Consider the following 161,986-nt stretch of genomic DNA (forward strand, 5'->3'; position numbering starts at 1 on the left):
GGTCTAAACTTATTGAGTTGTCACAGGAATTTATTTTAGAGCAACAGTCTGCTTAATCTAACAGTATTAATTAGGCTCTGTTTTAAGAGTCTGCTTCAGTATGCTCTTTTTTGTCACTGTTTAAATGAAGTCATGCTTTTGCTATACTTGTTTAACCCTTTGTGAAGTTCTTTGTTCCCCAATTTTGTCATTCTTAATTTCTTTTTCACCAAACGTTTAATTTTTCATAGAACTTTTGACACTACCCAAAGCACTAATCCTATTATACAGACTGAATATTCAAATTTTCAATAATAACTGTATAAATCAATAATAAAATTGATTTATTAGTAAAAATTAGTTACGATAACGATATGAAAAAACATGTAATATATCGTGTTCAAAAACTTATACTTGAACTTAGTAACACCGAAATTTGATGGTTTTCATATACTGATATAGCCAAATATAAAGGTGTGTATGTATATGAGTTCATGTAAAAGTTATTTGAAAGAGGCTTATAAAGCCATATATCAGAATGATTTTCAAAAAGCGATCCTTGCTTTTAAAAAGGCGATAAATTGTGATCCAACAAATGCTTCATATTACCATAAATTATCGATCACTTATTCTAGAAATGGAGATATGAAAGAGGCATTGGCAGCTGCGAAAAAAGCATATGAACTTTCACAAAATCAAAATTATCGCTATCATTTACAGATACTACAATCAAAAAATTTAGTACTATTGGCAGCAGAAAAAATAGACAAGGGTATTTTTTTAAAAGATGTTGAAAAAATGTTAATCCACGCTAAAACCTTAGATCCTTTGAATATTGATGCTTATTTTTTACTTGGAATATACTATGGTGAGACTAAACTATATAGTAAGTCGATCAAAGAATTTAATCTTTTACTAAATTTAAACCCTTATCATCAAAAAGCTAGACAACTAAAAGAATATTTTATTAAATTGTATCAAGAAGGTGAAAAGAATGAGTAGAATACGTGTAATGGTTGCGGGTGCAAATGGTCGTATGGGAAGACAAGTAGTTCAAATGGTTCTGAAAGATAAGGAGCTCGAATATCTCGGTGGTATTGATCCCTCATTTCCTGCCGAAAATGAAAGTATTTTAAAGAATTATCCATTATACAAAAATTTTGAAGAGGCAATTATTGAAAGAAGACCAGATGTAGTAGTTGATTTTACAACTCCACAAACGGTCAAACAAAATACTGAGATTGCATTAAGAATGGGGGTAAGCCCCGTTATCGGAACAACAGGGCTTACCTATGAAGAAATCTTACAATTGGACAAGCTGGCTAAAGAACGAGAAATAGGTGGTATTGTTGCACCGAATTTTGCTATTGGTGCTGTGTTAATGATGAGATTCGCCCAAATTGCAGCTAAATACATGCCAAACGTTGAAATTATTGAAATGCATCATGATCAAAAGCTTGATGCACCTTCGGGAACTGCGATAAAAACGGCAGAACTTATAGCTAGGGAAAGAAAAGAAATCTTACAAGGTCATCAAGATGAAAAAGAAATTGTCAAGGGATCAAGAGGAGGGGAATATTCAGGATTTAGAATACATAGTGTGAGGCTTCCAGGTTTAGTAGCTCACCAACAAGTAATATTTGGTGACCAAGGACAAACATTAACTATCCGTCATGATTCTATTAATAGGGAATCATTTATGCCTGGTGTTAATTTAGCAATTAAAAGAGTAAGAACTTTATCTGGAATTGTATATGGATTAGAGCACTTATTAGACTAAGTTGATAAAAATAAAAATAAAGCTAGGTGATAAAAATGAAGATAGCATTAATTGCGCACGATAAGAAGAAAATAGAGATGGTTAACTTTATGATTGCATACGAACCGATTTTTAAGAAACATGAACTTTTTTCGACCGGGACTACTGGCACAAAAATTATGGAGCAAACTAATTTGAAAATCCAGCGTTTTATGTCAGGACCACTTGGGGGTGATCAACAAATAGGTGCTATGATTGCTGAAAATGAATTGGATCTTATCATCTTTTTTAGAGATCCATTAACAGCTCAACCCCATGAGCCTGATGTAAGTGCCTTACTTCGTTTATGTGATGTATATAGTATTCCTCTTGCTACAAACGTAGCTACGGCTGAAATATTAGTACGTGCCCTTGAAAAAGGAGATTTTGCTTGGAGAGATGTTATTCATAAATATAAAAACAAATAATGTTTAGACAAACTAGTTCGTAAAAGCTTCGATTAGAAGCTTTTCTTAGTATATCCGAGCATAACTTCCAAAATCCGAACTTATACAAAATACAATACCTAATCAAAGATGGGTTGGTATTTTGTTTGTGTATTGGAAAAATATACAAGGATGTTCGATAAAAAGGAGTTAATAATGGATAAAATAAAACTTGGTAAAAAAGTCTTAAACGAACTTGAACATCATGGATATAAAGCCTATTTTGTCGGTGGATTTATTCGTGATCTATTACTTAATAGGGAAATCAACGATATAGATATTGCCACAGACGCTCATCCTGAAAAAGTGATGAGCATTTTCTCAAAAACGATTCCAACTGGGAAAAAACATGGAACGATAACGGTATTAATGGAAGGTATTCCATTTGAAGTCACCACATTTCGTTCGGAGGGAAAATATTTAGATTACAGACATCCTACTGAAGTAAAATTTGTATCAAATATAGAAGAAGATTTAAGCAGAAGAGATTTTACTATTAATGCAATCGCAATGAGCAAAAATGAAGATATAATTGATCCATTCAATGGTAAAAAGGCTCTTGAAGATGGGATGATCGTAGCAGTAGGTAACCCTGAAAAAAGATTTCTAGAAGATCCCTTGCGAATGATGCGTGCTATTCGTTTTGCTTCTCAATTGAATTTTAAAATTGAGGAACAAACATATAGGGCGATAGTGGCTAAAGCTCCGTACCTTAGATACATTGCTACAGAACGGATAAAAATTGAGCTTGATAAAATAATGGTTTCAAAGTTCCCAGAAATAGGAATAAAACTACTATATGAGACTACTTTGATTAACTGGGTTAAAGGTTTTGAACACACAAGTATCACAAGGATCAATTATGAAGAGGTATGTAAATTTATTAAATTGACAGAGGACCCATTAATCCGTTGGTTTTTGCTATTAATACAGATTGATCAAAAAGATCACTCACTAATAATGTCTCACTTACGTTTTTCTAACAAAGAAAGGGACAACGTGAAAAAGATATTTCAAGCGCACTCAATTTTAGAAGCTGGACTTGAGGAGGTAAATTTTAAAAAATGTCTAGTGGAAACTGGTGAGTCGTATTGTTTGAAACTAGTTAAGATCTTTTTTTTGCTTGGACACATAACCGAATCAGAAAAAAACAAATTGATCAAAAAGGTAATGAGGATAAATGGCGATTTACCGGCAAAAGAAATTGAAGATTTAGCTATTTCTGGTAGGGATTTGATAAATCATTTTAATCAACCAGGTGGACCTTGGATCAAAGTAATCCTTAATCGATTACTAGAAATGGTAATTTATGATAACTTGGCTAATGAAACCAATATTTTATTACAACAAGCAAAACTAATATTAGAGGAGAAAAAGGATGAAGGAAAAAATTAAGGAGATTTTCTTAAATTCTGATCATCGATTCATATCTGGTGAAGAGTTAAGCAAACGCCTACAAATTTCCCGAACAGCGATATGGAAGCAAATCGAGGGATTGAGGAAGGAAGGGTATAAGTTTGAAGCAGTGAGAAAAAAAGGCTATCGATTAATAAATAACCCTGATGATATATATCCAGAAAGAATAAAGCAAGGTTTATCCACTAAATGGCTGGGGAAAGATATTGTTTATCGTCATGTATCCGAATCAACCCAGTTAGAAGCACACAATCTAGCTAGACAGGGAGTTGAACATGGAACAATTATCATAGCTAACGAACAAACAAATGGACGGGGGAGATTAGGTAGGAAATGGTATTCTGAAAAAGGAAAAGGGATTTTTATGAGCATGATTCTTCGTCCTAATTTTGATTATGAGCAGATATCTCTCATAACATTACTAACCTCAATCATAATTTTTGATTCACTAAAAAATGTATATGGAATAACCTCTAAAATTAAGTGGCCAAACGATATATATATTGATGACAGAAAATGTGCCGGTATCCTCTCAGAGATTCATGGTGAACAGGATCAAATCCATTATTTAATTATTGGAATTGGGATTAATACCCATAAAACAGAATATCCTGTAGAAATAGAAAGTAAGGCAATATCTATTGAGGAAAAAATAGATGGAAGTCCAAACAGGGTGGAGTTGATTACAGAAATACTAAATAACTTTGAACTAGGTTATGAGAGATTTATCGAACTAGGTTTTACAGCATATTTTGACCAATATAATAACTTACTATATGGAAAGGAGAAAAAGGTGATTGTAACTAATTTCAATCGTAAAGTTATTGGATTAATAGAGGGAGTCAATCAAAATGGGCATCTTTTAATAAAGAAAGAAGATGGGTCAGTCAAAGAAGTGGTTTCGGGAGTCGTTGAATTTATCTAAACGGCCCTATACCCCCTCTTTTCTCTAGAATATTCTTCTTAGTACTAGCAAACACTTAGTAATAAGAAGAGGGGGGACCTATATGTTCCAAGATTTATTTTCTCAAATGCATCAGACACTTGATCAATTAAATTATGAGTTTGGTACTGTTGATGATATAGATGAAGAGTTAACGCTTTTAGAAAAATATTTAACTGTTAAAGAAATGAGTGAAGAAATTACAAGCGAACTAAATAAGCTAATTGTAAAAATACAGCAATTTGAAAAAGATCACGGTTTAACTGATTTAGATTTTCAAACAGATCAAGAGTTGCATAATTCATCAAATACAGAGCATGGCATGAATTTAGATGCAGGTTTAGATGATGAGGTTGTTGTAGAGATTGATGAAGATGATTTTTTAACTTTTCAAAAAGGAATAGGGTTTTATGATTTATTTATGTATGATCAGGCGATCATTCACTTAGAAAATATTATAAAAAAATACCCTGATTTTAATCTTGCTAGACTTTATACAGCTATGACCTATTTAAAGAAGAAGGACTATAATCGGGCGAAACGAGAAGTTCTGCTTTTATTTAAATTTTCCGATGATCATGACCTCATTTCTTTAGGTCACAATATTTTAGGTACTATCTATAGTTATGAACATGAATATAACCAAGCGATATTTCATTTTCAACAAGCGATAAATTTAAAAAATAATTGGACTGAGCCAAAATTCAATTTAGCAATTATTTATTACCAGATTAATCGTTTTCATGATGCGATCAATTCCTTTAGAGAGTTATACGATGTTCATTCGGAAGATTGGGAAGTTGTATTGTACCTTGGGAAATGTTATCAAAAATTGAAACAGTATAAGAAGGCAAATGAATATTTAAAAGAAGCCTATGAAATTATTCAAAAACCTCTTATTATCAAGCAGATTGCGCATCATTTTGAAGAGCAACGCCATTTCAAAAAAGCAATCTATTGGTACCGAAAATGGCTGAAACAAGAACCAAAATCTTTTGAGGCTCTTTTGGGACTAGCTAAGAATACATGGCTTAGTGGAGATAAAGCTACTGGTTTAGCTTTGTTGAAAAAAACCCTTACAATTTATCATCAAAACCCTGAAGCGCTTCTACTATATGCTTGGATACTTACTGACAACAATGACAAAATGGCTTTATTGGTAATCGATAAACTTATGGAAATTGTGAAGGGTGTTAATAACAATCAAAATTTTTATCTGATTGCCAATTTAGCTAGACTTTTTTACTTGAATAATGATTAGATAAGTCAGATCATTTCAGTCGGTTATTATTGGAGGCGAATAAACAATCAATCAGGGCACTAGGGCATGTGGTAAGGGGATTAATAAGCTTAGATCAAAATAAACCAGAACAAGCTATTTATCACTTTGAAGAATCCAATATCATGAGTATCAACTTTCCATATTTGGATTTTTATTTAGGATATAGTCACTATCTACTTGGAAATGCCGATAAAGCAAAAGCAACATGGAAAAGGTTAATTATGAAATGAAAGGAAGCGAGCAGTAGCTTCCTTTTTTTATATCGAAGTTAGTGGATAAATACCACAATTTACAAAATGAATGGTAAAATTATAATAAAAGGAGTTCAGAAAAAAATGGATTGAAATATATAGTATATTGTTGATTGAAAGGAGAGGTTAGATGGCCTATGATTTAAAAAATAAATTAGTGATTGCCATATCGTCACGAGCGCTGTTTAACTTAGAAAATGAAAATGATATTTTCGAAAAAAAAGGGATCGAAGAGTATTCAAAATACCAACTGGAACATGAAGATGATTTGTTAGAAAAAGGTTCGGCTTTTCCTCTAGTAGAAGCATTACTGAGATTAAATGAAAAATTTGAAGATCCAATTGTTGAAGTGATAATAATTTCGAGGAATAGTCCTGAAACTGGTTTGAGAATTTTTAACTCCATAAATGCTTACGAAATAGATATTAAACGTGGTGCGTTTACTGGTGGTGAACAGATTACTAGATATCTAAAGGCTTTTGACGTTGATCTATTTTTATCTAAAAATGAAGAAGATGTTCAACAGGCGATAGATTCAGGGATTGCTTCAGCTTTAATTTATGAACCACCTGATGATTTTGATCCTAATAAACAAGAGATACGAATTGCTTTTGATGCTGATGCAGTCATATTTTCTGAAGAATCGGAGAAGATTTTTAAGGAACAGGGATTAGACGCTTTTATTGAAAATGAGAAAAAAAACGTAAACAAACCATTACCAGAAGGTCCTTTTAGCAAATTGTTGAAAACCTTGTCACTGATTAAGGAGAAAGAAAATTCAAATGAAAAATTGATCAGAATTGCAATTGTTACAGCTAGAAATAGTCCGGCCCATAAACGTGTCATATTAACATTAAGGGCGTGGGGAGTCAAGGTGGATGAAGCTTTTTTTCTAGGAGGATTGCCTAAAGATCAAGTGTTAAAAGCGTTCAATGCCCATATTTTTTTTGATGATCAAGATACACACGTGAAATTAGCTTCTGGAAAGGTGCCCTCAGCAAGAGTTTTATATAAATCAGATTCGGAATTATACAAATATAAATAAATCAATTAATAGCATAGGGGAGCTTGTGGATGACTCGATTAAAGAATGTATACATTTTTACTGGTGGGACATTAACGGATGAGATGTTATCATATAACAATTTAGATGAAGGAATAATTATTGGGGTTGATCGTGGAGTCGATTGGTTAATCAACCATGGAATTACTCCTGATTATTTTGTTGGGGATTTTGATTCAATTGACATTGTACTATTGGAAAGAATTAAAAAGTACTATTCTAACAAGGTTAAAATATATCCGTCAGAAAAGGATGAAACTGATACAGAGTTAGCAATGCAATTAGCGATCTCTTTAAAGCCCCAAAATATTATAATTTTTGGTGGTACGGGTTCAAGATTGGACCATGTGATTGCAAATGTTCATATTTTATTACAAGCAGAGAGAAATGATATATCATCTGTAATTTATGGAACAAATAATAGGATTAGGGTGTTGTTGTCGGGCAAAAGTAAAAAAATAATGAAAAGCCACTTTTCATACGTATCTATTTTTCCTTTCACAGAAGTTGTAGCAGGAGTCACTCTTGAAGGATTTAAGTATCCGCTTGTAAAAGGAGTTATGAAGATCGGCTTTCCTTACGGAGTCAGTAACGAAATAGTAGAAGATAATGGGACTATTTCACTTGATACAGGCATATTATTAATAATTGAGAGTAAGGATTAAGCAACTATATCTTTTTTAGTACATTTTTTTAGGCTACTGAATATACTGTACTAATAAGAATGTGTTATAGCTGGTTTGGACGAAACAAGCTTTAAAAGGATATAATTGTTTATGAGGAGGGATAGGGGTGAGATTCTATACTATCAAACTTCCGAAGTTTCTTGGAGGGGTAGTAAAAGCGATTCTAAATATTTTTCAAAGAGGTAAATAAAAAAATAAAAATAAAGACTTCGTATCCTAAATATGGTAATGGAAGTCTTTAAACCATAAAAAGCACCAATTTGGTGCTTTTTCTTCACCTGAGGTGTATATTTTGCTATTAAACGCGAGTTACTTTACCAGATTTTAAAGCTCTAGTACTTACATAAACGCGTTTAGGTTTACCATCTACTAAAATACGAACTTTTTGTACATTAACTCCCCATCTACGCTTAGATTTGCGGTTGGAGTGACTTACTTTGTTACCAGTATGTCCTTTTTTACCAGTTACATAACATCTACGAGACATATTTCTAACCTCCTTTATATCCAACTACTTAAAATATCTTCTCAAATTAGTGCAATAATAAAAAACATCAGATACTTGGTTATATTAGCATATGATTTTCCTTTTTTCAAGTTAAGTTTGATGAAAATAATCTAAAGCTTTTATTATATTGTTGTTTATAGTAAAATATAGTATAGCCCAAAGGTATATTAATTCTTAGGGGGTAAAACAATGGCCATTGAATTAATAAATAAAACAGGTAAAATTCACATTGAAAATGATGTGATTGGAACTGTTGCAGGTATTGCTGCTATGGAAGTTTTTGGACTTGTTGGCATGGCATCAAGGAAGCAATTAAAAGATGGTATAGCTGAATTGTTAAAAAAAGAAAATTTAAGTAAGGGCATTGAAGTGCGGACAGAAGATGAGGAAGTAATTATCGATATGTACATCATAGTTAGTTACGGCACTAGAATTTCTGAAGTTGCTCATAATGTACAACAAAAAGTTATTTACACTTTAGAAAATACTATTGGTGTCAAAGTTTCTAAAGTAAACGTGATAGTTCAAGGTGTTCGTGTTAGTCAAGTGTAGTTAGGAGGATTTGTGTGAATTATCATAAGATAGACGGACAGTTATTTTTACAAATGGTTCTAGAAGGAGCAAAAAATCTTAATCAACACGTTAAAGATGTAGATGCTTTAAATGTTTTCCCTGTACCGGATGGAGATACTGGTACTAATATGAATTTATCTTTAACATCAGGAGTTAACGAACTGAAGAAGAAAAATTCCAACCACTTAGGTAAAAATGCTGATGCACTTGCTAAAGGATTATTAATGGGTGCAAGAGGGAACTCTGGGGTGATTTTGTCCCAATTATTTAGAGGTTTTTCAAAGTACGTTAATTCATTAGCAGAGATTGATAGTATGCAATTTGCAGAAGCACTAAAACAGGGTGTTGATACTGCATATAAGGCAGTGATGAAGCCCGTAGAAGGAACTATCCTTACAGTTTCTAGAGAGGCTGCTGAGGAAGGTTTAAGGGTAGCAAAAAAGGAAAAGGATATCCTCACAGTAATGGAAGCTGTTTTAGAAAAAGGAAGACTTTCTTTAGCGAAAACACCTGAATTATTACCTATTTTAAAAGAAGTAGGTGTAGTAGATGCTGGTGGGCAAGGGCTTCTATACATTTACGAAGGGTTTCTGGCAGTTCTAAAAGGTGAGACTGTATCAACCATAGATTTTGCAGAGTCACAGGTGAAGTCTCAATCAGAAGAAGTTACTTTTGAACATCTTCCTGTACAGGCACAGATATCCACAGAAGATATTGAATTTGGTTATTGTACCGAATTTATTATTAGTCTTAAGGAAGAGATTGTAAATACGCAATCTTTTAATGAAACAGACTTCAGAGAAAATATATCTAAATATGGTGACTCCCTATTAGTTATTGCGGACGATGAAATAGTTAAAGTTCACATACATACCGAACAACCTGGTACTGTATTAAACTTAGCAATGGAATTTGGGAGCTTGCATAAAATAAAAATCGACAATATGCGTGAACAGCACAGTCATATATTGTTAGAGGAAAATGGAAATAATGAAATTGATGCACAAGAAGTAGAAGTAATTGGACAACCCCAGCCTTATGGTATTATTGCTGTAGGATTAGGCGATGGAGTTTCTGAAATTTTTAAGAGCTAAGGGTAGATGTAATAATTAGTGGTGGACAAACAATGAATCCAAGTACAGAGGATATTGTTAATGCCATTAATGAAATAAATGCAGAAAAGATTATCATCCTACCGAATAATAGCAATATTATTTTAGCTGCTGAACAAGCTCAATCTCTTATCGAACTGCCAATTGCAGTAATTCCATCTAAGACTATTCCACAAGGTATATCGTCCTTGTTAGCATTTGATCCGTCAGCATCTTTAGAAGAAAATAAAGAGGCAATGACTAGTGCACTAAAAAATGTTAAAACTGGTCAGGTAACATATGCTGTTAGAGACTCGAAGATTGATAATATTGAGATTAATGAAGGAGATATTATAGGAATTGCTGACGGGAAGATTGTAACTACTTCTAAAAGTATTCTTGAAACTTCTTACGACTTATTAATTGAAATGATCGATGAGGATTCTGAAATATTAACTGTTATTTATGGTGAGGATGTAACAAGCGAACAAGTTGAAGAGTTGGAAAACAAATTATTAGATAAGTTCCCGGATATAGAAATTGAATTGCATAATGGAGGGCAACCACTGTATTACTTCATTTTTGGAATTGAATAATAAAGAGGTGACAGAATGGAAAAAGTTTATGTTGTAACGGATAGTACCGCTGACATTCCTAAAGATTTGATTAAATCTTTGGGGATTGAAGTAGTACCTTTGAAGGTTCATTTTGAAGCTGAGACCTATCTTGATGGAGAGACTATTACGGCTAATGAATTTTATAAAAAACTAGAAAAATCAGATCAATTACCCACCACATCACAACCTTCGCCTTTAGATTTTGTTGAAGTTTATAAGAGGTTGGCAGGTGGAGAAAAAGCAAAAATAGTGTCTATTCATTTGTCTTCAGCGTTAAGTGGAACGGTACAATCTGCTTTGTTGGCTAAGACTATGGTAGAAGAAGATGGTATTGAAGTTACGGTGATTGATTCTAAAAAGGCATCTTATTCTATTGGAATTATTGTGGTTGGAGTAGCTAAAGCGATTAAAGAAGGTAAGAACTATGAAGAAATTACTGAATTAGCTAGAAAGTTGGTTGCTGAAACGCAAGTTTATTTCTTAGTGGAATCTTTAAATTATTTGTACAAAGGTGGGCGTATTGGTAGAGCATCTCATCTAGTTGGTTCATTGTTAAACATTAAACCCATTCTGTCCTTAAATGAACATGGTGAAGTTTATGCAATTGATAAGGTAAGAGGTCGCAATAGGGCTACTTCAAGGATATTGGAATTCTTTAAAGATTTTGCTCATAATAAACCAGTGAACGTTGGAATATCTCATGCAGCTAATTACGACGAAGCAAAGAGATTTGAGGATAAGTTAAGGGAAATTTTCGATATCCAGGATTTTGTAATAACCAATATAGGCCCTGTTATTGGGACACATGTTGGGCAAGGTACTGTTGCAATAACAATGTATCCAATTGAATAAAACCTCAGAACAAGCACTTTTTACCGCTAGTCGATTTTTTCATCCTGTTAAAATCCCTCTATCAAAATATTGAAATGAGGGATTTTTTTTCGGGAGAATGACAGAATATTCAATAGATTAAACTCAATTAAAAAAAACAAAAATTCCATTATTTTTAAATATTTATCTTTATATATATAGATATTGGAGGAATAATTGTGAAATATCATTCAGTGTTTGATATTATTGGACCAATTATGGTGGGGCCATCAAGCTCTCACACAGCTGGAGCTGCAAGGATTAGTAAAATTGCTAGAGGACTCTTTGGTAAACAGCCCAAGAAAGCTACGATCACACTCTATGGTTCATTTGCTAAGACATATCAAGGACATGGAACAGATGTAGCCATAGTTGGTGGGCTACTTGATTTCGATACTAATGATCGTCGTATCATAGATTCAAAGGTTATTGCTAAAGATATGGGAATTGATATTAAGTTTGTAATTAGTGATGAAGAGACAGATCATCCTAATACTGCTAGAATCTTTTTGGAAGATGAGAATGATCAATTTGAAATAGTTGGAGTTTCGGTTGGTGGTGGCAAAGTAAAAATCACTGAAATAAATGGATTTAAGATTAGATTTTCCGGAAATTCACCATTTATGCTTGTGATTCATGAAGATAGATTTGGTGTAATTGCGTCCATTGCCAATGTTTTAGGATTATATAAAATAAACATTGGATATATGGAAGTTGCTAGAAAAGAAAAGGGTTCTTTAGCATTGATGGTGATGGAAACCGATCAACCGGTAGATAATAAAGTTATTCAAGATATAAAAAACTTACCTTACGTTAAACGAGTAGCAATTTTAAAAATAAGCTAGTGGAGGATACAACATATGAAATTTAATTCAATCGCAGATCTGATCGAATTGACTGTAAAAGAAGGAAAAAAAATATCCGAGATTATGATTGAATCTGAAATGGAAACCCATAACTTATCAAGGGAAGAAGTTATTGATGGGATGAGAAAAAGCCTCTATGTGATGAAAGATGCTATTAAAACTGGTTTAACAGAAGATATTAAATCAAGAAGCGGGTTGAGCGGAGGAGATGGTAAAAAACTTTTCCAATATTTGAAGTCGGGAAAATTTTTATCGGGTACAACTATTTTAGAAGCTGTTTGTAAGGCTGTAGCTACTTCTGAAGTTAATGCAGCGATGGGAATTATTGTAGCAACTCCAACGGCTGGATCAGTTGGAATTTTGCCCGGGGCAATATTTGCGACTGCTGACAAACTAAATTCATCAGAAAATGATATGATAAATGCTTTATTTACCGCAGGGGCAATAGGATTGGTTATTGCAAATAATGCTTTTATTTCTGGGGCAGCAGGTGGATGTCAAGCAGAGGTAGGCTCGGCTACGGCAATGGCTGCAGCGGCCGTTGTAGAGATGGCTGGAGGGACTCCGGAGCAATCAGCAAACGCTTTGGGAATAGCTCTAAAAAATATGTTAGGTTTGACCTGCGATCCTGTAGCAGGACTAGTTGAAGTGCCTTGTGTTAAAAGAAATGCTATGGGTGCTGCTAATGCCATGATTGCTGCAGATATGGCTTTAGCAGGTATTAGTAGCGTAATCCCAGCTGACGAGGTGATTGATGCCATGTATAAAGTTGGATGTGCGCTTCCAATTTCTTTAAAAGAAACAGCTATGGGTGGACTAGCTGATACACCAACTGCAAGGAAGTTAGAAAAAGAGATCTTTGGTAAACCATTAAAACTATGAGCGATAACGTTTTAGAAAAACATATAGTTGGTGTGAAGGGAATTGGTAAGCAAAAGGCACTTAAATTTGCTGAGATGGGTATAAATACCCTCGAAGATTTATTTAATTATTTTCCCTATCGATACGACGATTTTCGGATAAAAGATTTAACAGTAGCTAACCATGGAGACAAAGTTACAGTGGAAGGTGAGATTTATACTGAACCACTGGTAAAGCGCCTCAGTAATAAACGAAATCTTATCTCTGTCAAAGTAGTAGTTGATAGTCTAATAATAACAGCTACATGGTTTAACCGGATGTTCCTTAAAAATCAGCTAAAACGAGGCAGGAAAATTTTACTAACCGGCAAGTGGGATAAAAACCGTTTACAAATAACAGTTGCAGAATCGGAGTTCTTGGATAATTCAACCAACTCCAAAAAAGGAAATTTGTTACCCGTGTATTCTCTGCCTCAAGATTTTAAACAAAACGGCTTTAGAAATATCATGAATAATGCACTAATCCAGTGTTACCATTCCATCGATGATTTTCTACCTATGGATATTATCCAAAAGTATAAATTGTATAATTTAAGAGATGCTTATCGGGGAATTCATTTTCCAAAAGACTATCAAGATGGAAAGTTAGCAAGAAGAAGGCTGGTTTATGACGAATTATTATTATATCAGTTACGGCTTCAAATTTATAAAATGAACAATCGTCAGAATTGGCCAGGAATTGCTAGGAAAATAGATAGAGAAAAAATTAATATTTTTGTTGAAAGCTTACCATTTAAATTAACTGAAGCCCAAATAAGAGTTTTAGATGAAATTTTATTTGATATGGAAAAAGATTATGCTATGAATCGTTTACTGCAAGGTGATGTTGGTTCTGGTAAGACGGTAGTAGCTGCTGTGGCTCTGTATGCCAACTATCTATCAGGTTTTCAAGGTGCGTTAATGGTACCTACTGAAATTCTTGCGGAACAACATTTGGAATCATTGCGTACTCTTTTAGCTCCACTCGGTCTTGAGATCGCTTTATTGACAGGGAAATTAACAACAAGTAATCGAAAGAACGTACTTGCACAATTACAAATGGGGATAGTAGATATTGTTGTAGGTACCCATGCTTTAATTCAGGAAGATGTATATTTTAAAAATCTTGGACTGGTAATTACCGATGAACAGCATAGATTTGGTGTTGAGCAGCGAGCAATTTTAAGGAGAAAGGGAAATGACAAAACTCCTGACGTACTGTTTATGACTGCTACACCAATACCTAGAACACTAGCTATAACGGCCTTTGGTGATATGGATGTTTCAACAATTGATGAATTACCGCTAGGTAGGAAAAAAATCGAGACTTATTGGGTGAAACCTGATGCCTTCTCGAGGGTTTTAGAGTTCATAGATAAACAGATCAATTTAGGTAGACAAGCCTATGTAATTTGCCCATTAATTGAAGAATCAGATAAGCTGGATGTTCAAAATGCAATTGACATCCACGCTTTATTAAGTGATCATTTTCCCAATTTTCGTGTTGGTTTGCTACATGGAAGGCTATCTTCAAAGGAAAAAGATGAGGTAATGACTCAATTTAAGGATAATAAAATTAATATTTTAGTTTCAACAACTGTGGTAGAAGTAGGTGTAAATGTACCAAATGCAACAGTGATGGTGATTTATGATGCTGAAAGATTTGGTCTTGCTCAACTACATCAACTAAGAGGTAGAGTTGGTAGAGGTTCTAACCAGTCATATTGTATTCTATTAGCTGATCCCAAATCTGAAATTGGAAAAGAAAGAATGAGGGTAATGGTAGAAACCAATGATGGTTTTGAAATTGCTAGAAGAGATTTAAAACTACGTGGCCCTGGCGATCTTTTTGGAGTTAAGCAAAGTGGTGTGCCAGATTTTAAACTTGCAGATTTGATTAATGATTACAGGACCCTTGAAGTTGCACGAAGTGATGCTGAAAAATGGGTAATCAGTGGAGAATTGTGGAAAAACTCAAAATGGAACAAATTATTGAAGAAACTGAAACAATTAGGAGTATTCGAAAAACAAACAATTGATGGTTGAAAGGGTTCAAATGAAATTTCAAAACACGATATGGAGATTAATAAGATTAAAACTCTTAATAATTTGGAAACTGAGATTTAGGATAAAGTGGTAATTATGGCACAAGTATAACCCATTAGGGCTATTATTGTGCCTTTGTTTTTTTCTCTATATTTTATGTTTAAAAATTACTATTCATGTATTAGTCTTTATTAAAAATTCATTCAGCTTGTACGTTACATTGGAATTAAATTTTTTATTTAATTGAACAATATAACTTTCAATTTCAGAAAAAAAATCTTGGTCAAGAATAGGATATTTAACCGTTCTTACCTGACTTATAGGACTGTTGTTTTCAATTATAAGTTCGATGGAAGATAACATATTATTAATTAATCTTTGGCTAGGTTTAAATCCGATAATCGATTTATATATTTCCTGGTCTTTATTAATATCTAAAGCATGATATGGTAGTTTCATATCGATATGAAATCCATCTACTAATTGAAATTCTAGTAAATATTTTATCTTATCTGGGAAACTGCCGTTGGTATTAATGATAATTTTACCGTCAAAAATTACTCTAAGTTCCTTTAGTAACTTAGTTATGGAATTAAAATCTTCTATTAAAAATTCCCCTCCACTGAAAATAATGGCGTTAAATAAAAAGCCGTTTAATTTGATCTGTTCAATGATATCTTCAGATGTAAAAAATTCACTATGTTTTTTGGCAACTATTTCACCATAATTATGGCAGCCGTAGCAATAAAAATTACATCCAACTAACGAATGAATTAGTACCGAGGTATATTCAGGTAAGTCATTAAAAGTTCTGATCAGATTTTTGTAAAATTTCAATTTTTTGATCCTCTTAATTTAAAAAGAGGAATCTACCCCCCTTTCATAAACAAATATTATCCATAGGTAATTCTTATACTTTTTCGAGTACGAGATTTTTGTTTAACTCATTGATTATTTCCTCTTTAAATCTTTTTCTTTGATTCCAATCATGTCTTCTCGCATTACTCCAGAAATTATACTGTCCTTGATAAAATCCATTTTCATCCACTTTGATATTTTTTCTAGATATCATTTTCACATATCCTATAACTCTACTAAATGTTGCAATATCATCGCTACCACAGACGGGACATATCGAGAGATTTTTAGCATCTTCTGCGACAATTTGTTGTCCACAAGACATACAACTTGAAAGGGTTGGAGTTAAAGTAATATAGTTGATTGGTTTTTGAAATATTTTATCAATATAATCTGCCAACTGCTTAGCAGAAACTTTAGTTTCTAAAAAGTGGTGTAATATGCTGCCTGATGTTGCATAGCCCTGGAATTCAGCGGCATTTTCTATTTGAGCGAGAAAATCTTCATCACTAAATGGCAGCATGGCTCCTGAAGTGAGATAAATATCATCTCCATAACCTTGAACAAAAATATCTCTATTTTTTGCTTTTGCCCATTTTACATCGTGACGTGCTAATTTAATTCCTGCATTTTCAGCTGGTGCATATTCAATTCCACAAGCTACTTCATCTCTTACAATAAATTCATTTACAATGTCAGTTATGTATTGCATTATTTCATGTGCAAACATTCGACCATTGTTATCTTTTATCCCGCTTTTATACCCTATGTTAATTAAACCTTCATGCATACCTGTAATTGAGAATACGTTAAAATAATTTTTCAAACCCCTGTTATAAGCAAAAAATGTTGGGTACAGCTCTTTATTTTCTTCTATCCATTTTCTTTTTGCTTGGTGGCCTTCTTGCATAATTTCCATGTATTCCTTTATTTTTTTCTTTAATAAATTTTTATCATGCCCAAATTCCATTAATAATCGGTTCATGTTCAAATTCAGAACTTGGACAGCACCGGTTGAGCCTGTTGAACTACCAAAGATTCCACTTCCTACTTTAGAAAGTAAGGTTAAATCTATTTGAAGTCTACAACATAATGAACGGTTTACTTGTGGATCTCTTGGTTTAATATGAGGGTTTAACTTTTTATAGTATTCGTTTTCAAAAGGAGTCATTCTAAAGTTTTCAAAGTAAACGCCTCCCCAGTTATACATTTTTTCGAGCAGGTAAAGAAATAATGAATTATTAAAATTAAAATGATCATCTATTTGAACGGTGATCAATGGAAAGGTGAAGGGGATACCTGTACCGGTTCCTTCAGCCATTACATCAATGATCGCTTTATTGATCCGATCAAAATATATCGCTGGAATATCTTTGTACTGTATATTTTTGGGACGACCTGCAACGACTACATATTCTTCTTTAATTTCCTCTGAAGGTTTTCCAAATTCGAGAGTAATATTTGAAAATGCTGATTGTGAACCACTACGAAGTGGCATATTTAATTCCCAAATTAAACTTTGAAATAATTGTTTTAACTCGTCATCAGTATATTTTTTACCAGTTTCTAATTCTTCAAAATATAAATATGAAGCTGATATTGCCGTCATTTGGGAAAGCATTACAGCTCCAGATACTTGTTGAGACATAAGAGTAACTACGTTACTAAAATGGCGAAGTAATGTATCTAATCTTTTTGCTGGTTTTGAGGTGAGCATATTTTTGGCCAACGTAGGTATTCCCTTTAAAGCAACGTCTAAACAACTTATACTAACACAATAAGGGCTAAGTTGTTTGTCATGAATATAGACAATTCCTTCATGATATAGGTCTACCAATTCCTTGGGAAGGATGTTATCCATAAGATGATTTTCTTCTGCAAAGTTGGTTAGGTTGAGTCTTAGAAGTGGCAGAGAATAGACGTAGTTGCTATTTTCTCTTTTTAAGTAGTCTGTCCTTTTGTCTTCATCCTTCGAAATAAATTTTTCAATGATTTCCTTGGAATTACTAAACATTTAAACTCCCCCAGTTTCATTAATTATCAATCATATAAAAAAACCACTCAACTAGGAATTGAGTGGGCTGGACGAGTATATAAATGAGCTAAAACAAAAGTAATCCCATTTATACAATCGTTCCATTTTCTCAACTCCCGAAGAAGATGAAACAAGCGTTAAGGCAGGTCTCCTGACTCGTGCTTAATCCTACTTTGAGCCCTTCCCATATAAGAACCAATAAAGTAACTTATACAGTGGTATGCTCATTTCGTAAGCACTTACAGTTGCGGGAACAGTTCTGGATTCTCACCAGATTCCCTATTAAGTCGTATTGACACCTTAACCCTTTGCATAAAAACAAAACTATATATTCCGTTGTCGAGTGATTACAAACACAAAATATTGTGTTCAGACTATATTAAACTACATGAGTGTCCAATTTGCAAGAATTTTTTAAGAGCTATTAGCATTATTAAGCATAAAAAAATACCCGCAGGGCATTCCCCGCGGGGTCAATGCACTTGATGTGCATCAACGAAATGGGAGAGGAGAAACCGGAGGAAGAGCTTATGGGGAAACGTAAGTCTTCTCCGCGGTTATCAGCAACACCTTTAAGGTATCGCTAATTATATGATTACCTAAATTTATCAAGTTATACTTTTTTAATGAATTTTTTTCTAAAAATCATCGAATTTTGCTAACTTATTTTACCTAATGACTTGAATGTGCTACCATAGATTATGAGCTTTAAAGAGGGTGGTAACTAATGAGAGTAATTGCTGGAATTGCAAAAGGAAGAGCGTTAAAATCTGTATTAGGAAAAAATACCCGGCCTACTACTGATAAAGTCAAAGAGGCATTATTTAGTATGATTAGTCCTTATCTTAATGGAGGTTTGGTCTTAGATTTATTTGCAGGCACGGGCGGATTAGGGATTGAGGCTTTAAGTAGAGGAATGGATCACGCAATCTTTGTTGATTATGACCGTAATAGTGTAAATGTCGTAAAAGCAAATCTTGAAATGTGTGGTTTTACTGATAGAGCTGAAGTATATCGAAATGATTTTAAGAGGGCTATTAAGGCTTTAAATAAACGACAACTTCTTTTTGATCTTATTTTTTTAGATCCTCCATATAAGATGGAAATATTAGAAAAGATAATTAGGAATTTAGTAACAAGTGATCTAGTCAGTTCAGGTGGAATCATTGTGGCTGAACATGATGCCAAATTACGTTTACCAGATAAAATAGAATCTTTAAAAGTCATTAAACAGACATCATATGGGAGTATTGGGGTAACAGTCTATCTTAATGAGTCTATCTAACAGTTTCACTGATTAACTTAGGGGGTGGAGTATTCATATGATTCATGCTGTTTATCCAGGAAGTTTTGATCCGGTAACCTATGGACATTTGGATATTATTCAAAGGGGTTCAAGGATTTTTGATAAAGTGACTGTTGCAGTTTTAATCAATCCATATAAAAATCCACTGTTTACAGTGGAAGAAAGAGTTGAACTTATTAAGGAAGTAACCAAAGACATGCCGAACGTGGAAGTAGATAGTTTTCATGGATTATTAATCGATTACATGCGACAAAAAAATGCGAATACGATTATAAAAGGATTAAGAGCAGTCTCAGATTTTGAGTATGAGTTACAGATGGCCTCAATTAATAGAAAACTGGATGAAAACATTGAAACGTTTTTTATGATGACTAACAATAAATATTCTTTCTTAAGTTCTAGTATTGTTAAGGAAGTTGCAAGACATCAAGGTTCTGTCAATGATTTAGTGCCTGAAGTGGTTGAAAATGCTCTTAAAGGAAAATTCATTACCAAGTAGTAGTATGAAGTTGTCTTTAATTTAATCGTTTTCTATAAAAATACATAAGCATCGCGAGTAATAACATGATGGAAAGAAAAATGATCGAGTAACTAATGATGTAAGTGTATGTTAACCAGATCGAAAATGGAGGATGAGCTGGTGTTTGAAATAGAAAGACTGGTAAACTCCCACTTAAATATTCTAGATTAAGATAATTCCATAGGATTCCTGCAAACAAAAAAGCAATTATTACGTGAATTATCCTTGCGAATAAAAAGGGCATATATTTGATATCTGTTTTCTGTAATATAGCTGCAATTTGGGCATGTACAGAGATCCCGCTCCATGCGGATACTGCACTAACTATTGCAATTTTCTGAACCATGGGGATACTACTTGCTGCTTCGCTGGCTGACTTAGCTCCTAATGTAACTTCAAAAAGACCATATATTATCGAATTAGATAAATCAGTAGAAATACCTAGAATCATTAGGATCTTACTGATTAATATCGACATCAGTAAAGTTATCTGTAGCTTGGTTAAAATTGTGAGTACAACTGAAAAAATCATGATAAATCCGCCGATCATCTGGAGGGTTTCAATAGAGGACATAACAGCATCTCCCATTAAGGTACCGAATTTTCGTCCGTCTTTTATTCTGGCTTCGTGCATAGCCTGAAAAGCCTTAATGATAATATTCCCATCTAAATTTTTTTCTGTCATTGTTGCATTATGTTCTCTATCTTTATTTATTTTGTAATATCTCATTATAAAACCTATAACGATACTTGATGAATAATGAATAATTGCAATCAGTGCTCCCAATCTTGCATCATTGAAAAAACCAACCGCAACTGCTCCAAATAGGAATAATGGGTCAGAAGTGCTTGTGAAGGAAACAAGTCGCTCTCCTTCTGTCTTGGTAATCAAATTTTGCTCTCTAAGACGTGACGTTAATTTTGCTCCCATTGGATAACCAGAAGCAAATCCCATCGCTAAAACAAAAGCTCCTACACCTTTGACATTAAATAATGGTTTCATCAATGGTTCAAGTAATACACCTAAAAAATGAACGATACCTAAACCTAATAAAATTTCCGAAGTGATTAAAAAAGGTAGCAATGAAGGGAAGATGATTTCCCACCAAATTTTTAGTCCCTTTAAAGAGGCTTTAAAAGCTTCATCAGGGTAGGTGATAATTGATGCGGCTAACATTAGTATAATTATTCCAAAAGCTAAGGTCTTAATATAATTATTTCTAGTGTTAGTTAAGGTGTTCATAGACAACCTCCTTACTTTTCTTCTAAATATCTACGTTATGTTTGTCTTATTTAGACCAAATAAAATGATTATTTTTCCCAACATGGTAATATCACATAGAGCATATTATTGATTTGAGGTGATTTTATGAGACCTAAAATAGGGATAGCTTTAGGTTCGGGAGGAGCTAGGGGATTGGCTCATATTGGGGTATTGAAAGTTTTTGAGGAACATCAAATTCCTATTGATTTTATTTCAGGTAGTAGTATGGGGAGTCTTATAGGAGCTTTGTACGCGAATAAAATTGATCTCAATATGTTAGAAAAATTAGCGGTAACATTAAGACGAAAGCATTGGTTAGATTTAACAGTTCCTAAAATAGGGTTTATCCAAGGAGAAAAGGTGAAAGAACTTATAAGAATACTTACTCATGGGAAAAATATTGAAGATTTGGCTATACCTTTAGCAATAGTAGCTACAGATATTGAGAATGGGGAAAGATATGTCTTTAACAAGGGCCCAGTATATGAGGCAGTTCGAGCTAGTATTTCGATACCCGGAATTTTTGTACCAGAAAGAGTTAATGGAAAGTTATTTGTTGATGGAGGGGTTGTCGAAAGGGTTCCGATTCAGTCAGTAAAGGATTTAGGGGCAGAATTTATCATCGCTGTTGATGTTGGTTTATACGATGCGAAGATGGAAGTGAAAAATATTTTTGATGTAATATCTCAAACAATAGATATTATGGAAAGAGAAAATTATCATCGTCAAATTGTTGGTGCTGATTATATAATTAGACCTGATGTAGGACACATAAGCTCTCTTTCTTTTACAAATGTAAAAGAAATAATTGAAGAAGGATACCTTAGAGCTAGTCAATCAATTGGTGAAATTAAGCAACTGATTAATAATTGGGAGGAGAAGTGATGGTTAACCCAAGGAAATTAAATTTAAATAAATCAAAGGTTAAACGATCACAACGCTTTTTTATAGGTATTATTATTTTAATCTTTATATCTTTTTATATTCCCGTACCGTACTACGTTTCCATGCCCGGTTCAGCGATTGAGTTAAATTCATTAGTGGAAGTAAAGGGTGGTTATCAGGAATCTGGAAACTTTATGTTGACCACAGTTAAGGTCATGCCAGGAACATTATCATCATTTATATATTCACAATTTAGTAAAAATGCAGAATTAATCCCTAAAGAATATATAATGTCTGATGACGAAGATCCTGAAGATTATACTAAAAGACAATTGAAAGTTATGAGCGAATCTCAACAAAATTCAATTATTGCCGCATTTAATTATTTAAAACTACCTATTGAAGTTACAGATAAAGGTATTGTAGTTATGGGCTTATTGTCAGGGGTGCCCAGTGAAAAAATCTTGAAAGTCGGGGATTTAATTATTGAAGTAGACGATAGGGAAATTAAAAGAACAGATGATCTTCTTTCATATTTTAAAGAAAAAGAAGAAGGAGAAATAATTAACGTAACTTACATAAGGGATGAGGAGATTCGTACTTCTAAGATACCTTTAGTTAATTTGGTAGATGATGATCAAAACAATTTTTCAAAAAAGGTAGGCTTAGGTATTTATCCATCAGAGGAGAAAGAGGTCATAACTTCCAAAAATATAGTTTTTAAGACAGAAGACATCGGGGGGCCCTCAGCAGGACTAATGTTCACATTGGAAATTATTAACCAATTGATCCCAAATGATTTAACAAAAGGGTATCAAATTGCTGGAACGGGAACAATTACGCCAAATGGAATTGTTGGGCAAATCGGTGGTGCTAGATTAAAGGTTAAAGCAGCTTATGAGAAAGGGGCTGAGATTTTCTTTGTCCCCAAAGATACAGAAGTGAATGATACAAACCAAAGGGACGCTGAAAATTCGAACAAAGATTTGGGTAGTCCTATGAAAATCATTTCAGTGTCAACAATAAGTGATGCAATAAATTATCTAGAACAGCTACCGGTGAAAGAAACTCCGGTAGCTATTTCCAATAAATAGGTGCTTGCTTGTATTCGTCAATAATCATTGATGGGTTTTTAAATCCTGCTTCATAAATTTTACTTGCATTAATATCTATTTCTAACATTAACGGTTTGTCTCTAGGAATGTTGGTGATCAATGGTAAATTTAAATCATGTTTTTTTCTTCGTAAAAATGCTCTACCAACATCATTAAAACCTAATACTCGTATATATTGCGGTCCTTTTTTTACATTTAGTGAGCGCACCTTGTCTTTAGTAAGATTTAGCAATAAATAAAGTAACGTTCGCTGGATTTTGGTCTTAGTATATCTCTTGGTTGTAAGAAGGTTCATCAGCTCAGAGAAAGAACTTGCTGCTAAAAGTTGTTGTTTAATGCGATTTTCGAGTCCTTCAAGCATTCCATGAATATTACTTAATTCTAATTTGTCCTTACCAGTTGCCATTATTTGTAGTGTAGTAAAAAAATTATCCCAAGAATTGAATCTATTTTGTTTGAATTCTTGTATTAGTAGTTGGTACGTGCTATTAGGTACAACGGATAAAATATCTTTCAAACTATTATTGGTAAAGATACTCTTTCTAATTGCTGTTGCACTTGCGATTGGGTGAGAGGAAATATTAGGGTCATGATAACCAGCATACTCTCTTTTAATTGTATGTACTTTTACTGAACTATTCATTTTTTTTAAATTCAGGATGTATTGAATACCTAATATATCATTGGGTTGGGTTATTTCTATGTCTTCCTTTCCTAAAAAGTGATTTATGGATAATGCTAAAGCTTTTGGGTAAGAATGCCCTAATGATAATGTTTCTTTTAGATGCTTTTTGAACCTCGTCGTTTCATTTAACAAAAGATCTGATACATCATTTAAAAGATCCAGTGAATTTCTTTCACTACCAAATACTAAATGGTCGACGTTCAACTGATCAAGTAAGAAAGTGGCACCATAGGCAAACCAATCTGCTGATTGTGTAGCATAAATAGTAGGCAATTCAATAACTAAATCGACTCCTTGAGCTAAAGCCATTTTTGTTCTCGTCCACTTATCTATAATTGCTGGCTCACCTCGTTGTAAAAACGAACCTGACATAACAGCAATGGTTGTGTCGGCCTTTGTTATCTTCTTTGCTTGTTGAAAATGAAATAGATGACCATTATGAAAAGGGTTATATTCAACTATTATCCCAAGTGTAGACACAATAATCCCCTCCGGGTGAATAAACTAATTGAATCTATGATTGACAAATTTTAAAGCAATAATATATAATAAACTTTGTTGTCCATTGAGGTGAAAACCATGAAAATAAGAATCTGGGAGATTGACAATCAAAACGGATCACTTGATTTCAATTATACCGAAAACTTAAATCATTTAGCAAAAGAAATCAATCAAATTATTGAGATTTCACCTGTTAATGTTATTGGTTCAGCTAGTAAGATGGCTGATGTTTACACAATTGAAGGAAAGGTCAAGGCGACCATAAAGTTACAATGTTCAAGGTGTTTAACACCTTTTGATTTTCATTTAGAGAGTGATTTTAAAGAGGTGCTTGTTCCTCAAGATGTTGATGTGGATTGGGAACAGGGTGAGAATATCCGTCCTTTAGAATCCGATGAAATTGATATCACCTCTATTGTTGAAGAAGCCATGCTTTTGGACGTACCTTACATACCTGTTTGTGATGAAGATTGTAAAGGTCTGTGTCAGGTTTGTGGTACAAATCTTAACGAGACTGATTGTGAATGTGAGACTGAAACAATTGATCCAAGACTAGCAGAGTTGGCTAAATGGTTTGACCAAGATGATGCTGATTGAGTAAAATATAGTTTGGCATTGCTGTTTGTGTTTAATAATTTATTTCATTAAATATTTTCATTTATTACGCCAAGGAGGTGGGAATAATGGCAGTACCTTTTAGAAGAACTTCTAAAACTCGTCGTGACATGCGTCGTACACACTACAAATTATCAGTTCCTGGTATGGTTAAGTGCCCACAATGTGGTGAGTATAAATTAGCTCATCGAGTATGTAAGAATTGCGGTACTTACAAAGGAAAAGAAGTTGTAAGTGAATAATATTTTATATAATAAGTATTTTTACGTTTGTACTAATCAATAAAAGCTTCGTCATGTGAAATGATTGAAGCTTTTTATTTTATCTATTTAATCGGAAAAATTGCTGGTTTCATTACTTATGTGGTTTTAGTTATTTTTCGATAGTTGAAATAAAATGATTTTTTTTATATACTTAATTAGTACCTGATACTAAAAATAGGTTATAAATTTAGGTGGTGGTTGTCATCTCACGTTTAGCAAAAAAACAAAGACAAGAAAAATTAGTTGATTACATAGAGAATAATCCTTTTATTACAGATGAAGATTTGGCAAAGAAATTTAACGTAAGCATCCAAACCATTCGATTAGATCGAATGGAATTAGGAATTCCAGAACTTAGGGAACGAATGAAAAAGATGGCTACAAAAACTTTTGATAATGTAAAATCGCTACACCTAAATGAGGTAATTGGAGAAATAATTGACCTTCAATTAGATCAATTCGGAATTTCTTTACTGGAGATTACTGAAGATCAAGTTTTCAAAAAGACAGGGATTGCAAGAGGGCATTATATTTTCGCTCAAGCAAATTCTTTAGCAGTTGCTTTAATTAACCAAGAAATTGCATTAACTGCAAAAGCAGATATTCGTTTTATCCGACCTGTTTATTTGAACGAGAGGCTAATTGCTAAGGCAAAGGTAGTAAGCACTAGTGGTGAGCGTAGTGAAATAAAAGTTAACACTTATGTAAATAACGAATTAGTTTTTAAAGGTCTTTTTACTGTATATCGTTCTAATGAATTTAAAACAGAATAGGAGGAGTAATTGTGAGAATAGTTATCGATGCCATGGGTGGTGACAATGCACCAAAAAGTAATGTTGAAGGGGCTATTCTAGCGGCTCAGCGTTATGATGATATTGAAGTGGTTTTGGTCGGTCAATTGGAAGAAGTAAATAAATATTTACCATCTAATGTACCTTCAAATATAACGTTAGTTAATGCGACTGAAGTTATCTATACAGAAGATGAACCTGTTAAAGCTGTAAGGAGGAAGAAAGATTCTTCACTAGTTGTTGCTGCAAAGATGGTAAGAGAGAACAAAGCAGACGCTGTAATAACAGCAGGAAACACTGGAGCTTTCATGACAGCTGGATTATTAATAGGTGGGCGGTTAGCTGGGATTGATAGGCCGGCTTTAGCATCGGTATTGCCTACAACTGGTAAAAATGGTGTATTGCTTTTAGATATGGGGGCCAACATGGACCCAACGCCGGAAAATCTTGTGCAGTATGCTTTGATGGGGAAGGTATACGCTGAATCGGTTCTAGGCTTTGAAAATCCTAGGATCGGTCTTCTTAATGTTGGTACAGAGGATACCAAAGGTAATGACTTAATGAAACGAACTTTTCCGTTGTTAAAGGAACTTCCGATTAATTTTGTCGGTAATGTTGAAGCAAGAGATGTACCAAAAGGGATATGTGATGTCTTAGTTACTGACGGCTTTTCTGGAAATGTTGTACTAAAGTTAACAGAAGGACTGGCAAGTTCGATTTTTCAACTTCTAAAGGTTGAATTTACAAGAACATTTCTCTCAAAGCTAGGGGCATTAATGTTGAAACCGAGTTTTAAAAATTTAAAAAAAGTGATGGATTATACGGAAGTAGGCGGAGCACCATTGCTTGGTGTTAACGGGGCTTTTATTAAAGCACACGGTTCATCAAATGCTAAAGCTATCATGAACGCTGTACGTCAAGCTAGAGCATTTTTAAAAAGTGAAGTTACAAAGAAAATCGAAAGTGAGATTTGAGAAAATTAAATGTTATGAAATAACGATTTGAAATGAGGAATCTAAAATGAATGTAGGTATTCTTGGAACGGGTTCTTATCTTCCCAAAAAAGTTTTAACTAATTTTGATTTAGAGAAAATGGTGGATACTAGTGATGAATGGATTGTTAGTAGAACAGGGATAAAAGAAAGAAGGATTGTTACTAGAGAACAGGCGGCATCCGATCTCGCCTATGAAGCAGCATTAAGTGCTCTAGAAAAAGCTAAAATATCCGCAGAACAGCTTGATTTAATAATCGTTGCAACTGTTACTCCTGATCACCTATTCCCTTCCACTGCATGTATTTTGCAGGATAAACTTGGTGCTAAAAAAGCCGCAGCTTTTGATTTGTCGGCTGCTTGTTCAGGATTTTTATACGGTATTACTACAGCTGCACAGTTTATTCAAGCTGGAGTCTACAAATATGTATTAGTCATTGGAGTAGAGACCTTATCAAAGATCACCGATTGGACTGATAGAAATACTTGTGTATTATTCGGTGATGGAGCTGGAGCAGCAGTACTTGGTCCTGTTGAAGAAGGATATGGATTATTATCCTTTGAACTTGGCGCAGATGGTTCTGGTGGTAATCTTTTGAAGCAACCAGCAGGAGGTTCTAGACTCCCTGCTTCTGAGGAAACGGTAGCTCAAGGATTACATTACATCCAAATGAATGGTCAAGAGGTTTTTAAATTCGCAGTAAAGACGATGGAACAGGCTTCAATTCGAGTTATTGAAAAGGCGGGTTTGAAGAAAGAAGATATTGACCTCCTTGTTCCACATCAGGCCAATATTAGAATTATTGATTATGCTGCTAAAAGGCTTGAACTAGATGATGAAAAGGTTATCGTAAATGTCGATAAATACGGTAATATGTCATCAGCTACAATCCCAATAGCACTAGATGAGGCTGTGGTTGAAAATAGGATTAATCACGGAGATAATGTCCTTTTAATTGGCTTTGGTGGTGGCTTAACATGGGGAGCAGCAATATTAAAATGGTATAGTAAAAAATAAAGAAAGGAGTGGGAGTTTGGCAAAGTTAGCTGTTGTTTTTCCGGGGCAAGGCTCACAATATGTTGGAATGGGTATGGATTTTTATCAAGAATATAGTACAGCTAGAGTTATTTTTGATGCGGCTGACGATATTTTGGGCTACCCACTATCTAAGCTAATGTTTGAAGGTCCAGAGGATGAATTGCGCTTAACAAGACATACCCAACCTGCTATCCTTACCAATAGTATTGCTATTTGGAACGTTATCAAAGAAAAAATTACAATCTCTCCGGCTTATATGGCTGGTCACAGTTTAGGTGAATATAGTGCTTTGACTGCAGCTGGTGGTATCAGTTTTGAAGATGCGCTAGAACTTGTCAAAAACCGGGGACAATTCATGGAAGAAGCTGTTGCAAAAGGTGAAGGTACTATGGCTGCTATTATGGGAATTGGACGAAATGAGCTTGAGACTATCTGTTATCAAGTGACAAATGATGGTTATTCTGTTCAACTTGCAAATATGAATACTCCAAATCAGATTGTGATATCTGGAACTGTAAAAGGGGTAGAATTTGCCAGTAAACTGGCTAAAGAAGGGGGAGCAAGAAGAGTAATCCCTCTATCAGTAAGTGGCCCTTTTCATTCAAGACTTATGCAACCTGCTAAGGAGCGTTTACGGCCGCTTGTTGATCAAACTTTAATAAATAAAATTACTATTCCTTTAGTTATGAATGTTAATGCCAAGCCAGAATCTAATCCTTCATCAATTAAGGAAAATTTAATTGAGCAAGTAGTTTCACCTGTGCTATGGACAGATATGGTGGAATGGATGATTGAAAATGGTGTTGATACATTTATAGAAGTAGGTCCAGGAAAAGTTTTGGCTGGATTGATTAAGAAGATTAATCGTAATGTTAAAACTTTTTCTATTGAAAATGTACAGTCATTTAAATCTTTTATCGAAGAGTTAGAAGTAAAGGGTGGGGAGTAACCGATGTTAAATTCAAAGGTAGCCATAGTTACTGGTGCTTCACGGGGTATTGGCAAAGAGATTGCATTAACCTTAGCTGAATCTGGTGCTAATGTTGTGATAAATTATGTCGGCAATCAAGAACGGGCAGAAGAAGTTGCACGGCAGATTAGAGAAATGGGAAGAGAAGCGTTAGTAATCCAAGCTGACGTATCTGATAGTAAACAGGTGGATAATTTAATCTCTACTGCATTATCTCATTTTGGAAAGGTAGATATTCTGGTTAATAATGCGGGAATAACCAGAGATAATCTAATAATGCGAATGAAAGAAGAAGATTGGGATAAAGTTATTGCCACTAACTTAAAAAGTGTTTTCCTTTTAAGTAAAGCAATTTCAAGACCGATGATGAAACAAAGATATGGAAGAATTATCAATATTTCATCTGTGGTTGGAGTTTTAGGTAATCCTGGTCAAGCCAATTATGTTGCTGCCAAGTCAGGGGTGATTGGACTAACAAAGACTTTAGCAAGAGAATTGGCAACTAGAGGAATTACAGTGAATGCAGTTGCTCCTGGCTATATTGAAACTGATATGACAACAAATTTATCAGAAGATGTTAAATCTAAACTTTTGGATCAAATTCCCTTAGCACGTCTTGGAACTCCAAAGGATGTAGCTAATGTTGTTAAATTTTTAGTTTCTGATCAGGCTTCATATATGACAGGACAGGTTTTACACGTTGACGGTGGAATGGTAATGTAACTAGTAATTTAAGGAATAATCCCGTATAATACTTGGAGAGGAGGTGAACGATCATGGCAGACATTTTTGAACGTGTAAAAAAAATAATCGTCGATCGTCTAGACGTCGAAGAAGAAAAGATAACAATGGAAGCTTCCTTCAAAGATGATCTTGGGGCAGATTCTTTAGATATTGTAGAATTGGTTATGGAGTTAGAAGATGAGTTTGATATGGAAATTGATGATGAAGATGCAGAGAAGATTTCTACTGTTGGAGATGCAGTAGAATACATAAAATCTCATCAATAATCAAAAAAAGTCCCGTACTTTATAACGGGACTTTCTCCACAATGAAGATGACTTGTCATTATTATACTTTTTATCTAATATATTTTATCATTAAATAAGGATGTTAGTTCATATCAAATTGAACTTATAGATAGATGTAATTATTGTATGGAGGTGTTGGCATGAAGAGAAGGGTTGTAGTGACCGGTATGGGGGTTATTTCTCCAGTTGGCAATGATCTAGATTCCTTTTGGAACTCATTAGTTAATGGTATTTCAGGAATCGATTATATTACCCAGTTTGACACAACAAATTATTCTGTTAAAATAGCTGCTGAAGTAAAGGATTTTAAACCTGAAGATTTTATTGAGAAGAAAGAAGTAAGAAGGCTTGATCGCTTCACCCAATTTGCCATCGCAGCTTCAAAAATGGCAATTAAAGATGCTGATTTAACAATCAATGAAGCTAATGCTGAACGTGTAGGAGTGTACATTGGTTCAGGAATAGGTGGACTAAAAACCATTGAGGAACAACACACTGTATTATTAAATAAAGGTCCAAAACGTATTTCACCTTTCTTTATTCCGATGTTGATTAGTAACATGGCTTCAGGACAAGTTTCAATTATTGCTGGTGCAAAAGGTCCAAATTATGCTCCTATTTCTGCATGTGCAACCGGTACCCATGCAATAGGTGATGCATTTTTAATGATCGAGCGTGGAGATGCTGATGTAATGATTGCAGGCGGAGCTGAAGCTACCATTGCTCCATTAGCAGTTGCAGGATTTTCTTCAATGAAAGCCCTATCGACTAGGAATGATGAACCAAAGAAAGCTAGTCGCCCCTTTGATAAGGATAGAAATGGATTTGTAATGGGTGAGGGAGCAGGAGTTCTCATCTTAGAATCATTAGACCATGCTCTAAATCGCGGTGCTAAGATTTATGCAGAAGTTATTGGCTATGGTGCAACCGGAGATGCCTATCATTTTACTGCTCCAGCGCCAGAAGGCCAGGGTGCAGCTCGGGCTATGAAACTTGCACTAAAACGTGCTAATATAAAACCAGAGGAAGTTGATTATATCAATGCCCATGGTACTTCAACCGAATTGAATGATAAATATGAAACCATGGCTATCAAGTCGGTATTTACTGACCATGCCTATAAACTTGCAGTTAGTTCCACTAAAAGTGTTACAGGTCATTTATTAGGTGCGGCTGGAGCGATAGAAGGTATTGCCATTGCTATGGCAATCACACATGGAATCATACCTCCTACAATCAATTATGAAAACCCAGACCCTGAATGCGATCTTGACTATGTTCCTAATGAATCTAGAAAACAGGAGATCAAAGTGGCTCTCTCAAACTCTTTAGGTTTTGGTGGACATAATGCAACAATTGTTATGAAAAAATACGAAGAATGATACTCGGTGGTGAAAATAATTGGCAATTGACTTCAGAGCTTTACAGGATAAAATAGGTATATTCTTTAACAATCAGAAATATTTGAAACAGGCATTTACTCACTCCTCTTATGTAAATGAACATAAAAACAGACATTTGCAGGATAATGAAAGGTTAGAATTTTTAGGGGATGCCGTTTTAGAATTAACTGTTTCAGATTATCTGTACAAGACTTTTCCGAATATGAAGGAAGGTCAAATGACTAAATTAAGGGCGGCCATAGTGTGTGAAGCCTCACTTGTAGATTTTGCTGAATCCCTTAATTTTGGAAATTATATTTTGCTTGGTAAAGGTGAAGAGATAACTGGAGGTAGACATCGTCCAGCGTTATTAGCAGATGTTTTTGAGTCCTTTATTGGAGCGTTATATTTAGATCAGGGTATCGAGTCAGTTAGACGATTTTTAGAGAAATACGTATTTCCTAAGGTAGATCATGGGTACTATAATCAATTACATGATTTTAAAAGTCAATTACAAGAATATGTACAACATGACAACTTAGGAAATATAGTATATCGAATCGTTGATGAGATAGGCCCAGCCCATGATAGGGAGTTTCATTCTGAAGTACTAATCGGTGGTAAGTATTTTGGCAAAGGTGTAGGTAAAAGTAAAAAAGAGTCTGAACAACAGGCGGCACATCAGGCTTTGATTAAATTGGGAGTAGTCAAGGATTAAAAAAAGAATATCTCCACAGAGAAGCGACCCAAATGACAAGTATTTGGGTCGCTTTTACATATAACAAATACGTAATTCAATTGGGGACGGTGTAATATGAGCAAAAATCATGTTGTGTTATCGGTCAATAATTTATCAAAAACATATAAAGGAGTTGGTTACGAAGTCAAAGCCTTAAAAAATGTATCCTTTGACTTGTACAAAGGTGAGTTGCTTGCTGTTATGGGAACGAGTGGTTCAGGTAAAAGTACATTACTCAGCATTATTGGTGCACTAGACGAACCGAATGAGGGAACAATTACGCTAAATGGTGAAGTGAATAAAAATATGTTTACCGAACCATACGCAACAGATTATCGCCGTGAAAATATCGGTTTTATCTTTCAATCTTTTAATCTATTAAAAGATTTGACAGTAGAAGAAAATATTGCCTTACCTCTTATCTTAAAAGGAACAGAAGAAGAAGAAATCGACGAACAAGTCCAGCAAATGTTGGAACTTGTTGGCTTGACTGATTGGAGATCACATCGGCCTGTTCAACTATCCGGAGGACAACAACAACGAGTTGCAATTGGCAGGGCGCTTATTATACAACCACCAATCGTATTAGCAGACGAACCGACTGGCAATTTAGATTTTAACACATCAACTGACATTTTAAATGTATTAGTTGATATGAAAAATAGATTTAATCAAAGTATCATCATGGTAACACATGATCCGTATGTTGCCGCTTATGCCGATCGGGTACTCTTCTTTCATGACGGACAAATTGTCGACTTATATAAATGCACTGATAGACAAAAGAATATGGACAATATTCTTAAAAAATTTAGAAGATAATGGAGAATTCACAATGATCAAGTCAATTAAAGGATTATCGTTACGTTTTTTTCAAGCGAATAAATTTATTGCATGGTCGTCTATTATTAGTGTGATGTTGTCCATATCCTTAATCATTACCATGAGTGTTTTTGCCGTCAATGCCAAACAATCGCTTATTAATGAAATGAAAAAAATGTATGGCGACATGGACTTATCGGTTGGCTATAACTTGAATCAAAATAAAATCATAGATAAGTCCTTACTCAATCAGATCACATCACAAGAAAATATTCAACAGTTTTCAGGTGTGTTAGTTACCCGATTTAAAGTCAATAAATTAAATGCAGATGTGTATACCGTTGGTGTAGAAAGTGACTCATTGGCAAAAAGTAAGTATCACTTTAATCAAGATATAGACGAACATGAAGTAAGTCTCAATAATTCACTAGCTGAAGCCTTGAATGTTCAAACAGGAGATCGCTTATTAATTGAAGATAAGCCATTTATGGTGAAGGAAGTGTTAGCCGATTTAGGTGCTACCGGACTTGCTCCAGATATACTTATTTTATCTAGAGAAACGGTTCAAAAGCACATATATGAAAAGACCGGTATAAACAATGAAGTAACCTACATTTTAATTAAAGCAAAAGAGAATACAGATATTTTATCGTTAGCCAATCATATTCGACAGATTGATCCGGATATAAGAATTGATGTGACTGAGGAAGACGAATATTTAAAAAGTAATTTAGACTCCTTAAATATATTTATGATAGTTTTATCGTTTCTCATATTAATTGTCACCTCATTATTAATAATCTCGAATTTTGAAACGTTTTTATACAAATATAGAAATCAATTTGCTATCATGCGCTCGCTTGGAGCAACAACGGAACAAATGTTTAAAGTTGTATTGCTACAAAGTAGTCTAATCAATATTGTAGGTGCGGTATTAGGGTTTTTACTTTCACTCGTTAGCCATAAATTTTTGCTAAAGTGGTTTGAAAAGTTATTTTCTTTTGAGAGTAGTGTATTGGAATTTAATTATGCTATAGCTATCGTCGTGATGCTTATTAGCATGTTAATTATTGAAATGTTCATGTTCATTCCCTCCTTTAGAAGTGCGAAAGTGTTACCGTTAAAAATTATACGCGAGAATGAACAAAATGACTTTTACCATAAGAAATTAGGTAAAAAACTGGGAAAAGTTCTACTGATTAGCGGTTTTTTCTTCATCATCTACGGGAAAATCTTTGCCACCTCAGGTAATAATGAAGCTTTACCCCTGTTGATTGCTGCATTTTTATTGATTTTTGGAATATTTAGATTGTTTCCGATCTATCTGTCACCTATCTTAACCAGGTTATTACCGATTTTGAGATTCTTGTTTGGCAATGTATCCTATGTTGCAGTCAAAAACGTAATACCACAAGTAAGGAAGAATACGTTTATCGTACTAACTATTAGTACAATGATGATTATAGCTGTCTTTGGGTCGGCGTTGTTCAAAACTAATGAAAAGAACGAGGAACGATATTTGAAAATACAATACCCAACAGATATCGTAGTGACAAGTCGTGTAGGTGCCAATTCGACGATTAATCCGTTTGAGATACAAAAAACGATTAAAGATATGACGACTGTGAAAGGAGCTAGTACGCTAAGTAGAACTGCAGTTGCTGAATTAAAGAAAGGTAATAATTACGTTTCCTTTAATTATGCAATGGGAGATTTGAAGGAAATGGAGAAACAAGGATTACTGCCAACCCTTCCCAAAAAAGTTGACAATATTATCATTGTAACTAAGAATTTTGCAGACAGACATCAACTTAAGGTAGGAGATACAATTGAACTAGGTCTGTACTTAGATTCGGCTCAGAAAATAATACCATCTGGTACAGTAATTGTGGCGAACATTGTTGAAAAGTTGCCAGGTTCATATTATGACGCCTATATGGACTGGAAGAACACAACGTATAGAACTGATCATACCTTCTTTAATAAAGTGTTTGTAAGTTCGGATGATCCAAAGACTACACTACAAGAATTAGCAGAGTTGAAAACACGATATCCGGCACAATTACAATTTAATAGCTATGAACAATCGTTGGAACAGTCAAAACAAATGTTTTTCCAAAGATGGTCTATCTTTATAGTTGTTATCGTCGTCATGTTGCTCAGTATCATGTTAGGGGTATTCAATACGCTGATTAACAATATTAATTCTAAAAGGAAAGAGTTAGCTATTTTGCGAACAATATCAGTTAGTAAAAAAGGAATTATTCAAGTTATCTTAACACAGGTCATTCTTTATATCCTCATTGGATTAATACTTGGTATTACTGGAGGGGTGCTTTTTACTTATTTTCTAAGTTTAATGGATCCTGGTGTAAATTTTGACTATACTTTTATCTCGGTCATTGTGACGGCTATGTTAGGATTGGCGTTTGTTATTTTTATTCCTTTTGCAAATAAATTAGGAAAAACGAATATTTCCTTAGAGTTAACACAGGATAATAAGTAATAATGATTCAGAATTCTATTTAGGAGTCAAGGAATCCTTTCCTTCACCTACAGGAGCACATTGGAAAGTATAAAAATCACAAATAAACAGAAAATGTAAATTATATAACCAAGGACTGATCCTTGGTTTTTTTTAATTTTATTTAATTCCATTTTTTCTCCATAATCTGCTGTTAATTTATAATTAAACAAAGCAAAAACAATTAATTATTAGTTCTTCATAAAAGCTTCATAAACTCTGGTTATGATAAGGATAGAAAATAACTTCAGAATAAGGAGGGGATATAAGAAATGTGGTCTAGTTATGGATATGGATTTTTGAATAATTGTGGAATAGGAGGTGGATTTGGAATGATGTTCTTTGGTTTAATAATTATTGGTTTAGTTGTTTACCTTATTATCAAAGCTCAACAAAATTCCGGAGGTTCAGTCATCAGAACAAACAATACATATTCTGATGCTTTAGAGATAGCAAAAAAACGTTTAGCTAATGGTGAAATTACCTCAGAAGAATACGAAGAATTAAAAAAGAAATTACAATAAAGATCATTAAAAGGAGAAGGTGAGAAGAATGAATAAAAGATTATTAATAGGAGTATTAGCGTTAGCTTTAGTATTTGGTACAACAGCTTATGTAACTTATGCTCATGGTGTTAATTACGCTGGAAAAGGTTTAAATGATAATTACAGTTTTATTCAATCACAAAATTTTGGAAATGGATTTATGGGTCAACAAAGCTTCAATTGGGGAGACATGTACCGTTATATGGGACAGCAATTCGATGGTGAAGTAGATTTAGATCAAATGTATCAATTTATGGGTCAATTTGGAGTCGATATTGAACAAATGTTTAATTTCATGGATCAACTAGGTGTAGAAATTGATGATATGTTAGAAATTATGAATTCTGGAATGGATTTCGAAGAAATGTGGAATTACATGGAAGATTATGATCTAGACTATAATCAAATGGGAAACTTTATGCAAGGACAAAACATTAATTTTAATCAAATGGGACAATATATGCAACAGTATAACCCAGATTTAGATGAAGATGATTTCCAAGATTTTTATAACAGTATGTATAGAGGTTCCTCTAGAGGCTTCAATTATGGTGGAATGATGAATTACTAAACAACTTTTTTCGAATCAGCTATTTACAAATTTCTGTAAATAGCTGATGTTTTTTTTTCTCCATATTTTCTTTATATTTTATTGATAATCTTCCCTTATAATATAAAGGTGTGTACTAAATTTTTATGATAGGAGGAAGTTATGAAAGTAACTTATAACTGGACAAGCTTTAGTAATTATTTTCAAAAGAAAAAAAAATCGGCATTCTTCATAAGTATTGGTCTCTTTGCTGTTCTAACTTTGGGTATTTTCCAATATCAAGCTAATGCAGTAACTTTATATCGTGTATATCTTGATGGTAAAGAAATTGGAACGGTCAATGATAAAGCGGTTATTGAGAAATGGATTGACGAACAGCTCGATGAAAAAAAAGAACAATATGGGAATATCAATTTAGCTCTAAAAAATGATATAACCTATAAAGTGGAGAAGAAATATAAAGGTAAATTTGATAATGCAAAGACTTTATCTGCTTTAAAAGATAGTTTGTCTTTTAAGGCTGAAGCTGTTGCAGTTAATGTTGATGGTAAATTAATCGGGTTTGTAAAAGATCAAGCAACAGTCGAGAAGATTTTGAATGATATTAAAAATAGTTATATCTCTAACCAAGAAAAGAATAAAGTTGTAGCTGCTTCAAATAATATAGCAGATAAGAATGTTGAGGTGAAAAATATTGAGATTAAAGAAAATATTAGTACAAAAGTGACTCAAGTTCTACCAGAACAGATTATGTCTGAATCTATGATGCAAGAAATACTTCAAAAGGGAACATTAGAAGAAAAGCAATATGTAGTTAAAGAGGGTGATACAATTTCAGAGATAGCTGCCGCTCATGGGTTGACTACGGCTCAAATATATCAATTAAATCCTGATATAAAAGGCGAATTAATTCGTATCGGGGATGTACTAAATGTTACAGCGTTAACTCCTTATGTAACAGTAAAGACTAGTGAAATTGTTACTCAAATTGAGACTATACCATATAAAGTAATCTATCGAAATGATAGTTCAATGTACATAAATGAGAGAAAAACTATTCAAGAGGGAAAAGAAGGAAAGAAGAAAGTAAAGTACTCAATAGTCAAGGAAAATGGTATAGTTATTGAAAAAAATGTAATTGATACTGTTGTAATAGAGGAAGAAAAGGATAAAATTGTTTTAAGGGGTATTAAAATACCTCAAGTCCAGAGTACAGGGGTCTTTTCGTGGCCTACAGTTGGTGGTGTAATTACTAGTAAATATGGTCCACGATGGGGTACCACTCATAAAGGTATTGATATTGCAGGTGTTAGTGATTATACAATTAAAGCGCCAGATAATGGTGTTGTAACATATGCAGGTTGGGTAAGGGGTTATGGTAATACAATAATCATCAATCATGGAAAAGGAATAACAACTTTATATGGTCATCTTGATAAGATTTTAGTTAAAATTGGAGATGTAGTTGCAAAGAATCAGAAAATCGGAATCATGGGTAATACAGGATGGTCAACAGGAACGCATCTACATTTTGAAGTAAAAGTAAACAACGTTGCTAAAGATCCTTTAAGTTTTTTAGAGGGTAGGTAAACTGAAATAGTTGTTTCAATACCCTATTATATTAAATCAAAGGGGATGTTAAAGGTGCATAAAAGACCACCGAATACTTTTAAAAGTTTGTTAAAGTTATTATTTAACTTCAAATTTTATAAAGATATTAAAAAAGTCATTAAAGAAACCAAGGACTATAAAAGTAGTCCAGATGTTCATATTGATGATTTTGAAGAGTTTTTACCGGTTGGTTCTACTGCCCCTGATTTTGAACTGTCAACGTTAGAGGGAGACAAGTTTCGATTATCTGATTTAAGAGGTCAATATGTTTTATTAGAATTTGGAGCCTATACCTGACCACCATATCGGATGCAGTTAGCATCTATGGAAAATGTTTATAAGAAATGGAAAGAAAAGCTTGGTTTTTTTGTGATTTATCAGATAGAACCCCACCCAGAGCAAGGTATCTTTAAAAATATCCAACAACCGAAGAACTTGCAAGAACGTATATCTTTGGCTCGTAAATTAAAAAATGAAACAAAAATGCAGATACCCCTATTAATTGATGAGGTTCCAAGGAAGGTTTCCAAATTATATGGGGGAGCACCTAATATGATTTATATTATCGATCCACAAGGAAAAGTGATTTATCATAACCGCTGGACAGATGCAAAAGAAGTAGATGAATTTTTAGGCAAAATATTTAATAGATAAAAACAAAATGGCTTAGCGAATCTGTGCGACAGGTAGCTAAGCTATTTTATTATGAAATGATTCGTAATCATCAATTAACGAGGTAATATTTTTATTCTTTATTCGTAGTAAAATTGAAATGTTTTTTCAACAAAACACTGAGTCTTATGATACAATTATAGAATTGAGATAGAGTTTAAGGAGAGAATTTTATGTATCTTAAGAGAATTGAACTTAGTGGCTTTAAGTCATTTGCAGATAAAACAGAATTTGAATTTGTTCCTGGGATTACAGCGATTGTTGGGCCAAATGGAAGTGGTAAAAGTAATATCACTGACGCAATTCGTTGGGTTCTAGGTGAACAAAGTGCTAAAAGTTTACGTGGTTCTAAGATGGAAGACATAATTTTCTCGGGTAGTGATAGTAGAAAACCAGTTAACTATGCGGAAGTGTCCTTAACTTTGGATAATCAGGATAGAACATTGGATATTGATTATTCTGAAGTGATGATTACGAGAAGATTATATAGATCAGGTGAAAGTGAGTACTTTATCAATAAACAATCATGTAGGTTAAAAGATATTACCGAGTTATTTATGGATACAGGCCTTGGAAAAGAAGCTTATTCAATTATCGGCCAAGGTAAAATAGATGAAATTCTAAGCTCAAAGGCTGAAGAGCGTCGAGGAGTTTTTGAAGAAGCAGCTGGGATTGTTAAATATAAAACTAGAAAAAAGGAAGCTCAGAGAAAGCTTGAAGATACAGAAAAAAATTTAGTTCGTATCTTTGATTTAATATCTGAGTTAGAGGGTCAGATTGCTCCGTTAGAAGAACAAGCCGAAGTTGCTAAACAATATAAAGAGTATGCTAATCAGTTAAAGGATTTAAATATTAAGATTTACGTACATGATATTGAAAAATCCTATGAAGAATGGCAAACTACTGACAGACTGAAGCAACAATTATCAACCGAGCAATTGGAACTTAGCTCTAAAGTAAGTCAAGTTGATGCCTTAATAGAAGAGAAACGATTGACAGTAAATCAAATTGAAAGGGAATTGGAAGAACTTCATCAACAATTAGTAATAATTAGCGAAAAAGTTGAACAAGCAGAAGGAAAGAGAGAAGTTCTTAGGGAAAGAGAAAAAAACCACGAAACTAACAGAGTCATGGCTTTAGAAATGATTGATAAATTGTTAGTTAAAAAGTCAGAAACAACTAGCCAACTGGAAAAGGAAAAGGAAAAGTTAGAGCAAATTGAAGTCAAAATCGATAATCTTTCCCAACAATTATCGAAAGAAGAGGTTTCTTTAAATAAATTAATAACAGACCATCAATCACAAATAGAAATTTATAAGCAAGAGTTCTTCGAATGTCTAAATGAAATGGCAACAATTCGAAATGAGATCAGACATGTAGCTAAGACAAAAGAAAGTATTTCAATCCGCATTGATAGACTACAAAATGAGCTTGAACAAGTCCAAAAAGAGTTGATTTCTATTGCAGATGAAAAAGATAATTTGGAAAAAGAAATCAAGCTCATTCAAGATGAGATCGTAAATTTAACAGATGAAAACAATCAAATTTTACAAGAAAAAAATGATTTAATAAAGAAAAGTGAATCTATACAATCTGTAGTTCGTGGAGAACAACAAAGGTTAAACTCTCTATTATCTAGGAGAGAAGTCTTAACTGAGATGCAATCAGATTTTGCCGGTTACCAACATGGTGTTAAAGAAATATTAAAATTAGGACAATCTAATAGGCTTAAAGGAATCCATGGTGCCGTTGCTGAACTAATTTCTGTACCTAAAAAGTATGAAACAGCAATTGAAATTGCTCTTGGTGGAGCATTGCAATACATTGTTGTTGAATCAGAAGAGATTGGTAGACAAGCCATCGCTTACTTAAAAAACAACAAACTTGGTCGTGCAACCTTTCTACCACTGAACGTAATAAAGGGCAAAAGATTAAACAGATACGATTTAGATGCTATAAAAGATATTGCTGGTTATATCGGGCTAGCTTCAGAACTAATTGAGACGAACACTACATACACATCGATTATCGATTATTTATTAGGACAAGTGATTATTGCTTCTGATTTAAAAGTTGCAAACAAAATTGCTCGAATTCTGGGTTATACAAGACGGGTTGTTACCATTGAGGGCGAGATCGTAAATCCTGGTGGCTCAATGACTGGTGGAAGTCTGGGTAAGAAAAGATCAAATCTCTTAGGAAGACAACGGGAAATTGAGAATTTATCCGCTCAAATTGAAGAGATTAAAAGCAAAATCGCCAAGGAACACGCTCTTTCTCGAGAAATTGCTGAAAAACTCACTCAGGTTGAAGGTCGAATAGCAGAAATTGGTTTTCAAATAGAGAGTAATCGCCATAAGGAACAGGAATTACAAGCGAATTATTTACAGTTAGAGTATGAAAAGAAGAGAATCACTGAGCGCTCAACATATTTAATGCTCGAGATTGAACAATTAAGTTCAGAGTTAAAGGATCTAGAAATAAAGCAACAGGATTTCAGTAAGTCGCTTGCGGAGAAACAACTTAAAGAAAAGGAATTGCAAGAAAATATCGCTAGAGCTGAATCATTACGCGAGAAGGACGAATCTATAAAAGAGGAAATGAACAAATTAATTACTGATTTAAAAATAGATTTGGCTCGTTTGAATCAGGAAAAGGACGGAAGTTTAGTTTTGATTGAAAGGTTAAGTTCCGAATTAAATGAAATTAATTCTTCTATCGAACAACAACATCAAACACTAATTCAATTAGAAAATGATTTATCCAACCAAAAGGTTGATCAAGATGATATTAGTCAAATTATAAAGAATTTAAGGATAGAAAAAGACCAAATACAAAAGAAAATAGATGTAAAGCGCTTGGTAAAAATTAAGACAGTACAAGAAATAGAGTCAAAAGAGTCCGGCTCTAAGGAGTTAAGAAAGAAACTGAAGATAGCAGAAACAGAACTTCATAAGGCAGAGGTCAAACTAGGGCGCTTAGATACTGAATTACAAAATTTATTAAGGCAACTTGCTGATGAATATGAGATGAGCTATGAATGGGCCAGGGATAACATTGATAAAATAACGGATATTAATAAAGCAAAAGAAGAAGTTTTTAAATTAAAACAGCTTATTCAAGGTCTTGGAGAGGTTAATCTAGGTGCCATTGATGAATATGATAGAGTTATGGAAAGGTATACTTTTCTTAAAACTCAAAAAGAAGATTTAGTTGAAGCAAAACAAACGTTATACCAAGTAATTCAAGAAGTGGAACAAGAAATGACCAAACTATTTAAAGAGAGTTTTGAAGCCATTCGAGAACAATTTCAACTGGTTTTTACAAGATTATTTGCCGGAGGTAAGGCGGATTTAATTTTGACTGATCCCGAGAATATGTTGGAAACAGGTATAGAAATTATCGCCCAACCCCCAGGTAAAAAACCACAAAATTTGGCTTTATTGTCCGGAGGAGAAAAAGCATTAACCGCAATCACTCTATTATTTGCTATACTAAGAGTGAAACCTGTTCCTTTTAGTGTTCTAGACGAGGTTGAAGCAGCATTAGATGAAGCAAATGTTACAAGGTTCTCACAATACCTTAGGGAATTTTGTGAGAATACTCAGTTTATCATTGTAACCCATCGTAAGGGAACAATGGAGGGAGCAGATGTATTATACGGAGTTACAATGCAAGAGTCTGGCGTCTCTAGATTGGTTTCCGTAAAATTAGAAGAAAAAAAGGAAAAGTTCAAAGAATTGGATAGCCAAAAAGCTTTGCAAACGACATAATAATCAAAGAGTACAAATAATTAGGAGGACATAGTATGGGTTTTTTCAAAAAATTAAAAGAAAGCATATCAACAAAAACAGCTGAAGCAACCAATAAATTTAAAGAGGGACTAACTAAAACGAGGGACAGTTTTATTGGAAAAGTTGAAGATTTGATGTTACGTCATAAAAAAATCGACGAAGAATTTTATGAAGAATTAGAAGAAATCTTAATTGCTGCCGATGTGGGTGTTCATACTGTCCTAGAATTAATTGATGAACTTAGGGATGAAGTGAAGACTAAAAAACTAACCGATGCGGTTGAATTAAAACCAATTTTATCTGAAAAAATAGTTGATCTATTAAAAGATGATAAACAGTCCAATAAGCTTAACATTGAATCGGGTAGATTAAATGTCATTTTATTTGTTGGTGTGAATGGAGTGGGAAAAACCACTACTATTGGAAAATTGGCTAATAAACTAAAGAATGAAGGAAATAAAGTTATGTTGGCTGCCGGAGATACATTTAGAGCAGGAGCAATAGAACAATTAGAAGTCTGGGGTGAACGAGTAGGAGTCGATGTAGTAAAACATCAGGCAGGATCTGATCCAGCTGCAGTTATTTACGATGCAATTCAGTCGGCAAAATCCAAGGATGTTGATGTTTTGATTTGCGATACCGCTGGACGTCTTCATAATAAAGTTAACCTTATGCAGGAATTGAACAAGATCTTTAGGGTAATACAAAGAGAAGTACCAAATGCTCCACATGAGGTATTACTGGTGTTAGACGCTACAACTGGACAAAATGCTCTGCAACAAGCCAAACTGTTTAAAGAGACAGCTAATATATCTGGTATCGTTTTAACTAAATTAGATGGTACAGCAAAAGGAGGGATCGTAATTGCTATCCGTCATGAACTTGATGTTCCAGTGAAGTTTGTTGGGTTAGGAGAAAAAATAGATGATCTACAAGAATTTGATCCAAACCAATTCGTTAATGCCATTTTTGCTCAAGGCTTTTTAGATGAAGAAACAGAATGACAATAAAAAATACTTGACATTATATTTTTAAACATTTAATATATTATATTGTAAAGGGAATTCTCTTTACAGGTTAGGTGGTGTAGTCGTGTTAGAAAAGACCACAAGATTTATTATGCTGTATGACTTTTATCAAGATTTACTAACCGAGAAACAAAAGAAGTACGCAGAGCTTTATTATCAAGATGATTTATCTCTTGGTGAGATTGCTGAGGAATTTGGAATATCTAGACAAGCTGTTTATGAGCATATAAAAAGATCAGAAATGCTCTTAGAAGACTACGAGAGTAAGCTAAAGTTATTAGCAAAACATGAAGAAAGAAAAGAAATTTTAAATGATATGGAGCAGTTGTTAAATCAATTGCAAGATGATAGTGCTCAAGGTTATACTGAGCAATTAAGAGAAAAAATAACGCTTTTAAGGCGATTAGATTAGGAGGCGGTCAGGATGGCATTTGAAGGATTGGCTGGCCGACTGCAAGAAACATTTAACAAGTTACGTAAAAAAGGAAAAGTAACTGAAGAAGATGTAAATCAGACGATGCGGGAAGTTCGCTTGGCTTTATTGGAGGCTGATGTGAACTTTAAAGTGGTTAAAGATTTTATTGCCCGCGTTAAAGAAAGAGCCGTTGGTCAAGAAGTTTTAAAGAGTTTAACACCTGGACAACAAGTTATTAAGGTTGTTAATGAAGAACTTACTGAATTGATGGGTGGAAAACAAAGTAAGCTTGAGATGGCACCAAAACCACCAACGATAATCCTAATGGTTGGATTACAAGGTGCTGGTAAAACCACTCATGCAGGAAAACTCGCTAAATATTTACTAAAACAAAATAAAAAACCATTGTTGATTGCCGCAGATGTCTATCGACCAGCAGCAATCAAACAATTACAGGTTCTTGGTGAACAACTGAACGTTCCGGTTTTTAGTATGGGAAACGAAGTTTCTCCAGTGGATATCGTTCAAAAAGGTTTAGAATATGCTAAACAAGAACATCGTGATGTTGTGCTAATCGATACGGCTGGTCGTCTTCACATTGATGAAACATTGATGAATGAATTGATTCAGATTCGTGATGTAGCTAACCCTACTGAGACCTTATTAGTTGTTGATGCTATGACTGGACAAGATGCTGTTAACGTTGCGAAGAGTTTCAATGAAACTTTAGGTCTCACTGGTATCATCCTAACTAAACTTGATGGAGATACTCGTGGTGGTGCTGCGATTTCAGTTAAAGCTGTTACTGGTTGTCCAATCAAGTTCGTTGGAATGGGTGAAAAGCTAGATCTATTAGAACCATTCCATCCTGATCGCATGGCGTCAAGGATTCTTGGAATGGGTGATGTTTTAACTCTTATTGAAAAAGCACAAGCTAATATAGATGCTCAAAAAGCTAAGGAGTTAGAACAGAAGATTAGAAAAGCTGAACTAACCTTTGATGATTTCTTAGCACAATTAGAGCAGTTGAAGAAAATGGGACCTTTAGATGAAGTTCTTGGAATGCTCCCTGGGATGAATAAGGCAAAAGGTCTTAAAGATCTTAAAGTAGACGATAAGCAATTAACTCGTGTAGAAGCGATCATTAAATCTATGACAAAAGAGGAAAAACTTCATCCTGAGATACTAAATGCAAGTAGACGACGTCGAATTGCAAAAGGTAGTGGAACAACAATTCAAGATGTGAACCGTTTAATTAAGCAATTTGAAGATATGAAAAAAATGATGAAGCAATTAACTGGTATGACTAAAAAAGGTAAGGGTAGAAAAGGTAAAGGGTTATTCAAATTCCCTTTCATGTAGAAATTTCTTGATTCGGTTAAAGGAGGTGAACAAACATGGCAGTTCGTATTCGCTTAAAGCGCATGGGTGCTAAAAAAGCTCCATTCTATCGTGTGGTTGTTGCAGATTCTCGTTCTCCTCGTGATGGACGAATCGTTGAAGAAATTGGAACATATAATCCATTAACTCAACCAGCACAAGTTAACATTGATGAAGAAAAAGCATTAAAATGGTTACAAACTGGTGCTAAACCATCTGATACAGTTCGCAATCTATTTAGCAAAGCTGGTATCTTAACAAAATTCCACGAACTAAGACAAGGCAAGTAATTCTTTTGATTTATTTATTGAGTATATATTTAGAGATAAGCCTTTTCATTGAATACTAATCTTTGTATTCTAGAGAAGCTGGCTTATTTTGGAGGTCTAAATCTAAAATGAAGGAATTAGTAGAAGTGCTTGCAAAAGCACTTGTAGATCATCCTGAAGAAGTTCGTGTCAATGAAGTGGTAAAAGATCGTTCTATTGTTTACGAACTATCCGTGGCACCAGAAGATATGGGTAAAATAATTGGTAAACAAGGACGTATTGCAAAAGCTCTAAGGACTGTTGTGAATTCAGCAGCAGCTAAAGAGAAAAAACGTGTGACAATTGAGATCTTGTAAGTAAGGGTGGAGGGTAACCTCCGCCTTTTTTCAAAGTGTAATAAAGTGTTTTATATCTGATTTTTATAGCGGAATATAGGAGGGATTATGAAAATAAAAGTACCTATTCCGGTTAAAATGGTCGTAACGAATAATTATAAAGCGAACATGATAGTAGAAATCGAAAAATCGATCAAGCAGATAAAAATTGAACTGGAACAGCTTCAATTTCAACAAAAAAAGCTTTTGTCTGAGGCGAAAAAAAAGGGGAATGAAGCGGTACGTATAGTTCAAGAGAGGATTGGTTACGAGCATCAAAGAAGAAAAGAAAAGTTAGATAAATTAGTTATTCAACTTGAACAAGTGGAAAGGCTAAAAGAAGGAGAAGAAATATTTTATAGTACCGTAGAGTCGGAGATAGAGATTAAGGTTGGAGATTCATGGGATGAAATTAATCGCTTCTCAGAAATTGTAGTAAAAGATGGAGTTATAATTGATATTAGAGGGAAAGGAGTGTGAATCCCTTGGACAACCAATTTATAAAAGTGGGTAAAATTGTTAATACTTTTGGTATTAGAGGAGAATTGAAAATATACTTATATACTGATTTTCCAAAAGAACGTTTTGAAAAAGGGAATCGGTTATACATTGGAAACATCGAAAAACCTAATCAATTAGAGGTTGAAATTCAGTCCTCTAAACCGTACAAAAACATGTATTTAATTAAATTAAGAGGCTTTGATAACATAAATGATGTTGAAAAATATAAAAATCTTTATTTATGGATAATGAAGGAGCAGCAGGGGGAATTAGAAGAAGGTGAATATTATTATCATCAAATAATTGGTTGTAATGTTGTGACAACCGATGGACAAGAACTAGGAGTAGTAAAAGAAATCTTATCTCCTGGCGCCAATGATGTGTGGGTCGTAAGGCCACATAAGGGAACGAAGGAACTCCTTATTCCATACATAGACCCTGTTGTAAAAGACGTAGATATTGATAATAAAAAGATTGTGATTGAAGTTATCGAAGGTTTATTGGATTAAAAGGTGACGAAGATGAAAATAGATATATTAACTTTATTTCCTGAGATGTTTCAAGGAGTATTAGGGTCAAGTATATTAAAAAGAGCTCAAGAAAAAGAAGTAGTGAAGATCAATCTGATTAATTTTCGAGATTTTTCTACTAGTAAACATAAAACAGTCGATGATTATCCATATGGTGGCGGAAATGGTATGGTATTAAAACCGGAACCGATTTTTGCTGCTGTAGAATCAATTACAGATCATGAAAAAGCTAGAATTATTATGCTTACCCCTCAAGGTAAGACTTTTAATCAAAGGATAGCTGAAGAATTAAAAGAAGAAAAACACCTTATTTTTTTATGTGGACATTACGAAGGATTTGATGAGAGAATTAGAGAACACCTTGTAACTGATGAACTATCCATTGGTGATTACGTTTTAACAGGTGGAGAATTGGCTACTATGGTCGTGATGGATAGTGTCGTAAGACTATTGCCTGGAGTGCTCGGGAACGAGGGTTCGGTAGAGACTGACTCCTTTAGTACAGGATTGTTAGAATACCCCCAATATACTAGACCTGAGGTATTCAGAGAATGGAAAGTACCTGAAATTTTATTATCTGGACATCATCAGAAAATAGAAGAATGGAGAAGAAAAGAATCTTTCAAAAGAACCCTAGAGCGTCGACCAGATCTTATAGATATAAATAAACTTGATGAAAAGGATCGGGCTTTAATAAAAGAACTAAAGCGGGATTAAATCACTAATGATTATACTTTTTTAGTTGTATTTATATATAGATTGTGGTAGAATAACACTTGTTGATTACGATGGTCCTCTAACTGCGGTACTAAACCAGTTATGAACATCTGTGTGGAAGGAGGGAATCAACAATGAATATAGTTCAAGAAATCACAAAGGAACAACTTCGTTCTGATATTCCTGAGTTTCGTCCTGGAGACACTTTACGTGTTCATGTAAAAGTAATTGAGGGACAACGTGAACGTATTCAGGTATTTGAAGGTGTTGTTATTAAACGCCGTGGTTCTGGAATTAGTGAAACTTTCACTGTAAGAAAAATTTCTTATGGTGTTGGTGTAGAACGTACTTTTCCAATCCACTCACCAAAGATTGCTAAAATCGAAGTTACTCGTCGTGGTAAAGTTCGTCGTGCTAAATTGTATTACTTACGAGCATTACGTGGTAAAGCTGCACGAATCAAAGAAAGAATGTAGTTTGGAATTTGAAAAAAGGGGGGCTTGTTTAGGCAAGTCCCTTTTTTAACATTATTAAAATTCACAAATATATAGTAGTTGTGATATTTATTGGGGAGATGGTTTTTAGGATGCTTAGGAATATATATGAATGGCTTAAATCCTTGGTAATCGCCGCTTTGTTAGCCTACATAATTCATACATTTTTATTTGCTATCGTTATTGTAAGTGGGCCGTCTATGGAGCCAACTTTACATAATGGAGAAAGATTAATCCTTAATAAAATAGTTTACAAGATACATCCACCTGAACGTGGAGATATTATTGTTTTTCATGCTACTGAAACTGATGATTACATAAAAAGGGTTATTGGAATACCAGGAGATAAAATCGAATTTAAAAATAATCAATTATTTGTAAATGGACAACCTGTTGAAGAACCGTATTTAGGTGACGTCTATACAGGTGATATAAGTCCATTTACAGTGCCTGATGAAACCCTTTATGTTTTGGGAGATAATAGAAATAACAGTTCTGATAGTAGAATATTTGGTCCAGTAGCTATCGATAAAGTTGTTGGAAGGGTAAAAATAGTTATATGGCCATTAAACAAATTAGGATTCATTGATTAATCTGGGAGGATAAGCGATGGGTAATATTGGGGATGAAAGATATAAAGCAACTATGAAAGAACTGCTTGAATGGGGAAGAGCTATCTTACTAGCTATTGCATTAGCTTATTTTATTCGCTCCTTTCTATTTTCCCCATATATTGTTGATGGAAGATCTATGGTCGAAACTTTACATGATGGCGAAAGAGTCATCGTTAACGAATTGTCATATAGATTAGAACAACCAAAACGTGGAGATATTATTGTATTTCAATTTGATGAAAACAGTGCATATATCAAAAGGGTAATTGGAATCCCCGGGGATATAGTTGAAGTAAAAGACGACAATTTATATATCAATGGTGAATTGGTATCGGAGCCCTACATAGAAAAAAAGAAAAGAAAATTACATTCTAGAGGTCTCATTCTTACTGAAGATGTTAAACCAGTTAAAGTTAAAGATGGGCAGTTATTTGTAATGGGAGATAATCGTCGTAACAGTAAAGATAGTCGTGAGTTTGGAACAATTGATATTGACCAAGTAATTGGTAGAGCAGATCTGGTATTTTGGCCAATTGACAGTTTTAGATTTTTGAATGAGTAAAAAATGTTGGAGTAGGTGATTTACATGAGTATCCAATGGTTTCCGGGACATATGGCCAAGGCACGAAGGGAAATTACTGAAAAATTAAAATTAGTTGATATTGTCATCGAACTTTTAGATGCTAGGATACCAATTTCCAGTCGTAATCCGATGATAGATGAGATTGTAAAGCAAAAACCAAGGATAGTCTTATTAAATAAAAGCGATTTAGCTGACCCCAAAATTATGAATGAATGGGCAGAATTTTTTGAAAAGAAAGGCTTAAAGGCATTATCGATTAGCTCCTCAAGTGGTAGAGGTATTTCAAATATTTTTAGAACAGCAGAAGAACTGGTTGCAGAAAAAAGAGAAGCACTTATAAAAAAAGGTGTAAAACCTCGAGCAGTTAGGGCGATGATACTAGGAATACCTAATGTAGGTAAATCGTCATTAATTAATCGTTTAGCAAACCGTAGTGTTGCTAAAACAGGTGATAGACCGGGAGTTACAAAGGGACAGCAATGGATTAAAGTTGGTAAGTCTTTAGAATTACTAGATACACCAGGTATCTTGTGGCCAAAATTTGAAGATGTTCAAGTCGGTTATCGTTTAGCTGCTACCGGAGCGATTAAGGATGAGTTATTACATTTTGATGATATAGCTCTATTCATTGTCGATTATTTTAAAAAATATTATCCCGAAAAGCTAAAAACCCGATATAATTTAGATCAGTTACCCTCAGATAATGTAGAGATAATTGAACTTATTGGGAGAAAAAGAGGTTGTTTAATTTCTGGTGGAAAGATCGATTTTGATAAAGCGGCAGAAATAATCGTAAGAGAATTAAGAGCTGGAAAATTAGGACGATTTTGTTTGGAAAAACCTTAAATATAGGAGAAATATATATGCTAAGTAATGAAAAAGAATTATGGTCAAAGGGCATCAAATTGATAGCAGGTATAGACGAGGTTGGTAGGGGAGCGTTATTTGGTGATGTAGTTGCAGCCTGTGTTATCTTACCCCCCAATTTAGAAATTGAAGGGATAAATGATTCCAAAAAACTGACGCCCAAAAAAAGAGAAGAATTATTTGAAGTTATTAATAAAGAGGCTCTTTCAATCGGTATCGGGAGAGTGGAAGCCCAAATAATAGATGAAATAAATATCAAACAAGCAACCCTTCAAGCTATGAAACAAGCGGTTACAACAATGAAAGTAAGACCTGAAATGTTATTAATTGATGCAGAGAAGATAAATATGGATATACCACAAATCTCCCTCATTAAAGGTGATTCAATTAGCCAATCAATAGCCGCTGCTTCAATAATTGCAAAAGTAACTAGGGATAGACTTTGTGAAGAGTGGGATGTGCTATATCCAGAGTATGGTTTAAAGAAACATAAGGGTTATGCAACAAAATTACATCAAGAAATGATCAAGAAACATGGTCCAACTCCTCTACATAGAAAATCTTTTCTGGGAAATATTCTACAACAATCTCTGTTTGATTCAATTTAACCTAGTTAGCTAGAAGTTTCTTCTGTCTTTTTGGAGATAGGAGCATTACTTTTGTAAAGGTAAATTTCGTAATTGGGGGAAATTAAATTGTTTTCAACAAACCTGGTTATTAACTCTTTTTTTCAGTCATCGCTAAACAATGGAAAAGCTCAGCTGATAAATTTAAAACCTGATCAAATTATTCATGGTCAGGTTTTAGAGATAATCGACCGTCATCATGCCATTGTATCTTTAAATAATTCTAAGGTTTTAACTAAGGTAGAGGTTCCAGTGTCCAAAGGTCAAAGTTTTTGGTTTCAAGTTACTTCAGCTGGAGAAGACATCAAATTAAAGATAGTTACTGAAAACAATTCCTCAAATCAACCTATAAAATCTCTCGGCGAAGTTTTGCAACAACTAAAATTGAAAAATACTGTTCAAAATCGTCAAATATTAACCGAAATGCTCAAAATCAATTTACCAATAGACAAGGAGACCATAAACACTATTGCAAAATTAGTTGCAGAAGATCGAGAGATTATTAATATATTACAGGCTGTAAGATTATTAAAAGACAAAAAAATAGAAGTAACATCAGCTAATGTTAAGGCAGTTTATGAGTTATTTGAGAATGACAGTTTGTTAAATAAATTAAGTGATTTAGATAAAGAAGTTGTTAAACTATTATCGAACAATCAATCTTTACCAACCAAAACAATCGTTTCTTTGGAGAAGTTGCATCAGCAAATAGCAAAACTAATCGAAGAATATGGCTACACGACAACGGTTGATAATTTACAATCTTACAATGGAGAAAAAATTGATTATAAGCAAATAATTCCGAAACTTATCAAATTTATAGAATCATTTCAAAATAGACATTCATCTGATCTTCCAAACCTCCAAGAAACTTCATTAAAGGAAAATTTGGAGCAATTATTTTCTGTGAGAGAAGTATTGCCTGAAAATCTAGTTAAAAGTCTTGATAAAACTGTTAATCATATTGTCGGACAAAATCTAGTTATGTCGCCTGACCAATCAGACTTCTCCCAAATGATCCTTCAATTACCAGGGCCATTTCCTTTCTCAAAAAATCCGGTTTTTATCCAAATATATTCGAAAAACAAAAAAAATAGGGCAATTGATCCAGAAAATATGAACCTAGTTTTCCTATTTCAATTAGAAAACCTTGGAGATTTGATGATTAAATTGCAAGTTCTTCATAAACAACTGTTTTTTCAAGTATTTAATGACAATCCCATTACTAAGGAAATTATGAAGGAATTTGAGGCGGAATTTTTTGATTTTGTTAGGGATAATGGGTATCAAACTACTGGTATACGTTTTCAATCGTTTGAAAGTAACCGAGAGCAGATTGTTCCATCTTTAAAACCTCCATACGAGGGAGTGGATATTAGAGTATGAAGAATAATTCATTGAAAAAGGCGGTAGCCTTAAATTATGTTCCATCCAAGGATGAAGCTCCACAAATAATTGCCAAGGGCTCTGGTTATGTAGCAGAAAAAATTATCGAACAAGGAAAAAAACATGATGTAAAGATACACGAAGATCAATCTTTAATTCAATTATTGTATCAATTGGAACTAAATCAACAAATCCCATCGGAGCTTTATCCTATCATAGCAGAAATCTTTGCCATGGTATATCAAGCTGAAAGAATTGCAGGTATCAAAAAAGATGCCTGATAAGAGGAAGGCTTTGGGTAACTGGGGAGAAGATAAGGCTGTGCAATATCTGTTAGCGAAGGGATATAAACTGATTGTTAAGAATTGGCGTAATCGTTTTGGTGAAATTGACCTAATCATGCTTGATAAAGAATGTATTGTATTTATTGAAGTAAGAACAAAAAATAATAGTAAGTTTGGCAAAGGATTAGAAACGATCAACCACAAAAAACAACAACAATTAGTAAGGATGGCAAATGCTTTTCTTCAGTATAAGAATTGGTGGGATAATTTGGTGCGTTTTGACATCATTTCAATCGATAAAATAGATGGAACTTTTTATATTAAACATTTAGAAAATGTTATTGAATTATAAAAGCAATAAAAAAGATGACCCCAGATATTTTAAGAAGTCATCTTTCTCACCTTACTTGTCATTATTAGTATTTTCTTGTCTGATCTCCTGAAGCAGGTCATATACTAATTTGTCTATTTGATCCCTCACGTGACGAAATACTGCCATGATCTCCTCTTCGGTACCTGTTGCCTTTGCAGGATCAGGTAATCCCCAATGAAGTCTTTTTACATGTGGTGGGGTATATGGACAGCGTTCTTCTGCATCTCCACAAAGTGTTATTGCATACATTGCATTATTCAACAATTGATCATCGATAATATCTGATGTTTGATTGCTTATATCAATGCCAACTTCTTTCATAGAAATAACCGCTTTTGGATTTAATCCATGTGCTTCAATTCCCGCACTATAAATTGCAAAATCTTCGTTAGCATATTTTTTGCCAAAACCCTCAGCCATTTGACTACGACATGAATTGCCTGTACAGATAAAATAGATTATTGGTTTGTTATTTTCCATTTTGTTACCTCTCATTCCATTTTAGTATCATAATGCACTTAATATATAAGCAAAGTTTTATTAAAAAAGCAAGTATATTTAGTTTGCTTTCTCCTTCTATTAAACTGATTTAAAAATATCAAAAAAATAAAGGAATTGTCGGAAAATTTTTGAATTATTATTTATGAGGGGGGATGATTGTGTATGCAAAGGTGCAAGGTTCATCAATTATCGGTATCGATGGCTCAATCATAGATATTGAGATAGATTTATCAAACGGTTTACCGCAATTTCAAATCGTTGGTTTACCAGATTCCTCGATCAAAGAGGCTAAAGAACGGGTAAGAGCAGCGATAAAAAATACTGGCTATAACTTTCCGATGAAGAGAATAACGATTAATCTTGCACCAGCAGATATCAAAAAAGAAGGTTCAGGTTTTGATTTGCCTATGGCGATAGGGATCCTTTTGGCTAGTGACCAGATATCCATAAAAAAAATTAGGTTTAGTTTGGGGGAAACTTTATTTATTGGGGAGCTTTCATTAGATGGTTCGATTCAAAGTATTAATGGGATTCTTTCGATGACTTTAGCTGCTAGAGATAATAATATTAGTTCACTTATAGTACCAAGAGCAAATGTTGAAGAAGCAAGACTGGTAAGTGAGATAGATGTTTATGGTTTTTCACATATAAGGGAAGTTATTAATTTCTTGGCTGACGAATTAGATACTAAAGATCAATCTGTTTATACAAACAGTAAGCAAAATCTAAATGAAGCTGAAATGGATAATAGAAATAACTTTGCCGATGTTAAAGGACATTATCAGGTTAAAAGAGCAATTGAGGTAGCTGTGGCTGGGATGCATAATCTTTTAATGGTTGGTCCGCCAGGGTCGGGGAAAAGTATGATCGCCAAACGTATTTCTTCGGTATTACCAGAGTTAACATGGAGTGAGGCCTTAGAAGTTACCCAAATCCATAGCGTAGCTGGAGAACTCAACGAAAGGGGAAAGCTGATTAATAACCGGCCCTTTCGAAGTCCTCATCATACAATTTCCACTGCAGGACTTGTTGGTGGAGGAACTACTCCAAAACCTGGTGAAATCAGTTTAGCACATCGTGGCGTTATATTTCTTGATGAATTACCTGAATTTAATCGAAGTAGTTTAGAAAGTTTAAGACAGCCTTTAGAAGATGGAAAAGTAAAAATAAGTAGAGCCAAAGCTAATCATGTATTTCCATCAGAAGTGATGTTAGTTGCAGCTATGAATCCTTGTAAATGTGGTTATTTTGGAACCAATGTACCAAATCATGAGTGTCAATGTTCTCTCACTGAAGTAAAGAGATATCGAGCAAAAATATCTGGTCCCTTACTAGACAGAATCGATATTCAAATAGAAGTCCCTTGGGTTAACATTGAAACTTTACGTGAAAAGAAAAAAGAGAAATCCTCGCAAGAGATGAGAGAAGAAATAGCGAAAGCTAGAGAAATCCAAAAGAAAAGATTTAAAGAAAAAGGGATTCAATTTAATTCAGAGATGAATTCCATTCAGGTTAGGAAATATTGTAGATTGGAAGAACAGGCGGAAACCTTGTTACATAATTTTTTTAATCAAATGGGTTTAAGTGGTCGTTCTTTGGATCGTATCTTAAAAATATCTAGAACCATAGCTGATTTGGATGAAAGTGAATTGATCAAGGTATCACATCTAGCAGAAGCAATAAATTATCGGGCGTTAGAGAAGGTGTGGTGAAAAGGAGAGATGTTTATGTTAAACAAGCTTTATACTCGTTTAGAAGAGATTTATCCAGATATTATTGCTATCCGAAGAGATTTTCATATGTATCCTGAGCTTTCATTTAAAGAGGTACGTACACCTCAGAAAATAGCTGAATTTCATTCAAAACTTGGGTTGGAAGTTCGAACAGGTGTTGGTGGAAGAGGAGTTGTTGCAACATTAAGAGGTGCAAGGCCAGGAAAAACAGTTGCACTAAGAGCAGATTTTGATGCTTTACCCATTCAGGACGAAAAAGATGTTGAATATAAATCCAAAGTACCTGGTGTAATGCATGCATGTGGCCATGATGCTCATACAGCTACGATGTTAGGGTTAGCAAAGGCCCTCAGTGGAATGAGAGAAAATATCCAAGGTAATATTGTCTTTATCCATCAGTTTGCTGAAGAATTGGCACCTGGAGGTGCTATCTCGATGGTCGAGGATGGTTGTCTAGACGGAGTAGATGTGATCTTTGGAACACATTTTTTGGCCAATTTACCAACAGGTAAAATTGGGTATCGAGAAGGAGCAATTATGGCTGCTGCCGATCGTTTTGAGATTGAAGTAATAGGTAGAGGAGGCCATGGGGCAGCGCCACATGAAACGATTGATTCCATTATAATCGGAAGTCAACTCGTAAATAATTTACAGCAAATAGTTAGCCGACGTATTGACCCTACAAAACCCGCCGTAGTTACAGTCGGACAGTTTAATGCTGGAGATGCTTTTAATATAATTGCAGAAAAAGCGAAGATAATTGGTACGGTTCGCACGTTTGACGAAAAGATACGAAATAATATTAATCAGATGATCGAACAAATTACTGCCGCAACTTGTCAAGCTTATGGTGCTACCTATAAATATACATATGAGTATGGCTACCCGGTTGTTCAGAACAATTCTATTGAAACAAGGATATTGGTTGAATCAGCGAAAAAAGTAATAAAAGAAGATGATTTGTTTGAAATAGATTTAAGAATGGGTGGAGAGGACTTTGCTTATTATTTACATAAGGTTCCCGGTACCTTTTTTTTCACGGGAGCAGGTAATAAAGAAGCAGGAGTAGATTATCCACTACACCATCCTAAATTTAACATTGATGAAAAAGCAATGCTCGTAGCTGCAAAAGTTTTGGGAACCGTAGCGTTAGACTATTTACAAGGCTAATAAAACCTCATTTAGGAGGGAAAAGTTAGAAAAATAGATTATGTTACTACTAAAAAAGTCAAAATTCTTAAATAAATTTAAATACTTTGCAGGATTTTTTTGATTCATATCGAAAATACTTTATGATATAGAAATTTTGCATACGCTATTTGTAATGCAAATAATGGGTATACCTTATAATAGGAGGATGGAGAATGAATATCCACGAATATCAAGGCAAAGAGATACTTAGAAGCTATGGAGTTTCTGTACCAGATGGTAAAGTTGCATTTACCGTAGATGAGGCTGTTGAGGCAGCTAAAGAACTTGCTACTGAAGTGACTGTAGTTAAAGCACAGATTCACGCAGGAGGTAGAGGTAAGGCTGGCGGAGTAAAAATCGCTAAAAATCTCGATGAAGTAAGACAGTATGCTGAAGAGATTTTAGGTAAGGTACTGGTGACACACCAAACTGGTCCTGAAGGCAAAGAAGTTAAGCGCTTACTTATCGAGGAAGGAAGCAAAATTAAGAAAGAATATTATATCGGATTGGTAGTGGATAGGGCTACTGATCGTGTTGTTATGATGGCTTCTGAAGAAGGGGGTACAGAGATAGAAGAAGTTGCAGCAAAGACCCCAGAGAAAATTTTCAAAGAATTCATTGATCCTGCTGTAGGATTAATGCCATTCCAAGCTAGAAAACTTGCTTTTGCTATTAATATCCCTAGTAAATTAGTTAATCAGGCAGTAAAATTCATGCTTGGACTTTATCAAGTTTTTGTTGATAAAGATTGCTCAGTTGCCGAAATCAACCCTTTGGTTGTTACCGAAGATGATAAAGTTATAGCATTAGATGCTAAATTAAACTTTGATTCTAACGCATTATTCCGCCATCCAGAAGTACAAGCATTAAGAGACTTGGATGAAGAGGATCCAAAAGAAGTTGAAGCTTCTAAATACGACTTAAGCTATATCGCGTTAGATGGAAATATTGGCTGTATGGTTAATGGTGCAGGATTAGCGATGGCAACCATGGATATCATCAAGTATTATGGTGGAGAACCTGCCAATTTCCTAGATGTAGGTGGCGGAGCTACAACTGAAAAGGTAACAGAAGCCTTTAAAATAATTTTATCTGATCCAAAAGTTAAGGGTATCTTTGTTAATATTTTTGGTGGAATAATGAAATGCGACATCATCGCAAACGGAATCGTAACCGCCGCTAAAGAAGTTAAATTAGATCGTCCATTGGTCGTTCGTCTAGAAGGAACAAATGTCGATTTAGGAAAACAGATTCTAAGTGAATCCGGATTGGATATTGTTGCTGCTGATTCAATGGCTGATGGAGCACAAAAAATCGTAGAACTAGTGAAATAGAAAGGCGGGGTACAGATGAGTATATTAATAAATAAAGATACAAAAGTAATAACTCAAGGTATTACAGGATCAACTGGTATGTTCCATACAGAACAAGCATTAAAATATGGAACTAATATGGTAGGTGGAGTTACTCCTGGTAAAGGTGGAACTGAAGTTCTAGGATTACCAGTATTTAATACTGTAAAAGAAGCTAAAGAAAAGACCGGTGCGACTGCTTCAGTAATTTACGTACCACCAGCTTTTGCTGCTGATGCAATTATGGAAGCAGTTGATGCAGAGCTTGATTTAGTTGTTTGTATTACTGAAGGTATTCCAGTAATGGATATGATCAAAGTTAAACGTTACATGGAAGGTAAGAAGACACGTTTAGTAGGACCTAACTGTCCTGGGGTCATTACTCCTGGTGAATGTAAAATCGGTATTATGCCTGGATATATTCACTTACCAGGTCATGTAGGAATTGTGTCAAGAAGTGGAACCTTAACTTATGAAGCAGTACATCAATTAACAACTAGGGGTATTGGTCAATCTACTGCAGTTGGTATTGGTGGTGACCCAGTAAATGGAACCAACTTTATTGATGTTTTAAAGATGTTTAATGAAGACCCCGATACTTATGCAGTTATTATGATTGGAGAAATCGGTGGAACAGCAGAAGAAGAGGCAGCAGAATGGATCAAAGCTAATATGACAAAGCCAGTTGTTGGCTTCATTGGTGGACAAACTGCTCCTCCAGGAAAGAGGATGGGACACGCTGGCGCAATTATTTCTGGTGGTAAAGGTACAGCTAAAGAAAAGGTTGCTAAACTAGAGGAAGCTGGGGTTCGTGTGGCTCCAACACCTGCAGAGATCGGATCAACATTAGTTAACTTGCTTGAAGAAAAAGGTTTACTAGAAAAATGCATTACTAAAAATGATTAGTTTGTGATTAAGATTATATTTATTCATAGAGGCGTCTAACGCCTCTTTTTCCATAATCGGTATCAAAAGAAATTCCTTATTGATTGATATATAGTTCTGAGGTGCGAATAGATGGATGATAGAGAATTATTAGTATATCTTCATACAATAAAAGGGGTGGGATGGAACACATTAAGTAGGATTGTTAGCAGTTTTAACACTTTGGCGGAGATTTTTTCTGTCCAACCACTTGAATTATCAATGCTTTCAGGAATAGAATATTCTGTGGCGGAAATGATAATTAATAATTTGCAAGTTGATAAGATTAACAGGTTTAAAAATTTACTTTTTGTCTGGGGAAAGAATAATATTAAGATTGTCACGTATTTTGATAGCGATTACCCAGCAATATTGAAGGAAATCGCTAATCCACCTTGGGTTTTGTTTGCATTTGGTGATCTAAATTTTTTACATCAACATTCAATAGCCATCGTTGGTACTAGAAGTCCAACTAATTATGGCAAAATAGTATCTGAACAATTAGCTAAAGAATTAGTTGATTATGATTTTGTCGTAACAAGTGGTTTGGCTAGAGGGATAGATCGTTTAGCACACGAGGGCACCTTAGCAAAACAAGGAAAAACAATTGCTGTTATGGGAAATGGCATTGATGTGGTTTATCCTAAGGAAAATCAAAAGATATATGATTCTATTAGAGAAACAGGTTTAGTAATATCTGAATACCCGCCCGGAACTAGACCACACCCGGGATATTTTCCTAGACGTAATCGAATTATTAGTGGCCTATCCTTGGGGACGATTATCGTTGAAGCCTCATCAAAGAGTGGCTCTTTAATTACAGCTCAATTTGCCTTAGAACAATCTAGGGAAGTGTTTGCAGTACCTGGACCGATTACCTCTCAAAAAAGTTTGGGGACTAATTCACTAATTAAACAAGGAGCCAAGTTGATCCAGAGTATTGAAGATGTAATTGAGGAATTTACATATATACATAAGGAAAAGTTTCAAAAGAATGAAGAAAAACTAGAAACGTTAAACTCATTAAATAATTCAGAGCAAATGGTTTATCTGATAGTTCAATCAACACCTATACATATTGATGAAATCTACGATCAAGTTTCTATGGACCTATCTAATCTATACGAATCATTACTTTCATTGCAACTAAAAGGGGTAATCAAACAATTATCAGGCGGATTATATGTACGTCAAACATAAATTTCTTTATATATAAATTTCAGAAAAATACAATATCTATTGAATAATTTGACAAAGAGAAGCTTACTATTTAATAATAGGAAATGTTATATCCAAACGTAAAATGTTTGTTTCGTGGGGAGGAAAATATATGGCAGAAAATTTAGTGATTGTCGAATCACCAGCTAAAGCAAAAACAATAGGAAAATATCTTGGAAAAAAATTTATTGTTAAAGCATCTATGGGACATGTAATCGATTTACCAAAAAGTCAATTAGGAGTCGACATTGATAATGACTTCTCCCCTAAATATATAACTATCCGTGGAAAAGGAAACATCCTAAAAGAATTGAAAGAAGCTAAGAAAAAGGTAAAGCGTGTATATCTAGCTGCCGACCCCGATCGTGAAGGGGAAGCGATTGCATGGCATTTATCTAGAGCTTTACAGTTAAATGATTCAGAGAAATGTCGAGTCGTTTTTAATGAGATAACTAAGGATGCGATTAAAGATGCTTTTAAACATCCTAGAACAATAGATAAGAATTTAGTAGATGCTCAACAAGCAAGAAGAATTTTAGATCGACTTGTTGGTTATAAGATCAGCCCATTGTTATGGAAAAAAGTAAAAAAAGGGCTTAGTGCAGGTAGAGTTCAATCCGTTGCACTCAAGATGATCAATGATCGTGAAAATGAGATTATTAATTTTAAACCAGAAGAATTCTGGCATGTTATATTAGAATTAGAAAGTAATGGCGAAGCTTTTGAAGCCAAGTTTTATGGATATAATGGTAAAAAAACAGAACTAAAATCTAAGGTTGATGTAGATGAATTATTAGCGACTATAAAGGATCAGCCTATCATTATTTCTGAGATCAAGAAAAGTGAGAGGAGAAAAAATCCTTCTCCACCTTTTACTACAAGTTCTTTGCAACAAGAGGCTGCAAGAAAGTTAAACTTTAGAGCTGCAAAAACAATGTCAATTGCTCAGCAACTATATGAAGGGATTGATTTGGGTAAGGAAGGTACAGTTGGTCTAATTACCTATATGCGTACCGATTCTACTAGGGTTTCAAAAACAGCTCAAGAAGAGGTAAAGGGTTATATTATCCAAAATTATGGCGAAGAATTTATTTCAAAGGGTATAAAGCAAAATAAAAAATCCAAAAATGCACAAGATGCCCACGAAGCTGTTCGTCCAACATCAGTTTTAAGGACACCAAAATCATTAAAAAATTATTTATCTAGAGACCAACTAAGACTCTATCGGTTAATTTGGGAAAGATTTGTTGCTAGCCAGATGGCTCCAGCAATACTCGACACGATGACAGTAGATATAAAAGTTGGGGAAAAAGATGCTATTTTTAGAGCGACTGGTTCAAAAGTCAAGTTCCCAGGATTCAGAAAGGTGTATGTTGAAGGTATTGACGATAACAAAGAAACTGAAGAAGATAAGTTATTACCTTCACTAGAAAAAGATCAAAAACTGAACCTAGTCGGAATTAATCCTGAACAAAAATTTACCCAACCACCACCAAGATATACGGAAGCACGCTTGGTTAAAACGATGGAAGAGTTAGGTATTGGTAGACCAAGTACTTATGCTCCTACTTTAGAAACTATTCAAAAAAGAGGCTATGTAAAACTTGAGCAGCGAAAATTCATACCGACTGAACTGGGTAAATTGGTAATATCATTGATAGAAGAATTTTTCCCAGAAATCATTAATATTGAATTTACTGCCGACATGGAGAATAATTTAGATAAAATCGAAGAAGGTACATTAGATTGGGTTAAGGTACTACGTGAATTTTATCTGGATTTTGAGAAGAGTCTTAAACACGCTGAAGAGGAAATGAAAGAAGTAGAAATTCAGGACGAGGTTTCTGATGAGATTTGCGAAAAATGTGGACGTCCTATGGTATATAAAATGGGGAGATATGGGAAGTTTTTGGCATGTTCCGGATTTCCTGAATGTAGAAATACAAAACCAATAGTAAAAAAGATCGATGTCAAATGTCCTAAATGTGGTGGGGATATTGTAGAACGTAAGGGAAAGAGAAAAGTTTTTTATGGTTGTATTAATTATCCGGAGTGTGACTTTATATCTTTCGACAAACCAATTTCTAGACCCTGTCCAAAGTGTAATGGATTATTAATAGAAAAAAAATCGAAGAAAAAGACACAAGTTCAGTGTATTGATTGTGACTACAAAGAAGATACTCAATGATGGAGGAACACCATGAATAATAATATTAAGCATATCAATGTGGTAGGAGCCGGATTAGCAGGAAGTGAAGCGGCATGGCAGATAGCTCAAAGCGGTATCCCTGTTAGATTATTTGAAATGAGACCAGTAAAAAACTCTCCTGCTCATCATACAGAAAATTTTGCGGAGCTAGTATGTAGTAACTCGTTACGTGCTAACAGCCTCACCAATGCTGTTGGATTATTAAAAGAAGAGATGAGAATTTTCAATTCGCTTATTATGGAAAGTGCAGATAAACATGCAGTACCCGCAGGTGGGGCATTAGCAGTTGACAGAAGTCTTTTTTCTCAATTTATAACCCAGAGAATAAAGGAACATCCATTGATTGAAGTGATTAATGAAGAAGTAACCGACATTCCCGAGGGATTGACAATAATAGCGAGTGGACCACTAACTTCAGATAAATTAGCTAAGAAAATCTCGGAGTTATTGGGAGAGGAATACTTATATTTTTATGATGCTGCAGCTCCAATTATTGAGAAGGATAGTATTGATTTTAACAAAGTATTTATCGCTTCTAGATATGATAAGGGAGAAGCGGCCTATATCAATTGTCCGATGACTGAAGAGGAGTTTAACCACTTTTACGAAGAATTAATAAAGGCAGAAACGGCGGAACTTAAGAGTTTTGAAAAGGAAATATATTTTGAAGGCTGTATGCCGGTTGAAGTTATAGGTAAACGTGGTAGACAAACATTATTGTTTGGTCCAATGAAGCCTGTTGGGTTAATTGACCCAAGGACAGGTAAAGAGCCTTTTGCAGTCGTTCAGCTAAGACAAGACAATGCTGAAGGAACATTGTATAATATTGTTGGTTTTCAAACCCATTTAAAGTGGGGAGAACAAAAGAGAATTATTCAGCTTATTCCTGGTTTAGAGAATGCTGAAATTGTTCGATATGGTGTAATGCATAGAAATACTTTTATCAATTCTCCTAAATTACTCAAACCAACTTACCAATATCGAGAAAGAGATAATTTATTTTTTGCGGGACAGATGACAGGGGTAGAAGGTTACGTAGAATCCGCAGCTTCAGGAATGATTGCAGGTATTAACGCAACATTGTTGGCTAAAGGAAAGTCACCAGAAGTATTTCCTAGGGAAACTGTTTTAGGAAGTATGGCACATTACATTACAACTGCTAATCCAAAGCATTTCCAGCCAATGAATGCTAATTTTGGCCTGTTACCACAGCTTGAGGTAAAAATCAGGAATAAAAAGGAGAAAAATTTACAGTTATCTAATAGATCCTTAGAAAAAGTTAAGATATTTTCACAATTCATCCAAAATTTAATCTACAGTAATTAACTATATTATGTTAATATAGTGTTGCTTTTATTAATTAAGAGGGATAAAATGATATATGTTTGACTACTATTTAATCGAATTTCAAGGATACTTGCAAATTGAAAAGAATGCATCACCCCATACAACCGACAATTATTTAAGGGATATTAGTGATTTTATTTCTTACATAAATTCAACTGGATTAACTTCATTGTTAGATGTTTCTTATTTGGATGTAAGAGGTTATTTAGCTTATTTAAATAAAAAAAATTATTCTAGAAGAACGATTTCTAGAAAACTATCTAGTTTACGTACTTTTTATCGCTTTTTAGTTAGGGAAAATTATCTTGAATTGAATCCCTTTCAAATGGTTTCTACTCCAAAGTTAGAAAAAAAGTTACCGAATTTTATGTATCCTAAAGAGGTCATAGAACTTTTAGATATGCCTGATCTTTCTAAGCTGACGGGGATACGTGATAAAGCCATTCTTGAAGTGTTGTATGCTAGTGGTATGCGCGTGAGTGAGTTAGTCTCTCTTGATATTGAGTCAATAGATTTTACTACAGGGACAGCGTTAGTCTTTGGAAAAGGCTCGAAAGAAAGGTATGTTCCATTAGGGAAGTATGCGATAGAAGCCTTGAAAAATTATTTAGAAAATGCTAGAGCAAAACTAAGCACTAATTATTATGAAAAAGCTCTATTTTTAAATAGATATGGAGGACGTTTATCTGACCGAAGCGTTAGACGAATGATTGAAAAGTATGTAAGACTACTATCTTTTTCTAAGAGTGTAAGTCCCCATACTTTGCGTCATACGTTTGCTACCCATTTACTTAATGCTGGAGCAGATTTACGTTCTGTTCAAGAGTTATTAGGACATGTTAATATTTCTACTACTCAAATATATACCCATATTACGAAAGAAAGATTACAACAAATTTACAAAAACCACCATCCCCGTGCATAGTCACAAAAAATATTTAATTGATAATTTTCTGAATATATCTCCTATTTTTGGGGTATAAAGGAGGATGAGATATGTCTCAGACCTTTCATGCAACTACTATTTTTGCTATTAGGCACAACGGGAAATCTGCCATGGCAGGCGACGGCCAAGTTACTTTCGGAAATTCCGTTATTATGAAACATACTGCAAAAAAAGTAAGAAAGTTGTATAAAGATCAGGTGATAGCAGGATTTGCTGGTTCTGTAGCAGATGCTTTCACACTTTTTGAAAAGTTTGAAGGTAAACTTGAAGAATATCATGGAAATTTACCTAGAGCTGCTGTAGAATTAGCGAAGGAATGGCGAATGGATAAGGTACTGCGTCGCCTGGAAGCTATGTTGATTGTTATGAATAAGGAGCATTTGTTACTAATTTCTGGAACAGGTGAAGTGATTGAACCAGACGATGGAATTCTAGCTATTGGTTCAGGAGGGAATTATGCACTAGCAGCGGGACGAGCACTAAAGAGACATTCACCTCAGCTAGCTGCCAAAGAAATAGCTGAAGCTGCTTTGAACATAGCTGCAGAAATTTGTGTGTACACAAATAATAATATCGTAGTTGAGGATTTGTAAGGGGGAAACAAAATGTATTTTCAAAAGCCCTTAACTCCGCGAGAGATAGTGTCTGAATTAGATAAATATATAGTTGGACAAAAAGATGCTAAACGAGCAGTAGCAATTGCTTTACGAAATCGTTATCGTAGAAGTTTATTAGATGAATCTCTTAGGGATGAAATTGTACCTAAAAATATCTTGATGATTGGTCCTACTGGAGTTGGTAAAACAGAAATAGCTAGAAGACTAGCTAAGTTAGTGGGGGCTCCCTTCGTTAAAGTTGAGGCTACCAAATTTACCGAAGTAGGTTATGTTGGTCGAGATGTTGAATCGATGGTAAGGGATCTAGTTGAGACAGCTATTCGAATGGTTAAATCTGAAAAAACTGAAAAAGTCAAAGATAAAGCTGAACAATTGGCTAATGATAGAATAATAGATATATTAGTACCAAGTAAAAGTAAGAATAAGAATTTGAGTAATCCTTTGGACATGCTGTTTAATAAGACTAATCATTCCTCAACCGAAGATCAATATGAAGAAGGGGAGATTCAAGAGAAAAGAAGACAAATACGCTTTAAATTATTAAATGGTCAACTTGAAGAAGAAATTATTGAGATTGAAATAGAAGATAGCTCTCCTTCAATGTTTGAATTGTTTTCTGGAACTGGTGTAGAACAAATGGGATTTAATATGCAAGATGTTTTAGGCAATATTTTACCCAAAAAGATGAAGAAACGTAAGTTGCCGATTAAGGAAGCGAGAAAGATCTTGACCAATGAAGAAGCACAGAAGTTAATCGATATGGATGAAGTTATACAGGAGTCCATTGAAAGAGCAGAGCAATCTGGTATTATTTTCATTGATGAAATAGATAAGATTGCTGGGAAAGAAAGAGGTCCTGATGTTTCTAGAGAAGGCGTACAACGTGACATTTTACCCATTGTGGAAGGGTCCACAGTTATGACAAAATATGGGGCAGTTAAAACTGATTATATTTTGTTTATCGCTGCTGGTGCTTTTCATATGTCAAAACCGTCTGACTTGATTCCAGAATTACAGGGGAGATTTCCGATTCGAGTTGAACTACAAGACCTTACGGTCGACGATTTTGTTCAAATCTTAACAGAACCAAAAAATGCTTTAACAAAGCAATATATCTCATTATTAAAAACTGAGGGGATAGAAGTTGAATTTACTGAATCAGCTATTTATGAAATTGCTAATTTAGCTGCAGAAGTAAATCAACAAACAGATAATATTGGAGCAAGAAGATTAAACACAATTTTAGAAAAATTATTAGAAGATCTATCTTTTGAAGCTCCGGATATTTATTTAGAAAAAGTTCAGATTACTCCAGAATATGTAGGAGAAAAACTTTCTAAAATAGTTAAAAACAAAGATTTATCACGTTATATTCTGTAAAATTAGGAGGAAAATAAAATGGATTTGTTATCAAAAATTAGAAGACTAAATCGATTATTACAAAAAACTGCTGGCCACACAGTAAATTTTAATGATATGGCCGAGGTGCTAAGTGATGTAATTGAAGCTAATATTTTTGTGGTAAACCACAAAGGAAAAATGTTAGGTTTATGTGTTGCACAAGAAATCGACAATGAGCGCGTTCGTAATATGTTAAAGGAAAGAAAGTTTCCAGAGGAATATAATACTCTTCTGTTAAAACAAGACGAAACTGTTTCTAACATTGGCATTGATAACCCACTTACTTCTTTCCCTGTGGAAATGGACGATATCTTTAAGGACAGCTATACTGCAATAGTACCGATCGTTGGAAGTGGTGAACGTCTAGGAACATTAATTTTAGGACGTTTAAATGAGAAATACGGCGACGAAGATTTAATCCTAGCTGAATACGGTGCGACAGTAATTGCTATGGAAATATTAAGGGATCGGGCAGAGGCTAAGGAAGAGGAAGTAAGAAATCGAGCAATTGTTCAAATGGCGATTGGTTCCCTTTCCTACAGTGAACTAGAGGCAGTTGAACATATTTTTGAAGAGCTAGAAGGTAAGGAAGGCCTATTAGTTGCAAGTAAAATTGCTGACCGTGTAGGTATAACTCGTTCAGTTATTGTCAATGCATTAAGAAAACTTGAAAGTGCTGGAGTTATCGAATCACGTTCCCTAGGTATGAAAGGTACTTATATCAAGGTATTAAATGAAAAATTATTGACTGAACTAGATAAAATTCGCTCTGAACAATAATTTAATTATAAATCCATGAGAAACTAGGAGGCCGTTTTAAGGCCTCTTTTTTCACGGTTCGATAATATATTATAAAAACTTTGATTTTTTTCTATATTTTTTATATAATACATTGTTAGATAAGTGGTAGTATTGCTTTGCTTGTCGACTGATAAGCCTTAAGTCCTAAGAAGGAATAGGGCTTTTTATTTTTGATACAATATAACTATTTTTTAAAAAAACCAATAAAATGTCGAAAATTGCAGGAATTTTAAATGTTGATATGGAATAGATTAAGACGGTGATTTATAACTTTTTTATTCCCCTTTTTTTTGAGGAGGTTAAACTCGTGAAAATATTTAGCAATATAGATAATTTACAACGATCACTTGATATATCTTCATTAAGACAGCGGCTTATTAGTAATAATATTGCCAATGTTGATACCCCTGGATATAAAACAATGGATGTTTCTTTTGATGAGATTTTAGCAGCAAAAGAAGCTAAATATTTAGATCAATCAAATAGAAATCTTTTTCGTGGTTATCGTACAGATCCAAGACATTTGGTGATCGGAGGTAGCGAGAGTAGTCAATTTCAACCTAAGATTGTGGTTAATAGACGAACCTCGGTGTTGAATAATGATAATAACGTCGATATTGATTACGAAATGACAAAGTTAGCTGAAAATAACATTTGGTATAATACCTTGACCCAAGTTATTAATAAGGAATTCTCGATGTTACGTTATGTGATAACAGAGGGGAGACGTTAGATTATGAAGCTATTTAACGCAATGGATATTAGTGCCTCAGCTTTGACGGTCCAGAGATTAAGAATGGATGTTATTTCTTCAAACATTGCAAATGCTGAAACCACAAGAGGAAAATATGTTGATGGAAAGTGGCAACCATATACTAGAAAAATGGTAGAAGTTGCGCCTAACTCTAAAGGTGGTTTTAAGCAAATTTTCAATCAGGTACTGAATAATGAACCTTCCCTTTCTGGTGTTAAGGTTACTAGAATTGTAGAAGATAGGTCTCCATATAAAAAAATTTATCAGCCATCCCATCCAGATGCGGATGAAAATGGTTTTATCTATTTACCAAATGTAGATGTTTTAAAGGAAATGGTTGATATGATTTCAGCTACTAGAGCCTATGAGGCAAACGTTACTGCCTTGAATTCTACCAAATCGATGCTATTAAAAGCGTTAGAAATCGGAAGATAGAAAGGATGTTAAATAAATGGATAATAGTATTAGTTCTATTAATCTAGTAAAAGGACAGTTTATAACAGAAAAAAGACAAAATAAAATCGATTCTAGTAAGCAGTTTTCCGATGTTTTAAAAGAAGCACTAAATGGAGTAACTGAAGATATTAAAATTGCCCAAGAATTAAGTGATAAGATTGCTACTGGAGATGTAAAAGACCTTCATCAAGTAATGATTGCGATGGAAAAAGCAAATTTAGGTTTGCAACTTACGGTTCAAGTTAGAAACAAAGTTGTTGAGGCTTACCAGGAAGTAATGAGAATGCAGGTATAACATTTATCTGGTAAGTGAGGAGAGAATACAACGTGAATGAATTTATACAAAATTACAAAGAAAAATTCGCTCATTTTTGGAATCAGCTTGAAAAAAAACAGAAAATAATGTTGATTGCCACCGTCTTTTTTCTGATTACTACACTAGTTTTAGTGACGATGTTTACAACTAGAATTAAGTATCAATTGACTTATGTCAATTTAGATAAGAAAACTGCTGGTACCATTGTCAGTAAGTTAGAAGAAATGGGTATTCCATACCAATTAAGTGCAGGGGGAAGCAATATTTCTGTTCCTGAATCTCAATCTGCTAGGGTGAAGGTAATGCTTGCCCAAGAAGATTTAGGAAGTGGCAACATTTATTCAAAATTTTGGGAAAACGCCAAATTTGGTATGACAGACCAACAGTTCCAAGTATTGAATCGAGGAGCGATTGAAGAAGAATTACGCTTGTTAATTGTGAAGGGAATCGAAGGGATTACTGATGCGAATGTTATGATTACCCTTCCTGAAGAAAAAGTCTTCTATTCTGAAGTACAACAACAGGCTACCGCATCTGTCGTCTTAAAAATCGAGCCTGGCGTTCAATTAAATCCTAACCAAATTAAAAGCATCTATAATCTGATTTCTAAGAGTGTTCCCAATTTACCTGTTGATAATATCACTTTGACTAATCAGTATGGGGACCCACTTGAGTATACTAATTTTAATCAAGGAACTGTAGATACATATAATCAACAACGATTAATTGAGCAGGAATTTCAGAAAGATTTAAAAAAACAATTGGATCAAATGTTGACTCGGATAATGGGTCCGGGTAGGGTAAGTGTCACTGTGTTCGCAAAGATGAACTTTGACCAAAAGAGAACGATGGAAAATATCTACCAGCCAGTTGTTGACGGAAAAGGAATTGCTAGAAGCGTGGAAACGATTCAAGAATCTTTTACGGGTACGGATAATTTACCTGGTGGCATAACTGGTACCAGCGATACCCAAATTCCAACCTACCCATCAAGTTCTAATGGTAACGGAAACTATGAACATATTGAAAAACGCATTAACTATGAAGTTAATGAAATTACTAAAGAAGTAATAAGTAGTCCGTATTCTTTAGAAGATTTAAGTATTGTAGTAGCAGTGGATCTCCCACAAGATGATGAGCAAACGGAAAAGACAATCGAGGCGATTCGAAATTTGATATCTCCGATTGTAATGGCAGCTCTTAGTGACCAAAGTTCAAACAATAACTTGCAATTAGCTAATATAGATCAAAGAATTGTTGTTGTAGCACATGAGTTTGAAGATAAACCATCAGTGTTTGATAATCAAAATAATGGATGGGACCCGCTGTTATTATATGGGGCTATTGGATTATCAGTTTTAGCAATAGGTGGTATCGGTTTTAATGTGGTACGACGTGGGAATAAAAAGCGTGAGAGTGAGGAGGAAGTTATTCCTACCGAAACTGAGATTCCTGAGATTGATCTTACCCCGATACTAACTGAGGAAGCAGCATTACAACAGGAAATTCAGAAATTTTCAAAGCAAAAACCTGATGAGTTCGTCAAACTAATACGAACTTGGTTATCCGAAGAATAGGGAGGGAGTAATTATGGCAAGAATTCAGGAATTATCAGGAAGGCAAAAGGCTGCTATATTACTCATTTCCTTAGGTCCTAATTTTTCAGCCGAAATATTTAAACACCTACGCGAGGAAGAAATAGAGCAGCTTACTTTAGAAATAGCAAATATGCGTAAAGTTGATACTGCTGATAAAGAAAGAGTCTTACAGGAATTTCATCAAATGGCCGTTGCTCAAGAGTATATCACTCAAGGCGGTATTGATTATGCTAAGGACGTTTTAGAAAAAGCATTAGGACAGCAAAAAGCGATAGATGTTATTAATAGATTGACAGCTACCTTACAAGTTCGTCCCTTTGACTTTGCAAGAAAGTCTGATCCAAATCAGATACTTAACTTTATTCAAAATGAACATTCTCAAACTATTGCACTGATATTATCTTATTTACAACCTGAACAATCAGCGATGATTCTATCATCCTTACCACAGGAAAAGCAGGCTGATGTTGCACGGCGAATTGCCTTAATGGATGCAACGTCCCCTGAAATAATTAGTCAAGTAGAAAGAGTTTTAGAACAGAAGTTGTCTTCAACATTGCAACAAGATTTCAATGCAGCAGGCGGTATTCAAAGTATCGTTCAAATATTAAATGGAGTCGATCGCGCTACAGAGAAGACTATTTTAGACACATTAGAAGTTGATGATCCAGAATTGGCAGATGAAATTAAAAAGAGGATGTTTGTCTTTGAAGATATCGTTAATTTGGATAACCGTTCAATTCAACGAGTGATTAGAGATGTTGATAATAACGATCTGCAACTGGCGCTGAAAGTGGCTAGTGATGATGTTAGAGAAGCGATATTTAGAAATATGTCTAAGAGAATGGTAGAGACATTCAAAGAAGAAATGGAGTTTATGGGTCCTGTACGCCTTAGAGATGTAGAGGAAGCTCAAACTAGAATTGTTGCAACCATAAGGCGATTAGAAGAAGCTGGCGAGGTAATCATTGCTCGTGGAGGCGATGATATAATTGTCTAAAATTTATAAATCAGTTCAACTTAATGAAAATCAAAAGAAGATAATTACATATGAACATAAATTAAAAAACGAACCAGAGGTAAGCCAAGAAGAATTAGTTGATGACACATTCAATTATCGGGATCAAATCATAAAAGAAGCTAAAGAGCAGGCAGCTCGGATACTTGGAGATGCAAAAAAACAGGCAGAGGAATTGCTAGAGAAAGAAAAAAAGGCTATCGATGAATGGTGGGATAAGAAAAGAGCGGAAGATGACCTACTCATTGAAAGACTAAAAAAAGAGGGTTACCAAGCGGGATACGAAGAGGGGCATGCAAAGGCCGAATTAGATCTACAGGAACAATATCAAAAAAGATTTGATCAAGCTCAACAAATCCTTGAAGAAGCTTCTAGGATAAAAGAACAAATCATCCAAGAATCTGAGTCTAAAATAATTGAACTTAGCGTCGCAATCGCTGAAAAAATTATTAGAAAAGAAATAGAACTAGATATGGGCGTGGTAAAAAATCTAGTAAAAGAGGTATTGAAAGGAATAAAAGAACTTGAAAAAATCTCAATATCAGTTGCCCCTAGTTATTTTACATATCTGCATAATGCCAGAGAAGAACTGCTTAAAGAATTAAATGGGCAGATAGAATTATTGATCTTTCCAGATCCATCAATTACAGATGGTGGTTGCATAATTAAATCTTCTTATGGAACTTTTGATGCTAAAATAGATACTCAGTTAGAAGAAATTAAATTTCTTTTATTTGATATATCGGGTAGGAGATGAGGATGAATACAACAATCGATATTCAAAAATACAAAGAAGTTATCAGAAACTCAAATCCTATTCGGATATATGGGATGGTGACCCAAGTTATTGGTTTGACAGTAGAATCCTTGGGCCCGGACTCTAAAATTGGTGATCTCTGTTTCATTTATCCAGCTAACGGTAAACAGCCTGTGAAAGCTGAAGTTGTTGGTTTTAAAAATAACCGCGTTTTACTGATGCCTCTAGGTGAACTAGGGGCAATTGGTCCTGGATGTGATGTTATTAATACCGGTTCATCACTTAAGATAAAAGTTGGTCTTCCACTTTTAGGGAGAGTTTTAAATGGTTTGGGGGAACCACTAGACGGAGAAAAGCTCCCACCGGGATTAGCTTACTATCCAACAAATCAATTACCCCCTAATCCATTAACTAGACCACGAATATCTGATCCGATACATCTTGGTATAAGAACAATTGATACACTTTTAACCATAGGTAAAGGCCAAAGGCTAGGGATATTTGCCGGAAGTGGTGTAGGAAAGAGTACCTTGTTAGGAATGATTGCTAGAAACACTTCCGCTGATGTTAATGTTATAGCACTTATCGGTGAACGTGGAAGGGAAGTTAGGGAATTTCTTGAGAGGGATTTAGGTGAGGAAGGGTTAAAAAAATCTGTAGTAGTAGTTGCTACTTCTGATCAGCCTGCATTAGTACGAATAAAAGGTTCAATAATTGCAACAAGTATTGCCGAGTATTTTCGAGATCAAGGTTTAAGTGTTAATTTGATGATGGATTCCCTAACTAGGTTTGCAATGGCACAACGCGAAATTGGTCTAGCCATCGGTGAGCCACCAGCAACTAAGGGTTATACTCCATCAGTGTTTGCGGAGTTACCAAAATTATTAGAACGCTCTGGAACAAATCAATATGGTTCAATTACAGCATTATATACTGTTTTGGTCGATTCTGATGATATGAATGAGCCAATAGCTGACGCAGTTAGAGGTATACTTGATGGACATATCATACTTGATAGAAAAATTGCTCAAAAAGGGCATTACCTTGCAATAGATGTATTACAAAGTGTAAGTCGTGTTATGAAAGATATTGTTTCTAAAGAACATATTAATGCAGCTGAAACTCTTAAGAAATTACTAGCAGCATATAAAGATGCAGAAGATCTGATTAATATTGGTGCTTATAAACGTGGTAGTAATGCGTTGATTGATAAAGCGGTTGAATATTATCCACTTATTTTAGAATTTACAAGACAAGATATTGATGAGACGACAAATTTTGATGAGTCAATTAAACAATTAATCGACACTTTTAAGGAGATTAACGTATGAGTAATTTCAACTTTCCTTTTCAAAAAATATTAGATTTAAAAGAAAAAATGAGGGAACAAGTAGAGTCAAGTTACCTTGAGCTTAACCAACGATTAATTTCTGAAAAGGAAAAGCTAACAGAATTAATTACGAAAAAAAATAAACTTCAAGAAGAATTGTTAACTATTCAATTAAATGGAGCTACAATCGTTGAAATAAATCAATCTCAATCATACATAAATCATATTGAACAACTTATTGCCAGACAGTTAAAAAGCATTGGACAAATAGAAAAGGAAATCCAAAAAAAGCGAAAAGAGCTTATAAAAGTAAAAATTGATGAGAAAAAATGGATAAAGCTCAAAGAAAATAAATGGCAAGATTACATTGATCAAAGTAATAAGTTAGAGCAGAAAGAATTAGACGAGATAGCCATTCAAAGGTTAGCTAGATAATCATTAGCTATGGGAGAGGGGTACGGAGATGCAGTCTAATACAGAAAGAGAATATAGTAAATTGGAATGGATATTTTATATTGTTATCCTTCCAATAATATTTATCTCCATACTTGCTACTACGATATTTTGGTTATTAGATATCGAGGTGAAAGATCAAGTATTACAAACTGTTAATAAGATACCTTATATTGAGAAGTTGATAGATGACCAACAGTTTATCAAAAAGGATTATTTAATTGATAATCCAACTAAAGAACAACTTCAATTTACAGTTAGTGAATTAAAAAAAACATTGAATGAAAAGAATAACTACTTAGCTGATTATGAAAATAAGTTAGCAAAAAAGGATGAAGAAATAAATAGATTAAACCAACAAATTACTGAATTGCAAAGCAAATTAAATGAAAAAAATGTATCGGAGTTATCAAGAGAACAAGAAATTGCGGATCTTGCAAAGGTTTATGCAAATATGAATGTTAAAAATGCTGCAAACATACTATCTGCTTTAAATATCGAAGAAGCAGTTCTCTTATTATCTCAAATGAGTATTGATGCAAAGAGTAGTATATTGGAGAAAATGAGTCCTGAAAATGCTGCTAAACTATCTATTTTGTTAAAAGATCAAAAGTATTCAAAAGATAAGGATATTCAAGCACTCCAATCAAGAATAAATAGTCTTTTAAAAGAGATAAATAATCTCAAAAACAATAATTCGGCAGATAAATCGGATTATCAAGATTTATTAAAAACGTTAGCAAATATGGAACCAAGAAATGCTGCTAATGTTGTATGGTCATTATATTTGCAGGACGAAGTACAAGTCAAAAAAATATTGACCGCGATGGACTCACAAACAAGAGCTAAAATATTAAATGAATTATCTCCCGCAAATGCTGCGGATATTGCAGTATTGCTTGTGGAGTAAAAATATAAAAAATATTTTCGAAAGGGGGTGAAAAAATATGGAACAAACAACAGTTTCAATGACTACCACAACAGCTAGTAATGTAAACAATATGAAAAATTTAAGGACTGATAATCAAAAGAATCTATCTGACTTGGACATAATGACCCAAGAACTGGCTGGATTAAGTTTTTACCAAATATTTAATAATATTTTTATTGATTCTCAAAATGAAACTGATAGTCAAGAAATATTAATGGGGTTGTCAAGTGTCCTTAAAAATAGCGAAAAATCTGATGAGCTATTGACTTGGTTTCAAGGTTTATCACAAGAACAACAAGAAGTTGTTTATCAAATATTAGCTAATATTGATAGTGCTGATTCAATAAATAATTTTTTATCACCTATTAAGGGTAATCAACAGTTAAAGGTTGTGTTAAAAGATCATGAGTTCAAGCTTCGGGGGTTTTGGGATAAATTACAAGAAATGAATATAAACCAAGACCAAGATGATAAATTAGAGTTTCTTCAGAAAGAGCCTATCAAATTATCAAAAAATGTCTCGCTCTTAAAAGAAAAGGACAATACTAAAATTGTTCCAGGTGACAAAGTATTAAATTACCTAAATAATTTATTTGTTGAACAGCATCTATCAGCAGAGCAAGAAGTGGATCAGTTAAAGCAAGGTGGCGTAAAACAAATAGAATTACAGCGGATAGATATTAACCAAGTAGATTTAGCTTCACTCCAATTTCAAAATATTAAACAAATTAAGAGTGAAAACATCAATATAAGTGATGGTTATCAGAACCTGATTAACGTAGAAAATCAGGATTTCACATCTGAGTTAGGTAAAGTTTTAATCAAAAATATTAAAATGCCTAATGGGGTTACTGAAACCAAAATTCAACTTCATCCCGAGGAATTAGGACGAATAAGTGTAAAATTAACAGCTAGTAATGGTCAATTAGCTGCACAAATTATTGCTGATACTTCTCTAGGGAAAGCACTTTTGGAGGGTCAAATACAGCAATTAAAACATTCATTGATACAACAAGGGTATCAGGTTGAAAAGATAGAAGTTTTACAAATGTCATCTTCTTCATCAAGTTACAGTAATAGTAATGGGTTTAATTTTTCGGATAATCAACCGACAAAGCAACAGTATTATGGTCGATCTTCTTATTCTGTACCAACTGTTGATGAAGAAGAAATTTCAGAACAGAACTTATTCAGTTTATCAGGAATTGACTATACTGTTTAAAGGAGTGTGTTAAGTGGAGTTACAAAGTTTAACAAGCACTTCTAGTCAGATTACTAAATCGAATACCAAAATCGATAAAAGTATACTTGGCAAGGATGACTTTCTTAAATTACTCATTGAACAAATGAAGAATCAGGATCCATTAAAACCTTTAAATGACACTGAATTCATCTCCCAAATGGCACAATTTAGCTCACTAGAACAATTAAATAACATAAGTAGTATTAATCAGAGGATTTTAGAAATTCAAGAAGATACAAAAACAACCTTAAATGAACTAAATTCTAATTTAGGTGCTCAACAATTTCTATTAGCTAATTACTCTAATCTTATTGGAAAGATAGGTTATTGGTCTAAAGATGACGGTATTCAAATGAGCGGGATAATTGAGAGTCTTATTTTAAGAGATAATCAAATTTATGCTGTCATAAATGGTGATGAATTAATTATTAGTGATCTTTACCAAGTTAAATAAGGAGTTAAGGTTATGGATCAAACATATAAAGTAGGACATACCTTTTACCCTAAACAAGTCATTAATACAAAAAATAATAGGATCAATAATAGTTCAAGTAGTTTTAATAATATATTTAATGAAAAATTACAGCTTAGTGATTTGCGAGAGGTTAAGTTTAGTAGCCATGCTAAACAGAGGCTAGATAGTAGAGGAATTAAACTAGATTCTACTCAATTATCACAATTGAACCAAGCAGTTCAAAAAGCCGCACAAAAAGGTGCTAAGGATTCATTGATATTGATGCAAAATCTTGCTTTTGTTGTGAGCATAACAAATCGAGTAGTGATCACGACAGTTGATCAAAATTCAATGAAAGATCATGTTTTTACCAATATTGATAGTGCTATAATAGTATAGGCTGGACCCGAAAGGGAGGCCTGACACCGTTGAACGACTGATACGGTGAGAAGGAGGAGATAAATAATGTTACGATCTATGTATTCAGGTATTGCCGGAATGAGAGGATTCCAAACAAAATTAGACGTAATTAGTAACAATGTTGCTAATGTTAATACCATCGGGTTTAAAGCAAGTAGAGTATTGTTTCAAGACATATTAAGTCAAAAGATATCGGGTGTAACTGCCCCGGAAGAGGGAGTAAGGGGGGGAATTAACCCCAAACTTATTGGACTTGGATCTAGTATTTCATCTATTGATACAATACATACTCCAGGAACTTTTATGACAACCAATGTTCCAACCGATTTAGCGATTGAAGGTGATGGATTCTTTGCTGTAGCACCTAATGCCGATGGTGAAGAAATATTATTAACTAGAGCTGGTAATTTCATGCGAGATGCAGTAGGAAATCTAGTAACATCACAAGGATATTTAGTACTTGGAGTTGGTGGTGAGCCCATCAATATTCCAACTGAGGTAGTTGCTTTTAATATTTCCGCTGACGGAAGTATTATCACAACAACTGCTGACGGTGAAACTGAAGTTATTGGGCAATTAGGTTTGGTTAAAGTACAGAATCCTTCTGGTCTTGAAAAGGTTGGGAACTCGTTTTATAAGATGACTTTAAATGCTAATCCTGAAGGTGAGTTAGAAGTTGTGGAACCACAAAATGTTGAAGTTGGCACTGGAAGGATTTTAACCGGACAGCTTGAGATGTCTAACGTTGACTTGACAGCAGAATTAACCGAAATGATTGTTGCTCAAAGGGGATTTCAAGCTAATTCAAGGTCAATCACGACTTCTGATGAAATCCTACAAGAAGTGGTAAATCTTAAGCGATAATAGGTTCATGCTGGGGGGAATTATTTCCCCAGCAATTTTTGAATAAATTCAAGATACTATATTACATTTGGTAGGAGATATTATGATATATGTTAATAGATTAGATGGTAGCGAGTTTGTAATTAACCCGTTATTGATAGAAACGATTGAAAAAACACCGGACACAATTATAACTTTGACAAATGGAAAGAGATATATTGTAAAACAAACATTAGAAGAAATTATCGAACAATTTGAAGCTTTTATCAAACGAACACATTCTTTGAACGTTAATTAAATATAGGAACATTGGAGGGATGATTGTGTTCAAAAATAAATTATTAAACATTTCGTTAATCATTATTATTGCAATCACTTTACTAGGAATTGTAGCCTATTTTCTCTATCAATATATATTTTATGACGTATCACAGCAGGAAGAGGTTCCAATAGAACCAACTATCGATGAAATTATTCCCTTGACCGTCAATGTTCCTAAAATCAGCACTAATCTAGGAGACTCTACAATAATTGTGTTAGAATTAACATTACAAATGGATAATGAAGATGCTAAAATTGAGGCAGAGAAAAGGATGTTTCAGATTAAAGATAGGATTAATTTATACTTAAAAAATTTAACATATGAGTCCTTTTCTACAGAAGAGAAGATTAAAAAGTTTAAGACAAATTTGATAGGTAGGTTAAATAATATTTTACAAGATGGAAAAGTGGTAAATATCGATATTACTCAGTTGTTTTTACAATAATTGGGTACATCCATTGTTTCACTTGTTCTTGAGGTGATAGATTATGACTGAAATACTCTCTCAAAGTGAAATAGATGCCTTATTAGAAGCTTTAACATCTGGAGAAATGAATGCTGAGGATTTGAAAAAAGATGAAGAGATTAAGAAAGTTAAAGTTTATGACTTTAAGCGAGCGTTAAGATTTTCTAAGGACCAAATTCGTAGCTTAACGAGAATTCATGAAAACTTTGCTCGGTTATTGACTACATACTTTTCAGCACAATTAAGAACATTTGTGCAAATTTCTGTTATTTCAGTTGATCAGTTGCCATATGAAGAATTTATACGATCTATTCCCAAAATGACTATATTAAATATCTTTTCTGCACCTCCTTTAGAGGGAAGGATGGTATTAGAGATTAATCCAAACGTAGCTTATACTATGATGGATAGGGTACTAGGTGGACCGGGGATAGCACCTAACAAGATCAGTAATTTGACAGAAATTGAAATGAATATTATGGAAAAAATGTTTACCAATGCTTTAGATAATTTTAAAGAGGCATGGAAGAGTATTATTGATGTTTCGCCTAGATTAGAAGCTATGGAAATGAATCCTCAATTTATGCAAATCGTTTCTCCAAATGAAACAGTTGCTGTTATATCATTTAACACAAAGATCGGAGATACGACTGGAATGATTAATTTATGTATTCCTCACGTCGTGCTAGAACCCGTGATACCAAAATTAACAGCACACCATTGGTTCTCTCAACAGAAAAAAGAGATTGGTTCTGAAGATTATCAATATCTTAAAAATCGTATTCAATCAGCTTCACTTCCTATCTCTGTACTGTTAGGAACATCAAATATTACTGTCTCCGAATTTCTTTCATTGTCAGTTGGAGATATAGTACAACTTGATAACAAGGTTGGAGAGCCTTTAGTAGCAATAGTAGGTAATGAACCTAAATATAAAGTTATTCCAGGATCAATAAAAGGAAAACTTGCTGTTCAGGTTACAGACTTTATTGAGGAAGGAGCTGAATTTTGTGAATAAAGATATGCTTTCTCAGGATGAAATAGATGCCCTATTAAGACAAAATGATTTGAGCAAAGATGAAGAGGATGAGATAAATCTTGATCATTATTTATCTCCCTTTGAACAGGATGCATTGGGAGAAATTGGTAATATATCTTTTGGCAGTGCATCGACTGCCTTATCACAACTATTAGGTCAAAAAGTAGAAATAACTACACCTGTAGTTTCTGCTATCTACACTAAGGACTTACCTGAAAAATTTCCAAATCCACATGTTGCAATACACGTAAATTATACCGAAGGATTTGAGGGAACCAACCTCTTTGTCTTAAAATCTAAGGATGCTAAAATAATAGCTGATTTAATGCTTGGGGGAACTGGTAAGGATCTATTAGGTGATGAGTTATCAGAAATGGATGTTAGTGCTGTTCAAGAAGCGATGAACCAAATGATGGGTTCGGCAGCGACATCAATGTCTACGATTTTTAATACTGTAGTCAACATTTCTCCTCCAGGAGTAGATATTCTAGATATTGTTCAGGGTAAAGGTCAGGATGTAATTCCAGATGAAGAGGTAATTATTGTTGTTTCATTTAAAATGAAGATAGGTGACTTGGTTGATTCCAATTTGATGCAGTTGATAACTGTACCATTTGCTAAAAAAATGATTGAGAAGCTAATGGGTACATCAACAACTTCAGATGATTTGGATTCTGCTAATTATTCACCAGAAGAAAGTGAAATGGTACATAACACGCATTCGGCAAGCGCTATAAATACTAGGCCAGAACAATATCCAATACAAAATCACCAACTTGATACCAATTCTTCAAATCAATTCAATACTCAAAAGGTAAATGTTCAACCGGCTCAGTTTTCGGAATTTGATGTTCAATCTAATGTGAAAAATCATGATCCAAACTTAGGTCTATTGATGGACATTCCATTACAGATTACTGTTGAGCTAGGAAGAACTAAAAAACTTATTAAGGAAATATTAGAATTGTCCTCTGGTTCTATAATTGAGTTAGACAAACTAGCTGGTGAACCAGTAGATATATTCGCAAATAATAAGTTAATTGCTAAAGGTGAAGTAGTAGTTATTGATGAGAATTTTGGTGTTAGAATTACTGATATAATTAGTCAGATTGATAGAGTTCAAAAATTACAATAAATTTATATAAAATATGATTTTTGAAAGGGGAATTTATCATGGGAAAATCAATTTTAGTTGTAGATGACGCGGCATTTATGAGAATGATGATTAAGGAGATATTAACAAAAAATGGTTATGAAGTTGTTGGTGAAGCTGGAGATGGAGCTGAAGCCATTGAAAAATATAAAGAGTTAAAACCTGATTTAGTAACAATGGATATTACAATGCCAGAAAAGGATGGTATTGAGGCATTAAAGGAAATTAAGCAGCTAGATCCAAATGCTAAAGTGATTATGTGTTCAGCTATGGGACAACAAGCGATGGTTATTGATGCTATAACTGCGGGAGCGAAGGATTTTATTGTAAAACCTTTTCAAGCGGATCGGGTAATCGAGGCAATATCTAAGGCTTTAGGTTAAGGAAGTTTATAGTATGTTGTATATTAGAGTTATTTTATCTTTAGTCTCAATTTTAATTCTAATCTATGTAATTACATGGGCCTTATCAAAAAAAAAGAAATTAAACCAAGTAGGTAATTTCACTCATTTAGGCGCAATTCCTCTTGGACCAAATAAAACAATTCAAGTAGTTGAAATCGGAAACAAAATTTATATATTGGGTGTGGGAGAAGATGTTAGACTAATTCAAATTATCGAGGAGAATGAGGATATTAAGGCAATTAAGAAAGTTGCTGATATCCAACCTAACCGAATCCCGTGGCTAAGGAATATTTCTATAAAGAAAAAAGGTTTAAATGATGAAAATTATTTTGAAAGAGAATTGGCTGAAAAAATCGAACAGCTGAAAGTAAAACGAATCCAATCCGTTAACAAGTTGTTTGATCTAAAAGATGAAAAACGAGGAATAAGTGATCAACATGAAGAGGTTTAAGGTTTTACTCATAATTGGACTATTAATCATTCTATCACCTAGTTTGGTGCATGCTGAAGAAAATCTAATACTACCAGGTTTTAACTTTCAAGTTGATACTTCAGATAGTCCCGATGATGTATTTACAACTTTACAGATAGTAATATTACTTACTATATTATCTCTAGCGCCAGGTATTTTGATATTAATGACTAGTTTTACGAGAATCGTAATAGTACTGTCTTTTGTAAGAAACGCCTTAGCCACTCAACAAATGCCACCAAATCAGGTGATTATCGGATTAGCATTATTTTTAACTTTTTTTGTCATGGGACCAACATTTAGCGAAGTAAACCAAAATGCCCTACAACCCTATCTAGCTGGTGAAATAACTCAGGAAACAGCTTTAGATGAAGCAGTAATGCCTTTTAAAAATTTTATGATTAAACAAACTCGGGAAAAAGATTTATTATTGTTTATGAATTATTCACAGATTGATAAACCAAAAAATGTAAACGATCTTCCTTTGAATATTTTGGTACCAGCTTTTGCGATTAGTGAGCTAAAAACAGCATTTCAAATGGGATTTATGATCTTCATACCTTTTTTAATCATAGACATGGTGGTTTCTAGTACTTTAATGGCAATGGGTATGGTGATGCTACCACCAGTAATGATATCATTGCCGTTTAAAATTTTACTTTTTATCATGGTAGATGGTTGGTATTTAGTAGTAAAATCTTTGCTAGAAAGTTTTCACTAGGAGAATAAATTATGTCACAAAATTTCGTACTTAGTATATTAGAACAAGCAATTTACACGATTCTTATTGTTTCAGCTCCGATACTTGGATTAGGGCTGTTAGTAGGATTATTGGTAAGTATCTTTCAAGCAACGACCCAAATCCAAGAACAAACTCTAGCATTTATCCCTAAAATTATTGTTGTTTTATTAGCGATCATCATCTTTGGTCCCTGGATGCTCTCTTATCTAATAGATTTTACCGAGTCAATTTTTAGTCAAATTAGTTCACTTAAATAGCTGGTGAAGCTCATGATAGATATTACGAATGTTTTCATCTTCTTTTTAATACTAACACGAATAACTTCTTTTTTTGTGAGTGTACCAATCTTTTCAGCAAAAGGAGTTCCAGCTCAATATAAAATAGGATTAAGTTTTTTTATGGCATTGCTGCTATTTCCTAGCATCAACCAAAATTTCATTTCTGATTTCTCATATCAAGATGGGATATATATATATTATCTCATTCAAGAGACGTTGATGGGGATAGCATTAGGGTGGATAGTTCAGCTAATATTTTCTAGTATTCAAATAGCTGGTATTTTTATCGACTTACAGAATGGATTTGGATTAGCTAATATTATTGATCCACAAACTGGTATCCAGAGTCCTTTATCAGGTAATTTTATGTATACATTCGCTATTTTACTCTTTTTGTCGATTGATGGGCACCACAATCTTATAGACGGGATATTGTCTAGTTATAAAATAATCCCATTATCTAGGGAATGGATAGGGCAATTGAACAACCAATCGACGATAGATTTTATACTGTATCTCTTTTCAGAGATGTTTGTAATTGCCTTTAAAATCGCTTCTCCAATTGTCGTATCATTACTGTTAGCTGATATCGCGTTAGGAATAATAGCTAGGACAGTTCCACAGTTAAACGTATTTGTTGTGGGATTACCAATGAAGATTTTGATCTATTTTATTTTAATGTTATTGGTCGCTCCAGGCTTTATTTACATGTTCAAGGAAGTTTTCAAACAGATGATTATTGCAATGAAACAATTTATGGACTTAATGGGGTATTAAGATGGCAGTATTACGGATGAATCTGCAATATTTTGCAGGTGAGAAAACAGAGAAGGCTACTCCTAGGAAAAGACAAGAATCTAGGAAAAAAGGTCAAGTTGCCAAAACTAATGAACTACCATCTGCAATTATCTTTTTGCTTATATTTATTATGTTCTTTCTATTAGGTCCATATCTAGCAAAAAATATTATAAATCTTTACTATAAAGTATTTGACCAATATCTCATATGGGAAGTAACCCCTTCTAATATTAGGATACTATTTTTAGAATTTATTGCAGACTTAGTATGGATCATATTACCGATCTTTATTGTGGCGTTTATCGGTGGATTATTAGGTAATTTGGTTCAAATTGGCTTTTTATTTACCAGTGAGCCTCTTAAAATAAAATTTGAAAGATTAAATCCGATTGAAGGTGCAAAACGCATCTTCTCTTTGAAGAGTTTAGTTGAAATGACTAAATCAATATTAAAGATAATATTTGTTGGTTACATAGCTTACTCAGTTTTATTAGATGAAAAAGATAATCTACTGTCGTTATACTATTATGATTTAACTGAAATCATTGTGTTTATTGGAAATTTACTGATAGAACTTGGTTTAAAAACTTCCCTTCTTTTGATTGTATTATCTTTATTTGATTATCTATACAAAAAATATGAATATGAGAAGAATATTAGGATGTCAAAGCAGGATATAAAGGATGAATATAAGAAAACAGAAGGGGATCCGTTAATCAAGGGTAAAATTAAAGAAAAGCAAAGACAAATGGCGATGAGTAGAATGATGCAGGCGGTCCCTGAAGCTGATGTTATTATTACCAACCCAACTCATTTTGCTATTGCCATTTCCTATAAGCCAGAAGAGATGGAGGCTCCAATGGTTTTGGCTAAAGGGATGGATTATATAGCATTAAAAATAAAAGAATTAGCAAAAGAACATCAAATCGCTACCGTTGAAAATAAGTGGTTAGCTAGAACTCTGTACCATCAAGTAGAAATAGGAGAATCAGTCCCTGAGGAATTATATCATGCTGTAGCGGAAGTATTGGCATATGTTTATCGAGTCAAAGGGTTAAAAAAACAATCATGAGATCTGAGGGTGAAATCAGGTGAATGTTAATTTATTAAAACAATTTGTAGTTCCAGTATTTGTCGTACTAATCGTAGTAATGATGGTGCTTCCTTTATCTCCAGGATTATTAAGTTTTTTACTAATAATCAATATATCTTTAGCTTTAACAATATTGTTAGTAGCAATGGTTATCAATGAATCTTTACAATTTTCTGTTTTTCCATCACTATTATTATTAACGACTTTGTTTCGACTCTCCCTGAATGTCTCAACCACTAGATCAATTCTTACTAATGCAAATGCAGGTGATGTTATTGAGACATTTGGAGAATTTGTTGTTGGTGGAGATCCTGTTGTGGGTTTTATCGTTTTTATCATTCTAGTAGTAATTAACTTTGTTGTAATTACTAAGGGTTCTGAGCGTGTTGCTGAGGTAGCCGCTCGTTTTACATTAGATGCGATGCCTGGTAAACAGATGAGTATCGATGCAGATTTAAATGCAGGAATGATAAACGAACAAGAAGCTAGGGAAAGAAGACGTAATATCGAAAGGGAAGCGGACTTTTATGGAGCTATGGATGGTGCTAGTAAGTTTGTAAAGGGAGATGCAATTGCGGGAATTGTTATCTTGCTTATTAATGTTATTGGCGGACTTATTATTGGTGTTACCAAGTTTGACTACTCGATAAGCGAATCTGCCTCTATATTTACGATTCTATCGGTAGGGGATGGACTGGTAAGTCAGATTCCGGCACTATTGATATCTACTGCTACGGCAATAATTGTAACCCGTGCTGCTTCTGATGGTAGTTTGAGTGAAGATGTCACTAAGCAGATGTTTTCTTTTCCGAAGTTACTTTATATTGTCGCAGGCACAATCGCTATCCTTGGACTATTCACTCCAATCAAGCCAATTACTACAATGCCAATAGCTGCTGTACTATTTTTTGGTGGTTACAAGATACAACAAACTCAGGTTCAAGAGCAGGTTATTGCTGAACAGATGGAAGAGGAGCAGGAATTAGAACATGTTAGAAGTCCCGAAAATGTTACACAATTATTACAGGTTGATCCAATAGAATTTGAGTTTGGTTATGGATTAATTCCCTTAGCCGATGCCAATAGGGGTGGAGACTTATTAGACCGTGTTATCATGATAAGAAAACAGATAGCACTTGAGCTAGGTTTAATGGTTCCTGTTATCAGAATTCGTGATAATATTCAATTAACCCCTAATCAATATATAATTAAGATCAAGGGAAATAAGGTAGCTGAAGGCGAAATTTTCTTAGATCACTATTTAGCTATGAACTCTGGGGTAGAAGATGAGTCAATAACAGGGATTGAAACGGTTGAACCAGCTTTTGGATTACCTGCACTCTGGGTCAATGAAGAAAATAAAGAAAAAGCGGAGATGTCTGGATACACTGTTGTTGATGCACCGTCAGTGGTTGCTACCCATCTAACAGAAGTTATTAAAAGGCATTCCTTTGAGTTACTAGGACGTCAAGAGGTAAAGACTTTGATAGACAATCTCAAAGAGACGCAACCTGCACTAATAGAAGAATTAACTCCAAACTTATTGTCTTTAGGTGAAATTCAAAAAGTGTTAGCTAATCTTTTGAAGGAAAAAGTCTCAATTCGTAATTTAGTTACAATATTTGAAACACTAGCAGATAATGCTATTTATACAAAAGATCCTGCTGTTTTAACTGAATATGTAAGACAAGCACTATCTAGGCAGTTAACACAACAATATACTGAACCTAACCAACCATTGAAAGTAATTACGATCGGACCATCTTTTGAGAAGAAAATAGCTGAAAGTGTTCAACATTCTGAGCAGGGAAGTTATTTAAGTATGGATCCTAATACAACTCAAATTATTTATCGTAATTTGAGTGATGAGGTTAATCGATTATCGCAGATGGGGTTACAGCCGATCATTTTGACATCTCCCGTTACAAGGATGTACTTAAGACAGTTAATTGAAAAATCCATGCCTGATGTGCCAGTATTGTCTTTTAATGAATTAGAACCATATGTGGAAGTACAGAGTGTAGGAGTGGTGAACATATAATGAAGGTAAAAAAGTACGTAGTTGATTCTCTGCCAAATGCAGTTGCTCAAATAAAAAAGGATTTGGGAAATGATGCAGTCATTTTACAAACCAAAAAGATTAAAGTTGGTGGTATTCTTGGCTTATTTGGTAAGAAAAAAATTGAAGTGATTGCTGCCACAGATTCAAATGTGTCTAAGCCTATTAATTCTGCTAAACAGCTCACTCAGTATAGACAAGAATTTCAACCTAATCAAGGGTCAAATTCTAATCCGGAATTAAACAATAAATCTGATTTAAATATCATTAGTAAATCTACTCCAAATCCACAAACATTTAATTATGGTTCTAATAGTAAGATGGGAAAAGAAGACAATGTTGCAACGATAAAAGAAGAAGTCAGTGAATTAAAAAATTTAATGATAAAGATGATGATTAACAATCAAGATAGTGATAATAATTCTTTTTCTTTTAGTAAGGAATATAGGTCAGTATATAAACGTCTAATTAGTCAAGGGGTAGACGAGAATATTGCTATAAACATCATCGAACAAGTGATTTCAAACTCCAATGGTAGAATTGATGAAATTGATGTTATAAACGGCTTAAAACAAGAGATCACCAAGCGTTTCATGGTAAGTGCAACCGATAGAGAGATTGGCCATAATACTAAAGTTGTCAGTTTTGTTGGACCTACGGGTGTTGGTAAAACAACTACAATTGCCAAATTGGCTGCTGAGAGTGTTTTGAAGCACAAAAAAAGGATTGCGTTTATAACAGCAGATACTTATCGTATTGGTGCAATTGACCAATTAAGAATATATGCAGAAATCTTAAATGCTCCAGTAGAAGTTGTTAATTCTCCTCAAGATACAGAAAGGGCTATTGAAAGACTTCAAAATTATGATCTTATTTTTTTAGATACTGCTGGTAGGAATTACAATAATGAAATGTTTATTTCTGAACTGAATAATATTTTGACTTGTTCAGTGGCTAGTGAAACTTTTCTTGTTTTGAGTTTAACCCACAAATATGGGGATATGTTATCAATATTAGAAAAGTTTAAAAGAGTAGACATCGATAAATTAGTTTTTACCAAGTTTGACGAAACATCAACTTATGGGTCGATATTAAATATAATCTCAAAGTTTCCATATAAACTTTCATATATAACTTATGGACAAAATGTTCCTGATGATATTGAAATATTTAATATCGAAAAAGTAACCAGTGCTATTTTAGGGGGGTAATTTATTGTATGAAATTTGACCAAGCATCAGATTTAAGAAAGAAAATAGCATTAACACATCAGGAAAAATCCCCCACAAAGATTATAACCATTACTAGTGGTAAGGGCGGAGTAGGAAAATCTAATTTTACCTTAAATTTTGCCTTTGCTTTATTGGAAAAGGGTCACAGAGTAATGATTTTAGATGCAGATATTGGTTTTGCTAATATCGATGTATTATTAGGTATAGCACCCAAGTATACGTTACTAGATATGTTGAATAATCACTTAGAAATATCAGAAATAATTGAAAAAGGTCCAAATGGATTAGAATTTATTTCAGGGGGTTCTGACTTAAATAATATTTTTAACATTACAAAGAATAAACTTCCTTATCTGTTTAATCAACTTTCACTTTTAAATGGTAAAATTGACTATTTACTTATTGATACTGGCGCAGGAATAAATGAAGGATCAAAAAAAATTATCCTTTCGTCCGATGATATATTCCTAGTTACAACTACAGAACCTACATCAATAACGGATTCGTATGCAATGATAAAATGGATGATTTCTGAAAAAAAAGATATTAAAATTAATTTAATCATTAATCAGATTGCCAATGAGAGAGAAGGAAACAGTACAGCCAATAGAATAAAAAAAGTAACTGAAAGGTTCCTAGATTATAGTGTTAATATTTTAGGTTTTATACATAGCGATGATACAGTATCAAAAGCTGTAAAAAAACAAGAGCCATTTTATCTATCTTATCCGAACTCTAGAGTTTCTAAAAATATAAGAACACTGGTAGATAAATATACTACTTCAAAAGATGGTCAATATTCGACTGGTATTACCGCCTTTCTAGAAAAAATGACTCTTTGGCTTCTAAGATAGAGGGTGAGGACATGCAAAAAGTTCGTGTATTAATTGTTGATGATTCAATATTTATGAGAACATTAATATCTGATCTATTGACAGATAGCGGAGTTATTGAAGTGATTGGTACTGCTAGCAATGGTTTAGAAGCAGTTGATAAGATAAAGTCTCTTTCGCCTGACGTTGTCACTTTAGATGTAGAGATGCCGAAGTTAAATGGACTTGAAGTCTTAAAAATGGTTATGTCCAATACCCCTGTGCCAATAATTATGCTTAGTAGTTTAACGAAACAGGGTACGGATACAACAATAAAAGCTTTACATTATGGTGCATTCGATTTTATTGCTAAACCATCGGGATCAATTTCTTTAGATATAAAGAAAATAAGTAATGAGATAATCGATAAAATCTTAATCGCTAATACTCAAAAGGATAAGTGGATTAAGCAATGGAATAGAAAAAGTAATACTACTCCTTCTAAGACGATAGATTTAGATGAATTTGAGAATTTAAAAAAACTAGCTGGTGATCAAAAAACCCTTCATGGGATAGTGGCGATTGGAACTTCGACTGGAGGTCCGAAGGCATTACAAAAAGTTTTGACAAACATTCCTAAAAATTTCCCCTATGCGCTTTTGGTGGTTCAACATATGCCGCCGGGCTTTACAAAATCATTGGCAACTCGACTAGACTCATTATCTGAGATAAAAGTTTTTGAGGCAGAAGATATGCAAAGTATCGAACCTGGTACAGCATATATTGCTCCCGGTGATTATCACATGACTGTTACAAAAAATGCTAATAAATATCATATATCCTTAAATAAAGGTCAACATATTGGTAGGCATCGGCCAGCAGTAGATGTGCTTTTCAAATCATTGGCTGGTATTGATCTAGAAAAGATATTTGTCATTATGACAGGAATGGGTAGTGATGGTACCGAAGGTATTAAGGCGGCAAAAACTAAAGATAGTGATATAATAATTGCGGAAGCTGAGGAATCATGTATCGTATTTGGAATGCCTAAATCTGCTATTCAAACTGGTTTAGTAGATTTTGTTGTTCCTTTAGATAATATTGCAAATTACATTATAAAAGGTGTTAATAAACAGAGGAGGTGGCCGTAATGGATATGAGTCAATATTTAGATATCTTTTTGGATGAAGCTAAAGAACATTTACAAAATCTTAATGAACAGATGTTATTGTTGGAACGAGACATTAACAATCTCGATATTGTTAATGAAATATTTAGATCTGCCCATACCTTAAAAGGAACTTCTGCTACTATGGGGTTTAACAACATGGCTACTTTAACACATGAAATGGAGAATCTATTAGATTTAGTACGGAATCATAAAATGAAGGTTGATTCAAGAATAATCGATACCATTTTTAGTAGTCTGGATATTTTAGATCAGATGGTTATATCCATAAGTAACGGAGGAGACGATAGCCTAGATGCAACGGAGATGATAAACAGTTTACGTAGTATCAGTTCTGGAGAATCGGCTGAAGGAAAAGATCAAAATTCTTCATCAGCATTAGGCAATGGCCGGGAAGATTTTTTATTTGACGAATATGATCGTACAATTCTAAAACAGTCAATAGAATCAGGATATTCAGTTTATAAAATTTTGGTAACTATTGAAGCTGAAACTATTTTAAAATCGGCTCGTGCATTTATGGTTTTTCATGAGTTAGAGAAATATGGAGAGATTATCAAAGCCAATCCTCCAGTTGAAGATCTAGAAAAAGAGGATTTTGGCGATCACTTTTCTATTATTCTGATTTCAAAGAATCAATTAGAACAGGTAAAAGAAGCTGTAATGAGCATATCTGAAATACTAGATGTTAATATTTCCACCGTTACTAAAAAAGACTTGGAACTTGAGACTGAAGATAGTAAAGATATTAAAAAGATTGAAGAGAAAAGTCAAAATAATAACAGCACTAAAATTCAAGCAAACAAAGTATCTGGAAAGATGGTAAGGGTTGATATCGAACGTCTGGATGAGTTGATGAACTTATTCAGTGAGTTAGTAATTGATAAAGGACGCTTAGATGCTCTAGCAAATGATTTAAGAAACCCCATTTTAACCGACATTGTGGAACATATGAGTAGAATAAGTTCTAGTTTGCAAACTAATATATTAAATCTACGAATGGTTCCGATTGAGCAGGTATTCAACCGTTTTCCTCGGATGATAAGGGATTTATCTAAGGAATTGAATAAGAAAGTAAATCTTAGTATCATTGGTGCTGATACAGAGTTAGACAGAACCGTTATTGATGAAATCGGGGACCCACTTGTACATATACTTAGAAATGCAGTTGACCACGGTTTAGAATCTGTAGAAGATAGAGTTAAGAATAACAAGCCAGAAACCGGGGAGATAATTTTAAAGGCCTATCATAGTGGAAACTTTATTTTCATTGAAATAACCGATGATGGTAAGGGTATTAATAGGGAGAAAGTTATAAACAAAGCTATTGAAAAAGGTTTAATTACCCCAGAATCTACTATAAATCTAACTGAAAAACAAGTTTATGAATTATTACTTAAGCCCGGATTTAGTACGGCAGAAAGGGTATCTGATATTTCAGGGCGTGGAGTAGGACTTGATGTTGTTAAATCTAAGATTGAATCATTAGGTGGTTTTATATCAATTGATTCAAAGTTAGGTAAAGGAACGACATTTACGATTCAATTGCCTCTAACCTTATCTATCATTTCTTCGATGTTAGTCCAAGTACAAGAGGAAAAATATGCAATACCATTAAGTTCAATCATTGAAACTGCTATTGTTAAGAAAGATGAAATTTTATATGTTCAAAATCAAGAAGTTATTAATTTTAGAGGTAAGATCGTTCCACTAGTTTCCCTTAAAAAGGTTTTTGATGTACCAAATTCTACTAATGATGATAGTGATGAAGTTGCCATCGTTTTGGTCAGAAAGAGGGAGAAAGTGGCTGGACTAGTAGTTGATTCTTTTATAGGACAACAAGAAATCGTCCTGAAATCATTAGGTACATATCTATCACAAGTTTTTGCAATATCGGGTGCAACGATTTTAGGTGATGGCCAAGTGGCCTTAATTTTGGATACTAACGCTTTAATTAAATAGGAGGGAAGAATATGAATAACCAAACTGAACAAGTTAATGAAGAATTAAAGATTATCGTCTTTAGAATAAAAAATGAAGAGTATGGTGTCGATGTAAAACAAGTAAAATCTATTGAACGTATGGAACACATTACTAGAGTTCCTAATACTCCTCCATTTGTTAAGGGTGTTATTAATTTAAGGGGAGTTGTAGTACCAATAATAGATTTAAGAAAGAGATTAGGTATTGACCAACAAGAATATAATGATTCAACTAGGATTATTATTGTAAATGTGGACGAGATGGAAGTTGGATTAATAGTTGATGAAGCAAATGATGTAATTGATATTCCTATCAGTTCAATTGAACCTCCACCAAAAGTAGTGGGTGGTGTTGAATCGGTTTATCTTCGCGGTGTAGCTAAAATCTCCGAACGACTATTAGTTCTACTAAACCTAGATCAGGTTTTAAATCCTGATGAGATCAGACAACTAGAAAAGTTTGGTATTGAATGATGGGATTTAGTTTCGATAAAATAAAAGATTTACAAATAGATATTCTTAAAGAAGTTGGAAATATAGGAGCTGGCCATGCTGCAACCGCGTTATCAACTATGATTCAAAAACAAATAGATATGAACGTACCAAATGTTAAGTTAATCCCTTTTTCGGAAATTGAAGATTTTTTAGGTGGAGAAGATAAGGTTGTAGTCGGTATTTTCCTTAGAGTTGAAGGGGATATTCCGGGTAATATGTTTTTTGTTATGACTGTAGACTCAGCAAAACAACTTCTAAAACGGATGATGGGGGATGCTGTTAGTAGCGATCCTGAATTTTCAGAAATAGAATTTTCAGCATTACATGAGGTAGGAAATATATTAGCTGGGTCATACCTTTCTTCTTTAGCTGACTTTACAAACTTAAAATTGTATCCTACAGTTCCCTCGATGGCGATTGATATGGTAGGAGCTATAATTAGTTTTGGATTACTACAAGTTAGTCAAATTAGTGATGTTGCAATCTTAATTAATACTACCTTTTTAGAAGGTGAGCATTTTATTGAGGGACATTTTTTCCTGATCCCTGATCCAGAAGCATTTGATAGATTATTTTCTGCATTAGGAGTACCGTTATGATGAATGTTGTTAAGGTAAGAATGGCTGATTTAAATACAATTGGCGCACCAGCGCGCATTAGAACAACTGGTTTAGGATCTTGTGTAGGTATTGTTCTTTTTGATGTAAAACAAAAAGTTGGTGGAATGGCCCATATTATGCTTCCTTCATCTGAGATTGCTAAAGACAATCAATTTCTTAATAGGGCAAAATATGCTGATACAGCAGTACCTTTATTATTTGAAAAGATGTTAAGTATTGGGGCATCTAAGGAGAACATCGTTGCTAAACTTGCTGGTGGTTCACAAATGTTTCAATTCAATACATCTAATGATATGTTAAGGATTGGACCAAGAAACGTCGAGGCATCTAAGCTGGCATTGTCTAATATAGGAATTCCCTTGATTGCTGAAGACACTGGCGGGAATATCGGAAGGACAATTGAATTAGACACTCAAACTGGTATATTACACATTAAAACGGCGAATTTAGGTGTTAAGGAAATATGATGTCATTGTTTAGGGTTATTTTTCCACTCTCTGTAAGTGTATTAGCATCATTGATAGTATTTTTTTTCAATTTACGTGTAAATTTATTGAAAACTTCTTTGATTAGGGGAGTAATAGTTTTTTCAATTTTCTTTGTTCTTGGATTGTTAATTCAATACGTTCTCCATTTAAATATCAATTCATCGAAAAAAGACCAAGAAGTGTTTGAACCCTTAAAATTTGAAAGGGTGGAAATAGATAATGGTGATAAGGTTGAAGAATTGGTTAAGGGAATTAGGACGTTCTCAGAAGTTGAATAAAGGGTAGGTGTCATCATATGGAGAGCCTGAAACAAGTTAATGTAAATCAATTGTGGCAATTATGGCGGGAGTATGATGATTCGGATGCTTATCAGCAATTAGTAGATAAATATATTGGTTTAGTTGACCAAGTTGTAAAAAAAATGAAAGTTAACTTATCTAGTCAAGTTACTTTTGATGAGCTTAAGAGTAGTGGGATGCTTGGTTTTATCGACGCCCTTAAAAAATTTGATTATAAAAGGGGTTTGCAATTTGAAACTTATGCATCGTTGCGGATTCGCGGTGCAATCATTGATGGCTTACGGGAAAATGATTGGGTACCACGTTCCATTAGAGAAAAGGCCAAAAAGATTGAAAATGCTTACCAGATCCTAGAGCAGAAATTTCTTCGTTCCGTTACAGATGAGGAAATTATGAAGTTTTTAAAAATGGATAGGCAAGAATTTTATCAGAGTTTACAAGAAACATCATTTATGCATTTATTATCTCTTGACGAACCTATTGATGAGGATAGAGAGAATACGAGAAGAGCCTTAATTACTGATTCAGGAGAGACCATTGATGACAAACTTGATAGGCAACATCTCAAGGAGATATTAGCAGCAGCGATTGAAAGACTACCTGAAAAAGAAAAATTAATCGTTACACTATATTATTATGAAGAGTTGAATTTGACAGAGATTTCTGAGATATTAGGGTTATCAACATCGCGAATTTCCCAGTTACATACTAAGGCAATTTATCGACTAAGGGGAGCATTGGGAAGGCAGAAAAAAAATCTTTTTTAACCAATTAATTGGAGGGAGGGGTATGTGTGAGTTTAAGAACAATTGAGCTTCAATTGGTCATGCCGAAGTCTCAAGATGTTGGACAGCTCCAAAACACCCTTCATCAAAGAGCTACAGTTGAACAGAGTGTTTTGATGACAAAAATGAAACAACTAGAAATAGAAAAACGTAAGAAAACTGAAAAGCTTAACAAATCGGAGATGCGTGAGCATAATACTACAAAAACGCCTCGATTGCCACGTTCAACTGATCATCGCGGTAGGTTTATCGATATTGAGTTGTAATAAGCTAACATTTGGTTAGCTTTCTTTTTAATCTTACATAAATAAAATATCTAGAAGTTTGGTGAGGACATGGAAATTCTCTTAATGCAAGTAGGATTATTAACTGTTGGAATTATATTCATTATCATTGCTTTATTTAAGCCAAAAAATGATGGGATCTCTGAGGATAAGATTGAAAAAATGTTTGAAGATTTCCTTTTGCAGATCGAAATTGAAAATGAAGAGATATTAAAAAAGATTAAACTAACACATACTGAAATTTATTCCCAATTAGAAAAGGAATTGCGTACGCTAGAAAAACGGGTAACAGAAATAGAATCACGGCTTGTAACATCAGAAGCCACTTCTACTGGCTCCTATATTACCCCTAACGATGAAAATTCATATCAACTAAATGCAAAATATGAAGAAGTATTAAAGCTGTATAATAGTGGTTACAGTATTGATGAAGTAGCTCAAAAAACAAATATTAGTCATGCTGAGATAAAATTAATTCTAGGACTTAAGCAGAAAGGGTATAAAAATGTTTAAAAATAGGTTTTTTCTTCTGGGAATAGGAATTGGGTTTATTTTAAGTAGTTTTCTTTTATTTTCTTTATATGACTTTGATAATAAAATGGAAAGTGTAGCGTATGACAACCCATCTGATTTAATTTCTATTGATGGGGAAAAAAATGATAAATCGGTTAGTTTCATTGACTCAGAAGATGATAATAGTGAAGGACCAAAAATTGAGAATAATGATGAGAATATTATAAATAATAGTAATGAAGCTGATATAAATGACAGTAAAAATACCAATGATAATATTATTAATGGGAATGATAATGATAATATTACTAATGTTAATGATAATGCTATAACTCCTATCAAATTCACAATTCAGGAAGGAATGGACTCTTTTGAAGTAGCGGATTACCTGTATGAAATTGGAATTTTACAAGATAAGAAACAATTTATCAGAATTTTATTTAATGCAAAACTAACTAAAAAAATACTTGCAATGGATTATGTTTATGATAAAGAATTATCAGTCGAAGAATTAATCGAATTAATTACTAATACTAATCGGGAAGATTGGCAAAAATAATCTCTATTTTTTAACAAACTTTATAATCAAATGGTGTTGAAACTTGTTTTTAATTATGGTATAGTAGTCTTCGGTGTAAAAATACACACGTTTACAGATTTAACTACAGGTTCTGGTTGTCCAGTGGTAGTTAAAGATGAAGTGAACGGAGGAAAAAAACCAAAGGAGGTGTGGAGGATATGGCAGTAATTTCCATGAAACAATTATTGGAAGCAGGGGTTCATTTCGGGCATCAAACTCGTCGTTGGAACCCAAAAATGGCACGCTATATCTTCACTGAAAGAAACGGAATTTATATTATCGACCTACAAAAAACTGTAAAGAAGGTTGAAGAAGCATACAATTTTATGAGAGAAATTGCAGCTTCAGGTAAGACTGTACTTTTTGTAGGTACTAAAAAACAAGCTCAGGATTCTGTAAAATCAGAAGCTGAACGTTCAGGTAGCTTTTACATCAACCAACGTTGGTTAGGTGGTACGTTAACAAACTTCGCTACAATTCAAAAGCGTATAGATCGCTTAAGTGAATTAGAGAAAATGGAAGAAGATGGAACTTTTGATGTATTACCAAAGAAAGAAGTTATCATTCTTAAAAAAGAAAAAGATCGTTTAGAGAAGTTCTTAGGTGGAATTAAAGGCATGAAAGAGCTTCCTGGGGCGTTGTTTGTAGTAGATCCTCGCAAAGAACGTATTGCTGTTGCAGAAGCTCGTAAACTTAATATTCCTATCATTGGAATTGTGGACACTAACTGTGACCCAGATGAAATAGATTATGTCATCCCTGGTAACGATGATGCTATTCGTGCTGTTAAGTTATTAACTGAAAAGATGGCAGATGCTATTTTAGAAGGTAGACAAGGAGAGCAAACTGCTGAGTAATATATGAGGGTGGCCTAAGGGTTTTATACCCTTACCACCTTTTTTTAATAATAAATGATGAAAATCAATACTCATGTCAATTGATGATATTAATACATATAAGGAGGACGTTAGCTATGCAAATTACAGCAGCTATGGTTAAGGAATTACGTGAGAAGACTGGCGCAGGAATGATGGATTGTAAAAAAGCGCTTAATGAAGCTAATGGTGATATGGAAAAAGCGGCTGAAATCCTTCGTGAAAAAGGTATTGCTTCTGCAGCGAAAAAAGCTGGACGCATTGCAGCAGAAGGCGTTGTAGAGTCCTACATTCATGGTGGAGGTCGTATTGGAGTATTAGTTGAAGTTAACTGTGAAACTGACTTTGTAGCAAAAACCGATGAATTCAAAAAGTTTGTAAGGGATATTGCTATGCATATTGCTGCAACAAATCCAAAGTTTTTGAAGCGTGAAGATGTTCCTCAAGAAGAAATTGAAAAAGAGCGTGAGATCCTTAAACAACAGGCACTTAATGAAGGAAAACCTGAACATATTGTTGATAAAATGGTTCAAGGTCGTTTAGAAAAGTACTATAAAGAGGTATGTTTATTAGAGCAACCATTTGTTAAAGATCCAGACAAAACCATTGAAGTACTTGTTAAAGAGAAAATTGCTCAAATTGGAGAAAATATTAACATTCGTCGTTACGTAAGATATGAATTAGGTGAAGGGCTAGAGAAAAAAGAAGATAACTTCGTAGAAGAAGTAATGTCACAAGCAAGAGTCTAAACGTATAATGTGAATTTAATGATAAGCGAGTAGGAACACCATTGTGTTCCTATTTTTGCGATTAACTAGAAACTAATATCTTTTTAACTAATATAACTTTCAGCTTTGCTTTTTAGCAGGAAACTATTTATTTATGTAGAATATAATTAACGGAGGTTGTGAGATGAGTCGCCCAAAATATAAAAGAATTATCCTTAAATTAAGTGGGGAAGCACTGGCTGGGGAACTTGGTCATGGTATCGATCCAAAAGTTATTTATTCCATAGCACATCAAATTAAGGAAATATATGAAATAGGTACTCAAGTAGCTGTCGTAGTTGGTGGAGGCAATATCTGGAGAGGTGTAGCTGGAAGTGCAAAGGGAATGGATCGTGCAACAGCCGATTATATGGGAATGTTAGCAACTGTAATCAATTCCTTAGCTTTACAAGATGCATTAGAAAAGTTATCAGTGCCAACAAGGATGCAAACATCTATTGAGATGAGGCAGGTTGCTGAACCATATATTCGAAGAAGGGCTATTCGACATTTAGAAAAAAATCGAGTAGTTATTTTTGCAGGTGGTACCGGTAATCCATATTTTTCAACTGATACAACTGCTGCTCTTAGGGCGGCTGAAATTGAGGCTGACGTTATATTGATGGCGAAAAATAAAGTCGATGGAGTTTACTCTGCAGATCCTGCGAAAATTAAAGATGCTGTAAAGTATGAATCACTAACTTATCTAGATGTTATTAAAAAGGGTTTGGCAGTGATGGATTCTACTGCATCCTCTTTAAGTATGGAAAATAATATCCCGATGATAGTATTTAATATCTCAAAAGAAGGTAATATAAAGAGAGTAGTATTAGGAGAAAAAATTGGAACAATTATTGGAGGGGAATGATTTATGACTCAATCAATTATCCAAAATACTAAAGACAGAATGGAAAAGGCAATTGCTTCTTTAAAGAAAGAATTAGCAAGCATTAGGGCTGGAAGAGCTAACCCTGCTATCTTAGACAGAGTACAGGTTGATTATTATGGTACTGCTACACCCTTGAATCAGATGGCCAATATTTCTACATTAGATGCCCGCACACTATTAATCCAACCTTGGGATAAAACAGTTTTAAATGAAATAGAAAAGGCGATTTTAAAATCTGACTTAGGACTTACTCCAGCTAATGATGGAACCGTGATTCGAATTAGTATTCCACCTTTAACAGAAGAGCGGAGAAAAGAATTGGTTAAACTTGCAAAAAAAACCGGTGAAGAAAGTAAGGTAGCTATTCGTAATATTCGGCGAGATGCCAATGATGAGCTTAAAAAACTTGAAAAAGCTGGAGATATTTCTGAGGATGAAGCTCGTCGTACGCAGGATGAGATTCAAAAAACCACCGATAAATATATTGATGAAGTTGATAAACTAGTTAGTACTAAAGAAAAAGAAATACTTGAAGTATAATTAATTCCCCCCTCGTTAATGGGGGGATTATTTTACAGATGAATTTGAGATGGAGGCATTTTTATGCTACAGGGGATTTTTTCAAAATATAAAGAAAAACGAGTGGAAAAAATAGCAATTAGTGATATCGATTTATCCAATGTTCCTAAGCATGTGGCTATCATCATGGATGGTAATGGTCGATGGGCAAAAAATAGAGGTTTACCAAGGGTTGCCGGCCACAAGGCCGGAGTGCAAACTATTAAAAAAATCGCAAATATAGCTAGTAACATTGGAATTGAAGTATTAACCCTATTTGCTTTTTCTACAGAGAATTGGAAAAGACCTGAAAAGGAAGTTAAGTTTTTAATGGAGTTACCTCAGCAATTTCTTCTAGATTATATGGAAGAATTGATGGAAAAAAATGTACAAGTTAAACTAATGGGCTTTGATAAACAATTACCCGATAATACCTTAAACGCTGTGAGAGAAGCTGAAGAACGCACAAAAAATAATACAGGTTTGATTCTTAATTTTGCATTGAATTATGGAAGTCGAGCGGAAATAGTAAATGCAACCAAAAATATCTTGAATGATGTGATAAACGGTAAGCTTGAACAAGATGAAATTAATGAAACTACTTTTAATAACTATTTATTGACCAAAGATTACCCAGAACCAGATTTATTAATAAGAACTAGTGGTGAGCAAAGAATTAGTAATTTTCTTCTGTGGCAACTTGCATACTCTGAATTGTGGTTTACCCCTGTATATTGGCCAGATTTTAACGAACAATTATTTTTGATGGCGATTTATGATTACCAAAAGAGAGGTAGAAGATTTGGGGGATTAGAAGAATAAAGGAGAGTATTTATGAAACAGAGAATTATAACTGGACTAGTAGGTGCTGTTGGCTTTTTATATGTTGTAAAATTAGGAGGAATTCCTTACTCATTGCTAGTTATTCTACTAGCGATCTTAGCCTATTTTGAATATTTGAAGATGAGTAGTACTAAAATTTATTCTATCGAAGGTTTGATTGGTTTAGGTACTGCTTTATCGATAATAATCTCACATAATAAACTATTTACATTTTTTCTTGATATTGATGAAGTATATATAATGTTGAGTGCCTTGTTTCTTTATCTAGTGATTGTCGTTACTAAAAAGAATAAAATTACCTTTGATAAGGTCGGATTTTATCTTTTAGGTGCTATGTATATTGGATTTGGTTTTTCTTATATGCTAGAAACGAGATTCTTGAATAATGGCTTAGCCCTAACGTTATTCATTCTTTTCTTAACGTGGGCGTCTGATACCGGAGCATATTTTTCAGGAAAATACTTCGGTAAAAACAAATTATGGCCAGAAATTAGCCCAAAGAAAACGATCGAAGGTTCAATTGGTGCTATAGTATCGACAATTTTAGTTGGTTTATTTTTAAATGTTCTTCTTGAGATAAACGATGATATTTTACAGCTCATCTGGTTTGGAATTTTAATATCTATAGTAGGGCAGTTTGGTGATTTAGTGGAGTCAGCTTTAAAAAGGTCAAAGGATGTTAAAGACTCAGGTTCTATATTACCAGGACATGGAGGGATATTAGATCGTTTTGATAGTCTAATCTTTATATTTCTAGTACTACATCTATTTCGTATTATATAATAAGTCTGAGGTGGAGCAAGCATGAAAAACATAGCTATACTAGGATCTACAGGTTCGATCGGAACACAAACACTTGAAGTAATCAAAGCCCACCCTAAACAATTTCGCGTGATTGGATTATCAGGTGGAACCAATCTTACTTTGTTACGGGAACAAATTAAGCTTTTTTCACCTAAAATAGTTTCAGTTAAATCAAAGTTGATTGCTGACAAGTTAAAAGCTGATGTTCCTGCTAATATTAAAATTGTTTATGGTGAAGAAGGTCTGATAGAAGTTGCTACATTTGATGAAGTAGATTTTGTTGTTTCCGCAGTAGTTGGAAGTATTGGCTTAAAACCAACAATAAAAGCTATCGAAGTTGGTAAGCAAATTGGGCTAGCGAATAAAGAAACATTGGTATCTGGTGGACATATTGTGATGGAATTAGCCAAAAAACACCAAGTGTCAATAATTCCGATTGATAGTGAACACTCAGCAATCTATCAGAGTTTAAATGGTGAAAATATAAAGCAGGTAAAGAGAATTATATTAACCGCTTCAGGAGGAACTTTTAGGGATAAAACAAGAGAAGAACTACGGAATGTAACCATTGAAGATGCTTTAAAACATCCTAACTGGTCTATGGGTGCTAAAATTACTATTGATTCAGCAACTATGATGAATAAAGGCTTGGAGATCATCGAAGCACATTGGTTATTTAATCTGCCTTTTGAGAAAATCGACGTCTTAATTCATCCAGAAAGTATTATTCATTCTATGGTAGAGTTTCAAGATTTAGCAATTATTGCCCAATTAGGAACGCCGGATATGAAAGTACCAATCCAATATGCATTATCATACCCGGACCGAATAGAATTAAATAGTAAGCCATTAGATTTAACAGAAGTCGGAACATTAAATTTTAGAAAACCAGATTATGAAAGGTTTCCTAGTTTAAAAATGGCTTATCAAAGTGGAAAAATAGGCGGGACAATGCCTACGGTGTTAAATGCGGCTAATGAAGCTGTAGTCGAAGCTTTTTTACAGAGCAGAGTTCCTTTTATTGAAATAGAAAGTTTAATCCATAATGTACTGGATCAACATAATAGTATTATAAATCCTTCATTAGAAGAAATAATAGCAGCAGATCTTTGGGCAAGAAATGCCGTTAAGGATTTGATTATAAATAAAGGATGGTGATGAAATTGAATTTGATCTTGATTTCTGAGATTGTGCTCGCTTTTGTGGCGATAATGTTTGTTCATGAATTGGGACATTTCATTTTTGCAAAAAAAGCAGGTATTTTAGTGCGGGAGTTTTCTTTGGGTTTAGGACCAAAGTTATTTACCATAAAAAAGGGCGAAACATACTATTCACTGAGAATTTTACCCTTTGGAGCATATGTTAAGATGGCGGGGGAAGATCCAGAAATTAATGATTTTAATCCAGGACAGAAGGTTGGGGTAAAAACCAATTCTAAAGGTGAAGTCACAGATATTTATATCGATACAACTATGGAAAAGGAGATCAAGGTAGATCAAATTGATCTGGAACGAGAATTATATATTAAAGGTATCGATGAGAAAGAGAATATTGTAACTTATCCCATTTCATCAGAAGCCTTTTTACATCATGACGGTAAGAAAACTCAAATTGCCCCATGGGATCGACAATTTGGCTCAAAATCGATTATCGACCGCTTTATGACTATTATAGCAGGTCCATTGTTTAATATATTATTCACTTTAATAGTTATTTTTTCAATTGCTATGATGGTTGGGGTACCTACCGACCAGATTATGATTACTAACATTGTTGAGGATTCACCTGCTGAATTAGCCGGCTTACAAGAAGGCGATATAATCTTGGGAGTAAATGATATTATCTTTGATTCATCTGAAGACATTGTAAAGATGATTCAAAAATCACCTGGGGTCGAAATTAATTTATTAATTGAGAGAGATGGAAAACAGTTAGTAAAGCAGATTACACCAAAGGCAGATGAGAATGGTATTGGTAAGATTGGGGTAGGTTTATCTCCAGTGCAAAAGAAAGCCACGATTATCGAAGCAGCTTCTTCAGCAGTTAAACAGACTACTGGACTAGCAGTTGTAACCATCGAAAGTTTTAGAATGTTGTTTACTGGAAATGTAGGGATTGATGATATAGCTGGGCCTGTAGGGATAATAGAAGTTACTAGTGCTTACGCCAAAAAAGGATTATTAACATTGATGAATTGGACAGCTGTTCTAAGTTTATATATAGGTATTTTTAATTTGATACCAATACCTGCATTGGATGGTAGTAGATTGTTGTTTTTATCTATTGAAGCCCTGAGGGGAAAACCAATTGACCCACAAAAAGAAAGTATGGTACATTTAATTGGCTTTGCATTTTTAATGCTAATAATGATTTTGGTAACAATCAATGATGTATCGAAATTATTCAGTTAATAGACTAGGAAGGTGCTACCATGAATAGACGAGAGGAGACACGTCCAGTATTTGTTGGAAATGTTCAGATCGGGGGACAACAAGATGTCGTAATTCAATCGATGACTTCAACGGATACTAAGAATATTGACGCTACTGTTTCTCAAATAGAAAAATTAGCTGAGGTTGGCTGCCAAATTGTTCGCCTAGCTGTAATGGATGAAGAGGCTGCAAGAGCTATTAAAGAAATTAAAAAACGCTCCCCTCTTCCCTTAGTAGCAGATATCCATTTTGATTATAAATTAGCTCTAATCGCTTTAGAGAGTGGTATAGATAAGATAAGAATTAATCCAGGAAACATTGGTTCTATTGATAAGGTTAAGAAGGTTGTAGAAGCTTGTAGGGAAAGAAATGTCCCAATACGAATCGGGGTTAATTCTGGATCGATAGAGAAAGACATTCTGAAAAAATACGGACATCCAACGGCTGAAGGCTTAGTTGAATCAGCGATAAAACACGTGGAAATCTTAGAACAATTTGATTTTTATGATATTGTTGTTTCTCTAAAAGCTTCTAGTGTTCCAATGATGGTTAAAGCATATCACTTAATGGCATCTAAACGTAATTACCCACTCCATGTAGGTGTAACTGAAGCAGGAACTTATTTTTCTGGCAGTATTAAGTCAGCTGTTGGAATAGGTTCTGTCTTATCTAGTGGAGTAGGAGATACCATTCGGGTATCTTTAACAGGAGATCCAGTTGAAGAAATTAAGGTTGCAAAAGAGATCTTAAAAAGTTTAGAGATTAGGATAAATGAACCACAAATTATCTCTTGCCCAACCTGTGGGAGGACACAAATTGATCTAGTTGAATTAGCCAACAAAGTTGAACATATGTTGCAAAAAATTGACCAACCACTTAAAGTAGCAGTTATGGGATGTGCGGTTAATGGTCCAGGAGAGGCTAAAGAAGCTGATGTTGGTGTTGCTGGTGGTAATGGTGAAGGGTTAATCTTTAGAAATGGAAAGATTGTAAGAAAAATCAAAGAAGAAAACCTATATGAAGAACTTTTAAAAGAGATTGAAGATATTATCGGTAAAAAGTTAGTAGGACTTATGGATTGATCTTTATGTTGTACTAATATATGTAAAAGGGGATATTTATGGGGGACTTAAATAAGAAAAAAGAATATTTTAATATTCTTATGAAACAAGCAAATATACCAGATGAACTTGTGAAAAAATATTTTTCTGATGCAGCAATCGAAAAGGTAGAGCTTAGTCATAAGAATAACGAATGGACATTTCACCTTATATTCCCAAACTTGACACCTCGTGAAATATTCAAACAGGTTACAGATGCGGTTCGAAAAAATTTAGCGCATCTTGCCAATATCAAATTTGTTGTGCGTTTTCAAGCGGTTCATATTGTTGATGTTGTTAGGGAGTACTGGTTGAGTATAATCGAACAGTTTCAAACGATGCCAAGTATATATATGGTGTTAAAACAGGCCAAATGGGAACTAGACAATAAGCAAATGACGATATATGTTCCCAATTCTGGTGTTAAAAGTTTCCTTGAGAAAAAAAACATTCATCAAATGATAAAGAACTCTTTAGCAAATTGGAGTCAAGAAATCATAAATATCAGTTTCTCATTGTATGAATCTGACGAATCTTTAATTAAATTTAAGGAAGAATTAGAACAAGAAGATTTGCAGTTTGCGATGGAAGCCATCGTGAAAAGTCAGGATAAAAAGGAAGAAGCTGATGAAAATAATTCATTTGTAGATACAACTGTTAAATATGGCAAACTGATTAAAGAGCAACCGAATCCAATAAAGGAAATCATTGAAGATGCCGATGGGGTTGTGATTCAAGGAAGTGTCTTTTTATTTGAAATCAGAGAATTGAAAAATGGTAATCACTTAGCAATATTTAATCTTACTGATTATACTGATTCCATTCAAGTCAAGACATTTATTTGGGATACGAAAAAAGTTCTACCAGTTATCAATACGATAAAGAATGGTATGTGGTTAAAGGTTAAAGGTAGAATCCAATATGATAGTTTTTCAAAAGAACTAGTTATGATGGCAAGTGACATTGTACAAGTTGAACCTAAAGCTCGAGAAGATTTAGCTAAAGAAAAAAGGGTGGAACTACATCTTCACACTAATATGAGTGCAATGGATGGGGTTACATCAATTAAAAAATATATCGAACAAGCAAGCAAATGGGGACACAAAGCGGTTGCAATAACAGACCATGGAGTAGTTCAAGCATTTCCAGATGCTTATGAAGCGGGATTAAAGCATGGAGTGAAAGTTATCTATGGTTTAGAAGCAAATGTAGTTGATGATGGTGTACCAATTGTATATAACGACCAATCTAGAAAATTGATAGATGAGACCTTTGTGGTATTTGATACAGAAACTACTGGGTTGTCAGCGGTTTTTAATACAATTATTGAAATAGGCGCGGTTAAAATCAAAAATGGTAAGGTTATCGATCGGTTTGAAACGTTTGTTGACCCGCAAGAGCCAATTTCTCCAAAAATTACTGAGATAACTGGAATAACCGATGATATGGTTAAAGGTGCTCCTTTACTTGATGAAGCGTTACCTAGGTTTAGAGATTTTATTGGTGATGCGATTTTGGTGGTCCATAATGCTAGATTTGATATTGGCTTCCTTAACATTGGATTTAAAAAGATAGGAGCAAAAGAATTAAATAATCCAGTAATTGATACAGTTGAGTTAGCTAGACTATTGTATCCCAAGATGAAAAACTATAAACTTAACACCCTTTGTAAGCATTTTAAGATCGAATTGGTTAATCACCATCGTGCCTTAAACGACGCAGAAGCGACAGGATATCTTTTGTGGAAAATGGTTCAAGATTTACAGGAGAAAGAGATTGAGGATTTAATCGAAATCAATAAACACGTAGGAAAAGGAGACTATTCTAAACTTCGTCCATTTCATCTTACAATCTTGGTAAAAAATCAAGTTGGTTTAAAAAATCTGTATAAAATAGTTTCCAAATCCCATATTGAGTATTTTTATCGAAATCCAAGAATACCAAAAAGTGTATTAAACCAGTATCGTGACGGACTTCTCTTTGGGACAGCCTGCGATCAGGGAGAATTGTTTGATGCAATGTTTAGTAAAACTCCAGAAGAAATCGAAGAAATAGCAAAATTTTATGATTATTTAGAGATTCAACCACTTAGGAATTATAATCATATATTAAAAAATGGTATTATCCAAAGTGAAGATGATATTATCGATATTCATATGAGAATAATAGATTTGGGTGAAAAGTTAAACATTCCTGTAGTAGCAACTGGAGATGTTCATCATTTAAATGAATCTGATGCAATTAATAGAAAAATCCTAGTTTATAATCAAATAGGAGGTTTTAGGTATCATCACCCTAACGATTTGAATTCGGTTTATTTTTATACTACTGATGAGATGCTCAAAGCTTTTTCCTATCTAGATGAACAAACCGCTAAGAAAATCGTTATCGAAAATCCTAACAAAATTATTGAAGAAATAGAGTCTTTAAAACCGTTCCCAGATGACTTGTTTACCCCAGTTATTGAAGGGGCTGACGAGGAAATCAGAAATATGAGTTATAGAACAGCTAAAGAAATTTATGGGGAACCGTTGCCAGAAATTGTTGAAAAACGCTTAGAAAAAGAGTTAAACAGTATCATAAATCATGGTTTTTCCGTTATTTATTTAATCTCACATAAACTTGTTAATAAATCATTAAAGGATGGCTATTTGGTAGGTTCGAGGGGTTCTGTTGGTTCGTCTTTTGTGGCGACGATGACAAAAATTACAGAAGTTAACCCACTACCTCCCCATTACGTTTGCCCAAAATGCAAACATAGTGAATTTATTCTCGATGGTTCTTACGGTTCTGGGTATGATTTACCAGATAAGGATTGTCCTAATTGTCAGCTAAAAATGCGTAAAGATGGACAGGATATCCCATTTGAAACATTCATGGGATTTAAGGGGGATAAAGTACCTGATATCGATTTAAACTTTTCAGGAGAATATCAGCCAGTAGTTCACAAATATACCGAGGAATTATTTGGTTCAGATTATGTATTTCGTGCTGGTACCATATCAACTGTAGCAGAAAAAACCGCTTATGGTTATGTGAAAAAATACGTTGAAGAAAATAATCTTAATTTGCGTAATGCGGAGATAAGTAGATTATCTGAAGGTTGTACGGGAATAAAAAGAACCACTGGACAACATCCAGGGGGATTAATGGTAATTCCTCAGTACAAAGAGGTATATGACTTTACTCCGATTCAAAGACCAGCAGATGATATGTCATCGAGTACGATAACCACTCATTTTGATTATCATGCTATAAGTGGTAGGTTGTTAAAACTGGATATATTGGGGCACGATGATCCAACAGCTATCCGTATGCTTCAAGATTTGACAGGAATTGATCCTAAGTCTGTTCCTATCGATGACCCCAACGTCTATGAGATTTTTAGAAATACTAAACCACTTGGAGTAACTCCAGAACAAATAAGGACTAAGACTGGGGCCTTAGGAATACCGGAATTTGGCACAAAATTTGTTAGACAAATGCTTGAAGATACTGAACCGACAACATTTGCTGAATTGGTGCGTATATCTGGGTTATCTCATGGTACTGACGTTTGGCTAAATAATGCCCAAGACTTAATAAAAGAGGGTAAAGCTGTTTTGGCAGAAGTAATCTCTACCCGCGACGATATTATGGTGTATTTGATTCAAAAAGGTTTAGATCCCTCATTAGCTTTTAAGATAATGGAAAAGGTGCGAAAGGGTAAAGGATTACAGCCAGAAGATATAGAAGAAATGAAAAAACATGATGTTCCTGATTGGTATATTAATTCTTGTCAAAAAATCAAGTATATGTTCCCAAAAGCACATGCAGTTGCCTATGTTTTAATGGCGATTCGAATTGCTTATTTCAAAGTGTATTATCCAATTCAATATTATGCCACCTATTTTACCGTACGTGCAGATGAATTCGACGTCAAGGTGATGAAAGCTGGTTCAAAGGCAATAAATGAGAAGATTGATGAAATAATTGAAAAGGGAATTAACGCTTCACCAAAGGAAAAGGGATTATTAACCGCTTTAGAAATCGCCTTAGAAATGGTAGAAAGAGGATTTAGTTTTGCAAATATTGATTTGAATAAGTCCGACGCGACAAAATTTCTCATTGCTGATGATAATAAAACATTGATTCCTCCTTTTTCTTCAATATCTGGAATCGGTATAAATGCAGCGAAAAATATTGTGAAAGCAAGGGAAGAAGGGGAGTTTTTATCGATTGAAGACATGCAATTAAGAGCAAAAGCTTCAAAGACTGTCATAGAAATGTTAGAGGAACATGGGGCATTGAAAGATTTACCAAATACAAATCAACTATCACTTTTTTAATAGGACATTGATTAGGAAGATTGTGTTATGATATAATCTTTTTGGTAATACTATTTATAGGCGTTAAGATTAAGAGTGGGGAAACCCACTCTTACATTTATGTTTGTGAAAAAAAAATTACAATAAATAATATGGAGCAAAGGAGGATAAGTATATGAGCAAACGGATTACTGAAATCGTTGAAAAAATGGCCTTGCCTATATTAGAAGAACAAAATTTAGAACTTGTTGATATAGAATATAAGAAAGAAGGCAGTAATTGGTTTTTAAGGGTTTATATTGACAAAGAAAATGGTTCAGTAGATATTGAAGACTGTGGAAGAGTTAGCGAAGCGTTAAGTATCGAGCTAGATAAAGTTGATCCTATCTCCAACCCATACTTTTTAGAAGTATCTTCACCTGGAGCTGAGCGTCCACTCAAGAATGAAAAAGATTTGCTTAAGGCTGTAGGGAAGCATGTACATATAACAACTTATGAGCCAATAAATGATCAAAAGATATTTGAAGGAGAGTTAGTAAATTTTGTTCAAAACACTTTGACTATAATTACTGATGAAAAAGAAATTAAAATTCCTTACGAAAAGGTAGCTAGTGCTAGATTAGCATTAGTTTTATAAAAAGAAAGGAGGAGAAACTGTGAATTCTCAGTTTATAGACGCATTAAATGAACTCGAAAAAGAAAAAGGAATTAGTAAAGAAGTTTTAATTGAAGCTATTGAAGCTGCATTGATTTCTGGTTATAAGAGAAATTTCCATTCTGCCCAAAATGTTAGAGTAGATATTGATAGGGAAAATGGTGATGTAAAAGTTTTAGCAAGAAAAACAGTGGTTGATGAGGTAATTGACCCCAGGTTAGAAATATCATTAGAGGCTGCTCGTCAAATCAATCCAAATTATCAATTAGCTGATATTGTGGAAATTGAAGTTACTCCTAAGGATTTCGGCAGAATCGCTGCTCAAACCGCCAAACAAGTTGTTACCCAACGAATTAGAGAAGCAGAGAGAGGAGTAATTTACGAAACATTTGTCGATAGAGAAGAAGATATAGTAACTGGAATCGTACAAAGAAAAGACCAACGTTTTTACTATATTGATCTAGGTAAAACTGAAGCATTATTACCTATAAATGAACTTATGCCTACTGAATCAGTTAAACAAGGTGACAGATTAAAAGTTTATATTACAAAGGTTGATAAAACGACAAAAGGCCCACAAATCTTCGTATCAAGAACTCATCCTGGATTATTGAAAAGATTATTTGAATTAGAAGTACCAGAGATATTCGATGGGGTCGTAGAAATTAAATCCGTTGCAAGGGAAGCGGGGCATCGTTCTAAAATAGCTGTATATTCACAAAATGAAGATGTGGATCCTGTAGGAGCTTGTGTAGGTCCAAAAGGTATGAGAGTTCAAACAATCGTTAATGAATTAAATGGTGAAAAGATTGACATCGTCAAGTGGTCAAAAGACATTGAAACATTTATTTCCAATGCTTTAAGTCCTTCTAAGGTATTAGAAGTGGAAATTAACGAAGAAGAAAGAACAGCAAAAGTGATCGTACCTGACTATCAGTTGTCCTTAGCAATTGGTAAAGAGGGACAAAATGCAAGACTTGCAGCTAAGTTAACTGGATGGAAGATCGACATTAAGAGTGAGTCTCAAGTTGGTTCTGAATAGAATTGATAGGGGGTGGTAGAATGAAAAAAATACCCATGCGCAAATGCGTAGCCTGTCAGGAAATGAAACCAAAAAGAGAGCTTCTTCGTATTGTTCGAACTCCTGAAAAGGATGTTGTAATTGATTTAAAGGGTAAAAAATCTGGTAGAGGAGCTTACATCTGTTACGGTTCAGAATGCCTGCAAAAAGCTAAGAAGAGAAAATCCCTCGATCGTGCCCTTGAGGTAGTTATAAGTGATGAAGTTTATGAACAATTACAATCGGAGATTGAAGGTTACCGTGAAAAATAATAAATTTTTCTCTTTATTAGGTTTAGCTGCGCGGGCAAGAAAGATTATATCTGGTGAAGAATTATTGATTAAAGGAATTCAAACTGGAAAAGTTTTTTTGGTAATAATTGCTCAAGATGCTTCTGAGAACACGAGAAAAAAACTTACAGATAAGTGCTCGTACTACAATATACCTTATAAAGTATCATTTGAACGGGAACAGTTAGGTCATGCAATTGGTAAGTTTTCTCGGGTAGCGATTGGGATTACTGATCAGGGTTTTAGTAAGCAATTAAATAAAATATTAGAAGAGTAGAAATCTGGGGGTGAAATAATGGGTAAGATTAGAGTTTATGAATTGGCAAAAAAACATAATATCCAAAGTAAAGAAATGATCAATGTTTTAAAGAAATTAAATCTTCCTGTTAATAATCATATGAGTACCGTTGATGATGAAATGATAAAAAAGATTGAGGAGTATTTCACATCTTTAAAACAAGGCGATAGCTCTAAACAAAATAAAACAACTAAGGCTAACAAGAAAAACCAAAAGAACCAAAAGGACAGCAAGAAAAGAGATAAAGAGGGAATAAGTAAAGTGAGCAGTAAAGAAGTAAGCAATACAGAAATTAAAGAAGATGAACCTATTGATGATAAGGAATTAGTTGCTAGTGCGAAGAAAAAGACCAAATCTAATAAAAAACGTTTTGATGATAATAAAGTTAGCGATAGTACAAAGAATGGCAAAAAAGGTAAAGCTAATAAAAAGAAAAATAAAAACAAAAAAGAAGCAGAGGAAAAAAGAGTTACACCTAATAAAACACCAGAAAAAATCGTTTATACTGGCTCATTAACAGTAGGAGAATTAGCCAAACAATTAGGTAAAGAAACTTCTGAGATTATCAAAAAATTAATGTTTTTAGGTATTATGGCGACTATTAACCAAGAAATCGAGTTTGACGCTATCCAATTAATAGCCGAGGAGTATGGCGTTAAGGTCGAAGAAAAGATAGAAGTTGACGAAGATCAATTTGAATTATTTGATGATGAGGACAGAGAAGAAGATTTGGTTGAGCGTCCGCCTGTAGTAACCATAATGGGTCACGTTGACCATGGTAAAACTACACTACTTGATGCTATCCGTAATTCTAAGATAACTGCAAAAGAAGCTGGTGGTATTACTCAACATATTGGTGCTTATCAAGTAGAGATCAATGGTAAAAAAATTACGTTCCTAGATACCCCAGGACATGCCGCATTTACATCTATGAGAGCTAGAGGAGCACAAGTTACTGACATTACAATCTTGGTTGTAGCTGCTGATGATGGTGTGATGCCACAAACGGTCGAGGCAATTAACCACGCTAAAGCTGCCAATGCTCCAATCATTGTAGCAGTAAACAAAATTGATAAACCAGAAGCTAATATTGAAAAGGTTAAACAAGAATTAACTGAATATGGTTTAGTTCCTGAAGAATGGGGCGGCGATACTATCTATGTGCCTGTGTCCGCTCTCAAACAACAAGGCTTAGATGATTTATTAGAGATGATTCTACTTGTCGCTGAAGTTGAGGAATTAAAGGCTAATCCTAATCGTTTAGCAAGGGGTACAATTATTGAATCACAATTAGATAGAGGAAGAGGCGCTGTAGCAACTGTGTTAGTTCAAAAAGGAACTTTACGCGTTGGAGATCCAATAGTTGCCGGTATCACATATGGTAAGGTTAGGGCGATTGTTAATGATCGAGGAAAGAGAATCAAAGAAGCAGGTCCTTCTACACCTGTGGAGATAACCGGGCTTAATGAAGTTCCTCAAGCTGGGGATCAATTTATTGCATTTGAAGAAGAAAGAAAAGCAAGAATAATTGGTGAGAAAAGAGCTTTAAGGGCTAGACAAGAAGAATTAAATGCTACTTCACGTGTTACTCTTGATGATTTATATAAACGAATTCAAGAAGGCGATATAAAAGAACTTAATGTCATTATTAAAGGTGATGTACAAGGTTCTGTTGAAGCTTTACAGGGAGCTTTAGAAAAAATTGAGGTTGAAGGAGTTCGTGTTAAGATTATTCATAAAGGTGTTGGTGCGATTACAGAGACTGACGTAACCTTAGCATCAGCATCCAATGCCATAATTATCGGCTTCAATGTTCGTCCTGAACCACAGGCACGAACCTCAGCAGAACGTGAAAAAGTTGATATCCGTTTACATCGTATTATATATAATGTAATTGAAGAAATTGAGGCAGCATTACGGGGAATGTTAGATCCGGAATATGAAGAAGTTATCACTGGTCGTGCTGATGTAAGACAAATCTTTAAAGCTTCTAATATCGGTACAATTGCTGGGTGTATGGTTACCGAAGGCAAAATAGTTCGTAGTGCTTCAGTTAGGGTCATAAGAGATGGAGTAGTAATCTTTGAGGGTAAAATCGATTCACTGAAGCGTTATAAAGATGACGTTAAAGAAGTAGCTCAAGGATATGAATGTGGAATAACTATTGAAAAGTTCAATGATATTAAAGATGGAGATATTATTGAATCCTTTGTTTTAGAAGCTGTAAAAAAATGAGGTGAGTCACATGGCAAAGGTGCGAGTTGGCAGAGTAGGTGAACAAATCAAAAAAGAGATAAGCCAGCTTATTCAATACGAATTAAAGGACCCAAGAGTAGGGTTTGTCACTGTGACAGGTGTTGAGGTAACTGGTGATTTATCTCAAGCCATTATCTATGTAAGTATTATGGGCTCAGAAGAGGAAGTCAAAGATTCTCAAATGGCTCTTGAAAAGGCTAAAGGATTTTTAAGAACTGAAATTGGAAAAAGAATAAGATTAAGGCATACACCCGAGTTAATATTTAAGATCGATGAGTCAATTGCATATGGAAGTAAGATAGAAAAATTATTAAAAGAGATTAAGGAAACTGATCAGTGATGGAATCGTATCGTAAGATGTTAACTAATGCGGCAAATTTTATAAATGATTATGATAATTTTTTGATTGTGTCCCATGTCAATCCTGATGGGGACACAATTTCTTCTTCCTTAGCAATGGCTCATCTTTTGAAATCATTGGGAAAATCTTTTACCTTAGTTAATGAAAATGTAATTCCTCAAAAATATAGTTTTTTAACAGGAGCTAATGAGATATCTTTAATAAGTGAAATGGATGAAAACGAAAAGTTTTCTTATGTTATCACGATTGATGTTGCTGATAAAAAAAGGGCGGGAGAAATAGATTATCTCTTAACTTCTGACGTTAAACTATTAAATATTGACCATCATCCAACCAATGACAAATTTGGTGACGTGAATTTGGTATTACCCACAGCAGCTGCAACGGCTGAGGTTGTTTATGATTTAGTTAAAGAAATGAATGCAGCCATTGATAAGGAATTAGCCACTTATATTTATACAGGATTGTTGACCGATACGGGCGGTTTTCGCTATTCTAATACCACATCGAAGGTTATGAGAATCGCTGCTGAATTACTTGACCATGATATTTCTCCAAGTAATATCGCAGAGATTACCTTGGAAACAATGACAAAAAGCTTTCTAAACCTTTTGAAAATTGCACTAGATAAATTAGAAGTTGTTTTGGATGGTCGGATCGCTTGGACTACCTTAACATTAGCTGATCTCTCTGATGATAATAATTCAGACAACACTGAAGGCATTGTTAACTATACACGTAATATTGAGGGAGTAGAAGTCGGGATCCTATTTAAAGAGGTAAAAGATAATCAATTCAAGGTTAGTATCCGTTCCAAAAGATTTATTGATGTTGGGGACATTGCTAAAAGTTTTGGTGGTGGAGGTCATATGAGAGCGGCTGGCTTTACATATGAAGGAACATTAGAATCAATTAAAGAAAAAATTGTGAATAAAATAAGGCAAACAAAAGGGTGGCAACAACTTGAGAAAGAATCAGACATTTGATGGCGTATTGCCAATTAATAAACCAGCGGGAATGACGTCACACGATGTTGTGGCATCTCTTAGAAGAATTTTGGGTATAAAAAAGATTGGACACGCAGGAACCTTAGATCCTGAAGTTACTGGGGTTCTTCCAATCTGTATCGGTAAGGCGACTAGAATATCTGAATTCTTAATGGAAAGCCCCAAGAAATATCAGGGTCAATTAACACTTGGAAAATCTACAACAACACAAGATTTTACTGGAGAAACCACTGAAAGAGTGGATGTCTATGGTGTGACAAAGGAAGAAATAGAGAGGGTATTTGAAAGTTTCATAGGAGAAATAGAGCAAGTTCCTCCTATGTATTCTTCTGTAAAAATTCATGGTAAAAAGCTATATGAATTAGCTAGACAAGGAAAAGAAGTTGTACGTAAACCGAGAAAAGTTACCATTTATGATTTGAAGCTAATTGGTTGTGATTTAGAACATAATAATCCAACCATTGATTTTCAAGTGGTCTGTTCCAAAGGGACATATGTTAGAACATTATGCGTAGATATTGGTAACAAGCTAGGCTATCCTGCTCATATGTCAAAACTAGTTAGGCTAGAGAGTGGTTCCTTTAATCTAGAGCAGTCATTATCACTTGAAGAAGTCGAAAGACACGTGAAAGAGAATAAATTGGATGAAATTCTCGTTCCAATGGCTAATTCTTTACCTGATTTTCAAGAAGTAGTATTATCAGACGAAGAAATTTTGAATAAAGTATTTAATGGCCAAGTGATTAGAGTAGAATCTCTAAAATTTGATGAAGGTATCTTTAAGGTAGTGAATAGAGATGGTAAATTGGTTGCCCTATATGAAAAGGCTAAAGATAGTTTGATAGCTAAACCCATCAAAGTGTTTAAATGATGACAGAAAAAATGTGAACTCTTAAATAAAGATAAATAAGGTGACTATTATGCAGATTTATCAGATTGAATATCCAATATCTCAAGATAATTTTCAACCGAGTGTAATTGCAATAGGTTATTTCGATGGGGTACATCTTGGGCATCAACAGGTAATTAGCAGGGCATGTGAAAAGGCTAATGAACTGAATTTACCATGTGGTGTAATGACTTTTTCACCTCACCCAAAGGAAGTCTTGGGAATAGGGGCAAAAATTGATCAAATAACTCCGCTTGAAAGTAAGTTAAAGTTATTTGAAAAAATGGGGATAGATATTTGCTATATTGTCCATTTTACAAAGCATTTTGCTGCAATTACACCTGAACAGTTTATTGAGGATATTTTAATTAAACTAAATGTAAAAGGAGTTGTCGTTGGTTTTGACTACACCTTTGGTGATAAAGGAGTAGGCAATCCGGAAACCCTCAGGGACTACGCTGAAGGTCGTTATACTGTTGATATTATAGAACCTATTTTTGACCAAGGTAAGAAAGTGAGTAGTACTAGGATACGAAATTTATTAGCATCCGGTAAAGTTTCAGAAGTGAAAAGATTGCTTGGAAGGAATTATTCCTTCTTAGGAAAAGTTATCCACGGTCAAAAATTAGGTAGAACAATTGGATTTCCAACTGCAAATCTAGAGCTGTTAGAACATTACACCTTAATTAAAAATGGTGTGTATGTTGTAAGGGTCAAAAATAAAGGTAGATCATTCTTAGGGCTAATGAATGTTGGATTTAAACCAACTGTTAATGATAAAAAGGTTACCTCTTACGAAATTCATATTTTAGACTTTAATGAGGATATCTATGGTCAAGTACTAGAGGTTGAACTATTAGAGTATATTAGGGAAGAAATTAAATTCAAAAATATTGACCAGTTAAAAGAACAGATCAAAAAGGATTTATTTTCTTTACATTCATGGTATAATTATGCTATACTTCATAAGGGTTAACCCATACGCGGATAAACGATTTCACCGACGTTTTTCTGGGAATGGGCGAAATTATTAGAGGAGGTGGATCAGGATGGCATTAACTCAAGAACGTAAACAACAAATTATTGACGAATTTAAAGTACATGAGAACGATACCGGTTCTCCAGAAGTACAAATCGCTATCCTTACTGAGAAAATTAATTATTTAAATGAGCATTTACGTGTTCACAAGAAGGATCATCATTCACGTCGTGGTTTGTTGAAAATGGTTGGACAACGCCGTAATTTATTAAGCTACTTAAAGGCAAAAGATATCCAACGTTATCGTGAGTTGATTAACAAATTAGGATTACGCAGATAGGATAGGACTGTGTTTTAAAGAAGGCTATCAAAGCGGGGAGTGTTCCCGCTTTTTTAATACATATTTTTTATAAATATTTATTTTATATTTTTTTTAGCAGGAAATAATAAAAAGCATATACATGACTGATTCTGTGTTTTGAGAGGAGGCAAAATTTTTATATGGAGATGGAAAAAAAAGTTTATGAAATTGATTTAGCTGGGCATCCATTAGTTATTGAAACTGGACAATTGGCTAAACAAGCTAATGGTTCGGTTTTAGTAAGATATGGAGATACAGTTATTTTGGCTGCTGTAACAGCGTCAAAAGAGCCGAAGGATCTTGATTTCTTTCCATTAACAGTAAATTATGAAGAAAGATTATATGCGGTTGGTAAAATCCCTGGTGGCTTTATTAAGCGAGAGGGAAGACCGAGTGATAAGGCGATTTTAGCATCACGTTTGATCGATAGACCAATAAGGCCGCTATTCCCAGATGGGTTTAGAAATGAAGTTCAGGTTTATACTACGGTTTTATCTGCTGATCCAAATTGTCCTTCAGAAATTGCTGCAATGTTTGGGACATCTTTAGCTTTATCAATATCTGATATCCCATTCATGGGACCAATTGCAGGTGTAATCGTTGGGAGGGTTGATGGTGAGTTTGTAATCAATCCATCCACAGAACAGATGGCCAACAGTGATATCCATTTGATTGTAGCAGGAACAAAAAATGCTATTAATATGGTTGAAGCTGGAGCAAAGATGGTTTCAGAGGACGTTATGCTTGAAGCGATTATGTTCGGGCATGAGAAGATTAAGGAATTGATCAGTTTCCAAGAAAAGATTGTCGAGGAAATAGGTAAGGAAAAGATGGAGGTTATACTTCATCAAATTGACCCCGAATTGGATAAGATTGTTAGAGAGTATGCAAAAGACAAACTGATTGAAGCTATTCAGATCGAAGAAAAGCAAGCTAGACAAAGCGCAATCGATAAAGTTATGGAAGAAGCCGTTGAACATTTTTCAGAAGAGTATGAAGAACAGATCGGCATGATAAATGAGGTTTTAAATAAAATCGTCAAAGAAGAGGTAAGACGATTGATCTTGTTTGAAAACAAGAGACCTGACGGAAGAGCTTTGGATGAAATCAGACCTATTAGTTGTGAAGTGGGTTTACTACCAAGGACACATGGTTCTGGCTTGTTTACACGCGGTCAAACTCAAGCATTAAGTATCTGTACTTTAGGAGCTTTAGGTGATGTTCAAATATTAGATGGTTTAGATTTAGAGGAGTCAAAGCGGTTTATGCATCACTACAATTTTCCACCATATAGTGTTGGTGAAGCAAGACCAATGCGTGGCCCTGGTAGAAGAGAAATTGGTCATGGGGCTTTAGGTGAAAGAGCATTAGAGCCAATTATTCCATCAGAAGATGAGTTTCCATATACTATTCGGTTAGTTTCTGAAGTATTAGAGTCAAATGGCTCTACGTCACAGGCTAGTATCTGTGGTAGTACTTTAGCTTTAATGCATGCCGGAGTGCCAATTAAAGCACCAGTTGCAGGTATAGCGATGGGGCTTGTTAAAGAAGGGGATAAGGTAGCCGTTTTAACTGATATCCAAGGTATGGAAGATCATCTAGGAGATATGGATTTTAAAGTAGCTGGTACAAGTGAAGGAATTACTGCTTTACAAATGGATATTAAGATCAGTGGAATTAACAGAGAAATCTTAGAAAAAGCTTTAGAACAAGCTAAGGTCGGAAGATTATTTATTCTTGAAAAAATGTTAGCTGCGATTCCTGAACCAAATAAACAGCTATCAAAATATGCTCCTAAGATAACAACTATTAAAATAAATCCAGATAAAATAAGGGATGTAATCGGGCCAAGCGGTAGAATTATTAACAAGATAATAGATGATACTGGAGTAAAAATTGATATCGAACAAGATGGTCGTATTTTTATCGCCTCAGTAGATGAAGAGATGAATGAAAAAGCTAAGAAGATTATCGAAGACTTAGTGAGGGAAGTTGAGGTTGGACAGACCTATCTTGGGACAGTTAAGCGGATTGAGAAATTTGGTGCATTCGTTGAAATCATTCAAGGAAAAGAAGGACTTGTCCATATCTCTCAGATAGATGTAAAGCGAGTAGATAAGATTGAGGATGTACTATCTGTAGGAGATACCATCTTAGTAAAAGTTACTGAAATTGATAACCAAGGACGTATCAACTTGTCACGAAAAGCTGTCCTAAAAGAACAAGCAAGCGAAAAATAAGAGTCAGATCCAATATCTGTCTCTTTTTTAATTTATCAGAAAGTGTTCTAAGTAAATAAGCCCCCCAATATATCTTAAGTAAGAGACGACTAAAATTCATGTAAGTGTTGTGTTTTGTATAAGTGCGACTTTTGGAACCAAAATACAACTACTAAAAAAAAAGAGGTAGTTTTACTGAAAAATGAGGTAGTTTTGAAAATGGTGAAAAGCTATTAGAAATGGGGAGTCTTATGAAAGGAATACAATTTTTAATAATCATTTCGCTATTTTTCTTACTTATTTTTGGAATTGTTAATTCAAGAAGCATTGTTGAATATACGACATTTGAAGTATTTGATTCGGTATCTCAATGGGAAAAAATTGTTGATGATTACGCCAATGAACATAATATTGCTCCGATTGAACCAAAGGTGGATCGGATATGGAAACTAATCCCCGGTTATAATGGGTTAATAGTGGACAAAAAAGCAACTTTAACATTAATTAAAGAACAAAAACCAATTTCAATTGATGATATCAAATATGTATGGAAGGAAGTAGAACCAAAAAAGAAACTTGAAGATCTTGGAGCCTATCCAATTTATCGTGGCAACCCGGCAAAACCTATGGTTTCTTTTATGATTAATGTTGCATGGGGAACAGAATATTTGGATCAAATATTAGAAATTCTTAAGAATGAAAATGTAAAAGCCACATTCTTCGTTGACGGAAGTTGGTTAAAGAAAAATTCAGATTTAGCACAAAGAATAGTAGTTGAGGGGCATGAAATTGGTAATCATGCCTACTCTCATCCCAGACTTAGTCGTCTAACAAGAGATAGAATTAGACAAGAGATCGTTAGAACAGAGGAATTAATACGTAGTATAACCAATCAATCATCGGCATTTTTTGCTCCACCAGCTGGTGATTACGACCAACGTGTAGTGGAAATTGCAAATAACATGAACTTAAAAACAGTTTTATGGACGGTTGATACTATAGATTGGCAAAAACCCTCTCCTCAAACGATAATTAACAGAATTATTAAGAAAGTAGATAATGGAAACTTAATACTTATGCACCCTACTAAACCAACTGTAGATGCTTTACCAACTTTAATTAAAGAAATTAAGAAAAAGGGATTAAAAATTGGAACAGTTAAAAAAACATTGTCAACTAAAAGAGTCCTTGATATTGAGTCACCTGTTAAATTTTGATATATTAAAATAGTCACGTTAGAAATTAGGACTAATAGGGGGATATAAGTGATAAAAAAATATACTTTAGATAATGGACTACGGGTAATTTTAGAAGATATACCTACAGTACGTTCTGTTGCTATGGGGATTTGGGTAAAAACAGGCTCACGACATGAAAATCCTCATATCAATGGAATTTCTCATTTTATTGAACATATGTTTTTCAAGGGTACAAGGACTAGAACAGCTCGTGAAATTGCAGAATCATTTGATTCAATTGGGGGCAATGTTAATGCTTTTACTTCAAAGGAGTACACCTGCTACTATGCAAAAGTATTAGATGAACATTTTAATACTGGATTAGAGATTTTATCCGACATGTTTTTTAATTCTACCATTGATGAGAAAGAACTGAATCGAGAACGAAATGTTGTCCTTGAAGAAATAAAAATGTATGAAGATACCCCAGATGACCAAATACATGATCTAATAGCTAAAGTTTCTTTTGCAGAGAATCCTTTAGGATATGCAATTTTGGGTACTGAAAAAGTGTTAAACAGCATTACAAGAGACACTATATTTGATTATCTTAGTGAAAAATATATTATAGAAAACACAGTAATTACTATTGCTGGAAACCTACCAGAAAACATCATTGAAATAGTGAATAAACATTTTGGTTCTTTTAACAATCATGGTCAAGATAATCAATTGGAGATTGCAAGTTTCAAAGCAAATGAAACCATAAAAACAAAACAGACTGAACAGGCACATATTGCTCTTGCTTTACCAGGATTAGCAGTATCAGACCCAGATATTTATTCTTTAATATTACTAAATAATATTATTGGTGGCAGTATGAGCTCACGTCTTTTTCAAGAAGTTAGAGAAAAGAGAGGACTAGCCTATTCGATCTTTTCTTATCATTCTAGCTTTCAAGATACAGGTTTATTTACTATCTACGCCGGTACAGCCCCAAACCAAGTTGATCAAGTAGTTGACATTATTCAAAATACTCTAGTGAATATTAAAAAGTACGGAATTGAAGAAAAAGAGATAACAAAAGGTAAGGAACAATTAAAAGGAAGTTTAATGTTAAGTTTGGAAAGTACCAATAGCCGTATGAATAGGTTAGGAAAAAATGAATTGCTTTTAGGTAGACACTTATCATTAGATGAAACTATTAACAGAATTAATCAAGTAAATAAAAATTCGATACAAGGTGTCATCAATCAAGTTATGAATCATCAATTTTCTTTTGCAATGATAAGTCCTATAGAAGAACTACCAAAGACTTTAAGGAGGGATATCCTTGTATCAAGTTAAAATCAAAAAACTATCTGGTTATCAAGATATATCTATACCTCAGAAAATGTCTGAATTCGCAAGTGGTTTTGATATATATGCTGGTGTAAAAGAAGAGGTAGTAATACGAAAAGGGGAAAGGGTATTAATACCGACTGGTTTTGCCTTAGAAATGCCTGTAGGAATCGAAGCCCAGATACGTCCAAGAAGTGGTTTGGCTCTTAAAAATGGAATTACGCTGTTAAATACTCCGGGTACGATCGATTCTGATTATCGTGGCGAAGTAAAAGTTATTTTAATAAATTTAGGTGAAGAAGATTTTATTGTTAAACCTGGGGATAGGATTGCACAATTAGTCTTTATGGAAGTTCCACAGGTTAAATTAGTAGAAGTAGAAGATATAACTCAAACTAATAGAGGTTCTGGTGGTTTTGGTCATACCGGTAAATGATTTTTGAAGAGTAAGGAGTATTACGATGGAAAATGAGTTAAGAGATTCATTATTGACTGATATAGAAAATCTTCGTAATCAATTACATGAGAAGGTTAATGATAAAAAAATAACCAATCACGAGGTGTTCTTGGATCAAGAAGTTTTTAAAATTAGTGCTCAGCTGGACAAGTTAATTGTAAAATATATGTCTTTAAAAAAAATCGATTGAGACTGTAATCTGGTCTCTTTTTTTTTATGTTAACTATTACGAGATTATTGTTCCGTAGCTGGAGTAATAAAAGTGAAAGTGGATTGTCTACTTTATGTACTTTTTTCAAAAGAAAGAGCATAGAAAGTAAACAAGGGTTTCTCTAGAATTAGATTGAAGGGGGCGATTTAAGTGCGGTTTAGTGATTTTAATGGAAAAGAAGTAATTGATATAAATAGTGGTGAAAAAATCGGGATAATCGGACACACTGATTTAGTGATCGATCCAAAGTCAGGAGAAATTGAAGCGTTAATATTGCCGAGAAATTCGATATTTGGGTTTAAAAACAAAAAGGAAGAAATATATATTTCGTGGAATGCGATTAGAAAAATCGGCTCAGATATGATCATAATTGAGAAAAAAAATCATTTAAAGACATATTAAAATATTTTAGATACTTGTATATTGTCACCACCCATTGGGCTAAAGAATAAGATGATTTTAGAAAAAGGGCAAAGATTCATAGGTAAACTGGTGCTACTTTATTTACCCGCTTTGCATTTTCGCTTTTTTCAAGTAAAATGTTTGGAAAGGGGTAACAAGGAATTGTTAACAGGAGTTCATGTGGCCTTCTTAGGTGGTGACGCTCGCCAATTAGAAGTAATAAAAAAATGTGTTGAAATGGATGCGACTGTAACCCTTATTGGGTTTGATAATCTTGAAAGTACATTTCAAGGGGTTCATCTTAAAGAATTGGAACCAAAAATTCTAGAAGATGTAGATTGTTTAATCCTTCCAATAGTTGGAACCGACGAAGATGGCTACGTAGAAAGTATTTTTAGCAAAAAGAAATTAAAACTTACTGAGGAATTTCTATCACATTTACCTAAAACCAGTAAAATATACACTGGAATGGCTAGACAATATTTAAAAAATCTCACTAATGACTTACAAATTGATTTAGTAGAACTATTAGATCGGGATGATGTGGCGATCTACAATTCTATTCCAACTGCCGAAGGAACCATAATGATGACTATTCAAAACACTAACTTTACAATTCATGGTTCTAATGCTATTGTTTTAGGATTTGGTAGAACGGGAATAACTTTGGCAAGAGTACTAGGTGCTCTTGGGGCTAAAGTGAAAGTCGGTGCAAGAAGACCCGAGCATTTAGCAAGAATATATGAGATGGGTCTTCAACCATTTTATATTAGTGAATTGGCGGAGCAGGTAAAAGATGTTGATTTATTATATAACACGATACCACATATAATTGTAACTGCGAAAGTAATTGCTAATATGCCTCATCATGCCTTAATTATTGATTTAGCTTCAAAGCCAGGTGGAACAGATTTTCGTTATGCTGAAAAAAGGGGAATAAAAGCACTACTAGCCCCAGGTTTACCAGGAATCGTTGCTCCTAAAACAGCTGGTATTATTATTTCCAATGTACTTACCAAGTTGATTTTAGAGCAATTTGGAGACCAGGGGGGAAATTAATGGATTTATCTGGGAAAACTATCGGTTTTGGTTTAACAGGATCACATTGTACTTTTGCTGAAGTAATACCACAAATCAAAAGACTCGTGGAAAAAGGAGCAAATGTTATTCCAATTATTTCAGACAGTGTGAAATATACTGATACTCGTTTTGGGAAGACTGCTGACTGGCAAAAACAATTAAAAGATATAACTAGAAATGAAATAATCGCTTCGATTGTAGATGCCGAGCCAATCGGTCCAAAAGGTTTACTAGATCTGATGGTAATTGCACCTGCAACTGGGAATACCATCAGTAAATTGGCGAACGCAATTACAGATACTACAGTCTTGATGGCAACGAAGGCACAGTTAAGGAATCAAAAACCTGTCGTAGTAGCAGTTTCGACAAATGATGGCCTGGGTTTAAATGGACAAAATATCGGAAAATTACTTGCTACTAAAAATATTTTTTTAGTTCCTTTTGGGCAGGATTCTCCGAATAAAAAGCCAAATTCATTAGTAGCTAGAATGGAATTGCTAGATCAAACCTGTGAACTAGCATTAGAATATAAACAAATTCAGCCCGTGATTATCGAAAAGTTCAAATATTAAACAATTTAGCATATAGGGGGAAAATTGAATGAACAAAAAATTAAGCTATAACGTCGCAATTGTTGGAGCAACAGGGGCAGTAGGGAAACAGATAATTCGCTTACTAGAAGAAAGAGATTTCCCTATTCAGCAATTAAAATTATTAGCTTCTAAAAGATCAAAAGGAACTATTGTCGAATTTAAAGGTAAAGATTTGGTTGTTGAAGAAGCTACTCCAGAAAGCTTTGAGGGGGTTGATATTGCTCTATTCAGTGCTGGAGGAAAAACGAGTAGGTCTTTAGCTAAGATTGCTGTCGCTAAGGGGGCAATTGTAATCGATAATACCAATGCTTTTCGGATGGATGAAGATGTTCCTCTGATTGTTCCAGAGGTGAATATGGAGGAAGCAAAAAACCACAAGGGAGTAATTTCAAATCCAAATTGTTCAACAATTCAAATGGTGACTGCATTAAAACCACTATATGATCGTTATGGAATTGAAAGAATTATCGTCTCCACATATCAAGCCGTATCAGGAGCAGGAAATCAAGCAATTAACGAATTAATAGTCCAAACGAAACAAATTTTGGACGGTAAAGAGGTAACTAAAGAAATTTTACCGGTTAGTTCCCTGCCTAAGAAGCATCAAATCGCATTTAATGCTATACCACAAATCGATGTGTTTGAGGATAATGGTTTTACTCTAGAAGAGATGAAAATGGTTCGAGAGACAAAGAAGATTTTTGGAGATCCATCAATTCAGGTTACTGCTACATGTGTAAGATTACCAATAATTTATGGGCATTCAGAATCTGTATATGTAGAACTTAAAGAGGAATATGATCTTAAAGAGGTAAGGGAATTATTAATGAACGCACCAGGGGTTGTGGTTATTGATGACCCAGCTAATCAGGAGTACCCTCTAGCAACAGACAGTGCTGGGAAGCTAGATGTATTCGTTGGAAGGCTTCGTCGTGATCTTGATCACCCAAGGGCCCTAAATATGTGGATAGTATCAGACAATCTACTTAAAGGTGCGGCATGGAACGCAGTTCAAATTGCAGAACATCTAATTAGGAATGATTACAATGAGTCAAAGTAACGGTATTATCGTACAAAAATTTGGCGGATCTTCACTTACAACTAAGGAATTTCGACAAAGGGCGATTTATCATATTAGAAAACAGCTTTCGCAAGGGAAAAAGGTTGTAGTTGTGGTTTCAGCGATGGGAAGGAAAGGAGATCCATACGCTACCGATACCTTTTTACAACATATAAAAGAGAATGGAAATTCCCTAAAAAAAAGGGAAATGGATCTTTTACTAAGCTGTGGTGAAATTATTTCAGCAACGACATTAAGTAGTATGCTTTCAGAGTTGGAAATACAAAACATTGTATTAACCGGTGGGCAAGCCGGAATTGTAACCAATGACGATTTTTCTAATGCACAAATAAAAAGGATTCGTCCCAATAGGATCCTTGATGAATTAAACCAAGGTAAAGTGGTTATCGTAACAGGCTTTCAAGGAATAACTGAATCAGGTGATATAACAACTTTGGGGCGTGGTGGTTCAGATACTACTGCTACGGCTTTAGGTGTCGCCTTGCAAGCGGAATATGTGGATATATTTACTGACGTTATAGGTATAATGTCTGCTGACCCAAGGATAGTAAGGGATGCCCAACAATTAGATGCCGTAACTTACGAAGAGATAAGTAATTTGGCCAATCAGGGGGCTAAAGTAATACATCCTAGAGCGGTAGAAATTGCAATGGAACAAAAGATCCCAATTAGAGTTAGATCAACTTTTTCAGATGATGAAGGGACGCTTGTTACTTCAAATGAGCATCTTAAAAAGAGTAAACAAAAATTTAACATTCATGATAAAATTGTAACAGGTATTACCCAAGTGCCACATATTGCACAGATTAAGGTTTTTGCTAAAGATGGAGAATATGATTTGCAACTTAAGGTCTTTAAAACAATGGCCGAAAATCAGATCAGTGTAGATTTTATTAATGTTAATCCTTTAGGTGTAGTTTTTACAGTACATCAAGACGTTCTTGATAAAGCCATAGAATTGCTTAGATCGTTGGGATTTGAACCAGAGGTAAGAAGAAATTGTGCAAAAATCTCAACTATCGGTGCTGGAATGGCTGGTGTACCAGGTGTGATGGCACATATCGTGGAAGCTTTAACGGCAAATGATATTCAGATTCTACAATCTGCAGATTCCCATACTACCATCTGGGTATTGGTTAGTGAAGATGATATGGAAAGAGCTGTCTTAGCATTGCACCAGAAATTCTTTAATACATCAAATCATAAGGAGTGAGTATTTTGGATTTTGGACGCTTAGTTACTGCAATGGTGACACCTTTTAATCAAGATCAGGAGATTGATTTAAAGGAAACAAAAAAACTGGTAGATCACTTAATAGCTACTGGAACAGAGGCGATTGTTGTTGCGGGCACAACTGGAGAATCACCTACATTAACTAAAGATGAAAAGTTATTATTATTTGAAAAAGTTTTGGAATTTGCTAACGGAAGAGCAAAGGTTATTGCAGGGACTGGAACAAATAATACTAAAACTTCAATTGAGTTAACAAAAGCTGCAGAACAGATTGGTGTAGATGGAGTAATGTTAGTCGCACCGTATTACAACAAACCATCTCAAGAGGGACTATATAATCATTTTAAGGCGATTGCAGCAGAAACAAAGCTCCCGATTATGATATACAATATTCCTGGAAGAACAGGGGTTAATATTCAAGCCAAAACGTTAATCGAGTTATCTAAGATAGATAACATTGTCTCAGTAAAAGAGGCTAGTGGTGATTTAACTCAAATGGGTGAAATCATCAAAAACACAGCAGATGATTTTTATTTATATAGTGGAGACGATAAACTAACTTTACCAGTATTATCAATTGGTGGATATGGTATCGTCAGTGTAGCCAGTCATCTTGTAGGAGATCAAATGAAAGACATGATTAACTCTTATCTAAAGGGTAATAATAGTCTAGCTGCTTCAATCCATCTAGATTTATTAGAGTTTTTTGAAGCGATTTTTGTAGCACCTAATCCTGCTCCAATTAAATACTTATTAAATAATAATGGATTTAATGTTGGTTCCGTAAGACTTCCTTTAGTGACTGTTACTGATGAACAATCAAATTATTTAAATCAAGTGTATCAAAAAATCATGGATAGGAATTAAATATTTTATTTGTAAACATTAGAGACGTCTAGGCGTCTCTTTTTTTTGTATCGGAAACTGCCATCTTTTTATTTTATGGATAAGTTAATACGCATTTATACAAAATACAATATTTAATCAAAGGTGCATTGGTCTTATTATGAAATCGACAAGATTGATAAATGAGAAAATAAAACATGGTGATAATAAGAGTATAACGAACTAATTACCAATAATTAAACTTAATATAAAAACATGACTTGTTTTTTGTATTTTTGATAATGTATAATTAATTCCAAGTGACTAGTGCGGTTTTTTGTGTAACTACAACTGAATACAGGAGGTATGAAGTTGCCAAAGAACAAAGATAGATTACTGATTTTTGCATTGGGCGGTTTAGGTGAGATTGGCAAGAATATGTATGTCATTGAATACAGGAATGACATTGTGGTGATTGACTCGGGACTTAAATTCCCTGAAGAAGAGATGCTCGGAATTGACTTAGTAATACCTGATGTTACCTACTTAGTCGAAAATAAAGATAGGGTAAGGGCTATAATTCTTACCCATGGCCATGAGGATCATATTGGAGGTTTAGCCTACGTTTTAAAAGAAATCAATGTGCCAGTCTATGGTACTAAGTTGACCTTAGGTTTTGTGGAAAGTAAGTTGAAAGAAGCACAAATGTTAAATGAGTCAAAATTAATTTTAGTTAACAATAAATCAGAACTTAAGATCGGCTCTTTTAAAGTTTCATTCTTTAGGACTAATCACAGTGTTCCAGATTCTGTAGGAGTAGTGATCGAAACTCCTGAAGGTGTTATTGTACATACGGGAGACTTTAAATTTGATCTTACACCAGTAGATAATCAGATGGCTGATATTCATAAAATGGCTGAGATAGGTAATAAAGGGGTATTAGCATTACTTTCCGATAGTACAAATGCTGAACGAGAAGGATATACTGGTTCGGAACGCTCGGTTGGTGAAGCAATCAACGAAGTATTTAGGAAGGCGAAGCAGCGAATTATCGTTGCCACATTTGCTTCAAATATTCATCGTATTCAACAGGTTGTGGATGCGGCAAGTGCCTATGACAAAAAAATCGCCATCGTAGGAAGAAGTATGGTGAATGTAGTTAACATCGGCATCGAACTAGGGTATCTCCATGTTCCTGAAGGTATGATCGTAGACGTTGAAGAGATCAATAAATTACCAGCAGACAAGGTAGTCATCTTATCTACCGGGAGCCAAGGAGAACCGATGTCAGCTCTAACGAGGATGGCACGCTCAGCCCATCGACAAATAGATATTTTACCGGGCGATACTGTCATTATTGCTGCTACACCTATACCAGGAAATGAAAAGTATGTTGCTAGAACTGTCGACCAACTATTTAGAGTTGGTGCCAATGTTATTTATGGACCAGGCTCAATATCTGGTGTTCACGTTTCTGGACACGGAAGTCAGGAAGAATTAAAGCTGATGTTGAGCATTATGAAACCAAAATATTTCATCCCAATCCATGGGGAATATAGAATGCTGAGACTACATTCAGATTTAGCAGAATCAATTGGTATTCCTAGAGAGAATATTTTCCTTTTAGACAATGGGGATACTGTAGAAATCTCCAAAGGTAAAGCCCGATACGGACCAAAAGTTCCAGTTGGTAATGTTTTAATTGATGGTTTGGGCGTTGGAGATGTTGGAAATATCGTATTAAGAGACCGTAAATTACTATCACAAGATGGAATATTAGTCGTTGTAGTTACACTTAGTAAGCAAAATGCTACGATATTATCTGGACCAGATATTATTTCAAGAGGTTTTGTTTATGTTAGAGAATCTGAAGAATTATTAGATGAAGCAAATCGCATTGTCACTGCTACTTTACAAAAATTGATGATTGAAAACGTAAACGAATGGTCTTCCTTAAAGACAAGCGTGAAAGAAGTTCTTGGTAGGTTCCTTTACGAGAAGACTAGAAGAAGACCAATGATTTTACCAATTATCATGGAAGTATAACGTTAAAATATAATTTATGAAAAAGCAACCTTTAGCCAACGGGCAATAAAGGTTGCTTTTCTTTATGCATTTTTTTCTTTTTTACAGTAATACTAAACACATAAGGGAGGAATCAAAATGAGATTGGAAAATGATCACAATACATCAATTGATCCATCTGAACCTGTAACTCCAAATCCAGAAAAGGATGAAAAAGATAATCAACCAAAAAAAACCTTAGCAGACACGATTCAAGCATTAGGTCAAACTAACGTACCTGCTCATGAAAGTAATATTTTTACACTGAGCATCATTGGTCAAATTGAAGGTCATGTAGTTTTACCTCCACAAAATAAAACGACCAAATATGAGCATATAATTCCACAATTAGTTGCTGCAGAGCAAAATCCCAAAATCGAAGGGATATTAATTATCTTAAACACAGTAGGTGGAGATGTTGAGGCTGGTTTGGCCCTTGCAGAAATGATTGCATCTATGTCCAAACCAACCGTTACTATCGTTTTAGGTGGGGGTCATTCAATCGGTGTACCAATTGCTGTATCAGCAGATTATTCGTTTATAGCGGAAACAGCAACAATGACCATTCATCCAGTCCGGTTGACAGGATTAGTAATTGGTGTGCCACAAACATTTGAATATTTAGATAAGATGCAGGATAGAGTCGTTAAATTTATAACAGCACACTCGAAGATTTCTGAGGAAAAGTTCAAAGAATTAATGTTTAAGACTGGTGAGTTAACTCGAGATATTGGAACTAATGTAGTTGGTCCTGACGCAGTGAAATATGGATTAATCGACCAAGTTGGCGGATTGGGAGATGCTTTGAATGAATTAAATAGAAGGATTGAAGATAATAAGAAAAATAAAAATGAACAGGGTGTTGTTCAATGATTATCTATAGTACAGTGCCAACTGAAATTATCTTCGAAGGTTATGACCAAATGAAACTGAATTACAGAGAAATTCAATTTGGCCATATAAAAATGATCGTTGAGCAATTATCTGACTCTGAAGGAAGAATAGTCAGGCTAATAAGTCCGATCGCACAAGATTATCTTAATCCTCAATACCAACCCGGAAGTTTGATTCAATTCAGACCAAATTTTTAATTCAGTCTCAAAAGTCCCCGATAGTAAAAATATACTATGGGGGATTTTTTTAATATTCGGATTGAAGAGAACCCCCTAATTCTATGGGGTTTTTATCATATTTTATACTTATTATTAACTGTTGTTTCCTTTACACCCATGATATAATATCTATGAAATGCAATGTGAACAAGTATTGTACGCGTTTCTAGGAATGAAAATCTGACTGAATTCGCACTTTGTAAAATTAATGATTTACGATTTTAAAGCTCATATGAGAAAATGGGTGGGTTAATATGGCAAAAAAAACTAGAAAAAGAAAACAGAAGATAAAACAGAATTTAAAATATGAACTATACGGACTCATTACTTTAGCTGTTTTTATAATTGAAATTTCTCAAATGGGTAAGGTGGGTTATTGGTTTAATGCCTTTTTTAGATTATTAGTTGGTACATGGGACTTTGCTATTAGTTTATTAGGAATCTATATTGCATTATATATGATGGTTAAAAGAAGTCTTCCAAATAAAATGACGATGAGGAGTAGCGGTCTATTCTTTATTTTTCTCGCAATAATAATGTATAGTCATCTAAAATTTGTAGATATATTACAAAATGGTGGGAATTACACTGATGTAAATATTCTTTCTGTCACATGGCAAGCATTAGCTGAAGAAAGGTCCAATGGTACGATTAATGATGTTGGTGGCGGAATGCTTGGAGCAATATTTTACCTTCTCTTTAATTATCTATTTGATGATTTTGGTACTAGATTAATGATCATCACTTTTGCATTGATCGGATTTTTGCTTACCTTTAATTTTTCTTATGTAGAATTAATCAAGAAGATAAAAATAGTTGTTCAAAGAGTTATCGATAATATCGAAAGACGTATAAAAGAATTACTTTTACTATTAGTTGATAAAAGAAGGGATAAGAAGGAGCAGCATCGAAGAAAAGAACAAGACAAAAATTCTAACTTTGATTTTGAAGAAAATAATGAACCAGTTATTCATGATTTTTTAGAACGTACACAAAATTTGGATGAACAACAACCTAATATAAATGAACAAATATTAAATATCGAACCAACTAAGGATAACATTAATAGTGGAGAAGAGGCTCAAGAGATCGCCTTACAAGGTGTTTCTTTAGAAAAAATCAAAGAAGAGGAGGAATTTTATCGACTCCCTCCTTACGCACTTTTAAATCAAGCAAATATCTCTGACCAAAAAAGTGAGTTTAGAGATATAAGTAATAATGCCAAAAAGCTAGAAGTGACACTAGAAAGTTTTGGGGTAAAAGCTAAAGTCACACAGATACATAGGGGTCCTGCAGTTACACGTTATGAAATTCAACCAGATATTGGTGTGAAGGTCAGTCGGATAGTAAATTTGGCTGACGATATTGCCTTATCTCTTGCTGCCAAAGACATCAGAATTGAAGCGCCAATACCAGGAAAAGCAGCAATTGGAGTTGAAGTTCCCAATTCTGAAATTGCTATAGTAACTTTAAGAGAAGTATTAGAAAGTAGAGAATTTTATGAGTCGAAATCAAAATTGAGTATTGCTTTAGGACGAGATATTTCTGGACAACCTATTATAGGTGACTTGGGAAAGATGCCTCATCTTTTAGTTGCTGGGGCAACAGGATCTGGCAAAAGTGTTTGTATTAATGTAATGGTAACGAGTATCTTATTTAAGGCTAAGCCAAGTGAAGTTAAATTATTAATGATAGACCCTAAGATGGTTGAACTGAATGTATATAATGGAATTCCACATTTATTAGCACCTGTGGTAACGGATCCTAAAAAAGCTTCGAAGGCTTTGAAGATGATCGTCAATGAAATGGAAAAAAGATATGAAAAATTCGCAGAGAAAGGTGCTAAGGATATTGAAAGATATAACGAAATGATCAAGAATCAACCATTTACAGATGAGCAAAAACTCTTGCCATATATTGTTGTTATTATAGATGAGTTAGCTGACTTAATGATGGTGGCTCCTAACGATGTAGAAGATGCTATTATCCGATTAGCACAAAAAGCAAGAGCGGCAGGTATACATTTAATTGTAGCTACTCAGCGTCCATCGGTTGACGTGATCACGGGATTAATTAAGGCTAACATTCCGTCGCGTATCGCGTTTGGTGTCTCTTCACAAACTGACTCAAGGACAATTATCGATATTGGAGGGGCTGAGAAATTGCTTGGAAGAGGAGACATGCTCTTTCTACCAGTTGGATTTTCAAAACCTGTAAGAATCCAAGGCGCATTTATTTCAGATTTGGAAGTTGAGAATGTTGTTCAATTTGTTAAAGATCAACAAGAACCAGATTATCAAACAGAAATGATTCCAGATTTAAATCAAAGTAATGAAAACGATACTGTTGAAGATGAGCTGTTTTATGATGCAGTTAAGATTATTGTAGAAAGCAATCAAGCTTCCGTATCTTTATTACAAAGAAGGTTGAGGATTGGTTATACGAGGGCTGCACGTTTAATTGATGAAATGGAAGCAAAGGGAATTGTCGGACCATATGAAGGTAGCAAACCACGTAAAGTGTTGATAACAGCAGATAAATATCAGCAGATATCTAGTTGAATTTCGCAAAAAGCATTTAAGTTAACATATTTTTAAAAAATTTTTTTTAAAAGATATTGATTTTCTATTAAAAAAAAGGAATAATAGACGTATGACGTCGTACAAATATGTATGACGTCATACAAGTGACAACCATAATACATAGGTATGCAATACAATGTAAAGGGTTTCAGCAATTGTTGAAGTGAGAGGAATGTAAAGATGACCTTAAGATCAGATAACAGACCTTTATATTTACTTGTAATTGATAAGATAAAACAGGATATTGAAAATGGGGTATTACAACCAGGTAATAGATTACCATCAGAGTTTGTATTGTCTAAACAATTAGGTGTGAGTAGAGCGACATTACGTGAAGCTCTAAGAATACTTGAAGATGAAAATGTCGTAATTCGTAAACATGGTGTAGGCACATTTGTGAACGCTAAACCCGTTTTCACGAGTGGAATTGAAGAACTTAACAGTATAACTAATATGATTGAAAAAAATAATCAAAAAGCAGGAACGATTTTTTTAAGTAACGAATTTATAACTGCTTCCAAATCAGACATTAAGGCGCTCAAGATAAATGAAGGAGATAAGATAATTAGGATTGAGCGTATCATGACAGCTGATAATGAACCAGTTGTTTATTGTATTGATAAGATTCCTGAAAGCGTTTTACCACAGGATTTCGAATTAAAAGAAGAAAGCTCAATGTTTCAGATATTAGAACAACATGCTGATATACATATATCTTATGCTGTTGCTGATATCGAACCTATTGGCAGTCATGAAAAAATATCATCATTGTTACAATCTCCACCTGAATCTTCATTATTAGTTCTGCGGCAAGTTCATTATGACATTATGGATCGCCCAGTTCTAAGCTCTGTGAATTACTTTAGAGCTGATAAGTTTAGGTTTCAGGTGATAAGAAGGAGATAGAATCGTTAATGTATAAAAGGAGGTGAAGCTAGGGAATATAATACTAATTGATTTTAACTAGTGCCTAATAATTCATTTAATTTCAGGGGGGTTAATAAATTGAAGAAGTATCTATTATTATTGATTTTAGTACTTGGAATATCCACATTGTTAGCTGGTTGTGGGACTGACACTGAGAACGGTGCAGAAAACAACCAAGGAACAGAAGAATCTTTAGTAAAGATCGGAATGGTAACTGACGTTGGTGGAGTTAACGACAACTCTTTTAACCAAAGTGCTTGGGAAGGTCTTCAACTTTTAGATAAGGATTTAAAAGGAGAAGTTAAAGTTGATTTTGCTCAAAGTACAAGTGACGCTGAATATATCCCTAACTTAACTCAATTCGTAAAAGCAGGTTGGGATTTAACTTGGGGTATTGGCTTCTTAATGGGAGACCACGTAAAAACTGTTGCTGAACAAAATCCAGAAGCTAAGTTAGCAATCATTGATGCAGTTGTAGATGCTCCAAACGTTGCATCTGTTACTTTCAAAGAGCATGAAGGTTCTTTCTTAGTAGGTGTTGTTGCTGGATTAATGACTAAAACTGACAAAATCGGTTTTGTTGGTGGTATGGACATTCCTGTAATTGCTCGTTTTGATGCTGGTTTCACTGCAGGTGTAAAAGCTGCTAACCCAGACGCAAAGATTATCTACAACTACACAGGTGCATTTGATAAGCCAGACTTAGGTAAGGCTGCTGCTGCAACAATGTATGACCAAGGAGTAGACATTATCTTCCACGCTGCAGGAGCAACTGGTGATGGTGTATTCAACGAAGCTAAAGCTCGTAAAGACGCTGGACAAGATGTATGGGTAATCGGTGTTGATAAAGACCAATCAATCACTTTCGGTGACGATATTACACTTACTTCTATGATGAAGCGCGTTGACCAAGCTGTTTATCGTGTTTCTAAGGAATTAGTTGATGGTGAATTTAAACCAGGTTTAATTCAACTAGGACTTAAAGAAAATGGTGTAGGATTACCTGCAGAAAATCCAAACATCCCTGCTGATGTTCTTGAAAAAGTTAATGAGTTTAAGCAAAAGATCATCAATGGTGAAATTGAAGTACCATCTGAAAAATAATTATTAAAAAATATAGGCTAGTTTTTAAAAAACTAGCCTATATTCCTCAAAATAATTACAATAAATGGCAATGAATGGACAATTTTACAAATGAAAGAAAATAATCGAATTGTTGGCAAATGATTAAAAATTAACTTATTAGAATTAATTTAATAGGAAATTAATTTATTCTTGTTATTATTTTTAATTATATCACAATTATAAAAAAATTTGTTAATAATATCCCAGCAAAGGGTGGAGTTAAATGAAAGATGTTAAATATGTAGTTGAAATGAGAGGAATTACAAAAAGATTTCCAGGAATTGTTGCTAATGATAGTATTTCTTTTAAAGTAAAAAAGGGAGAAATCCATGCTTTATTAGGTGAAAATGGGGCTGGTAAGTCAACCCTAATGAATATTCTATTCGGACTTTACGAACCAGATGAAGGTCAAATTTTCATCAATGAACAAGCAGTTCAAATTACTGATCCAAATGTAGCTAATGACCTAGGAATCGGAATGGTGCACCAACACTTTATGTTGGTTGAGAACTTTACAGTTACAGAAAACATTATCCTTGGTTCAGAACCTAAAATGGGATTGAAAATAGATTATAATAAAGCAAGAGAACAAGTGCTTGAGTTATCTAAAAGGTATGGATTACATGTAGATCCAGATGCGAAAATTGAGGACATCTCAGTAGGTATGCAGCAAAGAGTAGAGATTTTAAAAACTTTGTATCGTGGAGCAGATATCATCATCTTTGATGAACCGACAGCAGTTTTAACTCCGCAAGAGATTGAAGATCTTATTGGCATTATGCGTAATCTTGTAAATGAAGGTAAATCAATTATCCTTATTACGCATAAGTTAAAAGAGATAATGGCAATCGCTGATAGTGTGACGATTATTAGGCGAGGTAAAGTTATTGATAGTTTAGCTGTTAAAGATACTAACCAAGATGAATTGGCTTCCAAGATGGTTGGTCGTGAAGTCACCTTTGCTGTTGATAAGAAACCTGCTGATCCAAAGGATGTTATTTTAAGAGTATCTGATGTTACAGCCAAGGATAATCGTGGGTTAACTGCATTAAATGAGATTTCTTTTGAAGTACGAGCTGGAGAAATCCTTGGAATTGCCGGAGTTGACGGTAATGGTCAAAGTGAATTAATTGAGGTAATTACAGGTCTTAGAAAAGTTGAATCTGGACAAGTTTACCTTAAAGATACTGATATAACTAATAATACTCCTAGGGAAATTTCTGAATCAGGGATATCTCATATACCTGAAGATAGACATAAGCGTGGATTAGTTCTTGACTTTACCATGGGTGAAAATCTAGTTCTTGAAACTTATTTTTATCCAGAATTTCAGACAAATAGGTTCTTAGACTACAATAAAATTAATACTCATGCTAAGAAATTAATTGAAGAGTTTGACGTAAGAACGCCTAGTGTAGATACTTTAGCTAGAGCGCTTTCTGGTGGTAACCAACAAAAAGCAATTATTGCCCGTGAAGTAGATAAAGATCCAGATCTTCTTATTGCTGCACAGCCAACAAGAGGATTGGATGTTGGGGCCATTGAGTTTATTCATAAACGTCTTGTAGAACAAAGAGATAAAGGAAAAGCAGTCTTGTTACTTTCCTTAGAATTAGACGAAATCATGAATGTATCAGATAGAATTGCGGTTATCTATGAAGGAAAAATTGTAGGTGTTGTCGATCCTAAGAAAACATCCGAGAAGGAGCTTGGATTGATGATGGCTGGTGCAACAACAGAGGGGGTAAAAGCGGGTAATGAATAAGATTGTTAAGTTTTTTACTAAAGATTCCTCGTTAATCCCATTAATGGCAATCCTACTAGGATTACTTTTTGGGGCAGTTGTAATGCTATTAGGGGGATATAATCCATTATTAGCTTATACGGCATTATTTCAAAAGGTTTTTGGTGACTTATATAACATCGGTGAAACTATAAGACAGATAACACCTCTTATCTTCACTGGTCTTTCCGTTGCGTTTGCTTTTAGAACTGGATTATTCAACATTGGTGCTGAAGGACAGTTCGTAATGGGGTCATTAGGTGCTGTGTGGATCGGTACTCAATTTGCGTTACCATGGTACATCCATGCACCATTGGCAATCATTGTAGGGGCTCTCTTAGGGGGATTTTGGGGAGCAATTTCCGGTTACTTAAAGGCAAAGCGTGGAGTAAATGAAGTTATTACAACAATCATGTTAAACTATATTTCTCTTTATTTAGCTAACTATATCATAGCTAATTACTTAAGAGCGCCTGGGCAACAGCGTTCTGAGATAATTCAAGACTCTGCATCAATTTCTCTTAATACGTTGTCCGAATTTTTCGGTTACGCAAGACTTCACTGGGGAATAATTCTTGCTATTTTAGCCGCATTTGTTTTCTATATAATTCTTTGGAAAACAAAAATGGGATTTGAACTTAGAGCGGTAGGTTTCAATCCACATGCTGCTGAATATGCCGGAATGAACGTTAACAAGAATGTTATTAATGCAATGTTCATTGGTGGTGTATTTGCAGGTCTAGGTGGAGCGATTGAAGTATTAGGTGTATTTAAGTACATGACTATTTCTGCTTCATTGCCTGGATATGGATTTGATGGTATTGCAGTTGCACTAATTGGAGCTAATACTGCTTTGGGTGTTATTTTTGCAGCAATCCTATTTGGAGTATTGGAGTTTGGAGCAGCTGGTATGAAATTCGTTGCTGGAGTACCTATTGAAGTTATCGAAATCGTTATCGCTTCAGTTATTTTCTTCGTAGCTGCAAGTGGATTAGTTAAATTTATCCTAAAACCATTTAGAAGAAAAGAAAAGGGGGGTGCTGTAGAATGAGTTGGTTAGGCATTCTCAGTGATTTGATGCACAATACTATTGTGTTTTCTACAGCCCTAATTTTGGCTGCATTGGGTGGACTTTTCTCTGAAAGGTCTGGTATCGTAAATATTGCTTTAGAAGGCTTAATGATCGTTGGGGCATTTACAAGTGCAGTGGTAACTCATTTTGTTGATCAAAGTTTAGGTGGAAGCCCATGGTCACCTTGGATCGGTTTCTTGGTAGCAATAGTAGCAGGTTTGTTATTCTCTTTAATCCATGCTGTTGCAACTGTATCTTTCAATTCCGATCACGTAGTAAGTGGTGTGGCATTAAACTTCTTGGCATTAGGAGCTACTGTTTATCTAACAAAGATAATCTTTAATGGAGCAGGTCAAACCAAAACATTACAAACTGTTTTCACTAAATGGGAGATCCCTTATTTATCTGACATACCTTATATCGGAAAGGCATTCTTTACTGCTTATCCTACTAGTTATTTGGCAATAATTTTGGTATTTGTAAGTTACTATGTATTATGGAAGACACCTTTTGGATTACGACTTCGTTCAGTTGGTGAACACCCAAAAGCTTCTGATACTATGGGAATCAATGTCTATAAAATGAAATATATTGGTGTTATGTTAAGTGGTGTTTTTGCAGCAATGGGAGGAGCTTCTATTGCGTTAACAACAACTAGTAACTTCTCACATACTACAATTTCTGGGCAAGGATTTATTGCTTTAGCAGTATTAATTTTTGGTAAATGGAATCCTTTTGGAATACTTGGTGCGGGACTTTTCTTTGGTATCGCTCAAGCACTAAATTCATTAATGCAAGTATTTGAATTAACAAAGTATGTTCCTGTTGACTTTATCTTCATGCTTCCATATGTCTTAACAATCCTAGTTTTAGCAGGATTAATTGGTAAAGCTATACCACCAAAAGCTATAGGTAAGCCATATGTTAAAGGGTCAAGATAGGTTATTTAAGATATTTAATATAAGAAAAAAGTCAGTTCTTAATAGTTAAGACTGACTTTTTTTGTTTTTCAGCATTTTTGTTTCGTAAGAAAAATTTACTCTTATTTTTGCTAAAAAACAGCTAATTAGGGAAAGATAAGATTGAACAAATTAAGGAGGTTGATAAAATGCTAAGCAATTTTCAAAGTTTTGAAATTCAACCTAATAAAGTTCCTGAAATCTTTCCCCCTTCTCAACCCGAGATAATACCTTCAGATAAACCACTTCATCCTGAAAAACCAGATAATGATTAACAATTTTTAGAAAGAGGAGTCAGCATGAATAAGTACAGATTAATCTTACTTCTTTCATTCACATTATTATTATCTGTGGTTTATCTCTCAATTAGCAATTATTTAGTGCCTGATCAAACTACCTTTGGTAAAGAAATATTGGTAGTTGGTAAAAGAGGAGGGGACGTATATGAATTACAAGGCCGATTAAAGTATTTAGGGTATTACAAAGGAAAAATCGATGGGATCTTTGGTTGGAAAACCTATTGGGCTGTTAGAAACTTTCAATATAGATTCGGAATGAAAGTTGATGGAATTGTTGGACCAAAGACAAAGTATAAATTATGGCTAGCAACAAAAAACTGGAGAGCAAAATCAAAGACAACAACTAAAAAAACCTATTCAACAAAGCAATTTTCAGATAATGATATTAAGCTGATGGCAAATGCAGTATACGGGGAGGCAAGGGGAGAACCATACATAGGTCAAGTAGCAGTTGCAGCAGTTATCTTAAATCGTGTAAAAAACCCAGCCTTTCCAAACACACCTTCGGGAGTTATCTTTGAGCCTGGTGCATTTACAGCAGTGGCTGATGGCCAAATTTGGCTCACACCAAACGAAACAGCGAAAAGGGCTGTTAGAGATGCTATAGCTGGTTGGGATCCTAGCGGTGGCGCGATTTATTATTTTAATCCTGACACTGCAACGTCAGCATGGATTTGGTCACGACCACAAATTAAAAAGATTGGAAAGCATATTTTTAGTAAATAATTACTTTCCGTAAAACAGTTCTAAGATTTAGTGGATTAATTTCAATTGGTAAATCGATTACATTAGTCGGAGTGATAAAATTGTGGACATGTAGATATTGTGATGGAAATAATGGAATGTACTATAAAGATGGACTGTTAGAAGGTATGTTGTGTTTAAATCCAGAGTGTGGAAGGTTTACCGATATAAAGGACGTAGACGATATTTATGATAGTGATATGTGATTATCTACACTAAATAGCTTTATGAAAATGCTTAAAGGAGGTTTAAAGGTTTAAATCCTCCTTTTTTCAAATTAACCAAAATTAGCCTCTTATCAAAAATGTTGTTCAAATGTGTTCTTTGTGCTAAAGTAATGATTTATTATATAAATAGTATTTAGAATAACTTTGTAAGAGGTGTTAGGCAAATTGATTGAAAGTAGAATTAAAAAAATAGCCATGATAACAGGAGCTTCAGGAACAATTGGTTCCGCAATATCAGTGATGTTAGCAGAACATGGAATCGATGTTATTCTTCATTATCATAAAAATAAAAACAATATCGATAAAGTCGAGAGAATCTGTAAAGATAAAGGAGTTAATACCTATGTTATTCAAGGAGATTTAACGAAAATTGAGCAAATAGAGATGATTTTTAAAAAGTTAGAAAGCATGAATTTATATCCAAATATTTTGATTAATAATGCCGGAATTGCACAATATGGTTTGGTTCAGGATATTGATTTTGTGGAGTGGAAAAAGGTAATTGATAGTCATGTTTTAAGCACCTTTTTCTGTTCTCAAAAAGTTATCCCTGAAATGATTAGGCAAAAATACGGTCGGATAGTTAACATCTCATCTGTCTGGGGGGATAAAGGAGCAGCTAACGAAGTAGCATATTCTATGGCAAAAGGAGCAGTAAATACTTTTACAAAGGCGCTTGCGAAGGAACTAGCACCTTCAGGAATTACGGTTAACGCAATCGCTCCAGGAATAGTATTTTCACCAATGATGGTCGATTTTACCCAAGAAGAAATTGAAATATTAAAAAATGAAATACCAATGGGAAGATTTGCTAAAGCGAAAGAAATCGCGCATAGTGTGTTGTATTTACTGCACCCTAATTCCTCTTATATTACAGGGCAAATAATAAACATTGACGGTGGTTGGAATTAGTTTTTTGAATAAAACTCAAAAAAATTAACCATATTACAAAATGAGCGGGAGTTTATCCGCAATTACAATATAGGAGGTAGAAAATGTTGTCAGTGTTAGATAACTTTAACGACTGGAAGGAGTTTTTGAATAACCGGGTAGATCAAGCACAAAAATTAGGTATGAATAATGAAACTATTGCAACACTTGCTTATCAAATAGGTGATTACTTAGCTGAGAAAGTTGATCCTAAAAATACTGAAGAACGTTTACTGAAAGAACTTTGGGAAGCAAGTAATGATGAACAACAAAAAGTATTAGCTCAAATTATGGTTAATTACGTGGATAAACATTAGTAATTACCTGATTTCCAAAAACTTTTATTATGTAAATTACGTAATTTTTAAATGAGGCCCCGATAACGGGGCTTTTTAAATATTTAGACATATTTTTCTTTAATTTAATAGAGGAATTTTAGTGATTATGTAGAATTAAACAATTTAAAATGTGATTTTATAATGCTATCTGAAATGAATTAAATAAAATTTAAAAAATGGGGTTCAATAATGGTAATTGAAGAAAAAAACCAATGGTATTTAGAATACGAAATACACAAGAATAGACCGGGGTTACTTGGGGACATTTCATCAATTTTAGGTATGATGTCTATATTAATAGTAACGATTAATGGTGTGGATTTACGTAAACGAGGAATGATAATTCAAACTGATAATGAAGAGAAAATAAAGCTATTAAGCAATGTACTAAAGTATATTGATAACATTACTGTAACGGCTTTTAGGCCGTTGACAATGTTGGACAGGTTGGCTGTTAGACATGGAAGATATATTGATCGAGATCTCTCGGATAAAAAGACGTTTCGTTTTGTCAGGGATGAACTGGGGCTACTAGTTGATTTTTTATGTGAAATTTTTAAGAATGATGGTCATCAACTAATTGGTATAAGAGGGATGCCAAGAGTCGGTAAAACAGAATCTGTAGTAGCTGGTAGTGTTTCTGCTAATAAAAGATGGACTTTCATTTCTTCCACTTTGCTAAGGCAGACTGTAAGAAGCCAACTTGCTGATGATGAGTTTAATCCTGATAATATCTTCATAATAGATGGAATAGTAACAACTTTACGCTCTAATGAACGACATCACGCTTTGGTAAGAGAAATTATGAGATTACCAGCAACAAAAGTGATAGAACATCCAGATATTTTTATAAGAGAAACGGAATATGAGTACGATGATTTTGACTATATAGTTGAGCTTAGAAATGATCCAGATGAGGAAATAACTTATGATTTAATTAATACTAGTTTTTCATCTTTTGATATAAGTTAGAATGGGGGTGAATTGATGGAAGATATAGGTCAAACGTTAAAAGAATTAAGGATCAAAAAAGGACTTTCGATTGAAGATATTCAAGAAATGACAAAGATTAGGTCAAGATATATCCAAGCGATAGAGGACGGTAACCTTGATAAACTTCCTGGACAATTTTATGCAAAAGCATTCATAAAATCTTATGCAGAAGTTTTAGAACTTGATCCAGCGATCTTAAAGGAGTATCAAGAGTCCTTACCAAAACCTGACTTGGAAAACATTCCAATCAGATCAAACTATATTCTTGAATCGAAAACATCTAAGCTTGGTAACTGGCTCAGGGTTTCATTAGTTTATGTATTAATCACCATGATAATTGTTTTTGTCTATATTTTCTATGTAAAATACTCTAATGATCAAGACGAAGATTTACGTGGTGATATCATAACTAATCCTAATATTGAGATTGACTCAGTTTCACCTTCAATTCCAAATGAATCGAATAGTGAAACTAATGTCGAACAAAGTGATGAAAAAGAACCCACGGAAGAGTTGGTTCAAATCAAAAAGTTAAAGACTTCATATTACGGTAAGTATCTACTCGACGAATATGAAGTGAGTTATGCACCAGGAACTAAAGTTCAGTTACAATTACGTGCTACAGATGCATGTTGGTATTCGATTCGAGAAAGTGGTCCGGACGGTAAAGAATTGTTAACTGGTACACTTTATTCTGGACAGGAAACAGAGCTAATTTCGTTTGATAAACCTTTATGGATTCACCTTGGAAATGCTGCTGGAGTAGATATTTTTCTGAACGAACAAAAAATTGAAGTCGGAAACGAACAAAATCCTAAATATATACTTTTAAATGTAAAAAATCAAGATTTTTAATTTATTGTAGGGTAAATTGATTTTGAATAGTTTAATGATAATATAAAATTGATTATACTTAAACTAGAGAATTTTTTTCAATTTTAGACTATAATAAAAGAAGGCTTCACAAGGGGGCCTTTTTTTTACATACATTAAAATCATATATGACTTTCTTTTTTGACACCTATTAGCTCTTATAATATACTTGGTGAAGAATTATGCGTACTAGAAAGTTGGGGGACTAGATGAAACAGAAAATGAAGGTATCAATAGTAACTTTAGGATGTGAAAAAAACTTAGTAGATTCGGAAATCATGCTAGGATTGGTTGATGAAAATGGATATGAAATCACAGACGATCAAAAAAATGCAGAAGTAATAGTTGTCAATACATGTGGCTTTATTGATGCTTCTAAGGAGGAGTCAATAAACACTATTTTACAGCTAGCTGAGTATAAAAAGACAGCTAAACTCAAGTCATTAGTTGTTGCAGGATGTTTGAGTCAACGTTATAAAGACGAACTGATACAGGAAATCCCTGAAATAGATGGCTTGGTTGGTACTGGGGAATTTGATCGCATTGTTGAAGTTATTAATAAATCTTTAGATGGAAAAAAGCCAATATTCATTGGCAATCCAATATTTTCCTACGACCGAAAGTTACCGAGAAGAAGATCAACCCCGTCTCATTACGCCTATATAAAAATTGCTGAGGGATGTGACAATTCCTGTACTTTCTGCGTAATCCCTTCACTTAGAGGAAAATTTCGGAGCCGTGGAATAACTTCAATTGTTAATGAGGCAATGGACGTTGTTGCTCAAGGTGTTAAAGAAATCAGTTTAATTGCTCAAGATACTTCATACTACGGTATTGATAAATATGACGAGCTCATGCTTCCAACTTTAATAAATGAGTTATCAAGAATCGATGGATTATATTGGATTCGTCTTCATTATCTTTATCCGGGTTACATTACTGATGAATTAATTGAGGTATTTGAAAAGAATCCTAAGCTCTGTAAGTATATTGATATTCCACTTCAACATAGTGAAGACCATATATTAAAGAAAATGCTAAGGCCTGGGCGTCAGACGGATATCCGTGCATTGATTAGTAAATTGCGTAAAAGAATACCGGATGTGGCATTACGAACTTCAATTATTGTAGGATTTCCAGGAGAGACTGAAGAAGACTTTAACAACCTAGTCGAATTTGTTAAAGAGATTAAGTTTGATCGTTTAGGGGTATTCACCTATTCAGAAGAAGAAGGAACTCCTGCATCTAGACTTCCAAATCAAGTTCCGCAAGAAGAAAAGGAACGAAGAGCTCAAATACTGATGGAAGTTCAAAGGGAGATTGCAAATGAGAATAACTCAAAATTTATCGGTAAAGAACTTAAAGTACTAATTGATCGTTATGATGAAGAAAATGATGTTTATATTGGTAGAACACAATATGATGCACCTGAGATAGATGGTGAGGTTTTTGTAAGTAATATTAAAGCCAATGTTGGAGATATTGTTACTGTGAGAATTACTCATTCATATGATTTTGACCTCGTAGGGGAGGGTATTTCAAATGAATCTGCCAAATAAAATTACATTAGTTAGGATTTTCTTAGTACCAGTTATAATGATTTTTTTATTAATTAAATTTGATTTTGGTGAAATCATAATCGCCGGAGAAGTTGTGACTTACAGTGAAATTATTGCAACTGTGATTTTTATCATCGCTGCTGTAACCGATGGTTTAGATGGTTATATTGCGAGAAAATGGAAATTAATTACTAATCTTGGTAAATTACTAGATCCACTTGCAGATAAATTGCTAATTACCGCATCTTTGATATCGTTAGTGGAAATGCAACGTCTTCCGGCATGGATTGCTATTGTTATTATCAGTAGAGAATTTGCTATAACTGGTTTAAGACAAATAGCTGCTGCAGAAGGGAAGGTAATTGCAGCAAGTAAGTTAGGAAAATTGAAAACTATTACCCAGATAATTGCGGTTGTACTACTAATGCTTAATAATTTTCCTTTCACTTTTTTGCACATACCAGTTGATCAATGGATGATCTGGATTGCTGTAATAATAACTGTTGTATCTGGTGTTGATTATTTTATCAAGAATTTACATGTAATTAAGAAAACTAAGGACAAAAAATAGAAATTTTAAAATTAGAAATTTAAATGTTTGGTTTTGAAGTTAGTTTGCTCTCTTTTGGAGGTAATAGCTGTGTATAAGGGTGAAATAATCGCTGTTGGGACTGAATTATTATTAGGACAGATTGCAAACACAAATGCACAATATATTTCTCGGAAAATGGCTGAAATTGGTATTCCTATATATTTTCATGTTACCGTAGGGGATAATGAACAGCGGCTTAAAGAAGCTATTATCCAAGCTCAAAAGCGCTCAAACATAATAATTTTTACTGGTGGATTAGGTCCAACTCAGGACGACATAACCAAAGAAGTAGCAGCTGATTTGATGAATAAACGAATGTTGCTTCATCAATCAACCTATGAGAAGATCAAAGATTACTTTATCCAAAGAAGAATAAAGATGACAGAAAATAACATTAAGCAGGCGATGATCATTGAAGGAAGTACTGTGTTTCCTAACAATTATGGTTTAGCTGCTGGTCTAGGTTTAGAAATTGGTGAGATAACCTATATCTTTCTTCCTGGGCCTCCATCTGAAATGAAACCAATGCTAGAACACTTTGTTGCTCCGTGGTTAGTAAAGCGTAACCAAGGACAAACTTTTCACTCAAAGATCATGCGATTTGCAGGAATTGGTGAATCTCTTTTGGAGGATAAAGTTGTTGATATCATTGAAAATCAAAGCAATCCAACCGTTGCGTTATATGCAAATGAAGGGGAAGTAACCATTCGGTTAACCGCTAGAGCAGAAGATGAATCAGCAGCATTGTCCATAATTTACCCAATAGAAAAAGAGATCCATAACCGTTTGCAAGATTATCATTTTGGATATGGAGAAGAAAAAATTGAACAAGTAGTATTCAGATTTCTTAATGAGTTAAATTTAACTATTTCAGTCTCGGAGAGCTGCACTGGGGGATTGATTGGGAGACAAATCACTAAAATTCCAGGAAGTTCTCTAGTATACAAAGGTGGTGTTATTTGTTACACCAATGAAATAAAAAGCAAAATACTCCAGGTTCCAGAAGAGATTCTTGAAGAATATGGTGCTGTAAGCATGGAGACAGCTAAAATTCTTGCTGAAAACACTTTAAAACTATTTAATACAGATATCGGGATTTCGATTACAGGTATAGCTGGCCCTGATAAGGTTGAGGGAAAACCTGTGGGATTAACCTATATTGGGATAAGTGAAAAGGGTAAAGAAACTGTAGTTAAAGAAATCCACTTATCCGGAAATAGACAATCTATACAGTGGCGTGCTGCCAAATATGTATTTTACTTTTTATGGGATAGATTAAGAGAAAGGTTGAACGACAAAGAATGAATTTATTTTCCAATTATAAATTAAGTAAGGAAATTTTAATGGCGATAGATAAGATGGGATTTGAAGAACCTTCACCAATTCAGAAGGCCTCTATCCCTTTTATATTGGGTAAGCGGGATTTGATTGGACAAGCCCAAACCGGTACAGGAAAAACGGCGGCTTTTGGTATTCCCATGATAGAAATGATTTCTAAAAAGCCAATAATTCAAGGACTCGTTTTAACACCGACAAGAGAATTAGCGATCCAAGTTTCCGAAGAGTTAAGAAAAATTGCTGCTTTTAAGAGATTAAAAATTTTGCCCATTTATGGTGGTCAACCGATTGGTCGTCAAATAAAGGCGTTAAAAATGGGGATACATATTATTATTGGAACACCCGGAAGAGTCCTAGATCATTTACGTAGAAATACTATCCATTTTAAGGACATTAAATACCTAGTATTAGATGAAGCTGACGAGATGCTAGATATGGGCTTTATAGATGATATAAAAGAAATAATAAGTAAAACACCTAATGATAGGCAAACTTTACTATTTTCTGCTACTATGCCAAGAGAAATACAAAAATTAGCAAAACAATATCTAAAAAAACCTAAATATATTGCGATTAATAGTGGTGATTTAACTAAACCTAGTATTGAACAAATCTATTACAAAGTATTGGATAAATACAAATTAGATAGTCTCTGTCGAATCATAGATAGCCATAAAGTTAGCCTTGGGATTATTTTTTGTCGTACCAAAAAATCTGTGAACGAGCTAACAGAAGCATTACAAGCTAGGGGTTATATGGCAGATGGAATACATGGAGACTTAAGTCAATACCAGAGAAATAAGGTAATGAGAGCTTTTAAAGAAAAATCAATTGAATATTTAATAGCAACTGATGTAGCAGCACGTGGAATAGATATTGGAGATGTGTCCCATGTGATAAATTATGACATTCCTCAAGATCCTGAAAGCTATGTCCATCGTATTGGGAGAACGGGTAGAGCCGATAAGAAGGGGGTTGCAATTACTTTAGTGACTCCTAGAGAAATAAAACAATTACGTACTATTGAAAAGGAGATCGGATCAAAAATTACCCCGAACTCATTACCGACTATGGAAGAAATAATTAATCTTCAACAACTACAGTGGAAAAAACAGATCCAGAACTTGCTTGATAGTAATAGAAATTTATCAGTTTTTAACAATTTATTAGAAGAATTGACAAGTGATTATGCATTAAATGAAGTAGCTGCTGCGGCTTTGCATCTAGCATTTAATGAGCAAACCCAAAATGAAAGTTTGAATGATCCATACTACTTTGGGGAAACCGGCGCAAAGCAAGGAATGGTTAAATTCTTTATGAACATTGGGCGAAATCTTGAATTGACCCCTAAGAAAATCGTGGAATTGGTATCAGAGCAAATTGATATGCCTATTAAAGATATCGGAAAGATTAATATTTTTGACCGCTTCTCTTTTATAGAAGTTAAGGAAGAATTTGCACCTTTTGTATATGAAGGACTAAAAAACTATCGATTTAATGGATATAGAATTTTTCTAGAACCAGCAAGACCCAGATCATAAAACTGCCTCTTTAGTAAATTAGAAAATGTATACAAGGGAATAAATGTTCGTAAAAATACTTGTCTAAAGTCAAAATTCATTATATGATAATACCATAGATTTTCTGAAATAAAAGATAAAGGGGAGAATACGGTGAGTGATCGTAAAGCTGCTTTAGATATGGCACTACGCCAGATCGAAAAACAATTTGGAAAAGGTTCTATTATGAAATTGGGCGAGGCTCATGCAGCTACCAAAGTTGAGACTGTTTCTAGTGGTGCACTAGCTTTAGATATAGCATTAGGTATAGGCGGTTATCCTCGAGGCAGAATTGTTGAAATATATGGACCTGAGTCTTCGGGTAAAACTACTGTAGCCTTACATGCGATTGCTGAAGTCCAAAGAATTGGTGGACAAGCTGCTTTTATTGATGCAGAACATGCTCTAGATCCACAATATGCTAGTAAGTTAGGAGTTAATATTGATGAGCTGTTGCTGTCACAGCCTGACACAGGTGAACAAGCATTAGAAATTGCGGAAGCATTGGTACGCAGTGGGGCAGTAGATATAATTGTTATCGATTCCGTTGCTGCATTGGTTCCTAAAGCTGAAATTGATGGTGAGATGGGAGACTCTCATGTTGGATTACAAGCGAGGCTAATGTCTCAAGCATTAAGAAAACTTTCAGGGGCTATTAATAAGTCCAAGACGATTGCGATTTTTATCAACCAAATTCGTGAAAAAGTTGGAGTAATGTTTGGAAATCCTGAAACTACTCCAGGTGGAAGAGCTTTAAAATTTTATAGCAGTATTCGTCTTGAAGTTAGACGTGCTGAAACTATCAAGCAAGGTAATGAGATGGTTGGAAATAAGACTAAGATAAAGGTTGTTAAAAATAAAGTTGCGCCACCTTTCAAGCAAGCCGATGTAGATATTATGTACGGTGAAGGTATTTCAAGGGAAGGAAGTCTTTTAGATATTGGATCGGATTTAGACATTGTATCTAAAAGTGGTGCTTGGTATTCTTTTAATGATGAAAGACTTGGACAAGGTAGAGAAAACGCCAAACAATACCTTAAGGAGCACCCTGAGATTGCGGAAGAGATAGAATTTAAGATAAGAGAGCACTATAATCTTGGGGATACCCCCGGTACAATCTCAGAAACGGATGGTAATCCTATGATAGAAGCATAATCATTTATGATAGTAATGTGATAGCTAAAAAATAGAGCACCTATTGAGGTGCTCTATTTTTGGAAGGTGAAATTATGTCAAAGATTATGAAGATAACAAAGATTGAACAACAAATTAACAATAAAAAAAGATATAATATCTATGTTAATGACAACTATGCCTTTTCAGTTCATGAAGATGTCTTGATTTCCTTTCGCTTACTTAAAGGTAAAGAGATTGAGCAGGAAGACTTTCAAGCGATTATTCAAGAAGAAGAAAGGAATAAAGTATGGCAAAAGTCACTGAAATACATCAGTTATAGGCCAAGAACTGAATTGGAGGTTAAACAGTACTTAACTCGACAAGGTTATGCCATTGAGCTGATCGAGCCCATTGTAAATAAATTGAAAGACGAGCGACTATTGGATGATAAGTTATACGCAAAGCAATTTATTAATCAAAGGATTAATTCCAATCCGAAGGGGAGAAAATTATTAGCCTATGAGATGAAAAATCGAGGCTTAAGTGATACGGTTATTGGTGATACTTTAGAAGAAATTGATGATAATCTAGAATATGAGATGGCAGTGAAATTGACAGAAAAGAAATTAAAACAACTTAAAGGCCAAAATCGAACGGAAGTTCAAAGAAAATTGGCTGCTTATCTTGGTCGAAGAGGATTTTCCTACAATACAATCAATAGAATACTGCAAGAGCACAATGGAAATAATTTACAGTCGGAAGAATCATTTTAAATTGGTGCTTCTTGACAACCCTTACATTGAATAATAAAATAATTATGTATATTTTTTTCAGTTCCATTTCTATTTTTACTTTGATTATGTCATTTCCTTTAACAATGAAAGATTTTAAAATGAACGAATTCCAAAGACCGAGCTGGGATCGGTCTTATTTTTTAGGTAAGCAAAGGGAGGTGAACCTATGGATGTATTTGATATTTCCCTTTTGCTTGCGTCAACTACTGTAGGAGTAAGTGTGGGTTATTTAATTAGAAGATCCATTGCTGAAGCGAAGATCTCAGGTGCTGAAGAGGCGGCTAGAAAGATTGTTGAACAGGCAAATAAAGAAGCCGAGGCTTATAAAAGAGAGTTGATTTTAGAAGCAAAGGATGAAGCCTACAGAATTAAAAATGAAGCCGATAGAGATATTAGAGAGAGACTATATGAAATTCAACGTTTAGAAAGAAGATTACTTCAAAAAGAGGAGTCATTAGATAAGAAACATGAACAATTAGACAGAAAAGAAGAATCTCTAAATCAAAAGGAAAAATTAATATCAGAGACGCGAGCAAAGGTTGAAGAATTGTTGCAAGAACAGATTGCTGAACTCGAAAGAATTTCGGGCTTAACTTCAGAAGAGGCTAAACAAATCATCTTAGAAAATGTTGAGCGAGAAGTCCGTCATGAAGCTGCATTAAAGATAAAAGAAATTGAGCAAAAAACTCGTGAGGATGCAGACAAGAAAGCTAGGGAAATTATAACTACTGCGATTCAACGTTGTGCTGCTGATCATGTTGCAGAAACCACCATTTCTGTAGTTACTCTGCCAAATGATGAGATGAAGGGTAGAATTATTGGTAGAGAAGGAAGGAATATTCGAGCTTTAGAAACCTTAACGGGTATTGATCTGATTATTGATGATACTCCTGAGGCTGTGATTTTATCCGGGTTTGATCCGATAAGGAGAGAGATCGCTCGTACTGCTCTTGAAAAATTAGTTGCAGATGGCAGAATTCATCCGGCAAGAATCGAGGAGATGGTGCTTAAAGCTCGAAAGGATGTTGATGAGAGAATTAGAGATTACGGTGAACAAGCTACTTTTGAAGTAGGTGTTCATAATTTGCATCCTGATTTGATTAAAATTTTAGGTCGACTTAAGTTTAGAACTAGTTATGGGCAAAACGTATTGAAACATTCCATTGAAGTTGCTCATCTATGTGGTTTAATGGCTGCTGAACTAGGAGTAGACGTAACACTAGCTAAGCGTGCAGGGTTATTACATGACATTGGTAAAGCAATTGATCATGAAGTGGAAGGATCACACGTAGAAATAGGAGTCGAATTAACAAAAAAATATAATGAACATCCTGTAGTGATCAATAGTATAGCTTCTCACCATGGAGATGTTGAACCTACATCAACAATTTCAGTACTAGTTGGTGCAGCTGATGCTTTATCTGCAGCAAGACCTGGTGCTAGACGTGAGACTTTAGAAACTTATATTAAACGATTGGAAAAGTTAGAAGAAATATCAAACTCCTTTGTTGGGGTTGAAAAATCTTATGCGATCCAAGCAGGAAGAGAAGTTAGGATCATGGTTAACCCAGAAAATATTAGTGATTCTGATGCTTATCTTCTTGCAAGGGATATTACTAAACGGATAGAAAATGAACTTGATTATCCTGGGCATATTAAAGTTACTGTTATACGTGAAACTAGAGCGGTCGAATATGCAAAATAAAGTGGCGATAGCCACTTTATTTTTTTAAACTTTAGAATAAATATGGTGATCTTGGAAAATATGGGGTAATAAAGAAATCTAGAATTTAGTTACAAAAATATTAGGATTGCATGACGTTATATGAATCTCTCGCTTAGATGCAGGGTTTAAGTTATAATAATCGTTGAAGTAATCATGATGTTTTTTAGGAACTAGGGGTTACGGCAATGACTAGAGGGAGTGACAAAATATGAGAATTTTATTTATAGGTGATATAGTTGGTTCTCCGGGTAGATTGGCGATAGAAGAAAATATTGTGAAATTGAAAGAAAAATATCATCCACACATTATCATTGCTAATGGAGAAAATGCTGCTGGAGGCAGAGGAATAAATGAAAAAATAGTGAAACAATTTTTTCAATGGGGAATTAATGTAATTACCTTAGGAAATCACACGTGGGATCAAAAGGCTATTTTTGACTTTATTGATGATTACAAAAATTTAATAAGGCCTGCTAATTTTCCAGAAGGTACACCTGGAAATGGATATACGATGATTCATTTTAACAATTTTAAACTTGCAGTTATAAACTTACAGGGGCGAACATATCTTCCACCCCTTGAATGTCCATTTAAAACTGTAGATATGTTAATTGAGAAAATTAAAAAAGAAACAGTTAATATTATCGTCGATTTTCATGCTGAAGCAACTTCTGAAAAACAAGCACTAGCTTGGTATCTAGATGGAAGAGTATCTGCAGTTATTGGGACACACACCCACGTTCAGACTGGTGATGAAAGAATCCTTCCAAATGGAACAGCTTATATTACTGATGTGGGAATGGTAGGTCCTTATGATGGAATATTGGGTATGAAAAAAGAGGCGGTAATCGATAAGTTTCTTACTCAATTACCTAATAGATTTGAAGTGGATAAGAGTAGTAAATGGCAGTTAAATAGTGTGATTATAGATATTAATCTTGTAACAGGTAAAGCTGAAAAAATTGAACGTATAAGGATTGATCCTGATCATCCACTATGGTAGGGTTTGTTCTAAATTTTTTGATATTTTTTATTTAACTGGAAGGAATCATTTGAAGATTTAACGAATATATATAGTAGTGGTTTCAATCCATCAATTGAGGAGGTTTCAATCCATGGAAGTATTAAAGGTTTCAGCAAAATCTAACCCTAATTCTGTTGCAGGTGCACTAGCTGGAGTACTTCGCGAGCGTGGTGCCGCTGAAATACAGGCTATTGGCGCGGGTGCACTTAATCAAGCTGTGAAAGCAGTAGCGATTGCTAGAGGGTTCGTTGCGCCAAGTGGTGTTGACCTTATATGTATACCTGCCTTCACAGATATTGTAATTGACGGTGAAGAGCGGACAGCTATCAAATTGATTGTCGAGCCACGATAAAACTAAGCATAGAAAACCTGTTTTTCCCTAGGAAAAACAGGTTTTTCTCCTTTTAAGAACAATAGCAAGGGAGAGATATTCTTTGATCATTGATGCGCATACTGATGTTTTATGGAAGATGTTAAAGGATGAAAAACTTGATTTTTACCAATCCAGCGATCAATTAAGTTTGAATTTTCCAAAAATGATTAATGTTGGGGTTAGTGTTCAAATATTTGCTATTTTTGTTTCTACATCAAAACAGCCGAAATTCCAACAAGCTATTAAATCAATTGATACTTTTTACGAAAAAATAATTAAAAAAGCTGATAAAATTCAATTAGCAACAACTTACTTCCAACTAGAGGAGATATTAAAAGCTAAGAAAATAGCTGGACTGCTATCGTTAGAAGGTGCTGAAGCTTTAGAGGGAGATTTAAGTAAGCTAAGAATACTTCACAAACTCGGGGTGAAAATAATTGGTTTAACATGGAATCATGCTAATGAAGTTGCTGATGGAATTATGGAACCAAGGGGTGGTGGCTTAACCACTTTCGGGAAGATGGTAATTGATGAAATGAACAGATTAAATATGATAGTTGATGTATCGCATCTTTCTGAAAAAGGATTTTGGGACGTAGTTGAAATTACTAGAAAACCAATCATCGCCTCACATTCAAATACTAGAAAGTTTTGCAATCATCCTAGAAATTTAACAGATAAGCAAATTAAAGCCATTATAGAGAGCGGTGGGATGATTGGAATTACATTTGTTAAAAATTTTGTAGCAAATAAAGATCACGCAACTATTGATGATTTAATTCTGCACATAGAACATATTGCTGAGTTGGGAGGAATCTCTAATGTTGGATTAGGTTCTGACTTTGATGGGGCAACTACTTTATCTGAATTACAAGATGCTAGAGATCTTGATAATCTAGCAAATAATTTACATAAAAAATTTCCAAGCCATATTGTAAGAGCAATTTTAGGTGATAACTGGCTAAATTACTTTAAAAGAGCCTTATAAATCTGAATGATCAGATTATTACGAAATAGTGAGAGAAACAATATATCTATTGATTTTTTAAGCTTTTTTTTATTGTTTTACAATTTTATAAAGAATACTAAATAGTTAAATAGTTTGCATTTTTTTAAAATTAGTCATACACTAGAGCAGGGATTATGTTATATTTAAGGTAAGGTGACTAATAGAGATAAAAAATATATTACATCAAATGGGCAATTACAGATTTTTATTATTAAAAGGGGTGGAGAAAAAATGGTTAATCAACTTTCATGGAAAGTTGGAGGGCAACAGGGTGAAGGCATAGATAGTACTGGTGAAATTTTTGCAACGGCACTTAATAGACTTGGCTATCATTTATTCGGCTATCGTCATTTTTCTTCTAGGATTAAGGGTGGTCACACTAATTATAAGATTAGAGTTACTACTAAATCTATGAAAGCAATCTCAGACAATCTAGATATATTAGTTGCCTTTGATCAAGAGACAATCGACTTAAATAGTGGTGAATTACGTGATGGCGGAGTTATAATTGCTGATTCCAAATTTAAGCCTGTAGCAAACAAGGATAATGTTAGGCTTTTATCGGTACCTTTTACAGAAATTTCACGAAATCTTGGGAATATCTTAATGAAAAATATGGTAGCTCTTGGTGCAACAAGTGCTTTGTTAGGGTTATCAATTGAAAGTTTTAAAGAGATAATAGAGGAAATGTTCTTAAGAAAAGGTCAAGAAGTTGTTGATAAAAATATGGAAGCGCTTAAACAAGGCGCAGAATATGTAAACAAGGAGACTAATGGTCCATTAGAAGAATTACGTTTAGCTGAAGCTGATGGTAAAAAACGTCTTTTCATGACAGGTAATGAAGCGGTTGCCTTAGGCGCAATCGCTGCAGGAGTGCGTTTTATGCCTGCATATCCTATTACCCCAGCTTCTGAAGTGATGGAATATCTAATAAAGAAACTACCTAAGTTTGGTGGAACTGTAATTCAAACTGAAGATGAAATTGCTGCGGTTACAATGGCGATTGGAGCCTCTTATGGCGGAGTTCGTACAATGACATCTACTTCTGGACCTGGTTTAGCATTAATGCAAGAAGCTATAGGGTTAGCAGGTATTACTGAAACTCCATTAGTTATTGTTGATGTCCAACGTGGTGGTCCTAGTACAGGGTTACCAACAAAAAATGAACAAAGTGATTTTAACGCTGCAATATTTGGAACCCATGGTGAAATTCCAAAAATCGTCATTGCACCTAATTCTATCGAGGACGCATTTTATGATACCGTAGAAGCATTTAATCTTGCAGACCGCTATCAATGCCCAGTTATCGTATTAACTGATTTAGCATTGGGCATGGGTAAACAAACTGTGGAACCTCTTGATTATGATAAAATTGAAATTGATCGCGGAAAATACTTGGGTGACCAAGAGCTACCAGAATTAGAGGGAGAACTTTATAAGCGTTATTTGTTCACTGAAGACGGAATTTCACCTAGAGTAATCCCCGGACAGAAGAACGGTATCCATCATGTAACTGGTGTTGAACATGCTGAAACTGGTCTCCCATCTGAAAACCCAGTTAATCGCAAAAAGATGATGGAAAAACGCTTAAATAAAATTAATAATATTAAGATTAATAACCCAGTTATTATAAATAAATCACACGATGAAGCAGAAATCTTAGTAATTGGTATCGGATCAACCCATGGGGCTATTGCAGAGGCAGTAAGTAGATTAGAAAAAGATGGTTATAAAATTAACCAAGCCCATATTCGTCTAATTCATCCATTACCTAAAGATCAATTAAAGGAATTAATGGAAAAAGCCAAGAAGGTAATAGTTGTCGAAAATAATGGTACAGGACAAATTGCTAATTTATTAAATATGAATTTTGGTATGATCGATAAAGTTAAAAGCTTACTTAAGTATGATGGTAATCCTTTCTTACCTTCTGAGATTTATGACGGAATTAGGGGGTTGATCTAAATGTCAACATTTAAAGACTTTCGTATTGATATAAAACCTAACTGGTGTCCAGGTTGTGGAGATTATTCCGTTTTAACAGCTATCCAAAAAGCAGCAGCTAATATAGGACTTGAACCAGAAAATATGGCAGTTGTTTCTGGTATTGGATGTTCCGGTCGTATTTCAGGATATATTAAATCTTATGGATTCCATAGTATCCATGGACGTGCTCTTCCAATTGCTCAAGGTGTTAAGATGGCAAATCGTGATTTAACCGTATTAGCGGCAGGTGGAGATGGAGACGGATTTGCAATCGGTACAAATCATACTATTCATGCGATTAGAAGAAATATTGACATTACCTATGTTGTTATGGACAATCATATTTATGGATTAACTAAAGGTCAAACATCGCCTTTAAGTTCTTTTGGAGCAAAAACAAAAAGTACTCCATTGGGATCAATTGAACAACCTATTCGTCCATTAGAATTGGCGATTTCTGCGGGCGCTGGTTTTGTTGCTCAAGGTTTTGCAGGTAATCTTGCTCAATTAACTAAGATCATTGAAGAAGGTATTAAACATAAAGGTTTTTCTTTCATCAATGTATTTAGTCCATGTATAGCTTTTAATAAGTTTAACACTTATGATTGGTTTAAAGAGCGTATTGTCAATTTAGATGAAGATCAAAATTTTGATAATTCAAATAGGGTTTTAGCAGTTCAAAAAGTTATGGAACATGATAGCTTAGTAACTGGTATCGTCTATCGAGACCCAGAACGTGAATCATATGAGAATTTAGTTCCTAACTTTAAGCAAGAGCCTTTAGTTAAACAAAATATGAGTATTTCTAGAGAAGATTTCACAGATCTCTTAAGAGAATTTGAATAATAATAAAAAATTATGACTACCCAGATAAATAAATGGGTGGTCATTATTTTTTTAATTTGTAACAATTGATAAAAATAAGTTATAATGTATATTGCCTTACATAACATACATCATAGGGAAGGAGTTTATGCAATGAGGGTACCTGTGGGTATTTCTAACCGTCATATACATTTATCAAGAAATGATTTAGATGCTCTATTTGGAGAGGGATATGAACTAAATATATTAAAGGATTTATCCCAACCGGGCCAATATGCATCAAAGGAAGTTGTAACTATTGTAGGGCCTAAGGGGAAAATAGAAAATGTGCGCATTCTTGGACCTGTACGGAGGGAAACTCAAGTTGAAATATCTCGTACGGACAGCTTTGCATTGGGAGTGAAACCTCCTGTACGTGATTCAGGGTTATTAGTGGATACTCCAGGGGTCAAGATAATTGGACCTAAAGGTGAAGTTGAGCTGGAAAAGGGAGTAATTTTAGCAGCTCGACATATTCATTTCCATACTTCAGACGCTAAGGAATTTGGTGTTAAAGATCAAGACCGCGTTCGTGTACAAGTAGGAGGCGAAAGGGGTGTAATTTTCGAAAATGTTTTAGCAAGAGTTTCCGAAAATTATGCTCTTGAATTCCATGTAGACACAGACGAAGCGAATGCAGCAGGCCTTAAAAATGGTGATGAAGTAGAAGTACTGTATTACGAGAATTGATTAATATGATTTATAAGAGGAAACATCAGTTAAAGAATTGGCTTTTGCCAATTCTTTAATTCTAAATCCGAGATTTTTAAGTCATATATCAAAATATATAACACATAGTTGAAAATACTATAGAAGTTAAAATAAGAAAGGTTGAAATAATAAATGAGTTTTCAAAGAGTGTTGGAATACGCTCATAAACTTGTAGAAGAACGAACTAATCAGGGAGATATAGTCGTTGACGCTACCTTAGGGAATGGGAATGATACGTTGTTTTTGGCAAAACTTGTTGGGGATTCAGGGAGAGTTTATGGTTTTGACGTACAGAGGGAAGCGATTGCGAAAACAATTGCCAAATTAAAAATTGACAATTTAGATTCTCGAGTAGAATGTATTGAAGCTAGTCATGAATACATTGATAAATGGGTAAAGGAACCAGTAACAGCGGCGATGTTCAATTTAGGTTATCTACCGGGCTCAGATAAATCGATAACAACTAAACCACAAACCACTATAAAAGCAATTGAGATCCTACTTAAACTTTTAAAAGTTGGAGGAGTTATAACTTTAGTACTTTATATCGGACATGATGGAGGAGCTGAGGCAGCAGAAGTTGAAAAATACTTACAAACACTACCTCAAAAAAAATATGCTGTTATTAAATATCGATTCTTAAACCAGGTCCATAACCCACCGTTCCTTATAGCGATAGAAAAAATCAGAGAATAAAAAATTAACTTATTTTTTTCAAAAAAAAATACTTCTGTCTACTAGGTATGGACAACTCATATTTACTATTTTAGGCTTCGGTGATATAATGACTCTGATGTTACTAAGTTTTTTAGTATTTCCAACTCGAAAGGAGAGTACACTGTGGAAGGAAAAATGAAAGCTATTGTGAAGTCTCAAAGTGGACCTGGCGCGGAATTAAAAGAGGTTGATATACCGAAGATCAAACCAAATGAAGCGTTAGTAAAAGTAAAAGCTACTTCTATCTGTGGCACAGATGTACATATATATACTTGGGATGATTGGGCAGCAAGTCGTATTAAGCCTGAAATGATCTTTGGACATGAGTTTTCTGGAGAAGTCGTCGAGGTAGGTAGCGAAGTTACAAATGTAAAGGTTGGGGACCATGTTTCTGCTGAAACCCATATTATTTGTAATGAGTGTCATCAATGCCAAATCGGTCAATATCATGTATGTCAAAATACAGAAATATTAGGTGTAGATCGTAATGGTGTTTTTGCTGAGTATGTTGCGATTCCGGCGACCAACTTATGGAAGAATGATCGGGACCTTCCGTTTGAAATCGCTTCCATCCAGGAACCAATGGGTAATGCTGTTCACACACTTTTATCGGGAGAAGTAACAGGTAAAAATGTGGTAGTTATTGGTGCAGGACCTATCGGTATAATGGCGGCAGCTACTGCGAAGGCAATTGGAGCTAAGCAGGTAATAATTACGGATATTAACGATTATCGTTTGAAATTAGCTGAAAAAATGGGTGCTACAATAACTATTAATTCCAGCGAAGTAGATCCTGTAAAGGAAGTATATGATATAACTGATGGTAATGGGGCAGATGTTGTCTTGGAAATGTCTGGACACCCCGTTGCTATTCAACAAGGTTTTAAAATGCTAACATTTGGTGGTAGAATATCAATGTTAGGATTACCTTCAAAGTCAGTTGAAATCGATATTACAAACGATATTGTTTTCAAAGGTGCAACTATCCATGGTATTACTGGAAGAAAAATCTTTGAAACTTGGCAACAAGTTTCTGGTTTATTAAAATCAGGTGCTGTTGATTTAAATCCAATTATAACCCACACCCTTCCATTAGAAGAATTTGAAAAAGGTTTTGAATTGATGATCAGTGGTAAGTCAGGGAAGGTAGTATTAATCCCTTAAATTTTTATAAAAAATATATTAAAGAAAAGGAGGAAGATGATGAAAGGATTTGAATATCTACACGAAGAGCTTGAGTCCATGAAAGAACAGGGTTTATTCCGAAACTTAGTAGAAATCGAGTCAGACCAATGTGCAAAAGTTGTAATCAATGGGAAAGAAGTAATTCAACTTTCTTCCAATAACTATTTGGGTCTAACCAACCACCCACGTTTAAAAGAGGCTGCTCTAAAAGCTGTTGAGAAGTATGGAGCGGGAACCGGCTCTGTTCGTACAATCGCTGGGACTTTTAGTATGCATAATGACTTTGAGGCAAAACTTGCGAAATTTAAGCATACTGAAGCTGCGTTAGTTTTCCAATCAGGTTTTACAGCTAATGTGGGTGTTTTATCATCTTTATTAACTGAGCAAGACGTTGTAATAAGTGATGAATTAAACCACGCAAGTATTATTGATGGTATTCGCTTAACAAAAGCAGCTCGTCGTATCTATAAACATAATGACATGGATGATCTCAAAGAAGCATTAGAAGAAACTCAGAAATATCGTAAGCGATTAATCGTTACTGATGGCGTATTCAGTATGGATGGGGATATTGCTCGATTACCAGAAATTGTTGAATTAGCAGAACAATATGATGCGCTTGTTATGGTTGATGATGCCCATGCAAGCGGAGTCTTAGGGGACAATGGTAGAGGTACTGTAGACCACTTTAAACTTAATGGTAGAGTACATATTCAAGTTGGTACTTTATCTAAGGCAATTGGTGTTTTAGGAGGATATGTCGCCAGTGATCAGGTTGTTAGAGATTATTTGATTCATAGGGCACGGCCATTCCTATTTAGTACTTCTCATCCACCAGCAGTAACTGCTGCGGCTAGTGCAGCTATTGATTTATTGCTAGATGAGCCTCAATTGATTGAGCGTTTGTGGGATAACACTAAATTCTTTAAAGAAGGATTAAAAAATTTAGGTTTCGATATTGGAGTAAGTGAGACACCTATTACTCCAGTAATTGTTGGTGATGGTGCACTTTCACATAAGTTATCTGATCGTCTGTTAGAAGAAGGAGTTTTTGCACAAGGAATTGCCTATCCAACAGTTCCAAAGGGTAAAGCTAGAGTGAGGACAATCGTAACTGCTGCTCACAGTAAGGAAGATTTACAAAAGGCCTTAGATGCTTTCGAAAAAGTAGGTAAAGAATTAAAAATTATTAAATAAAATAGCAGCCTTCTGGCTGCTATTTTTGTAGTACCTATTCTTCATTTGGGGAGCCAATTTTCATATGAAAACTTGGCTTTTTACCTTTTAATCCTTCATAATGCTCAGGGGCATACTGATTTTTTTGAGATTTTGCTTCTCTAGCTCTAGGTACTCCTTTAGGTTTGTATAGCTCTGTTGCAAACTCTTCCCTAGCAAAATCACGTTTATTTCTAAAAATATCGTTATTGTTTGGCATAATATCTCCCCCAAATCAGAATGGTGTATCTTTAAGATACCCATTTTTATAAAAATTACGAAAAAAATTGTCCTTTAAAAAATAACAAATTCTTGATATAATACTACATTGTATTATTACTATTCATTTAGTAAAAACTTTAACAATTCTTTTTTATAAATTAAAAAGCAATAGCGTTGCATAAAAGTTATAGTGGTTAGTTCACACAATATTCTGAACAATATTTTCCTAAACTTCGACCAAAGAACCAGTAACCAACTAAAGGTGATCACTGTCCATTTGGCAATTATTACTATTTGATTTAATTATTCACAAAAAAACAAAACAACTTACAATAACTATTTTTATCCTGGTGCTTTAACCATTAACTTTATCCAATTATCGTATGGCTTCCAAAGTAAAATTCGTAACCAGCGA

170 protein-coding genes, 1 pseudogene and 1 riboswitch are annotated in these 161,986 nt (G+C 34.2%); of the genes and pseudogenes, 164 read left to right on the top strand and 7 right to left on the bottom strand.

The window, feature by feature from the left end; translation table 11 throughout:
• Window positions 1-465: 465 nt before the first annotated feature.
• The 10 genes from BHF71_RS00005 to spoVM all read left to right on the top strand — a co-directional run bounded on the left by BHF71_RS00005 (window position 466) and on the right by spoVM (window position 8,054).
• Complete coding sequence (locus tag BHF71_RS00005) at window positions 466-981, top strand: tetratricopeptide repeat protein (protein WP_069655642.1); 516 nt, start codon at window positions 466-468, stop codon at window positions 979-981.
• Window positions 974-1,759, top strand: coding sequence for a 4-hydroxy-tetrahydrodipicolinate reductase (dapB, locus tag BHF71_RS00010; RefSeq protein ID WP_069655643.1), 786 nt, complete (start codon window positions 974-976; stop codon window positions 1,757-1,759). The genes BHF71_RS00005 and dapB overlap by 8 nt, the downstream gene beginning before the upstream one ends.
• A gap of 35 nt (window positions 1,760-1,794) precedes the next feature.
• A complete protein-coding gene (gene mgsA, locus BHF71_RS00015; RefSeq protein ID WP_069655644.1) occupies window positions 1,795-2,205 on the top strand; it encodes a methylglyoxal synthase in 411 nt (136 codons plus the stop codon).
• Window positions 2,206-2,379: 174 nt separating this feature from the next.
• Window positions 2,380-3,618, top strand: coding sequence for a CCA tRNA nucleotidyltransferase (locus BHF71_RS00020; RefSeq protein ID WP_176717269.1), 1,239 nt, complete (start codon window positions 2,380-2,382; stop codon window positions 3,616-3,618).
• A complete protein-coding gene (locus BHF71_RS00025) occupies window positions 3,602-4,564 on the top strand; it encodes a biotin--[acetyl-CoA-carboxylase] ligase (RefSeq protein ID WP_069655646.1) in 963 nt (320 codons plus the stop codon). Before BHF71_RS00020 ends, BHF71_RS00025 begins: the two co-directional genes overlap by 17 nt.
• An 82-nt stretch (window positions 4,565-4,646) precedes the next feature.
• Window positions 4,647-5,843, top strand: a complete 1,197-nt coding sequence (locus BHF71_RS00030; protein ID WP_069655647.1) for a tetratricopeptide repeat protein — start codon at window positions 4,647-4,649, stop codon at window positions 5,841-5,843.
• 29 nt (window positions 5,844-5,872) lie between these two features.
• A complete protein-coding gene (locus BHF71_RS00035; protein ID WP_141705305.1) occupies window positions 5,873-6,094 on the top strand; it encodes a tetratricopeptide repeat protein in 222 nt (73 codons plus the stop codon).
• 151 nt (window positions 6,095-6,245) lie between these two features.
• Window positions 6,246-7,160 (top strand): 5'-nucleotidase, encoded by a 915-nt coding sequence (locus BHF71_RS00040; RefSeq protein ID WP_069655649.1) that lies wholly within the window; start codon window positions 6,246-6,248, stop codon window positions 7,158-7,160.
• A 29-nt stretch (window positions 7,161-7,189) separates the two neighbouring features.
• Entirely contained in the window at window positions 7,190-7,843 is a 654-nt protein-coding gene (locus BHF71_RS00045; protein ID WP_069655650.1) for a thiamine diphosphokinase, read from the top strand.
• 127 nt (window positions 7,844-7,970) lie between these two features.
• A complete protein-coding gene (gene spoVM, locus BHF71_RS00050; protein WP_069655651.1) occupies window positions 7,971-8,054 on the top strand; it encodes a stage V sporulation protein SpoVM in 84 nt (27 codons plus the stop codon).
• Window positions 8,055-8,162: 108 nt separating this feature from the next.
• Here spoVM and rpmB read toward each other — a convergent pair whose 3' ends face one another.
• Window positions 8,163-8,351, bottom strand: coding sequence for a 50S ribosomal protein L28 (gene rpmB / locus BHF71_RS00055; RefSeq protein ID WP_069655652.1), 189 nt, complete (start codon window positions 8,349-8,351; stop codon window positions 8,163-8,165).
• A 210-nt stretch (window positions 8,352-8,561) separates the two neighbouring features.
• Here rpmB and BHF71_RS00060 point away from each other — a divergent pair, with 210 nt between their 5' ends.
• The 6 genes and pseudogenes from BHF71_RS00060 (at window position 8,562) to recG (ending at window position 15,334) form a co-directional block, all read left to right on the top strand.
• On the top strand, window positions 8,562-8,924 hold the full coding sequence (locus BHF71_RS00060; protein ID WP_069655653.1) for an Asp23/Gls24 family envelope stress response protein: 363 nt from the start codon (window positions 8,562-8,564) through the stop codon (window positions 8,922-8,924).
• A gap of 14 nt (window positions 8,925-8,938) precedes the next feature.
• Window positions 8,939-10,632 (top strand): annotated as a pseudogene (locus BHF71_RS00065) (DAK2 domain-containing protein).
• 15 nt (window positions 10,633-10,647) lie between these two features.
• Entirely contained in the window at window positions 10,648-11,505 is an 858-nt protein-coding gene (locus BHF71_RS00070) for a DegV family protein (RefSeq protein ID WP_069655654.1), read from the top strand.
• 197 nt (window positions 11,506-11,702) lie between these two features.
• Window positions 11,703-12,368 carry an L-serine ammonia-lyase, iron-sulfur-dependent subunit beta gene (gene sdaAB / locus BHF71_RS00075; protein ID WP_069655655.1) on the top strand — a complete coding sequence of 222 codons (666 nt, stop codon included), beginning with the start codon at window positions 11,703-11,705 and terminating at the stop codon, window positions 12,366-12,368.
• A gap of 15 nt (window positions 12,369-12,383) precedes the next feature.
• The gene (gene sdaAA, locus BHF71_RS00080; protein WP_069655656.1) at window positions 12,384-13,271 is read left to right on the top strand and encodes an L-serine ammonia-lyase, iron-sulfur-dependent, subunit alpha; all 888 of its coding nucleotides are present in this window, start codon (window positions 12,384-12,386) and stop codon (window positions 13,269-13,271) included.
• Window positions 13,268-15,334 (top strand): ATP-dependent DNA helicase RecG, encoded by a 2,067-nt coding sequence (gene recG, locus BHF71_RS00085; protein ID WP_069655657.1) that lies wholly within the window; start codon window positions 13,268-13,270, stop codon window positions 15,332-15,334. Before sdaAA ends, recG begins: the two co-directional genes overlap by 4 nt.
• A gap of 174 nt (window positions 15,335-15,508) precedes the next feature.
• On the opposite strand, the gene BHF71_RS00090 is transcribed toward recG, so the two are convergent.
• On the bottom strand, window positions 15,509-16,171 hold the full coding sequence (locus tag BHF71_RS00090) for a radical SAM protein (protein ID WP_069655658.1): 663 nt from the start codon (window positions 16,169-16,171) through the stop codon (window positions 15,509-15,511).
• A 73-nt stretch (window positions 16,172-16,244) separates the two neighbouring features.
• Window positions 16,245-18,206, bottom strand: a complete 1,962-nt coding sequence (gene nrdD, locus BHF71_RS00095; RefSeq protein WP_069655659.1) for an anaerobic ribonucleoside-triphosphate reductase — start codon at window positions 18,204-18,206, stop codon at window positions 16,245-16,247.
• A 145-nt stretch (window positions 18,207-18,351) separates the two neighbouring features.
• Window positions 18,352-18,545: riboswitch (cobalamin riboswitch) on the bottom strand.
• A 409-nt stretch (window positions 18,546-18,954) separates the two neighbouring features.
• Between nrdD and rsmD the strand changes: the two genes are divergently transcribed.
• Together rsmD and coaD are read left to right on the top strand one after the other, a co-directional pair.
• Window positions 18,955-19,512, top strand: coding sequence for a 16S rRNA (guanine(966)-N(2))-methyltransferase RsmD (gene rsmD / locus BHF71_RS00100; protein WP_069655660.1), 558 nt, complete (start codon window positions 18,955-18,957; stop codon window positions 19,510-19,512).
• A gap of 37 nt (window positions 19,513-19,549) precedes the next feature.
• Window positions 19,550-20,032, top strand: coding sequence for a pantetheine-phosphate adenylyltransferase (gene coaD / locus BHF71_RS00105; protein WP_069655661.1), 483 nt, complete (start codon window positions 19,550-19,552; stop codon window positions 20,030-20,032).
• A gap of 16 nt (window positions 20,033-20,048) precedes the next feature.
• On the opposite strand, the gene ylbJ is transcribed toward coaD, so the two are convergent.
• Window positions 20,049-21,296 carry a sporulation integral membrane protein YlbJ gene (ylbJ, locus tag BHF71_RS00110; protein WP_069655662.1) on the bottom strand — a complete coding sequence of 416 codons (1,248 nt, stop codon included), beginning with the start codon at window positions 21,294-21,296 and terminating at the stop codon, window positions 20,049-20,051.
• Window positions 21,297-21,422: 126 nt separating this feature from the next.
• On the opposite strand from ylbJ, the gene BHF71_RS00115 reads away from it, so the two are divergent.
• Together BHF71_RS00115 and BHF71_RS00120 are read left to right on the top strand one after the other, a co-directional pair.
• Window positions 21,423-22,202 carry a patatin-like phospholipase family protein gene (locus BHF71_RS00115; protein WP_069655663.1) on the top strand — a complete coding sequence of 260 codons (780 nt, stop codon included), beginning with the start codon at window positions 21,423-21,425 and terminating at the stop codon, window positions 22,200-22,202.
• The gene (locus BHF71_RS00120; RefSeq protein WP_069655664.1) at window positions 22,202-23,296 is read left to right on the top strand and encodes a SepM family pheromone-processing serine protease; all 1,095 of its coding nucleotides are present in this window, start codon (window positions 22,202-22,204) and stop codon (window positions 23,294-23,296) included. Before BHF71_RS00115 ends, BHF71_RS00120 begins: the two co-directional genes overlap by 1 nt.
• On the opposite strand, the gene BHF71_RS00125 is transcribed toward BHF71_RS00120, so the two are convergent.
• On the bottom strand, window positions 23,280-24,482 hold the full coding sequence (locus BHF71_RS00125) for a nucleotidyltransferase (protein ID WP_069655665.1): 1,203 nt from the start codon (window positions 24,480-24,482) through the stop codon (window positions 23,280-23,282). The genes BHF71_RS00120 and BHF71_RS00125 overlap by 17 nt on opposite strands.
• A 99-nt stretch (window positions 24,483-24,581) precedes the next feature.
• On the opposite strand from BHF71_RS00125, the gene BHF71_RS00130 reads away from it, so the two are divergent.
• From BHF71_RS00130 to BHF71_RS00295, 34 genes are all read left to right on the top strand, one after another.
• Window positions 24,582-25,100, top strand: coding sequence for a YceD family protein (locus tag BHF71_RS00130; protein WP_069655666.1), 519 nt, complete (start codon window positions 24,582-24,584; stop codon window positions 25,098-25,100).
• A gap of 86 nt (window positions 25,101-25,186) precedes the next feature.
• Window positions 25,187-25,360: a 50S ribosomal protein L32 gene (gene rpmF / locus BHF71_RS00135; RefSeq protein ID WP_069655667.1), complete on the top strand. Its 174-nt coding sequence runs from the start codon at window positions 25,187-25,189 to the stop codon at window positions 25,358-25,360.
• A gap of 212 nt (window positions 25,361-25,572) precedes the next feature.
• Window positions 25,573-26,154, top strand: a complete 582-nt coding sequence (gene fapR / locus BHF71_RS00140) for a transcription factor FapR (RefSeq protein ID WP_069655668.1) — start codon at window positions 25,573-25,575, stop codon at window positions 26,152-26,154.
• A gap of 11 nt (window positions 26,155-26,165) precedes the next feature.
• The gene (gene plsX, locus BHF71_RS00145) at window positions 26,166-27,146 is read left to right on the top strand and encodes a phosphate acyltransferase PlsX (RefSeq protein ID WP_069655669.1); all 981 of its coding nucleotides are present in this window, start codon (window positions 26,166-26,168) and stop codon (window positions 27,144-27,146) included.
• 46 nt (window positions 27,147-27,192) lie between these two features.
• Entirely contained in the window at window positions 27,193-28,182 is a 990-nt protein-coding gene (locus BHF71_RS00150) for a beta-ketoacyl-ACP synthase III (protein WP_069655670.1), read from the top strand.
• A gap of 16 nt (window positions 28,183-28,198) precedes the next feature.
• The gene (gene fabD / locus BHF71_RS00155; protein ID WP_084024031.1) at window positions 28,199-29,152 is read left to right on the top strand and encodes an ACP S-malonyltransferase; all 954 of its coding nucleotides are present in this window, start codon (window positions 28,199-28,201) and stop codon (window positions 29,150-29,152) included.
• 3 nt (window positions 29,153-29,155) lie between these two features.
• Entirely contained in the window at window positions 29,156-29,896 is a 741-nt protein-coding gene (gene fabG, locus BHF71_RS00160) for a 3-oxoacyl-[acyl-carrier-protein] reductase (protein WP_069655671.1), read from the top strand.
• A 53-nt stretch (window positions 29,897-29,949) separates the two neighbouring features.
• Window positions 29,950-30,183, top strand: coding sequence for an acyl carrier protein (locus BHF71_RS00165; RefSeq protein ID WP_069655672.1), 234 nt, complete (start codon window positions 29,950-29,952; stop codon window positions 30,181-30,183).
• Window positions 30,184-30,344: 161 nt separating this feature from the next.
• The gene (gene fabF, locus BHF71_RS00170; protein ID WP_069655673.1) at window positions 30,345-31,586 is read left to right on the top strand and encodes a beta-ketoacyl-ACP synthase II; all 1,242 of its coding nucleotides are present in this window, start codon (window positions 30,345-30,347) and stop codon (window positions 31,584-31,586) included.
• Between the two features lie 25 nt (window positions 31,587-31,611).
• The gene (gene rnc, locus BHF71_RS00175) at window positions 31,612-32,304 is read left to right on the top strand and encodes a ribonuclease III (protein ID WP_069655798.1); all 693 of its coding nucleotides are present in this window, start codon (window positions 31,612-31,614) and stop codon (window positions 32,302-32,304) included.
• Window positions 32,305-32,400: 96 nt separating this feature from the next.
• Entirely contained in the window at window positions 32,401-33,147 is a 747-nt protein-coding gene (locus tag BHF71_RS00180; RefSeq protein WP_069655674.1) for an ABC transporter ATP-binding protein, read from the top strand.
• Window positions 33,148-33,160: 13 nt separating this feature from the next.
• Window positions 33,161-35,653 (top strand): FtsX-like permease family protein, encoded by a 2,493-nt coding sequence (locus tag BHF71_RS00185; protein WP_069655675.1) that lies wholly within the window; start codon window positions 33,161-33,163, stop codon window positions 35,651-35,653.
• 290 nt (window positions 35,654-35,943) lie between these two features.
• Window positions 35,944-36,195 (top strand): SHOCT domain-containing protein, encoded by a 252-nt coding sequence (locus BHF71_RS00190; protein ID WP_069655676.1) that lies wholly within the window; start codon window positions 35,944-35,946, stop codon window positions 36,193-36,195.
• Window positions 36,196-36,223: 28 nt separating this feature from the next.
• Complete coding sequence (locus tag BHF71_RS00195; protein WP_069655677.1) at window positions 36,224-36,787, top strand: hypothetical protein; 564 nt, start codon at window positions 36,224-36,226, stop codon at window positions 36,785-36,787.
• A gap of 141 nt (window positions 36,788-36,928) precedes the next feature.
• The gene (locus BHF71_RS00200) at window positions 36,929-38,356 is read left to right on the top strand and encodes a peptidoglycan DD-metalloendopeptidase family protein (protein WP_069655678.1); all 1,428 of its coding nucleotides are present in this window, start codon (window positions 36,929-36,931) and stop codon (window positions 38,354-38,356) included.
• A gap of 54 nt (window positions 38,357-38,410) precedes the next feature.
• Window positions 38,411-38,674 (top strand): peroxiredoxin family protein, encoded by a 264-nt coding sequence (locus BHF71_RS00205; protein WP_069655679.1) that lies wholly within the window; start codon window positions 38,411-38,413, stop codon window positions 38,672-38,674.
• 12 nt (window positions 38,675-38,686) lie between these two features.
• The gene (locus BHF71_RS00210; RefSeq protein WP_084024035.1) at window positions 38,687-39,031 is read left to right on the top strand and encodes a deiodinase-like protein; all 345 of its coding nucleotides are present in this window, start codon (window positions 38,687-38,689) and stop codon (window positions 39,029-39,031) included.
• Window positions 39,032-39,222: 191 nt separating this feature from the next.
• Window positions 39,223-42,822, top strand: coding sequence for a chromosome segregation protein SMC (gene smc / locus BHF71_RS00215; protein WP_069655681.1), 3,600 nt, complete (start codon window positions 39,223-39,225; stop codon window positions 42,820-42,822).
• A gap of 35 nt (window positions 42,823-42,857) precedes the next feature.
• Window positions 42,858-43,847 (top strand): signal recognition particle-docking protein FtsY, encoded by a 990-nt coding sequence (gene ftsY / locus BHF71_RS00220; RefSeq protein WP_069655682.1) that lies wholly within the window; start codon window positions 42,858-42,860, stop codon window positions 43,845-43,847.
• An 88-nt stretch (window positions 43,848-43,935) separates the two neighbouring features.
• Window positions 43,936-44,283: a putative DNA-binding protein gene (locus tag BHF71_RS00225; RefSeq protein WP_069655683.1), complete on the top strand. Its 348-nt coding sequence runs from the start codon at window positions 43,936-43,938 to the stop codon at window positions 44,281-44,283.
• Window positions 44,284-44,295: 12 nt separating this feature from the next.
• Window positions 44,296-45,648, top strand: a complete 1,353-nt coding sequence (gene ffh / locus BHF71_RS00230; RefSeq protein ID WP_069655684.1) for a signal recognition particle protein — start codon at window positions 44,296-44,298, stop codon at window positions 45,646-45,648.
• Between the two features lie 35 nt (window positions 45,649-45,683).
• Window positions 45,684-45,956, top strand: coding sequence for a 30S ribosomal protein S16 (gene rpsP, locus BHF71_RS00235; protein WP_069655685.1), 273 nt, complete (start codon window positions 45,684-45,686; stop codon window positions 45,954-45,956).
• 107 nt (window positions 45,957-46,063) lie between these two features.
• Window positions 46,064-46,291 (top strand): KH domain-containing protein, encoded by a 228-nt coding sequence (locus BHF71_RS00240; RefSeq protein WP_069655686.1) that lies wholly within the window; start codon window positions 46,064-46,066, stop codon window positions 46,289-46,291.
• Between the two features lie 87 nt (window positions 46,292-46,378).
• Window positions 46,379-46,789: a YlqD family protein gene (locus BHF71_RS00245; protein WP_245683792.1), complete on the top strand. Its 411-nt coding sequence runs from the start codon at window positions 46,379-46,381 to the stop codon at window positions 46,787-46,789.
• A gap of 5 nt (window positions 46,790-46,794) precedes the next feature.
• Entirely contained in the window at window positions 46,795-47,319 is a 525-nt protein-coding gene (gene rimM, locus BHF71_RS00250) for a ribosome maturation factor RimM (RefSeq protein ID WP_069655688.1), read from the top strand.
• Between the two features lie 12 nt (window positions 47,320-47,331).
• Complete coding sequence (gene trmD / locus BHF71_RS00255; protein ID WP_069655689.1) at window positions 47,332-48,057, top strand: tRNA (guanosine(37)-N1)-methyltransferase TrmD; 726 nt, start codon at window positions 47,332-47,334, stop codon at window positions 48,055-48,057.
• A gap of 134 nt (window positions 48,058-48,191) precedes the next feature.
• Window positions 48,192-48,533 (top strand): 50S ribosomal protein L19, encoded by a 342-nt coding sequence (gene rplS, locus BHF71_RS00260; protein ID WP_069655690.1) that lies wholly within the window; start codon window positions 48,192-48,194, stop codon window positions 48,531-48,533.
• 110 nt (window positions 48,534-48,643) lie between these two features.
• Window positions 48,644-49,144 carry a signal peptidase I gene (gene lepB, locus BHF71_RS00265; protein WP_084024037.1) on the top strand — a complete coding sequence of 167 codons (501 nt, stop codon included), beginning with the start codon at window positions 48,644-48,646 and terminating at the stop codon, window positions 49,142-49,144.
• 16 nt (window positions 49,145-49,160) lie between these two features.
• On the top strand, window positions 49,161-49,727 hold the full coding sequence (gene lepB / locus BHF71_RS00270) for a signal peptidase I (RefSeq protein WP_245683793.1): 567 nt from the start codon (window positions 49,161-49,163) through the stop codon (window positions 49,725-49,727).
• A gap of 24 nt (window positions 49,728-49,751) precedes the next feature.
• Window positions 49,752-50,594: a ribosome biogenesis GTPase YlqF gene (gene ylqF, locus BHF71_RS00275; protein ID WP_069655692.1), complete on the top strand. Its 843-nt coding sequence runs from the start codon at window positions 49,752-49,754 to the stop codon at window positions 50,592-50,594.
• Window positions 50,595-50,611: 17 nt separating this feature from the next.
• Window positions 50,612-51,223, top strand: coding sequence for a ribonuclease HII (locus BHF71_RS00280; protein ID WP_069655693.1), 612 nt, complete (start codon window positions 50,612-50,614; stop codon window positions 51,221-51,223).
• An 87-nt stretch (window positions 51,224-51,310) separates the two neighbouring features.
• Window positions 51,311-52,627: a hypothetical protein gene (locus BHF71_RS00285; RefSeq protein WP_069655694.1), complete on the top strand. Its 1,317-nt coding sequence runs from the start codon at window positions 51,311-51,313 to the stop codon at window positions 52,625-52,627.
• Entirely contained in the window at window positions 52,624-52,908 is a 285-nt protein-coding gene (locus BHF71_RS00290; protein ID WP_069655695.1) for an EscU/YscU/HrcU family type III secretion system export apparatus switch protein, read from the top strand. The genes BHF71_RS00285 and BHF71_RS00290 overlap by 4 nt, the downstream gene beginning before the upstream one ends.
• Window positions 52,901-53,263 carry a YraN family protein gene (locus BHF71_RS00295; RefSeq protein WP_069655696.1) on the top strand — a complete coding sequence of 121 codons (363 nt, stop codon included), beginning with the start codon at window positions 52,901-52,903 and terminating at the stop codon, window positions 53,261-53,263. The genes BHF71_RS00290 and BHF71_RS00295 overlap by 8 nt, the downstream gene beginning before the upstream one ends.
• A 51-nt stretch (window positions 53,264-53,314) precedes the next feature.
• Here the strand turns inward: BHF71_RS00295 and arsC are convergent, their stop codons facing one another.
• Window positions 53,315-53,764, bottom strand: a complete 450-nt coding sequence (gene arsC, locus BHF71_RS00300) for an arsenate reductase (thioredoxin) (RefSeq protein ID WP_069655697.1) — start codon at window positions 53,762-53,764, stop codon at window positions 53,315-53,317.
• Between the two features lie 179 nt (window positions 53,765-53,943).
• Here arsC and BHF71_RS00305 point away from each other — a divergent pair, with 179 nt between their 5' ends.
• The 110 genes from BHF71_RS00305 to BHF71_RS00840 all read left to right on the top strand — a co-directional run bounded on the left by BHF71_RS00305 (window position 53,944) and on the right by BHF71_RS00840 (window position 161,331).
• Entirely contained in the window at window positions 53,944-55,497 is a 1,554-nt protein-coding gene (locus BHF71_RS00305) for a YifB family Mg chelatase-like AAA ATPase (RefSeq protein WP_069655698.1), read from the top strand.
• Between the two features lie 15 nt (window positions 55,498-55,512).
• Window positions 55,513-56,688, top strand: a complete 1,176-nt coding sequence (locus BHF71_RS00310) for a M20 family metallopeptidase (protein WP_069655699.1) — start codon at window positions 55,513-55,515, stop codon at window positions 56,686-56,688.
• A gap of 194 nt (window positions 56,689-56,882) precedes the next feature.
• A complete protein-coding gene (sucC, locus tag BHF71_RS00315; RefSeq protein ID WP_069655700.1) occupies window positions 56,883-58,043 on the top strand; it encodes an ADP-forming succinate--CoA ligase subunit beta in 1,161 nt (386 codons plus the stop codon).
• A 15-nt stretch (window positions 58,044-58,058) separates the two neighbouring features.
• Window positions 58,059-58,967 (top strand): succinate--CoA ligase subunit alpha, encoded by a 909-nt coding sequence (gene sucD, locus BHF71_RS00320; RefSeq protein ID WP_069655701.1) that lies wholly within the window; start codon window positions 58,059-58,061, stop codon window positions 58,965-58,967.
• A 111-nt stretch (window positions 58,968-59,078) separates the two neighbouring features.
• On the top strand, window positions 59,079-60,185 hold the full coding sequence (dprA, locus tag BHF71_RS00325; protein ID WP_069655702.1) for a DNA-processing protein DprA: 1,107 nt from the start codon (window positions 59,079-59,081) through the stop codon (window positions 60,183-60,185).
• Between the two features lie 130 nt (window positions 60,186-60,315).
• Window positions 60,316-62,391 (top strand): type I DNA topoisomerase, encoded by a 2,076-nt coding sequence (topA, locus tag BHF71_RS00330; protein ID WP_069655703.1) that lies wholly within the window; start codon window positions 60,316-60,318, stop codon window positions 62,389-62,391.
• Window positions 62,392-62,403: 12 nt separating this feature from the next.
• Window positions 62,404-63,738, top strand: coding sequence for an FADH(2)-oxidizing methylenetetrahydrofolate--tRNA-(uracil(54)-C(5))-methyltransferase TrmFO (trmFO, locus tag BHF71_RS00335; protein WP_069655704.1), 1,335 nt, complete (start codon window positions 62,404-62,406; stop codon window positions 63,736-63,738).
• Between the two features lie 55 nt (window positions 63,739-63,793).
• Window positions 63,794-64,684: a tyrosine recombinase XerC gene (xerC, locus tag BHF71_RS00340; RefSeq protein ID WP_069655705.1), complete on the top strand. Its 891-nt coding sequence runs from the start codon at window positions 63,794-63,796 to the stop codon at window positions 64,682-64,684.
• Window positions 64,685-64,755: 71 nt separating this feature from the next.
• Window positions 64,756-65,298: an ATP-dependent protease subunit HslV gene (gene hslV / locus BHF71_RS00345; protein WP_069655706.1), complete on the top strand. Its 543-nt coding sequence runs from the start codon at window positions 64,756-64,758 to the stop codon at window positions 65,296-65,298.
• A 12-nt stretch (window positions 65,299-65,310) separates the two neighbouring features.
• Complete coding sequence (gene hslU / locus BHF71_RS00350; RefSeq protein WP_069655707.1) at window positions 65,311-66,702, top strand: ATP-dependent protease ATPase subunit HslU; 1,392 nt, start codon at window positions 65,311-65,313, stop codon at window positions 66,700-66,702.
• 18 nt (window positions 66,703-66,720) lie between these two features.
• Window positions 66,721-67,503 (top strand): GTP-sensing pleiotropic transcriptional regulator CodY, encoded by a 783-nt coding sequence (gene codY / locus BHF71_RS00355; RefSeq protein WP_069655708.1) that lies wholly within the window; start codon window positions 66,721-66,723, stop codon window positions 67,501-67,503.
• A gap of 328 nt (window positions 67,504-67,831) precedes the next feature.
• Window positions 67,832-68,257 carry a flagellar basal body rod protein FlgB gene (flgB, locus tag BHF71_RS00360; protein WP_069655709.1) on the top strand — a complete coding sequence of 142 codons (426 nt, stop codon included), beginning with the start codon at window positions 67,832-67,834 and terminating at the stop codon, window positions 68,255-68,257.
• Window positions 68,258-68,260: 3 nt separating this feature from the next.
• Entirely contained in the window at window positions 68,261-68,713 is a 453-nt protein-coding gene (gene flgC, locus BHF71_RS00365) for a flagellar basal body rod protein FlgC (protein ID WP_069655710.1), read from the top strand.
• A 16-nt stretch (window positions 68,714-68,729) separates the two neighbouring features.
• Window positions 68,730-69,029, top strand: coding sequence for a flagellar hook-basal body complex protein FliE (fliE, locus tag BHF71_RS00370; RefSeq protein WP_069655711.1), 300 nt, complete (start codon window positions 68,730-68,732; stop codon window positions 69,027-69,029).
• A 32-nt stretch (window positions 69,030-69,061) separates the two neighbouring features.
• Window positions 69,062-70,627, top strand: coding sequence for a flagellar basal-body MS-ring/collar protein FliF (fliF, locus tag BHF71_RS00375; protein WP_069655712.1), 1,566 nt, complete (start codon window positions 69,062-69,064; stop codon window positions 70,625-70,627).
• A gap of 13 nt (window positions 70,628-70,640) precedes the next feature.
• The gene (gene fliG, locus BHF71_RS00380; RefSeq protein WP_069655713.1) at window positions 70,641-71,648 is read left to right on the top strand and encodes a flagellar motor switch protein FliG; all 1,008 of its coding nucleotides are present in this window, start codon (window positions 70,641-70,643) and stop codon (window positions 71,646-71,648) included.
• A complete protein-coding gene (gene fliH / locus BHF71_RS00385) occupies window positions 71,641-72,423 on the top strand; it encodes a flagellar assembly protein FliH (RefSeq protein ID WP_069655714.1) in 783 nt (260 codons plus the stop codon). Before fliG ends, fliH begins: the two co-directional genes overlap by 8 nt.
• 2 nt (window positions 72,424-72,425) lie before the next feature.
• Window positions 72,426-73,754 (top strand): flagellar protein export ATPase FliI, encoded by a 1,329-nt coding sequence (gene fliI, locus BHF71_RS00390; protein WP_069655715.1) that lies wholly within the window; start codon window positions 72,426-72,428, stop codon window positions 73,752-73,754.
• Window positions 73,751-74,188: a flagellar export protein FliJ gene (fliJ, locus tag BHF71_RS00395; RefSeq protein WP_069655716.1), complete on the top strand. Its 438-nt coding sequence runs from the start codon at window positions 73,751-73,753 to the stop codon at window positions 74,186-74,188. Before fliI ends, fliJ begins: the two co-directional genes overlap by 4 nt.
• 28 nt (window positions 74,189-74,216) lie before the next feature.
• Window positions 74,217-75,116 (top strand): magnesium transporter MgtE N-terminal domain-containing protein, encoded by a 900-nt coding sequence (locus tag BHF71_RS00400; protein WP_069655717.1) that lies wholly within the window; start codon window positions 74,217-74,219, stop codon window positions 75,114-75,116.
• Between the two features lie 37 nt (window positions 75,117-75,153).
• On the top strand, window positions 75,154-76,359 hold the full coding sequence (locus BHF71_RS00405; protein WP_069655718.1) for a flagellar hook-length control protein FliK: 1,206 nt from the start codon (window positions 75,154-75,156) through the stop codon (window positions 76,357-76,359).
• A 13-nt stretch (window positions 76,360-76,372) separates the two neighbouring features.
• The gene (locus BHF71_RS00410) at window positions 76,373-76,834 is read left to right on the top strand and encodes a flagellar hook capping FlgD N-terminal domain-containing protein (protein WP_069655719.1); all 462 of its coding nucleotides are present in this window, start codon (window positions 76,373-76,375) and stop codon (window positions 76,832-76,834) included.
• Between the two features lie 12 nt (window positions 76,835-76,846).
• A complete protein-coding gene (locus BHF71_RS00415) occupies window positions 76,847-77,233 on the top strand; it encodes a TIGR02530 family flagellar biosynthesis protein (protein WP_069655720.1) in 387 nt (128 codons plus the stop codon).
• Between the two features lie 66 nt (window positions 77,234-77,299).
• Window positions 77,300-78,118, top strand: coding sequence for a flagellar basal body rod protein FlgG (gene flgG, locus BHF71_RS00420; protein ID WP_069655721.1), 819 nt, complete (start codon window positions 77,300-77,302; stop codon window positions 78,116-78,118).
• 82 nt (window positions 78,119-78,200) lie between these two features.
• The gene (locus BHF71_RS00425) at window positions 78,201-78,395 is read left to right on the top strand and encodes a flagellar FlbD family protein (protein WP_069655722.1); all 195 of its coding nucleotides are present in this window, start codon (window positions 78,201-78,203) and stop codon (window positions 78,393-78,395) included.
• Between the two features lie 25 nt (window positions 78,396-78,420).
• Entirely contained in the window at window positions 78,421-78,864 is a 444-nt protein-coding gene (locus BHF71_RS00430) for a flagellar basal body-associated FliL family protein (protein WP_069655723.1), read from the top strand.
• Between the two features lie 43 nt (window positions 78,865-78,907).
• Entirely contained in the window at window positions 78,908-79,903 is a 996-nt protein-coding gene (gene fliM, locus BHF71_RS00435) for a flagellar motor switch protein FliM (RefSeq protein ID WP_069655724.1), read from the top strand.
• Complete coding sequence (fliY, locus tag BHF71_RS00440; RefSeq protein WP_245683794.1) at window positions 79,896-81,059, top strand: flagellar motor switch phosphatase FliY; 1,164 nt, start codon at window positions 79,896-79,898, stop codon at window positions 81,057-81,059. The genes fliM and fliY overlap by 8 nt, the downstream gene beginning before the upstream one ends.
• Before the next feature lie 38 nt (window positions 81,060-81,097).
• Complete coding sequence (locus tag BHF71_RS00445) at window positions 81,098-81,460, top strand: response regulator (protein WP_069655725.1); 363 nt, start codon at window positions 81,098-81,100, stop codon at window positions 81,458-81,460.
• Between the two features lie 13 nt (window positions 81,461-81,473).
• Window positions 81,474-81,932: a flagellar biosynthetic protein FliO gene (locus BHF71_RS00450; protein WP_069655726.1), complete on the top strand. Its 459-nt coding sequence runs from the start codon at window positions 81,474-81,476 to the stop codon at window positions 81,930-81,932.
• Window positions 81,919-82,674 (top strand): flagellar type III secretion system pore protein FliP, encoded by a 756-nt coding sequence (fliP, locus tag BHF71_RS00455; protein WP_069655727.1) that lies wholly within the window; start codon window positions 81,919-81,921, stop codon window positions 82,672-82,674. Before BHF71_RS00450 ends, fliP begins: the two co-directional genes overlap by 14 nt.
• Window positions 82,675-82,685: 11 nt before the next feature.
• On the top strand, window positions 82,686-82,952 hold the full coding sequence (gene fliQ, locus BHF71_RS00460; protein ID WP_069655728.1) for a flagellar biosynthesis protein FliQ: 267 nt from the start codon (window positions 82,686-82,688) through the stop codon (window positions 82,950-82,952).
• 12 nt (window positions 82,953-82,964) lie between these two features.
• A complete protein-coding gene (fliR, locus tag BHF71_RS00465) occupies window positions 82,965-83,750 on the top strand; it encodes a flagellar biosynthetic protein FliR (RefSeq protein ID WP_069655729.1) in 786 nt (261 codons plus the stop codon).
• A gap of 1 nt (window position 83,751) precedes the next feature.
• Window positions 83,752-84,843 carry a flagellar biosynthesis protein FlhB gene (gene flhB / locus BHF71_RS00470; RefSeq protein WP_069655730.1) on the top strand — a complete coding sequence of 364 codons (1,092 nt, stop codon included), beginning with the start codon at window positions 83,752-83,754 and terminating at the stop codon, window positions 84,841-84,843.
• Between the two features lie 79 nt (window positions 84,844-84,922).
• Entirely contained in the window at window positions 84,923-86,905 is a 1,983-nt protein-coding gene (flhA, locus tag BHF71_RS00475; RefSeq protein ID WP_069655801.1) for a flagellar biosynthesis protein FlhA, read from the top strand.
• The gene (gene flhF, locus BHF71_RS00480) at window positions 86,905-88,134 is read left to right on the top strand and encodes a flagellar biosynthesis GTPase FlhF (protein WP_069655731.1); all 1,230 of its coding nucleotides are present in this window, start codon (window positions 86,905-86,907) and stop codon (window positions 88,132-88,134) included. Before flhA ends, flhF begins: the two co-directional genes overlap by 1 nt.
• An 8-nt stretch (window positions 88,135-88,142) precedes the next feature.
• Entirely contained in the window at window positions 88,143-89,009 is an 867-nt protein-coding gene (locus tag BHF71_RS00485; protein ID WP_069655732.1) for a MinD/ParA family protein, read from the top strand.
• An 11-nt stretch (window positions 89,010-89,020) separates the two neighbouring features.
• Window positions 89,021-90,118: a protein-glutamate methylesterase/protein-glutamine glutaminase gene (locus BHF71_RS00490; protein ID WP_069655733.1), complete on the top strand. Its 1,098-nt coding sequence runs from the start codon at window positions 89,021-89,023 to the stop codon at window positions 90,116-90,118.
• Window positions 90,118-92,118: a chemotaxis protein CheA gene (locus BHF71_RS00495; RefSeq protein WP_069655734.1), complete on the top strand. Its 2,001-nt coding sequence runs from the start codon at window positions 90,118-90,120 to the stop codon at window positions 92,116-92,118. Before BHF71_RS00490 ends, BHF71_RS00495 begins: the two co-directional genes overlap by 1 nt.
• An 11-nt stretch (window positions 92,119-92,129) precedes the next feature.
• Window positions 92,130-92,612, top strand: a complete 483-nt coding sequence (locus BHF71_RS00500) for a chemotaxis protein CheW (protein WP_069655735.1) — start codon at window positions 92,130-92,132, stop codon at window positions 92,610-92,612.
• Window positions 92,609-93,232 carry a chemotaxis protein CheC gene (locus BHF71_RS00505; protein ID WP_069655736.1) on the top strand — a complete coding sequence of 208 codons (624 nt, stop codon included), beginning with the start codon at window positions 92,609-92,611 and terminating at the stop codon, window positions 93,230-93,232. The genes BHF71_RS00500 and BHF71_RS00505 overlap by 4 nt, the downstream gene beginning before the upstream one ends.
• Entirely contained in the window at window positions 93,232-93,720 is a 489-nt protein-coding gene (locus BHF71_RS00510) for a chemotaxis protein CheD (RefSeq protein ID WP_425425361.1), read from the top strand. Before BHF71_RS00505 ends, BHF71_RS00510 begins: the two co-directional genes overlap by 1 nt.
• Entirely contained in the window at window positions 93,717-94,019 is a 303-nt protein-coding gene (locus BHF71_RS00515) for a hypothetical protein (protein ID WP_069655738.1), read from the top strand. The genes BHF71_RS00510 and BHF71_RS00515 overlap by 4 nt, the downstream gene beginning before the upstream one ends.
• 17 nt (window positions 94,020-94,036) lie before the next feature.
• Entirely contained in the window at window positions 94,037-94,807 is a 771-nt protein-coding gene (locus BHF71_RS00520; RefSeq protein ID WP_069655739.1) for a FliA/WhiG family RNA polymerase sigma factor, read from the top strand.
• Between the two features lie 26 nt (window positions 94,808-94,833).
• Entirely contained in the window at window positions 94,834-95,091 is a 258-nt protein-coding gene (locus BHF71_RS00525) for a hypothetical protein (RefSeq protein ID WP_069655740.1), read from the top strand.
• Window positions 95,092-95,175: 84 nt separating this feature from the next.
• Window positions 95,176-95,622 carry a DUF2802 domain-containing protein gene (locus tag BHF71_RS00530; protein WP_176717270.1) on the top strand — a complete coding sequence of 149 codons (447 nt, stop codon included), beginning with the start codon at window positions 95,176-95,178 and terminating at the stop codon, window positions 95,620-95,622.
• A complete protein-coding gene (locus tag BHF71_RS00535) occupies window positions 95,615-96,181 on the top strand; it encodes a hypothetical protein (RefSeq protein WP_069655742.1) in 567 nt (188 codons plus the stop codon). Before BHF71_RS00530 ends, BHF71_RS00535 begins: the two co-directional genes overlap by 8 nt.
• Before the next feature lie 179 nt (window positions 96,182-96,360).
• Window positions 96,361-97,059, top strand: coding sequence for a 30S ribosomal protein S2 (gene rpsB, locus BHF71_RS00540; protein WP_069655743.1), 699 nt, complete (start codon window positions 96,361-96,363; stop codon window positions 97,057-97,059).
• A 116-nt stretch (window positions 97,060-97,175) separates the two neighbouring features.
• Complete coding sequence (tsf, locus tag BHF71_RS00545) at window positions 97,176-97,826, top strand: translation elongation factor Ts (RefSeq protein WP_069655744.1); 651 nt, start codon at window positions 97,176-97,178, stop codon at window positions 97,824-97,826.
• Between the two features lie 163 nt (window positions 97,827-97,989).
• On the top strand, window positions 97,990-98,712 hold the full coding sequence (pyrH, locus tag BHF71_RS00550) for a UMP kinase (RefSeq protein WP_069655745.1): 723 nt from the start codon (window positions 97,990-97,992) through the stop codon (window positions 98,710-98,712).
• A gap of 3 nt (window positions 98,713-98,715) precedes the next feature.
• Entirely contained in the window at window positions 98,716-99,273 is a 558-nt protein-coding gene (gene frr / locus BHF71_RS00555) for a ribosome recycling factor (RefSeq protein ID WP_069655746.1), read from the top strand.
• Between the two features lie 63 nt (window positions 99,274-99,336).
• Entirely contained in the window at window positions 99,337-100,113 is a 777-nt protein-coding gene (locus tag BHF71_RS00560) for an undecaprenyl pyrophosphate synthase (RefSeq protein WP_084024045.1), read from the top strand.
• Window positions 100,114-100,125: 12 nt separating this feature from the next.
• Entirely contained in the window at window positions 100,126-100,917 is a 792-nt protein-coding gene (locus BHF71_RS00565) for a phosphatidate cytidylyltransferase (protein ID WP_069655747.1), read from the top strand.
• A 21-nt stretch (window positions 100,918-100,938) separates the two neighbouring features.
• Window positions 100,939-102,096: a 1-deoxy-D-xylulose-5-phosphate reductoisomerase gene (locus BHF71_RS00570; RefSeq protein WP_069655748.1), complete on the top strand. Its 1,158-nt coding sequence runs from the start codon at window positions 100,939-100,941 to the stop codon at window positions 102,094-102,096.
• A gap of 5 nt (window positions 102,097-102,101) precedes the next feature.
• Entirely contained in the window at window positions 102,102-103,349 is a 1,248-nt protein-coding gene (rseP, locus tag BHF71_RS00575; protein WP_176717271.1) for an RIP metalloprotease RseP, read from the top strand.
• A 20-nt stretch (window positions 103,350-103,369) separates the two neighbouring features.
• Window positions 103,370-104,452: a flavodoxin-dependent (E)-4-hydroxy-3-methylbut-2-enyl-diphosphate synthase gene (gene ispG, locus BHF71_RS00580; protein WP_069655750.1), complete on the top strand. Its 1,083-nt coding sequence runs from the start codon at window positions 103,370-103,372 to the stop codon at window positions 104,450-104,452.
• 38 nt (window positions 104,453-104,490) lie between these two features.
• On the top strand, window positions 104,491-108,798 hold the full coding sequence (locus tag BHF71_RS00585; protein ID WP_069655751.1) for a PolC-type DNA polymerase III: 4,308 nt from the start codon (window positions 104,491-104,493) through the stop codon (window positions 108,796-108,798).
• A 154-nt stretch (window positions 108,799-108,952) separates the two neighbouring features.
• Complete coding sequence (gene rimP, locus BHF71_RS00590) at window positions 108,953-109,414, top strand: ribosome maturation factor RimP (protein WP_069655752.1); 462 nt, start codon at window positions 108,953-108,955, stop codon at window positions 109,412-109,414.
• A 19-nt stretch (window positions 109,415-109,433) separates the two neighbouring features.
• Window positions 109,434-110,474: a transcription termination factor NusA gene (nusA, locus tag BHF71_RS00595; protein WP_069655753.1), complete on the top strand. Its 1,041-nt coding sequence runs from the start codon at window positions 109,434-109,436 to the stop codon at window positions 110,472-110,474.
• Between the two features lie 20 nt (window positions 110,475-110,494).
• A complete protein-coding gene (gene rnpM, locus BHF71_RS00600) occupies window positions 110,495-110,764 on the top strand; it encodes an RNase P modulator RnpM (RefSeq protein ID WP_069655754.1) in 270 nt (89 codons plus the stop codon).
• Entirely contained in the window at window positions 110,754-111,059 is a 306-nt protein-coding gene (locus BHF71_RS00605; protein WP_069655755.1) for a YlxQ family RNA-binding protein, read from the top strand. Before rnpM ends, BHF71_RS00605 begins: the two co-directional genes overlap by 11 nt.
• Window positions 111,060-111,077: 18 nt before the next feature.
• Window positions 111,078-113,315 (top strand): translation initiation factor IF-2, encoded by a 2,238-nt coding sequence (infB, locus tag BHF71_RS00610; protein WP_069655756.1) that lies wholly within the window; start codon window positions 111,078-111,080, stop codon window positions 113,313-113,315.
• 10 nt (window positions 113,316-113,325) lie between these two features.
• On the top strand, window positions 113,326-113,676 hold the full coding sequence (gene rbfA / locus BHF71_RS00615; protein WP_069655757.1) for a 30S ribosome-binding factor RbfA: 351 nt from the start codon (window positions 113,326-113,328) through the stop codon (window positions 113,674-113,676).
• The gene (locus BHF71_RS00620) at window positions 113,676-114,683 is read left to right on the top strand and encodes a DHH family phosphoesterase (protein ID WP_069655758.1); all 1,008 of its coding nucleotides are present in this window, start codon (window positions 113,676-113,678) and stop codon (window positions 114,681-114,683) included. The genes rbfA and BHF71_RS00620 overlap by 1 nt, the downstream gene beginning before the upstream one ends.
• Window positions 114,661-115,575 (top strand): tRNA pseudouridine(55) synthase TruB, encoded by a 915-nt coding sequence (truB, locus tag BHF71_RS00625; protein WP_245683795.1) that lies wholly within the window; start codon window positions 114,661-114,663, stop codon window positions 115,573-115,575. Before BHF71_RS00620 ends, truB begins: the two co-directional genes overlap by 23 nt.
• A 49-nt stretch (window positions 115,576-115,624) precedes the next feature.
• Complete coding sequence (locus tag BHF71_RS00630; RefSeq protein WP_069655759.1) at window positions 115,625-116,569, top strand: bifunctional riboflavin kinase/FAD synthetase; 945 nt, start codon at window positions 115,625-115,627, stop codon at window positions 116,567-116,569.
• A gap of 73 nt (window positions 116,570-116,642) precedes the next feature.
• The gene (gene rpsO / locus BHF71_RS00635) at window positions 116,643-116,912 is read left to right on the top strand and encodes a 30S ribosomal protein S15 (RefSeq protein WP_069655760.1); all 270 of its coding nucleotides are present in this window, start codon (window positions 116,643-116,645) and stop codon (window positions 116,910-116,912) included.
• Between the two features lie 161 nt (window positions 116,913-117,073).
• Window positions 117,074-119,173: a polyribonucleotide nucleotidyltransferase gene (locus BHF71_RS00640; protein WP_069655761.1), complete on the top strand. Its 2,100-nt coding sequence runs from the start codon at window positions 117,074-117,076 to the stop codon at window positions 119,171-119,173.
• 230 nt (window positions 119,174-119,403) lie between these two features.
• Complete coding sequence (locus BHF71_RS00645; protein ID WP_069655762.1) at window positions 119,404-120,369, top strand: polysaccharide deacetylase family protein; 966 nt, start codon at window positions 119,404-119,406, stop codon at window positions 120,367-120,369.
• Window positions 120,370-120,417: 48 nt separating this feature from the next.
• On the top strand, window positions 120,418-121,677 hold the full coding sequence (locus BHF71_RS00650) for a M16 family metallopeptidase (RefSeq protein WP_069655763.1): 1,260 nt from the start codon (window positions 120,418-120,420) through the stop codon (window positions 121,675-121,677).
• On the top strand, window positions 121,664-122,107 hold the full coding sequence (dut, locus tag BHF71_RS00655; RefSeq protein ID WP_069655764.1) for a dUTP diphosphatase: 444 nt from the start codon (window positions 121,664-121,666) through the stop codon (window positions 122,105-122,107). Before BHF71_RS00650 ends, dut begins: the two co-directional genes overlap by 14 nt.
• A gap of 25 nt (window positions 122,108-122,132) precedes the next feature.
• A complete protein-coding gene (locus tag BHF71_RS00660) occupies window positions 122,133-122,318 on the top strand; it encodes an aspartyl-phosphate phosphatase Spo0E family protein (RefSeq protein ID WP_069655765.1) in 186 nt (61 codons plus the stop codon).
• Between the two features lie 171 nt (window positions 122,319-122,489).
• A complete protein-coding gene (locus tag BHF71_RS00665; protein ID WP_069655766.1) occupies window positions 122,490-122,741 on the top strand; it encodes a YlmC/YmxH family sporulation protein in 252 nt (83 codons plus the stop codon).
• 162 nt (window positions 122,742-122,903) lie between these two features.
• The gene (dpsA, locus tag BHF71_RS00670) at window positions 122,904-123,800 is read left to right on the top strand and encodes a dipicolinate synthase subunit DpsA (RefSeq protein WP_069655767.1); all 897 of its coding nucleotides are present in this window, start codon (window positions 122,904-122,906) and stop codon (window positions 123,798-123,800) included.
• Window positions 123,800-124,393: a dipicolinate synthase subunit B gene (locus BHF71_RS00675; protein WP_069655768.1), complete on the top strand. Its 594-nt coding sequence runs from the start codon at window positions 123,800-123,802 to the stop codon at window positions 124,391-124,393. The genes dpsA and BHF71_RS00675 overlap by 1 nt, the downstream gene beginning before the upstream one ends.
• A gap of 28 nt (window positions 124,394-124,421) precedes the next feature.
• Window positions 124,422-125,474: an aspartate-semialdehyde dehydrogenase gene (locus BHF71_RS00680; RefSeq protein WP_069655769.1), complete on the top strand. Its 1,053-nt coding sequence runs from the start codon at window positions 124,422-124,424 to the stop codon at window positions 125,472-125,474.
• Window positions 125,461-126,708, top strand: coding sequence for an aspartate kinase (gene dapG / locus BHF71_RS00685; protein WP_069655770.1), 1,248 nt, complete (start codon window positions 125,461-125,463; stop codon window positions 126,706-126,708). The genes BHF71_RS00680 and dapG overlap by 14 nt, the downstream gene beginning before the upstream one ends.
• A 2-nt stretch (window positions 126,709-126,710) precedes the next feature.
• The gene (gene dapA, locus BHF71_RS00690) at window positions 126,711-127,595 is read left to right on the top strand and encodes a 4-hydroxy-tetrahydrodipicolinate synthase (protein ID WP_069655804.1); all 885 of its coding nucleotides are present in this window, start codon (window positions 126,711-126,713) and stop codon (window positions 127,593-127,595) included.
• 324 nt (window positions 127,596-127,919) lie between these two features.
• The gene (locus tag BHF71_RS00695; protein WP_069655771.1) at window positions 127,920-129,599 is read left to right on the top strand and encodes a ribonuclease J; all 1,680 of its coding nucleotides are present in this window, start codon (window positions 127,920-127,922) and stop codon (window positions 129,597-129,599) included.
• Window positions 129,600-129,716: 117 nt separating this feature from the next.
• The gene (locus BHF71_RS00700) at window positions 129,717-130,490 is read left to right on the top strand and encodes a ClpP family protease (protein WP_069655772.1); all 774 of its coding nucleotides are present in this window, start codon (window positions 129,717-129,719) and stop codon (window positions 130,488-130,490) included.
• Window positions 130,487-130,708, top strand: coding sequence for a YlzJ-like family protein (locus tag BHF71_RS00705; RefSeq protein WP_069655773.1), 222 nt, complete (start codon window positions 130,487-130,489; stop codon window positions 130,706-130,708). Before BHF71_RS00700 ends, BHF71_RS00705 begins: the two co-directional genes overlap by 4 nt.
• A gap of 275 nt (window positions 130,709-130,983) precedes the next feature.
• Window positions 130,984-133,290, top strand: a complete 2,307-nt coding sequence (locus tag BHF71_RS00710; protein WP_069655774.1) for an FtsK/SpoIIIE family DNA translocase — start codon at window positions 130,984-130,986, stop codon at window positions 133,288-133,290.
• A gap of 201 nt (window positions 133,291-133,491) precedes the next feature.
• Entirely contained in the window at window positions 133,492-134,217 is a 726-nt protein-coding gene (locus tag BHF71_RS00715; protein WP_069655775.1) for a GntR family transcriptional regulator, read from the top strand.
• A 99-nt stretch (window positions 134,218-134,316) separates the two neighbouring features.
• Window positions 134,317-135,342, top strand: a complete 1,026-nt coding sequence (locus BHF71_RS00720; RefSeq protein ID WP_069655776.1) for a BMP family lipoprotein — start codon at window positions 134,317-134,319, stop codon at window positions 135,340-135,342.
• Window positions 135,343-135,586: 244 nt separating this feature from the next.
• Window positions 135,587-137,128, top strand: coding sequence for an ABC transporter ATP-binding protein (locus BHF71_RS00725; RefSeq protein ID WP_069655777.1), 1,542 nt, complete (start codon window positions 135,587-135,589; stop codon window positions 137,126-137,128).
• Complete coding sequence (locus BHF71_RS00730) at window positions 137,121-138,197, top strand: ABC transporter permease (RefSeq protein ID WP_069655778.1); 1,077 nt, start codon at window positions 137,121-137,123, stop codon at window positions 138,195-138,197. Before BHF71_RS00725 ends, BHF71_RS00730 begins: the two co-directional genes overlap by 8 nt.
• Window positions 138,194-139,159: an ABC transporter permease gene (locus tag BHF71_RS00735; RefSeq protein WP_069655779.1), complete on the top strand. Its 966-nt coding sequence runs from the start codon at window positions 138,194-138,196 to the stop codon at window positions 139,157-139,159. Before BHF71_RS00730 ends, BHF71_RS00735 begins: the two co-directional genes overlap by 4 nt.
• 167 nt (window positions 139,160-139,326) lie before the next feature.
• Window positions 139,327-139,452, top strand: a complete 126-nt coding sequence (locus BHF71_RS12445; RefSeq protein WP_281179236.1) for a hypothetical protein — start codon at window positions 139,327-139,329, stop codon at window positions 139,450-139,452.
• 24 nt (window positions 139,453-139,476) lie between these two features.
• The gene (gene sleB, locus BHF71_RS00740) at window positions 139,477-140,202 is read left to right on the top strand and encodes a spore cortex-lytic enzyme (RefSeq protein WP_069655780.1); all 726 of its coding nucleotides are present in this window, start codon (window positions 139,477-139,479) and stop codon (window positions 140,200-140,202) included.
• Window positions 140,203-140,282: 80 nt separating this feature from the next.
• Complete coding sequence (locus BHF71_RS12010) at window positions 140,283-140,426, top strand: hypothetical protein (RefSeq protein ID WP_176717272.1); 144 nt, start codon at window positions 140,283-140,285, stop codon at window positions 140,424-140,426.
• Between the two features lie 186 nt (window positions 140,427-140,612).
• Window positions 140,613-141,359: an elongation factor P 5-aminopentanone reductase gene (gene ymfI / locus BHF71_RS00745; RefSeq protein WP_245683796.1), complete on the top strand. Its 747-nt coding sequence runs from the start codon at window positions 140,613-140,615 to the stop codon at window positions 141,357-141,359.
• A gap of 86 nt (window positions 141,360-141,445) precedes the next feature.
• Window positions 141,446-141,694 (top strand): DUF3243 domain-containing protein, encoded by a 249-nt coding sequence (locus tag BHF71_RS00750; protein ID WP_069655806.1) that lies wholly within the window; start codon window positions 141,446-141,448, stop codon window positions 141,692-141,694.
• 210 nt (window positions 141,695-141,904) lie between these two features.
• Complete coding sequence (locus tag BHF71_RS00755; protein WP_069655781.1) at window positions 141,905-142,687, top strand: DUF3388 domain-containing protein; 783 nt, start codon at window positions 141,905-141,907, stop codon at window positions 142,685-142,687.
• Window positions 142,688-142,702: 15 nt separating this feature from the next.
• The gene (locus tag BHF71_RS00760) at window positions 142,703-143,563 is read left to right on the top strand and encodes a helix-turn-helix domain-containing protein (RefSeq protein ID WP_069655782.1); all 861 of its coding nucleotides are present in this window, start codon (window positions 142,703-142,705) and stop codon (window positions 143,561-143,563) included.
• Between the two features lie 227 nt (window positions 143,564-143,790).
• Window positions 143,791-145,140 carry a 30S ribosomal protein S12 methylthiotransferase RimO gene (rimO, locus tag BHF71_RS00765; protein WP_069655783.1) on the top strand — a complete coding sequence of 450 codons (1,350 nt, stop codon included), beginning with the start codon at window positions 143,791-143,793 and terminating at the stop codon, window positions 145,138-145,140.
• Window positions 145,124-145,711, top strand: a complete 588-nt coding sequence (gene pgsA, locus BHF71_RS00770; protein WP_069655784.1) for a CDP-diacylglycerol--glycerol-3-phosphate 3-phosphatidyltransferase — start codon at window positions 145,124-145,126, stop codon at window positions 145,709-145,711. Before rimO ends, pgsA begins: the two co-directional genes overlap by 17 nt.
• A 63-nt stretch (window positions 145,712-145,774) precedes the next feature.
• Complete coding sequence (locus tag BHF71_RS00775; RefSeq protein ID WP_141705308.1) at window positions 145,775-147,037, top strand: competence/damage-inducible protein A; 1,263 nt, start codon at window positions 145,775-145,777, stop codon at window positions 147,035-147,037.
• Window positions 147,034-148,611 carry a DEAD/DEAH box helicase gene (locus BHF71_RS00780; RefSeq protein ID WP_069655786.1) on the top strand — a complete coding sequence of 526 codons (1,578 nt, stop codon included), beginning with the start codon at window positions 147,034-147,036 and terminating at the stop codon, window positions 148,609-148,611. Before BHF71_RS00775 ends, BHF71_RS00780 begins: the two co-directional genes overlap by 4 nt.
• Window positions 148,612-148,743: 132 nt before the next feature.
• Window positions 148,744-149,784 carry a recombinase RecA gene (gene recA / locus BHF71_RS00785; protein ID WP_069655787.1) on the top strand — a complete coding sequence of 347 codons (1,041 nt, stop codon included), beginning with the start codon at window positions 148,744-148,746 and terminating at the stop codon, window positions 149,782-149,784.
• A 74-nt stretch (window positions 149,785-149,858) separates the two neighbouring features.
• Entirely contained in the window at window positions 149,859-150,518 is a 660-nt protein-coding gene (locus BHF71_RS00790) for a RecX family transcriptional regulator (RefSeq protein WP_141705306.1), read from the top strand.
• Window positions 150,519-150,705: 187 nt separating this feature from the next.
• A complete protein-coding gene (gene rny, locus BHF71_RS00795; protein ID WP_069655789.1) occupies window positions 150,706-152,244 on the top strand; it encodes a ribonuclease Y in 1,539 nt (512 codons plus the stop codon).
• A 229-nt stretch (window positions 152,245-152,473) separates the two neighbouring features.
• Window positions 152,474-153,268, top strand: coding sequence for a TIGR00282 family metallophosphoesterase (locus BHF71_RS00800; protein WP_069655790.1), 795 nt, complete (start codon window positions 152,474-152,476; stop codon window positions 153,266-153,268).
• 112 nt (window positions 153,269-153,380) lie between these two features.
• Window positions 153,381-153,641 (top strand): stage V sporulation protein SpoVS, encoded by a 261-nt coding sequence (gene spoVS, locus BHF71_RS00805; RefSeq protein ID WP_003385776.1) that lies wholly within the window; start codon window positions 153,381-153,383, stop codon window positions 153,639-153,641.
• An 82-nt stretch (window positions 153,642-153,723) separates the two neighbouring features.
• Entirely contained in the window at window positions 153,724-154,650 is a 927-nt protein-coding gene (locus tag BHF71_RS00810; RefSeq protein WP_084024052.1) for a dipeptidase, read from the top strand.
• Window positions 154,651-154,902: 252 nt separating this feature from the next.
• Window positions 154,903-156,636 (top strand): 2-oxoacid:acceptor oxidoreductase subunit alpha, encoded by a 1,734-nt coding sequence (locus BHF71_RS00815; protein ID WP_069655808.1) that lies wholly within the window; start codon window positions 154,903-154,905, stop codon window positions 156,634-156,636.
• Window positions 156,637-157,503, top strand: coding sequence for a 2-oxoacid:ferredoxin oxidoreductase subunit beta (locus tag BHF71_RS00820; RefSeq protein ID WP_069655791.1), 867 nt, complete (start codon window positions 156,637-156,639; stop codon window positions 157,501-157,503).
• Window positions 157,504-157,635: 132 nt separating this feature from the next.
• Complete coding sequence (pduL, locus tag BHF71_RS00825) at window positions 157,636-158,211, top strand: phosphate propanoyltransferase (protein WP_069655792.1); 576 nt, start codon at window positions 157,636-157,638, stop codon at window positions 158,209-158,211.
• A 153-nt stretch (window positions 158,212-158,364) separates the two neighbouring features.
• On the top strand, window positions 158,365-158,928 hold the full coding sequence (gene mnmM, locus BHF71_RS00830; RefSeq protein WP_069655793.1) for a tRNA 5-(aminomethyl)-2-thiouridylate-methyltransferase MnmM: 564 nt from the start codon (window positions 158,365-158,367) through the stop codon (window positions 158,926-158,928).
• Between the two features lie 144 nt (window positions 158,929-159,072).
• Entirely contained in the window at window positions 159,073-160,113 is a 1,041-nt protein-coding gene (tdh, locus tag BHF71_RS00835; protein ID WP_069655794.1) for an L-threonine 3-dehydrogenase, read from the top strand.
• 39 nt (window positions 160,114-160,152) lie between these two features.
• Window positions 160,153-161,331 (top strand): glycine C-acetyltransferase, encoded by a 1,179-nt coding sequence (locus BHF71_RS00840; RefSeq protein WP_069655795.1) that lies wholly within the window; start codon window positions 160,153-160,155, stop codon window positions 161,329-161,331.
• 34 nt (window positions 161,332-161,365) lie between these two features.
• On the opposite strand, the gene BHF71_RS00845 is transcribed toward BHF71_RS00840, so the two are convergent.
• Complete coding sequence (locus BHF71_RS00845) at window positions 161,366-161,569, bottom strand: hypothetical protein (RefSeq protein WP_069655796.1); 204 nt, start codon at window positions 161,567-161,569, stop codon at window positions 161,366-161,368.
• Window positions 161,570-161,986 lie beyond the last annotated feature (417 nt).

Origin of the sequence: Vulcanibacillus modesticaldus, from assembly GCF_001730235.1 — a bacterium.
In the GTDB taxonomy this organism is placed as follows: Bacteria; Bacillota; Bacilli; order Tepidibacillales; family Tepidibacillaceae; genus Vulcanibacillus; species Vulcanibacillus modesticaldus.

Bases quoted from the DNA above. Each gene is read 5' to 3' on its own strand.
- BHF71_RS00005 (WP_069655642.1), top strand. From the start codon at position 466: ATGAGTTCATGTAAAAGTTATTTGAAAGAGGCTTATAAAGCCATATAT.
- dapB (WP_069655643.1), top strand. From the start codon at position 974: ATGAGTAGAATACGTGTAATGGTTGCGGGTGCAAATGGTCGTATGGGA.
- mgsA (WP_069655644.1), top strand. From the start codon at position 1,795: ATGAAGATAGCATTAATTGCGCACGATAAGAAGAAAATAGAGATGGTT.
- BHF71_RS00020 (WP_176717269.1), top strand. From the start codon at position 2,380: ATGGATAAAATAAAACTTGGTAAAAAAGTCTTAAACGAACTTGAACAT.
- BHF71_RS00025 (WP_069655646.1), top strand. From the start codon at position 3,602: ATGAAGGAAAAAATTAAGGAGATTTTCTTAAATTCTGATCATCGATTC.
- BHF71_RS00030 (WP_069655647.1), top strand. From the start codon at position 4,647: ATGTTCCAAGATTTATTTTCTCAAATGCATCAGACACTTGATCAATTA.
- BHF71_RS00040 (WP_069655649.1), top strand. From the start codon at position 6,246: ATGGCCTATGATTTAAAAAATAAATTAGTGATTGCCATATCGTCACGA.
- BHF71_RS00045 (WP_069655650.1), top strand. From the start codon at position 7,190: ATGACTCGATTAAAGAATGTATACATTTTTACTGGTGGGACATTAACG.
- rpmB (WP_069655652.1), bottom strand. From the start codon at position 8,351: ATGTCTCGTAGATGTTATGTAACTGGTAAAAAAGGACATACTGGTAAC.
- BHF71_RS00060 (WP_069655653.1), top strand. From the start codon at position 8,562: ATGGCCATTGAATTAATAAATAAAACAGGTAAAATTCACATTGAAAAT.
- BHF71_RS00070 (WP_069655654.1), top strand. From the start codon at position 10,648: ATGGAAAAAGTTTATGTTGTAACGGATAGTACCGCTGACATTCCTAAA.
- sdaAA (WP_069655656.1), top strand. From the start codon at position 12,384: ATGAAATTTAATTCAATCGCAGATCTGATCGAATTGACTGTAAAAGAA.
- recG (WP_069655657.1), top strand. From the start codon at position 13,268: ATGAGCGATAACGTTTTAGAAAAACATATAGTTGGTGTGAAGGGAATT.
- nrdD (WP_069655659.1), bottom strand. From the start codon at position 18,206: ATGTTTAGTAATTCCAAGGAAATCATTGAAAAATTTATTTCGAAGGAT.
- rsmD (WP_069655660.1), top strand. From the start codon at position 18,955: ATGAGAGTAATTGCTGGAATTGCAAAAGGAAGAGCGTTAAAATCTGTA.
- coaD (WP_069655661.1), top strand. From the start codon at position 19,550: ATGATTCATGCTGTTTATCCAGGAAGTTTTGATCCGGTAACCTATGGA.
- ylbJ (WP_069655662.1), bottom strand. From the start codon at position 21,296: ATGAACACCTTAACTAACACTAGAAATAATTATATTAAGACCTTAGCT.
- BHF71_RS00115 (WP_069655663.1), top strand. From the start codon at position 21,423: ATGAGACCTAAAATAGGGATAGCTTTAGGTTCGGGAGGAGCTAGGGGA.
- BHF71_RS00120 (WP_069655664.1), top strand. From the start codon at position 22,202: ATGGTTAACCCAAGGAAATTAAATTTAAATAAATCAAAGGTTAAACGA.
- BHF71_RS00130 (WP_069655666.1), top strand. From the start codon at position 24,582: ATGAAAATAAGAATCTGGGAGATTGACAATCAAAACGGATCACTTGAT.
- rpmF (WP_069655667.1), top strand. From the start codon at position 25,187: ATGGCAGTACCTTTTAGAAGAACTTCTAAAACTCGTCGTGACATGCGT.
- BHF71_RS00150 (WP_069655670.1), top strand. From the start codon at position 27,193: ATGAATGTAGGTATTCTTGGAACGGGTTCTTATCTTCCCAAAAAAGTT.
- fabG (WP_069655671.1), top strand. From the start codon at position 29,156: ATGTTAAATTCAAAGGTAGCCATAGTTACTGGTGCTTCACGGGGTATT.
- BHF71_RS00165 (WP_069655672.1), top strand. From the start codon at position 29,950: ATGGCAGACATTTTTGAACGTGTAAAAAAAATAATCGTCGATCGTCTA.
- fabF (WP_069655673.1), top strand. From the start codon at position 30,345: ATGAAGAGAAGGGTTGTAGTGACCGGTATGGGGGTTATTTCTCCAGTT.
- BHF71_RS00180 (WP_069655674.1), top strand. From the start codon at position 32,401: ATGAGCAAAAATCATGTTGTGTTATCGGTCAATAATTTATCAAAAACA.
- BHF71_RS00185 (WP_069655675.1), top strand. From the start codon at position 33,161: ATGATCAAGTCAATTAAAGGATTATCGTTACGTTTTTTTCAAGCGAAT.
- BHF71_RS00190 (WP_069655676.1), top strand. From the start codon at position 35,944: ATGTGGTCTAGTTATGGATATGGATTTTTGAATAATTGTGGAATAGGA.
- BHF71_RS00195 (WP_069655677.1), top strand. From the start codon at position 36,224: ATGAATAAAAGATTATTAATAGGAGTATTAGCGTTAGCTTTAGTATTT.
- BHF71_RS00200 (WP_069655678.1), top strand. From the start codon at position 36,929: ATGAAAGTAACTTATAACTGGACAAGCTTTAGTAATTATTTTCAAAAG.
- BHF71_RS00210 (WP_084024035.1), top strand. From the start codon at position 38,687: ATGCAGTTAGCATCTATGGAAAATGTTTATAAGAAATGGAAAGAAAAG.
- smc (WP_069655681.1), top strand. From the start codon at position 39,223: ATGTATCTTAAGAGAATTGAACTTAGTGGCTTTAAGTCATTTGCAGAT.
- ftsY (WP_069655682.1), top strand. From the start codon at position 42,858: ATGGGTTTTTTCAAAAAATTAAAAGAAAGCATATCAACAAAAACAGCT.
- ffh (WP_069655684.1), top strand. From the start codon at position 44,296: ATGGCATTTGAAGGATTGGCTGGCCGACTGCAAGAAACATTTAACAAG.
- rpsP (WP_069655685.1), top strand. From the start codon at position 45,684: ATGGCAGTTCGTATTCGCTTAAAGCGCATGGGTGCTAAAAAAGCTCCA.
- BHF71_RS00240 (WP_069655686.1), top strand. From the start codon at position 46,064: ATGAAGGAATTAGTAGAAGTGCTTGCAAAAGCACTTGTAGATCATCCT.
- BHF71_RS00245 (WP_245683792.1), top strand. From the start codon at position 46,379: ATGAAAATAAAAGTACCTATTCCGGTTAAAATGGTCGTAACGAATAAT.
- trmD (WP_069655689.1), top strand. From the start codon at position 47,332: ATGAAAATAGATATATTAACTTTATTTCCTGAGATGTTTCAAGGAGTA.
- rplS (WP_069655690.1), top strand. From the start codon at position 48,192: ATGAATATAGTTCAAGAAATCACAAAGGAACAACTTCGTTCTGATATT.
- lepB (WP_084024037.1), top strand. From the start codon at position 48,644: ATGCTTAGGAATATATATGAATGGCTTAAATCCTTGGTAATCGCCGCT.
- lepB (WP_245683793.1), top strand. From the start codon at position 49,161: ATGGGTAATATTGGGGATGAAAGATATAAAGCAACTATGAAAGAACTG.
- ylqF (WP_069655692.1), top strand. From the start codon at position 49,752: ATGAGTATCCAATGGTTTCCGGGACATATGGCCAAGGCACGAAGGGAA.
- BHF71_RS00280 (WP_069655693.1), top strand. From the start codon at position 50,612: ATGCTAAGTAATGAAAAAGAATTATGGTCAAAGGGCATCAAATTGATA.
- BHF71_RS00290 (WP_069655695.1), top strand. From the start codon at position 52,624: ATGAAGAATAATTCATTGAAAAAGGCGGTAGCCTTAAATTATGTTCCA.
- BHF71_RS00295 (WP_069655696.1), top strand. From the start codon at position 52,901: ATGCCTGATAAGAGGAAGGCTTTGGGTAACTGGGGAGAAGATAAGGCT.
- arsC (WP_069655697.1), bottom strand. From the start codon at position 53,764: ATGGAAAATAACAAACCAATAATCTATTTTATCTGTACAGGCAATTCA.
- BHF71_RS00310 (WP_069655699.1), top strand. From the start codon at position 55,513: ATGTTAAACAAGCTTTATACTCGTTTAGAAGAGATTTATCCAGATATT.
- sucC (WP_069655700.1), top strand. From the start codon at position 56,883: ATGAATATCCACGAATATCAAGGCAAAGAGATACTTAGAAGCTATGGA.
- sucD (WP_069655701.1), top strand. From the start codon at position 58,059: ATGAGTATATTAATAAATAAAGATACAAAAGTAATAACTCAAGGTATT.
- dprA (WP_069655702.1), top strand. From the start codon at position 59,079: ATGGATGATAGAGAATTATTAGTATATCTTCATACAATAAAAGGGGTG.
- topA (WP_069655703.1), top strand. From the start codon at position 60,316: ATGGCAGAAAATTTAGTGATTGTCGAATCACCAGCTAAAGCAAAAACA.
- trmFO (WP_069655704.1), top strand. From the start codon at position 62,404: ATGAATAATAATATTAAGCATATCAATGTGGTAGGAGCCGGATTAGCA.
- xerC (WP_069655705.1), top strand. From the start codon at position 63,794: ATGTTTGACTACTATTTAATCGAATTTCAAGGATACTTGCAAATTGAA.
- hslV (WP_069655706.1), top strand. From the start codon at position 64,756: ATGTCTCAGACCTTTCATGCAACTACTATTTTTGCTATTAGGCACAAC.
- hslU (WP_069655707.1), top strand. From the start codon at position 65,311: ATGTATTTTCAAAAGCCCTTAACTCCGCGAGAGATAGTGTCTGAATTA.
- codY (WP_069655708.1), top strand. From the start codon at position 66,721: ATGGATTTGTTATCAAAAATTAGAAGACTAAATCGATTATTACAAAAA.
- flgC (WP_069655710.1), top strand. From the start codon at position 68,261: ATGAAGCTATTTAACGCAATGGATATTAGTGCCTCAGCTTTGACGGTC.
- fliE (WP_069655711.1), top strand. From the start codon at position 68,730: ATGGATAATAGTATTAGTTCTATTAATCTAGTAAAAGGACAGTTTATA.
- fliG (WP_069655713.1), top strand. From the start codon at position 70,641: ATGGCAAGAATTCAGGAATTATCAGGAAGGCAAAAGGCTGCTATATTA.
- fliI (WP_069655715.1), top strand. From the start codon at position 72,426: ATGAATACAACAATCGATATTCAAAAATACAAAGAAGTTATCAGAAAC.
- fliJ (WP_069655716.1), top strand. From the start codon at position 73,751: ATGAGTAATTTCAACTTTCCTTTTCAAAAAATATTAGATTTAAAAGAA.
- BHF71_RS00400 (WP_069655717.1), top strand. From the start codon at position 74,217: ATGCAGTCTAATACAGAAAGAGAATATAGTAAATTGGAATGGATATTT.
- BHF71_RS00405 (WP_069655718.1), top strand. From the start codon at position 75,154: ATGGAACAAACAACAGTTTCAATGACTACCACAACAGCTAGTAATGTA.
- BHF71_RS00415 (WP_069655720.1), top strand. From the start codon at position 76,847: ATGGATCAAACATATAAAGTAGGACATACCTTTTACCCTAAACAAGTC.
- flgG (WP_069655721.1), top strand. From the start codon at position 77,300: ATGTTACGATCTATGTATTCAGGTATTGCCGGAATGAGAGGATTCCAA.
- BHF71_RS00425 (WP_069655722.1), top strand. From the start codon at position 78,201: ATGATATATGTTAATAGATTAGATGGTAGCGAGTTTGTAATTAACCCG.
- fliM (WP_069655724.1), top strand. From the start codon at position 78,908: ATGACTGAAATACTCTCTCAAAGTGAAATAGATGCCTTATTAGAAGCT.
- BHF71_RS00445 (WP_069655725.1), top strand. From the start codon at position 81,098: ATGGGAAAATCAATTTTAGTTGTAGATGACGCGGCATTTATGAGAATG.
- BHF71_RS00450 (WP_069655726.1), top strand. From the start codon at position 81,474: ATGTTGTATATTAGAGTTATTTTATCTTTAGTCTCAATTTTAATTCTA.
- fliP (WP_069655727.1), top strand. From the start codon at position 81,919: ATGAAGAGGTTTAAGGTTTTACTCATAATTGGACTATTAATCATTCTA.
- fliQ (WP_069655728.1), top strand. From the start codon at position 82,686: ATGTCACAAAATTTCGTACTTAGTATATTAGAACAAGCAATTTACACG.
- fliR (WP_069655729.1), top strand. From the start codon at position 82,965: ATGATAGATATTACGAATGTTTTCATCTTCTTTTTAATACTAACACGA.
- flhB (WP_069655730.1), top strand. From the start codon at position 83,752: ATGGCAGTATTACGGATGAATCTGCAATATTTTGCAGGTGAGAAAACA.
- flhA (WP_069655801.1), top strand. From the start codon at position 84,923: ATGATGGTGCTTCCTTTATCTCCAGGATTATTAAGTTTTTTACTAATA.
- flhF (WP_069655731.1), top strand. From the start codon at position 86,905: ATGAAGGTAAAAAAGTACGTAGTTGATTCTCTGCCAAATGCAGTTGCT.
- BHF71_RS00485 (WP_069655732.1), top strand. From the start codon at position 88,143: ATGAAATTTGACCAAGCATCAGATTTAAGAAAGAAAATAGCATTAACA.
- BHF71_RS00490 (WP_069655733.1), top strand. From the start codon at position 89,021: ATGCAAAAAGTTCGTGTATTAATTGTTGATGATTCAATATTTATGAGA.
- BHF71_RS00495 (WP_069655734.1), top strand. From the start codon at position 90,118: ATGGATATGAGTCAATATTTAGATATCTTTTTGGATGAAGCTAAAGAA.
- BHF71_RS00500 (WP_069655735.1), top strand. From the start codon at position 92,130: ATGAATAACCAAACTGAACAAGTTAATGAAGAATTAAAGATTATCGTC.
- BHF71_RS00505 (WP_069655736.1), top strand. From the start codon at position 92,609: ATGATGGGATTTAGTTTCGATAAAATAAAAGATTTACAAATAGATATT.
- BHF71_RS00510 (WP_425425361.1), top strand. From the start codon at position 93,232: ATGAATGTTGTTAAGGTAAGAATGGCTGATTTAAATACAATTGGCGCA.
- BHF71_RS00515 (WP_069655738.1), top strand. From the start codon at position 93,717: ATGATGTCATTGTTTAGGGTTATTTTTCCACTCTCTGTAAGTGTATTA.
- BHF71_RS00520 (WP_069655739.1), top strand. From the start codon at position 94,037: ATGGAGAGCCTGAAACAAGTTAATGTAAATCAATTGTGGCAATTATGG.
- BHF71_RS00530 (WP_176717270.1), top strand. From the start codon at position 95,176: ATGCAAGTAGGATTATTAACTGTTGGAATTATATTCATTATCATTGCT.
- BHF71_RS00535 (WP_069655742.1), top strand. From the start codon at position 95,615: ATGTTTAAAAATAGGTTTTTTCTTCTGGGAATAGGAATTGGGTTTATT.
- rpsB (WP_069655743.1), top strand. From the start codon at position 96,361: ATGGCAGTAATTTCCATGAAACAATTATTGGAAGCAGGGGTTCATTTC.
- tsf (WP_069655744.1), top strand. From the start codon at position 97,176: ATGCAAATTACAGCAGCTATGGTTAAGGAATTACGTGAGAAGACTGGC.
- pyrH (WP_069655745.1), top strand. From the start codon at position 97,990: ATGAGTCGCCCAAAATATAAAAGAATTATCCTTAAATTAAGTGGGGAA.
- frr (WP_069655746.1), top strand. From the start codon at position 98,716: ATGACTCAATCAATTATCCAAAATACTAAAGACAGAATGGAAAAGGCA.
- BHF71_RS00560 (WP_084024045.1), top strand. From the start codon at position 99,337: ATGCTACAGGGGATTTTTTCAAAATATAAAGAAAAACGAGTGGAAAAA.
- BHF71_RS00565 (WP_069655747.1), top strand. From the start codon at position 100,126: ATGAAACAGAGAATTATAACTGGACTAGTAGGTGCTGTTGGCTTTTTA.
- BHF71_RS00570 (WP_069655748.1), top strand. From the start codon at position 100,939: ATGAAAAACATAGCTATACTAGGATCTACAGGTTCGATCGGAACACAA.
- ispG (WP_069655750.1), top strand. From the start codon at position 103,370: ATGAATAGACGAGAGGAGACACGTCCAGTATTTGTTGGAAATGTTCAG.
- BHF71_RS00585 (WP_069655751.1), top strand. From the start codon at position 104,491: ATGGGGGACTTAAATAAGAAAAAAGAATATTTTAATATTCTTATGAAA.
- rimP (WP_069655752.1), top strand. From the start codon at position 108,953: ATGAGCAAACGGATTACTGAAATCGTTGAAAAAATGGCCTTGCCTATA.
- rnpM (WP_069655754.1), top strand. From the start codon at position 110,495: ATGAAAAAAATACCCATGCGCAAATGCGTAGCCTGTCAGGAAATGAAA.
- infB (WP_069655756.1), top strand. From the start codon at position 111,078: ATGGGTAAGATTAGAGTTTATGAATTGGCAAAAAAACATAATATCCAA.
- rbfA (WP_069655757.1), top strand. From the start codon at position 113,326: ATGGCAAAGGTGCGAGTTGGCAGAGTAGGTGAACAAATCAAAAAAGAG.
- BHF71_RS00620 (WP_069655758.1), top strand. From the start codon at position 113,676: ATGGAATCGTATCGTAAGATGTTAACTAATGCGGCAAATTTTATAAAT.
- BHF71_RS00630 (WP_069655759.1), top strand. From the start codon at position 115,625: ATGCAGATTTATCAGATTGAATATCCAATATCTCAAGATAATTTTCAA.
- rpsO (WP_069655760.1), top strand. From the start codon at position 116,643: ATGGCATTAACTCAAGAACGTAAACAACAAATTATTGACGAATTTAAA.
- BHF71_RS00640 (WP_069655761.1), top strand. From the start codon at position 117,074: ATGGAGATGGAAAAAAAAGTTTATGAAATTGATTTAGCTGGGCATCCA.
- BHF71_RS00645 (WP_069655762.1), top strand. From the start codon at position 119,404: ATGAAAGGAATACAATTTTTAATAATCATTTCGCTATTTTTCTTACTT.
- BHF71_RS00660 (WP_069655765.1), top strand. From the start codon at position 122,133: ATGGAAAATGAGTTAAGAGATTCATTATTGACTGATATAGAAAATCTT.
- BHF71_RS00675 (WP_069655768.1), top strand. From the start codon at position 123,800: ATGGATTTATCTGGGAAAACTATCGGTTTTGGTTTAACAGGATCACAT.
- BHF71_RS00680 (WP_069655769.1), top strand. From the start codon at position 124,422: ATGAACAAAAAATTAAGCTATAACGTCGCAATTGTTGGAGCAACAGGG.
- dapG (WP_069655770.1), top strand. From the start codon at position 125,461: ATGAGTCAAAGTAACGGTATTATCGTACAAAAATTTGGCGGATCTTCA.
- BHF71_RS00695 (WP_069655771.1), top strand. From the start codon at position 127,920: ATGAAGTTGCCAAAGAACAAAGATAGATTACTGATTTTTGCATTGGGC.
- BHF71_RS00700 (WP_069655772.1), top strand. From the start codon at position 129,717: ATGAGATTGGAAAATGATCACAATACATCAATTGATCCATCTGAACCT.
- BHF71_RS00705 (WP_069655773.1), top strand. From the start codon at position 130,487: ATGATTATCTATAGTACAGTGCCAACTGAAATTATCTTCGAAGGTTAT.
- BHF71_RS00710 (WP_069655774.1), top strand. From the start codon at position 130,984: ATGGCAAAAAAAACTAGAAAAAGAAAACAGAAGATAAAACAGAATTTA.
- BHF71_RS00715 (WP_069655775.1), top strand. From the start codon at position 133,492: ATGACCTTAAGATCAGATAACAGACCTTTATATTTACTTGTAATTGAT.
- BHF71_RS00725 (WP_069655777.1), top strand. From the start codon at position 135,587: ATGAAAGATGTTAAATATGTAGTTGAAATGAGAGGAATTACAAAAAGA.
- BHF71_RS00730 (WP_069655778.1), top strand. From the start codon at position 137,121: ATGAATAAGATTGTTAAGTTTTTTACTAAAGATTCCTCGTTAATCCCA.
- BHF71_RS00735 (WP_069655779.1), top strand. From the start codon at position 138,194: ATGAGTTGGTTAGGCATTCTCAGTGATTTGATGCACAATACTATTGTG.
- BHF71_RS12445 (WP_281179236.1), top strand. From the start codon at position 139,327: ATGCTAAGCAATTTTCAAAGTTTTGAAATTCAACCTAATAAAGTTCCT.
- sleB (WP_069655780.1), top strand. From the start codon at position 139,477: ATGAATAAGTACAGATTAATCTTACTTCTTTCATTCACATTATTATTA.
- BHF71_RS00755 (WP_069655781.1), top strand. From the start codon at position 141,905: ATGGTAATTGAAGAAAAAAACCAATGGTATTTAGAATACGAAATACAC.
- BHF71_RS00760 (WP_069655782.1), top strand. From the start codon at position 142,703: ATGGAAGATATAGGTCAAACGTTAAAAGAATTAAGGATCAAAAAAGGA.
- rimO (WP_069655783.1), top strand. From the start codon at position 143,791: ATGAAACAGAAAATGAAGGTATCAATAGTAACTTTAGGATGTGAAAAA.
- pgsA (WP_069655784.1), top strand. From the start codon at position 145,124: ATGAATCTGCCAAATAAAATTACATTAGTTAGGATTTTCTTAGTACCA.
- BHF71_RS00780 (WP_069655786.1), top strand. From the start codon at position 147,034: ATGAATTTATTTTCCAATTATAAATTAAGTAAGGAAATTTTAATGGCG.
- BHF71_RS00790 (WP_141705306.1), top strand. From the start codon at position 149,859: ATGTCAAAGATTATGAAGATAACAAAGATTGAACAACAAATTAACAAT.
- rny (WP_069655789.1), top strand. From the start codon at position 150,706: ATGGATGTATTTGATATTTCCCTTTTGCTTGCGTCAACTACTGTAGGA.
- BHF71_RS00800 (WP_069655790.1), top strand. From the start codon at position 152,474: ATGAGAATTTTATTTATAGGTGATATAGTTGGTTCTCCGGGTAGATTG.
- spoVS (WP_003385776.1), top strand. From the start codon at position 153,381: ATGGAAGTATTAAAGGTTTCAGCAAAATCTAACCCTAATTCTGTTGCA.
- BHF71_RS00815 (WP_069655808.1), top strand. From the start codon at position 154,903: ATGGTTAATCAACTTTCATGGAAAGTTGGAGGGCAACAGGGTGAAGGC.
- BHF71_RS00820 (WP_069655791.1), top strand. From the start codon at position 156,637: ATGTCAACATTTAAAGACTTTCGTATTGATATAAAACCTAACTGGTGT.
- pduL (WP_069655792.1), top strand. From the start codon at position 157,636: ATGAGGGTACCTGTGGGTATTTCTAACCGTCATATACATTTATCAAGA.
- mnmM (WP_069655793.1), top strand. From the start codon at position 158,365: ATGAGTTTTCAAAGAGTGTTGGAATACGCTCATAAACTTGTAGAAGAA.
- BHF71_RS00840 (WP_069655795.1), top strand. From the start codon at position 160,153: ATGAAAGGATTTGAATATCTACACGAAGAGCTTGAGTCCATGAAAGAA.
- BHF71_RS00845 (WP_069655796.1), bottom strand. From the start codon at position 161,569: ATGCCAAACAATAACGATATTTTTAGAAATAAACGTGATTTTGCTAGG.